This window comes from Nostoc sp. DSM 114159, from assembly GCF_053470285.1.
The window spans coordinates 2,078,672-2,309,357 of sequence record NZ_JBPFEH010000001.1 but is presented as its reverse complement, the minus strand read 5'-3'; the positions used below and the strand labels follow the sequence as shown (position 1 = coordinate 2,309,357).

The following is a 230,686-nucleotide window of genomic DNA, read 5'->3' as shown; positions in this document are numbered from 1 at the left end:
GAAATTACCCAGATCGCTCTTTGGTAATCATTGATACCTAATACTATTTGTTCAACAGTTTCAATATCTAGGTTATTAGTTGGCTCATCAAGAATCAGTAGATCGATTTCTGAGATACTGATTATAGCGATCGCTAATCTTGCTAATTCACCTCCACTCAGTACAGAGGCGCTTTTATGAACATTATCGTATTTAAACAAAAAGTGTCCTAGCTGTTGGCGTAAAAGCTGATAGCTGAGATTGGGATTAGCTACTTGCATATTTTCCAGAATTGTGTATTTACGATTTACTAATTCGTAGGTTTGATCGAGATATACAGCTTTCATCGCTGGTGCAAGCAAAACCTCACCAGATTCTAAAACCGCCGTTTGGTTTTCCATTCCCAAAGTTGCTTTGACCAAACTCGATTTACCAGAACCGTTTGCGCCGATAATGGCTATGCGATCGCCAGAAGAAACATGCAACTGAATATTGTGTAAAAGTACCCTTTCTGATATCTTAAGATTTGCACCTTGAATATCAATTAAGTTTTTGCGCTTTTGGCTTTTTTCTTCTAGTTGGATACTTGTTACTTTTGTGGTTTTTACCTTGGTATCTACAACTTTTTGATTAGCTTTAGCCACTGCGGCTTCATGTTTCTTTTTCGCAGTTCCGGCTGATATTTCAGCTTTTCTTTTCATCGCTCCGGCTGCTGTTGTGTCGATACTACCATCGAGAAACTTAGCACGACCATTGCGCTGAGATTGGGCTGCACGCTGTTGTTCTTGCATAGCAGCACTTTGAGCGCGTTTGAGTTCCTTTCTGGCGACTTCGTGCGATCGCAATGCTGCCTCTAACTCTATTGCTTTCTGTTCTCGATAGTGCGAGAAATTACCGCCATATATTTTCAAGCCAACAGGTGTAAGTTCCCAGGTAACTTCTGTTACTTGGTCTAAGAAAAAAGGCTTATGAGAGACAATTACATACGCACCTGTGAAATTCAAAAGAAACTGTCTTAGGCTTTCTAATGCTTGCAAATCCATGTGATTAGTTGGCTCATCGAGCAATAACAAGTTTGGCTCTTGAGCTAAACCGATTGCCAAAAACAGTTTAGTAAGTTCTCCACCACTCAAGTTAGCAATTGGTAAAGATAAGTCAACTTTGGTGTTAAATTGTGTTTGCAAAATATCCTCAATCTTCCACCATTCATCAGAGATAGAAATCAAAAAATTAAGTACTGTCTCTGCTGTAATTTCTTGCCTGATAGTGCTGATTTGTGGCAAATAATAGACAATACCATTACAGCAAACTGAACCTGTATATCGGTTAATTTGACCTGCAAGTATCTTGAAAAGGGTTGATTTTCCTACCCCGTTGCGACCGACTAAAGCAATGCGATCGCCTGCTTCGATACTCACCTGAATTTTTGGAAACAAAGTTCTGTCCAAGCTGAGTTCGTAGGCTAAATTCTCAGCTAATAATATTGATTTTTTCGGCATTCTTATCAAACCTCAATTCGCAAAATTCCACCCGCGTTTTTCCAAAAGCTGCGGGTAGATTAGACACAAAAAACCAGCCGCAGACAATCGTCAAGCGATTCTATGTAGATAGGAGTGATGACAATATTTGTAGTGCATGACTATGTGAAGTAACCGTGTCAAACTAGTTGCGTTTATTCTTCGTTGACATTTGTTGCTTTAGTGCAACAGGTGTTTGGTATTACTTCATTTGTGCTATCTCATTGGAGTTGTGATGAGGTTTGATATTGACTACAGTGTAGCACTAAGGTATTTCGGAAAGCGAGGATGCGATCGCTAACTACAACACTGCTAAAATAAATTAATCACTACTTGATGCCGTATTCATTCTTATGACCATAGCTCAAGAATTAGATTCTCAAGAAGGCATCTGCCAAGATGTTATATTTCCCCCTGGCGATTTATATAGTGATGAACCTCCCTTGGAAAGCGAACTGCATTTACGGCAAATAATCCTACTTTTAACATGTCTGGAATGGTTGTGGCGAGATAGGAATAATTTCTATGCGGCGGGAAATCTGACTATCTATTACAGTCCACATCAACGCAAATCAGAATACTTCCGAGGCCCAGACTTTTTTGTAGTGTTGGGATGCGAACGTAAAACCCGCAAAAGTTGGGTAGTCTGGGAAGAAGATGGCAAATATCCGAATGTAATTCTAGAAATTTTGTCTGACTCAACAGCGAATACAGATAAAGGTTTAAAAAAAGAAATTTATCAAGATACTTTCCGCACGTTAGATTATTTTTGGTTCGACCCTTATACACAAGAATTTGCGGGATTTCATTTAGTAGATGGAAAATATCAACCTCTACAAGCAAGCGAACAAGGATATTTGTGGAGTCAACAACTAGGGTTATATTTGGGAGTCGATCGGGGATTATTGCGGTTTTATACAAAAGATGGTCAACTAGTACCAACACCTGAAGAAACGGCAGAACAAGCAGAACAAAAGGCAGAACAAGCCGAACAAAAGGCAGAACGTTTAACAGCAAAACTGCGTGAGTTAAATATCGATCCAGATACAATTTAGACCACGGCTAATTCATTTAGGATAGTGTTGTGCTAAAAACTCCTCAGCTTCAGTCCTATCTTTAATTACTCCATCTAAGGTAGCAGCAAGTACATTATCTAATATTTGCCGATACTGGGGCCCTGGTGTGTAACCCAGTTTCTTTAAATCATTGCCATTCAGTAGTGGCTGCACATTAGCCCAAACAGTTAAATATTCCCAAATCTGATGTCTAAGCGATCGCGGACTTTGCACAGCGATTAAAATCAGCATTGGTAAATCGTACTGTCGCAACAACTGTACTACTTGACTAGGACTTTGACACTTAGGCAAAGATTCTATTACTTCAGTTTGAGCAGAAGCCAAGTTTTGCAAGCGTTTAACGCCATCTTCTTGCAGTTGTAGATTCTTTGCCACTTTTGCTCGATATTGTGGTGCTAGATGGGCAATTAACGCTTCTAAACGCATTTCCCAATGAATGAGGGTTGGTTGCGGGTCAAATCGCCGCAAACAGCTTTCTAGCAAACGTAATTGTCGCAAGAGTTCTGCGTCTAGCTTCAGGGTAGGATGGATGCATTGCAATGCCTCTAAGTTATCGAGTAACTGTAAAGCTGATTTCCAGTAGGTGACTTCTAGGATGTGTTTTAGTTCTGTTTTCAGTCGAGTTTGCAGGGCTGGAGTTCTGCTATTCTCTTGAGCAGTGCGATCGTAAACACCACTGTTGATGGCATAGCGGATAAACTCTTCAGTTTGCGATTCTATCTGAAATCCAAAGCGCACGGCAAAGCGCACGCCACGAAAAATGCGGGTGGGGTCTTCGATAAAGCTGTTGGCGTGTAAAACCCGAATTTGTTTAGCTTGTAAATCTAGTAATCCCCCAAAAAAATCGAGTAACTCACCAGTACGAGGGGAAGTCAGGCGCAAGGCGAGGGCGTTGATGGTAAAATCTCGGCGATACAAATCTTGACGAATAGAACTCGCCTCAACTTCTGGATTTGCGGCTGGATAAGGATAGAATTCTGTTCTCGCAGTGGCAATATCTACCCAGAGAGAATCTAATTCTGGGTCTTTGTGCCATAACAAAGCCGCAGTTTGAAAAGCCCCGTGGATTTCTAAGCGAGCCATAGGGTAAAGTTGTTGGAGTGCTTTGGCTAATTCCACACCAGCACCGACATCTGCTGATTTATGAAAGCCATCAACCACAAGATCGATATCTTTAATCATCAAAGTGCCCGCTACTGCTTCTGTTAATAGCAAATCCCGCACCGCACCGCCCACTAGATAAAGATGCCAACCCCGTTTTTCTGCCTCTTGCGATGCTGTAGTGAGTAATTGCCATAGTTGGGGAGCAAGGCGATTTTGCAATTCAGTGCTGAGAGGAATTTTAAATTTTGTTAGCGCAGCATTAGCGACTCTGTAAGCGTCATTTTGAATTTTGAATTTTTGCTCTCCCTCTTGGTCTTCATCCCTTTCTTGATGTAATTCGCGTAAGACATCAGTACGGGTGACAATGCCCATTAACTGCTCATTTTCCAATACTGGTAAGCGTCCGATATCATAAGTCACCATCACCGACTCTATTTGTGGTAATGTCGTATCTGGTGTAATCGTTTTGAGATTCTTGGTCATGTAGCCCTTAACTGGTGCATGACTAAATCCGTGGTGTAAGGCGATATCAATATCCCGCCGCGAAATAATACCTACTAGTTGCCCTTGAGTATCGACTACGAATAAACCAGAGTGTCCATAGCGTAATAAAATGCGCTGGGCTTCGGCAATTGTCGTTTCAGGCAGAATCGTGCGGACAGGAGAAGACATCAAATCCCTCGCAGTTAGGGGATGGGGAATTTGTGCTTTTATCCCGTCAAGAAGTTGTTTTAATATTGCCTGCGAATCAACTTCTCTTAGATTTAAAGATGCGGCTTGCGAATGACCGCCACCCCCTAGAGGTTGGAATAATAGGTTAAGATTTGTTTTGGGAATTTGCGATCGCCCAATTACCGTTAAGCGTGAATCCTCTTCACCTAAAGGATACTCATTAGCCAATAGTAGGGCATCAATTTCAGTTAATTCTACAAGTTCCGAAGCTAGGCTCGATAGCCCTGGCACAAAAGCCTCAGTTTTCAAAGTTACCCAAGCAACCGTATATCCATGTAGACTGAGAGATTCTAAACTTTCCAGAGATTTAGTTAATAGCTGCTGCAATTGCAAAGATAATCCGGGATCGCGGTAGGTGGAAATTACTGATAAACTAGCCCCTTGTTGCATCAACCAAGCCAAAGCTAGGGCATCTCGTGCTGTGGACTGATCGTATGTTAAAGAGCCAGTGTCAACGTGGATACCCAAAGCCATCACAGTTGCTTCGGCAGCAGTCAAGGAAATTTCCTGTTGTTGCAACTGCTCGACGATTAAAGTTGTGGTGGCTCCTACCGAGTCAATATGCGATCGCGTCGCCGGAATATCTGATTCTTGTCCTAAGTGATGGTCATAAACTATAATCTCTCTTACAGTAGGTAAATCTAACCACTGGGCAGCTTTACCCAAGCGATCGCGGTGTTGTGTATCCACCACAGTCAGAGAACGAATTTTTTCTGGATTCACCGAACGGCGTTCAATCAGTGGATATTCATCCCGATGCAATGCTAAAAAATCCCGTACAGGAGGATGAGAGCCGCCAGTTAGCACAATCTTGCTTCCCGATAGTAGGCGTGTCAACCCTACTGCTGCTCCTAATGCGTCAAAATCTGCTGTAGTGTGGCAAAGAATTAAATCCATAGTTATACAGTCATTGGGCACTTGTACTGACCGAACGCGAACAGCGTTTCGTAGAGAAGCCGTTGGCGTGGTCACTGAGCGTAGTCGAAGTGCAGCCTCTCTAAGAGTTGTATTGGACATTGGGCATTGGTAACAGACAAATGACTAATGACCAATGACTAATGACTAAAATGTTGCAATTTCTGCTAGCTTAAAAATAATAAGAAAGTGTCAGTGTCGCCCTTTAGGATATTCTATCCTTAGTATTTCGCTGTATTGGGAGAAGCAAAAATGACCATAATATTCCAATTTGCCTTGATAGGTCTAGTACTGTTGTCTTTTGTCCTCGTTGTAGGCGTTCCGGTTGCTTATGCCACTCCCCAAAACTGGAATGAATCTAAAAAACTGCTCTGGGTTGGTTCTGGGGTTTGGATTGGTTTGGTGTTTTTAGTTGGTTTGTTAAACTTTTTTGTCGTTTAGGCGACGGCTTCGCTCTGGCGCAGGCACATAATATAAGAACTAGAGGGGCAGAAAAGCCAAGGTCAAAGGTTAAGGGAAACAAAGGATTTTTTCTTTTTCCTACTAACTTCATTTTGACTGCGCTTTCCTGCTCCTCTACATTTAAATAAGAAATGTATATTGGCCAGAAGTATAGTTGATAAAGAGGCAGTCATGGCAGTTTTCGAGGGAACTTTTACCCAAACGGAGCCTTTGCGGTTTGCAGTGGTGATTGGTCGATTCAATGACCTCGTTACCGGAAAGCTGCTAGAGGGATGTCAAGATTGTTTAAAACGCCACGGTGTAGACCCTAATCCCCAAGGTAATCAGGTGGACTATGTTTGGGTTCCGGGAAGTTTTGAGGTACCTTTAGTAGCTCGCCAATTGGCACTTTCCCATCGTTATGATGCTGTAATTTGTCTTGGCGCAGTCATTCGAGGACAAACACCCCATTTTGATTACGTATCCTCAGAGGTTTCTAAAGGCATTGCCGCCGCTAGCTTTCAAACTGGGGTGCCAGTCATTTTTGGCATTTTGACAGTAGATACTATGCAGCAAGCCCTAGAACGGGCAGGCATAAAAGGTAATCATGGCTGGGATTACGCCCTGAATGCTTTAGAAATGGCTAGCCTGATGCGACAACTGCGTTCTAACCTAGCAGAACCATATTCTCGTAATAGCCAGTCTTTGCCACCCTCTTTTCCAAGTGCCAGCGTCGGCAATTTAACTATCGAGTCAGAAGAACTCGGCTAGTCCGTCATTAGTTTGTCCTTTGTTATTCATTAATGACCATTGTACAGACGCGATTAATCGCGTCTCTACTGACCAATAACTAAATTAAGGGGTTGACAATTACAGATAAATCTGAGATATTGGTATTTGGATGACGATCGCGGGTATAGCTCAGTGGTAGAGCGTCACCTTGCCAAGGTGAATGTCGCGCGTTCGAATCGCGTTACCCGCTTCCAACTAAAACCTCTTGAATTTAACAATTCCAAGAGGTTTAGTGCTTTTAGGGTGCGTTGAAGTGTTCGGAGATTAGCTCTGCACTCTTGTAAACTGCTCCAAATGTGGACAGATCGGTTAAAATTAGCCACAATCTATATATTTGGACAAAGAGTTAGACACTAAATATGTTTTAGCAATTTCCGCTCTGGAAACGCCTGTGAACTCCAAGGCATAGAGATTGGAGATAATCCCGATCTAACCTTGATAACTGGTTGTAATATATAGTGACCCAAAGGGAAATTAGCGGGTTTGTTGATGCGTGTTGTTTACGAACCTAGACCTAGCCTTCCCAAAGGATTGGCTTTAGGAGCGATCGCCACCTATGCTAAAAATTGTATCAGGTGTGTCAGCATAATAAATCCCCAAAAACGCAACCACATTACCTTGAAAGCGACAGATGAAGAGAAGGAAATTTTTAAACAAGATCGCCAGCTACGGGGAAAGATTAAAAATAGATAACTCCGTACTGTGGCCATTAGTAGGATACTTAAAGTTAACTGCATCTACTGTTGGTAATCAGGGCAATGTTTGCATCACCTTTTTATGTATATAAAGACAGAAGCCTCTAAGGTGTTTACCAAGGCATTATATTTTTGTAGTTCGTGTAAAACACGCTCAAGTTATTAGAACGCTTGTGCAATCTCAAAAACCCGAAAAAATCGATTTCAATACCGAATACCCCTGTCCCTGTCGTCGCCGGGGTCAGTTAATTCCGATTACGCTGACAGAAGCATTTGGTTGCGATCGCTGTCAGCAAATCTTTGTTGTAGAAGATAATGGTCATGTCCTAGAACAGCTTTCCACCACTTATCCCTACAAACGGGCTTGGCGTTGGATGGGAAATAGTTGGCATGTTGTCCATCCCCGCTTGGGAGAAAGCTATTTGCCTATAGCGCTGGGGATTATTTTCGTGCTAGTGATTATATGGCTGCCATTAGCACTGCGATTGGCAAATGGTTCCAGCATTATTGCTTGGGCAATGGTGGCGGTGCTATTGGCTATCTTACCAGCACTAATGGTCTGGCTTACCTACAGACGTTAACTCAATGACTGTTGAATTGGATGACCACCCCGAACCGATTACTAGTGCCCAACGAGCCTATCAAGCTTCCCTAAAGCTGGCGCTCACAAAGGGAGCAGACCGGAGTCGTGCAGTATTGGCAATGGCTAAGGCGATTGAGCGCTCATTTGATGACATTCTAGAAGCCAATACCTTGGATTTAGAAGCCAGTCGGGAAATGGCAGTGCCTGAGCTGATATTGGACTGGCTGAAGCTGACTCCCACAAGACTAGAGATGACAGTAGACATTTTACAACGGTTGGGGGAATTATCAGATCCGCTGCGACGCGTCAGAACCGCTGATTATCAACTAGAAGATTCCCAAAGTTACACCCAGTTAATGCCCTTGGGAGTGATTGGATTTATTTATGAGGCCTTTCCCGATTTAGGAGCGATCGCAGCAGGTTTTTGTATCAAAACTGGTAATTGTATAATTCTCAAAGGCAGCACCGAAGCTAGCCATTCTAACGCGGTGATCGCTGAGGTACTGCAAAATGCGATCGCAGAAGTTGGTCTAGCTCAGGGCTGTCTAGAAATGATTACAGCAGAACATGGGGCTTCAGTTCGCGATCTAGTTACCCAAGACCAGTATGTGAATTTAGTTATTCCTTACGGACGTTCTAGCTTAGTGCAGCAAGTAGTCCGACAGTCAACTTGCCCAGTTTTAAAGTCGGCGATGGGTAACTGTTACCTTTATTGGTCGCCCAATAGCAGCTTAGAAATGGTACGCTGGATGATTCTTAATAGTCATCAAAGTGAACCCGATCGAGTTAACGCCATTGAAAAAGTACTAATTCATCGTCAAGCCTTGCCATCATCTTTAGCTGTCTTGTGGAACAGCTTGATGGAAAAAGGCTTTGAAATTAAAGGAGATGCAGAACTAGTCCAAGCCTTTCCTCAGTTGCAGCTGGTAAAAGAAGGCGAATGGGGAAACCCTTATTTAACGAGGACAGTAGCTTTTAAACTGGTGGATAGCTTAGAGAGTGCGATCGCTTGGATTAATGAATACAGCAGTGGTCATGCCGACTCTATCGTGACTGAATCCTACCAGGAAAGTCGGCAGTTTGCCTTGGGAGTTAACAGCGCCTCTACCTACATCAACACTTCCCCGCGTTTTTCTCGCAACCCTTCGCGGGGAGATTCAGTATTTCTCGGTATGTCTAATCAAAAAGGTCATCGCCGAGGATTTATCAGCCTGGAAACTTTGACCACCGTTAAGCACATTGTTCAGGGGAATGGCAGATTTTAAATAATTCGTAATTTATATAATATAATCCTGAATTTTGAAGTAAAACTATCTCAATCACCGTGAAAAATTAAATTCCCCACACCTCAACGGTGCTGTCTCCACTCCAAACAAATAGTCTCTGTCCATCTGAGCTAATTGTAAGGCGAGTAATTGACGATGAATGACTTGTGAGACTACAAAGTTCATGTCCTGTAAGAATATTCCACACTTTAATAATTCCATTTTCTCGACTACCACTAAGTAAAAAACGTCGATCGCGGCTGACAGTAATTACAGGCATATACCCTGAAAGACTTAAGGTGCAAATTACTTGTTGGGTTTGCCAATCCCATATTTCATAGTTTTGGTCAAAGCCTTGTTCTTCAGTCACTAATATTTGCGAATTTGAGTAGATGGGAATACGGCGATGAATATTTTCGGGGATAAAAATAGAAGGTGTTATCTTTTGTTCATTAACATCCCAAAATGTTAGTTCATAGCCATCACGAGTACTTACAAAAGTTTGACCATCTGGGCTAAAAGAAACTCTCCAAAATTCCTCAGACTGGATATTTGTACTGAAAATCTTCTGCTCTATTTTTAAATCCCACACTTCAGCCAAATCAAGACAATGCCAAAGTCCTAAAACGCGATTATTGGGTGCGATCGCGATTTGATCGAATTCCTTCGTAGTTTCTGGCTGGAATGTGCATATTACTTGTTGCGTTTGCATATTCCACACTTGAATTGTGTTGTTATAATTACCAGTAACTAAAGTTTGTAACTCTTGGCTTATATCTACAGAAGCTATCCTGCGAACTTCATCTGTATACCTTTCAATAGTAAAAAGATACTCAAAAAATAAATATGGGTTGTATAGCTGTAATGCCAGTTTAGTTTTTGGCTCTGTAGTTTCTTGAAGTAACCAATAAGCTGCTTCTTGAACATCAACTTCTGAGTTTTGTAAAGCTTGAATAATCAAATCTAAGCCAGCTTTTCCATACTCAAAAGAATCTAGAAGGGCATCAATTTTTTGTTCAACCTTTCCATACGCCAGCAATTGCTGAACTCTTTTAATCCCTCCCAAAACTATATTGTCAACTATCATAAATTCTTTACTATTTTGGTGGTGGGTCTAAGAGGATGTTTGAAAAGTGTTTGACTGTGATTTTAATCACCCCCCTTAATCCCCCCGATGTATTGGGGGGAAACCAGAAAATCCAGTCCCCTCCCCTTTACAAGCGATGCCCTGAGCTTGTCGAAGGGGGGAGGGTTAGGGTGGGGTAAAAAAATATTTGATACATCAATCACGACTTTTCAAACAACCTCTAAATTACCCATAAAATTCTCCTAGTCCTAATTACCAGGCAGTATCGCACTAATCAACCTTGTGATGACGGACTCAAGCCTCGCTGTCCCCAAGCTTTTGATACAAATGCTACCACGATCGGCTCAGAACAAGAGCAATGCCTACAAAAAGGGTTAGACCAATCGCGATCGCGCTGGAATGTGATTGCTCAACAGACCATGCTAGCCGAGTACAATTTCAATTTGCTGTACTTTAACCACTGCCACGCATCATCAAGGTCTACCGGGAATTGCTCATCTGACTGGTAAAGGGAAAGTGCGAGTGATTGAAGCAACCTACCGATTCTGTTTTTTCTCATCTAGTGCCTTCTGAATAGCTTCTCTACAAAATTCAGGAGGATCGTCTTGTTGCTGCACTTCGTCTTTCATTGCTTTAGTCATGCGTATATTCATTTTCTCGGTCAGTGGTTCTTCACCTCTCCTCTTTCCTGGTTGCAAATTTTCAGGTGTTCCCTTGGGATTAGGCATTGTATAGAAATATAAATATAAGTTGAATCGATAGGAAGCCATCGATTAAAGTCTTTAATCGGCAGGTATCACAGCCTGACAAACTTGTTACCTACCGATACCACTTTTGAGAAATGGTAACTCTATGTTCACACGTTCAGAACTCGAAATCAAAACCATCAAAGAACTTCGTGACTTGTGCTTACGCTACGGCATCAAACCAACTGGGAATAAAGGGTACAAGACCTCATGGATTACATCCTTAATGGTATTTCCTCAAATGGCGTTATCTCAATTCGATGCAGGTAAAGGGTTGAAACCTCCTACTTTTGCTTTTATGCAAGCATTGAGTAGCGCTATAGATGAGATGAATTCACCCACTGATGAGCAAGCGGCACTGATTAAAGTCTCTCTGGAAGGTAGGAGAATGCAGTCACCCGCTAGATGGAAACAGGAGAAGCTTATCAACCTCTACAAGGCAAAACAGAAACTAGAAGAGGTTATGTCTTTACTGGGTGACTAAGCGGGAAATATTTAGACGATTAGGAAAAACATCATGGCTCAATCTTTAGTTACAGAAGCAGTTCAAGCTTCCTTAAGCAACAATCCCCATACTAAGTTCTTTGACGGTGCTTACCGAGGATACGTCCGCTGCAACCTGACTCCAAAACGCTGGCAAAGTGACTATCGCGTTGTATCAAGCATCGTTGACTTGAATGCCTCAGTCAAAACCCTAGCTTCTTTTGTAGTCCAGAACGGAAAACCAGGGGCACTTCTAAGTTAAGCAAATCTCACAAGTCATCAAACAAACCCTCCAAATATAATCTGGAGGGTTTCAATATAATATTAAATATAATTTCGACTATTAAAATATCTAAATTCGGATCTTGTTATCCCACATTTTGCGGGTGTTCCAATAAAGTAATCTTATCTGAGTTACCAAAACTGCAAAAGGCTTCAAAAAGCTAGAGAATATGGGAAACTCAAAAGGAGTATAGACTATATTAAGTGGGAAGCGATCGTCTATCAAAGCTTATACTGAATCGATTTTACTATAGAATTATTTTGGCATTTATTTGCAATACTTAACTAACTTCTAATTAACAAAAGTAAACATAGATTAAAAATAATAACTAACATCGTAATTTATTAAGTTCATCAGACTAAGTTGAGAGTATGCTGAATAGTTGAAGTCTAGTTGAAAGTTTAAGTAACTAAGTGCAAATAAACTTAAATATTTGTTTAGTTTTTTATCCTTTGCTGTTTGTTTGAGTGTTAAATACTAAAAAATAAAGTTTATTTGTACCGACTTACTAACTAGGTTATCAAGCAAGGTGCTGAAAATCCGACCACCAAGTACCAACAGCGAAAACAAAAGTAAACTTCACAAAAATTACGTAAGATGATCAGAAGAATTTTGCTGGCTGTATCGGGATTGGGACACGCAGAGGAAATGCTCAAAACCCTGAAAGAAATCCCTTCAATTCAATCTGCGAAAGTTACAATTTTGCATGTTGTTCAAGCACAAAATGCTGCTACTACCATGACAGCTAAATGGGAAAATGGTGGTAAAATTCTGGCAAATGCCATTCAAACCTTGAACTTAGATCCTAGCCAAGTTTCTTCAATTTTGCGTGAAGGCGACCCTAAAGATGTGGTTTGCCAGGTCGCTGATGAAATCGATGCTGACTTGATTATTATGGGTTCACGCGGACTGAAGCGGCTGCAATCGATTTTATCGAACTCAGTCAGTCAGTATGTTTTCCAGCTATCTTCTCGCCCCATGTTGCTGGTAAAAGATGACATTTATGTTAAAAGAATTAAGCGAATTATGGTGGCAATAGACAATTCTGATTCAGCAAAAAATTGCTTGAAATTGGCATTGTTTTTACTGCGAGATATTCCAGGTGGCGAATTAATTTTGGCAAATATTAGTACAGATTTCGGCGGTAAAAAATCGGAAATAACTAAGGTTAACCCAGACAAAAATCCAGTTTTAGCAGCAGCTGTTGCCGAAGCTGAAAAACAAGGCATCCAATCTCGTTCTTATATCAGCAGTGGCAAACCTGGTGAAGAAATTTGTCGATTGGCAGAAGAGTTGAATATAGACTTATTATTGCTCGGTTCTCCAGATCGTCGTCCATCGATCGCTAAGAGTTTTGTTGATATAGATCGGCTCATCGGATCTTCTTTGTCTGACTATGTTCGAGTCAATGCCACTTGTCCAGTATTGTTAGCGCGGACAATCGCTTAAAGTAAACAGTGCTGAGTATAATAATTGTTGTAATAAAATAGTAAAGAAGTAAGATTTTTCTTGTCTTTACTATTGAGCACTCAGCACAGGCTACGCTAACAGCACTAAATGGATAGTTGATAAATAAAAACCCCTACACTATTGGCGCAGGGGTTATTTATTTTATACACAAACTCTTAACTATCTTTTCCACCTTCGCGGCTAGCAGTTTGGATGTAAAGAATTAGTAAAAACACAGCGGGGACTAGTACGAACAAAATGCTCGCTATGAACCCCAGGTCATTAACTTGCATGGCAAGAAAGCCTCTCTTAAATTTCCAGTCAACAACATTAGGATAGCATTATCGATGACAGAGTTATACCAATTCAAAATTCAAAAATTGTACTGACTTGTGCCGAGCATCTCGACTCCGCTCGATGGAACCGTAGCCGAGGTAGCTTGTCGAAGTATTCAAAATGTCCGCGTAGCGTCTTGTAGAGAAGAAACTCAATTTTGGTAAGTATTTTGACTACTGACTGGATACATGACAAATTTGAGAACTTAAGGCTTCGTGACTACGCTGACTGAGCCATTCACTAAAGTTTGACAGGCAAGGCGATAATTTTCTGGCTTTTTCTTGAATTTCCGGTTTTCTACATCTGTGCGGGGGGAAAGATTTTCTAGTCCTTCGACTATCTCCACAACACAAGTACCACACTGTCCATAACCACCGCAATTGGTCATTTTGCCAATCAATGTATATATGTCAATGCCATTTTGTATCGCCTTGAGCCGGAGATTAGCACCATCTGCTGCCACTACTTCTTTATTTTCTTTAACGAATTTGATATTACCCATAACTGATTCCTCCTTGACTGTAAGCTTGGCTTTCAAGGCTTCATATTGACATAGCTTGATTAATATCTTATTTATTATAATAATTCATTGCAAAATATTAATAAATATTAATTTTCTCAAACACGACACTGCAAAAAAATAGGACAGGTAGTCTACCTGTCCTATAAATTGAACAATAGATTAACTTATCTAAATCCCACAGCTGCTTGCCAAACAAAAGCAAGCAACAAGAAGAATACCGGGATAACTGGGAGAACGTCTACCAAAGGATCGAAAATTTGGTAAGCTTCTGGCAGTTTTGCTAATAAAAGTGCTGCTTCCATGTTTGTTTAAATCCACCTATCCAACACAGCTTTCATAATTGAGAAGTATCTTAACATGGTTTGGTCATTGGTCATTGGTCATTTGTCATTTGTCATTTGTCATTAATCCTCTGCATCTTTGCTTTCTTCGGTAAGCCAGTGACCAAATTCTGCAACAAAGCGATCGCTCAATATTGCTTCTCTAATATGCTGCGTAAAGCGAATTAGTTCGGTAATGTTGTGAATGCTCAACAAGGTATAAGCTAAAATTTCCTGCGATCGCACCAAATGAGATATGTAAGCACGGCTAAAATTTTGACAAGTATAACAGGGGCAAGTTTCATCTAATGGCGTAAAATCTTCACGAAACTTCGCATTTTTTAAATTCCAGCGTCCGCCTTGAACTATCGCTGTACCATGTCTTGCCCAGCGGGTGGGAATGACGCAATCAAACAAGTCTATACCAGATGCGATCGCGATCGCCATTTCCCGATAAGTACCTACGCCCATCAAGTAACGCGGCTTTTCGCGGGGTAGAAGCGGTGCTGTCACTTTGACAATCTCAGCCATCAATTCTGGCGGTTCTCCTACACTCACGCCACCAATGGCATATCCGGGCAAATCTAACTTAGCCAAAGCTTCCGCCGCATGGCAACGCAAATCCAAATACACCCCCCCTTGCACAATTCCAAACAACGCCTGATCGCTGCGTTGATGAGCCGTTATGCAGCGTTCTAACCAGCGATAAGTGCGCTCAGTTGCAGTTTCAACCTCTTGGCGAGTCGCTGGGTAGGGCGGACACTCATCAAAGGCCATAATCACATCAGCCCCCAAAGTATTTTGAATCTGAATGGATAGCTCTGGTGTTAGGTTAATAATTTGTCCATCATGAGGCGAGCGAAAAGTTACGCCTTCTTCAGTAATTTTTCGCATCTCGCTTAAGCTAAACACCTGAAATCCACCCGAATCTGTGAGCATTGGACCATTCCAACCCATAAATTTATGCAACCCACCGCCCCCAGCCACGATCGCTTCTCCTGGTTGTAGGTGAAGATGATAAGTATTAGATAAGATCATTTGTGCCCCAGTATCTCGTAGCTGAGATGGAGTAATAGTTTTGACATTTGCCAGCGTTCCTACTGGCATAAATCTGGGCGTTTCTACAAGACCGTGAGGGGTGAAAAACACTCCTGCTCTAGCTTTTGTCTGACTACAGCAAGCAAGACATTGAAAAGAAAAATTCGCACTCATGCCATTTGGAATTTTAGATTTTAAATTTTGGATTGTGAAACACTAATCGATAAAGAGTTTCAAAAATCCATAACTAAGTAAGTGGACACAATTATTTAGAAGAGGCATTTCGACTGCGCTCAATGCTCGACCTTTGAGAAGACGAGGGTTGAGTTTCGACTACGCGGTAATCGAGCGACTTGCACTGAGCGGCGTCGAAGTGAGTCGAGATTCAACTTCCGCGAAGTCGAAACCCGCTAATCTCAAGTTAGGTTTAATTTAGTCCTTCTACTTAGTACAACGCAGCAGAAATAAACCTACCATTTCATTACAGCCAGAAAGCCCAAAATTCAAGCATGAGTGACTTTTGGCTTTTGCCTTGCGGTACTAGCGCCATAAAACCAAATGGTATTAGGGCAAAATTAATCATATTTGGCTAAATGATGGACAAACATCAATATTGGTAGTTGAGTTTTAGCGAACACTTAAGCATTCATTACTAACCTAGTTACCAAATTTACGAGTGTATACTCTAAACAATTGTTATTTAGAAAGAATCAGAACAGTCATCGTCAATTTCTGCATCCCACTTGGCTGAGAGTACTTGTTCCATCATCGCTTCTATAGCGCTGACATTGAAGCTTCGCTCTCGTCGCTCTTGTAAAGGTGTCGATCGGGGAATTAACCGCAGACACAATCCTTCTTGCATCAAATCGAAGTAGGTTTCTTGTTGCGACGACTGTTTTAGTTCTAAATAATCAAAACTACAAACATTCAGATATAGCGCGCGGTTAGCCACTAAGGTAGACCTTTGCGGATTGGCAAAAACTTCCATCACATCCCCTTCACCCTCGCTCAGTACCTTATCTTCTTGGGTGTAGATGTAGTGGACTCGACCTAAATCTGCCAGCAATCGCCGGATGTCGAGCTTATTCACAATGATGCCCGTGTTAATAATGCACGGAGCTGGTATCCTGGTGTCGGGTAGATGGTGACTCATAGGAAAATTGCGATTGAGCTAAGGAGGGCAACAACATAGCTAAACTGTCATAATTGAATAGCTTGTTTACTCCCTACATTTAAAAAAATATCAATTTTATGGGGCAATCGTCTAATAATTTGGAGTAAGTTTTTAGTTAACGAATACAAAATACAAATTTTGCTCTTTGATGGAATTTTAACTTCCTAAGTTATCGCTTTTGTATAAAAAAATACTCAAAACTATTTGTTTACCACTTAGACCAGCATAACAAAATTTTCAACGAGAATGTTTAATAGAAGTAAATCTTATTTAAAGTTTTAAAGTCTACTGATGTCGGTTTTACCGAAATTATGACTATTATCCAGCAATTTACCAAAAATTAATGTAATTCAGATGACGAAACAGCAACAGTGGTGGAAAAAGCTGCTGTTAAAGCTGGCAGCTAGTATTATATTTTACACAAGTATTCCGTTACCGTATTTGAACGGATTGGACTTTCAAAGAGTAGCACGTCTTGCTTCGCTTGTTGGAGTTATAATTGGGGGAATTTTAGGGTTGCTAGATACGGGGATGGATTATATTGGTATGCCCGTGTTAACTCGTAGTGCCTTGGTAGTAAGTGTTTGGATTGCCATAACTGGAGGATTGCACTTAGATGGGGCAATGGATACTGCCGATGGTTTAGCAGTAGGCGACCGAGATCGGCGACTGGAGGTAATGGCAGATAGTGCTACAGGAGCCTTTGGAGCAATGGCTGCGATCGCCTTGGTACTACTGAAAATAACAGCTTTGACGGATATGCCAGAAAACCGTTGGTTATTGCTGATGGCTGCTTGCGGCTGGGGACGTTGGGGACAACAACTAGCGATCGCCCGATATCCTTATTTGAAAGCAACTGGTAAAGGCGCGCTTCACAAACAAGCCATTCGTTCTTACAAAGATTTGTTACCGGGATTGTTGTTGTTGTTTAGTTTGAGTGGTTTACTTTGGCTAATAGATAACCAGCAGCTATTTCTCGCACTGACAATCATAGTTGTTGGAAGTGCGATCGCCACTTTAACTGGTGCATGGTTCAACCATAAACTAGGCGGACACACTGGAGATACCTACGGCGCAGTCGTTGAGTGGACTGAAGCCTTATTTCTCTGTGTATTGACTACTGTAGGAAGTTAGGAGTGAGGAGTGAAAAGTGAGGAGTTAAAACTCCAAACTCCTAACTCCTAACTCCTAACTCCTAACTCCTAACTCAGCACGGGCTAAACGCCCCGCTACCGCTAACAGCACTCAGCACTCATTTAATCGGTTGCAACTTTGTGACTTTGAGTTTAAAAGCCCCAACCCCAGTTTCCCCAAAAGACCGGACACGAATAACATAATTCCCTGTCTCTACGATGCGAGTAAAGAGTAAGGAATTGCTACTACCATCAGGGCCATCATCATTTTCTGCTAAAGTCGAACCATCAGGTGCCAGCAGTGTGATGATACTGTCAAAGTTTTCCGATGACAGGTCAACTGCTAAATTGTCGCCCTTCTGCAACTTCACAGTGTAATCACGGGCAAACCCACCTTGACCTGTGGGGATATCTTTGTCTGAAAGGCGATCGTCAATTTCAGTACTGTTAGATAAAGGAATTGGACTATACAACTTATTTTGAGCAACTGCACTTGTACTTATGCCTATTGCCAGCAATGTGGCAGGAATGATGATGAGTTGTTTTAAACCTGCCGCAAAAACTTTATTCATACATTTCAAGCAATTTTTCTACAAAAATAGGTTAATTAGGTCAATTTATGCACTTATCTGCCAAAGTTAGATTATTAACTCTTGATTTATCCGTCTTTGACAGCAGTAGCTACAGCTACTAATCCTAAGACCACAATTTTATACTGACGAAGTGTTTGCACAGCAGACCTGGCAGTAGCACCAGTAGTATAAATGTCGTCCACCAACAGCACTGGAACATTTGGGGGACGATGGCGAAATTCTTGTCCAATAGCAAAAGCGTTGTCCAAGTTTTTCTCTCGTTTAGATACCGATAAACCAAACTGCGCTTCAGTTTCTCGCACTCTTGCTAAACCGTTTAGTTTCAATTTTAATCCAGTTATTTCGCAGAAGCTTTGTGCTATTAGTGCGGCTTGATTGTATTTACGTTGCTTTTGTTTGCTAGCGTGGAGTGGGATGGGAACTACTACAGGTTGGCTATCTCGCTTCGGTGAATTTAACAACCATGCTTCTCCTAACCATTGACCCAAAGGACGAGCTATTTGGGGTTGATTTTCGTATTTCATCGCTGCGATCGCTCGTTTCACCGGGCCACCATATTCCCCCCAGCCAAACACTGGTATAGGCTCTTGCCATAGAGAAATCGGGTCTTTACGTTGACATTTTTGCAGTTGTCTGGTGCAGTTTTGACAGAATTCTTGGGAAGTTGCGCGTTGACATAGAGGGCAATGGGATTGGAGAAAAAGATTGAGTAAGCCTTTAAAATTTTGAATCCAAGGGTGCATTTAGAATTGTCCTTTGTTATTTGTCATTTGTCCTTTGTCCTTTGTTTTTAGCTAATGACTAATGACTATTGACCAATGACTTAACATAGACGCGATCGCACCTTGTTGTTTCCACTCCTGTTGCTGGAGTGTAGCCATTGCTTTCATACAGCTTGACTGCTTCCACCAAAACACTGGCGGTTTCAATCCAAATTTGTTGAAAACCACGCTTTGCGATCGCTGCTTCTAGCTGTTGTAACAAATATTTCCCTAATCCTAAACCCCTGATGCTGGGTAAAAGATACATTTTGCGGATTTCTACAGCTTTTTCACCTCGGTGTATGGGGTAGTATGCTCCAGTACCTACTAACTGACTTTGGTGTTCAATTACCCAAAACTCTCCCCCAGTAGCTAAATAACATTCCTCGACTCGCAGCACATCTTGGTCAGCACCCTTGGGTTCCCAACCCAGACCGTATTCTGATAATACATAACTGATGACTTCGGCGGCTCTTGTGCGATCGCTTTTCACCCAATCACGAATTAAAAAATCTTGATAATAGTTTTTCATTACCATTTGCTGGTCAAGTTTACCCAGAAAAATTTTCCGCATCTATATCCCAATTTACTCAGCAAATAGCAATTCTTGCAGAGTTCATTTCAAGCTGTAATCTCAAGGCGTGAATTATCTTCAGTGCTGAGAAAAGTCATCTTTAACAAAGAAATCGGCTCTACATCTACCTACATTATCAATGCCCAAATCCGCTGAATTTCTGTTTGGAACAATTTACGACCGCGTTTAGCATCTCTTTGAGCAGCACGTAATCCCTGCTGACGGAGACAATAACCCGGTCTCACCACATCTCTCAAAACCTTGTGCAGGGGAGCAGGGGAGAGTTCTTGTACAAGTTCTTTCCCCTCTACCTCTCTGCACCTCAAGCTTGTGAGAAATGCGAGAATACCCCTATAAGCCTGAATTTGCTTTTTGTCAGTAACTATGAGATATTTTGTTTGAAATTGAAAATACTGTATTTTTATCGATTTAAGTAGGTCGGCGTGAATATTTATCGTTGAGATGAGGCAGGAGGCAGGTGGTCACTGAGCCTAGTCGTACCACTTCGTGGAAGCAAGCTAGCAAGAGCGTCTCCGACAGGAGAAGTGAGGCAGGAGGGAAGAGGGTTTGAGTCTATTTAATTTTTATTAACATAGTTTTGTTTTTCCACAGCGTTTTACTTACTGATGATTTGTGCTAATTAGCATGGTATATAAGCTTTTTTCTATGAATTTAAGTTTTTTTAGAAAGCATCCACTGTTGTTTGTCATCATAATTTTCTTTGGAATTTTTTTCAGTACTACAGTAGTTGCTGCAAACTTCAAATTATATTTCGTTGCTCAAAACTATAAACCAGTAAAATTAGTAAATCTCCAAGCTATTAGGGTAGATGAACAACAACTGCCTGTAGATAAATTACTAAAATTGATCCAGCACCGATTGTTAATCGCACATGATGTAGCCCGATGGAAATGGAATCACAAACGTCCTATTGAGGATCTAAAGCGCGAACAAGAGTTACTATTAAAGGTTCGGCAGCAAGCAACAATCCATAATTTAGAACCCGATACAGTTGCAGCATTTTTTCAAGCACAAATAAAAGCCGGAAAACTCATCCAAACCACTGATTTTCAAAACTGGCAAAAGCAAGGTATTAAATCTTTTCCTAACGTGCCAGACTTAAACCAGACATTGCGACCATCGTTAGATAAATTAAACATAGAACTTCTCTTTGCTTTAACAGAACTGAATTCTGTTCTAGGTTGTCCACAAATTCGGGAATTAATTCAATCACGTTCCCAGGTGATTATTCAGGGAGATGGTATCGATCGGCAAGTGCAGAACCTAGCAATTTCACCCGTGCTGCAATTTAAAAGCACTTCTTGCAAAGTAGTTTCCTCTCCTAAATTCTAAATTAGATAATGATTCTGAAAGTTAGATTTATTTAAAAGCTTAAAAGCTATTTAGAATATTGAAGCAAACATCAATTGGCATTCATTTCTGGTGGTAAAGGCTGACTTTTCACAGTATTTGGAAAATTTTGATATTAAACGATCGCTTGCAACAGAATTTCAAAAATAAGAGGGGTAAAGGGAAAAAGGTTAATAATAGTCTCCCACCATAGAAGCAATAGCTTTTTACCCTTTCCCTTGCCCCTTACCGTTCCTGATAAATAACTGATGATACACTTCCTGCTCCTGCCTTCTTGTATTAAGGCAATGTTGCTTCAGAAATGCTCAAAGTTTTGTTGTCGTCGGCTTTCGATGACTCATTTCCTGGAACGGATGCAGTTATCTCCCCAATGGCGCTGTCGTTTGTTGCGGTACCAGGACGCAAGGCACTTAAAGCAGTCTTAATCACAACAGCTGTAGGTACTGCCACAATTACACCCAACAGTCCGCCAATTCTTGCCCCTGTTAAGACCGAAATTAAAATCCAAACTGGATTTAAACCAGTAAAATTGCCTAAAATTCGGGGGGCAATTAAATTTTCGAGAATTTGCTGTACGATTACCGCTGCGATCAACACTCTCACACCCATTGAAAAATCTTGCAACGCTACCAATAGTGTAGTTAGGGCAATGCCTACAGAACCGCCAAAGGGAACGAGAGCCATCAGGCCAATAGTTAGTCCGAATAGCAATCCAAAGGGCACTTTTAGCCACAAAAAGGTAGGAATAAGGGCTGAAGCCATACAGGTAGATAAAATCAACTGGGTGATGAAGAAATTTTGGAAGCTGAGGCGGACTGTTTTGGAGAAAGGCTCGCGAAATTTATTAGGTAGCCATTCAACTAAACTTTCCCAGAGTTCACCCCCATGCTGTAAAAGATAAAAAGTCAAAACTATCGTCAAGAGAATATCTAGCAGACTAGTAACTGTCAGTACAGCCAGATTTAAAACTTGTCCAGCGATCGCTTGTAATTGTCCTTTGACGCGATCGTTGATTTGCACCACCAGAGCATCGAGGTTAATCGGTAAGCCAAAAGTCTCAGCTTTTCCGTTTAAGATCATCAACTGAGAGCGTCCAGAGTCGATTAAATCTGGCAAACGCGCCACCAGTTGTTGTGCTTGGGTAAGAGCCAAGGGAAAAAGTGTCACACCCAACGCCAATAAAATCGATAAAGCCAAGAGAAATACTAAAATAGCAACTTGCTCTCGCCTAGCACCATGATGCTCCATCCAACTCACGGGGTAGTTGAGCAGAAATGCTAGCACTGAGGCTCCGACTAAAATGACTATGAGAGAATGGAAATAATTGAAAAATACCGAAATTGCCCAACCATTGAGAACTAGCAGCGGAGCGAATAGCGCGATCGCCCCGATTCGCGCTATTGGAGTAAATGTTTGCCACCAGTCGAGTAGCTTACGTGTCTGCATTTTGAGCTGATTGCGGAATAGAACTAAATGAAATTTTTCTTTACAGCTTATTATCTCTAACTATATGAGTCTTATTCATCCTTCTAGTTTAGGAGTTAGACTAACCCCAATGAAGAATTTTGAACCAAAAGAGAATGGGGAGCCAGGGAGCAGGGGAGCCAGGGAGCAGGGGAGCAGAGGGGCAGAGGGACAAGGGGGACAAGTCTCTCCCAAGTCTCTCCCCTCTTCCTTGTCTACCTTGTCTCTTCTTGATGCCCCATCCCCGATGCCTAAAACACAGTTGCTTTTACATTTAGTTCCGATCGTCGGCTTTTTTCCATCTTTGTGGACGCTCTATCGAGGCCAGGGTAATCGGGAACAACTTGCTATTAGTCGTCTGTCTATTACTTTGGCACTTACTTGGCTGTTGAGTTATCTATTATTAGCCACCGGGGCAGCAACTTCAGATTTTTTTCCGCTACGTCTATTTATCCTCAATAGCTTTCTTACGTCAGGTTACTTTTTAGTAAGTATTTGGTTGATTTTGCGCCTAATGCAGGGCAAATCTAGTCGTTTACCAGGGTTTAGTAGTTTAGCTGAACGAGTGCTTGGCAAGTATTTATCTTAATTTTTTAAAGCGATAAATTGTCGGTGTTTTTACTGAATTTTAGAAAATTTCTGGCAGATTTATTTATATATCTAGTCAAATCCAGTTTATTATTGCCATACTTCAGTAAAACATCTCCAGGTTGTCCCAAAAAAAGAATAAATGCTGCTATAAGTGTTGTGGTTGACACTACATTAAAAAAGTTAGCACCGATAATTAAGAGTTAGCTATTATGGGTTGATTTGTTTGGGTGTTTTTAGTCTGCAAAATTACTGAATTTGATTAGTGAGTAAGTGTGAGGAAGTCTGTGACCATTCAAAGAAGTTCGGCGGAAGAAAACCAGTCGGGAAAAGCCTCAAAGTCCAATAAAAAAATTCCCCAAAGCTCGACATCAGGACGGTGGCTGTGGTTTTGGGTAGGTATGGGTGGTATTGCGATGGTATCTGCAACTGCGGGGGCGCTTTTGGCGGTGTCTTTGACGAGTACGCCTTTGCAACAAGCCCAGCTAACTCCAAAGGATGAGGCGGCCTTTGATAGCGAGCGCATTTCTGGAGGTGTGCTGCGATTTTCAGAATTAACTCGTCCAGTGAATCTTTTAGTGATGGGAATGAGCGTACTTCCGCCAGATATCCAAAACCCTCCTGAAGATACCAAAAATCTCAAATACCTGCCCCAAGTCAACTCTTTTGATGGTCTTTCCGATGTGATGCTCTTGGTCAAATTCGATCCAGAGACGAAAAAAATAAATATGCTCTCCATTCCCAGAGATACCCGCACGCAAATAGAGGGATATGGAGTGAAAAAAATTAATGCTGCCAATGTTGACGGTGGACCAGCTTTGACTGCTAGAACCGTCAGTAATCTCTTAGGTGGGGTGGGAATCGATCGCTATATCCGAATTAACGTTTTGGGAGTTGCCAAGCTGATTGATGCTTTGGGTGGCGTGACTGTCTACGTCCCTAAAGATATGAAATATCAAGATGATTCTCAGCATTTGTACATCAATTTGAAGGCGGGTAAGCAGCATCTCAACGGCGATCAGGCACTACAATTGCTGCGTTTTCGCCATGACGAACTCGGTGATATTGGTCGGATTCAGCGCCAGCAAATGGTCATCCGCGCTTTGATGGAGCAAACACTCAACCCAGCGACTGTTGCTCAATTACCTAAAGTTCTTGATGTCGTGAAAGACCACATTGATACTAACTTGACGGTTGAAGAGTTAGTGGCACTAATGGGTTTTGGGGTGCGGACAAATCGCTCTAATATGCAAATGTTAATGCTGCCAGGTCGCTTTAGCGAAAAGAATGAGTTTGATGCTAGCTATTGGTTGCCCAACAAAGATGGGATTGCGAAACTGATGGCTCAACACTTTGGTGTGGAGTCAGAACAGGAACAGCTGGCAAGTACAACTAACCCCCGCTCTTTGCGTGTAGCAATTCAAGATAGTACAGGTGGCGATCGCTCTAACCTGCAACCGTTAATAAGAGCCTTGGAAAAATCTGGATATCGCAATATCTATGTGGCCAAGGCATGGGGTGAACCTCTAGATGTAACTCATATTGTCGCCCAACAAGGAGATGGTGACAGTGCCGAATCAATTCGCAGCACTTTGGGATTTGGAGAAGTGCGGGTGGAAAGCACTGGCAACCTTGCATCGGATATCAGTATCCAAGTAGGTAAAGATTGGTTGGAACAAAAATCTATTTTGGAGAAGTCGTTGACACCCTAAAGGGTACATCTGCTGATACTGAATTTACTACCTGGCTCAGTTCTTGGAGTTTAGCTGCTGCTACACCATTGGTTAATAATTCTTCTGCTTTAGCTAAACCTTCTGGCATATCTGAACAAATACCACTGCGCCATAAATAAAATCCGCCATTCCACAAGGCTGTTTGCATCAATTCACCTGGTTTACCTGCCAAAACCTCTTGAATATCCGCCACCAGTTCTTCAGTAGTTCCAAGGGGTACGTTCTTGGTAGTAAAGCCGTAATCGCGCGGTACGAGGTGTAATCGTTCTACCTCTTGGGGTGCTACGGATGAAGATAAACTGATGATTGCAGTGCGATCGCGCGGTAAGTCGCAACTACCTTCCAATCCTTTGACTAATGTAAATTTTGTCACTCCCCGCAGTCCAAAAGCTATCTGAAACATCCCTTCTGTAGGTGGATGGACAAACCCAGCAATTACATGAGCATCCCCAGCATAAGGACACCAAATTAGCTCCATTGTCGCCAACGGCGGACGTTTGCCAAGTTGGTCGCGGTACTCCCAAATACTTGTAGTTAAGGAAAAATGCTGAGGTAGATAAATAAAGCCGATTCCCGTTTGCTCAAACACTTGTTGAGTTTGGGCTAGGGGTAAAGTAGTCCAATCGACTCCTAAACCCTGCCAAATATCTATCAGGGGTAAGCCGTACTTCGTTGGTAGGCGATCGCCACCATGCATTACCACTGGTTGTCCCACTGCGGCGAGTAGTAAAGCTATGACGGGACTAATCGGTGCTGTGCGTGTCCTACCATCATAAGGAATGCCAAGAGCGATCGCAGGTCGCCCAGAGGCTATGGGTTGCAGTTTTGGCCCCAGTTCCTCATAAGCATCCAACATTCCGGCTAACTCTTCTCCCGTAGGACGCTTGATTCGGTGAGCAATCAAAAAGGCTCCAATTTGGGCTGGTGTCGCTTCACCCAGCAGCATCATTTGAGTAGCGGTGGCTGCTTCAATACGAGTTAAATTCTTAGATGTGTGGTTTCCGCTGCCTACTTTTTGCAGAAATTCCCGAAATACATTGCTCATTTTTCCTTTGTCCTCTGTCCATCGTCATTTGTCCATTGTCCTTTGTCTTTTGGGATAACCGAAAATGACTAATGGCCGAATATTGGATTTTGGATTTAATAAATGTGAGTTGACTAACTAAAGATAGTAGGATGTTGAGCAGGTAAGTCTTGGGGGTAGATATCAATAAATTGTTGTTAAGGCAAATAATACCATTTTGGATTTTAGATTTTGGATTGTGAAACATCCATTGGATAAGTGTTTCAGTTTCCCATCTGTCGCAATCATTTTTCAAATTGGTATAAGTATAAGCAGTAAAACCCGCAATTAACTTGACGATAAAATTGAAAACATTACGATGTCTAAAGTCCGTAAAATACATTGATAATCAGGACTTATAGGCAGTTTTAGCATTAATTTCATTATCAAGCAAAGGTTTCAGGCTATTTGCAAACCTTTTCGCATACTATCTACTGAAGAACCAAAATTTTTCTACCTCTTTAGATAGATTGTATTACATGTTTTATTACTGTAGTTGTAAAAGAACAGGCGCTTGAGGGCAAGTAATTTTAGCACATCATTTGTGTAAGCGCGGTCGCCGCCGCAACAATCCAGGTTTTTTCTACACTTTAAGAAAAGAAATTTTTTGTCCTAAGTCCAAGTAAAGTTGACGCGTCAAGACTAAAACAGTTAACAAAAATCACTTTTGATTCAGGAGAGAAATCTAAATGATTATTAACGACTTGACCTACTTAGAGCAAGCTGAATCCGCAAACACTTTAATAGGCGGAGGCTATGGCAAAGACTATGGCAAATACTGAGGCAAAGACTGGGGCAAAGACCACGGTAAAGACCACGGCAAATACTACGGCAAAGACTAGAAATTGAGTGAGTGTTGTGGAACCCAAATGGTTGTATAACCTTCCCAGCGTGCCGGATTACGTTTTCTAGCATTTCGGAATCGCCGCAACCTCATACTTGCAAACCTGGGTTCTTCCACTTTAGCTTTTGATAGTTCACAAATCTCCTGGCTCTTGAAAGCGAAACTTGGCTGCTTTCAGCTAGGAGATTTTTGGCAACTGCGTCACCTTCCATCTGCTAGAGAGTCAATATGAAAGACATCGAAATTGAGATCATTGATAATTTTGAAACGTTTCAAACGATCAGAAACCATTGGGACTCCGTATACAAAACCGATCCGGAAGCTCAATTCTTTTTGTCTTGGACTTGGCTATCTGGTGTGGTGAAAAGATTGTGCAGCCATTCCCGTGCCGCGTGGTTTATATTAGCGGCAAAATCAACTACCCCAACTTCAGAGTATGTGGCATTTTTTCCGCTAGAAATTGGGATCGCAGAACATCCCGAAGGCTGGCTCCAGAGTCGTCTGTCGATGATGGGAGTTGCAGATGCAGAGCATCTTGGGTTTATTTGCTTGCCAGAGTACGAAGTAGCAGTCACTTCTGCCCTTGCCCAATTCCTTCAGCAACAACAGGAAACTTGGTCTATTTTTGAAGTCGCAAATATTCAAACAAGCAAATGTCGAATGAACCGATTTTTGGATCAGTTCTCCACAGAAGCCTTTGAATTGGCACAACAGGAACGGTTGAGCGATTTAGTAGATCAAATCGACAATAGTATTGTTCCGTACATCGCTTTACCAGACGACTGGGAACAGTACCTGCAAACCGTCGTTAGCTCCAACACTCGACAGAAAATTAGACGCCTCTTGAGAAAAGTTGAAAGCTCCAACGAGCTCCACCTGACTCAGGTCAACGCAGAGAATTTAGATATTCATCTAGAGATCCTCTTAGGATTTTGGCAAACCAATTGGGAAGGCAGAAAAGGCGCAGACTACTGCAAAAAAGCTACAGAGAGTATTGGGTTGGTTTTGCGTCATTGCTTTGAACACCAAAGCTTATACTTACCAGTTCTCTGGCGAGGAAACCAACCGCTAGGTGCGATCGCCAACCTAATGGATTTCGATCGCAAAACGGCTCTCTTCTTCATTGCAGGTCGCGACGACACCGTAAAAGAGTTTTCTTCTGGTCTGGTTCTTCATGCCTATGGGATTCAACATGCGATCGACAATAAATTTAAAGTCTATGATTTCCTGATAGGCAACGAGGCATACAAGTTTTCGTTTGGCGCTAAAGCCCGTCAGATCAAAACTATGGCGATCCAGCCCAAGCGATCGCACCAAAATCAAGCGCTAAATTTAAGAACAATTCCTCAAGCGCTCCACCGTTTTATCCATTACCAACAAACCAGCCGACTCGATCTAGCAGAGCAAGGTTATCGTCAAATTCTCAACGTGCAACCTCAACACCCAGACGCACTTTATCGGTTAGGAGTCTTGATGCACCGCAAAGAAAAGTACTCGATCGCTGAAGAGTTGTTCAGAAATGTCCTTGAGTTGCAACCTCAATATGTGAAAGCCTGGTTTAGTTTAGGCAACTTGCATCAAGCTCAAAATCAATTACCAGAAGCAGAAGCAGCATATCAGCAAGCTTTAGCACTCCCCTCTGAATCCTCAATACTTTCATCAGCAATCCATCATAATCTTGGCTATACGTTGCAACAACAGAATCAATGGGAAGCCGCGATCGCACATTACCAAAAATCCCAAGAACTCCAGCCCAACTCCATCGAAGCAGAAGTAATTTTGGCAAATGCCCACTACGCTCAGGGAACATTACCCCCAGAAAAACAGCTGCATTACGCCACCCTCAACTACGAACTGGGTAGCAAACGAAAACAGGTAGGTGATTTCAAGGTTGCGATCGAATACTATCGCCAATCCATCATAATGCAGCCCACTCTAGCAGAAGCTCACTATCACCTCGGCATCACATTCCAAAAACTAGGAAACTTGGACGAAGCGATCGCACATTACCAAAGCGCCCAAGCCCTGCAACCCGACTATCTTGAAGCCGAAGTGAGTTTAGCAAATGCTTTTTATGCTCAAGGAAAGCTGCCCTTAGAAAAACAAGCGCATTCTGCTACCCTCAATTATAAATTAGGCAACCACTGCAAACAGGCAGATGATTTTGAAACTGCAACGGAATACTATCGGCAATCTCTCGTCCTCAATCCAAACCAACCAGAAGTTCACTATCATCTAGGATTTGTCCTACAAGAACAAGGAGACTTGGACAAGGCGATCGCACATTACCAAACCGCCCAAGCCCTGCAACCTAACTACCTTGAAGCTGAAGTAGGAATCGCAACCGTCCTCTATGCACAAGACAAGCTATCCGCAGCAGATCGAGATCGCTATGCTGGACTCAATTACGATTTGGGCAAGGTTCACCACCAATCAGGAGATATTAAGGCTGCAATCAAATACTATCAGCGAGCGATCGGACTAAAGCCAGATTTGACAGAGGTTCGCGATCGTCTACGCCAAGCATTGCAAGAAGAGGACGGTATTAAAATTAAGGTCAGTGTTGCAAAACAATAAAAGCCAAGTGCGCGATTGAAAATCGCTGTAAGATGTATAGCGCTTGATTGACTTAATTCTAACGTCAGTTCGACAAGTCTTATTTGACCTCTCCCCCAACCCCTCTCCGACACGGAGAGGGAAGCAAAAAGCTGAATTTTTCGTTGCTCCTCCCTCTGGGAAACCCAAAGGTAGGCTGGGAAGGAGAGGTTCATCGAACTCACGTTAAAATTCTCAATAATCACAAAGATGCGATGAATCGCTGTCTCTTTCCAAAACAAAGAATGCTGATGACCAAATTAGCTTTTTACTACACTACATATACAGTGAAATTAACTAGGTTGTCTTGGCCAAATCGCAGTGAATCACCATTAAGCAGACGATACTGCATACCGGGAGTCAAAGGATTGTTGTTTAAATAAATACCATTTGTACTCATATCAACAATCATGTAAGAATTTTGCGACCAGTCCCAATCGACTCGCGCATGACGACGAGAAACTATTCCCTCACTAGGAATGCCGGTCAAGTCAATTTCTGGCGGCGCTATGCCTGGACTCTGACTGCGGCGACCAATATAACCTCCTTCCCCAATGAGGTGAAATTCTCTGCCGGTGCTATGAATCAGCTTTAAGGCTGGCGCTCTTTGAGGCGGGGGGGTATAAACAGGTGGCGTTGGTTGATAGGAAACTCGTGGCTGATAGACTGTTGAATAATCAATGGGGGCTTGTTGGGGAGCTTGGTAAGGTTGGTCTGTAGGCGGCCGCTGATACTGAACAGGTGGTTGACTAGGTTGTTGTTGAATAGGTGGAGGTTGACTAGGTGATTGTGGTGTAGCAGAAACTACATTACCCACCGGGGTAGAACACCAGGGACAAACCTTAGCATTGTTAGGCAGGGCGCGGTTAAAATATTCGCAACTAGGATTAGGGCACCGATTTGCAGGCATAAGACTTTATATCATCAGGCATAGGTTGTAAAGCTACAAGACCTACTTTACTAAGTAAACACTGACCCTGACGAGTAGTTAGCATCTGGGCAAATGTAGAACCACCAGGTAGGCGGTTGCTGTCTTTAGGGTACACTACAAAAATAGGGTATCCCAAGGGGTAGCTTTGGAAAGTTGTGACATCAACATAATAATCATCATGTTGACACAAATCATCTGAGGGATTAATTGAGCGCCGATCGCGCTTTTGAAACAGAGGTTGAATAGCGGACTTTTTAGCATCTGCGATCGCTAGAGGATAGCCAGTACACTGACTCGAAGTTTTACTGATAATCCCAAAACTGATAATACCAGTAGTTCGCCCATCTAAAGTTTCACTGCGTATCAGGTTTTGGGTTTTTGTTGTATCAAGTTTAGTAACTTTCGCTGCAAATAAAGCTTCGTCTTGAGGAGCATTTTGCAGAACTATTTGTTGAAATTTACTGATTGCTTCCGGTTCGGTTGGGGCAAAAGGTTTCACAGGCAGATTTGGCAGTTTAGGATTAATCTGCTGCCAATTAGTAATTTTACCTGTGTAAATTTGACGCAATTGCTCAAGATTAATTTGCCCCCCAAGAGCATTGGCAAGATTTGAGTCTCTTTTATTAAATGCGACAAAAACAAGTAAACCATCATAGGCTACTGCTTTTTTCGCAAGTTTATCTGTAATGTTATCTACCAAACTAGTAATGGCAAAATCTTTTTTGTTTGTTTGAACTTCTTCGATACTTTTAATCGGATTATTTATATTTGATGACAAAACAGATTTATAGTCAAATGTTGCGGTTGCATCTGGCTTTGGTCTGGTCAATAAATCTGCTAAACGGCTGTTGTCCACTAATTGCGTTAAAACAAAACTCCATGTACTATCTTTTTCTCCTGTATAAGTAAATTGTCCAGAAGGAACGTTGGGGACTTCGGAAAAATTACGTACAAGTTTAGACCATTGGATATATTGATTAGGATTATCTGTTTTCCTACCCCATAGCCAATACCAAATTCCGCCACCAAGTAGTAATAAAAATAGGATTATTAGTAAAAGTAAGGGCATTGGCAAAGGCTTTTTTATTTCTTGAGAACCTGGCGCTCGCGCTGAATTTAAACTTTTAGCACGATCTTCTTGAGGAAGTTCTAGCAGTGCTTTACGAGCCGCTTCTGCACTCTCAAAAGGAGTTTCCAACCCAATTAAGCGATAAATAAATTGCCTTAAATAGCTATCAGTATCCGGCCATTGTTGATTATCTCTAGGGTCGAGAGGCTGGTTAGATGAAAAATTAGTTGTCCGACCTACCCATAAATAAAAGGCTAATAATCCTAATGATTCTAAATCTTGATCGGGTCTGGCGGCAGCAGGTTGAGGAATAATTGGGGGAATAAATAAGTTTTCCCAGATTGCTAAATCACAAAAGTATATAGAAAATTTTTGATTATTTTCTACTTTAATTAAAATACTATCTAAATTGATATTGCCGTGAGTGATACCTAGTTGTGTTTGATTGGAGGGAAAACGCAGCTTTTGAGTGTGGAGAAACTGGAGAGTTTGTAAACCTTGATTTAGTACTTCCCGCACCTCAAGAGATGTCATTGCTCCCTTTTCTATGAGATATTTACCTAAAGTTTGGGATGATTCGATTCCTTGAGTAATAAGATAGCAGCGTTCTCCTTTTTCATCTGCGATCGCTTCTTTCGTTTCCACCAGACGAAAGTTTTGAATTCGACTATCGGCTAAACTTACCCCACCTACCCGTTTAAAAGTCTCTTTCCGCTTTTGAGTCTCACTTTCATTAAAAGAACGATTCGGGAGCAGGTATTCTTTGATGATTACAGGTTGTTTGTCCTTAAGTTGAACACCTGAATATAAGCGCCCTAAACCGCGCACACCGACAAAACTAGTTATTTGATAAGTTCCCTGATTTCCTTTAATCTCACCCTCCTGTGGTAAAGTTGCTGGAAAACCACATTCCAAGCAAAACTTAGCGCCCTTGATTTGCTGCGCCGTTTGGAAGGGGCGATCGCAACTTAAGGGAGAATTGTACGAGCAGGGGTATTCTTGATAAAAAGATTCAAATGAAGCCATATCCAAAAAGTTTCGTGAATTGCGCCGATTACTTCCGTCGCGCTCAAGCATGAACTAATCCTAGCTTGAGGGCAGTTACAATCGCTTGAGTCCGGCTAGTAACCTTTAATTTTTCAAAAATACTGGTGAGATGCGCCTTAACAGTAGCAACTGTTACATACAAATGTTTAGCGATTTTTTCATTAGAAGCACCTTGAGTTAACCAGTACAAAACTTCTTGCTCTCTTTCGGTTAAATGCACCTCATGACATGCTTTTACACAAGAATCTGAATAAGCCTGAAAAAACCGGAAAAATCGACTAGCAACTTCTGAAGGTAGATAAATTTCTGACCTAGTTACAGTGTCAATAGCTTCACATAATTGGGTTGCTACACGATTTTTAAACACATAACCTGCGGCTCCTCCCTGCATCGCTCTAAAAATCCAATCGTCTTCTTGATGAGCCGACAATACTAAAACTTTGCCACTGTAAGCAGCTTCTTTTAGACGTGCCAGAACTGTAATTCCATCACATCCTTTCAATTGCATATCCAGCAAAATTAAATCTGGACACTTCTGAGTTGTAAACTTTAAAACCTGCTCAACAGAATCTGCATCACCAATAACTTCTACAGGTAACGCAGAATTAATACTATAAAAATTTAGGAGAGTACGTAAACCTTGACGAAAGCGTTCTTCATCATCTACGAGTAAAACCGAAAGTTTATTATTATCATTAATCATATTTTTCTGATGAATTATAAATTAATTCACATTCCTTGGTCGAGGTAAAATCATCGAAATTTGTGCCCCACTTTCTGATAAAACTTGTGCCCAGATACTTCCTTGATGATCCAAAATGATTTTTTTAGCAATAGTTAAACCCAGTCCTGTACCTCCTTGGCGTCGGGAATAAAATGGGGTAAATATTTTTTGTAAGTCTTCTTGAGACAATCCTGGTCCTCGATCGGAGATTTTAATTAAAACTTCATCTTGAAAAATTTGCCAGGTACAGGTAATAGTTCCTGAATGAGGGCTGAAATGAACGGCATTACTGAGGATATTATCAAAAACTTGTTTCATTTGTAATTTGTCTATCTTCAGTATTGTCGATGTATCGGGAATCAATATTTTAAGCTTTTTCTGACTAATTAGAGGTTCTAAATTTGTGAGACTTTCAAGCACTAAACTTCTTAAATCTTGAAATGTTACCCTTAACTTTGAACTTTGGCCGCAATCAATTAGTTCGTTTAAATTAGTATCTAAATCTTGTATACTTTCGCCGATGATTGTTGCTTGCTCTTGCCAAGGGCTATCCTTTAAACCTAAGCATAAATTATGTGCATACAATCCTATGAGTCCTAAAGAGTTACGTAATTGATGACCGACTCGATGCAAGATATCTTCTAGAAGTTTAATTTCAGTTTTTTGTCTGCCATAATCCAAGGAAATATCTACATATTTACTCAGTAGCATAGCAGAGCGTTTTACATATAGTTGTAAACTCGACGAGAGAGGTTCATGAGTAATGATTTGAATATACTCAGTTTTCTGATTTCTATAGGATATGGGGCAAATGTAAGAAATAGATGAAAAGTCCTTCAGATGAAATTCTTGTAAAGTCAAAACAGGCGGAAAATCTGTCAGCCATGCTTCCGAGCGCAAATAAGCTAAAGTTTTTGAAGAAAAAGGAACTTGGTCTTGACCATAATTTATTACCTCTTGATTAGCTCTCAATAATGAATCATGATAGACAATCCGAGCGAAAAAAATTGGATACTGACTAGTTAACTGCTCAGACTCAAGCTGACAAAAGCTTTGGATGTCTGAGTAACTCAAATAATTAGAGCCATTGTCTAGTTTTTGTACAGAAAAGCCTAGTGTCATAGCTTCACTCGCTTTTTGCAACTAAATGTTTTTACTCTTCTGCTGACCAGTATAAAATTATGCAGTTTCAGGAATGTTTATTTTTTTGTTAAGTTCTCTTTTGAGATAATTCATACAAATAATTATTAAGGTTTGTATTCACATGTGTATTATCAAGCTAACTTTGCTGTGTAAACAAGTTTGTAGTAAGGACTTTAGTCCTGATGTTAAGCACTGAAATGCTTACTACGTACCCAATACTTGTCGGGTTTTGGGGGAAAGGGGAAAAGGGAAAGAAAAAACCCTTAAACCTTACCCTTTAACCCTTTCCCAAAACCAAACTTTCAATTCAAAATGCAAAACCCGAGTAGTATTGACTACGTACCCAAGCTTTCGTTAGCTTAATGGACTACTTGGGATGTCTTTTCAGCCATTAGTGTCAAGTTAGGATGAAATCATTGGGTCAACTAGTATAGCTAGGGACACAACGACCGGCTCAGTGCATCGCTCTTTACTGGATGAAAAGTCTTTTTGTGTTTAGGTTTTATCCTCCTCAAATTAAAATTGAACAAAAATAATAAATGGCTGCCCAAATTCAATAAACGACTGCCCGAATTCAATAAACGACGCCCCGAATTCAATAAACGACTGCCCGAATTCAATAAACGACTGCCCGAATTCAATAAACGACTGCCCGAATTCAATAAACGACGCCCCGAATTCAACAAACGACTGCCCGAATTCAATAAACGACGCCCCGAATTCAATAAACGACTGCCCGAATTCGACGAACATACCTTTGACATTTGGGCTTCTGCCTTAACTTGACACCAATGCTTTTCAATCCACCTCACAAGAAAAAAATGTAGTGCCTCCACTGAAGAACTGCTCCAGATTAATCTACAAACTGAAGTTGCTGCTTTACGGATTCTTGACCCAATACCTGATTTAAAAAATATCGACAAAAGTCTAATTAACTTTAGAAGCCCGATACATATACTGTAGATGCATCTGGATTAGCTACCAGCAGCACACCTTCATGCTTATCTTCGTTCTTCAAACTTTAGCCGAAATTCTCGCTGGAGGAACCTCACTTACCAGTACAGAGCAAATTGACTTTAGCCATCCTGGTAATCGTAGGGAAGAGGGAGCAGGCCCGACTCTCAATTTATATATTTTTGATATACGTGAGAGTAAGCAGGTACAACATTCTGGCAGGCAAGTAGAACGCAAGCTAACACGCGCTCTACAACCTGCCACTGTAAATTGGGCACCAGCTTGGTTTGATGTTTCGCTGCTATTAACAGCCTGGGATAGAACAGCTTTAGGTGAGCATCATTTTATTAGTGAGGCATTGACTGTGCTGTTGCGCCATCGCACCTTGGAAGAAGAGTTTTTGGTTCCTGAATTACGGGGCTATGGTAATTTGAACATGACAGTTGCCTTAGAGCCGCCAATTGAGATTGGCTCTTTATGGAGCGCTCTCAATGTGCCATTGCGTTCAGCCTTATATTTGACAGTTACAATACCCTTCGAGCCACAACCGGCTCCAGTGCCTTTGGTTTGGGAGCGAATTTTCAATTTGCGAAATCAATTGTCTCGCGATAGTGACAGTTTAGTATTAACCAGGCGAGTTGCGATCGCGGGTATTGTCAAAAGTGCGGTGACAAATCTGCCGTTGGTAGCGACAGAAGTGGCTGTGAGGGGAACTGACAAGTCCATATCAACTACTAAAGAAGGGCTGTTCTTCTTTGAAGACCTTCATTTAGGTAATTATGTTTTGACTCTGAATCATCCAGGCTATTTACCTCAAAACGTCAATGCATTGGTAGATAACCAAAGTAATACTTTCAAAGAAATATTTCTAACTCCTGAATAATTAGATTTTTACTGACTTGGAGAAACTTTCATGGCTAGACTTGATTACTTTGCTCCTGGTGTTTACATCGAAGAAATTGACCGGGGTAGCCGACCAATTGAAGGTGTTAGCACAGCAGTTGCCGGATTTGTAGGCTTTACAGAAGACGTTCGCGGTGGGGCTGAGTTATACAAGCCCATGCTAGTAACCACTTGGACGCAATTTTTAAACTACTTTGCTCGTCCTAATTCTGACGGCTTCACCGACTTCAACGCCTATTTACCCTTTTCAGTCTACGGCTACTTTATGAATGGTGGCGGTCGTTGCTGGGTAACAAGCATTGGGACTCAGTTACCAGGCGCACCCAGACCTGCAACTCCAGAACCGGCTACCCTCAGAATCAACGCTAGAGGTAATCGTCCAGCCCTGCGCTTTACATTGCGCCCTGAGCAAGCATCAGGTGGATTAGTAAATATTGTAATTGTTGATGGTTCGCCCCGCCCTCTACCCGAAGGTACTGAAGGAGAAGCGCCTCCCAATACAGGCGAATATTTCACCATCGAAATTCGTCGGGGAGATGAACTTTTAGAGCAATACGAAAACTTGAGCATGAACCGCGACCCTAATGCTCAAGTAGCAACTTATGCACTGACAGCATTGAGAAATTCGATGTATGTCACTGTAGAAGACATCACTCAAAGCGGACAACCTTTAGCTCGTCGTCCGGTGAATGGTCAATACGAATTAGCACCGCCCATTGTCGCTGCCACACCCGATAGATTTTCACAAAATTTAGAAGGGGTTCGAGACGATCGCACCGGGGTACGCGGTATCTTTGAAGTTGATGAAATCACAATGCTGGCTTGTCCTGATGTGATGCGGGCTTATCAAGAGCAAGTACTGAATTTAGATCAAGTCCACGGTATCATCGAGTTGATGATTAGTATGTGCGAGGGTTCTGCCAGTGGCGATATTCCCAACCCACCCAACCGCATGGTTGTACTTGATTCGCCACCGGAAGCCGTCAAACCGCAACAAGTAGTGGAATGGTTGAATAGATTTAACCGTCGTTCCATGTTTGCGGCCCTTTATTATCCTTGGATTAAAGTACCTAATCCACGCGATCGCGGTAATCCAATTTTAGTACCTCCTTGCGGTCATGTGATGGGTGTTTGGGCCCGCACCGACGAAACCAGAGGAGTTTACAAAGCCCCAGCAAATGAAGTTCCCAGAGGCGTAATTGGTTTGGGCTATGACACCAACTTCCGCGAACAAGAACTATTAAACCCCTTGGGGATAAATTGTATTCGCAGCTTCCCCAATCGAGGTATCCGCATTTGGGGCGCACGCACTTTAGTTGAGCCAGATAAAACAGAGTGGCGTTACATCAGCGTGCGTAGATTAATTAGCTATATCGAGAAATCCCTAGAATTAGGGACTCAGTGGGTAGTTTTTGAACCGAACGACCAAGATTTATGGGCGCGTGTCACCCGCACCGTCAGTAACTTCTTAGAACGTATCTGGCGTGAAGGTGCTTTATTTGGTGCATCTCCAGCCCAAGCATTCTATGTCAAGTGCGACGAAGAATTGAACCCACCAGAAACCAGAATTTTAGGACGTTTATATATTGAAGTCGGTGTTTGTCCCGTCAGACCGGCGGAATTTGTTGTTTTCCGCATCAGCCAATGGAATGGCATTGAAGATAGCGAATAGAGCAATTCAATTTTGGATTTTGGATTGCGGATTTTGGATTAAATTTCAATCTAAAATCCAAAATCTAAAATCTAAAATTCTTGTTCCCCATTCCCAAATTAACCACACACAAAGGAGTCTAAAAGTATGGCAGGCGAATTTCTAACCTCTTGTAAGTTTTACTTCGAGGCTGATGGAATTACTGATAAATTCATCAAAGAAATTAGCGGACTAGGCGTTGAAAATACACCAGCGCAAGAAGTTCACGGTTCATCTAAAGGCGCTAAACTCATGCGTCAAGCTACACCAACTGTTGTTAAATTTACCAACATTACAGTAAAAGTCATCGCCACTGATGATATAGACCTTTATAAATGGTATCAAGACTGTAACGAAGACATGGGAGACCCTCGGAAGTGGGCACAGAATCGTAAAACTGGTTCAGTAGTTGCTTATGACCAACAAGGCTCAGAAAAAGCACGTTGGAACATTGTCAATTGTTATCCGTGTAAATACACCGGGCCTACCTTAACAGCCTCTGGTGGTGATATGGCAAATGAAACAGTTGAATTGGTTCACGAAGGAATTAAACGAATCAAATAATTAGCATTTGCAGTAATTAACAGTGGTACAATCCGCAAGCCGAATTCCAGAAGTTTTGACAGCCCATCGGTTCTATTTAGAACTGACGCTAGAAGGTCAAAACGATGCCAATTGTTTCTTTTTGGAGTGTCAAGGCTTCAAAAGAACACAAGAGGTTATTGAAATTACTGAAGTCACTTCTCAAACCTGGGGTACAAAAGGGCAATCAAAAGGTCAGGTGGTGAGAACTAAGCTTCCTAGCAATTCCAAGAGTGGTAATCTCATTCTGCGTAGAGGTACTACCAACTCTATGGATTTTTGGAAGTGGTTTGAAAAAGTCGAAAAAGGTAATTGGTCACAGCAACGTAGACTTGTTGCTTTGTCTATTTATAATCAGGCAAATGAAGAAGTAGCTAGATTTGAATTAGCCGGTGCTTGGCCTGCAAGTTACAAAATTGCCGATGTCAACGCCCGCAGCCATGACATCGAAATTGAGGAGGTAGAGGTTGCTTTTGAGGAATTTAAACGCGTGAAATAATTAGGAGAATTATGTTTCCCACAGAGTTTGAATTTACACTGCCAAAGGGGTATCTAGACTCTGAAGGCAACCTCCACCGCAAAGGTGTAATGCGGTTATCAACGGCGATAGACGAGATTGCACCCTTGCGTGACCCCCGCGTTAAAGCGAATCCCGTTTATGCCACAATTATTATCTTGTCGCGAGTGATTACTTGTTTGGGTGCTTTATCAGAAGTTACTCCTGCAATCGTGGAAAACTTTTTTTCCCAAGATTTAAATTATCTCCAAGATTTTTACCGTCGAATCAATGGCTTGGAAGGCGAAACTTCCATACCGGAAGATACAGTAAATTCTCCCGAAGCACTTCTTCATAATTGAATGAGGCATTGGGCATTGGGAGCAGAGAGCAAAGACTCATTAATGGAGTTTAGCCTCGTTCCCAGCCTCCAGGCTGGGAATGTATTCTCAGAGGTTCTACCTCTTGTCAACAAAGAGGAGGCGGAGCCTCCCAGAATGGGTTCCCAGCCTGGAGGCTGGGAACCAGTTAATGCCCAATACTTCGGCTCCGCTCAGTACAAGTGCCCAATGCCTAATGCCCAAATAAAATTAACCTATGCGCCGTAAAAAAGATACTCTCTGCACAGAATTTGCTTTCACTCTTCCTAGAGGATTGAGTGATGGCGAACAACGAGTACATCGTCATGGGGTGATGCGTTTAGCCACCGCCAAAGATGAAATTTTGGTGCAACAAGAGCGCAAAGTTCAAGAAAATCCGGCTTACGGTGTTTTGGTGATGCTGGCACGGGTTATTACTCGCTTGGGCAGTTTCAACTCTGTTAGTCCTGATTTACTCGAAGGACTTCTCCTACATGACATTGCCTATCTCCGAGAATTTTACAATCGAATCAATCAACAAGGCAATGTACACATTCCAACACAATGTCCCCACTGCAATACTCAATTTTCAGTGGAGCTAGAACTAGCGGGGGAGTCGTAAGCTACCCCTCTGATACTTTATATGAGGAGGTAGCTTTTATTGCTTATCATTTCCACTGGTCACAAGATGATATTTTAAATTTAGAACACACTACCCGTCAGCGTTGGGTAGCAGAAATCAATAAAATTAACCAAAAATTAATATGAAAGTTAAAGTTAGCTACTCACCAAATTTAAGTGAAGTCAATGAAGTTGACCTGACCACAGAAACTCCAACAAGAGGAGAATGGGTAATAGGTCGTTCTCCTGATTCTGATTTAGTCCTAGACAGCCCTGATATCAGTCGGGTACATGCTAAGTTTTTTGTTAAAAGTGGAAATTACTACTTTTCTGACCTTGGCAGTAGAAATGGTTCAATAGTTAATGGGAAACAGGCTGAAAAAGATCGACCATATTCTTTGAGTGATGGAGATATTATTCGGATTGCAGATTATGTTTTGATTTTGGAAGCAGTTGCTCCTGCTTATGAGCAACCAGAGACAGTCTTTAGAATTATAGATCCTTCACTATTTTCTCGATCGCGATCGCCTGAAAATGTCAACGCTGCCAATGTTGTTAATCCAGCCCCAACCCCAGAGGTAGTTAGCGAAGTTCCACCGCCAATTAGTTCCGAAGTAGAAGCACCGCCTGCCTCAGAAATCAGCGAAATCTCAGAAGTTGTTTCGACTCAACCTGATGATGTCATTCCTGTTGTTGAGACACCAGCAGCAGTTAGCGAAGTTCCACACGATGTTCGTGATGATATTGTGGATTTGCGGACATTAGTTACACCAGAAGTCAGTGCCGATAATGAGAAAGTCGAAGTTCCAGAAGTCAGCGAAGCCTCAGAAGTTTCTTTGACTGAACCTGATAACGCCATAGCTGCACCTGAAAACATCATTGAAACTCCTGAAGAGGAAAGTGTTCTTCCAGAAGCTAACCATGATGAGGCTGGAGATTTTGAAGCAGCACTGGCGACAGAATCTACTTTCGTACAACAGCGTGATACAAGTGCTACTCCAGACACTATCTACGACGAGGATGCAGAGTTAGAGGCAGCACTAGCAGCAGAAGTTACCTTCGTACAGCCACGTGATATTTTGAACGAAGTTCCTGTACAAAGCGCCACTCCTGAAGCTACCTACGATGAAAATGCAGAGTTGGAGGCAGCACTAGCAGCAGAAGTTACCTCCGTCCAGCCGCGCGATATTTTCCACCATGTATCTGAGGAGGAAAGTGACATTCCCGAAACTACTCACGATGAAGTAGTGAATTTGGATACGCCAGTAGTAGAAGAAACCAGTGAAGTTGTTGAAAATGAAGAGATTCAGCCACAAGCAGCAGAGGACCAGAGCCAAGTTACACGGGATATCATTGATGAAACTACTCACGATGAAGTAGTGAATTTAGATACGCCAGTAGTAGAAGAAACCAGTGAAGTTGTTGAAAACGAAGAAATTCAGCCACAAGCAGCAGAGGAGCAGAGCCAAGTTACACGGGATATCATTGATGAAGCAATAGATTGGGATAGGTCAGTTACAGCAGCAGACAGCGCAGATGTTGAGGAAGTAGAACCTATTTCTGCGGTGGATGAAACAATAAGCGAAGTTCCTGAAGCATCAACTACACCTGATGATGCCGTTGCGGAAGTTTTAAGCAATCAATACATTGATTTGAATAATGCAAGTGCTGAAGAAGTTAGTCTATATGTTGATGGTGTTGCTGCACAAATAAGCGAAATTTCTGACTTCGCTGATATTCCATCTTTGGAAACAACAGAAAGTGGAACTACTGAGAACATCAATCAAACTATTGAAGCAATTCCTGAAGTAGAAGAAGCTCATTTTGATGAAACTCCAGAAGAAACAAATGTTAGTGAGTCTCCTCAAGCAATCATTGAAAGAAACATAGTGCTGATTGCTCATGAAAGCAAAAAATCAGAACTTGCTGAATTGGTTTTGGAACATCAAGAATTTTTCTCGCAGAGTTTTACAATTACCTGGCCATCTGTTAGTGAAGTTTTACATCAGCAGGCAGGGATAACGATTAGTCAACAAACTCCCGCACCAACTTCTGGAGGATATCAAACAATTGCTTCATTGGTTGGAGCCGGAGAAATTGTAGCAGTTATTTTCCTGCGAGATTTGCTGCAACCTCAGCCTGGTCAAGCAAATGAAGAAGCACTGTTAAGATTATGCACTATTAATCAAGTTTTATTGGCTACTAATTTGTCAACAGCAGAGGCAATTGTGCATTATCTGAAACACATCTAGCAATGATAAATGAGTTATGAACAAAAAGATCCCCGACTTTGTAAAAGTTGTCGGGGATTTGAGTCTATTGGCGTTTACAAGTAAAATATGATGACTATATTTTTTGAAAAGTTGCAAATTGCGTAGAATAATTTCGATATTAAAAATTAATCCAAAAATATACGTATATTTTAAAGTAAAATCTATTTAAGAAAATGGTTGTAACTTTTAAAAGTTTATTTAGACAGCCAGTTATTCTTTCAAGTGCGATCGCAACACTTCTGTTAGTAGGAATTCAAAAACTGGGGGTTTTTGAGCCTCTAGAAATGAAAGTCTACGACCAAATGATGCAATTACGTGCCGACCCAGGCCCAGACACTCGTTTGTTGATTGTTGCTTTAAGTGAAAAAGATATCCAAAAATGGAATTGGCCCTTGTCTAGCGAACTTCTAGACCGACTATTAGGCAAACTTGAAGAATATCAACCGCGAGTCATTGGTCTAGATATTTTTCGTGACTTACCAGTACCGCCTGGTCATGACAAGCTACTGCAACGCCTCCAACAGAGCGATATCATCATTCCTATTTGCAAACATTCTGGTTCTAACAATCCGGGAATAGCACCCCCAAAAGGCGTTGAAGCAGAGCGAGTAGGATTTAATGATGTCGTCGAAGATACTGATGCCACAATTCGCCGCAACCTCTTATTAGTAAGTGCAGAGGAGTCTGATTCTTGTCAAAGTACCTATTCCTTTAGCTTACAACTAGCGCTCAAATATTTAGAAGTTGGAGGCATCCAACTAGAATTTACCCCCAAAAAAGAACTACAACTACGTAATACTGTATTTAAACCCCTGCAAAGTAACGCTGGCGGCTATGAAAAAGCAGATACCAATGGCTACCAAATCCTGCTTAATTACCGTTCTGGTCATCAGGTTGCCCAGCAGGTAACTATTACAGAAGTACTTGCAAATCAAATTAAACCAGATTTAGTTAAAGACCGCATCGTTTTGATTGGTTCAACAGCTAATAGTTTAAATGATATTTTTAATACGCCCTTTGCTAGCGGGAAATCAGATAATTCTGGCAAAATGGCCGGAATTGAAATTCATGCCCACAGCGTTAGTCAAATTCTCAGTGCTGTTCTGAACAAACAACCTCTATTTTGGTTTTTGCCTGAGTGGGGTAAAGTCCTTTGGATATGGGGATGGACTGTAGTTGGTGGGTTGCTGGTATGGCGAATTCAACATCCGCTAGGCTTAGGATTGGCAGCAGTAACAGCCCTGGCAGTATTATTTGGAGCCAATTTTGTCATTTTTACCCAAGCTGCATGGTTCCCAGTCATACCTCCGGCGTTGGGGTTACTATTTACCGCCGCCAGTGTCCTTGCCTATAGTGCTTATCAAACCCAGCAAGAGCAAAAAGAAATTACCCAACGGGTTCAAGAACACCAACAATTAATTCTAGAATTGCAAAATCTTTTACGGCAGCGCAGCAACGCCTCAAATGAAGCACCAACTGTAATTGTTGATTCTATCGGGCAAGAAATTGCACTAGGCACGCTACTAAACAATCGTTATAAAATTACTCAACCCTTGGGTTCTGGAGGATTTAGCAATACTTATTTAGCTGACGATATCCAGCGTCCTGGTAATCCGCAGTGTGTGGTTAAACAGTTGCGACCTCCCCGCCAAGATGCAGAATATTTAAATGTTGTCAGACGTTTATTCGACGCGGAAGCAGAAATTTTAGAAACTTTGGGTAAGCACCCACAAATTCCCCAACTGTTAGCTTTTTTTGAAGAAAATCGGCAATTCTCTTTAGTGCAAGAATTTGTTCGAGGGCACGCTATGGATAAAGAGTTAACTGCTGGAAAGCGACTAAAACAAGCTGAAGTTGTGGAGATACTCAAAGAAGTTTTAAATGTACTAGTTTTTGTTCACAGCTATGGCGTAATCCATCGAGATATCAAACCTAGTAATTTAATTAGGCGAGAATCAGATGGACACATTGTTTTAATTGACTTTGGCGCTGTTAAGCAGATTCAACCTCAGCAACAAGAAGCTCAAACAATTTCAATTGGGACTCCTAATTATGCACCTTCGGAACAAATGAGCGGGTTGCCAAAACTCAACAGTGATATTTATGCCTTGGGAATTATGGGAATACAAGGCTTAACTGGCGTAGAACCCAGAGAGTTTCGTAGAGACACAAATACTGGTGAAATAATTATCCAAAGCCAAGCTGATGCTAATCAACAGATTTGGCAACATTGGCGCGAATTCACTGATGCTACAGACGAGTTTGTGATGATTTTAAATAAAATGGTACATTTCGACTTCACTCAACGATATCAATCAGCCGCAGAGGTGCTTAAAAATCTCGAAAGTCTTTAGTACTCTGTAGGCTCTGCTAACCAAAAAGTTATACATGGACTTCATTACCATCTTCAAGATTATTAATCGATTTAGAGGTATCTATTACATTACTAATAAAGGTATTTTAGGCAACTAAAGTTGTCCCATAAAGTCCTTTATTAGTAGCAGCATCGGTATTATTTTTGAAAGCAAAGGTTCCTGTCATATCAGAAATAAACTCTACATAAAAACCTAAATAGCAGGCAATACAGTTCAGTCAATTTAAGGGTTTTTTGTATTATTTTAGGTATCTAGAGATACTATAGTATGAATCCTCCTCTTATTAAGGTAAGTCTCTAGCTCTGTTTCGATAAAACTTATTCGAGTAATAACGATATTTTTTTGTGTTTTAGATTACAAATTAATTTAATATTCATCTAGCCTTTGGTTAGAGGTGTAGTGGAGTATTAGTTATTATGATTATTGGCTCCTAAGAAGAAATTGAACTTGTAATAGTATTGAAAATTGTTACAAAAAAGCCCGGTCACGAAAGTAACCGGGCTTTTAGTTATCTCAATCTCTCAAAGGAGGTAGAGTAGTCTGAGTACGACCCATTAATTAGCAGATTGTTCCAAATTCACCTTGAAAACTTTGTTCTTTTCTTGCTCAGTTTTAGGCAGTGTTAGATTCAAGATGCCATCTTTATAATCTGCCGTAACATTAGTGTTTTGAATCCGAGCCGATAGAGGAATTACGCGTTGAAATTTACCGTAATGAAACTCACTTCTGGTAACACCTTTTTCCTCTGTTTTCGTTTCAGACTTCCGCTCACCGCTAACGTAAACAGCATTTTCTGTGACTTGCACATCCAGGTCTTTAGCTTCTATTCCTGGCAGTTCTATCTTCAGATGAATCGCATCTTCAGTTTCTTGAATTTCAGCAGCCGGAACTTTGCTTAAGCCTTTGTCAAACAATGCAGATGGTAGTCTGGTATCTTCAAATAAACTATTGATTTGGTGTTGTAGAGTGTCAATTTCTCTCCAAGGATTCCAACGAACTAGTGTCATAACTCTTCCTCGCATTAGTTAGTATTTTTTAATAAGTTTTGCACTGAATCTTGTGCTTACATATTCATATTATGCAGAGTGAAAGCTGCTGTAAATTCGGTTTTTAACACCAATTAATTGATGATTGCCGTACTAAACTAGATAGAAAAAAATTGACGGTTTACTCTAATTTGTCTATTCGGTAAACCCGAATAGACAAATTAGATTCAATCATACTAAATCAAGAAATCTGCTGTTGAAGGGATAGCCTAGAAATACGATGCCTCAGTTGGGCTATATCTACAACTGAGTAATAGCGTTGCATAAATTTTTAGATAACCTCAGTTAAATATATATCTGTTCAAGTTTGTCCTGAACTTAGCTCTCGATTTATTAACCAACACAGCATCAATGATGAAACTCTTTCCTTGGCTTAATTTTGCACACATTGTTGATTCTAGTGTCCTGCCTAGAATCGCTAGGACTCAAATAGCTACTCATGGCAAAAGTGGCACATCAATCAACACAGCTGTCAAATCTAATACTTTACGCAACGATTCCACAGATATCAATTGCCTCAAAACCTTTGATACTGCTGTTCTTGCTTATCAGATGATGGGTCTTAGCAAATTTGAATGAATCGTCGGATGCAATCACCCAAATGGGTGAGGAGCAAATCAACCGTTCAGGTGAACTGAGTGCAGGAAGTTAAGACAAATAAAAAATAAGACTCTATTACTCAAGAACACTCATTGCACTTTACTATAACTAAGGATAATCTGATGAAACTCTCTATCTTGATTGATTCTGTACTCATTGTTACTTCTATTGCTTTATTGCCTAGAATCGGTGGCGTTCAAATAGCTACTAACAATAGTGGCGAACCTATAGCTATCAATTCTAACAATTCATCTAACGTCAACTACCTCAAACCCTTTGATGCTGTATTTCTAGCTTATCAAGGTAATCTGAAAGCACAGGGTAGTCTTACCCGTAGCGCTTTGGTATCTCAATCCCAAACAGGAAACCTGACTGCATTAAATGTGGTTAAGACTGCTGTTAACGCTAAAAAGTTACCAGTACAAAAAGCTTTGAATGATAAAGGTTATCTAAACGCTGTCGAGTTGCAGTTGACATCAGACGACAGCACTAACGATTTATCTTACTAAGTACAGACTTGCAGAGGTTCGTAATGGATTTATAAAATGCTGTACTATCATCTGGTTGCTTTGACAAAAAAATGCGTAACCGAGCAGGAAAAGCTGCTGTCTCCCCCTAATTACCATTATCATTCGCAAAAATTACTTTCACCCCTCCAACACCTTGGAGGGGTTTTTAGTTGGTGCTACGGTTGCTACTTGCTCTAGCGTCGTCCTATGCACAGTAGCACTAGAATGCTTTCTGCTCCCACAACGGCGTGACTCATCACACTTTTAGAAATAAGGGACGAGTCATAAATTATTTACTGTTCTATCAAATTAACGTTGTTAAGTTACTCAGCAGGTGTAGTTTTCACCTCCAGGCTGTGTTAATTATTGTGATGCGAAACAGGAGTATAGATACGTTGCGAAAGCTTTCTCCCGAATCTCCTTTATTTATTGTATTAATCATTATTAGTTTTATAATAGTAACTTTGTCAACTTGGTTATCATCTAAACCATTCGTTTTAAAACCATTTGGAGTTAATGATATTGTCCAGCTACTCACATTACAATTATTTATTTCTTTGTTGTTAGAGCGTTCTTTAGAAGTTTTTATAACTACTTGGCGTGGCCCATTCGTCGAACAACTAGATATTAGTATTCAGCAAGAAAAGGCTCTCATCTCTGAGAAAATAAAACTTATGGAAGGACAACAGCAACAATTTCCTTCTTTGGAATCAAATCAAATCAGTGGACTTCCACCAGAAGGAATGAGTTTAGAACAGCAAATTATCCAAAATTTTACACAAAATCAACAAAATTCATTAAAGCTTTTCCAGCCACAAATGGATGATATAAATGAAAAAGAGCGCCAAAGAACAGCCTATAAATCTGATACACGAATAATTGCTCTATGGACATCTCTTTTATTCGGTCTTTTAATGAGCGCAATAGGTATTCGCTCAATCGAACCACTTGTAGTTATTGATTTAGATAATCCCATACAAGTAATTATTTTCCGTTGTTTAGATGCATTGCTGACAGGAGGTTTAATTGCAGGAGGTAGTGAGGGAATTCATAAGCTCATAAAAGTTTTTATCGACTTTATGGAAGCTACATCTAAACAAATCAAAAATCAGGGATCGTCTTGATGAAACTCTCAGAGCGACACCGAGCAGCGCCTTAAAGTAGAGATTGCATACAAAAAAGCCCAGTATTTTTAACTGGGCTTTTAGCTATCTCAATCAATTATTGGAGGTGAGAAGTTTCGCACTTATGCAGCAGGTTGTTCTAAATTAACCTTGACGACTTTGTTCTTTTCTTGCTCGGTTTTAGGCAGTGTCAAATTCAAGATACCGTCTTTATAATCTGCGGTAACATTGGTATTTTGAACCCTAGCAGATAGAGGAATTACACGTTGGAATTTGCCATAGTAAAATTCACTCTTGGTAATACCCTTGTCTTGGGTTTGAGTTTGGGATTTGCGCTCACCGCTAATGTGAACTGCGTCTTGGGTGACTTGAATATCTAAATCTTTAGCTTCCAGTCCTGGCAGTTCTAGCTTGAGATGAATCGCATCATCGGTTTCGTGTAACTCAGCAGCCGGAACTCTGATAAAGCCTTTTTCAAGCCGTGCAGATGGGACTTTGGTATCTCCCAATAAGCCGTTGATGTGACGTTCTAAAGCGTTCAATTCTTGCCAGGGGTTGTAACGAACTAGTACCATAACTCTTTCTCGGAAAAATTCAGCTATTGTTTAATCGTTTTTGCACTTACCTTTGTGCTTATGTATTCATAATAAATATGGTTCCAACTTGTGTAAATTCGGTTATCATCACCTAATTAAATGATGATTACCGCACTTAATTAGACTTAAAATGAAATTACGGTTTACTCTAATTTCTCTGTTCGGTAAACCAGAATAATAACTATTAAGACCAATAATAATCAACTACCTAACCTGCTGTTGAAGGAGATATGCAGTCAGGCGATCGCTTATATTTCTAAAACAACAACATCCAAGCTCTATTGCGTCGTGGTATTCCTAAGACTTTAGGCTAGAATCCCCTAGCATCAAGGCAGGGGTGTTGACAAAGGATTTATGATTTTTGGCCGATCTCACCTGATAATTCAGGTTTTATAATTATAGTTAAAGGGCTTAGAGTATTAAGCATAAATGAGGTTAAAAGCTGTGAAGAAAATAGTTGTTGCTACTTTATTCAGCTTAATCGCTGGCTCAACGTCTTTACTTTTTCCCCAAGCCGCTAAAGCTGATAGGGTTGTTTACTGTCATCCTGTTATTGATAATAGGGTACTCACATCGGCGGCTAACCACCCCAATGCTTATACAAATGGTTTTCGAGAAGGACAACAAAGCGCTCGGAACAGAGAAGCTTATAAACCTCGGAGTGCAGGAGGCGAATTCGCTCGTGGTTTTCAGGATGGTTATTTGAATCTACCTTATGCTGGGCAAGAGAATGTTGTACCTAGAACAATTGTGCAACATACTACTCAGATTTGTGATGATGATGCTTACACCGTAGCGCCTTCTCCTGTTTACATCTACAACCCTTATCCCATCTATGTGTCGCCCTATCCTAGTTATGGCATCAACTTCGGATTTGGAAGAGGGTTCCACTTCGGATTTGGAGGAGGGTTCCACGGATGGGGTCACCATCGAAGATGGTAGGAGGTAGGGAATTTCGTCAAAGAAAGTTTCTGGGCTAGAGGATACTTTGTATTCACCCTCGGAAGTGAAGAAGGAAAAATTCGAGAGTATATCTGAAATCAGAAAAAAGAAGATATTCTGATGATTAGATGAAAGTATTAAATAATAACCGCCTTGGGCTATTGGCTATGTAATGCAAGCAATTCTCTTTCTCTATGTTGATTGGCAAGAAAGGCGTAAGGCTTAATGCCTTACCGCATAAAAGTTGAATTATCTAGATGAGATTAGTCAATGAGTTGTGGGGTGGGAATTTGCGTATCGATATCTGCTTGGGAAAAATTAGGGAGCAACCAGGTACTCTCACCCGCCTTGAATACTTTCGCAGGTTCAACATTCAATTCAATTGCACCAGTGGCTGGATTGGTTCTAGCAAGAGACTGTGTACCATCGACAAACTTAACAGCGATGGGTTGAGTCAGTTGTTGTGGTTGAGCGTTTGGGCCTAAAACCACTTGAGAACCTGCGGGTAAGTAAATACCATCGCAATCCCAATCATCATCGGTGATTGTTCCTGCGCCCAGAAAGTAAAGTTGGGTTGGAATTTTTTTTGGTTTATTGGCATAGACAGCCAAAGTCTTTCCAGTTTCATTGCGGCACTGCGCCCGCTTTCTAGCTGTTTCTATGACATTTTTCTGAAACTGCAATTGTGCTAGTCGCTGCTGGAATTGCTCAGGTGTATAGCCAGCTTGCTCAGGTGTATTCTTTACAGTTAGAAGTTGATTGAGTGCCTGAGTTACCTCAGCATAGTCAGCCCCCTTAGTGAAATCCTTACCTGCCCAAGAGGGTTGAGCAATTAGCAGATTCACCATCAATACGAGCGCAACAAAAACAATTTTGAGAAACTGCATAAATTTCTCCTTTTTTTTGAAATTAATGTTCAGTACCACTGAAACTTTACCAGATTTCAAATCCTTGAAGATTTCGATCGCGATCGCACCACATACCCATAAGATTAATTAATAGCCCTACAAGCTCTCCTCAATATCCACTAAAAGGTGGTAACAGTTAACTATGAACTGATGGCTGATGTCAAACTCTTAACTGGGTGACGGCGATATTACCAGAAAAACAGACATCTACATCGCTGCCAGGAGTGCGATCGCGTTTGCTATATTCTCCTACATAATAAAAATTATCGCCTTCAATTCGATAGTTCACAGGCAAAGGTTTGGTACAGGCTTGGCAAAATACCATCTCAGGATGTGGTTCTCCTGGTTGCAGATGCGGCAGATTCACATTCCAGAAGCTTCCTGGTTCTAGGGGACGCTTGAGTAAATCCGCTAAAACTTCAGCTGTGAATTTGGCAGCTAGATCCCAATCAAAATTCAGCTTGGCTTTACGATAGTGGGAAATGGCAACTCCGGGAATACCGTGCATCGCGGCTTCCCGCACGGCAGCCACTGTGCCAGAAATATAGGCATCGACTCCCAAATTGCCCCCAGCGTTGATGCCTGAAAGTACAAATTTGACATCTGCGGCAATTTGTGTTAAAGCAATTCTCACGCAATCAGCGGGAGTACCTGCGATCGCATACTCAGTCTCAGAACGTCGCTGGAGGTTGATAGCACGAGTAGTAGTAACTTGATGTCCACAGCCAGACTGATGATCGGCAGGAGCAGCGATAATAGAATTTCTGCCGTTTACAGCTTTGAGCAGCGCTTGGATACCAGGGGCATCAATGCCATCGTCGTTAGTTAAAAGTATAGTCATGTATATATGATATTGATTTAGCTAAAATATCAGAAAAATGCAGATATAAACCATCACATAGACATCTCTAGAAACTAAATATGCATTGTCCAGAACCCTTGTAGAGACTTAGCAGTATAACGTCTTGACATTCTTTTTTACTCAGATATCTAATGAGTACGTTAAGAAAAGCTACTCGCAGATATGAAAAAATATGGCGTTGTTGAACCAAAATATGAATCATGCGATATGATTTCTAGATGGTTTGCAAATTCCGCCCTCAGTATTTGGGTTAATTCCCAAAATGGGCGGTATTTCTTGTAACTAGTAAGGGGGTTTAGCGTCAGGTTAATGCTTGCAACCGCCCTCAGGACAAGTTTGTGTAATCAAAAATCCCGTACAATATACATATTTGCTGGGAATATCAGAAATTTTACACTGAAGAAAATCGGGAACGAGGTGATTTTTGCAGTGTTTCTGTAGTATTTTTGGTGCAAGTCTGTCTTAGGGATTACACGATGAAACAGCTCCTCAAACAAGTTTTTAGCAGTCAAAAACACCTCATCCGGCTAATTCTACCTTTGGTGACGATTATTTTCGCAGCCTCGCTGTTTGCCACACCTGCTTCAGCCACAGGTGTGTATCAAATACCCAGTCTGACAGCAGGGAATGACACCTGGGTTTTAGATCGAGGTGAAGTCATCAGCCGTCTGAATGAAGGCAAGATTAGCAGTGCTTTTAAGGATTTGGCAAAGCAAACAGATAAGGAAGTCAGAATTGTTACTGTTCGCCGACTCGACTATGGCGAAACACCAGAAAGCTTTACTAAAGAACTGTTTGAAAAATGGTTTCCGACAAAAGCAGCCCAAGCTAATCAAACTTTGTTGGTTCTTGATACAGTTACCAATGGTACTGCCATTATTACTGGGGATCGAGTCAAGCCTTTGCTTACTGACTCTATTGCCGAGAGTATAGCTACTGAAACAGTAAGTGTGCCGTTACGCAATGGTGACAAATATAATCAGGCATTTCTTGATGCAAGCGATCGCCTTGTCGCCGTTCTCTCTGGCAAAACCGATCCAGGACCACCCCAAATAACTGACAATGTGCAGGTTGGAGGCACTTACAAGAAAGCAGAAGAAACCAACCAAGGCAACGCTACTGCTTGGGTTGTAGGATTGTTAATTGCCGCCACCGTTATCCCAATGGCAACTTACTATATCTATCAGATAAATCAGCCTTCATCTAATGGGTAATGGTAGAGTGGGGAGTTAGGAGTGGAGTTAGGAGTTAGGAGTTAGGAGTTATGAATTTCTAACTCTTAACTTTTAACTCCTCACTCCTAACTTTAATCTTGAACATACTCTTGCCCTGTAACTAAAGCTACCTCAGCCCGGACAAATTCTCGACCTAAATAAGCTGCATGATCTAATTGAGTTACAGGAGAAGGCTGAGTTTCTTCAAAAATCTTCACGCAAAGTTCTTTTGCCGTTCTGGCGCTAAAAACTGTTGTATGAGTTCGTTCTACCTTTTCTCGCGCTGGAATTACCTTTCCCGTTTCAGGATCGACAGCTAAACCGCGATCGTCAATCACATTTGTAAAATGCTTGGCATAAATTAACCCCGCGTCTCGATCCAAGTAAATAATGAAATATCCACCGGGATCGAGGTCAATATGACGCTGGGAAAGTTTATCATCAATTGCGGCTAAATCTTCAACTATTAAATCCATAAGCATTATAAAAAGAAATTTTCTTTTTTCAGGGTTTTTACACTCTATATCAAGTGTAATTCCTATCCTCCTTAGTCTTCTTCATATCTTTCAGATATTTTTGATCCCTTTTACTTAAAATAAAATTAGAGAATTAGACTCAACTATTCCGAATAGTGCCATCTGGCATGATGGTGTTACGAAAAGTAGTGCGATGCAGATTAGATCCTTCCAAATTAGCTCCAGTCAAGTTAGCTTCCCAGAAGTCGCATCCCCCTAAATCAGTTCCGCTCAAGTTAGCCCCTATCAAATTAGCCCTATAGAAACGAGTTTTGTGGAATCTCGCTTGTCTAAGGTCGGCATTAGTCAGGTTAGCAACATCGAGACGAGCACGTCGCAAGTCAGCTCCTCTAAGATCGGCTTCGGTCAGATCAGTACCATCCAGGCAGGCTTCAAACAATTTGGCATTAACCAAACTAACTGCCTTCAAAATAGCACGAGCAAGATAGAACTCCTCCATATTATTCCCAGTCAAGTCAGTGCCACTCAGGTCAATCCCGTCCAAGCCAGGATCGGAAAATTTAACTAGAGCGAAGTTACGTTCTCCAGCAGCATATCTTTTAATCAACTCATCACGATTCATAAATATTTTCTTGAACTTATTTACAACATCAACGCTGTGTTGATTATCGAGTAGTTGCTTTTCCTCAACCATTTTTCTCACTAAATGGCAACTCTGCATTAATTGCTTCAATCTGCTGCTGTTCGAGTTGATTCACTTCCTTAATATAGGGACGAATAATTTGTCCTAAACGATTATTGTAAAAGCGATGCAAACTGTGATTTGGCATAGCGGGGAAACCGCGCCGTTTTTTGTGACGCCCGCCCGCACCAGGGTCAAAAATTTGGATATTGTTAGCGATCGCCCACTCAATCGGTGCATAATAACAAGCATCAAAATGTAAGCAATCTATTTCTTGAAAACTCCCCCAATAGCGTCCGTAGAGTCTATCATCTTTAAACAAACAAAAGGACATTCCTAAAGGATGAGAATTATCTTCCTCGCTATATGCGCCAACAAACAAGACTCGATGGCGATAATCGGTGTTTAGCTGCTCAAAAAACCGCCGTGTGAGATACTTGCTACCCCACCAGCCAAACTTATCACAGGTGTCAGCATAGAATTGGTGCATCAAGGGAAACAAAGACTGAGGAATTTGATCCCCGCTTAGAGGTTGCAATCTTAAACCTGCTTTTTCTACAGCTTTGCGTTCCCGCTTGATATTACGGCGCTGATTCGCATTGAAAACTTTCAAGTAATCATCAAAAGTTTTAAAGCCAGCATTTTCCCAGATATAGCTGTGGTGCAGCCAAGTTGTAAAGCCATGCCGTTCCAGCATCGGACGCCATTGGGGATCGACATAGAGAAAATGACATCCAGAAATCCGATTTTTGGAGCAAAAAGTGTCAATTTCATGCACCATCAGCGCTGTGATTTCATCCTCATCTTCTCCTGGGGCGATTAAGAACCGATAACCTTCTGCTGGGGTAAATGGTGTCATTCCCAGCAATTTTGGGTAATATTGGACTCCGATGCGGGAGGCTAACTCTGCCCATTGATGATCGAAAACAAATTCACCAGAACTATGTCCTTTAAGATAAAGTGGCGCAGCAGCAATCAGCGTTTTATCTCGCCACAATGTCAAATGATTTGGCAACCAACCAGTTTTAGCCGTAACACTCTGGGAAGTTTCGAGATTATTCAGCCATTCCCATTCTAAAAATGGCGTTTTGAGTGGCATTGCCAAAGCATTCCAAGCATTTTGGGGTACTTCAGCGATTTTATTCGTCCAAATGACACAATAGCGAGGCTTAAGTTGTTCCACCATCTTAGAGGAGTAGGGAGTAGGGAGCAGGGGAGCAGGGGAGCAGAGGAGTAGGGGAGCAGGGGAGCAGGAAAGCAGGGGAGCAGGGAGTGAGGGAGTGAGGGAGTGAGGGAGTGAGGGAGTTAGGGGACAAGGAGATAAACAAAACTCCTAACTCTTAACTCCTAACTCTTGTACAGACGCGATTAATCGCGTCTCTACTCTTAACTCAGCACTCAGCACTCCTAACGCCCTATCCCCAATAAATAACTTAACTTAGCGTAATCTAATCTGCTGGTCGTTGCAGGCGATAGTGCAAAAACACTTCTTGCTCAACTGTATGAACTTCTATAAGTTGTAACTTGGGAGCCAAATCAGGTAAAAATCCTTTCCCTTCAACGGGTGTGGGTGCAGTATTACCACCTAAAATCAGTGGACAGACAGTTAGCCATAATTCATCAATTAAGTCTAATTTCACCAAAGAAGCGACTAATTCACCTCCACCCAAGATCGCCAAGCGTGTTATATGTAGAGTGGTTAGATACTTCAAAGCTGCGAGAATGTCAATTTCTTGCGTTGGTGTTTCAAAAACCAAAATCTTCTCAAATTCTGAAGGGTACTCCTGTACTCCGATTCCCAGAGTTGAGTGAAGTGTCTGTAAGCGTTCTTTCCACGAAAATTCCCCTGCTGTTGTGGTGAGTAGCCAGCGTCTAACTGGTTGCTTAAAAAAGTGAATTTCCGGATTAAGGTTTGCAGAGTTTGTAATCACTATATGAACTGGTTGCTGAGGCTTCCCTGCTTGCGCCCGGAGTTGCACTAGAGTTGGATCGGTTAAAGTAAGTGTTGTTCCATAAGCATCCAGAGTCCTAGCACCGAACAAAACGGCATCAGAGGCAGCAATTTGTTTTTCTAAGTGCGCTTTATCAACCTTTGAGCCAAACCTAGCAGGCGATCGCTTAAAATCTGCTATCTTGCCATCTGCACTCATTGCTAAAACAACTGTAGTATGAGGACGATGTTGCAACATTAAATTGATTTGATAGTTTTAATATTTACTTTATTCGTATGTAGATTCTCTTTAAACCATACCTGCAACCTACTGTTTTATATTTCACCATTGTATTGATATGCAACATAAATCGCTTCTACATCTAGCATATACGAGTTTTGGTATACCACGTTTCTTTTTGAATTATAGCAATTTGTTATTTTTAAACATTGAAAATAAAATTCTGATAATTTAAGAAAATGTCTCATCTAGCTAGTTTAATTGCATATCTTTGGTGTTGTAGATTGCAGGTGCAAAGTGAGACACTTGATGACTAATTCCCGCCAATCTTCCTTCCGTCGAATTTTAGTAACAAGAATATTGCTGCTGTTTGTTCCAGTTTTACTAGTAGGCGAAATTGTTGCCTTGAATAAGGCACGTACTAGTATATTGAGAACTGCACGGCAAAACTTAACAGAAAGCGCTATCAGTAAAGGAGAGAGAATTGGTGATGCGATCGCAATCTTAAAAGCTAATTTGCAGAGTGTAAGCAAAACAACGGTTATTCCATCGGATTCGCCTATACAAGAGCAAGAAATTCTCACGCAGTTAAGGCAACAACTTCCAGCTAGTATTGAGTGCATCCAATTAACAAATCTCCAAAGCCACAAGATAATTGCCAGTAGCTGTGGGGATCGAGAAATTGGCGAATTGAGATTACCTTTCCCTAGTGAGGGAATTGATGTCAAAGCAATCTTACCGCCAAAAGCAGGAATGACTGGAAAAAGAAACACACAAAATCAGCAGTTGCAACTAGTTTTATCTGCACCAGTCTTTGATAGCCGAAGAAATTCAGTTTACAGCTTAAGTATTCAGTCTGCATTATCCCAACAAACCAAAAATCCGCCGGGATCGCTCACAGGCGCTATGGTAGTGATTGCTGAAGATGGCACAATTTTGGCACACCCATTGACAGATTGGGTGGGAACTAATATCACTCAGCATCCTCATGCTTCCCAAATCAAAAGCATAATTAAAAATGCAATTACGGGACAAAACGATTCGATAAATTTCTCTTTTACTGAAGGAAAAGAATTAGTCGCTGGTTATACAGCAATTCCAAATCCACTCACCCAGCAGCAGCAGCAAAAATGGATAGTTTTAGCTGTTACTAGCGTTGATAATGCACTTTTTGGTTTAGAGGAAATCAAATTAATTCTGATCGTTTTGACAGTCGGTTTGATTGGTGCAAGTTTGTTAGCATCTCTATATTTAGCTCCTTACTTGGCACGTCCTGTAGAAGAATTACGAGACTACGCTCTCAATATTCACTCTCATCATGCCGCACAACCAGTTCCGCACAATTTTCAAATTCGGGAATTCAATCAACTAGCCCAAGCATTAGACCAAATGGTAAAACGGCTGAAAGCTGGCTCGGAAGAATTAGAAATAGCTTGGAAAGAAGCAAAAAGCGCTAACCAAATTAAAAGCCAGTTTTTAGCTACGACTTCTCATGAATTGAGAAACCCATTAAATATTATTATTAACTGTATTCGCCTGGTTGAAGAAGGTTTATGTGATGACCGGGAAGAAGAAATGGAGTTTCTCAAACGTGCCGATGAAACAACGATTCACTTGTTAGGTATTATTAATGATTTACTCGACATTTCTAAAATCGAAGCAGGTAAGCTTTCAGTTGTTTCCACACCAATTGACCTCCGACAACTATTGTTAGAGGTAATTAATTTACAATCAGTTAATGTCCAACAAAAGGGCTTGCAATTGAAATGTGAGTTAACTTCCAAAGTGATACCAATTAAGGCAGACGCGGGAAAACTGAAGCAAGTGCTGATTAATGTTATCGGCAACGCCACCAAGTTCACCGACACCGGCAGCATCACCATTGCTACAGAAATCCAATCTATTAATGGTAAATCTCAGGTGGTAGTAGCTGTCAAAGATACAGGTATAGGCATCGATCCGACTCAACAGCATAAACTATTTCGCCCCTTTGTAATGGTGAATGGCACTACCACACGCCAGTTTGAAGGTACTGGACTGGGATTAGCGATTTCACGAAACTTAATCGAACTCATGGGAGGCACTATTACTCTTGAGAGTGCGGGACTTCATCAAGGTACGACACTGAAAATTACCTTACCTTTGATTGATATCTCGCTGTTAGCTGTTCCAAATCAAGAAGCAAATGTCGGGGATTTGGGGTTCTCCTCTGGGAATGAGCCAATAAAAGCAAGCCGCTATCCCAGCCTACAGGAGTCTGGGGGAAGTTCCTCTTTGGGGATCAACAAATCTGTAAAAGTAGAGCTAGACAAAGAGAAGCTCCCGAAGTCCCAGTTGCTTTTTGGAAATGAGACTTGCGAGATTCGTCTTTCACCCCTGCAAACTATCTTGGTAAGTCTTCCAAAAGGAGGAGTTTGTGCAAATGGGACTTTCAAGAAGTAATTTAGTCAAAAGTCTATATTCATCAACACTCCTAAGACTTTTGCTCCTTGACGATGCGATCGCTCAAAAAAACAGGTTTACCGCCTTGATTAAGAGATAATGTTAGAGCAGCAAGAATTTCTACTAACTCAGTGCCTACCCAGCCAGACGAAATCTCTGAGGGAGTATTGTTAAGAATTGAGACAACAAAGGAGGAGCAAACCCGCTCCAATGGTTCTCCTGGCTCTAATTCCAGCACTATCTGCCTTTGATTCACAGGAATAAATTGATTCCCCTGCTGTTCAAACTCACCATGTAGCAGGGTTAGGGGTGATGATATTGACATTTCATCAAAAATCAAGCTGCCAAGGCTACCCACAATCCCCAGCCGTCTCTGTTTATCAGAATTCAGCCAACACAAATGAATATAAGCTTGAAAGCCATCTGGGTATGTAAGTGTCAGCCATACTAAATCAGCCAAACCTTGAGGCACAGACTCTGTATATGGACTCACCTCTACTCCCCTGCTCCCCTGCTCCCCTGCCCCCCTGCTCCTCTGCCCCACTGCTCCCCTGCTCCCCTGCTCCCCTGCTCCCTGTAGCCACACAGTACCCGTTGCTTGTACTTGCACAGGAATTTGATCCAGCCAAGCGTTAAAGATTGCAATATCGTGAATGGCTAAGTCCCACAGCGCATCAACATCTTGCCGGACAGGCCCTAAATGGGTGCGGGTAGCGTAGCCATAGCGTAAATCACCTAATTTCCCCGCTTGTACTACAGTTTTTCCTTGCTCAACTGCTGGGTGAAATAAATAGGTATGGTCAACCATGAGTATTAAATTATGCTGCTCTGCCAACTGGCAAAGTTCCCGACATTCTGCGGGATCAAGAGTTAGGGGTTTTTCTGCCAAAACATGATATCCCTGTTGGAGAGCATCTTTAATTAAAGCATAGTGGGTGGTAGCTGGAGTAGCGATCGCCACTGCTGTCAACCCTGGCACTGTCTTTAAATTCTGCCACTGGGTTGTTAATAGTACATTTCCGCCTAAGTTAAACTGCTGCTTTACTGCTGCTAATCGTTCTGGATGAGGGTCTACTACAGCAACTACATTTACTTGAGGATGTGCTAAAAAATTCCGCAACAGATGCACTCCCCAACGCCCAACTCCGATAACAGCAATTTTAATTTGGTTTGTCATTTGTCACTTGTACTGAGCGAAGCCGAAGTATTTGTCATTTGTCACTTGTACTGAGCGAAGCCGTTGGCGCAGCCTCTCGTAGAGAAGTATTTGTCATTTGTCATTAGTTATTTGTATACAAAGGACGAGGGACAAATGACCACTGACAATCAACTGATTATCGACTAATCACCCTTCTTTTAAGCTCAGGGTATTTGCGGATTGGGAATTGCTAAAAAAGCTACTTTAGCTGCGGCTTGTTCGGCGGTTTTGATCGATCGCCCCTTACCTTCTCCGAGTTTGTTTCCGTGCAGCCACACTTCAGCCAGGAAACGTTCTTGATTGCGGTGCGGTTGAGTAACTTCTACAACCCGATACTCTGGTAAAACTTTAAATTGCGCCTGAGTCCATTCTTGGAGAGCAGCTTTGTAATTTAGTCTGGCAGGATCGAGGCGAATTTCTGTGGCTAGTTGGTGAAAGTGGGGATCTAGCCAAGAGCGAATCAATTCCAGATTTTGAGTACTTAAGTAAAGCGCACCCAAAACTGCTTCAAAAGCATCTGCCAGTCGTGACTCTAGACCAACTTTATCAGCGGTAGCACTACCAGCGACTAGTAAGTATAACTCCAAACCATAAACTCTGGCTAATTGGGCGAGAATGCGATCGCTCACCAACACCGAACGAATTGCCGCAAAATCCCCTACTGAACAATCGGGATAATTTTCCCATAATACAACAGCCGACACCAACCGCACCACTGCATCGCCAACAAACTCCAGTTGTTCATAATTTGCCGAATCAGAGACAGTGGGATGAGTTAGCGCTAAATCCAGCAGTTCCCACTTTATAGGTGCTTCTAGCGACAAACCAAATTTTTGGACTAAACTTTCAAGTTGCCGTTGACGGCGTGGATAAGCGAGGGGCATTACGCAATCGGGGGAAGGGGGCAGGGGGAAGGGGAAAGGGGGCAGGGGGCAGGGAAGGTAACTAGCTATCTATCTTATATCTCTAAAGTTCTTGGACTATCACTTTAACAACTTTTCGCTACTTCTCTCTATCTAGCTTCTCTTGAATAGCTTGACGGCAAAACTCAGGAGGATCGTCTTTAGCTTTTACTTCTTCCTTCATTTCCTTGGTGACACGCAAATGTAGATATTCAGTTAGTGGTCGCTCTCTGTCTGTGGTGAATGGCTTTAAGTTATCTGGATTACCTTTATTTTTAGACATTGTATAGAAATACAAATAATTTTCTTCTCCACGTGTATATCAGTGGAGAATGTTAAATCGATGGGCATTTTAGCCTGAGAAACTTGTTGCCCACCGATTTCCACTTTTACAAGAGGTAACTCTATTTTATGTTTACGCGCACAGAATTAGAAGTTAAAAGCTTGAGAGCGTTACGCGATTTATGTCTGATACAGTATGGCATCCAAGCAATAGGAAACCCTGCGGATAAGGCATCCTACATTAACGCACTCCTGACTTTTCCTGTTATAGCCTGCAAGCAAGTGTCAGAAAATAAAGGATTGAAGTCTCCTATGCTTTCTCAAGTACAAGCGTTAGAAGCAACGCTAGAGGCTATGGGAACACCTACACCTGAGCAGTCAGCATTGCTCAAGGTAACGATGGAGGGGAGGAAACTAGAGTATCCAGCACGATACAGTCAAGAGAAGCTGTTTGGACTCTATCGCGTTAAATGGCATTTGGATACAGCATTAGAGATATTGGGAATGCTTTAAATGCTTTAGATGATGAATTAGCGATGTCTACGACGAGCTTCTCTACGAGACGCTACGCGTAGCAAGATCCCAAAGGGTACGCTTACGCCCAAAACCCGTACAAAAAATAATAGAGTACAAACCGTGAAAGGTTCATACTCCATTAAAGGGGAGAGAGCAGGACATAAGCCGGGTTCTGTTCTCTTGCGAGGGCAGTTATCTATCTGGGACGTTTGTTACCAAACGCCTCAAGCGGCTCTCGTTGAGCGGAACTGGTAAAAGACCAACCGTAGTTCCTATCGCCTTGCTCCCAACCGGGGTTTACCGAGCCAGCACCTCTCGATACTGCTGGTGCGCTCTTACCGCACCTTTGCACCCTTACCAGATCAATTAAAAATGTAAAATTAAAAATTAAAAATTACTCATTTTACATTTTTAATTTTTAATTTTTAATTGTCCTGGCGGTATCTTTCTGTGGCACTATCCTCACGATCGCTCGCACTGGACGTTATCCAGCAAGTTTGGTCTTTCGGGAGTCCGGACTTTCCTCAAATCAGTAACTATGACCGATCTGCAACCGCCTGCGCCTACTCTCTCCTTAAATCCAGTGTACCCGGTTAACACAAGGGGTTGACAGGCATTACTTTTTTTTATTCCAAGGTAGAGCGTAAGTCCAAGGTAGTTTCCTGACTGTGAAAGGACAATTAATAATGCTAATGGGAGGAAAATCACGACCTGGGGCTAGACCTAAACGCACTTCAGATATCCTCAGCACTAATTGCAGAGAAAAATCCAACTCTTTTTTTCTGTTAAAAAAGTCGTTGTACAACTTTTTTTGCCCTTTTTGTAGCCCATTGATATCAATTAGTGGTTTTTTTGCTAAATAGGTTCCAGCTACTTGATCGCGCTGGAAAACATCTTCTGCTGTCACTGTTTCAGAAAGTGTTTTCCTGGGGGCAATCAGGCTAGGACTTTGGGGTACTGCTAAGTCGCGGGTTAAGTCTGGTGATTTCCGAATTACGCGGCGCGATTGCTTACTATGTTCAACAACTAAAGAACTGTTATCCCAGTCAACATATAGGGCAACATTATCCGATTTATTTTCGATACTAATTCCTAAATCTTTCAAATCGTCAATTGGGTATGAGGATTTGAGTTTAAAGGAAATTCCAATTTTATCGTCGAGATTTTGTTCTTTGAGTTGTTCGTCAACGATTCCTTTTTTAAACTCAAATTTAACTTGGTCATCGATGGATTCAATCATGCGGTTGAAAACATAAGAGACACCGATAATATAAATCGTCAAAACTACTAAATTCTGGTCGCTACTCCTCATAACTCAAAAATTTTAACTCCCGGTGCTAATGAATATATATTTGACTCATCGCTAATTTACAATTTTTAATTGCGCTTGATTACTACAGAATTTTGTAGCCAGCCTCTTCGCCAAAAAAAGAATAGCAAACTAACTGCGATCGCTAACATCAATGCCCAGCAAAGTGGATAACCCCAATACCAATTCAACTCAGGCATATTATATGGTGATTTTTCAGTATTGAAATTCATACCATATATTCCGGCCACAAAAGTCAGGGGAATAAAAATTGTTGAAACTATCGTTAGCACCTTCATGATTTCATTCATTTTATTACTTACTGCCGAAAGGTACACATCCATTAATCCAGATGATAGTTCTCGGTAAGTTTCCACCATATCCATCACTTGCACTGTATGGTCATAACAATCTCGCAGGTAGATTCGCACTTCTTCACAAATCAAATCGGGAGCATCTCGAATTAAGGAATTAATTGCATCCCGCTGGGGCCAGATAGCACGACGTAGTTGCAGTAATTCTCGTCTAATTTGATAAATATTTTGCAGTGTTTGGGGAGTAGGTTTAACTATTACTTCCTCCTCTAACTCTTCGATTCGCTCGCCATAAAGCTCCAGCACTGGGAAAAAGCCATCAATAATTGCATCTAATAGAGCATAAGCTAAATAATCTGCTCCCTGTTTACGGATGATACCTTTATTTTTTTCAATTCGCGATCGCACCGCTTCAAAGCAATCATGTTCTGGTTCCTCTTGCACTGTCAGTAAATAATTTTTTCCTAATATCAAACTCACTTGCTCGCTATAAAAACCACATATTCTTTCCTTTGGTACTACCATCCGAGCAATGAAAAGTAATTGCTCTTCATAATCCTCTGTTTTGGGACGCTCCGGTACATTGACTACATCTTCTAAAACTAGAGGATGTAACTTAAAAACCTTACCCAATCGTTGTAATATATCTTGACTACCTAAACCTTGTACGTCTACCCAAGAAACCGATTCCGCTTCCAGATAAGAGACACACTCCTCTGGAGTTTCTATTTGTTCGCGGATGAAATTGGTTTGGTTATAGTCAATCAAAAAAATTATTGGCGGTGGAGCATCTGCATCAATAAAAATAGTTCCAGGTATAGTCCCTGGTTGGTGATGGAACTCGTCTTCATACAGCTTGGTGAGTATTTTAGGAAGGCGACGTAGTTTTCGTGCCATGCAATATTACCTAATAGTCATTTGTCATTAGTCATTTGTCATTAGTAAATAACAAAGGACATAAGAATAACTTACACGTTATTTCACAAAAATTAATATAAAGATGGTAATTTCTAAATTGTGTAATTATTTAGGTTGCTAATTTGATCGTCACTCAGATTGAATCTGACGAATTACGAACTTGTACTGAGCGTAGCCGAAGTATTACGAATTACGAATTGGTATAACATATTGCCTTTGAATCAGCAATGCTACAAAAAAACAGTTTGCCTTGGCAAGACAAACTGTTTAAAAAATATTTATCTGGGTCAGCAGAAATTAGAACATACCCATGCCGCCCATGCCACCCATACCGCCCATGCCGCCCATACCGCCCATATCAGGGGCAGGAGCAGCAGATTTCTTCTCTGGCTTTTCAACAACGATCGCTTCGGTGGTTAAGACCAAACCAGCAATGGAACCAGCGTTTTGCAAAGCTGAACGTACAACTTTGGCAGGGTCGATAATACCAGCAGCAATCAAGTCTTCAAATTCGCCAGTAGCGGCGTTATAGCCAATGTTGATGTCGCTCTCGCGGACTCTAGAGACGATCACAGAACCTTCAGCACCAGCGTTATCTGCTATTTGGCGCAAGGGGGCTTCTAGCGCTCGTTCGACAATATCAGCCCCAATTCTTTCTTCGTCATTTTCTAGGGTGTTTTTAATCGCTGCTACCGCCTTAGCTAAGTGAATTAAGGTTGTTCCACCACCAGGAACAATACCTTCTTCTACAGCAGCTTTAGTCGCGTTGAGCGCGTCTTCAATCCGCAGTTTGCGGTCTTTGAGTTCGGTTTCGGTTGCCGCACCCACTTTAATCACTGCCACGCCGCCAGCAAGCTTGGCGATGCGTTCTTGAAGTTTTTCTTTATCGTACTCAGAATCAGTTTCTTCCAACTGTCTGCGAATTTGACCAATCCGCTTTTGTACTTCTGGCTTGGTGACACTACCAGCAACAATTGTGGTGTTTTCTTTGTCAATGGTGATTTTGCGGGCAGTTCCCAGCGCTTCTAGAGAAGCGGTATCCAAGCTTAAGCCGATTTCTTCCGAAATCAACTGTCCATCAGTGAGAATCGCAATATCTTCTAACAAAGCTTTGCGGCGATCGCCAAACCCAGGTGCTTTAATCCCTGCCACGGCTAGTACACCCCGCGCTTTGTTCACCACCAAAGTTGCTAAAGCATCACCTTCGACATCTTCAGCGATAATTAGCAACGGCTGACCAGAACGGGCAACTTTTTCCAACACAGGCACTAAATCTTGGATACTGCTGATTTTTTTGTCAGTAATCAAAATCCGGGCGTTTTCAAATTCGACGATTTGCCGTTCATTGTTGGTGACGAAGTAGGGAGAAATATAACCTCTATCAATCTGCATCCCCTCAACTACTTCTAATTCAGTTGTCAGGGATTTAGATTCTTCAACGGTAATTACACCATCTTTGGTGACTTTTTCCATTGCTTGGGCTAACATTTGACCAACTTCTTCATCGTTACCAGCAGAGACAGTGGCAACTTGAGCGATCGCACTTCCTTCTACTGGCTTGGCTATTTTGGCAATTTCTTCTACTAATGCCTCAATAGTTTTGTCGATCCCGCGTCTCAAGCTCACAGGGTTACTACCTGCGGCGACGTTCTTCAAACCTTCTTTAATTAAGGCTTGTGCTAAAACTGTGGCGGTGGTTGTCCCATCTCCAGCGACATCTTTAGTTTTTGAGGCCACTTCCTGGATGAGTCTTGCACCAGTATTTTCCAAAGGATCTTCTAATTCAATTTCCTTGGCAACAGTGATACCATCGTTGACAATTTGAGGTGCGCCAAATTTTTTCTCTAAAAGGACATTGCGACCTTTGGGCCCCAAGGTGATTTTTACGGCATCGGCAAGGGCGTTAACACCCCTTTCTAGAGATCGCCGCGATTCCTCGTCAAATGCAATAATTTTCGCCATGTTTCATTTCTCCAGCGCTTCCATTAGACAATTTAGCACTCACAGCGCCAGAGTGCTAATCTCTCAGGCTGCTCAAGTTACAAATGGAAATAAAAAAATTGATTAATATACAGGTGATGCTCATATTAGATACTGGCAGTAATGCTTGAATTGGGAGATGAATCTAGACAACTCCCTTAAGTCCCTTGGTATTGCCGACCCTAGCGGCACCGGCTGGTTGGCAGTAGTATTTACGTTCCTCTTGGCTTGGCTTGTAACTTGGCGTTTAATTCCGACAGTACGCAAATTCGCCTTGCGGGTAGGTTGGGCTGACCAACCTAACGCACGGCGACTCAACCGAGAACCTTTACCCAATGCAGGGGGGCTGGCTATCTACGCGGGCGTGATTGCCGCGCTGGTACTAGCTAGCCTTTTACGACCGATCGAACTCCAAAACGTATTGGCTCAGGTGCTCACTATTCTGTTGGGGGGTTCGATATTAGTCCTTGTGGGCTTTATTGACGATCAGTTTGGCTTACCGCCCTCTGTGCGATTGTGGGCGCAAATTGTCACGGCACTTTTGCTGGTAGCTAATGGCATCAGTGTCAAAGTCCTGTTTGGCACTCCCATCGATTCACTTCTGTCCATGTTGCTAACAGTATTATGGGTAGTAGGGATTACCAACGCCATCAATTTGATGGATGGTATGGATGGCTTGGCAGGAGGAATTAGCTTTATTACCGCCATGAGTTTATTGGGCGTTGGTGCCCAATTTAACAATCGTGCGGCGGCAATCTTAGTCCTCGCAGCTTTGGGAGGTGCTGCACTAGGATTTTTGCGCCATAATTTCCATCCATCACGAATTATTATGGGTGATGCCGGAGCATACTTTTTCGGTTATGTCCTGGCAGCAACTAGTATTTTAGGCAAACTGCAACAAAACACAGTTTATGCCCTAATTCCTACGGTTTTATTTCTGTTGTTACCGGTGCTAGACACCACTCAAGTATTTGTGCGGCGGCTACTAGCAGGAAATAACCCTCTGAGTACTCCTGGTAAAGACCATCTGCACCACCGCTTACTTGCTTGGGGACTCTCCCAGCGCCATGCTGCGTTTACCCTTTGGTCAATTACCTTAGTTTTCAACTTGCTGGCGATGAGAATACAAGGTATGAGTTTGGCTGTGATGCTGGCTACCGCCAGTAGCATTATCCTGCTTTTGGGCTTTACAGTCTGGCAAAGGATACGCCAACAGCCTTAGTTACTTGTAGGGTGGGCATTGCAGTGCTAGCCCTACTATGTTTATTCAGTCGATCAAAAATTCAAGCTTGAGTTAAATTGTCTTGCAACCAAGCAACTAAATCTCCTTCTATGGAAAAATCCAACAGTGCTTCGGCTAGATTTTCAAGCTGTTCGATAGATAACTGGCTGATACGCTCTTGCAATTGCGGACTCAAATTACCAATGCGTCGTCGTAACTGGCGCATTACTACCTCTAGAGTCTGTTCTTGCCTGACTTCATTACGGACTTCTTCAATGATATCATCACGCACTTCCTCATAAATTCTGGTAGTTTTGATATCAAAATCACCGAGTCCAAACATTTTTACCAACTCCTGACGACTGATACGCGGTAGTTTGTAAACTACAATTGTTTCTATTAAATCTAGCACTTTTTTTTGAAGTGCTTTATCGCTCAATTCCGAACGTGTCTTTGTAATCAAACTTTTGACTAATATGGGAGTTTGTTTTTTATTTACAACTACTAATTTGATGATCCCAATTCCCAAGGAATATTCAGTTACTTCTCCAAGCTCGTTTAAATATAGCCTCGTTACAAGTTGGCTTTCGAGTAAAACTCGATAAGGTTGGACTTGGGTTGGTTCAAGACTGCGGCGAGGGAATATAACTACTGCTCGCCAATCTGAAGTAGGTGCGTAAAGTCGTAAATACAGAAATATTTCTGAAAATAAACGAGCATAAAATTCATTATCTTTTTGAAATTGAACCTCTACAAAATAAATCGGCTGATGATTAGTGTCAGCAACAGGAAGAAAGACTCCATCAATGCGAAATGCTGTTTGCTTTAATTCTACTGAAGCGAAATTATATGCATTTGCTTCTGATGGTTGCAGATTAATTAATTCAAAAAAAGCACTGGGGAAAGTTTGAAATAAACGATAAAAAATAGAGTCTGTTTTCATAATTAGTCTGTCAAATATTATTTAATAAATTCGTAGTTGGCGCTTTAGCGCCAACTACGAAAAATCGCTACCCCTCAATTATTTAGCTCAACTATTTAGGCCATTACCATGCCGCCATCGACGTTAAAGACTTGTCCGGTGATGTAGGCGGCGGCGGGATCGGCGGCGAGAAAGCGCACCATTCCTGCGACTTCTTCGGGTTGACCGAAGCGGCCGAGTGGAATGTATTTCAGAATATCTTCGGGGTTGTTGAGATCGCTGGTCATGTCGGTGGCGATGAATCCAGGGGCGACGGCGTTAACGGCGATCCCGCGAGTAGCTAGTTCTTTAGCAACGCTTTTGGTGAAGCCGATGACACCTGCTTTGGCGGCGCTGTAGTTGGACTGACCTGGGTTGCCCATTTGCCCAGCAACAGAGGTAATGTTGATAATCCGCCCCGATCGCTGCTTGAGCATGATTTTACTGACGGCGCGTGTACATAAGAAAACACCAGTTAAATTTAGGTCTATCACAGCTTGCCAATCTTCTGGCTTCAAACGCAAAAGCAGTGTGTCGCGGGTAATCCCGGCGTTGTTGACTAAGATATCCACACGCTTAAACTTTTCCATGACGGTGTTAACGAGTGCGTCTACTTGCTCAATTTTAGAAACGTCTGCTTGGATCGCGATCGCCTGACCTCCTGCTGCTGTAATTTCTGTTACAACTGCTTCAGCCGCAGCACTAGAATTGGCATAATTGACAACTGCGATCGCTCCTTGTGAGGCTAATTCAATTGCGATCGCTCGGCCAATTCCTCTTGATGCACCTGTGACAATTGCGACTTTATCTTGTAATAGCGTCATTTAATGTTCCTCAATCTTAGAAATACCGCGCTAATTATCTTATGGCGATTTCGGGAACATCTGAATATTGTCTGGATAATATCTAACTCTTGCGGGGTGACAATCTTGCTGTCATGCTGCAAGTTAGATAGCTAGTAGATAAAGTTATACCTCGTATTTAACTAGATATAGCTATGCTGAATCAAAGGCGCAAAAACCAGATCCCCGCCTTCATAAAAGCGATCGAGAAGCTGCGGTTTGCAATTCTCACAAATCAAATAAGATTCCTATATAACTCGAATAACAATAATTAACGTTTTACTCTGATTAAATATCTATAGTTACTTCTCTGTAAATAAATGAATAACTATAACTAATATATTTGCCTGACTAGATAGACTAGAAAGTGTTGCAATACTGCTCGGTTAAGGGGAAAAGGAGTAGAAGGCTCGATATATAAGGTTTTTTCCCTTTTAACATGAGTTCCTTTCCCTCTTAACCGATAAGTATTGGAAAGTGTTGCATCTACAGCCTTTGTAGACATCATTCTTGTGAAAGCCTCTATAATGATTTGGTCGATCGTGATAGGTTGAAATACATATTTAATACAGATGCACAACCTAACATAATATACGTATTTTATTATAATTATTTAAGATTTTTGGCTGGCGAATCATTCTAATATTAACTAATCTAATCTTTTACTAACAAAAACCCATGAACCTATACCGATTTTATTTTATAAGAACTACTATTGAAACAAACAATTGAAAATCGGTGTGTGTCACATGGCAACCAAAAAGCAATTTAACAGTTTTGAAGATATGCTGTCTGCTTCTGATGTACCTGTATTAGTAGATTTTTATGCTGACTGGTGTGGTCCTTGTCAAATGATGGTGCCAATTTTAGAGCAAGTTAATGCCCAACTTAAGGATCGCTTAAGGATTGTCAAAATCGACACAGAAAAATACACAGATTTGGCTACTGAGTATAAAATTGCTTCTCTTCCAACCTTAGTACTGTTTAAGCAGGGTCAGCCTGTGGATCGGATAGAGGGAGTAATGCAAGCACCGCAGTTGGTGCAATATCTACAAACAAAGATTTAATAACACTTATAATTTTGATTTTGGTTCTTAGAGGCGCGAAATATCGCGTCTCTTTCAATAGATAGATAATCATGTGCGCCCATATTAATCAAATCACTGTTTGGTTGAACTTCTAAAAGCTATAAGACTCCTATTTGATTGCGTGAAAAAACTCTGTATAACTAAGGCTGATTCCCTACTCCCTGCCTCTGGCGCTTACGCTGTACTTGAGGATCGCGCAAATAGGTTTAAAAATAAAATCGGATTGCGATAAAACCTTAAGTAAATGTTAAGCATATTTACTTATATGTCTAGAGAAAGTAGTTTAGAAATTGAGAAGACTATATTGTATAGATATAACAAAATCTGTTGACAAGTCAAACCATATATGAATAGAAGGCAGCAAAGACCTGACAAAGCCTATATTTGGGTGAATATTGATTTTGATAAGGTTAAAAATAGAATAGATGCGGTGACTTGCCAGATTGAGCGAGTTATACAAAAGCATCACCTTTCAAATCAAACTCCTAAATCAGGTAAAAGAAATAATTAGCTTATCTGTGGGGCGATATCTACGATAAGCTACACCTACACAGTTTATTTTTAATGTAGCCCGTACTTCGCCCATTCGATAAGCTACTTCGACTGCGCTCAGTGCAACTCAGTCACCAACGTAGACATCAGATTAGTTTTGCACAACAAATTTTGGGCAATGGGACTATATTTTTGTCAAAAACCAAACAATATTATTCAATAAATATCCACCGAATTTATACGTATTTATTAGTCATTATTTTATCCTCGACACTCCTTTTAAAAATGTGACTAATGGATAGCCAAAGCATCGGGGTGAGGTTCTTTATTGTTGATTTATGCTGCAAGAGGTCTGCTGTGAATTTTGTTATCTAAACCTCGTCTACCTTGAAAACCGTAGTTTTGTAGGTTGGGTGCAGCGATAGCGTAACCCAACATAAAATTTGGTGGTAATGTTGGGTTGCGTTTCACTCCACCCAACCTACAAAAATATATTTTTTAAAAAACTCTAGGTTTCAACATAGATGAGGTTTAATCTTAAAATCCCCCAATTTATTAGGGGATTTTGACTGCCTAATCTCAATAGACCTCTTGGCAGTTGTGCTTTTTGCAAGAAGGGGAAAAGGTTAAAGGGGAAGGGGACAATACAAAGCCTTTTCCCCTTCTCCCTTCTCCTTTTCCCGACAAATGCCAAGAAGTCTAATCTCTTAAAATGTAAAAGTAGTCCGAAGTACGCCTACAGTCGTAGTCTCATTGTTGCTGTTACCTTCTGGGTTAAAGAGAACAAATGCACCAGGGGTAATGCTGATATTATCGCTAACTTGAAGGCGGTAATAGGCTTCTAAATGGTAAGGAGTCGCCCGATTCTCGCCTGTGGGGGTAAGTTGAGCAGAACCACCAGCATCACTACGGAAAAGCGGCTGACCAAAAAGAATCCCAGCAGTGTTCCCTGACTTGAATAAATCATTGAAGTGAATTCCCGCCATCCAACTAGTAAATGTGGTGGAAGCATTCACGTTATTGGAAGCAGCGTCAACAAATAGTGCTGCACCGTAGCCAGATAAGGCTATCTTGGGAGACAGTCGCCATGTTAGCGTACCGCCAACAGAGTTGAGTGTGACCGGTGTTTCAGTTCCAAGCCCTGCTCCTACTAAAGCACCGATATCACTACTAACTAATCCTGTACCCAAAATATTGATTTCGTGATAACTGTGGGCATAGTTTAAACCAATATCCAGAGCGGTACTTGGCTTGAAAGTCAACTGTGTGGCAATCACATTACTACCACTAAATAAACCTGCTCCCAAAGGTGTAGTAGAAACTCCTGGTACTGCCTCAGCGGCAGATTTTTGGGTTAAATTGGCATTTGGATTGCCGTATAAAGCTCTGAAATCTAAATTTGGCGAAATGTTAAAAATAAATCCCGCCGCCGATGCTAAACCAGTACCCGAAGTCCCACCAGAAACCCGTACCACAGGATTCAAGTTGCCAAAACGAGAAATTGACTCTTGTCCTTCACCATAAAAAGGCGTAATTGTTGGGAAAGCATCTGATGTCTCCGCCGCAGTTCCCGCAAACAAGGTTAATTTACTAGCCACGGGAAAGATATACAGCAATTTGTAAATCTGAACGCTGTTTGCGCCAACACCCGACAAAGTATTGACATTTAACCCCGGAAATTGCGGCTCAAAACTGGTACGGGCGCTACTTGCACTTAAGAGTGGCGAAGCTAATCCTAAACCTTGTTGCAGGCTACCCTGTCCATCGGCTCCACCCAAAAAGTTATAGGCTTGCAATCCAGTAATCAATGAATCTTTACCAGTAAAGCTAGTGGTGAGATTTAACCGCACTCTATTGACTAGGATGATGTTCGGGTCACTCTGATTAGGAGCGCCGCCGCTAGCACCAATACCAGCAATAATTGCCTCTCCACTGAGTTTGGTCGTAGTAGAAAACTGATTTGCTTCTAGTTCTGCTGTGCGAGCTTCTACAGCATCTACTCGACCTCGCAATGTTGCCAATTCCGCCGCAAATTGTTCTTGTAGTTTCTGCAACGTGGTTAAATCTTCTTTTTTGACCAAATCACCAGTTGCAGTCGCAATCAGTTCGTTGATTCGCTCTAAACAAGCATTTAAGCCAGCAGCAAATTCATAGCGAGTCATCGCCCGATTACCGCGATAGGTTTGATTGGGATAACCTGCGATACAACCATAGCGCTCGACTAAAGATTGGAGTGCCTGAAAAGCCCAATCAGTCGGCTGTACATCAGACAATTGGGATACAGATGTTACTTGTGCAAGTTTGTCTGATGCTTGAGATGAACTTGCAGATTGTGGTGTGATTGGCTGCCAAAAGTTACCAGTAGAATTTACTTCTAAATTTTGATTTTTTAGCTGTTGATTGACTGAGGATAAGTTTTTTTGACTCTCATTAGCTATCAACAATTTACTGGAGATATTATTTGCTAAATTGCTTTGATGAGAATCATTTTTTTGAAAGCTGCCATCATTTTGATTAACAGCTAAGTTTTTATCTGCAATTTCTAGACTAGGAAGGGCTTGCACAGGTGATAACCCGGCAATTAAACATAAAAATCCCATCCCACTAGCAGAAGCTAGTAGATATTTTGCCATCATAACTCCCAACACCAATAAAATCGTGAAAAAACAATTGTGATTTCCAAATGGATTGATAAGTAAATTTAAAGTATATTTAGCAAGAGAATCTTGTTAACTTTAAATTTTGCATTTCAGGATTTTTTCTGAATTTGCTTACCAGGAAATCAGCTTATATTGCAAGTATTAAATTATAGTAAATACTATTTTTGGAAATAATTAACAATAAATTATATTAAGAGTTTCTATAGTTACTATAGTAAATACCCAATGGTTTGTGAACAGTACGTTTCCTAGAATGCTTTATTCATAAGCCTTTCAGATTTTCTCTGTTCAAAAATAAAATCGAATTGCTATTTTGATAAAACAATAATTACATAAGTCTCATTTTGTGATAACGAATATAAATATTGAGCCGAGGATTTCGGTTCAATACCTACCAGAGAAGAATTACTAAAAAAATTAAGAGACCGCGATCGCTGCTCAATTTAGGTGTAGGCTAAAATCGGCGCAAAAAAATAGCACATTATAGCACACAATTTCTCCAATTGAGATATTTTAAGTATTCAATCCCACCAATAACAAACAATGACCGCATCAGAATACCGATGAACATCTTCACCTGATAGCGCCCCTTCTAGTCTAGTTCTCAGTCGGCGCTTCAGGCGCAAACCGTAGTCTTCATTCGTGCTATCACTTATCTCTACTGAGTCAGCCCGCCATTTTTTGCCCAAGTCTAAAAGCTCTGACACTTTTGTGTCTTGGTTCTCTGTCAGAATGTATAGTGTATCGGCAGGATAGGCAATAAAATGGATAATGCTGCTTTCAGGCATGGGACGATAATTTGCCATTGCAAGTAGGGTATCGACCATACCACCAAAGCTTAAACCGTTTTCATCTGGTGCAAAGATTGGTTTTGTAAACAGAAAGCTTGACCATAAATTTCTGTGGTTGGAAAGGTCAGTAATCACTTCTTCACCATCAAACTCATTGAACCGACGCTGCCAAACCAAGCCAGCGAAGAGTTCTTGGGGAGAATAGGATTCCGCAATCGATTGGATTTTGCCTAAATCAAGCATCACATTTACGGTAAGTAATATTTTTAACAAAACATTTGTAACTACCCTTGCAGTTTATTTACCCAGTGCCTGCTATTCTTATAGTTACTTCGGTCTGTCATAGCAGATAGATTATCCTCGATAATGTTTTATTTGTGAGCGCTCATATACCATCGTGGTAATGTGGGTGCTTTTACTTTATCAAGAAAGGCAGAAGGCAGAAGAAGAGGGGAAAAGGGAAAAGGTTAAAGGGAAAAGGATAGATATTCCCCTTTCCTCCTTCCTCCTGCCTTGTTCACGTGATGTCTGGTGTTTGGTAGACTAAGCTGATAATGAAGCTTTAACTTGGCCAAAACGGCGATCGCGATTTTGATAGCTCAACAAAGCTTGATGAAATGCTTCTCGATTAAAATCTGGCCAAAGAATATCGGTGAAATACATCTCTGTATACGCCATTTGCCACAAGAGAAAATTACTCAATCGCATCTCACCACTGGTACGAATCAGCAAATCGGGTTCTGGAGTATCTGCTGTGTAGAGATGTTGTTCTACAAGACTTTCATTCACTTCTTGGGCGCTGAGTCCGCCCTGTTCCACGAGTTGAGCTACTTGACGACAAACTCTGGTAATTTCGTTGCGGCTACCATAGTTGACTGCAACAGTAAAGTGGATTGCTTGATTGTTCAATGTCTCTGCCATTGAACGTTCCATTTCCGTTTGTAGAGACTTGGGTAAAGCCGATAAATCTCCAATAAACGAGATGCGTACACCTTCTTGATGCATCTGAGCCAACTCGCGGTGTAGTAATCGCTCAAACAAATGCATTAGAAAATCCACTTCTTCAACAGGACGCTGCCAATTTTCTGTTGAGAAAGCGTATGCTGTCAACGCTTTGATTCCCCAATCTTTGCAGCAACGCAATAGTTCTTTGAGCGTTTTTGCTCCTTGGCGATGTCCAGCAATGCGCGGTAATCCTCGACTGGTTGCCCATCGGCCGTTACCATCCATGATGACGGCGATATGTTGGGGGATTTTTTGGGGGTTTAAATCGATGGGTAGTTCTGATTTGTCATTTGTCATTTGTCATTTGTCCTTTGTTATTTGTCATTTGTCATTTGTTTTTACTAATGAGCGCTGTGTGCAATCTTTCTTTCAAACCTAACCCCCAGCCCCTTCCCTGCAAGGGAAGGGGAGCAAGAGTCAAAGCCTATCGACCTTTCGGGGAGAGGAATGGAAGTGGGGTTCTAAGAATAAGTTGGACATCGCGTTAATGAGTAATTTCAAATAAATTTTGTAAGTACTCTGGTGTGAGGGTGTTGTTCCAACTCCACAAGCGATGCATTGTGTAAGTGAAGGTAAATAGGAGAGTTGTTTTGTTGGTTAATGACCAAGCATCCCAGTTGAGAGTACCCATCATGCGGCGAAGAGTACGCATGAGGTTGTTACGCTGATAGTTTGGCGATCGCGTTTTGATTAGCGTCCGTCCAATTCGCATCAAACCAGTATCAGGGAAAGCCCAGACTCCAAACCCCCAGAATTTGGTCATGTGGTTGATTTCATCCTGCGCTAGTTCCTCTAAAACATCCTGGAGTGCGCCTGTGGTGTGAGCCATCAACCAAATATAAAGACAGGTAGCACCGTATTCTGTGGCAATGCGGTGTAAGCCGTGGCGATATAAGTCTTCTTTGGCGTCATCTGTAGGGAGATAGCCTCTAACTGTCCGAAGTTTTGGGGTAATTTTCTCGCCTGTTAATTGGGTGTAGATTTTGATTAATGCTGGTGTGTGCTGACGTTCTTCCTTTTCCCACAAACCAAGTTTCAGCAGTTCCCCATCTTCACCGACTGTTCCACCAACAAACCGAGCCATCTGAGGATGCAATTTTTCCAAATACTGGCGACTGGTTTGGGTATAACCGCGAATGGGCGCTTCTGTGTCCATCGCACCGATCAATATAGATAGAAATACCTCTGCGTCTAAGCCGATAATTTGATTGCGGTTAATCGTCTGCCAATCGATGGGTTTCCAGGGACGCGGTTGGGGATTGACAAACTGTAGCGGTAAATCTTGTAGGCGATCGTGTAGTTTTTCGACTGCAAGATATTTGTCTATGAGGGAACGAATGCGGCGCTGTGTTTGCAAATAATGAGGACTAGGATAGCTTTTATCTGCTAAGTCTTCTGCAATTGGGCTAAGGGTATTAAGCATATTTTTATACTTAAATTTTTATCTCTATGCCCAATAGCCTAAGCGATCGCACTTCCTTTTGTCAGTCGGCTGAAGTCGGCAGTTTTATCTGATGCAGCTGCAAAAGTCGGGGAAAAAGTTGGCTATAGAAAATTTTGGTTTAAAACCTCACTCTTCTAGAGCGTTATAAACTTAAAAGAGAGAATTGCAGAGAATGTGGCGAAATTGTTAGAACAAGGGTAAATAAAAGTTGAGTAATAGGATGAATCATGAACGCTTATAAAACATATATCACCATTACAGATCAAAAGCAGTTAGTATTATCCGATCTACCATTTAAAGCAGGACAGAGAGTTGAGGTGATTATTTTGGCAGAGGATAATCAAAAAGTTACTTTAGCACAAGAAGTAAAAAAGTTATTCAAAGAAATACAAGCGATGCACGCAGATAATCCCCTGACTGATGAAGAAATAGCAGCAGAAATTGAAGTTTATAGAAGGGGAGAATGAAAGTTATTATTGATAAAAAATTTTTCTTAGCAATTTTATATTAGATATTTTATAATGGTGCTTTTTAAATAGTAAATGCTGTGTTTTGGAAGCTAAAGTATGACTGCTGAAGAACTGTTGCAACGTTATGCTGCTGGTGAAAGACGCTTTATTGAAGTCGATCTCAGTGGTATTGATTTGAGTGGAGCTAATTTGTCAGAAATTGGTTTGTGCAGATGTAATCTCCGAAATATTAATCTTTCTGGAGCAAATTTGCTTGGTGGGAGCCTCATGGGTTCCGATTTGAGTGGAGCTAATCTGAGCAATGCTAATTTAGAAAGTGTTGCTATGCAAGGAACGAATTTGGAAAATGCTACTTTGCTCGGTGCTAGAACTATCGAAACTGAATTTGCTGGAGCTTTCTTCTGTAATACCACGACTGAAGAAGGGGATGTTGTTCAAGAATATGAATACTTCGACTAATGCCATTACCGCAGCAATTAATTCTTAATTAATTAGCTCAAAAATACACTCAAATTATTTTTACTAAAGTTACCTGTCTTCTGGTCATATTCTAACAATGCAATCCCTGACAACCCCTAACAATAAGTAGATTTCAATTCATGAGGATACTAAGGTAATGTCGATTTTGACTGAGGCGCTTGAAAGAATAAGTAGTGGTTTTCGTTTTACTGAACAGGGCATGAGTCTTGAAGAAGTTGAAAGAAGACTTAGTTTTTTCCCATTCCGGCTGTCTGATGAAGCTTACGAGTTTTATCAATGGGCTGGTGCACCTACTGGGGATCGAATGCCTGACGGTTGGGATGGTTCTTATAACGACAACTCAACTTATTATTGCTTCTTGGAGCAGCTGTTAGAAGGCGCAGATGATTTAATTCATTTTCTATCCTTAGAGGAAGCTGAGAAATATTATTCTCCAAGAGATGCAGATATATATGACCCAAAGTGCTTGCCATTCGTTTCCTATGAGAATGGCAAGCTAGTTATTGTTGGTTCAGAAACTCAGATTGAGACTTCTCCAGTGCTGCAACGAGAAGACAAAGATCAGTTATGGTTTCCAAGTTTGACGAATATGATGTTAGCGATCGCAGAGGCTTTAGAGACAGTAGGGACAATTCTGCCAGAGTTGTCCAGGAACTATGATGATGAAGATTATGGTACTGATGATTATGATGATAAAATTCGTAAAAACTGTAAATTAGTAGGAGAAATCGCTCAAAAGTATGGTTCACCAAGGGGAATAATTCTTACTAATTAAGCATTTTATACTAACCAATAATAGCTGCTTAACCTTCTGGCAGTTCTCCAAATTGCTGACGGTAACGCTCAAGTTGTTTCTGCGCTAACTCAAGCTGTTCTTCTGAAGTTTGATAGCGCTTTCCTTGTTGATCGTACCAATACAAAACCTGACGCTGGATATTACCAGATATGTATTGCCCTCTACCAATTCCCAAACCAATTTCTGGCATCCAAAAGGGTTCGCCAATTTGCAATTGATAGCTACCATCTACTAAGCGATAAACTTCAAAAGGTTGGTGGCGATCGCGTTGCCAATACTCTGGATTATAAATAATGTAATACAGTACCCCTAACTTGGCATAAGTGTCTAATTTTTTGTCATATTCTCCACCCGGAGTTAAGGAGACAATTTCTAAAGCCAGGATAGGCACAATGTTGTTTTCTTCCCAAACAACATAGCTTTTACGAGATTTACCTTCCTTGCGGCGTTCTACACCTAAGCTCAAAAATCCGTCTGGTACAATCGGCACAAGTGGACTAACCCCTGTGGTGTGGTAAACGCCCATATCCACGCTGAAAAACCAGTCATTACGATTTGCCCAAATATATTGCAGCAAGAAGAGAAGCAGGTTAGGAATAAAATTCTGGTCTTCGTTATCCACAGGAGTATCGTCTGAACAAGGAAGTTCAGCACTGCTAGGCAATTGGTGGGGGTCTGACTTCACCATAAGTAATGATGGTGCTGATGTTACCTAATGAGTTTTATTTTATCAAGAAAGGCAGAGGGCAAAATGCGATCGCTAAGGATTAAATTTATCTCAAAGAGTTTAGGTGTTGGTTGATGAAATATCGCCATTAATGTAATGCTGATATATTTCCTCGCATATTCTTGAAACTGCTGCTCCTTTTCGGGTAATTGAATTTGCGAGATAATCTCTTGCCATATACTTGACATTAAGCAAACAGTTCATTTCTTCATTTATAATATCCCAAGCATTTTCCTTCTCCACAAAGTAAGCTGCTTCATACCAATCTGCTCCATGCAAAATTAGGTTAGTCAAATTGTCGTAACGCAGTGAATAGTCATTACATTCTGAGTCGTATATGCGTATGATGCTATTTCTCTGTGCATTAGGCACAACTGTATACAAAACACCGCCGTTACACCAAAGTTGGAAAATAGGGAAACTATGTTCAAACCAGTATGCTTCTTCACGCTCGTGATAGCGAATTTCACCCATTTGCTCGTGGTAAGCACTTACAGCTGCATTCAAAGACATGAATTCATAATTTTCAAATAGGAAATTATATCCTGATGAACCATTACGCCATTGATACAGTTCGTAAACCTCTTCAGCTAATTTAAAGGGCAGAAATCTAGTACTTTGTTCAATATCTTCACGCGAAAGTCCTGGAGCTAGACAATAAATTTGCTCAGGTCTATTTTTGGTAAACCATGTATGAATTCGTTTTAGTCCTTCAGTTAGTTCTGACATTTTACGCTCAAACTTTCCCAAACTAAAGAATCTAGTTTATATGCAGAACAATTTGTATGTTTTTCAACACCAATTGTGCAACTTCTTTCCCATTTTGGCACGGTGACACTTAGAAGATTTTCGCTAGAGGCTTCCAGCCAATGTCGGAAAAGTCGGGAAAAAAGTCGGGTTTACAGAATCTTATCCAAAAACTCCAGCAATATAACTGTAAAGTAATTTATAGTTGTCCTTAAAATCTGAACTAGCCTTGTCGTTACCCAATGGACGCTGAAGCAGCATTAGCATGGTTAGACGCCATAATTCCCCCTCAGACTGGGGAACGGTTGAGCGATTTGCAAAAAGTGATTCTTGTGCAAGTTTGGTTGGGTAGAAAATACTTGGATATCGCTCATGCTTACGGTTGTACGGAAGGACACGCTAAGGATGCTGGTTCTCAGTTATGGAAGTTGCTTTCTAAAGTATTGCGCCAAAAGATAACCAAAAGTAATTGTCGCGCTACTTTGGAACGGGTTCTGAGAAAAACTACTGCGATATCAAGTCTGATTGATTACTCCAGAACGCCACACCCCACCCCAAAATTAGAGGATACCAATTTTATTGGCCGAACAGAAGCGATCGCTCACCTAAATACTTTGGTAAATCAAGGTTCAAAAGTCATTGTCATTCAAGGTGAAGGCGGTTTAGGCAAAACTACTCTAGCGCAGCAATATCTCCATCAAGAGTTTGATTTGGTTTTGGAACTGCTGATGGCGAAGGAAACGCAGAATATCACCCCTGCTGAACGAGTTGTAGAGGAATGGCTTAAACAAGATTTTGACGAAGAACCTGGGGTAGAATTTGGGGTAACTTTGGCGCGACTCAAGCGCCAACTCCACAATCGGCGGATTGGGGTGTTAATTGATAATCTCGAACCTGCATTAGATCGACAAGGTGGGTTAATTGCTTCTCACCGCAATTATGTAGAACTATTGCGGATTTTAGCTGATGCCAAAGTGCAATCTGTTACCTTGATTACTAGCCGCGATCGCCTTTGTGAACCGGGGTTAAATGTGAATCACTATCGACTTCCTGGTTTAGATGAAAGCGCATGGCAACAGTTTTTTAGTAGCCGTGGATTAGCCATCGACTCACCAATCTTGCAAATCATGCATCGCACTTATGGCGGTAATGCGAAAGCAATGGGGATTCTCTGTGGTTCGATTCAGGAGGATTTTGATGGTGATATGGCTCTTTATTGGCAAGAAAATCATGCCGATCCTTTAGCCGCAACCGATTTAAAAAATTTAGCCGTTAGTCAAATCAATCGTCTGCAAGCCCTCGATCCCGAAGCGTATCGCTTACTTTGCCGTTTGGGATGCTATCGTTACCAAGATATACCCAGCATTTCATCACAAGGATTGTTTTGTTTACTGTGGGATGTTCCAGCCGATCAACATCGCCAAATTATTGCCTCCTTGCGAAATCGATCTTTGGTAGAGTGTGAAAAAGGTGAATATTGGCTGCATCCGGTGATTCGGAAAGAAGCGATCGCGCGTTTACGCCTCACCGATGAATGGGAAATTGCCAACCACAAAGCCGCAGAATTTTGGACAGCTAGTATTAAACAAATTGAAACTTTTAAAGATGCTTTACAAGCTCTAGAAGCATATTATCATTATATAGAAATTCATGAATTTGAGTTAGCAGGTAAAGTCATTTTAAAAAGCCGAAATAATCAATGGCAGCAGTTTTTACCTCTTGGGAGTACATTGTATCGGATGGGTTTAATTCAACCGATACTTGCGGCAATTGAGCGAGTTGTTAACAATCTGGAAGATGACCAAAATCTCAGCGAACTTTATAATATATTGGGCGATCTATATTGGATAACAGGTAAAATTAGTCAAGCGATCGCTTGTCAAGAAAAGACTATTACACTCGCAACCCAAGCACTCAAATCACTTGTACCTCAGCCAGAAAATAAACATACAGTTTACTATCTGAGGATGCTAGAGGTAGATTCTTTATTAAGTATTGGTCTTTACAAAATAGATTTGTGGGAACTAGAGGCAGCCGCCAAGTTATTTCAACAAGTAATTTATTTAGCTCAAAATACCGAGCATCATCGCTGGGCAGAGAAAGCTTCAGTCTGTTTAGCTTTGGTGTATTCTTATTTAGGTTTGTGCGATTTATCATATCAATTAGCAGATGTAGCGTATCAAAATATTACGAACGAAAAACTGATCGAACAGACTGGCAGATTTGTTTATTTTATGCAAATTTTTGGTCAAACCTACGTCAATTTAGGCGAATTTTCTCAGGCAAATCAAATATTCCATCAAGCTTTGACTTTTGCTGAAGAAAGTCATTATATGCAAGTAAAAGCAAAAACACTCAATGGTTTAGCAGAAATCCATCGGCAACAAACAGATTTTGCATTAGCTATTGCTAATCATACAGAAGCAATTGAACTTTTGGATAAAATAGGTGCTAAATGCGATTTAGCTGAAGCTTATTTTCAACTGGGTTTAACTAATCAAAGGATGTCAAAACCTGATGAAAGTCAAATAAATTTCGATCGAGCGATTCAGCTATTTACTGAAATCAAAGCACCAAAACAAGTTGAAAAAGTTTTAAAGTGTGCTAATTAAATCGGTGTCACCAGTCGCAATACTACTTGGGTTTTGGATTTTGAACTCAGAATTTGGTTTGGGGAAAAGGTTAAAGGGGAAAGGTTAAAGTTTTTTCTTTGCCTTTTCCCCAAAACCTGACAAGTATTTTCACCAGTCGGAGATTGGAAACGATGTAAAAATCTTTAATTGAGTAGACGCTTTGCAAACAAATCAAAGTAAATAATTAAAATTTAACTTAGGGACTTGGTGCAGTCCATTGAGAAGCGGTTCGATCGTACTTACCTCGTATGGTTGCAGCGCGAGGACGAGCTGCTGCTAAAGCCGCTAGTTCATCGTCTTCGGAGGTATAGTCTCCAAAATCTACACCTAATAAACCACCATTACCTAAAATCCCGATACTCTTCAAATGATCCTCAATATTATCTAAATCAAGAATGTCAGAGTCATCATTACTTAAAGTTCCCATCCACATAATCCAAATATCTTTTTCTATTTGATCGACTCCGGGCTTAGTAGGATCGTAAGCCAAAATAGAATTACCAAAGGCACTCATCGCAGTTGCTTTTTGTCTCAACTCGCTAAAGACACTTGCCATTCCATTAATGCGATCGTTCATAATATTAGTTGCTGTTAGTATATCTGCTGGCGAATATGACGATGCACCACCAGCAATTTGTACCCTAATTTCTGCAATTAATCGCTCAAGAATAACGGTATTTTTATGTAAGTTTGCTAATACTTTATTGGTTTGCAATGCACCACGATACATTGATGCAACGTGTTGCCAAATATTACTTCGCAGCATATCAGGTGAAAGACCGCTAGGTTGTAAATCACTGCCTCGCGTTGTGATGGCATCTGATACAGCAAGAGCTACTGCTGAAGATGCAGCACCTTGTAAAAATGAAGAACCGGCTGCTGTACCTGCATCAGCGAGAGTGAGAGCAAACCATCCGGCAGCAGTAGAAGGAGCAATATAGGCGGCGGCAAGACCTGCTAAAACACCCGTTCCTATTCCTAAAAATATTCCTCTCCAAAGAGTTTGATTTTGTGCTTCTGCTCTTCCTTGACCAATTACTCTTGAGTAATTGCTGTAAGCCATATCGTAATTTATAGAGAAAATTTTTAATTTTGTACTGATTAAGTCAGTATTTGCTACAGATAAATCCACATAAATACTACCTAAATTATGACAAGCGTCAATTAATCTTGCATTAGCTTCCGTCAGTGGCAATTTTGACGAAAGTTCTGTTACTACTGGGTTTTTTGGCGCTCTCTGCAACACATCTCTCTGCAATACTCCACCTTTGTGTTGTACTACATGAGGCAACTGATTATTCCCTGCCGGTTTCCTTTGCCCAAAGTAAACATCGAAAGGCTTCGTTTGCACTTCTTCTTGAGTCTGTTCTTCTGGTGTCATCTGCGGTTGCATCGCAGTATTAGGCATTGACATGACTCGATTAGCCACCCTATCGGCTTCCTGCTCATACTGGTCTCCTGGTTCTCCAACCGTCAGTTTTGCTTGTGGACGACGCAACGCCATGCTACTAATGTCGTGAAGTGGCCTTTTTTTGATAGCTTGTGATTCCCAGGATTGTTCGCCAGCAGATTGTGCAGCTTGCATGTCTGTTGATACTTCAGAGGATGCTTGGATTGGAGCTTTCTTTGCGATGTCAAAGCCGCGCACTGGATTCGCCAGCGTTGGAGTTGTTGCTGAGAGCAGCGACGGATTTGAAGTGGATATACCTAGTTTCTTAGACCCAAATATGCGATCGCTCATCTCACATCCTCAAGCATATTTTTGAATCAAATTATACAATTTGTTTCGTGGCGATCGCTATCGACTTAAGTAGAAATTATTCTGTGCCAGCAGTGACTCTGTGTAAGCGAGATTTATAATTCTAGAAAGCTGGAATGAAAAGCTGGAGCGATCACTTTTGCAGGTGAATGAATTGGGTTAAGTTAGATTTATCTTGTCAAAATAGAAATTATTATGTCTTCTGCTCAAGATTTAGGAATAATTTTAGAAGACACACCAGAAGATGTTATATTTCCCCCTGGTGATTTATACAGTGATGAACCACCTTTGGAAACAGAACTTCACTTACGGCAAATACTGCTGTTAATTCAGTGTTTGGAATGGTTGTGGCAGGAGCGTCAAGATTTTTACGCTTGCGGTAACATGACGATTTATTACAGTCCGCGTCAGCGTAAGTCCGAGCAATTTAGAGGCCCCGACTTCTTTGTAGTTTTAAATACCCAACGTAAAATACGCAAAAGCTGGGTAGTTTGGGAAGAAGATGGCAAATACCCAAATGTGATTGTAGAGATTCTTTCTGACAAAACAGCTGCTACTGATAGAGGGTTGAAAAAGGAAATCTATCAAGATATTTGGCGGACTCCTGATTATTTTTGGTTTGACCCGGTAAGTTTAGAATTTAAAGGATTTCATTTATTAGATGGCCGTTATCAAGAACTGCAAGCAAATGAAACTGGTTGGTTATGGAGTCAGCAATTGCAGTTATATTTGGGAGTTTATCAATCGAAGTTGCGCTTTTTCACTGCCGATGGACAACTAATGCCCACGCCAGAAGAAGTAGCACACCAAGAACAGCAACAGCGTCAACAAGCCGAGCAGCAACGCGAACAAGCCGAACAGCAACTTGCCCAAATGGAGTCCATGCTTGCTCGCTATCGAGAAAGATTTGGTGAATTACCAGAGTAATTTTGTTTACTATGATGGATGGAGAAGAATTGAGAAGAAGATATGCTGCTGGGGAAAGAGATTTTAGCGGTCTCAATCTGAGGGGTGTTAATATCAGCGGCTCTGAACCAATGGAAGATGTTTTTATTAATATTGACTTGAGTGGAATCAATTTGAGTGGAGCTAACTTGACTGATACTATCTTGGCTGGTGCCGATCTTACTGATGCCAATTTGAGTAACGCCAATCTGACTAGTGCCCACTTGGGCCAGTGCAAATTGATTCGTGCTAATTTGAGTGGAGCCAATTTGACTAAAGCTTGTTTGGATGTTGTTGAGTTCATGGATACTGACATGAGTGGTGCTGAATTGCGATCCGCTTCTATCACCCAAACTTGGCTGGGTAACACAAATATGAGTGGCGCCAAGCATGTGAGTAATGTTGACTGGACTGGTACTCGCGTCAGAGGTCTTGTTTTGGAGGATGGAAGTGTCCTCAACGACGATCGCGACTGGTGAGACGATTGTTAGTTGAGAATTCGCCAACAGGGACGCATTCAATCCTAAATTTTGAAAATCAGTAACATCCATTTCAAGATTGTAAAATCACATCCAGCCGCCAACTTCCGCATCAGTCAAGGGTTTCTCTAACTTACTGTATTCTGTTTGAGCCGCTCGCAATACGTGTTTCATCTGCACTGGTTCCCCAGCATCGGCAGCGAGGAAAGCGGCATTTAAAGCTATGTTACGGATATTACCTCCAGCAACATTGAGCCGTGCTAGTTGCAGAGCATCTAAATCTGCGGTTGGGGTTTCGGCTGGAAACACACGCCGCCAAATTTCGGCTCGTTGCATAGTATCGGGGAAGGGAAACTGCACCACAAAGCGAATCCGTCGCAGAAAGGCTGTATCAATTGCACTCTTCAAGTTCGTAGTCAATACTGCTAAACCTGGGTAACTTTCCATCCGTTGCAATAGATAGCTAACTTCTATATTGGCATAGCGATCGCGGGCATCTTTAACTTCACTCCGTTTACCAAATAAAGCGTCGGCTTCATCAAATAACAAAATCACTCCACCTTGTTCTGCGGCATCAAATACTCGGCGCAAATTCTTCTCTGTCTCGCCAATATATTTGCTGACTACCGATGATAGGTCAATCCGATAGAGGTCGAGGCGTAATTTATGGGCCAGTACTTCTGCTCCCAAGGTTTTACCAGTGCCGCTACTACCTGCAAATAGAGCGCTGATTCCCAATCCCCTAGCACTCTTGCCCCCAAAACCCCAATTATTATATACAGTACTACGTTGGCGCACATGAGCCGCAATTTCCTGGAGAACTTGTTTCTGTGCCTCTGGCAATACTAAGTCATCCCAATCACCAGATGGCTCAATCCGTTGGGCGAGTTCATCTAAGCGCGGACGTGCTTGCACGCGGCAGGCATCCCATAAAATGCTAGTGATATCGCTTTCTGGTGTTTGTGCTAATTGTCCTGCGGCTTCTGCACAAGCAGCGCGAATGGTTGCAGCACTAAGGTTAAACTGATCCACTAAGGTTTTGACTTGCCCATTCATTTGCGATGCACTCGCTCCTAATGCATCTTGCCAAACTGCACCTTGTTCTTTGCTAGTTGGTTGATGTACGTCAAAATTAACTACTAGGCGTTGTGATAAGCCGATCCGTTCCCGACTCGTAACTATTAAAAAGCCCTTTGTGCGTTCGATGAAACGAGCGATCGCATTCAGCCGCGCTGTATCATTAGTATCCAGTTCGTTGCAGTCTATCAGTAAGGCACTCTTACTTAAAATCGTCTCGCGAGTCCAGAGGCGAATGAGATTATCCAACTCGCCAGGTGCTAAAGGAATGACTTGTGCAGGCATTACCCACAAGCTTAAACCCTGAAGGTGACAAACTGTGGCGGCAATGGCACGTTTACTGGCAGTTTCACCACTAGATAACTGGATAATTGGTAAGCTATCAACCTTATAAGCTGACGACCAAACTGCTGCAACTCGCTCTGCTAAATCTTGGTGCGAGGGTACTAAATCGCTAACCTCTGGTAATGGCTCAATGATACTAGCTAGCCGTTCGTCAAGATATTGAATACCCGTGAGATAATGTAAAATCCGCTCGTCAATTCTCAAGGGACTAAGAGTTAGGGCATGACCATCACCAATTTGAATTAACCGCCAATAACGTAAGGGAGCATTTGGAGCGATCGCATCCCAATGGACGTTAGGTAAAGCTGCCAAAGCTAAACCCAAAGTTGGGTAAGCTCGTTGTGAATCGTCGTGAACGATGGCACACAATTTGGCAAAATCTCCATTTAATTCCATACCTGCACACAACAGCAACAAATTACGTTCAAAGGATGAGAGGCGAAACATTTTGCAGACTCTCTCCAATGCCGATGGTGCAGGCATAGCAGCAACAGCTTCCTGTAACGCCTGCTGTAAATGCTCTTGGTGGTTCTCTTGTGGTTGATTTTGCTCTTTTGCCGTATGATTTTCCAAAATATCACGCACTACAGCCAGAGCTGCTGATAGGTAGCGGTAGTTTGCCTCATCCCAATTGTGATTAATTGTTGTAGCATTCATAAAATTGTCACCTGTGGCGAATCATATTCCCCTAACTGATTTTTGTGAAGTGGACTTTCGGCGCCATCTACTTGCGCTCGGACAATATAAGTTCCTGGTTTGACATTTTTGATCGGAATTGCGATCGCATCAGTGTCTTGGGTAGGTGGTGCAGCCAAAAAAGAGTAAGCTACCGGATTCTCACCTGATACCTGATTAAGTAGCAAAACTACCCGCTGTTCTTTACCTACTTTCGGCTGGAATTTAACGATAATTTCTGCTGCGCGTAAATTCTCACCGCTATTTTCTACTTGAGTGACGAATGCTGTAATTGTTGGATGTAAGACAAAAGCCGCCACGTTTGATTCAACTAGATAATTCGTTTGCTCTGCATAGCCCATTGTTAGATGTACAACTTGGACACCCTGAACGCTGGCGTATAAATCTGGGGGGACTAATAAGCTGATTTGCGTTTCTTTGACTTCTTGAGGTACTAGTAATGTTTCCGTATTACTAAAACGAACTCGTGTGATTTCACCGCGTAACCGTTTACCACGAATTACTAATTTTGTACCTGCAACAATCATTTGTTCAGTTTTAGTCTGAGCTATAACTTGCTCTATATTCGGTTGAGACAAGGGCATCATATAGAAACCTGCTTCTTTGTCAGATTTACTACTTTCAATCAATATCATTGATGCTAAATAGGTAGCTGAAGGTCGATAGTGTGTTTGTAAAGCAGACCATAACTTAGAAGTTTCTTCCATGTTAAAAAACTCTGGAGTCAGTTTGATCTGCCCAATTTGTTCTGCTAAATCGGATACAGACACACTTGCTACGGCTTGGGAAAAAGCACTTGAGGTATTGGTTGTAGATGCATTTATCAAAGTATTTTCAATAATATCAGATGCGATCGCTGGTGTTTTGTGTAATAAATGCATTGCATAGCCGAGTAAAAGCTCCGCCTGAAAATCCTTAGCTCCGTAAGCTGTTAATAAGTAGTGAAGGTCAAGAGCTAGTGGTGGAGTCTGAGAGCGTGGGTTTCCATTAATCCGTGAGTGCCTGCTCCGAAATTCTTGAGATACCCAATCGACATTGCGGTTCTGCGTCACTTGATAGAGAAAAAGGTTTATTTGGGCGCGTTCGTCAGCTTCAACTGAAATTCGATCGGGCGGTAAGGCAGTTACAATCACATCACCAACACTAGCAGCGATCGGATCGCTGACTAAACCATTTTCCAGCAAGACTTTTAGTACTGCTGTCACTGCGGCTATCGAGAGCACATTACTCATCCTGATTCCTCATGGCAATAGCACATATTAATCATGTACGCCAGAGTACATTAATAGAATATATTTTGCAAAACTTTAAGTCCTGTTGTCGCCAAGACTATCAGCACGAATGCTTAAACTTAAACCTTTATGGGATAGTAAGCTGTTACGTAAAAAGAAAAGCACATTAACTGGTGTTCGCGCAGCGTCTCCTTCAGGAGAGGTTGTTCTTTGTCAATTGTCCAAAGTCCAGTTGGTAAACACAAATGACAAATACAACTCTTGGAGAGGCTGCACTTCGACTACGCTCAGTGACCACGCCAACGGCTTCGCGGTAGTTGAATCTCGACTTCGCTCGATTACCGCGCAGTCGAAACTCAGTACAAGTGACTAATGACTAATGACGGTCTACACGGAGTTTGTGTAATATGTAGGCGCGTTAGCTTAGTTTTACTTTTTTCACTTCATCGATAATCTGTGATGTGGAAAAAGTATTTGCTAAAAAGCTAGGTTTTGTCGGATAAAGAAAACCGAGTTCTTAATTTTAGAGTGAGTCGAGCTTAATTAAGATTTTAAATGATTAAAACTAAAGTACCGATGACTACTAACCCAGTTCCTAAAACGATTTTCCAGCTTAATGTTTCTCCCAAAAAAATGACTGAAAATAATAAAACTAATACCAAGCTTGATTTATCAATTGGTGCAACAAGGGAAGCTTTTCCTGCTTGTAAGGCTTGGAAGTAAAAAATCCATGATAACCCTGTAGATACTCCAGATAATAATAAGAAAATCATGGTTTTTTGGGGTAAAGCTAAGATATTAACTACGTTCCCCTGAAAAAATACAATCCCCCAAGCAACTACTAAAATGACAACAGTTCGGATTGCTGTTGCTAAATTAGCATTCACATTTTCTATCCCAATTTTGGCAAAGATAGTTGTCAATGCTGCAAAGCTAGCTGACAATAATGCATATATCCACCATGTTGTGGTGTTGCTTTCCATCTTAGCCTCCTGATTAGCCGAGCAAAATTAGCAGTGTAATTTAATCAGAGTCTTAAATTCAATTACTTGTCTCGTAAAGTTTGACTTGCTAGACAACACAGCGTAAATAAACCACCCATTCAAAATCAATAAAACGCTTATGCTGTATTAATTTTGAATTTTGAATGCGTGAATTTTGAATTCCGCCTTGCGGCACTAGGTTCCTAGTTTGCGCTCTACCGTTTAACTCTTTTAGTCACTCAGTACTACTGAAGTGACGATTCTCGGCAACTTGCGCTAACTTAATATCAGGAACAAATTTAAACTGCTATTAGGTCTAAAGTTTAAACATTTTATCAAATTTATCATATTACTTTAAGTTACTAATATGTTAAGCTGAGTATAATTAGACAAGTACTAGTAGTATATATTACTAATATTCATCTAAGTTATGAAGCAATCATATTTGTAATACTAGTATTATCTCTGAATAAAGTTAACACTTAAAGTAACTAGGATGGGTTGCCCCAGATGAAATCCCCACCTTCTTCAAATTCTTGGAATGGTCGCTTCGTCGGTGATAACCAGCGATACCGTTTAGACAGACGGTTAGGCGGGGGTGGCATGGGAGAAGTTTTCCTAGCAACGGACACCCGTGTTGGTCAGCAGGTAGCGTTGAAGTTGCTCAAAGATACGCTAGTGGCATCACTGGAAATGAGAAAGCGTTTTGAGCGGGAGGTGGCAGTTTGTGCTGCTTTGCAAAGCGACCATATTGTTAAGATTAGTGATTGTGGTGTAACCCCGGAAGGTTTTCCATTTTATGTAATGGAATATTTGCGGGGGCAAACGCTCAGGCAATTACTGCTGCGCGAAAAGCGGCTGTCTGTTGAGCGGACGGTGAAGATTATGGCGCAAGTTTGTAAAGGTTTACAGCTTGCCCATCAAGGAGTGACTCTCCAACGGGATGGCGGCAAAACTACTGAACATATTCAGGTAGTTCATCGCGACCTGAAGCCAGATAATATATTTTTGATGCCCACAGATTTAGGAGAATGGGTGAAGGTTTTAGATTTTGGTGTTGCCAAAATTCGTAGTGAATCTTCAGAAAATTCCAATATTACAAATATAACTAGTACATTTATTGGGACATTTCGTTACGCACCTCCCGAACAAATCCAAAGCGATCGCAACCTGGATGCTAGAGGTGATATTTACAGCTTAGGGATTATCCTTTATGAAATGCTGAGTGCAGCCGACCCATTTGGAATCAGCATTAAGGGTAGTCATGTGAGTGAGGCTTCTTGGGTATTAGCTCATGCTTACGAGCCACCAAAACCACTGCGCGAGCAACCAGGGTGCGAGCATTTACCCGTACAATTAGAAGCCGTGGTAATGAAATGCCTCCACAAGAACCCAGCCAACCGATTTGCAACCGTAGAAGAACTGAATCAGGCTTTGCAAGCTGCTGCCAAATTTGCTACCGAATCTAGCGTACCCGGAGAAATTACTGGGCGATCGCAAACTTCTTCAAATCTTGGCTCAAATCACGAAACGGTTCCCAGACAATCAAACGACGATACGATTCTGCGTCCTCCATCTGGTTTCAATCAAGGTTCAAATCACGAAACGGTTCCCAGACAATCAAACGACGACACGATTCTGCGTCCTCCATCTGGTTTCAATCAAGGCTCAAATCACGAAACTGTTCCCAGACAATCAAACGACGATACCGTTATTCGCCCTCCATCTGGTTTCAATCAAGGTTCAAATCACGAAACCGTTCCCAGACCATTTGACCCGATTAAGCAAAACCAATCTGAGCAAATCGTTCCTCCCATTCAGGCGGGACAGAACCAAGGCTCAAATCACGAAACTGTTCCCAGACCATTTAACCCAGTTGAGCAAAATCAACAGAGTCCTGTGAATAATCCGAACGCCAGCAAACCTGATGTGACGTTATATCAACCACGACCAGGAGCCGATCGAGGTGGTCAACAAGTACCAGCAGATAAGACGTTGTTTCAACCACGACCAGGAGCCGATCGAGGTGGTCAACAAGTATCAGCAGATAAGACGTTGTTTCAACCACGACCAGGATCTAATCAAAATAGACCGCCAGTTCCACCAGATAAGACGTTGTTTCAGCCGCGACCAGGATCTAATCAAAGTAGACCGCCAGTGCAATCAGATGTGACGTTGTATCAGCCACGACGTGCGTCTAATCAAAGCAGAACACAAGCACGAACGGATGATACTATTTACCAACCAAGGCTAAGTGAACAGCTAACTACGAGAATTACTCCCAATTTCTTGCGAATCGTAGGGGTGGTGTTGGCTATTGGGCTGACTTTAGCAGTAGTAACCTATATATATACGCAATTGCAATCTGGTAAACCGCAAAACAACCAGCAAAATTTACCTAACAGCGATCGGCCCATTTAGAACTAATCAGCGGGGCACAACATATGCCCCTAACTGCACGCTTTGTGGATTTCTAACTCGGAATTGGATTTGGGTAAAGGTTAAAGGGTAAAGGTTAAAGGTTTTTTCTTTCCCCTTTCCCCCGCCCCTTATCCCAACAAATGACAAATGACCAATGACTAATGACAAATACTTCGACTCCCAACTCTTGGAGAGGCTGCGCCAACGACTACGCTCAGGGCAAGTCGCTCAGTACAAGTGACTAATGACAAATGACGGTCTACACGGAGTTTGTGCAATATGTAGGCGCGTTAGCTTATAATTCATCCCAAACTACAGGAAAGGAATAATCTGAAAACGCCGAGAAATCACAATTGTCGTTGCGGGTTTCTTCATCGAGAACTTTGACAACTTTGTTATAAATATCTCGTGCTTGTTGCGGTGAATCACCGATGCTGGTTAATCCCACCTTGCCAAACTGCGAAAGACAGCCCATAAGATGAAAGACTGTACCTGTCTCTGTACCGCTGTCAAAGTGCAGTCTGTGGTGAGCAATGATATCCATTAAATCATTGGGTAATAATCCCTGATAGCGCTCTTTTTGCAGATTATCAGTGGCAACATAGTATTTTGGACGACCTTGTTGACTATAAAATAAACCCGTGGAAAGGTCATAGCGACCGTTCGTTAATAATTTCAAGGTCATGAATGGATGCGTTGTACCGCCTTTACGCAGGTTAATTTCGATCGCCTGAATATCCCAGTCTCCATTACCCTTGTCAACGGCGATAAAATCTACACCAAACCGCTCCAAAGTGCCTTTATCTGCTAGCTTTCTGCCAACTTGAAGTCCCAATTGCTGTAATTGCAATCGATATCTTTCATCAGCAGGAAAACTGCAACCAAGATAAATCTGACCGTCTGGGCCTCCGAGAATTTGGTCGTGAGTTGAAAGGATTTCCACTTCGCCTTGGGGCGTGATCCGTCCTTGAACGCTGGGCGATCGCTTAATTTCCCCTTCCACGAATGCTTCAGCGATTGCCCCTAACTCAGGCATTTTTCCCAAAAAACTATCCCAAGTCTCTTGTTTTGCTTGAAAGCGCATCGTTGATAAGCGATCGCTAATTGCTGCTATCCTTTCGGCATGAGTACCAGTGTTTGGTGCTAAATTCTCAATCGGTCTAAGATCCAACAATGCATTCCCCTCTCCAGAAATGCCCTCGTTAAGTTTTACTACTACCCGTTTTAATGTTGGTTGGCGTTCCCACAAATCAACGGTAGCTTCTGCTAAATCTTTGTGGTTCCAAACTTTTTCGCTGCCATCTGGATGCGGTACTCCGCTTTCCTTGAAGATTTCCCGACTGCCACTTTTTGTTCCCCAAATCTGTAAATCTGGTGCAGCCGCATACAGTGGTACACCCAATTTTAAAGACAATTCGCCTTCCCAGTGCGAAGAGTTGTAGCAGATCATAAATGATTTGTCTAGCCTCAAAGATTTCTGAATTCGCTCTAGCAAGCGTGGGCGTTCTAAAATCTTTTGGCTCAGAGGCTTAAAAGAGGAATCGTAAGTAGAAAGTAACAGCAAGCGATTGCGAGCATGAGAAAAGGGAATTCCTGGCAACAATTGCAGATAATAATCAATGATACTCGGATGCAGCGGTACTGATGTTACATAAATCAGTCGAGTTCGGGGATTCCGCAACCGAATTAAGGAAAATAGTAATCTTTCTTCATAATGCTCGCAGCCTTCGATCTTTTGGAGTTCTCCCTGGTCAAGACTCAAGGAGGGAATAATTAAAATATCCGCTTCACTATTGTCAAATATTTCGCTGGTTTTCCAGCGATCGCGCAGGGTTAATTGTAAGTGGCGAAACTTTTCAACCTGTTCTAACTCGGAAATATTTAATGTTGCCATAACCCATGCCCTCTAATAATCTCAATGTAGCGCACCACGCACCCTTTTGGACGATGTATAGTTGCCGTGTCAAGATTCAGGTAGTTTTGTAAAAAATTTCCGGAAGTCCGCAAAGAGCGATCGAGCTATAGCAACTCGGAAATCGCTGACTTCTTTAATTTCTTTTCCCTCTTAAGGTTGAGCTAGTTGCAGCTTAGTTTACCTCTAGGGGGCGATAAAGTAGAGCAACATAATAGTTAATTTGAAAGCAGGTGAAAAAGAGAAATTCTTCATCGCATCGCAGTTGTGTACTTATTTCATGGTCAAGCGTGAGGATAAATAATGTAAGTCGCGTACAGTTGCTAGGAATAAGTAAGTTTGGCAAACATCCAGGATAGAAATGCCTAAAATTGCGAATGGCTAGTGAGAGCCAAAGCAAAAAATAAACCTTGGATTGAATTTTCGATCCAAGGTTTAGTTATGAAATAGGGAATAGGAGAAAGATGGAGTATAACTAGTGCCCAATTCCCATTTTTCAACACTCATTCAATACTCAATGACTAAGGTAAAACAGATGGCTAAATCAAAAGAACCAAAAGAGAAAAAAGAGCAAAAATTACAACCGCCACAGCAACAAGAAACACCAGGTGTTGAATCAGAAATGACACCCAAACCCAAAGCAGATGATGCTCAGTATCGGGGTAGTAGGAAGTTACAAGATAAGGTAGCATTGATTACGGGTGCAGATAGTGGGATTGGTCGTGCTGTTGCGATCGCATTTGCAAAAGAAGGTGCAGATGTAGCTATTCTTTACCTTAATGAACACGATGATGCCAAAGAAACAAAACATTTGGTAGAAAAACAAGGGCGTCGTGCAGTAACAATTGCAGGTGATATTGGCAATGAAACTTTTTGTCAGCAAGCCATACAACAAACAGTTGGTGAGTTTGGCAAACTCGATATTCTCGTCAACAACGCTGCTGAACAACATCCGAAAGAAAGTATTGAAGAAATCACCGAAGAGCAACTAGAGCGAACTTTCCGCACTAATATCTTCTCAATGTTTTTCATGACTAAAGCTGCACTCAAGCATTTACAAACGGGCAGTGCTATCATCAATACCACATCGGTAACAGCTTATAAAGGTAGCCCACAACTACTAGATTACTCCTCTACAAAAGGTGCGATCGTTGCTTTTACTCGCTCCTTATCAAAAAATTTGGTATCCAAAGGAATTCGCGTTAATGCTGTCGCCCCAGGGCCAATCTGGACACCTTTAATTCCTTCAACTTTCCCCGAAGAGAAAGTTGAAACTTTTGGTAAACAAGTACCAATGGAACGAGCCGGACAACCTGAAGAAGTTGCTCCTAGCTACGTATATTTAGCTTCTGATGATGCTTCTTATGTCTCTGGACAAGTGTTACATGTCAATGGTGGAGATGTTGTCAATGGGTAAGTAAAAAGTTCAGTCATTAGTCATTAGTCATTAGTCATTGGTCACTGGTTATTCACTTTGAATAAAGAACTAATGACTAATTAGAAAAAATAATTACTTCTAAATTATACCCTGATGGTCTTCCATTGGAGGGATGAGTAAAAGTGGGAATATTGATAGTCTATCTAGCAGCAAACATTTAATAAATAATAACTACGTCTATGGCATCTCCTACACCATTGAATGGCAGAGAACTAGTAGATTGTGCTAGAGCAAATGCCCAGCAAGGAATTGAAACTGCTGCTTATCAATGTGGCTATGGTCAAGACCTCAACAAATTTGCCAGAGAACTTAGACAAGCTTGTGAAGACATGAATTTACAAGTGAAGGAACTTAGCGGATTGATTACTGACCAGGACATGATACTGCAATTGGGTACTGGCGAAATTGTTGCTCCAGATACGGAATCAGAATTGTAAAAGTTAAGTTAGTCATTTGTCCTTTGTCTTTTGTCATTTGTCCTTTGTCTTTTGTCATTTGTCCTTTGTCCGTTGTCATTTGTCTGTTACCAACAACTAATGACCAATGACCAATGACCAATGACTTTTTTCATAACTTTAAAATTATCCGCGCCAAATTGAAGTAAATCAAAACACCTACGACATCAACTGCTGTGGTGATGAACGGCGCTGACATTAATGCCGGATCTAAACGCAGATAGCGAAATAGAAATGGCAGTGCTGAACCGGAGATCGAAGCCAAAATAGAAATAGCTACCAAACTAGTGCCGACAGCGATCGCTACTTCTAATCGTCCTTGCAGAAAATAAGCCCAGACAGTAGCGATCGCACCTAACATTCCTCCCAATAAAGCGCCTGCGATCGCTTCTCGGCTGATTACTTGCAATGCACCACGCGATCGGATTTCATCGGTGTTCATCCCGCGAATCACCACTGTGGAAGATTGAGCGCCTACATTACCCCCAGTACCAGTCAACAAGGGAATAAAGGCCGTCAGTGTCACCACTTTTGCTAAAATATCTTCTTGCGACTTAATAATTGTGCCTGTAACGGTATTGGTTACAAGTAAGACCAATAACCAGACAACCCGTTTCCGAGCGATTTCCAGCAAATTCATTTGAAAATAATTGTCGCCCCCCGACTGCACGCCACCACCCAAAGCATAGATATCCTCGGTGGTTTCTTGTTGCAGAATATCAATTACATCATCCACCGTAACAATACCTACTAGAAGCTGTTCTCGATCTACTACAGGCACAGCCAAAAAATCATATCTTTGAATTAATCTTGCAACTTCTTCTTGATCTGTATCAGTGTAGACAAACACCACATCACGGGTCATAATTTCGCCAATCATTTGCTCAGGCTGAGACGTTACTAATTCCCGCAACGATACAATCCCCGTCAAGCGCCTTGCCGCATCCATGACATAAAGATAATAAATCATTTCACTGGCATTAGCTAAGTTGCGAATTCGCTCTAGAGCTTGAGATACTGTCAAATTTTCTTTCAGCGAGATCAACTCTAGCGTCATAATTCGCCCAGCTGTATCAGCTTCATAACCCAATAGTTGGGCTGTAGCTTGACGTTCAGCTGGACTCAGTTGTTCTAGCAAGCGATTGACGACTTTTGCCGGTAATTCATCAAATAACCTAGCTCTGTCATCCGGCGACATTTGATCGACAATATCGCAGACTTCCTGGCTTTTAAGTTCTTCAATTAACCGTTCTTGAACACTGTAGTCAAGATATTCATAAACTTCGATCGCCTCATCCTTAGAAAGCAAGCGAAAAGCCAAAGCGTGCATCGCTTCTGGTAAACCCTCAATCGCCTCGGCGATATCCGCAGGCTGCACGGGTACGAGAATTGATTTTGCTCCTTGCAAGTCTCCTGCTTCTAGGAGCATTTGCAGCTGAGTCCGCACTAAATCCCGCAATTCCCTGCGTGAAAGATTCTGGATGGTAGAGTTTAAATTGTTTGTCTCAGTCAAAGTCCACTTTCCTCTGCCAGTTTGAACAAGGTTGCTGCCCTTAGTCTAGGGGAAAGTGGGAATGTGCAACGTCAAACTTATAATTTTTCTGACTTAGAGTAAATTGAAAACTTTTGTAAATGAACGAAACAGAGGGTTTCGGATGCTGACAATTCTTTGCTCGCAGCGCCTCGTAAAGCCTGCGGCATAGCTTCTCTTCTCTACGAGAGGCTGCGCCAACGAGAGGCTTCTCTTTCAGAGACGCTAACGCGAACGCCAACGCGAACGCTTAGGGCGTAGCCTCTTGTAGAGAAGAGAAACTGTCCCATAGCGATTTACAGGATAATCCACTCACAACAAGAGACTTCTTGGCATTTGTCAGGAAAAGGTTCTGCAAAAGTCCCCTTCCCCTTGAACCTTTACCCTTTCCCCCCCTCTGATAAAAGTTTTTGTTCCACTGATTTTAGGTTATTACTATATTTCTGCTGGTTCTGGTAACAAAAAGATAAAGTAATAGTCAAAATGAAGTATAGATAAATATTAATTTTTCAAATCTTTAAATATTAAAATTTTTCTTTATACAAATTTTATATAGTTAATAAATTTGTAGATAAGCACATTAGATTATCCGATATTTTGGCATTTTTTATTTAAACATCAGCAAAACTTTTATATTCCTTTAAAAAAGGATATATCAATATGAATATTTAAACAAAGTTCCATACAGAAGATAGACATAACACCGCCATCTATTGTCAAATGTGTAAGCACTAAAAGAATACTTAAGTAATCTATGTAAAGTTATTGCATTTGACTAATTACGCATGTATTTGCTTTCTTAAGCACTGCTTGCCTTGCTGATATGCATCTGCACATCAATAAAATTTAGAAGGTATCAAAAATTTACTAAATTTTTGAAAGAAAACAAAGACTAATATATTCTTCAATTAATTATTCATGATTAGTAATTACTAAATATATATTTATAAGTTAATCAATTATTAGCTTATCAGTATATTTATATCAAGCTTCATGATGCATTTTTTGCTGGAATATTCAATGTAAAATTAATCTTGAAACATTAATTATGGCATCAAATCAAAACTTATCAACATCTGTAAGTCCAGTAATTACTACTAAATCATCTCTAGAAAGTATTGACCAAGGACAAACCAGCATTTCTGCTCGCTCTAGCCTACTCTCTCAAGGAGATGGACTCAAGGCAGAGTATTACGACAACATGGACTTCACCAACCTGAAGGTAACTCGTACAGATCCGACGGTGAACTTTAACTGGCGTACTGGTTCTCCCGATTCGTCGATTGATGCAGATACTTTCTCAGCGCGGTGGACAGGTCAGGTAGAAGCCAAGTACAGCGAAACTTACAAGTTCTACACTACTGCTGATGATGGTGTGCGACTGTGGGTGAATGGTCAACAAATCATCAATCAGTTTGTCGATCAAGCTGCCACCGAATCTAGTGGCTCGATCGCATTGGTTGCAGGTCAGAAGTACGATATTAAACTTGAGTACTATGAAAAGCAAGGCAATGCCGTTTCTCAACTGCGTTGGTCAAGCGCCTCTCAGGCGAAGGAAATCATTCCTCAGTCGCAACTGTATAGTAATGTCAGCACACCTAGTAGTGGCAATGGACTCAAAGGAGAGTACTACGACAACATCGACTTCACCAATCTGAAGATAACTACTACAAATCCGACGGTGAACTTTAACTGGGGCGCTGATTCTCCCGCTCCGTCGATTGATGCAGATACTTTCTCAGTGCGGTGGACAGGTCAGGTAGAAGCCAAATACAGCGAAACTTACAAGTTCTACACTACTGCTGATGATGGTGTGCGACTGTGGGTGAATGGTCAACAAATCATCAGTCAGTTTGTCGATCAAGCTGCCACTGAATCTAGTGGCTCGATCGCATTGGTTGCAGGTCAGAAGTACGATATTAAACTTGAGTACTACGAAAATAAAGGCAATGCCGTTTCTCAACTGCGTTGGTCAAGCGCCTCTCAGGCGAAGGAAATCATTCCTCAGTCTCAACTTTATTCACCATTTCTTCCGACCACTATCACCTTAGGTTCGTCTTCGATGACTGTGAACGAAGACAGTGGTAGTGTTACCGTCAAACTAATTAGAACTGGAGATACAAGTGGTACATCTTCAATTAAGTATGCGACTATAGCTAATACTGCTACAAAAGGAGTTGACTATGGCAGTGAAGGCGTTGAAACTGCTGGAACACTGATTTTTGCGCCGGGACAAAGTAGCGCACAGGTATCGATTCCGATCAATGATGATTCCTTGATAGAAGGAGATGAAACCTTTAATTTTGTCATCGATCAGGCAGAGGGGGCAACACTAGGAGTCCAAAGAACTCTCGCAATTACAATTCAAGACAACGATCGCTCCGGCCTCGATTTTAGTCAGACAGTAGTTAATGAAGGTGACGGTAATGCTAAGGTGATAGTTACACGAGGCAACGCTTCGGCGGCTGCTAGCGTCAACTACACGACCGAAGATGGGACTGCTAAAGCTGGATCTGATTACAAAACTGTATCTGGAAACTTGAGTTTTGCAGTTGGACAAACCAGTAACACCATTGTTATCCCCATTGTTGATGACAACATTGGGGAATCAAATGAAACATTTACCTTGAAGTTAAGTAACCCAGTTGGAGTGCAGTTAACTAATCAACAGACAAGTATCACTATTATTGATAATGACTCTGGTAATTTTGCTTTAGATAAGGTAGCTTCTGGTTTGAATCAACCTACAGCTTTTGAATGGGCACCTGATGGTAACAGTATGTTCATTGCCCAGAAAAATGGGGTAGTGCGAGTCATGAAAAACGGTAGCTTATTATCAACACCGTTTACTGATATTAGCGGACAAGTAAATGATACGCGCGATCGCGGTCTTTTAGGCATTGCCGTACATCCAGATTTTGGTAAAAGTCCAAACGGCAACAACTATGTTTACCTGTTGTATACCTACGATCCACCAGAAACTAATACAAGCAATCCTAATAATAATCCCAATAGCACATTGGACGATCCCGATCAAAATGGGAATCGTACTGCACGCCTAAGTCGCTTTACAGCTGACCCCAATACTAATTACACTACTGCAATTGCTGGCAGCGAAGTTGTACTACTCGGCACAAATGGCACTTGGGCAAATATCAGCCACCCAGATGGAAATAGCACAAATGTTTCACTTGGCTATGCACCATCAGGAATTCTCAACAAAGATACTGGTAAGCCGTTTACTAGCTTGCAGGATTATCTCAATAATCTCGATAAAGTCCAAAATATCCAGAATTTTATAGCCAATGATAGTGAATCTCACTCAGTTGGTTCTGTGCGTTTTGGTACTGATGGTTCTCTATTTGTGAGCTTAGGAGATGGTACTTCCTACAATGGAGTAGACCCGCGAGCAATTCGCGTCCAGGATAAAAATAATCTATCCGGCAAGATTCTGCGGATTGACCCGATTACGGGTAAAGGCTTATCCAGCAATCCTTTCTACAACGGTGACGCCAATAGCAATATTTCCAAAGTTTATGACTACGGTCTGCGTAACCCCTTCCGTTTCACAATTGATAAAAAGACCAATACCCCCTATATTGGCGATGTTGGCTTCGGTACTTACGAAGAGGTGAATGTCGGAAAACCAGGAGCTAACTTTGGCTGGCCCTTCTATGAAGGTGGCCTTGATGCAAATGGTAATGTCGTCAGTCTGAAACAACCAGTCTACGCTAATTTAGATGCAGCAAAAGCCTTCTATAATAGTGGCTCATCTGTTACAGAACCACTGTACACTTACAAGCATTCTGGTTCTAATTCGATCCTAGTGGGTGACTTTTACACAGGTAATACTTTCCCTGCAATCTATCAAGGTGCCTTATTCATTGGTGATTTCAGTCAAGGAACTATCGATGCTTTGATATTAGATAGTCAAGGTAAAGTTACCTCAGTTAAGCGGTTTGCTTCCCAAACAGACAGGCCTAATCTAGGACTGCCTACACAAATCACCACTGGCCCTGATGGTAATCTGTATTACGCAAACTTGACCGGAGGCGAGATCGATCGTTTCCGACCTGTGTAGAGATATAGCAGTGACATAAAAATTATCAGTTATCAGCGAACAGTTATCTGACCGTTCGCTGATTTTGCTTAAGATAACTTTGTCAGAAATCCCAGCAATTTTTTGGTATTTGATGTTAGGAGCGTTCGACGATAAGCATCAGCTGCTTTTTTAATTGCTTCGGCTTGAGTGGGATAAGGATGAATTACACTGCTTAACTTGCTCAAACCAATCTTATTCACCATTGCCGTAGTCACTTCTGATATCATCTCACCCGCGTGACTGGCGACAATAGTTGCACCGATAATTTCATCAGACCCCTTTTTATGGTGAATTTTGAGAAATCCTAACTCTTCACCATCGGCGATCGCTCGATCTACACTACTAAAAGGAATCTCAATTGTTGTCACCTCAATACTCAATTTCTGCGCTTCGTGTTCGGATAACCCTACGTGGGCAATTTCTGGGTCAGTATAAGTTACCCAAGGCATCACCAAATTACTGAGTTTCGAGCGTCCCAAGCCAAAGGGAGAAAACAGGGTATTTTTAATTACAATCCGCGCTGCGGCATCAGCAGCATGGGTAAACTTCCAGTTCATGCAGATATCGCCAGCTGCATAAATTTTGGGATTGGTCGTTTGCAGGTAATCATTTACCTTCACGCCAAGGTGCTTGTCATATTCTACACCCACAGCTTCTAAATTTAGATTTTCGACATTTGGCGATCGCCCCGCACCGACTAAAATTTCATCGACTGTCACCGAATCTCGATGACCGTTAGAAGAAAAGTAAAGTCGTTTGCCTTCGGTGACAGTTACCACTTCTTCCAGCTTGGAATCGTGTACTAGGCGAATTCCTTCGTTAATCAAAACCTTTTGGAGAATTTCAGCAGCTTGTGCGTCTTCTTTATTTAGGAGATGAGAACCGCTATGGAAAAGCACCACCTCACAACCCAAACGCCGGAAAGCTTGCGCCAATTCGCAACCAATGGGCCCGCCACCAATCACCGCCAAACGTTCCGGTCGTTGAATTAGAGAAAAAACCGTTTCATTGGTTAGATAACCCGCCTGTTCAATTCCCGGAATCGACAGTTGGGCAGCTCTTGCGCCAGTTGCAATCACAGCTTTTTTAAACTTAAGGGTTTTATCGCCAACTTCCACCGTATTTTTACTTGCAAATCGACCGCTACCCAAAAAGACATCGACACCCAACTTTTGAAACCGTTCCGCCGAGTCGTTAGGGCTGATATCAGCTCTTATCTTCCGCATCCTGGCCATAACTTTGGGAAAATCAACATCAATATTATGTTGGGGAATATTAACTCCCAAGTCTTTAGCATCCCAGATTTCGCCAACAACGCGGGCAGAGCGAATAATAGTTTTAGATGGTACGCAACCAACATTTAAGCAATCTCCACCCATGAGATGCTTTTCAATTAACGCCACCTTTAAACCCAAATCCAGACCCGCAGCCCCCGCCGCCACGACTAATCCCGCCGTTCCAGCACCAATAACTACCAAGTCGTAAACGTCGGCAGGCTGAGGATTAACCCAATTTGGCGGATGGGCGTAAGACACCAGCTTTTGGTTATACTCGTCAATTGGGCGAACTGTGACTCTTTCTAAATCTGAATTGGTCATTGGCGAAACCTCTTTTAAAATTAAGAATCCCGATTAATTTTTTTATGCTTGTTTATAGCGGTTCTCGATTGGGTGAGCTACAAGAACCCCACTCCGCAAAAGCTATGCTTTGTCTTCCCTCCCCTTAGCACTATGGTGTATACACAAGTCTGAAGTAGTTAGTTACGAATCTGGTTTTTACCCCACCCTAACCCTCCCCTTGGAAAGCTACGGTGTACACACAAGTTTGCCCAGAGCGAGCTTCCAGCCAAAAAAGGTGGATTCAAATTGCTCAAGTCCGCGGCTCAAAGTAGTAATACCGGGAGGTTTTTGGGATTTGTAACCAGACCAACCACCAAGCCGAGCGATAATCCAAGTCGCCCAAGCAAGAGTTGAAGGAGGATAGGGATTTTGTTGCAGTCGAGTTTTACCTTCTAAAGTAGGAGCAATAGTAGATAAATATTGCTGTTGCTCATGAGAAAAAGCAATATTTGCCGGTAAATCAGGATGATCCCGTCCACCAATCAGTTGTAAAATTCGCACAGCAACAGACAAGGCTAATATAGTTAATCGTTGAATGGCGGTAACCGACTCTAATTGGGTGGCTTCGAGATTTAATCCGGCAGTTTTGAGTGTGGCAAACAGTTGTTCAATTCGCCATCGCCATGTGTACCATCGAATCACCTGTAGTGCTTGTTCTAAACAAACGACTTGGTGGGTAGTGAGTAATCGCCAATGAATCGGTGCTTGACCTGATGGTGGGTTGACTTCAACTGCTTCCACTGCGTAAAGTGTCACACTAGGGGGATAATCTTGCCCATTCAACTTATCTGGACGTTGAATTTTCACTACCGCACGGCGAACAATTAATAATGCCTCCCTTGCTGTTCTACTTTGGCGTGCATCTGACGGCACATTGACTGTATAAGTACCCTCACTGGGCTGTTCATTTAAGTATGTATAAAGTGATTGGGTTTTTCCCACAAGGCGACGGTCAATGCGCGCTCTCACCAACACATGATTGTCTTGATTTGGGACTGTAGCAAATTCCTCATACATATCGCTTTCGCGGTCGGCGATGTGAGTCACTATTTTGGCATTGCCAATAGTTAAACATCTTTGCGTTTCTTCGGCAGAACGTAGCCACTTGTATGATTCTTTCTTTTCTATTGGTAATCGGCTGTAATTGCGCTCATGCTTATCCTGATGGTTAATATCTCTCGTCCACAGTTGTACTGTACTTATCCCCAAGGGAAATCCATTTGCTGCATCTAATACTAGTGTTGGATGAATATAAAATCCTACATCCGTGTTGTTTCCGACTACACCGACACCCTTTGCTTTCAACCTGCCTACATGAGACTGCAAGTTAATTTCGCTTGTATCACTGATAGCTAATATATGCTTTCCTTCTACATGAGTTACGCATTCGTCTGATAGGCTTCGCACTAATTCCCCTACTGTCACATTCTCATTCTCCAAAAACCGATAGTATCCTACTTGTTCGGCTCTATTTTTACTTATTTGGCGAATGCTCACTGATTGATTTTTTCCCAAAGCTTCGTACAATGCTGCCCCCTTTTAGAGAGTCGCGGGTCTCCAAATGCTTTTCCCTCAACTGCTTGCGCGTGTCTTTTGATTGGATTTTCCATCACCTTTTTCTCCCCACAACTCCTTCCCTTATTACTTTACTTGGACTTGTGTGTACACCGTAGCAATATATCGGGGGGATTAAGGGGGGTAATAATGTGATTTTAATCGCAACATACTACTTTTCAAGCATCCTTTCTGAAGCTCGACGTTGACCTTCTGAGGCTCGATGTTGACCTTCTGAAGCTCGACGTTGACCTTCTGAGGCTCGATGTTGACCTTCTGAGGCTCAACGTTGACCTTCTGAGGCTCAATGTTCACCTTCTGAGGCTCAATGTTCACCTTCTGAGGCTCGACGTTGACCTTCTGAGGCTCGACGTTGACCTTCTGAGGCTCGACGTTGACCTTTTGAGGCTCAACGTTGACTTTCTGAGGCTCAACTTTTAAATTTACACCTCAAATCCAATGCCCCTAAGATATAGCATTTACATGAAAAACAGCTTAAAGCCTCTTAAATTTTTCTCGGCGATACCAGCGACAAATTCGCTCAGGTGAAACGCCGAACAAATAAGCAATAATTACTATTTGATTAAGTAGCGTAGTTTTTAATACTCCCTTTTGCAACCATCTACGGGCTGAAGTGACAACTGGTGTGGGAATAATTACAATGCGTCCGATGCGTTTTAGACGACGCATGAGTTCAAAGTCTTCCATGATAGGCAATTCGGGAAAACTGCCTATTTTTTGAAATACTTCCTTTGTTAAAAAAATTGCTTGGTCGCCATAGGGCATTTGATAAAAATGCGATCGCACATTTACTCCCCACTCCACCCATCGTAAACTTAAAAGTGACGCATCAATCCGCAATTTAAAAGCACCAGCCACAATTCCAGGCTGTTGTAGTGCCGTGCGAATCATCTCATCAAACCCAGTTGGTAAACGGGTATCTGCATGGAGAAATAACAGAATCTCACCGCTAGCTGCTACAGCACCCGCGTTCATTTGCACAGCACGACCGGGAGATGATGAGATAACTTTGACATTTAAAGACTGAGCGATCGCTACAGTATCATCACTAGAGCCACCATCGATTACAATGACTTCTATATTTAGATTGGCTTGAGTAGTAGCAATGGCTTTTTTAATATTTCCTGCTTCATTAATAGCCGGAATAATAATAGAAATTTTAGCAGCGCCAATACTTTGACTCATGATTGCTGAGTTTGTTTTTCCGATTGGTCAGGAAATGAACACTCTACTGTTACCTTCAGATTGCTTTCAGCCGTGCCTTTAGTTATGTAAGGTATACCTGCTTCACCGCCAACTTTGATGCCAAATTCTAAAGTTACTTTATCAATATTAGCAACAGGGATTTTCTTAAAAGCATTAAGTGAATAAACAGTGTAAGCCCGAATTGTACCTTCAATCGCTTGAAAATTTTGCACTATCTGTTTTTGTGCAGCATCAGCATCCCATCCCTTATCAATTAGCGCTTCTTCTCCCTCTGGAGAAACTTCGATGTTAACTGGCGGTGCATCTATATTATCTGTAGCTTCAATGTAAATAATCGTGCCATCTTCTAAATAAATAGGTGTGAGTTGAGTCATGGAATAAATCTTGCTTAAAAGAATTAGGCGTAGGGTAGCACAGCTGACTTTTCACGGCATCTGGAAAACCTCTCTCTAAATCTCTCTCCTAAAAGGAGAGAGACTTTGAATTTCCCCCTTCCCGCATCGGGAAGGGGGTTAGGGGGTTAGGTTTTTCGTGGACTTTTTCACATAACGTGAAAAGTCAGGGTAGCACAGCTGTGCTACCTTACACATTTTTACGGAAAATGCGGTAAATTTCTTGTAGAAGCTGGAAATAATGCAACTAAACTATCATAAAGCTTGCTGATATGAGTCGAGACGCTTTGGTGGTGGGAATTAATACGTATGACCGCTTAAAGAGTCTTAATGCTCCTGCTGCCGATGGTGAAGCGATCGCTCAAATCTTACAACAATATGGGGAGTTTCGGGTAACGCGGCTACCAGCAGTCAAAGACAAGGAAAATGAGACGATTCGCATTGGTAAGCAAACTAAAGTTAGTTTAACTCAGTTAGAAAGAGCGATCGTCCAATTATTTAAGCCAGATGGAAAGCCGCCAGATACAGCGCTGCTGTATTTTTCTGGTCATGGTTTGCGGAAAAATCTAGGGATTCAGGAAGGCTTTTTAGCGACAAGTGAAGTCAACCCCGATGCGGGTAATTGGGGATTATCTTTGCAATGGCTGCGGCGACTGCTGCAAGAAAGTGAAGTAAGACAACAAATTGTGATTTTGGATTGCTGCTATAGCGGAGAAGTGCTAAATTTTGCAGAGGCAGATCCAGGCGATCGCGGTAAAGGAAGAGACAGGTGTTTTATTGCGGCTTCTCGTGATTTTGAAGTTGCTTTTGAAGAGATTAACAGCCAACACAGCGTTCTCACCGCCGCACTGCTTCAAGGTTTGGAACCAAAACAAGACCGTTGGGTGAGCAACTACACTTTAGTAGATTCGCTCAATCAACAATATCATCCCTTTCCCCAGCGTCCCATTTTTGCTAACTCTGGTGAAGCAATTAATCTCACCCGTAAATGGAATTCCTCTGTTGTTAACTCCACAGAACAAATATCAGCTATTTGTCCTTACAAAGGGTTATCTTATTTTGATTGCACAGAAGCAGATGCCAAATTATTTTATGGCAGAACAGCATTAACTGATGAATTATTAGAAAAAGTGCGATCGGGTAATTTCCTCGCTGTGTTGGGAGCATCAGGAAGTGGTAAGTCTAGTGTTGTCAGAGCCGGTTTACTTTATCAATTAAAGTTAGGACGTAGGTTATCAGGTAGCGATACTTGGCAGTTGAAAATATTTCGACCAGGGATTAACCCCTTACAAAATTTAGCACTGGCATTTGTAGAATCAGAATTATCAGATATTGAACGCGCATCACAATTAGCAAAAGCTGAAGAATTAATTGCCAAAGGCGCAGTTGGTTTAGGACAGTTGATTACTGCTAGCCAAACTCATCGCGTAGTGCTAGTGGTAGACCAATTTGAGGAAGCTTTTACTCAATGCCAAGACATTACAAAACGACAGCAGTTTTTTGAATGTGTGCTAGGTGCTTTGCAACGGGATGACAATAAACTCTGCCTAATAATCACAATGCGGGCTGATTTTTTTGGCAAATGTCTAGAACAAGAGTATGGTGGACTAGCTAAAAAAATTCAAGAGCGTTTAGTAACAGTAACACCGATGAATCGGGAGGAATTAGAAACAGCAATTATCAAACCGGCCCAACAGGTGAACTTAGCAGTAGAACCGGAATTAGTTTCTCAAATGATTGCAGATGTAGAAAATTCACCGGGAAGTTTACCGTTGTTGCAGTACACGCTAACAGAATTATGGCAGCAAAGAACTGAAGAACGGTTAACCCTGACTACATATAGCAAACTCGGTGGAGTCAGGGGAACCCTGCAAAAACGCGCTACAGAAGTTTATGAGTCATTATCACCAGAGGAACAGCAAGCAACCAAGCGAATTTTTTTAGAATTGACGCAGTTGGGAGAAGGAACAGAAGATACACGTAGACAGGTTGTACAACGAGATTTAGTTACTTCACAGCATCCAGAATTTGTGATTAATAGAATAATTCAACGGTTAGCTGATGAGAAGCTAGTTGTCACCAGTACCTTATCTAATCAAATTGCTGTGGTAGATGTGGCACATGAAGCGCTGATTCGCCATTGGTTGCTATTACGCAAATGGATTGAAGAAAGTCGGGACATACTGCGACAAAAGCGGAAAATTGAAGCAGCAGCTATTGAATGGCGAGATAGGGGAAAGGCGAAAGATTATCTACTTCAGGGGAAGCGGTTAAGAGAGGTAGTAGATTTTCAGAAGCAACAAACTGAGAACTTAAGATTATCTGACTTAGCTATTGAGTTTATTCAAGCAAGTGTCAGACAAAGACAGAATAATCGCTTTAGATCCGTTGGGTTTTTTTTAATTATTCCGCTGGTTGCGTCAGTAGTTCTGGGTATTGTAATTGAGAAACAGATTAGGATAAACCAACTTTGGCAGCAAGTAGATGCTATTAAAGGAAAAGAGTATAGTCGAGTAAGAATTCAAGCACTTGAAAAACTAGTCCAAGCTGGTGAGAGTCTAGCTAACACAGATTTCAGAGATGCCAACCTCCGCAGTGCCGACCTCAGCGGTGCCGACCTCAACGGTGCCAACCTCAGCAGTGCCAACCTCAGCAGTGCCAACCTCCGCAGTGCCGACCTCAGCGGTGCCGACCTCAACGGTGCCGACCTCAGCAGTGCCGACCTCAGCGGTACCAACCTCAGCGGTGTCAACCTTAGCAGCACCAACCTCCGCAGTGCCGACCTCAGCGGTGCCTACCTTAGCGGTGCCCACCTCAACGGTGCCGACCTCAGCGGTGCCTACCTCAGCGGTGCCCACCTCAACGGTGCCAACCTCAGCGGTGCCAACCTCAACGGTGCCAACCTCAACGGTGCCGACCTCCGCAGTGCCGACCTCCGCAGTGCCGACCTCCGCAGTGCCGACCTCCGCAGTGCCAACCTCTTCGGTGCCAACCTCTTCGGTGCCAACCTCCGCAGTGCCAACCTCCGCAGTGCCGACCTCCGCAGTGCCAACCTCAGCGGTGCCGACCTCCGCAGTGCCCACCTCAACGGTGCCGACCTCCGCAGTGCCGGCCTCAGCAGTGCCTACCTCAGCGGTGCCGACCTCAGCTTTGCCAGATACCTTACTCTTGAGCAAGTTAGATCTGCTTATACTTGGAACGAGGCAGAATATGACGAGGATTTTCGTGCCAAGCTCGGTTTACCACCAGAACCAGCTAAGTGAATACTTTGGGCTGCATTTTACTTCTACCCAATCTTGCAATACAACTTGATGCAAACTTTTTCTACATCATTATTCGATTAAAAGTAGTTGTTTTGCGATATTCTTTGCGCCTATGGGCAAAACAAAAAGATTTATTTGTCAGAGCGAGCAAAGCGATCAGAGATTGCTTTGCTGGCAATGAGTTTTTATAATTAAGCGATCGCACAGCTAATCTGAGAAAATGGTATCAAAGAGCGATGCCTGCGGCGGGCTACGCCAACGCTGTTTTCAGAGATTGCTTTACTGGCAATGAATTTTTATAATTAAGCAATCGCACCAAACAAAGACAAACCCTACATCTAGTTTGAAAAAATGGTGTTAAAGAGCGATCGCTCTTTATCGGAGATTGCTTTGCTAGCAATGAGTTTTTATAATTAGGCGATCGCACCAAACAAAGACGAACCCTGCATCTAGTTTGAAAAAATGGTGTTCAAGAGCGATGCCTGGGTTGTGCTACGCCTACGCTGGACTCTGAAATTCATTACTAAGATGTCTTGATACAATTAGTTTGTGGTAAAAAGCTTCATTAAATTTTGATGTCATCCCCAATATAGTTACTATGACAGCGATCGCCATCAACTTAAACCCCATCATCCAACTTACCGACAATCAATTTTATCAGTTGTGTCGTGAAAACCCTGAAATCAAATTTGAACGCAATGCAAGGGGAGAACTTCTAATCATGCCACCCACAGGCGGAGAGACTGGAAATCGTAATATTGAAATTGCGGCAGATTTTGTGATTTGGAATCGTCAAACTCAACTAGGAATTTGCTTCGATTCTTCCACTTGCTTTAAATTGCCTAATGGTGCAAACCGTTCTCCTGATGTCGCTTGGATTAGAAAAGAACGATGGGATACACTTACACCTGAAGAGCAAGAAAAGTTTCCACCTATTGCACCAGACTTCGTTTTAGAGTTAATGTCAGCCAGCGATTCTTTGAAAGAAACCCAAGAGAAAATGCAGGAATATATCGATAACGGGGTTAAATTAGGTTGGTTAATTAATTCAAAATTACGTCAGGTAGAAATCTACCGTCTTGGTCAACCAGTGGAAATATTAGAACATCCAAAAGAATTATTAGGTGAAGATATTTTACCAGGATTTACTTTAAATTTAGCAATAATCTGGAGATAAATATTAATTTATGACAGCATCAAAAAGCGATGCCTGCGGTATTTGCTAGCCAACGCAACACTCAAAGATTGCTTTGCTGGCAATGAGTTTTTATAATTAGGCGATCGCAAACATAACCGCCCTTAGTAAAATTATATTAACTAGTCTCAATAGTTACTTTGTCTGAATTATCAGGGAGAAAATGCCAGCAAAAGATATATACCATGATGCAGTTAAAAATGCCTTAATTAAGGATGGTTGGATAATTACAGCCGATCCTTATCCAATAAAATATGAAGAAGTTAAATTGTTTGCCGATTTGGCTGGTGAAAAAACTATTGCAGCTAGTAGAGAAGGAAAACAAATTGTTATTGAAATTAAAAGTTTTCTCAGCCGTTCTCCTATGCGTGATTTTGAAACCGCATTAGGTCAGTATCTCATTTATAAAGCTCTACTTTCTATTGAATATTCCGAGCAAGAATTATATTTGGCGATAGGAGAAGTAATTTATGAAGATTTCTTCCAAAAAGTTGCAATTCAACTAATTTTGGCAAAGTATCAAGTTTATTTATTAGTTATTAATATGAAGAAAGAGGAGATTGTGAAATGGATAAGTTAACTCAATACCAAAATCTAATCAAGCAAATATTAACAGAGTATCAAAGAATATCTTCACAAGTAACTATTGTTGATGTGGATGAAGTATTAATGTTTGATGATGAAAGAAGTCAATATTTGTGGTTCAATATTGGTTGGAAACAAGGGAAAAGAGTTAAAGGAATTTCTGTCTATATTCGCATTAAAAATGAAAAAATTTACATCGAAGAAGATTTGACTGAAGAAGGAATGGCAACTGAGTTAATGAATTTAGGTGTTCCTGCAAGCGATATTGTCTTGGCTTTTCAGCCTCCCGAAGTGAGGAAATATACTGAGTTTGCAACAGTTTAAAGATTATTTTCTCCTACTAGCGCGGCTGAAAGCGGTTTATTAAAGCATCTAGTTTGAAAAAATGCCATCAAAGAGCGATGCCTGCGGTATTTGCTAGCCAACGCAACACTCAGAGATTGCTTTGTTGGCAACGAGTTTTTATAATTAGGCGATCGCACCAAACAAAAACCAACCCTGAAGTCACTCCCATCAACTCTGTAGTTACTCCCGTCAACTCTGTAGTGACTTTCGTCAACCCTGTAGTCACTCCCGTCAACTCTGTAGTGACTTTCGTCAGCCCTGTAGTCACTCCCGTCAACCCTGTAGTGGCTTTCGTCAACTCTGTAGTCACTCCCGTCAACTCTGTAGTGACTTTCGTCAACTCTGTAGTCACTCCCGTCAACCCTGTAGTGACTTTCGTCAACTCTGTAGTCACTCCCGTCAACTCTGCATCTAATCTAACGTGAGTTCGATGAACCTCTCCCCAACCCCTCTCCGAGGCGGAGAGGGGCAGAAATATTTTTAGTTGACAATGAAAAAATTAGGGTTTCAAAGCCTCTCGAAGAGTGGGGGAGAGGAATGGAAGTGGGGTTTTTAGAGCCGTCGAACTCACGTTAATCTGAAAAAATGCCATCAAACAGCGATGCCTGCGGTATTTGCTAGCCAACGCTTGACTCGGAAATTTGACAGTCGCTACTAGCGCGGCTGAAAGCACCCAAGAATTAGTAATAACTTGCGAGACCAAATTGAAAATAATGATAATTGCCTAAGTATTGCCAGTGTTTGGGAAATGGTAATCAAACACAGTATTGGCATCAGCTTTAATTTAAATTTTTCTGAGTTTGTCGAACAATTTTGTCGAACAACAAATAATTATGAAATAGCTTATTCTCACTCATGACTTTTAAGTTTTGCGTTGGTTTACCCAGCGTGCCGCCTCAATAGCAGATGTGAACCGCATAGACACTCCAAAAACTCGCACTTCTCCCGTATGCGGATTTGTTACTTTAAGGAACTGCTTAGGCCGGACATTAATTCCTTCTTCAACGGTACGTAACAATTTGTATTCTTCCCAAGAGTCAATTTCGACTGCGTTCATTTTTTCAAATAACTTTGTCCAGGCGAGATCGTCGAGTTTACGCTTGCGTTGTAGGATTATTTTACCGTGATGTGCATTCAGGCTATACCCATCTGTAAAGGCTACGGCAGGTGTATTTTCACCGTAGAGATGGTTGTTGCTATCAATATTAATTGTGGTGCAATGGTTGGAAATAATCGCGATATTTTTAAAGAAGAAAGTCCAGCCGCAATTTTTAACAAAATCTTCTAAAATGAATAGTTGGTTTTCAAATTGCTGGTAGTTGAAACTCTGAATACAAAAGTCAAAATAACTGCATCCTGCAATTAAAATTTCCGGTTTGCGACAAGAAGAGAATATATCTTTAATCAACTGGCTATTGCGTTTACCAAAATGTTCCTCCAAAACATCTCCCCATTGTATTTCTAACTGTTCTTGGAGTAATTTGGCATATTCTTTTGCCAGATGATTGTCAAACAAAGAATGTAAATTTGTTTGTAAATCAACGGGTAATCGCGTGAGCAAATATGATTGCAACTTACTGTAGATTTTACTCCAGTGGGAACTATCTATAGCATCACCCAGAATTGTCTGAGATTCAACTTTGAGCAAATTCCAGATGTACTCGAACCCAGCGTTAGGGCTATCAACGATAATTATTTCAGGTTCAGTGAGTTCGAGTGCAGTATATATTGCTCGAACTGCATCCGTAGCCTGTTGTTGGTTGATGGGTTCGGTAGATAGTCCAATGTGTTGCCATTTTTCTCGACATCGGGATATGAATGCACGTTGTTCTGGTGTCAGGTAGTCGGCGGACATAGCAGGTATGCGAAATAGTGGCTATCTTGTATTAAAGCAGATTATTTGATTTGGTTAATGAATCGAAAAGTCCTGTATGTATAATTACAATCCCTTAGATTGCCTACCTTCATCGGCGGAATTACCAGATTCTGATGATACCCCTGTGGATAACGAACTACAAATATTAATTCCTAATTTATTGTTAGCCATCTTAGCCTCGATTTGGCAAACTCGTGATGACTGGTTTTTCGGTATCAACATGGGAATTTACTATACACCATTACAACCTGCTATAGTCCCCGATGGGTTTTTGAGTTTAGGTGTTGAACGTTTTGTTGGAGAAAACGGACGTTCTAGTTACGTTTTCTGGGAAGAAGAAGGAATTACGCCCATTTTAGCTTTAGAGGTGGTTTCTCAAACCTACAATGGCGAATATGAACAAAAGAAAATAGATTATGCTCAATTAGGCATTTTATATTACGTCATTTATGCACCAACGCGGCTACGTCGTAAGCGTCAACGTTTAGAAGTTTATCGCTTAATTGAAGGTAAGTACACTTTACAACTCGGCGATCAAATTTGGATGCCAGAAATTGGTTTAGGGATTGGACGAGAACAGGGTACTTATCAAGGAAGAACACGAGAATGGCTATTTTGGTATGACCAAGATGGTAACAGATACCAAACTCCAGAAGAAATAAACGCACAACAGCAACAACAGCTAGAACAAACTCAGCAGCAGTTTCAAGAACTTTTAGCCAAATTACAACAACAAGGAATTGACCCAAATTTACTATAGACCTCTTGCAAAAATATATTTTTGCACTCTCAGGGTAAAGGGTAAAGGAAAAGTATTTTGAGTTTCTTTACCCTTTTCCCCTTCACCTTTACCCCGACAAATGCCAAGAATTCTTATGAAATACCCCTGGCTTAAACTTTCGCACAGCCAGGGGTAGTTAATTATCTGAAGTGTATTTGCAAACAATTAACTGCGATTATCTATCTGAGCGCGTTGCAAACTTCCAGAGAAGTCAACATAAACACTTTTCCATTCTGTGAAAACATCCATTGCAGTAGTTCCAGCTTCGCGGTGTCCGTTACCGGTTTGTTTCACACCACCAAAGGGTAAGTGTACCTCTGCACCAATAGTCGGGCCGTTAATATAGGTGATACCTGCTTCGATGTCGCGCATAGCAGTAAAAGCCCGATTGATATCGCGGGTGTAAACTGAAGAAGAAAGACCATAATTGCTATCGTTGAGAATTGCGATCGCATCCTCAAAGGAGCTAACCTCAATTAATGCCACCACTGGCCCAAATATCTCTTCACGAGCAACTCGCATATCAGGAGTTACATCATCCAAAATAGTTGGTTGAAAGAAGTAACCGTTTTTTAATGAGCCTTCACTAGCGATTTCCCCACCAATTAAAACCTTTGCTCCTTCCTCACGAGCGATATCCAAATACTTCCTCACCTGTTTGAGTTGCTTTTCATTGACTATCGGGCCAATATCTGTATCAGAGTCAGTGCCAGCACCCAAGCGTAACTTACTGGTACGCTCATAAAGCATAGCGGTAAATTTTTCCTTGATATCACGATGCAAAATCAGCCGACTAGTAGCCGTACACCGTTGCCCAGTTGTGCCAAACGCTCCCCACACTGCCCCATCGAGAGCAAGTTCTAAATCGGCATCTTCCATCACCACTTGAGCATTTTTACCACCCATTTCCAAACAGACACGTTTGTGAGTGCGTCCGCAAGTCGCGCCGACAAAAGCACCCGTTTCTGAAGAACCAGTAAAAGATACTAAATCAACATTGGGATGCTCAACTAAAGCTTTCCCCGCCTCTTCTCCCACACCATGCACCAAGTTAATTACTCCTGGTGGTAAACCTGCTTGTTGAAAAATTTCAATCAATTTAGTTGCACAAGCAGAAGTATCTTCAGCAGGTTTGAGAATAACTGTATTGCCACATACCAAGGCTGGCATAGCTTTCCAGCAAGGAATTGCCACCGGGAAATTCCAGGGAGTAATTAAGGCACAGACTCCGATGGGCATCCGTACAGTCATGGCAAATTTATTGGACATTTCCGAAGGTGTGGTTTGCCCAAATAGTCGCCGTCCTTCGCCAGCACTGTAAAAGGCGCAGTCAATACCTTCTTGGACATCTCCCCTAGCTTCCGTCAAGGGTTTACCCATTTCCCGACTGATTAATTGGGCAAGTTCTTCTTTATGCTGGAGTAATATTTCCCCAACGCGAAAGATGTATTCTGCCCTCGCTGGGGCCGGAACTTTGCGCCAACTGCGGTAGGCTTTACGGGCGGCGGCTACCGCTGTATCTACATCCTGAACTTGAGAACGGGGAAATGTGGCTACGACTTCGGTTTTGTCAGCAGGGTTGCGACTTTCTAGGGTTGCTTCTCCTACAGCACTCAACCATTGACCGTCTATATAATTACGGCAAGATAGCGGAGTTGTCATTTGGAAAATCTCCGATGATCCACTGAAACTTGTGTATTAAGTTTGCTTGCTTTCTAGGTTATCCTCAAGTTTAGGAAATTGGCGCGATCGGCAAATATCGATATAAAAATTAAGGCACGAACGCCAACACCCCCACAGGAGAACCAGAACCACCACGTAACCTAAGAACTGCGATCGCTAGAGTAGTACCTTTCGGTGGCAGTTGATCCAAATTTGTTAGATTCTCCAACACAATGCGCGGTTGTTCTAAAACTAGGCGGTTAATCGCAAAACTGTTATCCTGTCCGGGGTCTACACCATGAGTATCAATTCCTACCCCAACTATTTGCCGTTCATCAAGCAAAAATTGAGTGGCATCGCTGCCAAATCCCGGAAAGTGGGGAATCCCTTGAGCATCATGATTGAGGAATGCACTTTTATCCGACCACTTTTTTTGCCAACCAGTATTCAATATAACTACACAACCAGGAGAAATTTCACCGTATTCTTTTTCCCAAGCTAAAACATCAGCAATAGTCAAAGCATAATCAGGATTAACTGCTGTGGCTTGGCAAACGTTTATAACCACCGCAGGTACAATTAAAGACTGGGCTGGATATTGGTCAATTCCTACAGCAGAACTATGAAAACTATTAGGGGCGTTGATATGGGTAGCACTATGTTCCCCCAAGGAGAAACGCCGCAAGTAATAACCATCATTATTGAGTTCAGCCACAGTTTCAAATTCTACTGTGGGATCTCCAGACCATTGGGGAATATCTATGTCAATTACATGACTTAGGTGGATAACGCGTGTATAGGTGATACTATTTTGACTTTGGGGTTGTATCATCCCAGCCTTCTATTTTATTTGTACTCAGAGATTTTTCTGTTCGGTGCGTAGTGGCGTGGCAAGGCTAAAATAGTGCATAAAATTTAGCTCTTGTGGGGTGGGCATCTTGCCCGCCCGGACGGGTAAGGACACCCGTCCCACAAGAAAATTTATTGCAACATTTAAGGCTTGCCACGCCAGTAGGTGCAGTTCATTATGTACATTAGACCTCTTGCAAAAATATGTTTTTGCACTCTTAGGGAAAAGGTTTTGGTTAAAGGGAAAGGATTTTGAGTTTCTTTACCCTTTTACGCTTGCCCTTTACCCCGACAAATGCCAAGAAGTCTATTGTCTGGATTGGCTATGCCTACGCAAAGATAGTACTACCATTACAACGTTTTTCAAACCTAATTTCCTATATTAGAATAAATAATCCCCTCAATTCCTGTAAATTTTAGGTTATTGAGGGGGTTAAAATGTTGCAGCAAAAAGTGAGTTGATCTTAGTTAACAACTATTAGGTTAAGCTTTGATTAAGTTTAGATTAAGATTACACATATCGAGAAATTAAATATGCGTTATCCAGAACCCTTCTAGAGACGTAACAGTGCTACATCTCTACATTTTTTCACTTTTATCTCTATTGCGTGATATCTAGGTTGAGGGTTCTTGCTTTAGTGGAATCATTACAACAAACTCGGCTCCTTCTCCTGGTGCTGAAATACAATGGATCTTTCCACCGTGTTTTTGGACTACAATTTGGTAGCTAATTGATAATCCCATACCTGTACCTTTACCCACAGGTTTTGTCGTGAAGAAGGGGTCAAATAGGCGTTTGCGTACTTCCTCACTCATCCCAGGGCCATTGTCAGCAATGCTAATGATTACATAGTCTTTTTGGATGAGGCTGCGAATGTAAATTTGTGGGAAAGTCATTTGTTCAGTGTTGTTTGCTAATGATATAGGCGCAACTCTTGGAGACGCTACGCAAACGCCTTTTTGCGGGGTATGACTATTGATATAGGCGCTTCGCCTTCCCACAGAGTATGACTCTTCTAAAGCATCGATCGCATTTGTCAACACATTCATAAACACCTGATTCATCTGTCCGGCGTGACAGACTACTGGTGGTAGATTGCCGTAGTCTCGAATTACTTGGATTTCGGGATGTCCTGGTTTGGCTTTGAGGCGATTTTGCAATAGCAGTAAAGTGCTATCCATTCCTTCATGAATATCCACTGCTTTTGTACCGTCTTCATCAAGGCGAGAAAAATTGCGTAAAGATAGGACAATCTGCCGAATGCGTTCAGATCCCATCTTCATCGACTCCAGAATTTTGGGTAAATCTTGCTTGAGAAATTCCAAATCAATGGTATTAATTTGTCGATCGATCTCTGGTGTTGGTAGGCAGTAGCTTTGTTGATAAAGTTCTACTAATTGCAGCAAATCCTTAGTATATTCACTGGCGTGGCTAATATTGCCGTAGATGAAATTGACAGGATTATTGATTTCGTGGGCAATACCTGCAACCAATTGTCCTAAACTGGACATTTTTTCAGTTTGAATTAGTTGCGTTTGAGTTTGTTGAAGTTCTAGCAGTGCTGCTTCTAGTTGCTGGGCTTTGTCTTGGGCAGTTTGGGCGGTAATGCGACTTTGGTTGTAAAGTTTAGCTTGGTCAATGGCGATCGCTAGTTGAACTGTAACTGCTTGTAGTAATTCTACTTCGTTGTTCTGCCAAGGACGAAAGCCACTACAATAACCACAGCTAAATACACCAATTTCACCAGATTGGGTGTGTACAGGCAGCGCCATAAAAGCAGTAAAACCAAAATCCTGCAAAAATTGCTCTGCTATGGAATCGCCCACAGTCTCAGTATCATCAATGCGGATGATTTCTCCGTTCAAGGTTTTAGCTGCGATTAGTTTGATTTCGGCATGAGTTGCTTCTTGTTGGTTAAGTAGACACGGTAAAAAGGAACTTTTCGCCTCATAAACTCTTTCCCAGTATGGTACATCAGCGTCTTGCCGATACCAAAAGAAGACGCAGCGATCGATCTGGAATAAGTTGCGAATCTCCTGTACTGCGGTTTCCACAATGTAATTGAGATCCAAAGAAGCTCGAATTTGGCTAGAAAGACGATTGAGGAGTGCTTCTCGCTGGGCGCTTTCTCTGAGTGCAATTTCTGCTTCTTTACGGTCAGTGGTGTCATAGCAAATACCAACGAAGTACAAAATATTGCCATTAGCGTCTTTAATAGCAGATGAGTTGCTTGTATGCCATCGCCAATTACCATTTTTGTGTTGGACTCGATATTCGATTGGTTTTTGTTTTTCGCTTGTTGTCAAAATTCTTTGAAAATAATCGACACAAATATGCACATCGTCAGGATGTATAAAAGGAATAAAAGATTTGCCTTCAACCTCTGCAATTTCATGCCCAAAGATTTCAGTCCAATTAGGAGAAACGTAGGAAAATATCCCTTCAAGTGTCAGCGCAAAAATAACGTTGTTGGCATTTTCTACAATGCTGCGGAACTTGGCATCACTTTCTATTAAAGCTGCTTGGATGTTGTCGCTGGTGTCGCGAACAAGAACTATAATTTGCTGGTCTGGTAATGGTAATAACCTAGCTGCAAAATTCTTGTTTTCTCCTGGTTGCGGTAAGGTATATTCAAAACTGACTTCATATTGAGTTTCAAGTACTTGATTTATTGCTTGATGGAAGCGATCGCTGACAGCAGTCGGTAAGCATTCGTGCAAACTCTTGCCCTGACAATCTTCTGGTGAAATATACAGACTCTCCATCAACCCTTGCTTGTAATCCAGAATACTTCCAGCAGCATCAATGCGAAAGTAGGAATCAGGAAGTACTTGCAAAATCGCGGCAAATTCTGAGGTTTTTTGGCGTAACTCTGCTTCAATTGCTTGGCGTTTGCTAATTTCGGCTTGCAGTTGCTCTAATGCTTTTGCTAATTCTGTTGCCCGCTCTTCTTCAGTAATTTTACGTAGGTAACGAGAGGAATTTGTCGATAGCGAGCAGCTTTCTGTTAGGGAAGGTTGACCGATCCCGATCGGCACTTCTGTTAGATCGATACAATAACCGATGTAACCGACAAAGCTACCATCTGCCGCAAATCGTGGCGCGGCTGTATCTAAAATCCAGCGATATTCACCATCAGCTCGACGCAGGCGATATTGCCTCTGGAAGGAATCATACGTCACAAATGCTCTCAGGTATATATCTTCACATCGCTGTCTATCTTCTGGATGGACGCTGCCAGTCCAAATATTGCCTATTTCCTCTGCTCGCGCAGATGCAGACGCGGCTTTTGTGAGATGTGTTCCAGTAAATTTCAGCCAATTAGAATTGAAGTAACAGTAAAGTGCATTACATCGAGACATCCAAATCATCAGAGGAGCAATATCCGCCTGCTGGCAGAATCCTTTTTCATCCTGTTGTATCTCTTCCTCTTCAACTATGATTTGCTTAACGTAGCTCTGCACCTTTTTAGAAAACACTTTTGCCTGCCTGCTCTGCCTAAATTATTAAGGTAATGTGCTGAAAATACAATTTCTTAATACATGGATATAATCTTGTTTATGCCAACCTGCTAACGATCTTAATACTTTATTTATTTTTCTATATGCAGTAATTCCTCTTTTAGTGTAAATAAATTGAAAAAATGCTGAAGTTATCATTAAGATTAACTTCAGCATTTTGTGTGAAATTTAAACTATATATATCAGAGAGCTTGTTTTACTTTGTTTCTTTTTTGAAGTACTGAGAAATTCATCTTAGCTATGTAATTGCATTGCTGAAAAACCTGATTTAGCTTCACTAAAACTATATGATTCTCTGCAAGGCATTTACGCTTCTAAATCAAGTTTGATTTTAGAGATACCAAGCAGTTCTGGGGATTATAAAACTTTATGAACCTCAGTCAAACTGCGGTGACTAATGCTGCTAAAACACGCATTTTTTATGGCCAGCTTATCCCATCATCAACTCTTAGATTTTCGTCAACACAATCCCGACTTCGGCATTATCGATCTTAAGGCTTTCTATGGTGGTTTTCGATATGTCCGTGAAATTTCAAAAATGCTTCCTGAAATGCCCGATCCTATTTTATTAACCCAGATTTTGCCAAAATTACTTCTTTAGGACGTATTCATTCCGTTTCTACGGGCGTTGAATTCTTGTAAATTGGCTAAGGTATTGTATCTAATAACAGCATTTTGGCTGAAAGGATCGCCCACACAAAAGTTATAAAAACTTTTTTAACTAATTGACACAGACAAAAAGCTATGGGATAGTTCTACTAAACTACGGTAAATCGACCAAGATTTAGTAGTAAGAAATCATAAATCTGATTAAAGACTTTCAAAAACTGAAGGGTTAATTGTCCGAAGTGTAAAAAAGTCTGATAATTCGCTTTTTCCAGAAGCGGGGGTGAGGTTGCACAAATTTGAGACTGTGCGACTAATTTGTTCTGTCTAGTAACCTATCTGATTCACTCAGATAAGTTTTTTGGCGTCTACCAAGGTGAAAATACAAATGACAAATATCTTTGCAAAGACAATAGCGATCGCAACAAGTGCTGCTTCTATATCAGTGGCTTCCCTAATACTAACAGTACCTGCTCATGCTCAGACAGCACCATTCACCCAATTTTCGTTTAAAACTAATGTCACAGCTACTCCGACTAACGACCCTACATCTAGTTTACTCAACGATCCCACAAGAGATATCCGGTTGGATTCAGTAGAATTTAGTGGAAGAACGATTAGTAGCTTTGAAGTTGTCACCAAAGCAAAGATTCTCCGAAATGATACATACATTCTTCCAGATGGAAATGTATTCGGTGTACTGAATTCAGGAAGAGGCCCTAATACTCCTGATGACACCCTGCTTTTTGAAGGCCCCTCAAAACCAAATCCAACTGCTCAAGACATTGTTGACAGTTTGGGAAACTTAAATCTAAATAGCATTCTGGTGACGCGAGAAAATGCAGATACAGACAGCATTGAAGTCTCCTTCGCCAATCCCGTGAATACCTTCCTCTTTTGGGAGCGTGGTGGAACAGCAGGTGGTTCAGTTGCAGGCGATAGCGATTTATTGGTGGAAGCTTTGGGTGAAAATAATGAAGTTATAGCGACTTACAAAATTTTGAGGCAAAACTACAGCAAAGCCGACTATAACATCAGTACTCAGGTCTTCCCCATCCTTAACAATGGGCCTTTCAATATTGGCTCTATAGGCATTAGTTTAAATGGAATCACTACTCAAACACTGCGATTAACTAGCTCTAACAATAATGGGCTTATTCCTGGTATTCCTAACGACAATGGGCCAGATTTCAAAGTTATAGCCGCAACGGTTAAAGTTGTTCCCGAATCCTCTACTATTATGGGCGCACTGTTAATGGGTGGTTTAGGGATCATCTTCAAGCGTAAGAGAACAGTTATGAGCTGATATAACAAGCAGTTTTTAAACTGTTAGCCAAAATAACATAACTCCAAAGACCTCTATCACTTAGTACAACTAAGGAGAGGTCTTATTATTTGGTAAAAATCTATACCTGTTAGTCTCCCAATGAGTAGACCTCTTGGCACTTGTGCTTTTTGCACTCTTGGGGAAAAGGTTTTGGTGAAAGGGGAAGGGGACTTTTGCAGAACCTTTTCCCCCTTCCCCTTTTTCCGACAAATGCCAAGAAGTCTAGTGTTTGCTAGACATTAGTTTTGGATTTGAGCAAGAGTCAGAATAACCACTTGATTGAATCCCCAGATTATTTTATTTTTGCCAAATTGGGATGCTCCCAAGTCCTGGCGACTAGAAATCGCGGCTACACGAAACTTTACCCACCTCCATTGGTTTAAAAATTTTTGCTTAGGCGGATTTGGCTTGTGTAGTAGTGAATTATATTCTAATACCCTTGGGTTAGCACCAAAAACCTTGTATAGGACTCCTATTTGATTGCGTGAAAAAAACTCAGTACACATTTATTCCTTCTTCCCTATTCCCTGTTCCCTCTTCCCTATTCCCTCCCTACGCAAATAATTTCTTTGAATCAAAGCGGATTCCTATATATAAAGGACTTACGTAAAAATTGTCTAAAACTCTTATTCCTTAAATCATGTGTATAACAGGGTTGAATACCCACATATTTACTAAGCGGTCTTCAATAATTTAGTGGTATAAAAGCCAACTTCACTCATTCGTGAACCTTGATTTTGAAGAATGTATTCTTTTTTATTTTTCCTAACAAAATCCAATGTTTCAAAATTGTCTTGACTATGCAAAATGCTTCATCCCAAAATCACAAATTAAATGAGAGAAATGCTAAATGTGATATCAACTGGTTGTAACAATGCCTGGTAATCGCATTTTATATGTTATAAAGCTCACAGAAATTAATGTTAGGCGGAAACTACTTTATGGAACCAGATAAACTGGGCCGTTTTAAGGAGTACGGCGAATTCATTCTCCGAAAGATAGATTCTGTGCCCCAGTACCCTTCTAAACAAGAAGATTGGGTTCCAGCTAGTCTTGATGACTGTCTTCTGCGTTTGCGATCGGCTGCCCAGAAAACTGTAGGCCTGGCAACTTCGCCTGTCAAAATTGGTGTGATGGGAGAATTTAGTAGTGGAAAAACCTTACTTTTAGGCAGTCTAATTGGATATGCAGATGCTTTACCAGTCAGTGAAAACCCCACTACAGGTAATGTTACCGCCATACATATTATTCCGCAAGACGATTTTACAACGACGCAATTAAGCAACTTTACGGTAGAGTATCTTTCCCATGAGGGAGTACACGAGTGTCTCCGCTTCATGCTAGGGGAAGCCAATAAACGAACCACAGCAGCAGGGCTTCCTCCGATACCAGTATCGAAACTCAACTCTGGCACAGATATTATTGGCTGGTGTGAAGAAGCATGGAATAGCAGTAACAATTTAGAGTTGCGTTATTTACTCCGGGAGTTGGTATTATTCCTGCGGGCTTATCAAGCTTATGGGGAAGTTATGTGTGGTGGGCACTACCAAATTGATGCGGTGACTGCCCGCGAAGGGCTACAGCTAGTCGAGCAGCCAATGGCAATCCAAACTCTGAAATTCGAGGATCTACCCCCAGCGCATATCCGATTACCGAGTCCACCCCAGAGACTACCAACAAAGTTATTGCAAAACAGTTTCCCACTGATCCGCCGCGTCGATATTGATGTGAAAATCTCACGGGAAATTTGGGATTTTGCAGACGCAGCTAAATTTATTCTCATCGACTTTCCGGGATTGGGGGCTGCTAATTCTGGGGCTAGGGATACCTTTTTGTCATTGCGGGAATTGGCAGAAGTACAGACAATTTTGGTATTGCTAAATGGTAAATCTCCCGGAAGCGATCGCGCCAATAAAATCTTCACCATGATGCAGCAACAGCGACCGGGACAAGACCTGAAAGATTTAATTCTCGTTGGTGTGGGTCGTTTCGATCAACTCCCTCTAGATAGCGAGGGTGGCGAAAGAGAACTTGACCATCTGATTGAAGATAGCCATTTAGAAGAGGAAACGGTTCTCCAAAAACTCAAAGTTCTGCAAACTACCATTGACGGTGCAGCAGCGTTTACAACCCAAAAAGACCGCATCGTTTTACTGTCGCCACTGTTGGGATTAGCTGAATTGGCAAAACGTTCTAGTAAAGTCAAAGCTGGTTCGCCAGACTTTTTAGCTAACTTAGACTATCCTGATTACCTAGACAGGTCTAAACGGCTACAAGAGAAATGGGAACTATTAAGTAAAAATTTGATAGAATCTAACACTCGTAGCTATTTGGGCAGACAATTGGGTTACTTTAGTCAAGATGGCGGACTTAGTAAGCTGCGGGAATTAATTCAAACTCACGTAGCTACTCATGGTCTGAAGCAACTGTATGAAGATACCAAAAGAGCTGCTGATGTGGTAAGTCAGCAACAAGATCGCTTGAAAGACATCATAGATGAAATTCACGAGCAAGGTATCCCCACAGGCGATAGTCCCGCTTTTATCGAATTGCGTTTTTTGATCGAAAGCTTAGATAAAATCTACAGAAATTTTCAAAAAGATATCGGGAAAGAACCACTCAAAGATCGGCGCGGTGTTGTTGTCAGCGATGTAGTGAAAGACGAACTCACCTTTAGAATCCTCAATTGGAACCAGTGGACTTTACTCTTCAACAAAGCCAATAATGGAGCGATCGCTCTGGCAGAATCTAAAGGTGCAGCTGGGAAATTATTCGATCGGGGAAACCGCGTAAATACTTCCCTTCCGACTAAGAGCGATGATTTTTATCCAGTATTTGAGAAAACCGTTAAAGAAGTAGAAGATTTTGCCCGCGATCGCATCCAGCAAGCCGTGGTAGATTTGTTGAACCAATTATCAAATTATATAGCCCCAGAACGCGAACAATTACAGGCATTTTTCCACCCAGAAATGGAACAAGAAATTGAAGAAAAATTTGGTTTTGAAGATGCCGATCTCTTTTACAAATTATTACTAGGATGCGATCCTAACGAATGGAAAGAAGCAATCGTCTCGGAAATCAGTAGTAAAGATAAAACTGTTGCGCCCGAAATTATCTTTCCCTTAGCACGTCAAGACGATAAACACAATGTTGGTCAAATCTTTGATTGGGCACCAGAGAAAAGCCAAGGTTTACCCAGATCGAGCAATCACCAACTTTTAGTACTGCGACTGCGAGATGAAATTACAGCTAGCGCCAGCCTCCATCTTGTGCAGTATGTTAGCGAAGTTAATCAGCAAATTAATGCCGAACTAGAAGGTATTTTGGATCAAATTATTCCTAGTTTGCAAAACCTTTCCAAAAAAGAAAATTTGCTAAGATATTTGGCGGCTGGAGAATTACCATCTGAAATCCAAATTCCGACTTGGTTGCAGATTATTTCCGAACTTGCTGCTGTTTCTTATTTAGATGATTTGAGATGACGCGATCGCGTCAAGATATGAGGATGTATTTATGAGGCGTGATGCGATTTTTTATACAATTTTCAAGCGTGTCCCAGGATTGTTTTTCGAGTTAGTAGAACAGCCACCGCCTGAAGCTGCTAGCTATCGCTTTGAATCAGTTGAAGTTAAAGAACCAACATTTCGGATTGATGGGGTATTTTTACCTCCACCGGATGCAACATCTCAGATAATCTTTTTTGCTGAGGTACAATTCCAAAAGGATGAGTTACTGTACCATCGCTTTTTCTCAGAATCCATGCTGTATATGTATCGTAACGCGTCACTTTACGATGACTGGTACGGGGTAATTATTTTACAGTCTCGCAGCTTGGAACCAGAAAAAACCACTATTCACAGATCGTTACTGAACAGTTCTCAAGTACAACGGATTTATTTAGATGAGTTAGGTAATCCTGATGAGTACAAAGTAGGTATTAGTTTGATGCAGTTGACTATTGCCTCAGAGACTCAAATGGTTCAGGATGCGAAACGTTTAATTGAGCGGGTGCAACAAGAGCAGATAACTGTCTTGGCTAAGAAGGAGATAATAGATGTAATCACAACGATTGCAGTTTATAAATTCGCAAACTTAAGTCGTGAAGAGGTAGAGGCAATGTTAGGAGTTAAGTTAGAAGAAACTAGGGTTTATCAAGAAGCGAAACAAGAGGGACTAGAACTAGGATTAGAACTAGGACGAGAACAAGGAATACAACTAGGACGAGAGCAAGGAATACAACAAGGATTACAGCAAGCAAGACTTGAACTTGTACCTCAGTTCTTAGCTCGTGGTATGTCGATAGAAGAGGTTGCCCAATTACTTAATTTAACCATTGAACAAGTAAGACTTGCATCTGAGTAATCACAACGATCGCAGTTTATAAATTCGCAAACTTAAGTCGTGAAGAGGTAGAGGCAATGTTAGGAGTTAAGTTAGAAGAAACTAGAGTTTATCAAGAAGCTAAACAAGAGGGGATAGAACTAGGAGTACAACGAGGACGAGAACAAGTAAAACTTGAACTTGTACCTCAGTTCTTAGCTCGTGGTATGTCAATGGAAGAGGTTGCCCAATTACTTAATTTAACTATCGAACAAGTAAGACTTGCAAGTGAGCAAGAATCTTCAACATAAACTTAGTAAATGATGGAATTTTCATAGCGATGCCTACGCTTTTATATGAAAAGGTGTAGGCATCGCCCTAGATAAAAAAGCGATCGTTCAACAGAATTATTTGATACTATAATGAACCCTTTTAAACTGAATAACTATACCGATCGCGAACCAAGCGAGAAACAACAAAAAAGATTTCCGGGATGGTTTGCTTTAGATTTTGGTACATCGAATTCGACAGTCACACTTTTCGATCCTATTGAAGTACCGATCGCAGAAATTTTACCTAAAGAGCAAGAAATGCGGTTGCGCGATCGCTTATCACAATGGCTGAGTTCTCCCGCCTCAGTAGCTTTACCGGATGTTAGCACTGATGATTGGGCAAAGTTTATCATAGAAATTAGCAAAAATTTAGAGATAGAACCCAGCCGATTGAGCGAAGTATTTGAAAGTGATAATAAAGAGCGATTTTTGGAAGCAATTCGCCAAATTGAACTTTCTTTAGGAAACAGCGAGAGATTCCGCCGTGCTGTCAGCAAAAAACTTTACCAAATCTATCATGAGGTGTTCCGCGTCCCTACCTTAGAGTCGCAAAATCTGATCCCAGTTGTGCTGGATATCGATCGCCGCGATACGGAAATTCCCAGCGAGGCGGAAATTTCACACTTAGAGGATTTAAAACTGCGGATGGGTAGGGAAGCTAGAGATAACAGAAAAAAAGCGATCGCTCAAGGTACAAGCGGTTCTTTAAAGGAAATCATTAGCAGGTTTCACCATTCACCCAAACGCTATTTTGGCCAGGAGCGATCGTTTTCAGTTATTTTGGATGGCGAAGAAGAAACAATTACCGCCAACCAGTTAATCCAATCTGCTTGGGCGCATTTAATCGAGTTAACTGAAGAATACCGCCAACACGCACGACGCAGATTTTCGGAAGGAGATTTTTTAACAGCAGTTGTCACCTACCCAACAGTCGCCCCACCAGTTGTTCGCAAGGAAGTTAGGGAATTGGTTGAGCAGTTGGGAATCGATGATGTGCAAACTGCTTATGATGAAGCCGTTTCTGTAGCAATATTCTTTTTATGGCGAGAATTTGGCGGTAATCTCAACATTGGGATCGAGTCATTCAAAACCCGTTGTCGCCAAGTAGGAAATAAATGGTCACAAAATGTCCTCGTCTTGGATATTGGCGGGGGAACCACAGACTTAGCTTTAATTGAACTGACTCTAGAAGATAAAACCCCAGCCTTTGCCGATTATGAAGACCGGGGTTTAGGAGGACGTTACTATAAACTTACTCCCAAACTATTAGGTTCATCCGGTCATTTACAGTTAGGTGGTGAGTTAATTACACTGCGAATTTTCAGATTATTAAAAGTTGCGATCGCAGATTATTTATTGACAGCAGTTACAACAGGCGATCTTGAAAACGAAAAGCTAGAAGATTTAATTAACTCCGAGTTAAACGAGCGCTTTTTAGAACAAGGCAAATTCAAAACTGGCAGTCTTTTAAAATGTCTAGATAAAGAAAATCCAGAAGGCGATATTGCTTACAAAGATGCCCTAGATACAGCCGAGAAAGTATTGTCGACTCGTTGGCAACAAGCACCTCAACGTCTGCAATCTTTTTATATTCTCTGGGATTATGCAGAAGCCGCCAAACTTAAACTTGGGCAAAAGCCACCAACAGAGAATTCTCTATTAACCTTTACACTTTCTGAGCAGCAAATTTCCGAATTGCTTACCCAAAGCGCCATTAAATTGCAAGTTAAAGATCCCAATAACATCTGCGTCACCTTAGATAACCAGCAATTTGAACGAGCCGCCGCTTCGGGAATTAAAGAAGCGATCGGAATTGCCAAAGGATTAATGGAAAGTCGTTTGCGTCCCGACGATCTCACCAAAGATTCTTGGAATTCCCAAAAAGTTGATTGGTTAATTTTGTCTGGTAAAACTTGCAATTTAGACGTAGTGCAGCGTCAAATCTACCAAGAATTTAGTAAATCTCCATATTTTGTTTGGAATCCAGAACGGATTACTTTTGTGTTGGAATTTACCAAGCTAGCCACCTCCGCCGGTGCTTGTTATGCCGAAAAGTTACGAAGATTGAGATTCGACCCTGAAGAGTCTAAAAGCTTGTTGCGTAAGGGAGCCAACCAGCTAGAAATTGATGTCAAAAATCTATTTTATTATTTACCCTGCAACTTCAAACGCAAAACCCAAAGCAACGATTTACTAACTATATTCAAAGCTGGACAAGAACTCTATCAACTTGCACCTTGGGAAACTGTTGCTAAAGTTCGTACTCATTGGCAAGGCATACAATTAACTAATATTATCTACCGTCAAGATTACGAAGAGGGAGATTTACGACTATGGGGAAGCTTTGACGGCAAAAACCTGATGAATCAACTGGAAATGCCAGAAGTAGAATTTCTGAAAAAAATCAAAGTCCAGTTTGAGATTGACCAAACCCTCGAATTTAACGTATTGCTTTGTCAAGGAAATCCCCATTATTTGATTGACATTTCTGGTATTGATTTAGAATCGGTAGTTTCAGAAACTTCAGCGCTATTTGCTGATGGTAAATTGAATTGGAATATTGCTGTAGAACGCTTCAATAAAGACTTAAATGATGGTGATATTGCCGTCAATGTGATTGAGTCTGCAACTGTCGATCAACCAGATGCCTATCATCTTGTATTTGAAGTTGGAAATGATGGTAGTAAAACGTTTCACAAATTTCATTATTTGCGCGATGGGGTGACGCAACCAGGAATTGGGTTAATTAGTAATCCCTTACCTCCATTCCCACAAACTGGCCAGCACACCTTCTATGTTTATCAAACAGATGCCGAAACCAATAGCAAAAAATGGATCAGAATTGGCGCACTCAGTAAACCAGATGTAACTACAGATTACCCTTGCCAATATCGTGTAACTCTCGACGATCGAGGTATTCTAAGGATGCACGCTGGTGAAGTCCCTTACTGGACATCATCAAATCAAGAATGCTTGAAAGAAGAAGGATGTGTTTATCGTGCTGAATTAGAATTGCAACCTAATGAAGTTGATAAAGAACGCGATCCCTTTTGCGGCATACATTAACTCTTGCATTAAACCTTTGCGTTCCTCTGCGTTAACCTTTGCGTTCCTCTGCGTTGAAAAAAATTAATATTTTTAAATGCAAAGGGGCGCAGAGGTTTGCCAAGTTTTATTCGCTACGAAAATATTTGGAGGTGAGATTCATGCAGCACTTGCGTCAATTATTAGAGATAGAAAACTCGGAGTTAGCCCGATTACTGCGGTTTAGTTTGTATGGACTAGAGGCTAGTTTAAATCAGGCTCGCGCAGAATTACCACTAGATCCAGGATCTAAAATATGTGATGATGTGCTGCAAGAACTTCATAACCTCTTACAACCTGAACCACCACAGCAAAATACTGGTTGGGAAGATGTGCCAGATGAGTTGAAACTAAGTCACCTCCGAGAAGCTTTTAATTCTGACTCAGAACTTAGTTATTATTTGGGTAATTCCCAACTGCAAAGCCAAACAGACTCAGATTTGTGGAATGAGATTCAACGCAAACTGCTGCGAATACCAGAAGATTTGGCTGCAACTTGGCGACAGCGCACCTTAGATTTGGCTCAAGAAGTTGGTGCGATCGCAGATAATTCTAATCTTTTTCAACTTCCTTTTATCCGCGACGAAATTATCTACCCCGGTCTTAGTGGAACTGTTCAAACTCAAGGATTGAGTTTGTATCAACAACCACTTTCAAATCATCTAGTTACTCAAGGTAATGCATCTGATTTACCAGCAGCATTCCTATTTTTATATATGAATTTTATCGAAATAGACCCAGATTTACATCACGCTTTAAAGAGTGTTTTTAGCTTCGATGTCGTTTCCTTACACTCTAAACCCGAACAGCGCGATCGATATATTGATGCTTTAAGCGATCGCTTCCAACGCACCCAAAAAGCTGAGAAAAACACCGATCCCCTGTCAATTCTCCGTGCTTGGATTGACATGGACGAAGCGATACATTCTCTAGTATTTGTACCACCGGCTGAACGCTATTCTTGGTGGGGAAAGCTACAACATGAATCACGGCGCATCCTGAAGAAAGTCGCTGATGAAGCTATTAATGCAGGTAATGAAGTGCGAATTCGCCAATTATCGGGACTTTATGCAGATATCTGTGCTTTATCCAAGGATGACTTACAACTAGACTGTGGTGGTATTCCTGGCGAAGTCTTAACTTCTCTTCGAGTGTATGCGCGAATTAATCAAGAAGAATCTCCAGGGCGTGTAATATTTCGCTCATCACGGTAGTTGCTGGTGAGTTTTCTAATTCTTGAGATTACGAGGCAAGGCAGACAATTTTACTAATCCCCGTCTTGCCTCATAATCTAATGAAGCTAAAAACGTTTAAATTTAGAGAATGCCCCAGAAGTGTAAAATCCCTTGACCAGAAAACACTTCAAGTGCAACAGCAGATAAAAAACCAATCATTGCAAAACGACCGTTCCAGTTTTCGCTCTGAGGAGTGAAGCCCCAGTGCAAAGCATTAGGAGCTTCCGAAACCGAAGGCGTAGTCTTCTTAACGTCTGCCATAAATAATACTCCGAGCTTTTATGTTGTAACAGTTATAACTGCCTGTAAAGTAATGTAACAGGTTTTTACAAAATTGCAACATAAACTCGATATAAAATTCAGCAATATATATTACGGGTGCGTAGTTTTGTGTTATGGGTTTGCGATCGCTTAACTTATTTTTCACCAATTTTCTGATAAGGATGTTAAAAATGCCTATAGTCTTATTTTTGTAAACTTTTAGATAGATAAAAATGGCAATACCTGATTATCAAAAGATAATGCTTCCATTACTTAAATATGCGCTTGATGGTCAAGAACACTCTATAAGAGAAGCCATTGGAGCTTTAGCCGACCAGTTCAATTTAAGTGAAGACGAACGAAAAGAATTATTACCTAGTGGTCAACAACCATTATTTGATAATCGTGTAGGATGGGCAAGAACATACTTAAAGAAAGCAGGTTTATTAGCAACGCCAAAGAGAGGATATTTTGAGATTACAGAACAAGGTATAAATGTAACTAGACAATCTCTACAAGAGATAGATGTTCAATTTCTTAGTCAATTCTCTGAATTTATTAACTTTAAAAGTTCAAAAAAACAAGACAATAAGATTAATCCAGATTTTGACGAAATCTCAGAAAAAACTCCCCAAGAGTCTATAGAATTAGGATATCAAAAAATTCGCAATGAATTAGAAATAGATTTAATTAATCGGATTAAAACTATTTCGTCAGATTTTTTTGAAATAATTGTAATTGATTTACTTATTAAAATGGGTTATGGAGGTTCAAGGCGTGATGCTGGTAAAGCAATTGGTAAAAGTCGTGATGGTGGAATCGACGGTATAATTAAGGAAGATAAATTAGGATTAGATGTTGTTTATATCCAAGCTAAAAGATGGGACGCTAATGTTATAAGCAGACCAGAAATCCAGAAATTTGTTGGTGCATTATATGGGCAAAGAGCAAAAAAAGGAGTGTTTATTACTACTTCTAAGTTTACTCAAGATGCAAAAAATTATGTAGCTGACATAGATATAAAGGTTGTCTTAATAGATGGTCAAGAATTAGCACAATTGATGATTGATAATAATGTAGGTGTATCAATAGTATCGGTTTATGAAATCAAAAAGATAGATTCAGACTATTTTACAGATAGTTGAATCTTCTTTTTGTATAAATGTTTGAATAATTAAATTAATATATTTTAAGCCACAAAAAACTACTTTTATGCTAAAAAGCCCTCTACGATATCCTGGTGGTAAGTCGAAAGCCATAAATCAAATAGTTGAATATTTACCAGAAAGCTTTTCTGAATTTCGAGAACCTTTTGTAGGTGGTGGTTCCGTATTCATTTATTTAAGACAAAAGTTTCCCGATCTCAAAATTTGGATTAATGATTTAAACCCTGAACTATTCTTATTCTGGAAATTTGCCCAATCTGATATCGCTCAGTTAGTTAAAGAAATTCGCCATATTAAAGTCAAGTATACAGATGGCAAATTATTGTTTTCAGAATTGACTAGTGTAGATGTGAATAAATTATCTGATTTAGAAAGAGCCATTCGTTTTTTCGTTCTCAATAGAATTACTTTTTCTGGAACCTTAGAATCAGGCGGTTTTTCCCAAGAAGCTTTCCATAAAAGATTTACTGATTCTTCAATAGAACGATTAGAAAAGTTAGAAGGTATTTTATCAGAAAATGTCCAAATTACTAATTTGGATTACAGCCACCTATTAAAGCCAGAAGGAGAAGATGTATTTTTATTTTTAGATCCACCATATTTTAGCGCTAAAAAATCAAAGCTATATGGTAAAGATGGGGACTTGCACACCTCTTTTGAAGATCGGAGATTTGCTGAATTTTTGCAACAATGTCATCATCGCTGGCTAATTACCTATGACGACTCATCGCAAATTAGAGAAAATTTTCGATGGGCTAATATCTCAGCATGGGAATTGCAGTATGGCATGAATAACTATAAGCAGAGTGGTGCAGCGAAAGGAAAAGAGTTATTCATTACTAACTACAAAGTTAAACTTGATTTGGAAAAAAAATCACAAGTTCAGAATCTTGCTAATCCAGGTTTGCAATTAAGCCTTGAGATTTAAACCTAACTTTGATAGCTTCCAATTTTCCGGTAGGATAACCCCATAGCTCTCAATATAGCTACAACATACAAATCTTAGCTATGATAACTCCCCCAATCCCTGCTCAAGAATCCTCTGCTAGCTGGTATGTGCTGCTGCAACAATTAATAGATGGACAATCTTTATCGCGTACTCAATCTGCTGAATTGATGCAAGGTTGGCTCAGTGAAGCGGTTCCTCCAGAGTTATCAGGAGCAATTTTAACAGCGCTGAACTTTAGAGGCATTTCTGCCGACGAGTTGACTGGTATGGCTGAAGTATTACAATCTCAATGTTCACCACTCAGCACTCAGCACTCACCACTCGCTACTGTAATAGATACCTGTGGCACTGGTGGAGATGGGTCATCAACCTTTAATATTTCTACAGCAGTTGCATTTGTCGCTGCTGCATCTGGCGTATCAGTCGCTAAACACGGCAATCGTTCAGCATCAAGTCTTACGGGAAGTGCAGATGTATTGGAAGCCTTGGGTGTAAACTTAAGTGCCTCTAGTGAAAAAGTACAAGCCGCACTACAAGAAGTCGGGATCACCTTCTTGTTCGCTCCTGGTTGGCATCCAGCACTAAAGGCGGTTGCGTCATTAAGGCGGACTTTGAAAGTGCGAACAATTTTTAATTTGCTCGGGCCGTTAGTAAATCCCTTGCGTCCAACTGGGCAAGTGGTGGGCTTATTTACTCCCAAACTTTTGGCAACTGTTGCCGAAGCTTTACAGAATTTGGGCAAAGAAAAGGCGATTGTGCTGCACGGGCGAGAAAAACTTGATGAGGCGGGGTTAGGAGATGAAACTGACTTGGCGGTTTTATCCAACGGCGAAGTACAGTTAACTACTATTAATCCCCTAGATTTGGATTTAACGCCTGCTCCCATAGGTATGCTTCGGGGTGGCGATGTCCAAGAGAATGCGGGGATTCTTAAGGCGGTACTCCAAGGTAAGGGAACTCAGGCGCAACAAGATGCAGTAGCTTTAAATGCATCGTTGGCGCTGCAAGTAGCGGGTACGATCGCATTCCTCGATCACGCCGAGGGTATTAAAATCGCTAAGGATATCCTACAAAGTGGGGCTGCTTGGACGAAGTTGGAGGAGTTAGTGAAGTTTCTGGGGAATTGATTTGCGATCGCAATTGCGGGCGAAACTCTACCACATTGCGTTTAATGGTGACATCGTAGTTGCCAAAAAAGTCATGTCCTAGAAGTCCAGTTTCTAGTTCCGCACCTGCGATCGCAACTGGTATTTTATTTACCATTACCCCACCAACTGCCATCGAATTAACATAGCCCACGGGAAATTCTACAGCTCTGGAACTCGCGGTGTTTGCCTTAGCTTTTCCCACTGTGACGATTCCCAAAGCATTAGCCATCTCTTGGGTGATGACAGTGCCACTTGCTCCCGTATCCACAATCATCTCAAATTGTTGCTGGCCGTTAAAGGTAACTTCCACAATTGGCGTACCACCAATTCGTCTTTTTATCGGCGCTGTAAATACTGCTTCATCGGGAATAACCACTGCTGATGAAGGCAAAGCTGGCTCTGGTGATAACGGTTTTGTTTCTCGTGGAGGTAAAGTGAGCTTTGGTATAGTTTCTCTTTGGGGAACAACAACGACTATTTTCTGAGGTTCTCTAACTGCAACAGGACGAGGATTAGCTTGCTGTTGGGCATATTTAACCTGGCGGCGATATTCTGTAATTTTGGTTTGAGCGATCGCAAATTCTGGGCTTTGTCGTCGGATTTTTTGCATCAGCGCGATCGCATCCTGATACTGACTCGCCACCAATTTCCAATCATCTGGAGATTGAGCCGATTGGCTGATACTCCAAGCGCCAACAGCTTTGTCTCGTCCCATCTCAAAAAGACTTGGTTCACTTTCAAACGGATCTAGCGGCTGCGCTTCTGGGGTAGCTGCTGGTCTTACTGGTTTAACGCTAGGCTGGACTGGTGCTAGATCCCCAATTGGCATAGGTTGCTCATCGCCACCAGTAGCGGTGTTCAGTTTGTCTTCACTACAGGCAACGCACAAAACCGCTAGAGTGCTTGATACAAAAATTAGGGTTGCACGGGATAAAAAAGACTGAAGCATAATTAATTTTAACTGCCCAAGCTTTGCCAAATCCACTCCCGCTACTTTAATTCCCTTTTAATTTTAATTAACTATCTTAAAAACTCCCAATTGCTCAACTCATGGGATAATTAACAATCGCAGTATTAAGGAATAGAAAATAGGGAGCAGGGAACAAGGAGAAGAGTTTTCCCCTCTGCCCCCCGCACCCCGCCCCTCTGCCTCTTTTCAATGCCCAATCCCCAATCCTATCACCTATGCCCCTGACTGACTCAATACCAGCTTTACTTGTCCTAGCAGATGGAACCACTTATCGCGGTTGGTCTTTCGGTGCGACAGGAACCGCGATCGGAGAAGTGGTGTTCAACACTGGCATGACAGGCTATCAAGAAGTCTTGACCGATCCTAGTTACCGGGGTCAAATTGTGATTTTTACCTATCCTGAATTGGGGAATACTGGCGTCAATCTGGAAGATGAAGAATCAGATGGGCCCCAAGTGCGGGGTGCGATCGCGCGGAATATTTGTCACCGTCCGAGTAACTGGCGATCGACACAAACTTTACCTGACTACCTCAAACAAAACCAAATACCAGGGATATACGGCATTGATACCCGCGCTCTCACCCGCAAAATTCGGATGTTCGGAGCGATGAACGGTGGTATTTCTACTACTATTCTTGATGAAGCGGAATTGCTAGAGCAGGTACTAGCAGCCCCCAACATGGCAGGATTAAATCTGGTTCGTGAAGTCACCACCTCAACGGCTTATGAATGGTCCGATCCCACAATTCCAACTTGGGAATTTAACTCTGAAACTGCGGAAAATCTTGGGGAAGCCTTTACCGTTGTTGCCCTTGACTTTGGCGTTAAGCGCAATATTTTACGTCGCTTAGTAAGTTATGGTTGTCGGGTAATTGTTGTACCCGCTGATACACCACCAGAAGAAATTCTCAAATACAATCCAGATGGTGTGTTTCTTTCTAATGGGCCTGGCGACCCTGCTGCTGTCACTGAAGGAATTGCAACTGCTAAAGCACTCCTGTTAAGTGAAAAACCTATCTTTGGTATTTGTATGGGACATCAAATTTTAGGTCATGCACTAGGAGCAGAAACCTATAAACTCAAATTTGGTCATCGTGGTTTGAATCAGCCTGCCGGTTTACAACAACGAGTAGAAATTACTAGTCAAAACCATAGTTTTGCTATTGACCCAGATTCTTTACCTACGGCAGTTGTAGAAATCAGCCACCTAAACTTAAACGATCGCACCATTGCCGGGGTACGGCACAAATCTCTACCTGTGTTCTCCGTACAGTATCATCCAGAAGCTAGTCCTGGCCCCCACGATGCTGATTACTTGTTTGAGCAATTTGTTCAAGCCATGCGAACAGCACGTCAAGCCGTGGCAGAGGTGAGGTAAAAATAGGGAATGGGGAATGGGAAATGGAGAACTTGTACTGAGCGCAGTCGAAGTATGGGGCATAGGAAATAGGGAGCAGGGAGAAGAGTTTTCCCCCTCTGCCCCCCGCACCCCGCCCCTCTGCCTCTTTTCAATGCCCAATCCCCTATTCCAGCAGATTGTAGACAACTTGCTCAAAAACCATCTATACTTGAGCGTTCACTTTAACTCATGAGGAGGGAATTATTGCTGAGCCACTGAATCTAACCGTTAGCCTGAGAGGCACTCGTGAAGTCCGGGATAACTGTCAGCTATTCCGCCTCACAGGTTTGTTAGATGCTTTTTCCGAGCCGACATTTCGCAAGACACTTGGCAGCAAGATAGACGAGGGTCCTAAGCACATTATTTTGGATCTCTCGCAAATTGACTTTGTTGATAGCTCTGGCTTGGGTGCTCTGGTGCAGCTAGCCAAGCAGGCTCAAACTGCTGATGGCACTTTGCAAATTGTCACGAATGCCCGCGTAACTCAAACGGTCAAGCTTGTTCGCCTAGAGAAGTTTCTCTCCCTGCAAAAATCAGTTGAAGACGCTCTAGAAAACGTCAAGTAGTCTTGATTGCTCGATCTGAGAGTTAAATTTAGCTATCTAGATTCAAAATCGGATAGCTTAATTTTTAAAACTTCTGGCAGAAAACCTCTCTCCTTGTGGGAGAGGCATAAAGCCAGTTGAGCTATTATGTTTAAAGTTGAGTAATAACTAAAGATATAAAGACCCAATTTATTAGGTGTGTATTGGGTATGTAATCGTTGGCTAGAATATTGGATAAATAATCAAGTCTGAGATATTTGTTGTAAGAAATACAAAGCCAGCAGATTTGTTTATAGATAGACTTGACTTGATGCTGTATAGTTAAAAGTTGTCGTTTACTCAGTAAGTATGGCAGATGCTACCAAGTAGAAGGGTGAATTTGATGTTAAAATTTTACCCTATCTGAGGCGCGGACCACAACAAGTAGGCGAAATTTGGTTTATAGATGTTGACATCAGGGTGATTTTAAATGCCAACTCTCAATCAAAAAGATGAAATTAAGAAGTAATTTTGATAGTATTGATGATGCTAAGTATACTATCACGGCATACTTCAGAAAAATCAGTCTTTGCGAAGAATGCCTGCCAAATGTAGCCCGTCAAGGAATGATTTATTTGTGAAGTCACAGGAGGAAGAGCTATTAGATGGACAAGATGAAACTCCCAAACAGAGCTTGTCTTGGACTGAAGCACTCTTGGCAACCACAGGGCCATTCCAACAGATTTCCCTCTCACAAGTGCAACAAATTTCTCCTAGTGCTTTAGCATATTTGGGGGATGCAATTTATGAGTTGTATGTTAGAATGTTCTATCTGCTGCCATTGCAGCGGTCAGGAATTTACCATCGTCTGGTAGTGGAGCAGGTAAGAGCAGAAACACAAGCGCTACATTTGCGATCGCTGATTCCTCATCTCAGGGATACCGAATTAGAAATTGTCCGACGGGGTAGAAACGCCGCAACAGGACGCCCTAAGCGACTTAATCCCGAAATTTATCAACAGGCAACTAGTCTAGAAACTTTAATAGGCTACTTATATATCACCGATTACCAACGTCTAACCGAACTGTTGCAAATACTTCATCTAGAAAAAGAGTAAAAACTCAATTTCGCAGTAGCCACAGCACTAGATTAGATTCAAAAAATTGAGGTAATCGGAACAATCAACCATACGCTATATCCATAATTCAAATGCAGGATAAACCCAAAAAAATCTTGACTTCTAGCGAACCAAATCGGGGACAACCCGTAAAAATTAAAGGTAAACGTGTTGTTACTAATCCGGTTCGCAATCCCAGGAAAATAGATAACAACCCAATCTCTGGTGCGAATCCGACTCGCAATCCCAAGAAAATAGATAGCAATCCAATCTCTGGTGCGAATCCCACTCGCAAGCCCAGGAAAATAGATAGCAACCCAATCTCTGGTGCGAATCCAACTCACAATGCCAGAAAAGTAGATGGCAACACCATCTCTGTTGTTAATCCGAATCGCAATCCCAGGAAAATAGATACCAACCCCAGTTATAGCAACTCCCGACAAAGAAATAGCAACTTTTCCCAGCCGTCTGTATCTACACCGACAGAAGAAGATAACGATCTCATCTACGGTCGTCATCCAGTATTGAGTGCATTGCAAAATCAGCGCAATCTCAACCGTCTGTGGATTACTACCCGTCTGCGGTACGATCCCAGCTTTCACCATTTTCTCTTGCAAGCAAAGGAAAATGGCACAGTTATTGATGAGGTTGAACCCAAACGTTTAGACTATCTTACCAACGGGGCTAATCACCAAGGTGTGGCAGCACAAGTTGCTCCCTACGCTTACATCGAATTGCCCGATCTAATTGAGCAGTGCAAATCTGTAACCGATGCTGTAATTGTCGTAGCTGACGGAATTACCGATCCCCACAACTTAGGAGCAATAATTCGTACTGCCGAAGCAATAGGCGCTCAAGGATTAGTAATTCCCCAAAGAAGGGCATCTGGGATCACTTCCACGGTCATGAAAGTGGCAGCAGGCGCTTTAGAAAATTTTGCTGTAGCTAGAGTTGTCAACCTCAGCCGTTCCTTAGAAGAGTTAAAAGAAGCTGGCTTTTGGATTTACGGTACTGCTGCAAGTGGCAGCGAACCTTTACATACAGTCAATTTCACTGGCCCAATCGTTTTGGTAATCGGCTCAGAAGGCGAAGGTCTGGGTATGTTGACTCAGCGCTCGTGTGATTTTTTAGTATCGATTCCTCTACAAGGTAAGACTCCTAGCCTGAATGCTTCTGTCGCAGCAGGTATGGCGCTTTATGAAATTTATCGCCAGCGATCGCTAAATACGCTGCACTTAGATAAATTGCAAAAAATCTCTTTGAAAAAATAACAGTAACAGAGTATAAAGAAATGTAAACAGATAATAAAGCAGCATATCGTTTAATACCCCGTAGACGTTTATAAATCGGCTAAAACCATGAAAACCATTTGGCATAACCTCAAGGAAGTGTTAATTAACACGTTCGACTACATCGGCTTGGCTTGGTGGGTAGAGATTGTAACGCAGAATCCCCGTTGCACGTATTACTTCGGGCCATTTCTAAATTCTTCTGATGCAACATTAGCAAGCAAAGGATACATAGAAGATTTGGAGCTTGAAGGAGCTACGGGAATTGTTGTGAATGTCAAACGCTGCAAACCTAGTAACTTAACAATTGCTGACGACTTGGGGGAAAGATTTGACCGCAAAGTACAGCCTGCCTTTGGCGGTCAAATTTAACTTAGGCCAGAGAATGAAAAGGATGCTCTGATACGGGGACGTAAAGATATGAATACACAGAAAATCCTTTTAATAGGACTTCTTGCGTCTTTTTCACTCATTGCGTCACCACATCTTCCTTCTTCATTTCTTCGTCAATAGTCAAAATTTTTTGACTATTTTTGACTATTAACAACTCCTAATTCGTAATTACGTTACGGGTGAAGATTTAGACCCCACCTGTAACGGCAAAACCTTTCATGGTCAATTCCTGTGATTCTCAGTTTAATTACGAATTACGAATTACGAATTACGAATTACCTGCGGATGTTCTTCGAGCCAATGGTCAATATCATTCAGCACCAACTGGGGGACTTCCCACGGAAAAAGATGAGCGGTGTTGGGATAGCACTGCCACTGAGAATTGTTGAGGTGTTGAGCAGTTTCTAAGCTGGAATCAGATGTGATGTGGCGGTCTTTTTCACCAGCAAGTACTAGACTAGGACATTGTATTTGTTCTAAATCTAGAAGCCGATTGTATCCTGATTGAATTGCACTATAGAGGGCGCGAGTAGCAGCTGGAGAAGTTTGCAAATAAGCTGGTACTGCTTCCTTGGCAATGTAATTGTAACTGGTAGATGTATGTTGTTGGATTAGATAACGGAAAAGCGATCGCTTACCAAAAGTTTCAATATTCCATTGCCAACTCGGTTTTATATAGTTTAATAGGGCAGCAATGCCAGTATATAAATTATCCTGCCAAGTAATAGGAGGATGACTCCCACGGGGTTTTGCGGCTGTCGCCACCAAAATCAGCCCAGTAACGCGCTCTGGCAAACGTAATGCCATCTCCATTGCCAAAATGCCCCCAAGTGACCATCCCAATACCAGGCACTTTTCAATCTGCAAACGGTCTAGCAGCGCTTCTAAATCAGTCAAATGGTCATTCATGTCAAAATTGCCGTTGTAGCGACTTTTGCCGTATCCGCGTAAATCAGGGGCAAAAGTTTTGTAGCGTTTTGATAAATGATTAGTAAAAACAGAAAGACTACGACCAGTACCAGGATGACCATGTAAGCCCAGAATGGGGAATCCTTGACCTTGGGTGTAAACATTGAGACGTGCAGCAGTTGTGGTGTGGCGATCGCTCATTACTCGCCCTTCTCCTGTCTACAGAACAAATCTTCTAAAATGCGTTGACTTTCAGTTTTCAAGCCTTTAATCTCAGTCACAACTTATTTCCGTTCAAAATCGCTTCAAAGTTACGTACCTATTCAGTTTAGGTTGTGAACCTACAAGCTAGACAATGTTTTAGTCTTGTATTTGAAGGGTGATTAGTCTTTCTCTTACAAGCCCTGTCTCTTCAGAGCAGGGTTTGTGACAGTAGTTCTATCTTATTCTTCTAATTGTGTCATAGGCTTGAAATCCTTCTGCCCAGCCAGCAACTACCCAGAATGACAAATTATGTTTACCTGTAGCGATCGCACAAGCTGAAGTTCTACTGGCTCAACTTTGAGATGGGTTGCGACCAGTGTAAGAAGTATTTCGAGATTCAGGGCTTGTAACCGCAAATCCATCTTCTGATTCATATCGTCTACTATCTCCTCATGCTACGGTCGGACAAACAGGAGAGTGTGATGGCTGCGTTTCGACCTACGCGATGACACTTTATTCAAGTATTTGGCGGGGCAAGTGTCCTAACTCTCTTTGGCTGCAATCGAGGGGAGCAAGAAATGGTGACACTATATACCTTTGGCGACTCAATTTTAGATTGCGGACGATATAACGAGTTTGGGGTTCATCCAGGGCAACTCCTCGTCCAGAATGACGATCGCCTGTTTCCCGAATTTCAAGGTCAGGATCTAACATCACGCGGGCCTGCTCAACTGCAACATCATGCGCGTGATGGTGCAACGGTTGATGGGTTGTCTTCTCAGGCTCACCAATTGCGGGTGCAAGGAAAGGCGATTGCACTAATCACTATCGGTGGTAACGATCTCCTGGGGGGATTAATTCAAGATACTGGTGCAGGAATTGCAACTTTTGCTAATACTTTGGACACATTTGTACAGCAGTTGCCAATTCGCCCCGTTGTGCTTGGTAATGTGTACGATCCTACCTTTGGAGATGACAGACGCAACTTTGTAGGGGTTGAGTCGGCGATCGCCCGCAAGAACCTCCAGCGCATGAACACTGCAATTCAAGAAATCGCTAATCGCTATGGGCAATTTGTCGATCTCCACGCCCATTTCCTAAAGGGCGATCCATCCTGGTTCACAGCGACGATCGAGCCAAGCCTGTTGGGTGCATCCGAAGTGCGACGGGCTTTTCTCCCCTATGTTGTCGGTAAATAAAGATATTTTTTCTTGTGGCAATATAGAGTTGAGCGTTACCAACCCAATCCTTAATCACAAACTACTAGTGCCGACTGCATCGATCGCAGCTTCCAGGGCGATCGCCACATGAGTCCAATGAGTCCCACCCTGGCAATAAACCACATACGGCTCACGCATTGGCCCATCTGCTGATAATTCCAAAGTACTCCCTTCAATAAATGTCCCCCCAGCCATGACCACCTGGCTCTCATACCCCGGCATATCATCTGGAACGGGGTCTAAGTAGGAACCGATGGGAGAATGCTGTTGTATAGCTTTACAGAAAGCAATTAGCTTTTCGGCAGAACCGAGTTTAATTGCTTGAATTACATCTCCACGGGGAGCCAAGGGAGCCGGATTGACTGGATAACCGAGTTTATCAAACACATAACCAGTAAGATAAGTCCCTTTTATTGCCTCTCCGACTATTTGCGGCGCTAGAAATAAACCTTGGAACAGCAAGCGATTTTGGTCAAAAGTAGCACCGCCATAACTACCGATACCGGGAGCCGTGAGGCGACAGGCGGATGCTTCCACTAAATCAGCGCGACCTGCGACATAACCGCCAGCACTGACAATAGTGCCACCAGGATTTTTAATCAATGACCCCGCCATTAAATCAGCACCTACATCTGTGGGTTCCTTGGTTTCAATGAATTCGCCATAGCAGTTATCCACAAAGCAAACGGTATTCGGGTTTTGCTGTTTGACTAAGTGAACGATTTTTTCAATATCGGCAATTGATAAACTAGGACGCCAAGAATAGCCACAAGAGCGCTGAATTAAGACTAAACGAGTGTTTTCAGCCACACTAGTAGTTAAAGCTTGCCAATCTATAGTTCCTTCTGGGGTTAGCTCCAATTGGCGGTAATTTATGCCAAACTCGATCAGGGAACCTTGACCTTGACCCCGTAAACCAATGACTTCTTCAAGCGTATCGTAGGGAGAACCGACCACTGCTAACATTTCATCTCCAGGACGGAGAACACCAAACAAAGCACAGGCGATCGCATGAGTTCCCGAAACGAACTGAACCCGCACAGCCGCCGCTTCAGCACCCATAACTTCGGCAAAAACTTTATCTAAAGTTTCTCGTCCTAAATCATCATGACCATAACCACTTACACCAGCAAAGTGGTGTGCGCCTACACGGTGATTACGAAAAGCATCCAGCACTCGTTTTAGATTATGCTTGACCTGAGCGTCAATTCCAGAAAAAATTTCTAATAGTGCATGTTCTGCTTGCCGCAGCTGTTCTAAGCTGTTCATCAGTTCCTCTTTCAAAAAAAATTAATTTATAGATATGCGGATTTTAAGATCGCGCAGACTAGGCTGGAAAATTCAAATTCAGGTTACTGCATGACAATTGCTACTTCAACCAAACCTCAAGTTAACTGGGTCAATACCCTGTTTTTCATTGGACTGCACATCGGCGCTTTATTTGCCTTTGTTCCTGGTAACTTTAGCTGGACAGCAGTTGGTGTGGGTTTCTTGCTGTACTGGATAACAGGTGGTTTAGGAGTTACTCTCGGATTTCACCGCCTTGTTACTCATCGCAGTTTTCAAACTCCCAAGTGGCTAGAGTATCTTCTGGTTTTCTTTGGGACACTCTCGTGTCAAGGAGGCCCAATTGAATGGGTCGGGACACATCGCATTCATCATTTAAACTCTGATACTGATGCCGATCCCCATGATTCTAATAAAGGCTTCTGGTGGAGCCACATGGATTGGCTGATTCACTATTGTCCCGCTCACGCTGATGTTCCTCGTTTCACCAAAGACATTGCCGAAGACCCAGTTTATCAGTTTTTAGAAAAATATTTCATCTCGATCCAGGTTGCTCTAGGTGTATTGCTTTTGCTTCTAGGTGGCTGGTCGTTTGTTGTCTGGGGAATTTTTGTGCGCATTGTCTGGGTTTACCACTGCACTTGGTTGGTGAACAGCGCTACTCATAAATTTGGCTATCAAAGCTATGATTCTGGTGATAAATCGACTAATTGCTGGTGGGTAGCCGTACTAGTTTTCGGTGAAGGCTGGCATAATAACCATCATGCTTTTCAATACTCAGCTCGTCATGGGCTGAAATGGTGGGAAGTCGATTTAACTTGGATGACAGTTCAATTGCTGCAAGCAGTTGGTCTGGCGACTAATGTGAAGTTGGCCCCAACAAAAGTTAGTTAGGAGAGACGCGATTAATCGCGTCTGTACAGGAGTTAGGAGAGACGCGATTAATCGCGTCTGTACAGGAGTTAGGAGTTACGTGATGCCATCAATTTTTCTCAAACCATAATTTTGGAAACTACAAATCTTTATGGGACAAGGAGCGTTTATAATTCACATCTGGTGTGAGTTATAAATCTAAACTCCTAACTCATCACTTCTAACTCCTCACTTTTTACTCCTAACCTTTTAAAAAGCTATTTACTGGTGCGCTTGTGTCGGTTAGGTTGCTATAATCCGAAGCGCTAATGTGAAGAATTTTTGCGGCAAGTTACTTTTTAGTGACTTGGTGGAGGAGTTTGTTGTTTTTTAGGTGTCCATGACTACATCAATAATTAATAGCCAGAAACTAAGTGACGAGCCTAGTAATTCCGACTTTCGGCTCAAAGATATTGTCAAAACCCTGCCACGGGAATGTTTTCAGCAGAACCGTCGCAAAGCTTGGACACAAGTAATACTCAGTGTCTTGGCGGTCGCCTTGGGCTATTACAGCCTGGCGATCGCTCCTTGGTTTCTCTTGCCCCTTGCTTGGATTTTTACGGGCACTGCTTTAACAGGTTTTTTTGTAATTGGCCATGATTGCGGTCACAGGTCTTTTGCCAAACGTCGTTGGGTGAATGATTTGGTAGGGCATTTCTTCATGATGCCGTTAATTTACCCCTTTCATAGTTGGCGCATTAAGCATAATTACCACCATACTCATACCAATAAGCTGGATGAGGACAATGCTTGGCATCCAATCAGACCAGAAGTGTTTGAAGATTGGGATAAAACCCGACAGTCTGCTTTTGAACTGTTCATGCGTAAACGCTTCTGGTGGGTAGGTTCCATTGGACATTGGGCTGTAGTGCATTTTGATTGGCGGAACTTCAAAACGAAAGACCAATCGAGTATCAAGCTGTCTGTGGCTGTAGTAGTTGTGTTTGCTGCGATCGCTTTCCCGCTTTTGGTCGCCACAACTGGTATCTGGGGCTTTGTCAAGTTTTGGCTAGTGCCCTGGATGATTTACCATTTTTGGATGAGTACTTTTACTATTGTTCACCACACTGCCGCAGATGTTCCTTTTACGACAGCGAACAAGTGGAACGAAGCTCTAGCACAGCTATTTGGCACTATTCATTGTGATTATCCGCGTTGGGTAGAAATCCTGTGCCACGATATCAATGTTCATGTCCCTCATCATATTTCCACTGCGATTCCTTCTTATAATTTGCGGTTAGCTTACAGCAGCATCAAAGAAAATTGGCAGCCTTATCTACATGATGAGTGTCAGTTTTCTTGGTCTTTAATGAAACAGATTACAGACCAGTGTCAACTATACACAACTGATGTTGGCTATAAAACTTTCAACGAATATTATACAGAGCAATAAATAGCGCTGTGATTTAGACTTACGCTCTTGAACTCAACGAGAGCGTCTATCATGCTGTGTTTAAATAGAATTTGGCAACTTTTTACTAACTATAAAGTTGTTAGCTAAATTGCCAAAATTTATCTTTTTTGATGTTAGCGATCGCTAGTTTTGTGGGCATCCTAAAGGTGAGATTATCTTGTCTCAAATCAAGTTCCGATTTATATCCAACAAAAGAATCCAGTGCTATCAAATCTCGTCACGTTCAATAATCCTACTGGCTACGAAACGTCTGAGGATTCCACCAAATTACCTTTCACTCTTCAAGATTTAAAAGCTGCAATCCCTGCTGAATGCTTTCAGCCCAATGTAACAAAATCACTTTTTTACTTTTTTCGTGACATCCTAATTATCGGTCTGCTTTATGCCGTAGCTAATTACCTGGATTCTTGGCTTTTCTTTCCGATTTTCTGGCTAATGCAAGGAACGATGTTTTGGGCTTTGTTTGTAGTCGGGCATGACTGCGGACACCAATCTTTTTCTAAGCATAAATGGCTCAATGATTTGATTGGACATCTTTCTCACACACCAATACTTGTTCCTTATCATGGTTGGCGGATCAGCCACCGAACCCATCACAAAAATACTGGCAATCTCGATAATGATGAAAGCTGGTATCCTGTGACGGAATCAGAATACAAAGAGATGCCTTTAGCCCAAAAGATAGTCCGATATTATATTTTTCTCTTGGCTTATCCTGTGTATCTGTTTAAGCGTTCTCCTAATAAAGAAGGCTCTCACTTTTTGCCCAGCAGTCCGCTTTTCAAAGCATCAGAAAAATGGGATGTCATCACTAGTACTGTACTTTTGATTGGCATGGTAGGTTTGCTCGGTTTCCTCACATACCAATGGGGTTGGATGTGGTTGCTGAAATATTATGCTGTGCCCTACCTTGTATTCATAATTTGGCTAGATTTGGTGACATTTTTGCACCACACTGAGCCAGAGCTTCCCTGGTATCGGGGAGAAGATTGGACTTTCCTCAAAGGCGCAATTTCTAGTATTGACCGTGATTATGGTTTGGTTAATCATATCCATCACGATATTGGTACTCATGTTGCTCACCATATATTCCTTAACATCCCTCACTACAATTTGCTGAAAGCAACTGAGGCAATAAAACCAGTCATGGGTGAGTATTTCCACAAATCGGAAGAACCTATTTGGAAGTCATTATGGCGTTCATGTGTCAGCTGCCATTTTGTACCTGATAGTGGTAGTAAGGTTTACTACACATCCAACAAGAAGTTAGCTAAAGACTAGAGCTAATTTCAAAATCCCTCTCCCAAGCTTGGGGGAGGGGCGTTGCATAATTGCGGGATGATTTTACTAGTTTTGTGGGATGGGCCGAAAAGCCCGTCCCTTGTATTTCCGGGCGGGCTTTTCGGCCCACCCCACAAGAATCATCCCTTGATTCAGCAACGTCGGGAGAGGGATTTAGGGTGAAAGCTCATTGATTTATGCAAGAAGTTTAATAAACATAAGCCGCCTTGTTTTTGATGTTGTTCACCATGATGGTTACAGCCACCCTAATGATTAACGTGAGTTCGACAAGCCCTTTTGTGACCTCTCCCCCAACCCCTCTCCGTGTCGGAGAGGGGAGCCAAAACCCGTGGGAGAGGGAGGTTGGGAGGAAGAGGTTCATCGAACTCACGTTAATGATTATGGTGATGATGACCATGACCGTGGGAGCAGTTTTGCAAATCTTGCTTCATCAACTTGTCGCTGATTTCTTGCAAGGATTCATCCACAGCTTGTAAGCCAATCCAAGTATCAATCTTTTGGACATCAAATCCTACCTCACGGCGTTCGCCTACTTCTAACAAAGGACGGCGAATTAAAAGTGGCTCTTTCAGCATCAACGTCAAGGCGGTTTGGGCATCGATTTTTTCAGGAACCACCTCACCAGATTTTACCTTAGGGGCGGAAAGATTAAACCATTCGGCTACGGGGCGATCGCCAAAAAAAGAACGCAACCGCTCAACTGTCCAAAGTTCTGTTAGCAAATTCTGTGGTATCACTTCATGACCGGCAGCTGTGAGCAAAACTTTTTGCTTAATACCACCTTTACAGCCTGGTTTGCTATAGAAAATTACTCTTGCCATTTAACTACCTCTTAGTAGAATACGATTCGTTTGTGTCTCGTTCCCAGTCTCCGACTGAGAATGCTGTCCTAGAGGCGGAGCCTCTGTTGCTGGCGGCAGCAGTCCAATTGAAGTGCATTTCCAGCCTTTGGGCTGGAAACGAGATATGAAAAGGCTTTCAGCTTAATTTGACACCAATGATGGCTGTGTGTGCCTACTGCGTGATGCTAAAAGTTTTTAGCACTATACTTAATCGGATCAAACTCAAATCTCTCATTGGGATCGGTTTCACCGTAGATATTAAAAGTCACAGTTGGTTCATCACCCACTGCTTCTACACAGTGAATTGCATCGGGAGTAAAGCTAATAATATCTCCTGGAAATAGAGTTAGCTCTCCCGTCGGTTCAATTTTGTCCTGAAATTCTGGGCTATGAGTGCGTTGCCAAAAAGTATTTTTTTCCTGACCTTTTAACACCGCCACGATTCCCCATGTCCCATGATTATGAATGTTCGATCGGGTTCCCGGTGCAAATGTTACTGTTTGCACAGTTAAGGGAAAACCTAATTCGTCGTATAGGAGTAAAACAGAGGTTCCTGTTTTGGGTGAAGGCTCTAAAGTTTGACTTCGTACCCAGTAGGAATTTACTATCAAACGCCTTACGAGCATCCGAATTTCTGGTAGAAAACTGACTCGATCGTCTCCATTATTGAGAACATCTTCCACCTCAGTTAAAAACCGATAAAGGCGGTAATTTTCTCTCAATAAATCCCAGGCTCTTACAGATTTACAAGCTTGATGCTGACCATCTCCCGTTAGTAACCAATCCTTACCTTTCATAACTTTTAAATTGATAACGGAGAAGATTGGATGATAATGATTGGAGAGACGTTAGGAATATTGTTTGCAGGAATTTTAGTCGGTATGGTAATTGCAGGAATAATAGAGTTACTATTACTAGCTGCTCCCAAAATAGAGTAAGAGGAATATGATGTAGATAACCAGTTGTTCATGATTGTTCACCAAAGGGCATTGGGCATTGGGAATGGGGCATTGGGCATTGGGAATGGGGCAGAGGGGAAAGAGGTAATACCATTTCACGAAATGCTTGATACAAATGATTTGTCTCTAACTCTTTCCTCCTGTCCCCTGCCCCTTGTACCCCTGCTTCTTCATCTCTTTCACACATCGTTTTGTAGAGAAGCACATGGACTAATTAATCATCTTCTTCTGCTGGACGTGTCAAAATATCCAGAAGAATTCCGGCACCAAAATCATGCTTTTCATCTATCTCTTTGACTTTGGTGCTGATTTCTTTTGCTTCTTCAATTTCTCCTAACTTTGCTAGTACTAATCCAGAAGCAGCATAAGCATTTAAGTACAATCGAATTTGTGGTTCTTCTTTGCGACTGACTAATATCGGCTGAAGTTGCCCCCAGTCATCAGGAAATTTTTCTATTTCTTTAATTTTATCTAATAATTTGATTGTTGTTTGTAGTGCCAGAGAATAATTATTTTTATAATAGAAAAATCTATATGCTGCTACCAATACATCTGTATTTTCACCAGTTTTTGCTAAAGCTTGTTGAATATATTTTTCTGATTGTGATGTATTCTCCCAGTTTTGTGCAGCTAAAACTAATAAGTTTTTAATGTCTTCTGGAACCTGGAACCATGAGAATTGGTTTGTATTGGCTTGCATAAGAAAGTCCTGGAAAGTTAGGAGTTAGGAGTTATGAGTTAGAAGTTGTGAATTACGAGTTAGAAGTTATAAATTCTTAACTCTTGACTTCTGGCTCTTCACTCCTAACTTTTGTTAAAACAAAGTGAGAATGTACACCAAGGTGAATAAAACAATCCAAATAATGTCTACGAAGTGCCAGTAAATTTCTGTCATTTCGATGAAAGTATGATTGGTTGCAGAATATTCACCGGGAAGACGCGATCGCCACAATGCACGTAATATCAATAACAGTCCTGCAAAAACGTGCAAACCGTGGAACCCAGTCATGATATAAAAGCAGTTGGCGAAGACGTTGGTAGTCAGTCCGTATCCTAATGTTGAATACTCATAAACCTGACCACCTAAGAAAATTGCCCCCATGATTGCAGTAATTGCGTACCACAGTTGCATTCCCTTGACGTTATTCTTTTTAATCGCCGTATCACCGAAGTGAATCACGAAACTACTAGATACCAGAATAATGGTGTTAATTGTCGGCACAAGTAGTTCTACTTCGCTTCCTTCTGGAGGCCAAACGGCTGTACTGCTCCGAAAAAACAAATAAGTGGCAAAAAATCCCCCAAACATTAGGGATTCAGAGGCGAGGAACGTCAAAAGTCCCCAAACTCTTAAATCTGGATGTTCTTCGTGTCCTGCACTGTGTTCTTCGCTTGTGGTTGTAGCTATAGTCATAGATTTTTTGACAATACCGATCTACTCTGTCTGTTGCGTCAGTCCTATAAAGAATGAAGTCTGAAGTGGCAAAATTTCCATTCTTTATCCAAAATTCTTGTTTAACGTGAGTTCGACAGACCTCTCCCGGACAGCCTCCCTCTCCCACGGAGAAAGGGAGGAGCAACGAGGAGAATTAGGGTTTTGGCTCCCCTCTCCGACACGGAGAGGGGCTGGGGGAGAGGTCAAAATAGCACTCGTCGAACTCACGCTTGTTTAGCCAAACTCTTGACTTGTTCAGGAATTTTGAAAATTCCGAGTTTCGTGTTCTGAATTCGGGCGGCCGTTTGTTGAATTCGGGCGGCCGTTTGTTGAATTCGGGCGGCCGTTTATTGAATTCGGGCGGCCGTTTGTTGAATTCGGGCGGCCGTTTATTGAATTCGGGCGTCCGTTTGTTGAATTCGGGCGATCGTTTATTGAATTCGGGCGTCCGTTTTCTGAATTCGGGCGTTCGTTTAGGGACTTCCAGAAAATAAATTATCCAATTTACTCAGATCGTATTTTTCTTTCTCCCCCTGCCCCCTGCTCCCGTTCGGCTACGCTCACGGCAAGCCTGCCCCCCTGCCTACACCAAGATCGGATATTTTATTTAGTTGGAAGTCCCTTATTGAATTCGGGCGTTCGTGTTCCAAGCTTGGAGTTTCGAGTTTTTAAATCTAATGACTAGAAGTTTTAGTGGCTTTGAGTGCGATCGCATCACTCACTCTACGAACTAAGCACTAGCTTCTGGCGTTGCTGATGACTGTAATTCAGTTCTATGCTCTTGACCGTAGTCATAAGGGCCATGAGTGACAACCGGCAACACTTCCCAGTTTTCAATTGCAGGTGGTGAGCTTGTTGTCCATTCTAAGGTCAAACCTTGCCAAGGATTATCACCAGCCAAAGGCCCTTTCAGCCAACTGTAGATTATGTTGATGGTGAAAGGAATTACCGATATCGCCAAAACAAATGAACCAAAGGTACAAATTTGATTGAGGTCGATAAATTGGGGGTCATACATTGCCACTCTTCGCGGCATTCCCTTTAAGCCCAACTCGTGCATGGGTAAAAAGGTCAGATTAGTACCGATGAAAGTCAGGGCAAAGTGAATGCGTGCCAAGTTTTCATTCAGCATTCGTCCGGTCATTTTGGGGAACCAGTGATAAATGCCGGCGTAGATGCCAAACACGGAACCGCCAAACAGAACGTAATGGAAATGTCCGACTACATAATATGTGTCGTGGACGTGAACATCAAAGGGGGCTGTTCCCATCGTCACACCACTTAAGCCGCCCATGACAAACATGGACAACAAGCCAATGGCGAAAAGCATCGCACCTGTGAAGCGGATTTTACCACCCCAAAGGGTAGCAACCCAGGCAAAAATCTTCACGCCAGTGGGAACTGCAACGATAAGAGTGGAGATGGTAAAGAACATCCGCATCCAACCGGGTGTGCCACTGGTAAACATGTGGTGTACCCAGACGAACAAACCGACAACGCAGATGGCTACACTAGAGTAAGCGATCGCTTTATAACCAAAGATTGGTTTGCGGGAGTGAACTGGAATTACCTCGGACATAATGCCGAAGATGGGCAGAATCATTAAATATACTGCCGGGTGAGAATAAAACCAGAACAAGTGTTGATAAATTACAACGTTACCACCTGCATCTGGTTTAAAGAAGGATGTGCCAAAGTTGAGGTCAAACAACAGCAGCACTAAACCGGCTGCTAATACAGGTGTGGAGAGAAGCGCCAGCAGAGAGGTTGCCAAGATTGCCCAGCAAAATAGGGGTACTTGATCCCATTTCATGCTAGGAACCTTCATCATCAAAATGGTGATTACAAAGTTCAGCGAACCCAAAATTGAAGAAGTTCCCACCAAAACGATCGCAAGTATCCACATACTTTGAGCAATTGGTGCTGTCACTAAGCTCAAAGGTGGGTAAGCTGTCCAACCAGATTGGGAACCGCCGAAAATGAAACTACCTAAAATGAGCGCACCTGCTGGGGGATTTAACCAAAAGGCGATCGCGTTCAGCTTTGGAAACGCCATATCCCTAGCACCAACCATCAAGGGCACCAAATAGTTACCAAATCCCCCAATGGCGCTTGGGACAATCCACAGGAAGATCATGATCGTCCCGTGATTGGTCATGAAAGCGTTATACAGATTAGGGTCGAGTACGTCTGCATCTGGTGTTGCTAATTCGACACGGAGAGCAACAGCCATCAATCCGCCGATGAGATAGAACACAAACGCCGTCACTAGGTATTGAATGCCAATAACCTTGTGGTCAACATTAAATGTAAAATAGTCTTGCCATTTCCACGCCTTCGGATGCGAAGTGTGGCTAGTCACCATTTTCGGTTTATTTTCTTCTGGTGGAGTATTCCGTGGAAATTCTACCTGCGTCATATTTTTGTCCTTTGTCGTTTGTCATTTGTCCTTTGTCCTTTGTCTTTTTGTCCTTTGTCATTTGTCAGTTATGTGTCGCCTATAGTAAAAGCACCCCTCCCCGCAAGCCTACGGTGTAGACACAAGTCTGAAACAGTTTGCTCATCAAGGTTTTACCCCACCCTAACCCTCCCCCCTTCGACAAGCTCAGGGCATCGCTTGCAAAGGGGAAGGAACTGGATTTCCGGTTTCTCCCCTTTCTAAGGGGGGATTAAGGGGGGTAATTCGACTATCGAGCGGGGTGGAGTTGCTCTTAATAATAGTTAATTGAGCAGACATAATATTACCAATGACCAATGACCAATGACTAATGACTCATGACTACTGACTCTAGAGTTGCTGCACTAATTCCCATATCATGGGTGTGGGGCGCGAGAAACTCTGATGTTGATAAGTCGGCTGGATTGACTGCAACGATTTGATTTAGGTTTTGTTGTTGAGCAATTTGGTTTTCTGTCCGCCAGCTATCATATTCTTCTGGCGTGTGGACAATTACCTGTGTCCGCATTGAACCGTGATAACCACCGCACAACTCAGCACAAACTACGGGATATGTACCTGGTTGGGTGGCGACAAATCGCAGTTCGGTAGGGATACCGGGAAGTGCATCTTGTTTCAAGCGGAAGTTTGGCACCCAGAATGAGTGAATTACATCTTGTGCTGAAAGGTTGAGTTGCACATCAGCACCAACGGGTATGTGTAATTCCCCAGAGGTAATGCCACTATCAGGGTAGCTAAATAACCAGGCATACTGTATGCCTTTGACATCAACAACTAAATCGGCTGGTTTGTTTAAGGTTTTAGGAGACGCGCCAATACCAATTGTTGGGGCTATTGCTGGGGCAGTTGTTGCTTCAGAAGCATCGCTGAGTGTAGCAGCGATTGCAGTTCCCGACTTATGAGCAACATGAGCAGCTGAATGAGGATGACCAGCAGGCTCAAAACCGCCCATTCGGTTGAAAACATCTACGCTGTAGATGCCCAAACCGAGGACAATCACTGTGGGAATTGCTGTCCAAAAGATTTCTAAGGGAACGTTGCCTTCGATTGGCAAACCATCGGTATCATCACCGCGACGGCGACGAAACTTGACCAAAAAAACTATAATTGTTCCTTCTACCACCAAGAAGAGTGCGATCGCAATGGTAAACATGACGTTGAAAAAACCGTCTACCAAAGGCGCTTGTAACGATGCCTGCACCGGCATGAGTGTGTGGTTGTGACCGATCCAAATACTGATTGCTGTAACTACTATCCCAGCAACCAGAGTCCATAGTGAAACAGGAACTTGTTGCATACATGCTACCTGTGTAAACAGTCTTTTGAGGTGTTATTTTCTGAGTTTAGGTTTTAGGGGAAAGGTTATAGGTTACAGGTTATAGGTTACAGGTTATAGGAATTCATCTATTCCCTGTAACCTGCACCCTATTCCCTTGTTCTTTCCCCATTCTCTATTTCCTTTTCACTTATTAACTTTCTAACGTGCAGCCATAAAAAATGGGGGAAACTTCCAGATTTTTTCCATATCTTTCCCCCAAAAAATGACAAATTATAGTTGAACTCATACCACAAAGTTAGCCCCCTGCTTTCACAAAAGCTAGTTGTTCTAAGAGGGCACTGTTAGACCTAATATTGATTAGGCTATATTAGCAGCAAGTTTAAATTTGTTAATAGCTAACATTTTGCGATTTACGGATTTGTTTACTATGAACTTTTTATCAGTTCCAGTAAATATTTAGTATTCCCCTCAAGTTACCTTGCCTAGCGCATTTGCGCTTTATTCAAACAGTGCCTCCTGTGACGAACAACAATTTTGACTAACTCCAAAAACCTTAATTATTTAAAGCAACGTGGGTGTAGCAGTTCTTTGGACAAATCCGCGAACAAGCTTCACAACCAATACAGTTGTCTGGAGAAGTAACTGCCATTACTTTCCGTTCAATTTCATCATCATCTTCATCTTCCACAAATTCACCTTCTTCATTGAGTGCCTTCAAACCAAGCACATTGTATCCGCATACCTTAATGCATCTGCCACAGCCGATACATTTGTCCTTGTCGATTTCCTGAGCAAATTTTGGTGTCCATGCCTTACCGCCAAATGTCAAACCTGTTAGTTGTGCCATGAATAAATCCTCAGCAATTTGCCTGTCTATCTGTTTGTGCATTAATCATCATATTATCCTAATCTTTTATTGTTTTATATTCAAAATTTACTTTTACCACATTAACTTTCGATGACTTTGAACACAACGAAGAATTGTTTTTTATGTCAATTTATAGATCGAACTTATTGCTAATGATTCTTATCGGTAAAAGGGTAAAGGGGAAAGGGGAAAGGGGAAAGGTTTTGAATACATCCTTTACCCAATATCTCTAAACCCATTCCCTAGACCACAAGGAAAGTGAAAAATGCTTATCCGAACCGTATTGTATACCTGCCGATTTAACTATTATTTACAGCAAATGCAACTATATCTCTAAGAATAATGATATTTTTTTTCAAATATTTATAGATTTGAGGAAAGAAATTTAGATAAACAGTATACATATATACCAAAATAAATGTTCATCATTGACATTTTGATATCTGCAATATGTATTTTAGAAAGCAACAATTTTCCAGTGATTTTGATTTAAATATTTAAATAAATGATGACAAAAGGAATATTTTCATTTCATCTGAATACACAAAATTAATTTATAAAGGAACTGTAAAGTTTATGGCAGAATACGAAGGTGCCTTAAATATTAAAATTATTAACAAATCAGAGGAAGCTCAAGTATAGGAGGCTCGAAGATTGACGAAAAACATTTTGTGTAAGATTTTATCGTCAAAATTAAAATGTTCATCAAGTACTAAATTAAATAATGTAAATATTTTTTCTAGGCTCAATCCGAACAAATTAATTGTTTTGCTCATGAAATGTATAGTTAATCAGAAGTTTTATTAGGCTATTTTTTAAACTTTAAATAGCTTGCAATTAGATGCGAATTTAACAAGTAGATGTGGAAATGGAATGTGGTGAGAAAAAATTATTCTCACTAGAAATATTGTGTGGTAGCGAGTCATGAATAAACAGGACTCATCCAGGGGAGACCTGAGCCAGACATCTCAACGATTAGAGTGGGAAAAGAGCCAAATGCCTTATACAATTCCTAACAACAGTTGCGTTGGATGTGACAACTGCCGCCCCCAATGTCCTACGGGTGCAATCAGAATAGAAGACAATGAATACTGGGTCGATCCTGGTCTTTGTAATAATTGTGAGGGCTATTATTCACAACCGCAATGTGTAATAGCTTGTCCAACTAATTCTCCGATTCCTTGGCAGGCGAAAAAGGGAAGATGCAAAGTTGAACCGAGAGATGCTAGCAGCTTAGACTTATTTTCTAATGGCAAGAATAATCCATTTGCTTCAGCGATCGCAATTTGGGAAGCTTGTAATGTATTAGCGCAGCGCACATCCTTACCCTGGGAAACCGATGAAGAAGGGTACATCAGTTATAGCCGACAAGTTAATCAAGGGCGAGGTGCGATCGCTTTTCATATCCAAGATCCCTTGAAAGTGAACGACAAGGCTAAAGATATAGCAGCAATTGAGGGGCTTGACATCAGAGCCGCTTGCATACATCTAATTTTTGCAGCTTATGCTACAGCTTTAGAGCAACCTTGGGAGCAAGAATTTGCGATCGATGAGCGACAAATTGAAAAATATTTGGGGATGGAGAAACGCAAAGATTTAAGCAAAGCTGCCAAGCTAGCTTTAATGAAAAATATCGTTCAGCAAGCTTGCTCCCTGATTATCTCCATTGACTGGCCCCAACAAGGCCGAATTAACGGATTCTCCCTTGTCGGTAGCCGTTTATGGCACTTAGTAGATATTCAGCACCACTTCCAAGAAGACAATCTCGGATGCAAATATCTGATTGGGCTAACTTTTAAAGTCAAAGCAGGCTTATGGGCGCAATATTTCTTAAACAAACAAGCATGTAAAGAGCGAACTGCATTCTATCAATACGGCAGTCTCCCCAAAACACTGCTAACCACAGTCATGAGTATTTGGCAGCAACATGAAGGCGCAGTTCGACTAATGCTGTGGTTGCTGTTTAAAACCAAAATGGGTAAAGAACAACGCATCACCATTCCTACCCTGCTGCGTATTGCTTACGGTGAAGAAAAAGTCGCCCTTGCATCCAGACAACGGGAAGAACGTAAACGTCTGCTGCGAACCTTTGAAAGCGATTTAGAAATTCTCAATCACTATGGAATGAAACCGCTTTTCGATCCTGTTACTTATCCACCAGAAATTCAACCCTTGTGGGCGAAATTAATCGATCTTCCCGAAGATCCAGATGAAGCATTAGAATTTTGGACTAATGACGGTGGTGCTGAAACTCGCCTCACAGACACAGGCCCCCGTGGTAAATGGAATCTACTAATGAATGCGCGGATTTTGGCTTTTGAACTCCCGCCAGAATGGGAACAGCAAATCTCAGAATCGGAAAAAAAGAAAACAAGAACCGCTAAAGCCAAAAAGAAACCCAAAGCTACAAACGATTTGCTAGGCGAACAGATTTTGCAAGCGCGAAAAAACTTGAATCTCTCCCAAAGAGAATTGGCAAAACTCACAGGTAAAAGCCAAAGCTGGATTCGAGATATCGAGAATGGTCGTTTAAAAGCCAAATTAGAAGACCAAATACTGTTACGAAAAGTCTTAAATATGGCTTCATCTTAATTTAGAATTGAAACGCAAAGAAGCGCAGAGGAACACAGAGATTTTATTAAGAATTTGTGCAGCGTTATAGTAAATACAGCAATACTTTGCGTACCTCTGCGCTTCTCTTAGCGTCCCTCTGCGTTTAAAAACTCTCTCTCTACTTCTGTGTACTATAACTCATCACCTTACTAGAAGTAATCCAAAAACTACCAACAGCATATTTAGTAACTACTAACTCTCGTGTCGCATTGCATGAACTTTTCAGTTGTTGAGTCTTCGTTTCATCTTTCACAAGTTTAGCCTGGTAAGTATAGAGAGAACCACAAGGTTGTTCAAAACTAATTTCAGCTAAAATAGTATTATTATCTAAACTTTGCTCTAGAATTTTGCCTGCAACTTTGTAATTAAACCAATCCCATCCTTTATAGAGAATTAGTTCTCTTTCCAAAACTTGAAGTGCAGCAGGCAGAATTCCCCAGCCTCGATAGACTTGATGTAAGCATTGAATATCACCACTACGAGTCAAAATCGATCTAAATGAATCTCGATCGAGACGACCATAGTATCTTCCTTCTGGCAAGTCTATAACTGTTGGTGCAAACCGATGTCCACCAAAGTGCGATGATTTCCAAATTCGCACATTCTCTAAGCACAAATCAGCTTTACTCGCTATTATTTGGAAATAAAAAGGAGCGCCATATCTCGCACAACACTTATCATGGCTGCCGTGGGTACAAACTAAAATATCTCTAGTTATACTAGTTTCTACTTCCAAATTAGAATCGATACCCCATATCCATTTTTGGACAACTCCTGCTACTTGCTCAATATTTGCTAGCTGAAACTCCTGCTTATGGTATCCATTACTTAGCCCCTCTTGTTTTTGATAAATCAAAAGCGTAGTGTGATTTACCTTGTGTGATAAATCATTAGCAATTAGGAGAAATCTAATCGGCAATTTTGCACGCTTCACTTCTTCTACCAAAATCCTCAAATTCTCAGGCACCCACTTGGAGTTCAAGGCTTCTGATGTCCAAGGTAAAGGACACTCAACTAAAATATAAGTTTGATAATTGGTGGCACTACCAATAACATCTTCTCCTACTTGCCGCGAATCATCAGAACAAAAAAAAGTATTCATCTCACTGTACTCATTAGCATATTTTATGGACAAAAGGTATTACAAAATACAATTGTGTTCTTAGCTACAATATCCTTAGTTCAAGGAGATAAAAAAGAACAATATTCATTTCCCAGTTAAAACTAGGTAGCCACTTTATAACATCATTATCGATTGAGGTCTTCCCGATTAATAAATTCTCCACAATAAAGATAAATAGTGTCAAGAGATATTTTTCCGTATGAGTGGCGTTAATTTTGTATCTAGTTTTATTGTTATTTGGTATTTAATAAATTTTCATTAGCAAAAACTCAGTTTTTCTGAATTTGCTCTCTTTCGCAAAATCAAATATATTAAACCTGGTACATTAACGCAAAGCGACTGGGAGAGTTATCGACGATTAACTTGCTTACAATATCTATGTAGCCGATACTACAATCAAAAATGTTCCTAGCGGCAATCTAGTTGTTTAAAGTTTTGCTGAAATTATCTACATAGCTAATTACATATCCTGTTTTTACATATAAAGAAAGATATAACTCTGTACCGATATCTAAAAAATATATTCCTAAAGGAAGATGCGGAAACATTTAATAAACAGCGATCGCTTTGATAAGCCAATACTGTTTTAAGATTTCTTCCACATTATCTGCTTTCAATTTATCTCTCGAATTATCCATATTGCAAATAATTCTCAATAGGACAAGAAAATAAAAAAGTCAAATTAGGGGTAAATGCTTTACTTCCCCATACTCCATTTGCGATCGGTTAATAATTAAAAGTAGTGACTAATTATTAACAGTGTCACTGACATTAACATTAACAAATTTGGTATTTAGCGTTTTACCTAATCTAACTTCCCGAAGATAGTGTCAGGGTTTGATGATAGGTATCTGCTTTGACTGTAACTGAAGTCAATAAGAAATGCAAGTTTTTAATAATCTTTATGATTTCTTTATAGTTTGTTGCCTCTAGGACATTGCTTAAATCAAGGTGAACAGGTATTTCATAGTAAGGATAGCCCACTACAACAAGCATTGAGAGTTTCAATATAATAGATAAAGTTTTGCAATTGTGACAAATTGTTGCTAGTAAAGGCGCACTTACTAGTTCAAATATCTCTAGCTATGGCGATCGCATATTTCTACTTTCACGCAGAATTGAATCATTTTTTACCACGGCATCACAAACAGGTGAGAATATCTCATGTGTTTGAGGAAAAAGCCTCTATTAAGGACATGATTGAGTCGTTGGGTGTCCCTCATCCAGAGGTAGATTCGATAAATGTTAATGGTGAATATGTAAATTTTTCTTACATAGTTTCTGATGGAGACACTATCAATGTTTATCCAATTTCAGCTAGGAATGTTATTATACCAAGCGTTTCTCTTCTGCCAAAACCACTCAGTATTGTCCGTTTTGTTGTAGATATTCATTTAGGGAAGCTGGCGACATCTTTACGACTTTTAGGTTTTGATACTTTATACCGCAATGACTACGAGGACGATAAATTAGCCCAAATATCGTACACTCAAGCGCGGATTCTCTTGACTCGTGATAAAGGTCTATTGATGCGTAGTTTGGTAACGTATGGGTATTACGTTAGAAACACTAACCCCGAACAACAAATCCTAGAAGTACTGCAACGCTTCGACTTGTTTGAATTAATCTCACCATTTAAACGGTGTTTGCGTTGCAATGGATTATTAGAACCTGTAGATAAGCAATCCATTATTGAACAAGTGCCAGAAAAGGTGCGATCGCAGATTGATGAATTCCAGCGTTGCCAAGACTGCGATCGCATTTTTTGGAAAGGTTCGCATTATGAACGATTACAACAGTTTATTGATGGAGTACTCAACTCACAAAAACGTGAGTAACTATTTACCCAGCTGAAATATTCCCACTGATTATTTGACTACCCCCGATTCTGGGATCTTCATCTTCGCGATTCAAATCATCAGGAGTGGGATTTTGCTTACTCTCTCCACTCACTTCTTCTGGTTCAATGGGATCTGCCTCTTGAGTATCAATATCAAGAGAGTCAGGAGGTTCTTTGGCATGAGAGAAATCGATAAGTGGATCGGGTTGCTCAGTAGTCATAAGTTGCTAAATAATAGTGTAGTTTTTTCTAGTGTTAAATGTATCTTGAGTGCAAACATCTTTCTGAAGAAAGAAACTACTAGTACGCCAAGGTAACGCAAGCGGGGTAAAGGGGAAGGGAGAAAGGGGAAAGAAAGGTTTTTTATCCCTTACCCTTTTCCCTTTAACCTTTACCCAACCTCTACCTAAAAATTTTGGGTTGACAGACTACTACGTTGTGTGATGGTGTAATAAAAGGTGAGTGAATGACATTAATTTTAGCTCTCGATTTTGGCGGAACAAAGCTGGCAGCAGCAACAATCAATATCGGTTCGAGAAAGTGGTTGCGTTATGAACGTCGTCTCTCGCCAGCGAATGCAGATGCTAGCACTGACTTGGAAATGATGCGATCGCTCATTTACTCTTTGCTGCAAGACACAAAACCTGCTGCGATCGGTGTCAGCTTTGGCGGCCCAGTTGATGCTTCCACAGGGACGGTGCGACTTTCTCATCATGTGATTGGATGGGAAAATATTCCTCTCAAAGCCTTGTTGGAGGAGGAGTTTGGCGTTGCTGTTGGTGTAGATAATGATGCCAACGTTGCTGCTTTGGGCGAACACCGCTTTGGTGCAGGACAGGGATACGATAGCCTGTTTTACATCACTGTCAGCACTGGTGTGGGTGGCGGTTGGATACTTAACGGCCAGCCTTGGCGGGGTGCTGGTGGGATGGCTGGCGAAATTGGACATATCGTTGTCGATCCGGCTGGCCCAGTTTGTTTGTGTGGGAAGCGGGGATGTGTCGAACGTTTGGCTTCGGGGCCTTATATGGCGCAAAATGCTAAGGAAATTTTGGAAAAGGAACCGCAGAGGCGCAAAGTACTTAGAGATGGAGAGATTTTGAGGAGTTTGGTGGGGGGTAATTTAACGTTGCTGACGGGACAGTTGGTAAGTGAGGCGGCGGCGGCTGGTGATGGTTTGGCGAAGGAAGTTTTACACAAGGCTGCTTGGGCGCTGGGTGTGGGTATTGGCAATGTAGCAAATTTGATGAATCCGCAGCGCTTTGTGTTAGGAGGTGGGGTGACGAAAGCGGGGGAGGATTTCTGGCGGGTGGTGCGTCAGGTGGCGCGGGAGACGGCTTTGCCAGAAGTTGATTTTGAAATTGTGTCGGCGGTTCTAGGGGATGATGCACCTTTATGGGGGGCGGTGGCTTTAGCAGAAATAGGGATGGCTTGAAAGGTAAAAAGGCGATCGCTTTGCTGTAGTTTTTTTGGGTTACTTATTAGATTCTTTAACTAAAAGCTATTAGGTGAGGAGAACTCTTATCAGTAATACACATAGGAAGCAATATAAAGCAATCGATTACCTTTTTGGTTTGCGCCTGTAATATCCCCTTACCCAATGACCGTTTCTCAAATGAGGCTTGACAAGTACAAAACCAGGAAACTGATTTGTAATCTCAGGATTTCTGTGAACGAATTTTCCAAGTAAATCTTGAGCCAAAGCTGAGGTCGCAATTACCTTTTGAAGTTTGTATGTATCCTCAATAGCATTTAAATCTGCTAATTTTTCACAGGAAAATTCATAAAATAGACCGAAGCTACCGGCTAACCCTCCAAACACAACCATAGCCCAGTATAATTGAGCGAGTTGTCCCAGAGTTATATAACCGACCATACACAAAATGGCTAGTGTCCAACTCCAGTCAACTATTTCTTTAATCCGCTGAAAATGCTGGCGCAATGATAACATTTAAGGATACTGAAAAAATTAACTATTAGGTGTAGACTTCTTTTGAGGTACTGAGCATTTCAAGAAAATAGGTTTAGGTCTATCTGGGTTACTTTTCAAATTTAAGTCTTGCTTATAAGGCTCACAAGAATTTTTATATATGCGAACTTTAACGTAGTCTGTAGTTGGTATTTGAACTCGGAAAGCGCCTAAATTATCAGTCGTATCTGTATCAGACCCACCTTCAGATTCCATTATTACTTTTGCGCCAACTATAGGAACTTGAGTCGCTTCATCAAAAACGCTAACTTTTACACTACTTGAGTTTAGTACTGTAGAAGGTTTATTTTCAGGGCTTTCTTTATCTGAGGTATTCAGCCCTGGAACGTGAGTTGCAGCCCCATAGCCTATAGTCAACAAGAGAAATCCAGTCAGGGCGTACCAAATAGGTTTCGGTATATTACTCAGATCCATATACTTGGCAGATGCGGATGTGTATTGATTAGCAAAGTGAAATTATAAACATACTTATACTACAGCACGGTAAGAATAGTTTATGGAGTCTTCACGAAACAAGCGCGCCTGTGAAAAACTGATTAAGAATGTAGTGAAATTGAAAAATCACTAATCGTTTCACTATGAATTTTGAATATCTTGACGAAACTCTCTAATTGCTTCCAAGGGAGACGATAACAAAACACAACGATTAAGTAGGGATAAATCTAATTCTGCTAAAAACTCACTTTTAACAACTTTCTCATATTCTTGCTCTCGTAAGTAGTAAACTTCAATTGTGCCATCTTCCCAAAACCAAACTTCCGGGACTTGCATTAATTTGTACTTCTGTAACTTTATGGGACTACCACTAGTAATCACTACTTCAATGCACAAGTCTGGTACAGGTTTGTTCGTTCCAAAGCAATAAGATAAATCTGCTTGATATTCAACTATCTTGGGAATAATCTGACTAAAACTACCACTGGGAAAAAATTCAATGCCTTTGACTTCAAAATAAATAATCAGCAGTGCAGCAATTAAACACTTAATCGCCTCATGAGGCTTACCAATAGTCACTATTTCTAAGACTCCATCACAATAAAATAAGCGCACTCCTGGGACATTTTCAAAGCTAGCTTGAATTGCTTTAAACTGTTCCCAACTTAACCCCTGTCGAAAGAAGCGTTGTTCTTCTGGTAAGTTAACAGCATTTTCTAACGTTTGAGTCATAATATTTTTACTGTCTCAGTTAGTAGTCACAAAATTTATCTTATTTCCATTTTAAGTCAAAACCAAATTATCCCGATGAATCACGGTTTCTGCACCGGCATAGCCTAAAATTGCGGAAATTTCCCGCGAATGACGCCCAGAAATCTTTTGCAATTCATCGCTGTTATAATTCACAAGTCCTCTAGCAATTTCGTTACCATTCGTGTCACATAATTGCACAGCATCTTGTGTGCGAAACTCTCCTTCTACCGCCTTAATTCCAGCTGCTAATAACGATCTTCCTGCTAGAGAAATTGCCGCGATCGCACCTTCATCTAAATACAATTTCCCCGCAGGTACAAGTCCGTAAGCTATCCAACGTTTACGCGCCGAAGTTGGTTCGGGTTGCGGTTCAAAATGTGTCCCAATCAGTTCGCCTTGGATAATTTTTTCGATATTCCGAGGAAATCGCCCTTGGGTAATTACGGTACGGACTCCCGCTGCGATCGCAATTCTCGCAGCCGAAATCTTTGTCACCATACCGCCAGTACCCCACTGAGAACCTTGGGAACCTGTTTGTATTTGTAATTGAGTTAATTCTTTAATACTACTCACTAAAGCGATCGGCCGCGCATCTGGCACAGAACGCGGATCGGCTGAGTATAGCCGATCGACATCGGTGAGCAAAAATAGCCAATCTGCTTCTACTAAGCTGGCAACTAATGCCGAAAGGGTGTCATTATCACCAAATTTTAGTTCGTCTATGACTACGGTATCATTTTCATTAACTACAGGGATAACTCCCAGTCCTAATAGTTCCTGAAAAGTATTGTAGGCGTTGAGATAGCGGCTGCGCTGTACCAAGTCACTGCGAGTCAGTAATACTTGAGCGATCGCCTGTTGTAGAGTAGTAAATAAATCATCATATATCCGTATTAACCTACCTTGTCCAACTGCTGCTACAGCCTGCTTGAGTGCGATCGCTTTCGGACGTTCAGTTAAACCCAACCGCGCACAACCCACGCCGACAGCGCCAGAAGAAACTAAAATCACCCGATGTCCTTGGCGTCTTAAATGGCAGAGTGTTTCCGCCAAAGTAGCGATGGTAGAAAGTGCTAATTGTCCCGTTTCTGGTTGAGTTAGGCTGGAAGTACCGATTTTGACAACAATTGTTTTAGCCATTAGTCATTAGTCATTAATCATTGGTTATTAGTCATTGGTCATTAGTCATTGGTCATTAGTAACTGACGAATGACAACGGACAAATGACAAAGGACAAATGACTAAAGAAATTGTAAAGCGCCAATCCCTCTATAGTGAAGGTTGACGCTTTACGGAAGTATATTTACTTAGTATGAGTTAGGGTCTTTTTTGGCTGACCCCATGTTATTAATACTTATGATCCCCGATTTTTTACTTCCAGGAAGATTCCTTAAGCATTTCTTTAGATTTACTTTCCTGACGATTTCTCAACTTTTGTGAATTTTAGTTTTCTTGGGGGTAATAGAGGCTCCCAGAATTTCAGATATCCAAACTTCAAAGTTGCGGACGGGATGAGAGCGCAGAGCTACATCAGCATGAACAATCGGTTCCACTAGAATGGTAAACATTCCCAGGCGATTACCTGCTAAAACATCGGTGAACAAGCGATCGCCTACCATCCCCACTTGATGCACTGGTAGATCCATTCCCCTCAGTGCGGCTCTAATTTTGCGTCGGGAAGGCTTGGCTGCACCTAAGTAGTAAGGTAAATTGAGCGATCGCGCAATTCCACCAATTCGCGCTTCACTCAGGTTGTTACTCACCAAGCACAGTGCAGTACAGGTACGGATTTGCTCTACCCACTCTCGTAGTTCTGGGGAAGCTATGCCGACTGTAAAAGGTACTAAAGTTTCATCTACATCCAATACCAGCCCTTTAAGCCCGTATTTTTGGATAATATCTGGTGTTAGGTTCAACACTGAACCCTCTAAAATCAAATCAGGCTGTAAAAGATTGTTCCAGACCATAGTCAACAGTCAAATGTAGAGAGCTAAGACAAATGAGCATAACCCAATATAGTTTAGTTAGTCGAACTCCATCCTGGAATGTCTCCTTGAACATTTTGAGATAAAATCCCTAAAATCTTATCTATTTCTTTGATGTAATAATTACTCAAATCAATAAATATATCGTTTTCTTCTAACTTCAAAAACTTCCAAATATCCCCTGTTGTTACCGCACCATAAATTTTTCTAATTTCATTTCCTTCTTGTTGATTAAACAATTGGGCTGCCAACATTGCGGCTGCACATTGACCTAATCCACCTTTAATATTTTCATTTTTGGCTTCAATAATAACCACCACTGGCACATTAATTGTTAGCTGCTCTTTAGAACGACTGATGATAAAGTCACAGTATCCATTCAGACCTTTTTCTGCATCGACATTAAAATCTGTTCCCGAAAATAAGCTAATTGGATAACTCGCTCTGCGTCTTATCTCCAACAATATCGGAGTGATAATCATTTCTGAACGAGCTTTTTCAGTATTAATTGCTAAAGCCAGTTCTGTAGTTTCTTCTAAAGAATTTTTGAGTTTCTCACTTGCGTGTAAAGGTTGTATGTCAGCACATAAATCAGTTTCTTCATCAATGCGGATGCTGAATGACTTTTTAAATTTACTTAATGTAAAATCGTTATAAGCCATTTTCAGCACCTCATACCAATTTTAGATTTAGATAATGGAATTGAAAATCACGACCAAAATGCTTGTTTCATAATTTTAAACAATACTAATTGTCCCAATTTGGTGTTAATGTTTCATAGTTTCCACATTTAATGGGACATGGTAAAAGGTTTAGGTAGATTTTGATTACAATCAAAATTCTCAATTAAAAATTCAAAATGCAATATTTTCATTTTGAATTTTTAATCTTATTCCACCTCATTAAAAAGATGTTCTTCTAACAGAGGTTGCACTTTCCGAAACTCCTCTGGAGAAAGTAATTCCGGCTCACCTGTTTTTGTTATCCGTGCAAAAAACAACAGGGGATCTAGGGGTGTATAAATTGCATACTCCTGATCTTCCTCATAAAAGCTAGCAAGTAGCTGTAATTGCTCAGGCTCTAAATCTGCCTCTTCGTCATCGATTTCTAAGGTGAAGAGTTCTGATTCTTCAACTGGTGGTAAATCACCTGCAACTGTCAAAGCATAAGCTGTGTTCTTCAGTACCAAGTTCTGCTCAGATAGTACAGCTTGGGCATTAGCAAAAATTTGCTCAATGATCGTGTCATCTTCTACCAGAACCGCTTCTTCTTCCTCACCATCACCTTCCCAAGAAAAAATTTCTACAGGTGAGTCTACAGGAAGAAGCAAAACGTATTCTTGTCCATCTACTTCTAGGGAATGCTCTATATAACAGTCGAGCGATCGCCCTTTGTCATCGGTTAAAGTGATGGAACCCGCATGAGCGTTATCATTTTCTTCAGGAAATGGAGAGGAAAACATAGCCGAAATGTAGAAATTTAATAAATACCAGCAAGTTTGAAAATCGTTTAACTATAGTTAATGACATATCATGTCAAACAAATAGCTTTATACGTAGATACAACTGCTGGCTAATCGTTTTCAGAATATCATGTTAAAAGGTATCAATATTCAATAACCGCGACTGAGCTAGGAGAGTTGGCACGTTTAACATCCAGCCATTGTTGCAAAATTAAAGCGGCTGCCTTGCGGTCAATTAAACCTTTATGGCGTGATGGAGAGCGGTTTTCAGCTATCAGCAGTTGCTCTGCTTGAAATGAAGTTAATCGCTCATCCATATATTCCACAGGCAAGTTTAGTGCTTTAGCAAGTCTTTTAGTAAATTTCTGAACTTGACGAGCCTGAAATCCTAGTGAGCCATCCATTGAATAAGGTAAGCCCATAACTAGAATTTGCACCTCACGTTCATTAACGATTTGTCGGATTTGCTCGACATCCTGCTCAAAAGATGTGCGTTCAATTGTAGCGATACCCGTGGCAATTAAACCCGTGCGATCGCATCCAGCCACACCAATCCGCTTGCGACCAAAATCTAGTCCCAATGCGGAAATAAACGGTTTTGGTTGCTCTTGGGATATCACACTACTTCTCCTGCTGTCCATCTGCTGATTCAGCAATCGGTGATGTTTCTATGCTAGGATTTTTTACCGAAAAGTTAATCGGTTCTGGCTTGCTTGGCAGAGGTTTATCTGACGATGGTAACTTTCCTGGTTGTATCCATGACATCCCACCTGGTATAGGTTTACGAGTAGGTTGTAAACCTTGCAGCATATCAGTCCACTGCATTCCTTCTAAGGAGACGAATTTTGACTCTCGTAGCTTGTGCCACACAGAGCGAGACATCACTAATGTATGTTCTATGCGTTTTGCCCCAATTCGCTCTAAATATTCTTCTCGCTCTGCCTGATAGTCTGAGGATGCTAGTTGTAATCCTTGCTGGGGAAAATCTTGGGCAATACGAGCCAGTTGAGATAGTAATTCTGGATAAAGCCAGGTGTAAGCAGGATGAACTGTCAGCGTTGCAGCATGGGGAACTTCACCTTTGCGATCGAGTTGCACCTGAAAATAGCCGATCGCAGCTTTGCGTTGCGGTTCAAATACGTAACCACTGACTACTTCTGTTTTGGTCAGCCATTGCTTTACTGCATCAGTTAAAGCGCCAAACAAACTGGTTTTAAAGTCGCGGGTATTGCGGTCAAAAACCTGACGTACCAAAGGTGGCATCGATGCCGTATCTAGTTGATATAGCAACTGGGCATCAGCATTACTTATAGGTAAGAGGTTGGGCAAGTCTGGCTCTGCTTGTGCCAATTCAGCCAGTAATTCTGACCCAATTTCCCAGTATGTCATTTCTGCTAGACGCTGGAATCCATTTTGTCGATATAATGCCAGCGCCTCTATGTCATTGATATTAACTTCCAGTAACCAAGTCCGAGCTTCCAGAATCGATTCAAAGCAATGACGCAAAAGTGGCGAACCAATTCCTTGTTTATCAACACCACGCTCTAGCAACACTCGATCGATCCGCCAAGTGCTACGTGTGCGGTTAAAGGGTGACACTTGAATCATTCCTAAAAGTGTCCGCCCTTGCTCTGCAACAAAAGCACAAAGGCGATACTGTAGCGGGTTAGGAAACCAACTTAAAAATTTGAGTAATCCATACCAACGACGCAGCCTTTGCATCTGGCTGATGGCAAAACCTGCTCCCTTCGGAGTAAGGGCTGCTAATGACTCTTGAGTTATGCGCTCAATTCCGTCCAGATCCCGATATTGGACTGGTCGGATAATAACGCTGAGGTTTCTGGGAAGTAATGAAGTCATTTTTATTCGAGCCGCCATTTAGCCTTAACTAACTGCTCTTCAAAGGAAGGAACTGCTGCAATAATCTTAACTAGTTTCTGCTCTCTACTATTGTGCCAAAAGGGTGATTTTAGTAACTTAATACTTAAAAAGCAGAAAAAGCAGACCTTGTGAGAACACCATTGGCATTGACCCAACAACATCTGCCCTTATTTTATTTGAATTTTGATTAAAATTTGTATATATTTTATAACCCTTGCCGAGAAACTAGCTTTTCAAAGTTGGCTTGGGTTTGATGGAGTAATTGGTGGCGACTATCTACCAGTGTTTGCTTCAGCGTTGGAACAAGATTACGAGCTTGCAGAGTCATGTGAAGTTGCAAGTTAGCAACATATTCACTGAAATCTTGATTCATTTCATCTGCGCCCGCATCCGTTAATAAATTTGATTCCATTGCCACTGTGTTCTCCTGTGTTAATCCTGTGCTGTCTCTCTTCATGACCAAAAACTATCACGTTGTTTGGACTAACTTCTTAATTTGCAATGAAGTTTAACGCTTCTTAGGGATAATATGTCCCTTAAAATCTTAAACCAACGCCACCTTGTACGGAAATAGCTGTACCACTGCTATCTCGATAGGCATCAAAAGCAATAATAGCATTGCCAAAAAGGACAGTATTGCTATTTGGGATCATATAATCAATACCCGGTTGTAAGGCAAAACTAATTTTGTCACCTACAGGAGAAGAATCACCGCCACCAGCTAAAACTAATCCCGCACCCAGGTAGGCATCAGCTTGCCAGTTGAGGGGTAAATCGTAAGAAACCGTTGGTACAACAGCCGTATTACTACCAATTAACACTTGAGCGCGGAGTGATACTGGTGCTTCCAAAAGCTTGTAGCGCCCCGCGATTACTCCCCCCAATTGGATACCATCGGTCAAACCAACAGTGGGGCCGATACCAATATAACTGCCATAAGCCACTTGAGCTTGTGCTGGTTTCGTACTCGCCAGACTCAAGATCAAACCAGCCCCTAAAACTGAAACCAAAGATGGAATATATTTCATAACCAACTCCTCACACCAATTTGTCATTAGTCATTTGTCATTGAGCATTGGGCGTTAGGAGTGCTGTTAGCGATAGCGGGGCGTTTAGCCCTTGCTGAGTGCTGAGTGCTGAGTTAGGAGTTAAGAGTTAAGAGTTAGGAGTTTTGTTTATCTCCTTGTCCCCTAACTCCCTCACTACCTCACTCCCTCACTCCCTCACTCCCTGCCCCTCTGCTCCTCTGCTCCTCTGCCCCTCTGCTCCCCTGCTCCTTCCATTCTACGGGCAACGGGGATGAATCCCTCCTTGAGTACAAATGTATGCTAATTGCTTGGCATCTAAATTTTTGGCTTGAGAAAAATCAACCCCTTGGACTACGGCAGATACTGAGCCTAAATCTGGGGTTTGGACAAATTGATCTGCTGGATCTTGTTTGCTAGGAGCGAGAATTGCTCCTTTAAAATCTGCTCCAGCAACGTTTGCCCCTCGTAAATCTGCAAGACTCAGGTCAGCATTTTGCAAGTTAACGTTTTCCATTTGGGCAGAACGTAAAACAACACCAGTTAAACGAGTAGCACTGAGGTTAGCATTGCTGAGATTAGCACGATCCAAATAAGCTCCTGATAAATCTGCCCCTTGCCAATCAGTGTTAGTTAAGTTGGCAAAAGATAATTGCGTTCCAATGGCAGTGGCGCGACCTAAACGCGCTGCATACAGATTGGCTTCGTTCAATTTGGCATCGCCTAAATCAGCTCCAGTCAAGCTAGCTTTTTCCAAAACTGCATTTCGCAGATCGGCTCCTACTAGTTGGGTGCTGTTGAGTTTAGCATCATATAGACGCGCGTTGGATAAATTGGCTCTGTTAAGAGTGGCACGACTCAAATCGATGCGGTTCATCAAGACGCGACTGAGGTTAGCATCAGTAAGATTAGCTTGCTGCAACTGAGCTTGGCTTAAATCAGCCATTACATCGTCGTAGGTATCCCAGCGTCCATCTTCACCTACACTCCGAAAGCGGGTACCCTTAAAGCTGGCTTGGTTAAGATTTGCAGATTTAAACTTAACTCCTGATAAATCAAGATTGTCCAGTACCAAGTTGAAGAAAGAACCTCCGTAAGTACCACTTTGACCTAATTGGGTTCTACTAAGGTCAACACCGTCGATTTTTTTACCGCTATAAACAGAGAGAATCTTGTTGATTGTTCGTTGGTTTCTTTGTAACCGACCTTGGCGTAATTCCCGCTCTTTGGTTGCAGTGCTACCTACAGATTCCAGTTCGCTCACCAAAAACTGATTCTTATTTTTGAGTTCTGGGATGGCTTGGGGCCCGACAGTTGTTAAAGCTTGTTGAATTGTATCCAGAAGGCTGGGGTCAGTTTCGCTAACTAATAAATCCGCCAGAAATTTAATGGATTGTGGGTCATTAAGACCACCCATAGCCAGAATTGCACTTTGGCGTTGCTCATTAGTTGCCCCAGAGTTGGGAGTCAATTGTTTGACAAGTTCGAGGAATTGTTGGCTGTTGATTTGCTTGGTTGCTCGCTGGGATTGTTGAATTTGGATATAAACTTGAGTACCGATTAAAGTTGCCAGCACAGCAGTCATACTCGTTAGCCCTACCCCAAACAAAGTCAGATTGGGATTTTGCTGTATTCGCCGCCACAAATTATGCGATTGGCTGGTTCGATCTGCCGCTAATTCTTCTCCCTCTTGCCATTCTGCTGCTTCTTCATTACTGTCAGCAGACTGAGCTTGTTTGTTGCTAGCTAAAACTGCATCAATTGTATAAGTACCTGCGAGTCGATCGTGGAGTGCGCGACGCCCCCGACGGGACGGTAAGCCAATCCCTTCACCCACAATCATTAATAAAGACAAAAATGTGAATAATCCTAAATTGGGAAAAGCAAAGCTGTAGCGCCACAGCAGATAGGCAATGGAAATGGGTACAGTCCAACGCCCAACTCCTTCTCTGATCGCAACTGCCCCCAATCCGGGCGGCTTCCCTTGCTCGTTGACAACCCGCACTTTTAACCAACGTTTAGGAATTGTGCTACCAGTCTTAGCTAATAAATACAATTGCCACCACGAGAGAGTTACAGGCGCTAACAAGGCGATTGTCCACAAAATATTAGTCGGCCATGCTACGTTACGGATGCCATAGCTCACAGGTAGAGCTAGGGGTCTGGCGATCGCTCTTTCTGTGACTACCAGCACGGGGTTAAGCGGTACTCGGTTCAGATCGCTTCTAGAATTGGCATAGACACCAAGGCCGAAGGGAATCAACCCACTAGTCACCACTAGTGTAATTTCAGCCGCCCAAGCAGCAAAACGCCTACTTCCTAGTAGCAGCGAATTGGCTCTTTCCGATTTTTTTGACTGACCAGATTGATTACTAGTTCTTCTGACAATTGGTGACGTCATCGTATAATTTCCTTTGATATTATTTCTACGCCGCGATCGGCACAATTAAAATAGACTAAGCTCGTCAGCAAAAAGAAAAGCATATTGAAATAGGATTTAGGAGTTATGCAGCAGAATTCAGGAGTCTGAATAAGCTGCGCTAACAGAAATCAAATAGGCTTTATACCTAGTTTTGACACTTAGCTTGTGTACTTCAACTTCCTGGAAATCCTCTGTAAGTCAGAAGCCGTTTTTATTTCGGCTCCTGACTTTCATAACTTTGGGCAGAGTGCAAAGTAAATGCATATCAACTTATTGCTTACGTTGAAAGCTACCAGACACAAAAAATTTGTATCCAACATACACTAACACTGCCAAAAGTGCCAGACTGATTATAGATGCAACTAGTTTAAAAACTGCTTGCAGCATCGCCAAGCCTACTAGCACCGTCACACCTGAAACTACCAGCTTTTTTGCCCCAGATAAGCTGTTGAACCAAATCTGAAATCGCTCTAGTTGCAAGTTGAAGCTGGCAAAAATAGACTGAGGCGTTTGTTTTTGTTCTTGTGAAACCACCCCAGGCGGGGAATTAATCTCTGCCTCTAGCTGATTGAGACGACGCTGTAAGTCTTCTTCTGGTTGAGGATTCATCAATCTTTCCTAACTCATTAGCATACTTATTCAACAATAGACTAACCAAATTCTATTTTTGGTGGTTGTCTTTGTGATTTTAGCTAATGTCTGTGGATGCAAGACCTTTCAGGCATCAATTGTAGAGACGTTGCAATGCAACCTCTCTACATACACCTATCAAATCTTCACAAATAATCCTTAACTGACTAGTATTACTTTATACGGCAGCTTTTGGAACCAAGAGGAATTGCTGTCGTCTATATAAATCGGACTGTATAACAATATTGCTCTAAAAAAAATCTGGAGCATTCATTAAAATGAAGACTCTGAGGCTACTTGCAATTATTCCCACAGCTTTGGCGATGAGTTTGGCTTTCACTGAGGCTAATTTGGCACAGACACCAACAATTCAAATTGGTCGGAATTTCCAACCAGATCCACTGGTTTTGAAGGGAAAGTCTGGGGGAACTGTCAAAAGTAATTGTGGCAATATTACCACTGAACCTAGTCAAGTTATCCAAGTTACAGAGTCACTACCTTATTTACGATTAACAGTAGAGAGTCAAGGAAAGCCAACACTCCTGATCGACGGGCCTGGAGGGCGCTTTTGTGTATTAGCAGATAGTTACTCTGGAGGTAAGTCAGAACTTTCTGGTTATTGGCAGGCAGGAAAATACTCGCTGTATGTGGGCGAACTATCCCAGCAACAGTATACTTACAACCTCTCAATCTCACAAAAAAATAAATAGTCATTAGTCATTTATACTTTGCTAATGACTAACGATCCTTGACTATTCTTCCAGTGATTTAGCGGGAACTTCGACAGCAGTGACATCAATTGTGCCTTCTGGTGTGAAGCGCTGAAAATGACTATTTTGCACTAACAGTAATTCCTTACAATTAGGACATTGCAACTGAGTGTTATTTAAACCTGTAAATTCATATCCACAAACGGGACATCGATCGGCAACCAAGTTGCGTTGCAGCCACCAACGAAAGCCAAAAAAAGCCACAATAGGTGCTAACAACAGTAACCCGAAAATAATTAGCAGTGAATTAACTAACCAACCCAAGCCCACTGATGCCAGCAGCCAAAAAACTGCCAGCAGGGTGAGCCAAGGGCGGAGATTTAAAAGATTCAATTGAAATGACTTAAAGCTCATTTTTAATAAATTTCGTCCTGCTCTCCTTCTAGGATAGCGATTTTAGTCATTAGTTATGAGTTATCGATCGTTTGTCATTTGGACTCAAATGGACTTTATTACTGAGGATAGCAGCATTTTGTGTAAGTGCTGTTGAAAGGCATTGATGCCAAACAGAGCGATCGCCTGTTCTCTTAGCCACTCTCCATCACATCGCTGGTCATTCCCTTGAAGCATTTCTATACAAGCTGCTGCTACAGCATCAGGATTGCGGTGTGGAACTCGCCATCCCAGTTTACCATCTTGCAAGGGGTCAGCGGAGCCATCATCGTCACCAGATAACACCGGCACTCCACAAGCCATTGCTTCTAGATAAACTATGCCAAAGCCTTCTTGCGACGGCATAATATAGGCGTCAGCAAGCCGATAATGTTCCATTAATTCTTCTGTGGCAACGAAACCAGCAAACACGACGCGATCGCTCACACCTAAATATGCAGCAAGTTTAGCTAATCGCGGTTGGTCATCGCCGCGACCAATTACCAAATATTTCACTTCTGGGAAAACTTCAGCGATTTGTGGTAATGCCCGAATGGTGACATCTACACCCTTGTAAATATCTCCTGACCATAACCGCGCTACTGTCATTAACACTTTCGCATCAGTTAAGCCATACTTCTGGATTAATTCTGGTTGTTTGGAGCCAGGAGTAAATTTATCCGCATCAATTGCACAAGGCAGCATCTGTACCATGTTTGGGTTTAGACTATTGGCAACACAAGCGCGATCGCGGCTGTAGCGACTAATTGTCCAAATTCTCTCTGCTGATACCAGGGCACGACGTTCCTGATTTTTCAACGGTTCCCAGACTTCTTTGCCGTAAGTTAGCACGGTGTAAGGAATCCCCAAGGGCTGGCAAAGTGTTTGGATTAATACTGCTAAGTTAATGTGACCGCAGAAAACCTGCTGCGGACGGCTCTGCAACAGACATTTCAGTAAAGCTGCTGCCATTTGCAATCTCCCCAAATAGGGAGACTGATTTTTAAAGTAATGAAATTTTAAGTTCTCGTCTTCAAACGGATTTAAGCTATCAGTACTATCTCGCAGCAAAAAAACTTCTGCTTTGTAGTCTTGACCCAATCCCAAATAGGCGCGAAAAATATCTTTTATATACGATTGAATACCACCTTCGTGAGCAAAAATTTCTAAAAACACAAAGACATGGTTAGTTTGTTTATTAACTTTATTACCTAAATTCAGGTTTTTTGTCACTGTAGTGATTTGCATCTTAGATTATTTACACTTGCGGTAAGGGCGCGATGGCACCGCTTTGTAACCGCTCTAAATCTGTTTTTACCATTTTTTCTAAAAGTTCCTCAAAGCTTACTTGGGGTTCCCAGCCGAGGTTTATTTTAGCTTTACTGGGGTTAGCTACTAGTTGAAAATGCTCATCTTGTCGCAAAAAGTTAGTATTTAAAACTACATACTGCTTCCAATCCAAGCCCACAGACTCAAAGGCTGTGGCAACTAAATCTCTCACACTGTGTAGTTTGCCAGTGCCAATCACATATTCTTCTGGCCGATCAATTTGCAACATTAGCCACATTGCCTTTACATAATCACCTGCAAAGCCCCAATCACGTTTGGCATCCAGATTACCCATTTCTAATGTGTCAGTTAAACCCAATTTAATTGATGCAGCTGCCAAAGAAACTTTGCGTGTGACAAACTGAGGTGCGCGTAGAGGAGACTCGTGATTATATAAAATTCCGCTACAGGCAAATAGTCCATAGCGCTGTCTATGATGCACCATCGTCCAGTGAGCGTGCATTTTAGCCGCAGCATAAGGATTTTTGGGACGAAAAGCGGTTTCCTCATCTTGAGGCGAGAGGAATACATCGCCAAACATTTCTGAACTGCTGGCTTGATAAAATCTCGTAGACAAACCAACTTTTCGTACTGCTTCCAAGAGCCTAGTAGCTGTACCAGTTATTAAATCCAAAGTTCCCAATGGGTCGTTCCAAGAGTCGGGTACAAAACTGGGAGCCGCCAAATTGTAAATTTCTTGGGGACGCAGTTGTTCAACTGCGGTCAACAGTGCTGCACTATCCCTCAAGTCAACTGTAAAAATTTCTACTTGATTTGCCAGTATTCCCAGTTTTGTCAAATTAGTTTGTCGATGTGGGGGTACTAATCCGACAACTCGATAACCACGGTTGAGGAGCAAATGGCTGAGATAGTAGCCATCTTGACCAGTAATTCCTGTAATTAGGGCTGTCTTAGTCATAATATTTTGTTCCCCTATTGTGTCTATCTCTTTAATCACGAAATGGCACTTGTTGGAGAACAAACATTAAGACTCTCAACACTGCTGACAAATCTTAACAAAGCAGCTAGTGTAGCTCGAATGCTATTTTTACTATATTCACTAGTTCTTTTTATACAAAAGCTTTACTGAAAACTTTACAAAAAAATCATAATAACGATCGGTAATTTCACGTAAAAAATATATTTCTCCAATTTAAATAACATTGAAAAAGAAGTATACTTTTATCAATCAAATAACAATGTATTTTAACAAAAACCGCTTCTGTTTGAAAGTTTGTAGCTCAAATTGAGGCAAAGTCTTCATTAGCTTGATGAGGGCTATATGGAAGTTTTATTTGTTTGCCTCCTATTACAAGAGAGTATTGTAGAGAAGAAAAACCCTCGTTTTTTGTCGAGACTCCTTCCCTACGCCCCACTTTGCTCACAAGCCAAAATTGACATCAGAACTATTCTTTACCTTTAGCCTTGACTTCACTGTTACTTTTGTGCTTCTACAGAGTACTTGACAATGAGTAGGCAATTTCTACCATCCGCACCACGTTCGTATACAACCTTGTCAGCCAACCGCCGGAGGAGAAACCATCCATACCCACCTACTTGCAGAGTACCTGGGGCTGGCTCTGCGATCGCATCAGGATTGAAAGGTTTTCCATAATCCCAAATTCTAATTTCTAGTCGGTCAATCCACAGATAAACGTTAATCTCAATGGTTGTTTCTGGCGGTAAAGCATGATGAGCATGACGAACAGCATTGGTAAAGCCTTCTGCTAATGCTAAATTGAGGCGATCGAGTTGGGTTTTTGACCAGCCAAGTTGAGACAAGTGTTGCAGACAAAATTGCTCAAACCATTCTTGTACTTGGTTTAAGAGCCTGAGTTCGCTCTTAACCGTCAGATGGTCTTGCTGCACTATACTAAGCATTAACTGTGAGTTGAATATAAGTAAACCCAAGTTGCTAGTTATTAAATTCTGCGCTGTTCGCAAAATTTCTCTGACATAAAAAAATCTAAATTGATATATTCTATGTACCAAAATACAAAACATGAATGATTTTGGCATTGACGAGGGTTGTAACTAGCAACTTACGTTAAGTAAGTAAGAAATGTTTGTATTTGTTGACTTTTGATGATTTGAGATTTGGGAATAGCTTTTCTATCCAAAACTGCAAATCCCAGAAGCAATCTGAACGATTGAAGAAGAATACAGAATAAAGAATTCAGAATGAGCTAAAACTTAGCTATCCGCTAACAGAAGGAAATCAGTGAGGGATACACTGCGGGATTTGGCTACAAATCCAACACTATCTTGTTGAGCACTAAAAAAAGCATATTTTAGTGGGGAACTTAAACCCATTTATGCAGACACTATCTATAAGACGCTATGCATAACTTGCTTTCCTGTAAGATACACGGATTCACTTTGGGTGGCGTTATCCGCTTTTTCGTTCACGTTTTAATTCTGTTAGCTCTCTTCGGGGCGTTTAGCCCATTCTGGCTTCTGAATTCTGAATTCTTTACTGTTAAAATTGACGCCTGTTGATTGTTTTCAAAAGCACATCTGCATCTGCTCTTGAAACTCACAGGCGTCAAAGAACTTTGTGGTGACTAATTTAGAATAGTCCCAAGGTCAAAGATTTATCCAATGGCAAAGCAGCACCAATACCCAGCCACAAGGTGACAAGGGTACCAAAGAGGAATACTGTGGTTGCGACTGGACGACGGAAGGGGTTTTGGAACTTATTCACGTTCTCAATAAAGGGAACGAGGATTAGACCTACTGGTACAGAACCCATTGCTAACACTCCTAAAAGTTTGTTAGGAAGCGATCGCAAAATTTGGAAGACTGGATACAAGTACCACTCTGGCAAAATTTCCAATGGTGTGGCGAAAGGATTTGCTGGTTCACCTGTCATTGCGGGATCTAGCACGGCTAGAGCCACAATCGCAGCGAAGGAACCCATGATCACAATTGGAAAGACGTAAAGTAAGTCATTTGGCCAAGCGGGTTCACCATAGTAGTTGTGACCCATGCCTTTAGCGAGTTTGGCTCTTAACTGAGGATCGCTCAGGTCAGGTTTTTTTTGTGTTGACATTTTGAAATGTGCTCTCCTGCTTAAGTTAAATTAAAGCATTTGTGAAAGCTATCAGCTACTAGGCAACCAAAAGGCAGGAAACAGCGTTTCTATATCTACAGTCATCCGCCTGAAGTTTTCTATAGCTTTACGCTCCAGATACAAGTATTGGTTTTTTGGAACTTATGTGCAATTAATTTCTTGTGTTTCATAAGTTTAAAACAAACAACTCGATCTGAAAACTGACAAATGTTGCCTTTCGCTAATAGCTGAGATTACAAAGGCCCGGAAATGCCTTGCTTGCGGATCATTAAGAAGTGAAACAGCATGAATACTGCAATCAACCAAGGCAGTACAAATGTGTGTGCGCTGTAGTAACGAGTTAGTGTTGCTTGACCAACACTGGAACCACCGCGCAATAGGTCGGAAATCAGAACTCCAACCACAGGAATTGCTTCTGGTACGCCGCTAACGATTTTCACAGCCCAGTAGCCAACTTGATCCCAAGGTAGAGAATAGCCGGTAACTCCGAAGGAAACGGTAATCACAGCAAGGATCACACCACTTACCCAGGTCAATTCGCGGGGCTTTTTGAAACCACCAGTGAGATAAACCCGGAAGACGTGCAAAATCATCATCAACACCATCATGCTGGCAGACCAGCGATGGATGGAGCGAATTAGCCAACCGAAGTTTACGTCAGTCATGATGTACTGGACTGAGGAAAAAGCTTCAGTAACTGTTGGTCTGTAGTAGAACGTCATGGCAAATCCAGTAGCAAACTGGATGAGAAAACAAACCAAGGTAATTCCACCCAGGCAGTAAAAGATGTTGACGTGGGGAGGGACGTACTTGCTAGTAACGTCTTCGGCGAGTGCCTGAATTTCCAGGCGTTCCTCAAACCAGTCGTAAACGTTAGCCATACAATCTCAAGTTCCTAAAAGTCGGTTGCGGTTGATAAATCCCGAAGTTCTGAATCGGCAGAAGCCTTCGCTCAGACTTCTCTCCCAATTAACAATTTTGGGATTTTAGTAAAGAGGAGTTTTTTTTCTTTGCTTTTTAGCTTTCAGTGTGCTAAGAGACTTCAGAAACTTTACACTCTGTAAAGATGGAATATATTGCGATCTCTTTACGCCCCTACACACAAAATGGTGGACACAAAGTAGATTTTATCCTTTGGTGAGTGGATACGATGCATCAGTTGACTGAACAACTTGATGAGAAAAATGCACCACTTCTATAAAAAAAGTAACATAATCGAGAGATAGATTTCATCAACAACAGAGGAAGTGGGCATTATCTAGGCAATTTGGGTTGAGGTGGAATTGATAATGGGGTTCATGAATAAACAAGTCTTTCGGGTTGGATTTTCATTGTTAATGGCGGTTTGCTTGGCGTTGGGTACGCTCACTCAGCCATCGCTGGCTTTGACTGGAGAACAAAAGCTGGTTTCGGAAGTTTGGCGAATTGTTAATCGTACTTATCTAGATGAGACATTTAATCATCAAAACTGGGCGGCTGTGCGGCAAAAGGTTCTGGAAAAACCACTGCCAGATTCAAATGCCAGTTATGAGGCAATTGGGAAGATGCTCAAGAGCCTCGACGATCCTTTTACCCGCTTTTTAGATCCAGAACAGTACCGCAGCTTGCAGGTCAATACTTCTGGGGAGCTGACTGGGGTAGGATTGCAAATTGCCTTGAATTCTGAGAATGGGAAGTTAGAAGTAGTGGCTCCCATCGCCGGTTCACCGGCAGATAAAGCGGGGATTCGACCACGCGATCGCATTCTCAAAATTGAAGGTGTTTCCACAGAAAATCTCACCCTTGATGAAGCTGCTACCAGAATGCGCGGGCCCAGTGGCAGCCTTGTGACTCTCGTAATCGAACGGGACGGAGAAGCAGAAACGGAAATTAGACTGACACGCGATCGCATTGCCCTTAACCCTGTGGTTTCAGATTTGCGTGTTTCTGCTGAGGGTACACCCATTGGCTACCTACGTCTTACACAATTTAATGCCAACGCTTCAACAGAGTTGGCACACGCTATTTCTAGTCTAGAAAAAAAAGGCGCTGCTGCCTACATTCTAGATTTACGAAATAATCCTGGGGGATTATTGCAATCAGGAATTGAAATTGCCCGTCTCTGGTTAGATTCTGGCACTATTGTTTACACTGTTAACCGACAAGGTATTCAAGGTAGTTTTGAAGCCTTTGGGCCAGCCCTGACGAAAGATCCTCTGGTGATTTTGGTAAATCAAGGAACTGCCAGTGCCAGTGAGATTCTTGCTGGCGCACTCCAAGATAACGGTCGTGCCCAGTTGGTAGGCGAAACTACCTTTGGCAAGGGATTAATTCAATCCTTGTTTGAATTATCAGATGGTTCGGGTTTAGCAGTCACAATTGCTAAGTATGAAACTCCTGAACACCGGGATATTAACAAACTAGGTATTAAGCCAGATAAAGTTATTTCCCAACCAGCCATTAACCGCGAAGAAATTGGTACTGAAGCGGATCTGCAATATCAAGCCGCTGTGGAACTTTTGAAGAAAAACTCTGTGGTAGCTGCTGGAAAAGCGTAAAAAGTTTGGAGTTAGGAATTTGCCTTCCTGGGGTCGCAATCCAATACTTTTCGGGTAAAGCATTTTTAACTCGGAATCGGGTTTGGGGAAAAGGGTACTGGGTTTGGGTTAAAGGTTTTTTCTTTCCCTTTTCCCTCGCCCCTTATCCCCTTCTTGGGGCCCCACCTTCCCCTTTTCCCCAAAACCTGAGAAGTATTGGGTCGCAATCTTGTCAGTCCTTTTTCGTTTATGCCAACAACGGTAGCTGAATCACAAATTCAGTTCCTTCGCCAAGTTTAGAATTCACTTGGATCGCTTTGCCATGTTTTTCTAGAATAATTTGACTAAAAATTATACTGGAATTTCAATGATAAATTCTGTTCCCTGACCCAGAACTGAGTTAAAATGCAGTTTTCCGTTGTGGGTCTCTTCGACGATTTGTCGAGCGATCGCAAGTCCTAATCCTGTGCCTTTACCGACAGCTTTTGTCGTAAATAAATGGTCAAACATTTTTTGTTTTACTTCTTCCTCTATACCCTTACCATTATCAGCAATTGTAATTTTAACTAAATTATTTTCTACTGTAGTGGTAATTGTAATGCTGTTTGGATTTGCTTTAATTTCGTCAAAGCTTCGACCAATATTCGATTCCTCCAAGGCATCAATAGCATTTGCTAGTAGATTCATAAATACTTGATTTAGTTGTCCAGGGAAACACTCAATTTGAGGTAAAGTGGCGTATTCAGTTATCACTTCAATTGCTGGACGTTGATCGTTAGCCTTGAGACGATGTTTCAAAATTAAAATCGTGCTATCGATGCCTTGGTGAATATTAAATGGTACTTTATAATCTTTATCGGCACGCGAGAAAGTTCGTAAACTGGTGCTGATATTTTTCAGGCGATCGCACGCCATCGACATGGCATCAATCATCTTAGGCAAGTCTTCTAAGCTATAATCCAAGTCGATTTCTTCGGCATGGTCTTTGATTTCATCACTTGCATTGAGTAAGGTTGATTGATAAAGTTTTAAGTGTTCAATTACATCAGTAAGGGTAGGTTTAGCTTGTTTGAGACTGGCAGCAATAAAACCGAGAGGATTATTCATTTCGTGAGCGACACCAGCAACTAAATTCCCTAGTGCAGACATTTTCTCACTTTGCACCATTTGTAATTGGGCGTTTTGCAAATCGGTTAGCGCTTGTTCTAAGTCAAGTGATTTTTGCTGCAAGGCAAGTTCAGCAAGTTTGCGTTCGGCTTCAAGCCGCGCCCTTTCGCTAATATCTCGCATCACAACTACTGCACCGAGTTTGTTACCTGAAGCATCGAAGATCGCTTGTCCGCTAGCTAACAAAATTCTCCTAGAACCATGCTTCGGCGCAATTACCATTTCCGCATTTTCGACGATTTCTCCTTGCAAGGCGCGAAATAAAGGAATTTCCGTGGTTGATAGAGGTGTTTGACCATCAGGTTGATAGAGATCGAAGTGTTCTGCCCATTGTTCTGCTGGTAATGATTCTACTGGTACACCATGAAATTCACGAGTTGCTTTGTTAAATAGAGTCAATTTGCCACTTGCATCGCAAACAACAATTCCATCGGTAATATTGTGAATGATGGCATTCAAAAACTCTCGTTCTTTGGCTAGAGATAGTTCAGCCTCTTTGCCATTGCTAATATCAATTACTACCCCATCCCAAATGATTGCCCCATCGGCTTGTCGCTCTGGCCGAGAAGCAGATTGAATCCATTTTACGGTTCCTGAAGGCAAGATAATCCGCCATTCTTCCTCAAATGGTGTAAGATTTTCAGCTGAGTAGGCGAGCGCTTGGGCAAGAGCCGGGCGATCGTCAGGATGATTCATAGCGTAAAGGCTATGCGTCCCTGCCATTACCAACTCTGGCTCTAACTCATATAAGTCGAGACAGCCAGAACTAACGTAGGGTGTTGAAGTTGAACCATCCACCTCCAGACGAAATTGGTACACCATGCCAGGAATATTATTTGCCAAATTTTGGAAGCGGATTTCACTAGCCTGCAATTTTGCTAGAGATTGTGCCAACTGTTGCGCATAGTTCTGAGAGTTTTGGTAAATTCGGGCATTTTCCAGAGAAATTGCGGCTTGGGCACAAAGTAAGTTCAGCAGTTCGACGCGATCGCTTGTAAAAGCTCCGGTTGCCAAATTATTTTCCAGATACAATATGCCCAACAACTTACCCTGATTCAAAATCGGGCTGCACAAGATACTCTTGGGTTGCTGTTGCTGAATATACGGATCGTTAATTAATTGCGGATGCACCGTGGCATCAGTAATGACTGCTGGTTGTAAGTTGCGTTTGACGTTATTAATTAAGCCAACTGGTACATCAACTGAGTCTTCAATAGGCTGTGGGTTGAATAACATCGGGTAAAAATCAACTTTGGCAGCTTGGTTCTGTAGACTGCTCAGGGAAAGTTGTGCTAAAGCCTGAACTAGCAACCGCTCTGATTGCAAAAGTATGAATACACATTTATCAGCTCCAGCATTTTCAATGACGATATGCAGCAAAGCTGAAAGTAGTTTTTCGAGTTCGATTTCCCGAGAAAGAGTTTGGGAAGCTTTGAGAATGGTAGCTAAATCTAAAGCAACAGAGACGCTGCTACTATTGGAAGTGGCGGAACTGGTGGAGGTGAGACTCTCCAAGGTGAAAATAGTTTCGTTAGTTGAGAGGGAAAAACGGGTTTGCTCTAAGATGGGGGCGAGGAGTTGGGGATAGCGTCGTTCCAAGTCAGCGACTTTTGCTTTAGCGCCCCAACGAGCATAGCCATAGTAGGCTTGGGTCATATATGACTGAGCAATCCGCTCTTTGTGCCAATTGAGGTAGAATTTAGCTGCCAGTTCATTGGCGAGTGCTTCTTCTTGGGTATAACCGTGTTCTTTAGCTAGAGTTATGGCGCGATCGTACAAATCTATTGCCTCTGATTTCTGCCCTAAGACTCGGTATCGGTCGGCTTCAACTAAATAAAATTTGTGCAGGTAATTTTCTGGAGCATGGTCAGCCCACTTTTTCATTTTTTCCTGATTTTTAGCCACCCGTTGCAAAATGTTTTGCTGTTGTGCCTCACAAACCTGAGAATAGATTGCCAGATGGGCTAGAGAATCATAGGTGTAGCAAAGCGGAACTATGAATAAGCCTGTAGCACCACCCGTATAGTTTTCAGCGGCGATCGCCGCTGACACCGCCAACTCAAACTTGCCAAACATGTAACACAGACCAAGTTGGTTGGCATAGAAATAATACAGCGCAGTTTGATCGCCCGAACGCTCGAGATCTGGCACAATTTCCTCTCGATTAAAGGCATTTCCAGTCAGCTGCCAAGGTTCAGCAGAATCGCCAAGCATATTCAAAATTGGTTGCTGAAAAACGGTCAGATGGCTGGTAAGACCTTCTTGGTTGAGCTGCCCAAGCTGATCTCGGAAGGCAGCGCTCTCTCGATTGAGATCGCTTAATTCTCTGCCTATAAACCAACAATATGAGATGTAAATGAATCCGCAAATAGCAGCCGATTCTAAATCTCCCGTTTCCAATCCAACTTCATAGCCTTCCCGGAGAAACGGTAAGGAGTTCTTGAGCGGCTCTTTCCAATGCCACACGCAACAGTAAATTCCGACATAGACTCTGGATTTCAGTTCTTTGGCATTGAAATGTTCCAGCAACAAGTGTGCTAGTTGTGCAAACTCATACCCAAAGTCAATCTCTCCTGTCATCCCACAAAGTATCATTCCATAGTAGCCATAGCCAATTGCCGAAAATGAGCTATTGCCATATTGAACGGATAAATTGACCTGTTCGACGACAATAAACGGTAACAGCGCTGGAGTGACAACAAAAGCAGCAGAAGTAACAGCGGCAAGAATCCGTACAACTGCTAACTTATTAGGGTCTGACATTTGGGGCAAATTGATTAAATCCAGCGGTTGCCTTCCAGCCAAAATGGATTTAGTCGTCTCGAGTGCTTTAGCAATATCTAATTGACTGGGTTGCTTGGGAAAACTCGTTCCTAGACGCTCTACAATCTTCAGAGCAATCTCCACTGCCTCTATAAATTGATGTTGGGCTTGAGCAGCTTGAATTTGAACTTCATAGACCTTGACCGTATCCAACAGATTTCTAGAGTGTTCTATTATGACTGCGGCCAATTGTGTCATCTGTTCAAAGTTGCCGCTCAGGTAAGCGGCTTCAGTGGCAGCTTCATAGAGGGCTAAGGTTAACTCATACTGCGTTTGCCACATATCTTCAGCTAACAAAGCGATGCCTGTAGTGCAATACTCAGATGCAGCTGTATAGGCAGTTGTGGCTCTGGCTTTTTGTCCAGCTTTCAGATTAAGTTGGGCGAGTTCTATTTGCTTAGATAGCTCGACAATTAGGGATTTGCCGATATTAAGTTGGTTAACAATTTCAAATAATTTTTCGTCTTGTTTGCTAACAGGTGTATGAGTCAGTAATAGTTGCCCAATTGTGAGGTGAGCTATCTGTTTTTGTTCGTCTGGAATCAGGAAATAAGCAGCTTGCTGGACGCGATCGTGCAAGAATTTGTAAACCGTCATTTGTCCTTTGTCACTTGTCATTTGCAAATGACCGATCGCCAATGAGGAATTCTGATAAAATTTGTAAATTTCATTGGTAGGAATGATAAATCCTTCTTGCAATGCTTTCCACAAGTCTGAAGCGGTTTCTGCTTGCGACTTTTCATAAACGATCGCTAAGGTCGCCAAATCGAACTGATTGCCGATACAGGCTGCCAGTTTCAGAACATCTTGAGTGATGTCGGGCAATTTTTGAAGTTGTTGTGCCATAAATTCCACCACATCATCAGTCAGAGCAAGCGATCGCACTTGTGCTACATCACACTGCCAAAAACCTGCCTCCCAATTAAAGCTAATCAGCCCATCCTCATGTAGCGCTTTCAAAAACTGAGTTGTGAAAAAGGGATTGCCTTTGGCTTTTTGATAAACCAACTCTGTCAATGGCAGTGCCTGTTTTGTTGCACAACTAAGCGAGTCGGCGATCAAATGGTTCACATCTGCTTGACTCAAGGGAGCTAGGTTCAAGGTTTTGATGCTAGAAGAAGTTTTTTCAATTTCATCTAGCGTCAACATCAGTGGATGAGCCGCAAACACCTCGTTATTGCGGTATGCGCCAATAATGAATAGATGGCTGCAATCGCTTTGAGCCATCAACAACTTTAGCAAATTCAGCGATGCCGAATCTGCCCACTGCAAGTCATCCAGAAATATTACCAACGGATGCTCTCTGGTCGCGAACACCTGAATGAACTTTTGGAACAGCAGATTGAAACGGTGTTGTGCCGCACCGCCTGATAGTTCAGCGATCTCCGGCTGTTTGCCGATCAGCTGCTCCAGTTCAGGAATCACCTCGATCAGGATTTGCCCGTTCTCTCCAACTGCCGCTAAAATCTTGCTCTGCCATTGCTCCAGTTGAGTATCGCTTTCTTTAAGCAACTGTCCCATCAAATCGCGAAAGGCTTGTACAAAAGCAGACAGAGGAATGTTGCGGTTGAACTGGTCGTATTTGCCCTTGATGAAGTAGCCGTTCCAGCGCACAATCGGTTTATGCACTTCATTGACGACTGCGGTTTTGCCAATACCAGAAAAACCTGCCACTAGCATCAGTTGAGAGCCACCATTGGCCACATCACCAAATGCTTCTAATAAGGTCTTTACCTCCGATTCCCGCCCGTAGAGTTTTTCGGGTATGAGAAAGCGATCGCTAATATCTCGCTGTCCCAAATCAAACCAGGTGTGTTTGCCTGTTTCTCGCCACTGTTCTAAGCAGGTAACAAGGTCATGTTTAAGTCCTAGCGCGCTTTGATAGCGGTCTTCAGCGTTCTTCGCCATCAGTTTGCGGACAATTTCGCCCAGCATCAAGGGCAATTTGGGGTTGAAATCGCACAGGCTAGGTGGAAGTTTCGCAATGTGGTAATGCACCAACTCCATCGGTTCATAGGACTCAAAGGGCAATTTTCCACTCAGCAATTCAAAGAAAGTCACACCTAAAGAATAGAAGTCACTGCGGTAGTCAATGCCTCTGTTCATCCGTCCGGTTTGCTCTGGCGACAGATAGGCTAGCGTTCCCTCTAGTCCATTGAGGCTCTGAAGTTCCTGGGTTTCTCGTGGTAAGAGCGAGGCAATACTAAAGTCAATCAGCTTGATTTGGTTCGTGTCAGGGTGAATCAAGATGTTGGCTGGCTTGATGTCTTTGTGAATGACGCGCTGTTGATGTAACTGGTGTAAAGTGTCTAGTAGTTGCAAAGCAATGGGTAAGAATTGCTCTAATGTCAGTGTTTTTCCTTGAGTATATTGCCGCAGCGAAACACCACCAAAGTCTTCCATGACTAGGGCATAGCCATTATGATGGGCTTCTAGGCTGTAGGGTTTGATAATGCCAGGAATATCTAGATTTTTAGCGATCGCATATTGGTTGCGAAACTGGACTAATTCGCTAAAAGTTGGGTATTTTCGTTTTAAGAGTTTGATGACAACTGGTAAGCGTTGGCGAAGCCCACCGTTGGCGTAGCCTCTCGTAGAGAAGGTATCGCATTCTCGAATTGCCCGATACACTTGAGTACGAGAACCTGAATAAAGCTGCTCGATGATTTGGTAGCCAGCAATCCTTAAAGTTCCATCAACTTTTGCGCTCATAAATTTTTACGAAAATCTCTTTATACTAGTGTTATAATTCCCGCTACCATAAATTGGGTAACAACCATTAGAAAAGTTACATTGGTATGGGGTACTGGAGCCAAGAGTAGGAATGCAAACACCTTTATGTAGATGTGGGGAACGCATTTTAATGATTTCCCAAACTAATATCAGAACTCCGTCAAAGAGTTTTTGACCTGACAAAGAAAGGCATGAGGCAACATTAAAAAAGTATTAAGAAACTTCCAAATAAAAATATCTCAAAACTGACGCCAAAATTCTTTCTATTTCTTCTCTTTTTGTGTTCTCTGCGCTTGGAGTGGTAGCCTGCGGCTTCGCCTTTGGCGTTCTCGTAGAGTAGCCGCTTTTCTACGAACGCGAACGGCGTGTCGCAGACAGACGCTTTGCATAGCTTGCTTCTTTGTAGGAGTATACGTCTACGTTTATTTGGATAATTTATTTTTTGGAAATCCCTAATTTAGTTGGTGAGTGGAAATATCTAACGCGCGCGATCGCATTTTTCAGTAACTATGTGCTACTCCCATAAATCATATTGACTGCGCTATTTTAGTTTGGTTTAAGCTCAAAGATTTAGCTTATAAAACTGGTCAAACAATTTATCAAATTATTTATCTTTGCAATTAAAAGGCAAGACGTTATCATTATCGCCTAGTTGTTTGGTGCGCAGCACAACATAGCCGCGCCATTGCTTGTGACACTTGCGTAAGTCCTGTTAAAAATCAAATAGTTTTCCTAATTTTTACTATTTGAATTTAGATTTAATTTGGTGGTAATTCTAAACTCATTTCACCCAACAATCCCTTACGAAAATCTGTTAAAAGTTGCCTTGCTGTTCGCTCTACATCACCTTTGTAACGATGCTCTGCCAAGGCGTGTAAATAGGTATCTCCGGTGTCTGATGTGGAATCGAGTTGGTAACGAGATTGTAATGGTTTTTTTGGTAATAAATCTCCTGCTACAGCTTCTAAATAGTTGAGTAAATCCACTAAGGCTGCTGCTACTAGCTGGTTATCGTAAGATGCTTCACCGATATCATCACAAATAGCTAATTTCAAGGCTGCGTCTTGGTCTTCTAATCTTAAAGGGATGACACCAGGAGCATCTAGCAATTCTAATTGTTCGGAAATTCGCACCCAGCGTAGTTGACGAGTTACCCCAGGACGAGCTGCACTTTCCACAACTCGCTTTCCCAATAAGCGGTTAATTAAAGCTGATTTACCGACATTGGGAAAACCAATCACCACAGCCCGCACTGGACGGGGTAACATCCCGCGATCGCTTCTTCTTTGATTGAGTTCTACCCCAGCAGCTTGCGCTGCCCGCGCTACTTCTGCTATACCTTTACCATGTTGAGCGTTGGTAAAATAAGGGACTTCTCCTTGACGTTTAAACCAATCGATCCACAGCGATCGCATTTGTGGTGTAATCATATCTACTCGGTTAAGTATCAATACCCGTTTTTTACCTTCTACCCACTCACCTATTTGGGGATGGTGAGTTGCTAAGGGAATCCGAGCATCTCGTACCTCAAACACCACATCTACACGCTTTAGCTGTTCTTTGAGCTTCTTTTCAGCTTTCGCAATGTGACCTGGATACCATTGAATCAGGTTTAATTTATAGTTTTGAGTTATAGCCATTTGTTATTTGTCCTTTGTTATTTGTTCTTTGTCATTTGTCCTACCCTGCGGGAAGCCGCTGGCGCGTCTATGTCCTTTGCAAATGACCAATGACAAATGACTAATGACTCCTTTTAGCAGCTTGATGTAAAATCAGACGATTGCCATCAGGGTCATAGGCATATATTTCTCTGCCGTGGGAAGCAATGGAAATGTCTCCTGGTGGAGGATAGCCCAAAGCAGTTAGGTGAGCGATCGCATCTTCTAAGTTACTCACCTCTAAACACAAACTTATCTTACTTTTGGCGCTCGCTTCAAATTCCGATTCGTTTGTGTTCTTTGGTTTAAAAATACCTAAACGCATACTAACTAAATTAAACTCAGCATAAACATTGGGAATCAAAATAACTGGCTTTTGCTCCAGCAATTTGGTATAGAAATTCACTAACTTCTCAAAATTAACCGATGCTATAGTGACAAATGCGTTAGTGTACTGAAAAACCATATTGGTTTTAAGTTAGTTGATTTTTTTGCTGAAGAAGTGCGATCGCCAATCAAAAAAGATTTTCACTTTTCTAAAGTTCTTACACTCAGCACTTGCGGCGGTGTCGAATCTGGTTTGAGCTTTCAAGGAAGCGTCGATGGTTTCAGCGAATTTGAGTAGAAATAAAATCAAGATAATCAGTTATCTATGCAAAAATCTGCTGTAAATTTAAAACAAAACCAGGGATAACATCTTCACCCGATAAACTTGTAGGAGATTGTAAAACTTCCGGTACAAGATTTGGGCGATAAATTCTTACTTGTTTCTCTTTAGGATTAATTAACCAACCCAGTTGTAAGCCATTTGCTAAATATTCTGTCATTTTGGCTTTAGTATCTTCTACATCATCAGTTTCAGAGACTAATTCCACTGCAAAATCAGGACACAAAGGGAGAAATTTCTTTCTTTGTTCTGGGGTAAGAGCATCCCATCTTTCTATCCTTATCCAAGAAGCATCAGGTGAACGAGTTGCCCCATTTGGTAATTTAAACCCAGTAGAAGAATCAAAAGCTTTTCCGAGTTTATTCTGTCTGTTCCAAACTCCTAAATCAAGATACAGTTCAAAATTACGGTTTCCCGTTTCTCCCCCAGTAGGTGACATGATAATTAATTCCCCTTCCGCAGTTAACTCTAGTCGTAATTCTTTATTCACAGCGACAATCTGTGCAAATTCCTCATCAGTAAATTGCAGATTAGCAGGTAATTGTAAGGTTAAAGCAGTCATAATTAATTGCGCTCCACAAAAATCCTAGTTGCATCATACCCATTTGCTGCTAATAGGAAAGATTTAGCATCTACTTCTACTTTAGGAATTCGCCCAACAAATGCGACGGTGTTTGATTTTTTAAAAAGTTCGGGGTAGAGATAGGGGTGAGAGACTGAATCAGTTAAGAAAAATTGTAACAAAGCACAACCCAACAAAGCCCCGGAAATGTTGGGTTAGCCTTCCCTTCGGGACGCTACGCGTAGCTTGCTTCCACGAAGTGGTATGGGCAGCAAGCTACGTTCCTTAATCCAACCTACACAGTTTAAAGTTTTTGGCTAATTTTTTTATTCCAGACTATCCATTCCCATTCTGTCTCATATGGTAAATTAGGTTTATCCCATGAGAGAAAATGACCTCTCGATTTTCTGGTTAGTCTGTAAAGGTAACGAGCGCGGAGGGATTTGAACCCCCGACCCACAGAACCGGAATCTGTTGCTCTATCCACTGAGCCACGCGCCCTCATTCTTCAATATTATAGCACGTCTGCGATCGAATTCGCAGCTTTAAAGATAATTAGCTGGGTCTACGGGTGTACCATTGCGACGAACTTCAAAGTGGAGGTGGGGGCCAGTTGAGAAACCTGTGGAACCGACAGCTGCGATCGCTTGTCCGCGTTCAACTGCTTGTCCCTCAGAAACATATAACTCGCTAGTATGCCCGTAGAGTGTAGTTATGCCATTGCCGTGGTCGATAATTACCGCTCTGCCATAACCACCATACCAGCCAGCAAAAATTACTCTTCCTGAATCGGCTGCTCGAATTTTACTGCCATAGCTAGCGGCAAAATCTAAGCCGGCATGAAAGCGACGATAGCCAAGAATTGGGTGTATCCGCCAGCCGAAAGGACTGCTAGTAGAAGCATCGCTAGGATATGCCATTATACCAGTTCCTCGAATGATGATACCTGTTCGGCTGTTGGTTTTTCCTTGGGCTTCTGCTACCTTTTGTTGAATCAAAACTTCCAGATTTTTGGATTCTCTTTCTAGCTGATTTTGCGCAGCTTCTAAGGCGAGGCGATCGCTATTTAGGCGTTGAATCAATTCTGATTGTGATTGCGCCTGGGTTTGATAATCGGCTTTTTGTGCCAAGAGTTGCTCGCGAATTAAGCCAATTTCGTTTTTTTGCTGTTCTACTTCCGTTTTTTGTTTATCAATCGAGTTTGCTTGGGTGTTGAGTTTTAGCAAAATTTTCTGGTCTGCTTGAAACACTAACTTCAACTGATGACGACGGCTGAAAAAGTCGCTGATATTTTCACTTTCGAGCAAAACTGCCCATCCCGCAAAAGCAGGCGATCGCTGGAGATAACGCAATCGTGCTACTGTTGCGATTTGCCGCTCCTGATATGAACGTTCTGCCACATCTAAATCAGCTTCTAACTGCTGGAGGCGTTGGCTAGCAAGTTGTAATCGTGATTCGCTCTCTTGAAGATAGCTATCTGTAGTTTGCAGATTTTGGTTTAAACCAGTGAGGTGTTTTTGGGCCTCTTGTTGGAGATTAGTTAAGCGATCGCGCTCTCCAACTACACCCTGACGCTGCTGGTTCATTTGTTGCTGCTGTTGTCGCAGAGTATCAATAGACTCTGTAGACGTTGCATCGGCTGGAATTAATGCCAAACAAATCCACAAAATACAGCAAAATGCAATAGATAAACAGCAATAAATCTGCTTTTTTTCTAGAAATCGCCCTCTCATAGTGCGAACCTAACTAAAACGATGCTTTCAAACACTATGAGGATTATTCCCAAAATCTGATTCACTCACTCCAACGCATTATTAAATTGGCCTGCCAAGTTGTAACACAAGGATTCTAAGTATGTCAGCATTGAGCAGGTTTATTAGCGGGTGAGATGTATGAACGCACGTATAGCAATTCTCTTAATTACCTTGGTTTTTCCAGGTTTGGCAGTGGTGGGAGTATCGTTGTATTGGTTTAATCTCGATTATGCAGCACTGATTAAAGCCGAAAAGTATGTGGAAAACCTGGTAGAGGTCGGAAAAGTAAATGATAGACAGTTAGAGTATGCCTATCATCGCACCTACATTCATCGCATCAACGTATTTGCCGATGGTACTTGGGGATTGCTAGGAGGTGTAATTACAGCGCTAGGTATACATGGATTAGTCACTATTAAAAAATAGATCGGGGAGACAAGGGAAATAATCAATGCTCCATGCCCCATGCCCAATGCCCATTAATTACGATTAGCTTTCCAATTTGCCAAATCAGCTAAAGAGCGATCGCGGTAACGTCCATAACGCTCTGGTTTACTTTTGATTTTCATTCCTAAATCGGGAAAAATCCCAAAGTTAGGCGGCATTGGTTGGAAATGTTTGGGCGAAGCGGAACTAATAAATTCTAATAATGCACCGATCATGGTTGTTGGTGGTAAAACCAAAGCTTCTTTACCCAAGGCTAACCGCGCGGCATTAATTCCCGCCAAGCAACCACCCGCAGCCGCCGCAGTGTAACCTTCAGTACCAATCAATTGCCCAGCGGCTAACAATGTCGGACGCTCTTTAAATTGCAAGGTAGGATGCATTAACTGGGGAGCATTAATAAAAGTGTTGCGGTGCATCACTCCCAACCTGACAAACTCTGCTTTTTCTAAACTGGGAATTAATTGAAAGATTCGCTTTTGTTCGCCCCAACGCAGATTTGTTTGAAATCCTACCATGTTCCATAGTTGACCGGCTTTATCTTCTTGTCGTAACTGCACCACAGCATAAGGGCGTTCTCCTGTGCGAGTATCTGACAATCCCACTGGCTTTAAGGGGCCGTAGCGCATGGTATCTTCCCCGCGCTGGGCTAGTTCTTCTATGGGCAAACAGGCTTCAAAAAATTTCGCCGTTTCTCGTTCAAAACCCTTGAGTTCTGTTTGTTCAGCTTTACAGAGTTCTTCTCGAAAGTGCAAGTACTGCTCTTTATTCATTGGGCAGTTAAGATAAGCGGCTTCACCTTTGTCATAACGTGATGCCATAAAAGCAATGTCACGATTAATCGATTCTCCGACGATAATCGGACTGGCTGCATCAAAAAAGCTGAGGTATTCCATCCCGGTAAAGCGGCGCAAATCTTCTGCTAAATCGGGACTAGTTAAAGGCCCGGTTGCCAAAACCACAATTCCTTCAGGAATTGCAGACACTTCACCCCGACGGAATTCAATTAAAGGATGACTCGCTAAAGTTTCAGTTAAATCTTGGCCAAATTGTCCCCTGTCTACAGCTAGCGCCCCACCAGCAGGTACGGCGTGTTCATCAGCTTTTGAGATCACAATCGAACCGAGTTGGCGTAACTCTTCATGCAATAATCCCGCCGCGCGATCGCTTGCCATTGCCCCAAAGGAATTACTACACACTAATTCTGCTAAATGTTCTGTATGATGAGCCGGACTAAATCGCTTTGGACGCATTTCATGCAGAATTACTGGCACTCCAGCTTGCGCTATTTGCCAAGCTGCTTCTGTCCCAGCTAGTCCACCTCCAATTACTTCTATCGGTTGTGTTTCCATAGTTAAATTTTAATTCCTATATTATAAGTATCCTTCAGCATTACAGAAGTAAAATTAAATCAAAAATGATGTTAAACCACAACAAGTGCAAATAAAGTATTGGGCCAATTGTAACGTTGAGACTACACTTTCAAGGTTTTTTACAATCGTTTTTGCCATAATATGAAAAGCCACCGCCAGCGTTGGGCTAAACATTTTTCAACTGGCACACTGCTAAAAAGTGCGACCGCGTCCTCAGACCTTGCCTAATTGGATTAATCAAAAAAATAGCAAAATTAGTCATAAAACTAGGATATTTTGGATAAAACCTTGATTTATCCTTTTTTTAGATGATAGATTAAGTACATATTCAATGATTAGTTAAAATGGCGTAATTAAGACGTGGTTTATGACTAAAAACAAAATCAAAGATAACGTCGTTTTCAATCTAGCTCCAGTTATGTTTATTGAAGAAGTAATAGATGATGAGGAATTGAAAAGTGTATACGGTGGCGCAACGCCTCCTGTTTCGCGACTAACTCCTGAAATTCTTGCTGCTCTTGCAAAGCGCGGTATTATATTGCCTCAAGATCCTAACAACCCAGATTTATTAACAGAAGAGGCGTTGTCTGCTTTAAAAGAAATTTTGCCTAATGAGACGTAGTAGATACAATTTCCCTTACCCTTTAACCTTTCTCCAATAGATATCTTTCAAAATTTACTTTTGCAAGATGTCGGGGAAAGGTTAAAGGTTAAAGGTTAAAGGGTAAGTGGAAATTAATTCTATCCCTTTCCCCTTGACCCCTTCCCCTTTCCCCTACAATGCCAAGAAGTTCAATATCTTAGCATTTGTTACTTTTGCGAGATGTCTAATCAACCCAACAGATGAACAAACACAAGCTTGTCTGAAAGAAAAGCGATCGCTATCCCCAAAAAAAATTAACATTAACCTTAGAAGTGTTAATTTTTCATCACATAAACTCATGGGTTACTACATCGCTCCCCGCTTTTTGGACAAACTTGCTGTCCACATTACCAAAAACTTCCTGAAGCTTCCTGGCGTGCGAGTTCCCGTGATACTGGGTATTCATGGACGCAAAGGAGAAGGCAAAACATTTCAATGTCAATTAGTCTTCGAGAAAATGGGTATCGAAGTTACTAACATATCTGGTGGCGAATTGGAAAGTCCAGATGCGGGAGATCCAGCGCGGTTGATTCGGTTGCGCTATCGGGAAACAGCAGAACTGATCAAAGTACGCGGCAAAATGTGCGTACTGATGATTAACGATTTAGATGCCGGTGCAGGACGTTTTGATGAAGGGACTCAATATACTGTAAACACGCAGTTGGTGAATGCCACACTGATGAATATTGCTGATAATCCCACAGATGTGCAGTTGCCGGGAAGCTATGATTCCACACCTTTACATCGTGTGCCAATTATTGTCACAGGTAATGATTTTTCTACCCTCTATGCACCGTTAATTCGGGATGGACGGATGGAGAAATTCTACTGGGAACCAAATAGAGACGATAAAGTGGGAATTGTCAAGGGGATTTTTGAACAGGATGGACTGTCACAGAAGGAAGTTGAACAGCTAGTTGATACTTTTGTCAATCAGTCCATTGACTTTTTTAGCGCTTTGCGATCGCGCATTTATGACGAACAAATCCGCAACTACATCCATAAAGTAGGTTTTGAGCAGATATCCTTGAGTGTGGTTAACAGCGCTAAAGGGCCGCCAGAATTTCAAAAGCCAGATTTCAGGCTGTCTCACTTAATCGAGTCTGGTAACTTCCTGGTTGGCGAACAAAAACGGGTGGAAAATTCCCATTTGGTTGATGATTACAATCGTCTCAATCGAGGTAGAAATTCTCAATCAGCACCACCTGCTGTTGTAACACCAATTAAACCAATTAGTCAGCCGTCAAATGGCCCAACCCAAGAAGTAAAAACTAATGGATTTCAGAAACAGGAAGCATCAAATTCACATTTGACCCTAGACACACAAGCTCAAATTAGACAATTATTATCTCAAGGTTACAAAATTAGTATTGAACACGTAGATGAGCGCCGCTTCCGCACAGGTTCTTGGCAAACTTGTGTTCATAGCCACATTGATGCTGAGACTGATGCAATCTCAAATTTGGAGGCAACTCTGGCAGAATATAGCGGTGAGTATGTGCGCTTAGTAGGTATCGATCCTAAAGCCAAGCGGCGGGTGGTGGAGACAATTATTCAGCGTCCCAATGGAAACAATTAGGGGCAGATACAGCAAAATCTGGGTGTTTAACGACCAAACTCACCGGACGCAGACAACCTTGGCAACTCAACCGACCAACTTGTGGCGTTCCGGTGCAGCAACTTGTTAGGCGACGCTTTGATAGCGCACCTAGCGAGAACATCGTCGGGCATTTCTACACAGCCGCACGCTGCGCGTACAAAAAGCATCCAGCAATCATTTCTAGTAGGGACTCGAGGCAGGTTCTCCCGCGCCGTTAGTCCAAATGTCGTCTGGCAGCGATCGGTCACGGTGACAAACCCGATCGTGGTCAGGATACGTGATTGTGTCTACTTCCGCTCGAGTGCCGACTATCAGGCATTGCGTTGCCTTGGAGCTACGATTCTCAAGAAAGTGGCCTATCGGCACTCCTGCTTGAAAAGTTGCGGCGTCGCCAGGACGTAGTACAGTCTTTGCGTCTCCTTCGATGAGCACGATCTCGCCTTCGAGGACATAGACCATTTCATCCTCAGCACTATGCCAATGTTTGATTGACGAACGAGAGCCAGGCTGCAAGACTTCGATGAACGCGCCGAACTGGGTAAGTCCTCCTGCTTCGCTGATCCAGAGCATACGATTTGGTTTATGCGCGGTGTGAGAGGGACTTTCCTCCACGATGAGACTATCAGGAGTGATAACAGTCATATCGGTACCTCTGGGAATTCTGGAGCAATAGACTTCTTAGCATTTGTCGGGAAAAGGGGAAAGGGGAAAAAGGTTCTGCAAAAGTCCCTTTCCCCTTTACCCTTTACCCTTTTCCCCCTCTTGCAAAAAGCACAAATGCCAAGAGGTCTAATAGGTATTCCATTGTGTCTAGGGCACGAATCGACGCAAAACTTCGTTCGTGTCCCTAAATGAAGCGTTACTTTCAATTCGGTTAAGGCAAGAGACGCGATGAATCGCTGTTTCTACAAAGTCAATTTTAAATCATTTGCGAACAACAATAAAACCTTAAATCCATAAGAAGTTGGGGATTTAAGGTTGTAAATTCGATTCGCCAGGGTTGTTGTCAATTCTTAAACAACTGGAAACAATATGTTTCCTTAATTTGAAAGCTAAATTTTTCCCTTTTACCAACAAGTATTGGCTGAAGCTGAGGTCATCGTTCTTAAATCGCTTGTAAATGCGGCTGTGTATTGATAAGGTGATGAACCAGAGCAATTCATGGAATTTGTATTAGTGCCACGAGGAGTCCACCATGACTGAGCTTTCACAGTTAAATTTGTGCCATTCCATGATAGAGAATTGACAAGTAAAGAATTAGTTTGTCCATTGTCTGGCTTTTTAGAAGATAAAAATGTGGCATAATCAACCTGGCCATTAGCTGGATTAATCCGGGCTATCACTGCGGCTTTTGGCCCGCCTCCATTACCATAGCTAGACAACCACCGACCACTGGCAAAACGGCTAAAATTGTTACCTGTCTGACTGCCTGTAGAAGAGTAAATGCCATATAAAACATCACTTCCATTCCAATACAATCCGTAACCTGTACCATCATCGCCTGTGGTTTCGTAATCATCACGACACCATGCTTTTATCCCATTATTAAAGCGGATAGTTATAGGGTTTTTGTTATTTGAGAATTGCTGATAACCAATGTAAATTCTTGCTGTTCCATTAGCTACTTTGGGGCCATTTTTAGCTGCGATTGTCGCTTCACTATCATTGCAACTGAATGTCACAGGTTCACCGACCGATGTATTTATGGTTTCAGCTAAAACTGGAGCAGTTTTTTGTGTGAGAACTAAGTCACCTACTAAAATTACAGACAAAGAAATGCCCGCAAAATACTTGTGTAATTTGCCAGAATAAATCATGTTATGAATCTGCCGAGACAAGGAACGGAAAACACCGTATCACTATAAACTCTAATCAGTATTTAGACAAGTAAAATGGTTGAAAACACTATGCAGCAAGAGTCTCAGTATTCTAAAATATTAAATATAACTACAAAATGCCCGATCTAATATGCATGATGATGCATGATAGTAGCTGTATATAATTATTGTTTATCAAAGACCGTTAGTAAATATAAAAAATTGCAATAGGTTATGCTTTACCATAAACAATTGCAATAATTGAGAAAATAATTTTAATCAGCCAAGTGCCTTTGTTCTTTCCGTAGATCCCTTGTAAGAACATTGCTTTTCCTGCTGTTTCATGGTTTTATCTGGGCTGTATTAGGTAGTTTTAGTATTTTTATCTGATGCTTCTCCACCAGCAGCTTTCAAGCGGCTCAATCTGCTTTTGCGAATCCGTTCGCTCTCACGAACCCCACCCGCCATTTCATATTCGCTGCTATCTTTGCCATATTTAAAAGCAACTCCTCTGACCATCTTATCTGTAAGATTACTTAGGGTTTTCTCCATCGCATCAATTTTAGTTTTAGAAGAATCAATTACAGTTAAGGCAGTGTTATAAGCATCAAGCATGGTTCTTAGCTGTTCAATTGCTTGATTCAAGTTTTGCAAATCGCAATCATCACCAAAACTCATATTTGAATCAATTGCTTTTAGTCCAGCGGATCTCAACTCAGCTTTTTCGAGAACACGGGATGTACGTTTTTTACGAGACATCAATATATTCCTTAGAGAGGTTTCTAAAGCTACTTTGGCTTACTAAAGCTGTTTTTTGGTTCAGTAAAATTAGTGATAATTATATTTGTTAAAAAAATTCCAATCAATTTGAGTAATTTCTCTATATTTCCAGTTTTTACCTGTTTTTCTTGGCAATTGCTTTAATATTGATGAGGAAGATTGCAATGTTAATGAGGAAGATTGCAATGTTGATGAGGAAGATTGCAATGTTGATGAGGAAGATTGCAATATTTATGAAGAAAGTTGCAATGTTGATGAGGAACATTGCAATATTGATGAGGAATATTGCAATATTGATGATTAATATTGCAATATTGATGCGAATACAACCGATAGAATCTAGAAGTACAAAGTGCAAAACTCAGATACAAGTTTGCAGCCAGTACAAGGGACTTCCAAATAAAAAAATAGACCTCTTGCAAAAATCCTTGAATCACCCCTCCCCAACCCTCCCCGTATGTGTTGGGGAGGGGGCAAGATTTTAATACCAATTTGAAAAAATAATGTGACAAATAGACCATTTGTAGAGACGCGATTTATCGCGTCTTTACCCAAGGATGTGTTGCAATCATTAATTGAATTGGTATAAGTTTCCCCCCTTTATAAGGGCTACGGTGTATACACAAGTAAAATTACCCCCCTTAATCCCCCCGATATATTGGGGGGAAACTAGAAAATTCAGTTCCCTCCCCAATATATCGGAGAGGGTTAGGGTGGGGTAAAACCAGGTGAGTAAACTATTTCAGACTTGTGTATATACCGTAGCTTTATAAGGGGGAGGGAAGAGTAACGAGTAAGGAGGGTTTTTGCTCCCTTCTCCTGGTAGGAGAGGGGCTGGGGGAGAGGTCAAAATAGCACTCGTCAAACTTACGTTAATTTAATTCTTGGATGTCCCCAAGCAAAGTGCCGCTAGTAGAAATAGTTAATCAACAAGTTTGGGCTAGAGATATAGAAGATTTAGGAATAACGCGGTGTGCAACTTTATCTCAAACCTAACCCCCAGCCCCTTCCCTAAGAGGGAAGGGGAGTAAGATTCAAAGCCTCTATGCGCTTGCCTAACGGCAGGCTAACGCCAACGGGGAGAGGAATGGAAGTGGGGTTCTAAAAATAAGTCGCATATCGGCGTGGAATAGCAAAAAAACGCCGTCAACGACAAATATAATATAGCGATCGCATTCTGATATCAAAAACAATTTCAGTATTTTCTAAATTTTCCTGAAATTTAATTTTTTAAGTAAGCTTTTGCACTTTGCGGATTAAGCTTGCAATATGGGCAAAACCCAAAAAAAAGGGATAAGCCCAAAAGCTTATCCCTCAAAAAATCAACTAATCAATGTATCAAGTTCCACTTGTCCAAGAATTGATGTACTCAATTTGATCGGGTGTGAGGCTATCAATGGTGATACCAATAGCCTGCAACTTTAACCGAGCAATTTCTTGATCGACTTCAACCGGAATTGAGTGCAAACCAGGTTGCAACTTACCTTTATTCTTCACCAGGTATTCACAAGCCAAAGCTTGGTTTGCAAAACTCATATCCATTACCGCGCTGGGGTGTCCTTCAGCCGCAGCTAGGTTAATCAAGCGTCCTTGTCCGAGAACGACAACTGATTTACCATTTTTCAATTTATACTCTTCGGTGAAAGGACGAACTTCTTTGATTTCTTTAGCTTGTGCAGCCAAGTATTTTAAATCAAGTTCCAAGTCAAAGTGACCGGAGTTACAAACGATCGCACCGTCTTTCATGACATCGAAGTGTTCGCCACGAACAACGTGCTTGTTACCTGTGACAGTGATAAATATATCACCTTGAGGTGCAGCTTCAGCCATTGGCAGGACGCGGAAGCCATCCATTACGGCTTCAATTGCCTTGATGGGGTCGATTTCGGTGACGATGACGTTAGCACCCATCCCACGGGCGCGGAGGGCTGTACCTTTACCACACCAGCCATAACCGACAACAACAACATTCTTCCCAGCCAACAAAATATTTGTAGCGCGGATAATGCCATCTAGGGTTGATTGCCCAGTACCATAGCGATTATCAAAGAAGTGCTTGGTGTCCGCGTCGTTGACGTTGACTGCGGGGAAGGTGAGAACGCCTTCTTTAAACATAGCGCGTAACCGAACGATCCCAGTTGTGGTTTCTTCGGTGCTACCAATCAAATCAGCAATTTGGTGTTGGCGTTCTTGTACCAAAGTTGCAACTACATCGCTACCGTCATCAACAATAATGTTGGGGCGATGATCTAAAGCTATTTGGACGTGGCGGTTATAAGTTGCGTTATCTTCGCCTTTTTGAGCAAAGACGGGAATTTCATGATCGACGACGAGGCTAGCTGCTACGTCATCTTGAGTTGATAGGGGATTGCTAGCAATTAAAAGCGCATCTGCACCACCGGCTTTCAGAGCGATCGCCAAATGTGCTGTTTCGGTTGTAATGTGGGCACAAGCTACAAGGCGTAAACCAGCGAAGGGCTTTTCGGTTGCAAAGCGATCGCGGATTTGCTTCAAAACTGGCATTTCGCGTCCAGCCCATTCAATGCGCTGTCTTCCCAAGGCAGCTAGGCCGAGGTCTTTAACCTCGTGCTTTAATCGGGGAGAAGTTGCGGTCATCAAAAGTTACCTCAAAAAATTAAAAAAGCTACGTAAGTTTTACGCACTCTACTAGGTTATTCTACTACTGGCGATTTTTGCTTGGATGAAAGCAAATTACTAGTCAAGAATCCTCAAAACTAGCTTGACGTTTGATCGCCGGAATGTCAACTTCCTCTTCAGCTTCTTCCTTTTTGTTTTATCTTTGGTAAGAGTAAGACTCTTTTAGTCCTGACATACTGATTTTTGTCATCTGTCTAAAGATAGAAGGCAAAGAAAAAACATCAAATTTTCATCAACTCAAGGGAAAACTTCAACTTTAGATAGGTACATCTACCCAAAGGAATTAAGCAGGATAGTTAAAGTAGTAATTGATAGATTTTACTCAAGGAGGTGTTTGAGTGCGCTTTAAATTTTTGGCGTTGGCTTTGCCCGCCGTAGGCATCGCCAGTTCAATGGCCATAGGCGTTGTATCTGTGCCAAAAGCCACAGCCCAGATACCTTTGTTACCGCAACTGCAAGCTCCCAGCAGTATTAGTAATGATTCAGATAACAGAGTTGTTTCCGGCTGGATTTATTTAGATGGTCGTCGGTTATTTCAAATAGCGGCAACAAGAACCAATTTTCCTGAGCGTTCAGAAGATATTCAAAAGAAGTTGGAGAAAATTGGTCAAAATTACTTTCAATCACCAGCAAACACACCAGTTAAGGTAGATGTTCGCAAAGTAAACGAATTACCAGTAATTTATGTCAACGGTCAATATCTGATGACCGTTACTTCTGAAGATGCGGGACTGCGACAGGTAGATGTATCGACATCGGCAAATCAAGTCGCCGAATCATTACAAGAAGACTTGCAACAAGCCAAGCAAGAAAGGCAAATTCAATCTTTAATCGACCAGGGTAAAATTGCTGGTGGTATCGGACTAGCAATGATTGTCATGAGTTGGGGGGTATATAGCTGGCAGCGGCGTTCCCAAAAGAATTTAGAAAACTCCATTGCCTCCCAACCCCAAAGGGAACTCTTCAACTACTCAAAACCAGCAGATCAAGCAATTACAACACAACTAAATCAACGACAACAGCAACATCTCCAAGAAGCCAAAAGACGATTATTTCAGCTCAGTCAAGCCGGAATTTGGGCAGGTGGAAGCTTCTTTATTTTGGGTCTATTTCCCTATACACGAGGTTTTCAAGTAGCAATTCTCACAGCCGCCCAATTTCCTGTGCGATTAGGTGTTGTATGCTTGGCAACCTATGTAGCAATTCGTTTGACCTACGCCCTGATTGACCGCTTCGCCTCCACACTGATTAGTAGTAGTGCTTTCCTCACGCCAGAAAGTTCTGCGCGGTTGCAACTGCGTGTTTCCACATTTTCTGGTGTAACTAAAAGTATCACTACTGTTATCTGGGTAGGAGTAGGTTTCTTGATCGCGCTGGTATCCTTGGGGATAGATATCGTTCCCTTACTAGCAGGTGCGAGTTTAGTTGGTGTTGCATTGTCTTTGGCATCGCAAAACTTAATTAAAGATGCGATTAACGGTTTTTTGATCATTTTAGAAGACCAGTATGCTTTAGGCGATGTGATTAATGTGGGAAGCGTGGGAGGCTTAGTAGAAAATCTGAATCTGCGGATGACCCAAGTGCGGGATTCTGAAGGGCGCTTGATTACAATTCCCAATGGTGAAATTAAAGTTGTTGCCAATCTTTCTAGTCGTTGGTCGCGAGCCGATTTAACAATTCCCATCGCCTACCAAGCGGATACAGAAGAGGCTTTGAACTTGATTGCAACTATTGCTGATAACATGAATCAAGAAATGCAATGGCAGAGTCAAATATTGGAACCGCCGCAAGTTTTGGGAATAGATCAATTTGGCGATCGCGGTTTGATTATTCGTGTCTGGATTAAAACACTGCCCCTCAAACAATGGGATGTAGCACGAGAGTTTCGCCGCCGCCTCAAAGTTGCCCTAGACGAAGCGGGAATTTCCATCTCTGTACCTCAACAAGCAATTTGGGTCAATGACGAGCAATCGTTAAATTTTTCGAGTAATGGCAAAGATAATTAGAAATTAGATTCATTACCGCATTTTTCAGTTGATGAGACCAAATTCTAACTCTCTTGCGATCGAGCTAGATTAAACCTGTCTTGAAAATAAGGCAGGGGGCAGGGGGCAGGGAGCAGAGAGCAGGGCTACGGTGTACACACAAGTCGAATTACCCCCCTTAATCCCCCCTTATTAAGGGGGGAAATAAGAAATCTTGTTCCCTCCCCTTTACAAGCGATGCCCTGAGCTTGTCGAAGGGGGGAGGGTTAGGGTGGGGTGAAACTGACGCTAAAATCTTAGTTAATCGCTCTGCCTCTAATGATACATTGAGTCATCAGCATAAATGTATGCATTCCTATACTGACTATAGGAAAAAGAAAATATCTAACATTAAGCCTTAATAAATCCTTATATTAATAAAAAGCTACTACGTTCCTAACCAGTCTGAAACAATTCCATTATTGCTTGATTTATGTTTGTCAATACCTTCATCAGGCGGCCAGTGCTGACGACGGTCTGCACGTTCATTATCTTGCTGCTGGGAAGCATCTGTATACCGATTCTTCCCATTTCTCAGCTACCAGACCTTGCCCCAGTGCAAATCAACGTTAGCTCCAACAATATTGGTGCAGATGCTCAAACAACAGAAAATACTGTCACCAACATTATTGAGCGACAAATTAATGGTGTTAAAGATGTATCTTATATATCTTCTAATACGGGTAATGATGGTTCTAGTAATATAACCGTCTCGTTTCCAACTAATGTCAATAGCGATATTGCTCAAGTAAACGTTCAAAATAAAGAAGCACTGGCTTCACCTCAATTGCCAGATACTGTTCAACGAACAGGTGTAACTGTTGAAACAGCATCGAGCAGTTTGCTGCTGGTCTATGGGTTTTACTCAGAAAATAATGAGTATGACAACATTTTTATCAGTAACTATGTCGATTTGTATATTTTCGATCAGATTAAACGGCTTCCTGGTGTGGGAAGTGCCAGGGTATTTGGAGAACGCAAATATGCTATGCGTCTCTGGCTCGATCCCAACAAGCTTGCCCAACATCAATTAACTCCGCAAGATGTCACAGCTGCCCTGCAACAACAAAATATTCAAGTGGGTGCAGGGGCGATTGGTAAGGAACCAGCACCAGATAATCAAAGCTTTGAATTTGCTTTACGGGCAACCAGTCGATTTAAAGATGCGGCTGAATTTGAAGATATGGTGCTGAAGGTGACTCCAGCTGGCACTAATAGCACTAGTAATAGCACTAGTAATAGCACTAGTAATAGCACCAATAGCATTTTAGTTAAAGTCAGAGATGTTGGTCGAGTCGAACTAGGAGCAGAGAACTATCTGGCTGATGCCAAATTCACTATTCCAGGAAATGCTCCCAAGGCAGCCGTGGGTTTGGGGATATATCAACTTCCCGGTAGTAATGCTCTGAACGTTGCTCATGCTGTTGAAGAACAGATCAAAATATTAGAGAAAAGTTTTCCACCAGGACTCAAAGCTGAGTTGGCATTTGATACCACTCCGTTTGTAGAAATTTCTTTAGAAGAAGTTCTACACACTCTGGTTGAAGCAATTGTCCTAGTGGTCTTGGTAATTTTTGTCTTTTTACAAGACTGGCGTACCACGATCATTCCAACTGTGGCGATCCCCGTTTCCTTGATTGGGACGTGTGCGGCTCTGTTGGTTTTAGGATTTCAAATTAATACACTCACCTTATTTGGTTTTGTTCTCGCGATCGGGATCGTCGTGGATGATGCCATTATTGTGGTGGAGGCAGTTGCAGTCAAACTAGAACAGGGTATGAGACCCTTTCAGGCGGCTGTCGAAGCCATGAAGGAGTTAACTGGGGCAATCATTGCCACTTCACTTGTACTCATGGCGGTATTTATTCCAGTTGCTTTCATTCCAGGCACTACTGGGATTGTTTACAAACAATTTGCCTTAACCGTTGCTTGCTCCATTGGCATTTCCACCTTCAATGCCTTAACCTTCTCTCCGAGTATGGCAGCCATCCTCATGCGCCCTGCTCAGACTCCACGCGGCCCTTTGGGGTGGTTTTTTACCCAATTTAATCGGGGATTTGCTTGGTTCACGCGGCGATATGTCAGGTTAGTTAGCTACCTTACCCATATCAAACCGATTGTAATTGGCGTTTTTCTCACTGGTTTATTAGCAACAGTTTTGATGTACAGAGCAGTACCTACCGGATTTATTCCAGAGGAAGATCAAGGTTACTTCTTTGTCATTGTCCAAGGGCCTGACGGGGTTTCTTTGAAATATACCGAATCTGTGATGAACAAGGTAGTCAAAGAAGTGACATCGGCTCCCGAAGTTAAAGCTAGTTTTATGATCAGTGGCTTTGGTTTCGATGGTAATGCTTCTAATTTAGGTATTGCCTTTGCTAACCTGAAACCCTGGAAAGAGAGAGCTGAACAATCTCAATCTGTTTATGGCATACTTCAAAGACTGAACGCCAAGCTATCTGCAATTACAGAAGCCAGAGCGATCGCAGTCAATGCTCCTCCAGTGAGAGGATTAAGTACTACGGGTGGTTTTGAGTTTATCGTTCAAGACAAAACCGGCAGTGCGCCGATTGAAAACCTAATTGATGCTGCTCAAAAATTGATTGGGGCAGCACGTAAAAGCCCTGTTCTCCAAGGAGTCTTCACTCAGTTCACCGCAGATACTCCCCAATTTGACATTCAGGTAAACCGCAACCAAGCCAAAGCTCTCAATGTTGAAATTAACGACATCTTTGGGGCATTGCAAACTTATCTGGGGTCGCAATATGTGAATAACTTTGTCCAGGGACAGCGACAGTATCGGGTATATGTCCAAGCAGATGGAGTATTCCGTTCTAATCCAGAGGATATTGGCAAGCTGTATGTTCGCTCTGCTGGTGGGGCAATGATTCCGTTGAGCAGTTTGGTGAAAATTACTCCCTTTGTGGGGCCGAAAACCATCGCCCATTACAACTTGTACAGGTCAATCAAAGTACAGGGCGCTCCGGCTCCCGGTGCTAGTTCTGGACAAGCGATTAAAGCAATGGAGCAACTAGCAGCAGAAAACTTACCTCAAGGGTTTGGTTATGAGTGGACAGGCACTTATCTCCAAGAAAAGACATCTGGGGGAGCTACGGGCTTGATTTTTGCCTTAGCGATCGTTATTGTCTTTCTGGTGCTGGCAGCTCAATATGAAAGCTACGTTGACCCGATTATCATTTTGCTGACAGTTCCTTTGGCAGTTTTGGGAGCAATGACAGCGATTTGGCTGCGTTCCAATATTTTCATGGTAGGTAGCCTCTTCCCAAAAGTGGTCGATGATATCTATTGCCAGGTAGGTTTGGTAACTTTGATTGGTCTAGCTGCGAAAAACGCAATTCTAGTTGTGGAATTTGCCAATCAACTGCACGAGCAGGGTATGAGCTACACAAGGGCGGCGGTGAAAGCGGGACAAGAACGTTTGCGACCGATCTTAATGACATCCTTTGCCGCACTGTTAGGATTTTTGCCTCTAGTGATTTCTCAAGGGGCTGGAGCCAGCAGCCGTTGGTCTTTAGGAACAGCGCTGTTTGGCGGGCTGATGCTTTCGACATTCTTGAGTTTGTTCTTAGTGCCAATTCTCTATATTTTGGTTAAGAGCTTGGCTCAGGCTATATTACCTCGGAAGCGAGGAGGTTCAAATCCTCCAGATTCACCAAATGGAGCTTCCGGAACTAGACATGAAGTTCTACCTGCTGGCTCAAGTCAGCCAGAGACGCAACTTAGGTCTCAGGAGGATGGGATAAGCTCTTAAGTCTGCTAAGAGGCGGGGGGCAGGGGAGTAATGAGTAATGAGTAATGAGTAATGAGTCGGAGCAGGGGAGCAGGGGAGCAAGAGAGTGAGGGAGTGAGGGAGTGAGGGAGTGAGGGAGTGAGGGGACAAGGGGACAAGGGGACAAGGGGGAATTATTGAACAACTCTCTCCCAAGTCTCCCCCCTCTTCCTTGTCTACCTTGTCTCTTCTCCATGCCCAATGCCCAATACCCAATGCCCAATGCCCAATGCCCAATGCCCAATGCCCAATGCCCAATGCCCAATGCCCAATGCCCCCTTGCTTCTTCTCAACTATGCAGTTTAAAAGCGTATCAGCTTATCCACAACATCCTCTAACTCTGATACCATTTTCTGTAATTTCCTGCTTGCTAAAAAATTAGCCGAATAGAATTAAGTACTTAGATAAGGAAGAGTGAAATGGGACTTAGCGAGGGACTTTTGAACCCGACCAAAAAGGCTATGGTCGTAGATGATTGTTGCAACATGATTGAAAGACAGCTTGCATCCAAGTCAGGCATGAGCGGCATCGCTTTGAAAACTGCCTTTGCTGCTTTGAAAGGGATTAAGCCAGGGTATATTCCCTATGTCGTTGAGCAAATATTACCGCAATGCTTTACAGCTCTCGATCCCATCTGGAGTAGAGGCGTAGAGAAAGGCGATCCAGTTGAATATCTGAGTACGAATCGCTCTGATACAGCAGACGCGCTACTGAGTGTTACCGATGCGAGAGTCAAGAACTCAACCCGCCAAATTGTGCGAGGAACCTATGAAAAACTTCGCGGTTCAGCCAAAAAGCACGTAGAAGAAGCAGTGCCAGATTTAGCTAATATAATCAATAATTACACTAAGGTCTGAGCCAAAGGTTAGAGACGCGATTAATCGCGTCTTCTAGAAAAGTGGGAAGCGCAGATGCAAAGTAGCTTTTCACCAGATAAGCTAATCGGCATTTAAGCTGCAATATAACTGACATTACCTTTGTTTTTGATTTTCCGATGCCACTTAATGACTAACTCGCCTTGATTCAACAACTTATCTAGTAGTGATTTTAACTCATCTACTGATTTAAATAACCGATGAGCAATATATTCCTTACATGAGTGCCAGACTAACTCGATAATGTTGTAATCAGGGCTGTAAGATGGCAAGAACTCTAAAACAAAATTCGGAAACTGTTTAGATATTTTAGCTAGAACATCTTTGCGTTTATGAAAACTAGCATTATCTAAAATCAAAATAATTTTTGGCCCATACTTAGCAAAATTTTCAGAACAGTTACCTTGATTTACCCACTCCTGTTTGATTAATTCATTTAATTGTTCTAATTGCTCGTAAAAAATATCTGCATTACCTTTTTTGACGAAGAAGCATACCCGTTTTCGGTCTAATTCTCGGATTGCTCCCATCACATTGACACCTCCACAACGTCGTTGCCCTGGAACATTCTTGCGCTTTCCTTTTTTACCCCAATTCTTGCGTCGAATCACACGTAGACTAAAACCACTCTCGTCCCAAAACCATACCTGTAAACGCTCTGGCTGCTCTCGTGCGATTGATAGATATTGAGCAAGTTTCTCCTTGAACTTGGCTCTTTCGATTGGGTTTTGTTTATCTTCCAGGTCATATTTAGACCAGATATAACTATACTTTTTTCTCTTTAATATCCTCCTAACTTGAGAACTACTTAAATCAATTCCTGTTTTTTCGGTTAAATATGTAGCTAGTCGCTCTGCCGTCCATTTCCCAAATTCATACCCTAACGTCGATGGTTCTGTATCAACAGTTTTTAATAACAGTTCAACATATTCAGGGGTGGCTTTTCGATAATGTTCGTATTCTCTTTTATTATGTAAAGTTTCTAAATCATCGGGATCTCCATGCATACACCAATATGCTACTGTTCTGTGCGAACAACCTAAAAATTTAGCAATCTCGTGTTGTGGTTTTCCATCATTCTGTAGCAGTATAATTAAAATTCTTTCTCTAACGTGTGGTAAGTCACTTTCTTTTAGAGCTTCCTGTAGCTTGGTGATTTGTTCTGGCGTTAAAAAGTTTTTGGCTGCTGGTGGCATACTTGCTTTTGAACGGCTTCATCTTCTTATTATGCAACTTACGTGCCGATTAGCTTATCGCCTCAAAACTTCACCAACTCCAAATCAAGTCGCGCCCGTAGGATGGCTCTAAGGCTTTTTGACTAGTATAATATTGCACAGCTTTGTTAATGAATCGAGTGCGATCGCCTACCCTTTTAGTACCCTTTTAGTATTTAAGCATTTGCACCCAGAATAGAAGAGTCATACTGCTGGAGTAAATCTTCTGGATCGTTGTAAATTGCGATCGCTTGCGATAGTTCTTCATCGCTAAAGCCACCGCAACGCAAAGCAATTACACCTACTCCTGCTTTGGCGGCAGACTCAATATCATAGGGCGAATCTCCTAGCATCACGACTTTTTCTGGGGTTATTTGCCCTTTGTTCAAGGCAGCTTCTACAATGTCAGGAGCAGGTTTAGATGCTTCAGCATCATCAGATGTAGTTACTTCCGTTAGCAAATCATCTACTTGGGCAATTTTCAGCATGATCTCAAGTTCTTCAGAACTGGCTGAACTAGCGACAACCAGATGCAATCCCGATTTTTGCATCTTTAATATTAAGTTTCTGCTACCAGGAGCAGCAGTAATTTGCGGTATATATTTGTCAAATAATAGTTTTTTGCGTAGTTGAGCGATTCGCTTTGCCAGTTCCTTCTTCACCATTTAATTCTGGCACTACTTTAGGAATTAATTGATCTCCACCCATACCCATGAGTGGTCTAACTGTTTCAAATGGCACTTCCAAATCATAACCTGCAAATGCCTCTACCCAGGAATTTGCATGAGCATCATTGCTGATAACCAGCGTGCCATCAATATCTAAAATTACCCCTTCTAATGCCATGAAAAACCTCGGCTGACTTTTGTTTCATAGCTGATGATGGCATGGCAAATCAGTTTACTTCATCATCCCATAAGAGGAGAAAGGGGTAAGAGTTGAGATGGCGATCGCTTATAATTACAGCAGATTGCAAGTAAGTGAAGTACAAGCAGGACTGATTCATCAAACATAAAGAGCTTCCTTCTAACTCCTGCCCCCTGCCCCCTGCCCCCTGCCCCCTGCCCCCTACCCCCTACCTCCTGCCTCCTAAACGAATCCTTGAGGTCAAGATGGTACAAACACCCGCCACTCCAGAAACCGAAACCCTATTGATTGAGTTGCCTAAGTCCATTGGGCTGTATGTTACTCAAGAACAGTTTGCTGCTTTAGCCGCAGCCAACCGAGACTTGAGACTGGAAAGAACCGCACAAGGAGAATTAATAGTGAACCCACCAACAGGCTGGGAAACTGGAGAGCGAAATTGCAGTATTTCTGGCGAATTGTATTTGTGGTGGCGTAATGCAGGCGAACCCGGTAAGGTCTTTGACTCTTCTACAGGCTTCATTTTAACCAATGGTGCAACTCGCTCCCCCGATGCCTCCTGGGTGAGTGGAAAACGATGGCAGGCGCTGACTTCGGCACAAAAAGGAACGTTTGCTAATATCTGCCCCGATTTTGTAGTTGAGTTATAGCAATCGTCAGGTTGGTTAGGACACTAAACTCAGAACATGCTCCATCGCCGCTCGCAAGGTAGGGAAGTACTCGAGTTGCTTGCGGATACGACTTTTTAGCCAAGACCAGCACCGCTCAATTTTATTTAAATCAGGAGAGTAAGGTGGCAAGTACCAGACTTCACAACCAGCAGCCTGCACCAATTGGTCAATGCGTCCACCTTTGTGAAAGGTAGCGTTGTCAATCACCAACTTCTGCCCTGGTTTTATAGCAATCGCCATTACGGTTAGGACGCTAGATGTAACGTGAGTTCGACGGTTGGAAAACGCCGAAAAGCTTGCTAGATATGAAACATGAGAAACTGAGCAGGGATTGCGAACGCTAAGATTAATTGAACGTGAGTTCGACAAGACCTTTTTTGACCTCTCCCCCAACCCCTCTTGGACACGGAGAGGGGAGCCAAAACCGTAATTTCTCGTTGCTCCTCCCTTGACCCGTGGGAGAGGGAGGTTGTCCGGGAGAGGTTCATCGAACTCATGTCGAATCACTACCAGTCCTCGAATTACCCCACCCTAACCCTCCCCGTATGTATTGGGGAGGGAACAAGATTCCTGTTTCGCCCCAATACATCGCGGGGATTAAGAGGGGTAATTTGACTTATGTATACACGGTAGGCAAGCGAGGAGGACAGTAAAAAAGTAGCTTTGGCTCTTTGCTTTAAAATCAATGACAAGTGTCTATTCTACAAAAAATGTCTACAATTTTAACTTCTCACCGCGAATCGAATAATCTAACAACTCCATCGGGTGAATAACTGATATCTTCTTACCTTGCAACTGTAAATGCTTGGTAATTTGCAAAGTACATCCCGGATTAGCAGAAGCAATTAACTCAGCACCAGTATTCAATAAATTCTCTACTTTTTGCCGACCCAATTCTTCAGAAACTTCTGGTTGCAGCATATTATAAACTCCGGCACTGCCACAACATAAAGCTGCATCTATTGGTTCTCTCAACTTCACCCCTGGAATTTGTCGCAACACCTGACGCGGTTGGACGCTAATCTTTTGTCCGTGCAATAAATGACAAGCATCTTGATAAACTAAATTCAATGGTTTATCAGTCAACGGTGAAAGTTTCGCTGTTAACCCAACAGTTGCCAAAAATTCTTGAGCATCTCTAACTTTAGCGGCAAAATCCTTTGCCTTTTCCCGATATTCTGGGTCATCTTCTAAAATATGACCGTACTCTTTTAAAGTATGACCGCAACCAGCAGCATTGATAATTACGAAATCTACATCTGTTTTGGCAAAACTATCAATCATCTGTCTTGCTAAAGCTTTCGCTTGTTCTGTTTGTCCTTGGTGTTCGGGAAGCGCCGCACAACAACCTTGAGATTTGGGAATCACAACTTCACAACCATTCGCTGTTAAAACGCGCACTGTCGCTTCATTCACAGGTGAGAAAAACAGCCGTTGAACGCAACCCAAAATTACCCCGACTCGATACCGCTTTTCACCTTTAGCAGGAATCACAGTAGGCAAATTATCTTGAAAAGATTTGAGAGTAATTTCTGGCAGAATTGATTCCATTGCTGCTAAACGGGGCGATATTTTATTCAGGAAACCCGTAGCCCGAAATAACTTAGCAAATCCTAATTTTTGATAAGCTAACAACGGAACTAATAAAACCCGTAAAAGATTGGGATAGGGAAACAGAGAAAATATCAATTGGCGAAAAAATCGATCTGGTAAACTGCGGGGATAATTTCGTTCAACTTGATGACGAGTTGCAGCAATTAACTTGTCATACTGCACACCAGAAGGACAAGTACTCACACAAGCAAGACACCCCAAACAAGAATCAAAATGTTCTACTGTTGCGGTATTGAGAGCAATTTCACCCTCATTAATTGCATCCATTAAATAGACGCGTCCTCTAGGAGAATCCATCTCCTTTCCCAGCACCCGATAACTAGGACAAGTCGAAAGACAAAATCCACAATGTACACAACTATCAATTAACTTCGGATCGGGTGGATGACTCTCATCAAAGCCCTTCAAATTCTTTAAACTAGCCGTATTATTAACAGAATTTTTTGAAACTTGCATATATTCTCTTTTTCCCCTCTCTATCTCAGCGTTCTCTGTGTCTTAGCGGTTCTTTTCTTAAATTCCACCCACAAACCGACCAGGACTTAAAATATGCTTACTATCAAACTGTTCCTTAATACGGCGCATTAACGGTAAAGCATTACCCGTATAACCCCAAACATCTATTTGTTCTTTAACCGCAACTGGTGCTGACAGAATTGTTAAAAAACCACTACTCGCTTGAGTGGGATTGCTTCTAGCAAAGCCTAAGCGATCGCGGATTTTCAAAACTTGATTTTTACTCTCTAATTGTAACAAACCTAAACCACTACTAATATGAATTAAACCCAACTCCACTTGAGTCAAAATCCCCACAGCAGCAGTAGGTAATACTCCTATTTTGCAGCTAATTACCGATTCTGTAGCAGTAGTATGTATTCGTTCTTGCAATCTCTGCCATAGATTAGCTTCATCACTATCGGTAAAAATTGCCCCATTTAACCCTAACTTTTGTCCAACTTCCAAAACTCGGTTTGATTGTTCCTTAACACTCTCACTAATACTTTGAAACCGAGCAATTAATCCCAGTCCTTCACCCAATCCTAAACTAGACACCAATTTAGTTGATAGCAAATCAGCCTGAACTGGTGTTAACGCCGAACCTCGAAGGATATCAGCCGCTTGAGATACAGCCTCAGCTTTCCCAGTTAGTACCACCGTCCCCGATGCCTCGGCTAGCGGATACAGGCGAAAAGTTAATTGACTAATAAAGCCTAATGTGCCATAAGACCCGGTAAGCAACTTCATCAAGTCATATCCGGCAACATTTTTAACTACTCTTCCCCCAGCTTTGGCGATTTCTCCATCAGCACGGACAAAGGTAATACCTAGTAACTGGTCGCGTACACTGCCATAACGTTGCCGCAGAGAACCTGTATCACCTGTGGCAACAATACCGCCAATGGTTGCTGACTCTGGTGCTGTGGGGTCAAGAGCAAGAAATTGCCGCGATTTTGCCAAAAGTGCTTGCAAATCGGAGAACTTCATCCCAGCTTCGACTGTGACAGTCAAATCACCAACAGCGTGTTCAATCAGTTGGTTGATGCGTTCTGTACTAACTACAACATCAATGCTTTTTGCTAAACCACCCCAGCTAAGTTTACTGCCACTACCACAGGGAAGTACGCGCCAGTTATTGGCGTGAGCCGCGGTCATGACTGCGGCTAGCTGTTCTTGGCTGCGGGGATAGACAATACAACTGGGTGAATTTCCAGAAGCTATAGCTTGTTGGATACGTTTTTGCTGACTGAATTCGATATTTTCCCAAAGGCAAATAGCATTTTCTTCACCGACGATAGATGCAAGTTCAGAAGCGCAGACGCCTTGCGGCTTGTCGTTAGACATCGCTTTCATTGAGTTTATTTTTTTACGCCCTACTTCTAATTTACTGGCTAACCTGACCAAAAAAGTGCATTGTCATTAATACACGTGGCTTTAATATGAAAAGCAATTCTTACAGCTGGTTGCGCCCCTACGACAGGTGGAATTCAAATATATGAAACTGCTGTAAGAGGTTGTTTGAAAAGTCGCAAAGTATACTATAAACCCCGCTTCCATTCCTCTCCCCGTTGGCGTCAGCCTGCCGTTAGCCAAGCGCATAGAGGCTTTGAAACCCCCATTATCTTGTGAGTGTTGGGGGACTAGGGGGGTTAGGTTTCTAAGACTTAGATGTTACCAAAAATACTTTTAAAACATCCTGTAAGGTATTAGCCTTATCCAACCTATAATTTTGTGAAATTGTTGATAAAGTTTGAAATTTAAGTGGAGAAAGTAGTAGATGAGTAAATTTCACTCATCTACTATAGGTAGAGTTAGGAGACAATTTGCATATATACAAGATATTTTATAGAAAAAATAATAAATTATAGCGGTGTTAGTTTAATAGACTATAGAAGTTGGCAGATAAGTATGAGCGTAATCTATAAATAATTTGAATATTGCAATAAAAGTGTCATTTCTGAAAGTAAAGTTATATGGCTCTGATTAACTTGAAAAAAAGTAACAGATGGGTAAATTTTACCCCTCTGCTACAAGCAAACGGAGGTATAAACTTAATTATTTAATTGGCATGAACCAATTCTTGAGGCGCTGCGGCATCATATTCTACAGCTTTCACAAATTCCTTAAGAACGTCTTTGAGTCTTTGGTCAATTTCCTCATCTAACAAGACGCTGTTATCGGGTTGGCGTTGAATTTGTTTGTCTACTGCATAAACTGTAGCGAGGATATGCCGCGCTCCTAATTCAGATAACACAGGTTTTAGAGCATATTCAATTGCCAATAAATGAGCGATGGTTCCACCCAAAGCAATTGGTAACACGGGTTTACCTGTTAATGATTTTTGTGGCAGCAAATCTAGAAATGTTTTTAGCACTCCTGTGTAAGCAGCTTTGTAGATTGGGGTGGCAATAATCACACCATCTGCCTTTGCTAATAAAGCTTTTGGCTGTTCTAAAGCAGGGCTGTCGTATCGTCCAAAAACTAAATCTTCAGCAGGTAAATCTCGAACTGAAATAATATCTACATGCAAGCCTTCTTGTTGTAAAAGCTGGGCAGTATATTCGACAACACCATAGGTTCTAGATGGATGTGTTGGACTACCTGCGATCGCTAAAATATTTGTCATTCAATTAAACTCCTATGCATTAATCGGAATGGGGAATGGGAAATAACCAATGCCCAATACCCTAAACTTTACTAGGATATGGATGTGGCTTTCTCCTGATGTTGCTGCTTAGGGAAATCTTCATTTGCCACAATCTCGCCGAATGGACTTAAGACGTGTTGCTTCTCCACTGCGGGTAAATTATCTAATGGCAAATGGGGAAATAGAAGTTCTGCAACTCGATAAGCTTCTTCTAGGTGGGGATAGCCAGAGAGGATAAAGGACTCAATACCTAAATCAGCATATTCTAATATCCTGGCAGCTACGGTTTGAGGATCGCCGACTAAGGCTGTTCCCGCACCACCCCGCACTAAACCGACTCCCGCCCACAGGTTCGGGCTAATCTCTAATGCCTCACGATTACCGTGGTGTAATTGAGTCATTCGCTGTTGTCCAACTGAATCCATCCGGGCATAAGCTTTTTGGGCTTTGGCGATCGCCTCATCATCCACATACTTAATCAATTGATTCGCTGCATCCCAAGCTTCACTCTCAGTTTCGCGCACAATCACATGTAGGCGAATTCCAAACCGCAAAGTCCGGCCTTGTATTTCTGCAAGTCTGCGAACTGCTGCAATCTTCTCGGCTACTTGCGCTGGTGGTTCGCCCCAAGTTAGATAGACATCTACGTGCTTGGCAGCAATTTTTTGAGCAACAGGAGAGGAACCGCCAAACCATAAGGGCGGATATGGCTTTTGAACAGGTGGAAACAGCAGTTTCCCATCCTGAATGTTAAGATAGTCGCCTTGGAGATTGGCTTGTTCGCCACTAGCGATCGCTCGCCATACTGTCAAAAATTCATCTGTTAATTCATAGCGGCGATCGTGATCCAAATGCAAGCCATCTCCCGCTAACTCCACGGGATCGCCACCGGTCACGACATTAATCAGCAAGCGTCCCCCAGAGAGGCGATCGAAAGTCGCCGCCATCCGCGCCGCTACTCCAGGTGATACCAAGCCGGGACGAATCGCTACTAAAAAACGCATCTGTCGCGTCAGTGATACCAAGGTTGACGCTACAATCCAAGCATCTTCGCAAGAGCGGCCTGTAGGCAGCAATGCCCCTGTATAACCAAGGTCATCCACCGCTTGGGCAATCTGCCGCAGATAAGGAAAGCTTACTGCTCTTCCACCTGTAGCAGTTGCAAGGTAACGTCCGTCGCCGTGGGTTGGGATGAACCATAGTAGCTGCATGAGTCTTGTCCTTTTAAACTACGGTAGTTCTATCGAATTACCGTGCTTTGTTTATAGTTTTTAGAGTATCACATATTCCATTTAAGTAAGCAAGAAGTTTTCATAAAACTCCGGTATTCCTATCAAAACAATGTATATTAAGCAATGTCCAAAAAACTAGCGTTGGGTATTGGCATTAGGCAGAGAGGCAGAGGGGCAGAAGTTCTAAAATGCTTGAATTTTGAATTTTGAATACTTCGAAAGGAATTTGCTCAAGCACTAAATATAGTTACTGTAGTCAAAACAAATCTTAAAACTAATGCTCGTAGTCATGTAATTCTATTTTCTAGTGACCTAAAGTTTTCATATGAGAAGATAATCGACTACTACAAACTCCGTTTCCACTCTCGTGTTTAATTTTCGTGATGCCAAGCAGTTCTGGGGATTGGAAGATTTTATGAACCTGGGACAAACTGCTGTGACTAATGCTGCTAAAACACGCATTCTTCATGGTTAATTTATCCCACCATCTTCTCGCTGATTTTCGTCACCACAATCCCGGTTCCGGCATTATTGACCTTAAGGCTCACTACCGTGGTTTTCGATATGTTAATGAAATCTTAAAAATGCTTCCGGAAATGCCTGAGCCTATTTTATTAAATCAGATTTTTGCCAAGCTTACTTCTTTGGGACGTATTCATGCCGTTTCTACGGGCTTTAAAGCCTCGTAAATTGGCAATGGTATTGAAATTGAACTGAATTTATAGCAGTGATATGGCGCGAATTTTATACTATGCACAGCGTTCACCTTACGCTCGGAAAGTGAGAATTGTCCTGGCAGAGAAACAGCTACCTTACGAACCTAAAGAAATAGACATTAACAATAAATCAAGAGAATTTCTGAGTTTATCTCCCATTGGGAAAGTTCCAGTATTGGTAGATGAAAATGGTCTCGTTTTTTGGGATTCAACGCTGATTGTGGAGTATCTAGACGAAACTTATCCTGAGCCGAGTTTCTATCCAGGTTCGCGCGTTGAGCGTTTGTGCTGTCGTCAGGGGGAAGAGTTAGCAGACAATTTGATAGATAATGTTGTGGGATTGTGGTACGAAACCCGTAAAGGAAATCAAGCCGATTTTGCCACCCAAGCTAAATATCAGTCCAGCATTAATCGCCTTTTAGGTGTTTTTGAGCAAAAGTTGACTAACTCAGCCTACCTATTCAATGAAACTATGAGTGCTGTTGATGTTGCAGCTATATCAGGGTTGGGTTACTACAGCCTCAGATTTGGCCATAATTGGCAGCAAGAGTATCCTAAATTGAGCCAATGGTTTGAGCTATTGCATCAACGTAAGTCGATTGACTCTACCATGCCAAAAGCATAAAGCAATTTCGCTGACTTTAATCACTTGAGTTTTTACAAGACATTGTAGCTATTATATTCACCTATTCAATAGAAAGGGTAACTAATGATGACCGAACGAGAATTTCCGAACTGGGAAACGCTCTATCAAGAACAAGCCGTTGAAACCATGCCTTGGTTCAACCCTAGCTTAGATCCAGATGTCGAAGAAGCGCTCCTTACCCTTGAGGTGAGCAATGGTTCAGTGCTGGATTTGGGAACAGGGCCCGGAACTCAGGCGCTTGCCCTAGCCGAACGAGGATTTCAGACGATGGGAACAGATTTGTCAGAGGGGGCCATTCGTCAGGCGGCAGCAAAGGCAAACCAAAAGGGATTAGAAATTTCGTTTAAACAAGATGATATTCTCAACAGTCGTTTGCAACAATCTTTCGATTTGATTCTCGACAGAGGATGCTTCCATGTTCTGCCACCCCAAAGCTATGGTACTTACGTCCAAACAGTCGCAAGCTTATTAAAGCCTAAGTGCTACCTGTTACTGAAATGCTTCTCTCAAGAGGAAACAAGAGAACAAGGGCCTTACCGCTTTAGCCCAGAGGAGATTGGGCAGATATTCAAAGAACGATTTCATCTGCGTTTGGCTAAACAAACGGTCTATCATGGGATAATCGATCCCCTTCCCAAAGCACTCTTTTGCATCTTAGAAAAGTATTGATTTTTTTGCACAAATTTATCAGCTTCACTGAGAACGAGCAGCGATCGCCTTACTCGACTATTTAAAATTTTAGGCAGACACAAAACTCTACCCTTGCATCCCAAACCGCTGGATCGTCTCGGTCAACGCCACCGCTTCACTTAAAGCGCGTGTACACAATCTCACCAGACATTGCAATCACAATTCGCTGTTTCTTCGCCCACTCAAACCAAGCAATCGCAGTAGATTTGGCCTGTTGTGCTTCCGCTTTCTTCCCCTCCTTACAAGCAGCCACAAACACAGCTTCCGGTGATTTTATCCCAATCCTCGTTCGCAACGCCTCCTTCAAAATCAGCGATCGCACTCTGGTACTGCAATGAAGGGCAATTGCGTTGCTCATCCCACTTCACCCAATACTGGTCGGGTTTTGGGGAAAATGGGAAAGAAAAAACTTTCAACCTAGACCCAGTAACCTTTTTCCCAAACCCAATTCCGAGTTAAAAATGCACAAAGCGAGCAGCATTGCCATAGCAATTCATGAGTGTCCATCTGTAATCTCTACAAAAATTTTTCAACAATGATTTCGTCTATATATCTGCTGTTAATTTTGGCTTGTCTTTTCGCTGTACCAATAATTCCAAAACCAAGCTTTTGGTAAGTAGCTAATGCCGCCATATTATCTGCACGAATATAAGTAAGCAGTTTTTCGTACCCACGCTGACGCGCAAGCTCAAACGTAGCATTAAATAAACTTGTACCTACTTTTTGGCGTCGATATGACAGATCAACATAAGTTCCTAGCACTCCCACACGATCAAAGGCATGGGTGTAGTTAGCAAATGGTTCCATACTTTGAAATCCTACAACCTTTTGCTCGTGATAACACAGAGCTACATGGAATACTCCACGTATTGGAAAGTGTAAAATATAATCACGTTCAGCCTCGACAGTCAAGGGTGTATCAAACGCTGTGTATACTCCAGCCTCAATAATTGGATTCAAAATGCTGACAATAGCTTCAGCATCGTTAAGTTCAACTTCTCTAACCAATAAATCCACGTTCAATTACCTTTTAGCATTAACTCTTAAAGTTAATCAATACTCCGTCTGCAATTGCAATTCCCCCCTGGGGAAATTTAGCTAGCAGTTTCTTGATCGTTATCACAAGTGCCGGATCATAATCTCTGCATTTCCGCAAGAAGTCAAAGCCCGGATTCTGCCCCGAATTCGCCGCAACCTTGAGTTTCTGCATACGCCCCGGTCGCAGATTTGACCTCGCTACAATCGCCTCATGCGAACATTTTTCAGAATTTAGTACAGATACGGCGAAATAAATACCTTCATGAACTGTTTTGACTTCTACACCCGAAACTGAATTTTCAGTTATCAACTCAGCAGAGGGGCGACTCGGTTCTATTTTCTGAGCTGCGCTCGTTTCCTTGGAAGAAAATAAGTAACTGCCGCGAAGAGAGAAGAAGTTTGTATGCTGAACAGCTTACAAGTACTATATAAGAACAATATCTCAAAATCCCTAATATTCTTCAAAGATTATAATCGAGCATCTATGAAAAGCACGCTCACTGTTAAACTCTGGTTTGGGATATCACGTAATACAGCATTATTATTTATTTGCTGGATGCTGATCGCAGCTTGTAGTAAAAGTAGCAACGTTAGATTAACTCCAGCAAATAATTCCGCAGTAGTAACAAGTGCAGCTAATACTGTTCCTATTGGGATCGCTTTTGCTCAAACCAGTAATGTAGCACTACTAGGTCAAGAGGGAACTGATGGAGTTAAAATTGCCCAGAAGTATTTTAATAACAAAGATGGGATTAATGGTAAACCAATCGAGTTAATATTTCAAGATACTGGTGGCGATGAGGTTGGAGCAATTAATGCCTTTGGCAGTTTAATTAATCAAAATAAGGTTGTTGGTATTATTGGCCCTACTCTGTCACAACAGGCATTTAGTGCTGACCCGATAGCAGAACGCAATCAGGTTCCAGTGATTGGTGCATCAAATACTGCTAAAGGCATTCCTGAGATTGGTGATTATATCGCTCGTGTTTCTTCATCTGTTGCAGTCGTCGCTCCTTACGCAGTCAAAGCAGCGCTTAAACAAAATCCTCAAATCAAAAGGGTGGCTGTGTTCTATGCACAAAATGATGCCTTTAATAAATCGGAAACCGAAATTTTTCAAAAAACAGTGAAAGATTTAGGATTAAATTTAGTCACAGTCCAAAAGTTTCAAACTACAGATACCGACTTTCAAGCGCAAGCCAGTAGTGCTATTAATTTAAAACCAGATTTAATAATTATATCTGGATTAGCTGTGGATGGAGGTAATTTAGTCAAACAAGTACGGGAACTTGGTTATCGAGGCTTAATTATTGGCGGAAATGGATTTAATACTTCTCATATATTTTCAGTTTGCAGGATGCTTTGTGATGGTGTAATTATTGCTCAAGCTTATAGTCCTGAATACAAAAATGAAATTAACACTGCTTTTCGTAAAGCTTATGTTGAGCAATATCATCGAGAGCCACCCCAAGTTAGCGCACAAGCTTTTGCTGCTTTACAAGTATATGTAGAAGCATTGCAATCTTTAGACAAAAAAAGTAGAATTAAGAATTTAACTTTACCTGAGTTGCGTCAAGAGTTGAACAAGGAATTACTGAGATTAACTTATCAAACTCCTTTAGGTGAAATTGCTTTTACACCAGAAGGTGATGTAGTTCAAAAACAGTTTTATGTCGCCCAATTAAAGATGGAAGCAAACGGTATTAATGGTAAATTTGCTTTTTTAAATATAAAGTAATTGACTGTGATTGCTCAAGCGCAGAAATTCACTATAGCCGTAATCGCTCCTGATTGTTTACGATGAAGTTTTACTGTCAATTTTTAAGCTTTGTTTGAGCCTTGCTACTTCCTCTTGCAACGCCTTAATAATTTCTACCAACTGTTCCTTTGACAATTGGTTTAGTTCTTCTTCTGGAATGGCTTTTACTGTCTTTTGGCTCATGACAGTGATGCTCTCGCACTCTTGTCTCCTTTGTCAACTAGGTTCCACCTGAATCCTTACCAAGAATATTCAACACACTATTCGCTACACAGAACTATCGAGCGATATCGCTTCCAAAATTTCTGGCTCGACTGAACCTAAAATCAATGCTTTCAACCTGGTTTCTTTACAAAACTTTACAACGTGTCCCATTTTGCACGTATCTCGGCGGCCACCCTCAAGGACAAACTTATCAAATTGCGGAACGTTTACATCAGGGCGCTCGCTTATTTGAAGAATCGTGACTGCAAATTAGATGTGTTTGCTTTGTGTTCTAGTGGAGTCAACGCAAATCTACATATTGACCTAAATCTTTATCCCTGAGAACTTGTCCCATTTTCTGATACTCCCGACGCAGCGCTCGAATTAAATGTACCATCTCAATTACTCCCCCATCATCTGCTGCTAAAAAAGCTGCTGTCAGCGCAATATAGCGAATATTAGCCCCTGTAATCTCAAAATTTTGTGCCAATAATTCTAAATCAAGATTGGGGCTACAGGGAGCATTTTTTGGGAAAATTTTCTGCCAAATTAGGTGACGATTTTTTGTATCTGGTAAGAGAAACTCAATAATAAATCGGAGTCGCCGCTCAAAAGCTTCGTCTATATTGCTACGGAGATTTGTAGTTAAAATTGCAATACCTTCATACTCTTCCATTTTTTGCAACAGATAACCTACTTCGATATTTGCGTAGCGATCGCGGGCATCTTGCACCTCAGAACGTTTGCCAAACAAGGCATCAGCTTCATCAAAAAAAAGGATGGCATTAGAATTGGTTGCAGCAGTAAAAATGCGATTGATATTTTTCTCCGTCTCGCCGATGTATTTACTAACTATTTGAGATAAATCAATTTTGTAAAGGTCTAATTGCAGTTGATGGGCAATCACCTCTGCTGCCATAGTTTTACCTGTACCGGAAGATCCAGAAAACAGAACATTTAGACCTTTTCCTAAAGATAATTTATCTGCAAAACCCCATTTTTGATGTACTAAATTGCGGTATTCTGCTTCTTTGCAAATATCTTGTAGTTGTGTTATTTGGTTGGAGTGCAATACAATATCATCCCAGGTATATTTCGGTTCGATTTTACGGGCGAGAGTTGCTAAATCGTGACCCGATTGAGCGCGAGCTGCACTACATAAGTTTAAAAATGACGGTAATGGTTTTTCTTTAATTGAGTCAATTTGTTGCCAACGGGCAGTATTATAGGCAGTGGCGACAGCATCGGCAATTTGGTCTGGGGTCAGAAGAAAGCGATCGCACAACACATCTAACTCTCTATCTTCAAGAGTTATATGGGCTGCTTTTAGGTGAATTTGCCAACATTCTCGGCGTTGACTAGATTCGGGAATTGTAAAAGGAACTGTAATTAATCCGATTGCACCCGTCGCTGTGGGTATCCAATTTTGCACTCCTGAGAGAATAGTAATACCTATATTTTTTTCTAATTGTCTGAGAAAGGATTGATAAAGAATTTGATGCTCTTGAAGGTAGAGAATATCGAAGTTATCGATATACAGCAAACGATTAAAAAACCAGGCTTCTCGCCATAAAAGTTGCAGTTTTTCCTCAAAGTTGGCTTTATCTTCTACCATCTTTGCTATATCGGCAACTAACAAGGGAACTTCCAAAGCTTTAGCAAGAATTTGGGCGGTGCGGTGTTTACCTGTGCGTAGGCGCAGCCCGCCGCAGGCATCATTTCCTTGAAAATAGAGTAGTTGGGGTTGTTGTTTCTGCCAGTCTTCTCTCAACAAAGCTTCTAGTGCTGTCTGTACATCTGCCTTGAGATATAAAGTATCGAAATATATGCTTGGTTCTAGTAGTTGACAACAAGAAATGAGTCGGGAATCTAACCCCGGTTGATGTAATAGCAACCTCACCACTTGGGAATCGAGTATTAGACGATGAGAAAGAAGTGTAGATTGCTGCTGATGAGGTTCTGGACAGAGATGGAGCAGACGATGGTAAATTAGGGGTGAGTTAGTAGTAAAATGCTTACGTCGTGATAGCTTTTCAGGAACGCTAGAACAGAGCAAGTTTAAGACCATATCTACTGTAGGTCTTTTGTTGCTCATATCATCTTGGAGATAAGCATAAACCTTTTCATAGTGACGATCTAATTCTGGTGCAAGAGCGATCGCTAGTATATCCAAGTCAAAAGCAGATAAGCTAAAAGTTTTTTGCAACCATGCTAAGAGCGAATCAGACCGAATTGTAATTGATGCTTGCTCTGATAATATTTCGGTTTTTTGTAACCATGAAACCTCTAATTCTCCTCCGGGTTTTTGGTTTGATTGCACAGTAGAAATAGCTGTTTGAATCAGCCAATCTAATCGCAGTAGTAGAGGTTGCAACCCATTTAAATCGGGAGTAATTTCTGTTTCTGGAAACATGGGTCTAGTAAATGTTTTTTCTCCTGCTGCTATCGAATTCACGGCTGATAATTGGAATGACATAGAGAAGTGGAACAGACTTAACTAGTGATGGCTAGGGTATGCGTAACTGTTAGACTGCATTGCGATATGTTGGGTTAGTGTCATATCTGTTAGCACACCCTACAAAAGGGGCGATCGCACTACTAGTTAGTTCTCTTTTGGAGTATATTTGCCATTCTTTGCTCGTTCCTGTTCTTTGACGATCGCTTCCTTCGCCTTTTTTACAAGTTCTTGTTGTATAGCTACTTCTTCGTCCGTCAGTCCTAAAGGATTTTCTACAAAATTATCAACTTCATAATAGAATGATGAGTCATCTGGGTTGTCTGTATTTTCCTGTTGGTTGTTTTCCTTTTTATGATAATCATGCCAACGTGTTATTTTGGCATAACCGATAATATCTTGAATAGCGATGTCTCCTGTGGCGATTTCAGGGAATGGATTATCTTGTTTGGTAAATGTCGCATATCCGTCTTTAACAATAACTGCATAAACATATGCTGTCATCTTGAATGATTCATGTTGGACACGATTATTTTCTTTTGTATGTGTTCTATTTTTATTTGCTAAAGGGAACTTGACACAAGCATGCAAGCTAGTTGCTACACTCACAGTCGATAAAAGTTCATTATCCTTAATACCCTTTCGGAAAGCTGGGCCTTTATCACTTAACCATTGGTTTAAAGGATTCCACTGTTGATCTAATGCATATCGTTTTTGGAAGAATGGGGCAGTGATGGGACGCGTAATTCCTCCCCAACCTCCTTGATTTCTACTCTGAAGAACTTTGGACGAATCGCCATCCGTAGTGTGGAATCCCACTCCTAAAGTTTGTGATTTTAACCAAGGTCTACTACTAAAAAGAACATCTCCTTGAGAGTCCAGCATGTTCTGATCTATTTGGTGTATAGCCATAGAAGAAGCAGGTTTTTGATTTTTCACTTCTAACTGCATGATATTTTCAATAGGTTGCTTCTGCCAGCTTGTATCTAAGCCTTTCTCGATCATGCGGTTTAATAGTTCCTTCTTCGTCTGGTCAGGAATCTCCTCTTGTGCTGGTACAAGTTTTGGTTCATCTTGGCTATCATCTACTTTCCATACATCAGACCAAATTTTTTGAGCAGTTTCGGAATCTGCTTTACAAACTTCTGCAAAAAGATAATTTGCTACATATTCAAATGTACCTTCCTTAGCACCTCCAGATTCTTCGTTAAATAGTTCTGGTTTTGGTTTTGTAAGTTCTGCTATCTTACTTTTCTTTTTGGATTTTGCAACTTCCTCTGGATCTAGTTCTACGGGTTTTGGTGCTGGCCTACGCCAATATAGCTTCTTTCCCTGGTCTGATAGTTCGTCGTCGAATTCGTAAGTGTATTCTTCATTGTCTTGTGGTTCAGCTTCGTTATCTTCCAGCTCGAATAAAACTCCAAGAAACCTATCTTTCTTAACTTGTTTCATTCTTTGAACTAAGTTTCCAGCGCATTGGTTGATCGATTCGTCACCTTGCTGTTTCACATGGGTCAATTCATGAGCAATCAACTCCTGTCCCCCTTGACTCTCTGGCTGATATTCCCCTTGCCGAAAGAATACATCTTGACCTGTGGTAAACGCCTTCGCCTGAATCGATTGATTCAACTGGTCTGCCTGAGCATCTGTATGCACGCGCACGCCACTAAAATCTGCCCCCATCGCCTGTCCCATCGACTGTTGCAGACTGTCATCTAAAGTTTGTCCACTTCCCCTTGCACTATTAATGGCTGATTCCAAATCTGTTGATGCTTCACCCCCAGAAATAGCTTCTTGACGCTGCACCATTTCTGGTAACTGTTTCCGTTGCAATTTTTCTTGTACCAGTGTTGAATCTGCCTTTGGTAGTGCATTCGTTTGTGGTGTGTTAATCTGCTGCACCACATCCTTGGCTACTCGATCCGCTTCTTGTTCATACTTATCCCCCGCTTCCCCTATTGTCAGCTTCGCCTGTATTGGTACTCCAACTTGACCAGAATTACCCCAAAGCTGGGCAGAAATCCCTTGGAATTCAGGTATCCACGGCGTTTGCTTTCCCGCCAAAATCTCTCGTGTTGACCTTGTACCGATCGCACTCTCTAACTCCTGTCTCTCATCCCCACTCACGCTATTTGGATCTTGTTGCACTCTCTGTACAACTGAAGACAACGATCCAGATCCATAACTGTGACTAGGGGCAATCTCTTTACTTATTGGCGTTGACGGCAGCGAGGGTGAAGCTTTTTGAGATATTTGTTTTCGGTACATAGTTTATCTCCGGTATTCGGTTAGGGATTGCTATAAAAAATAATGATTAGACATACTTAAGTATTTATGCGACTCATAAAATATGTGTATTTATTATATATAGTATTAGTAGAATAAATTATTACATTAGTATTATCAAACACGGAGCAAAGCTCAACCCAGTATTGAGCGCCACAGCAAGATTCTGCAACGTTAAGTTCCTTATTCTAAATTTAATCAATCGATTTTAGCAGACTTTTCCTAAATTGCAATTTTTGCAAATATTACTAATAGTTACAAGAATATTGACAATAACTCATGTATATTTTATTCATAAAGCTAGTAACTGGTTGTATTATTTTCAACTATAAGTTATTTTCTTTCATCAGCTTTCAAAATGAACAGTGTCATAAAACGAACATTGTTTAGATTATGTTAGATGGTCTAGACACTACCTTAGAATTGCTACTGAAGCGAGAACTTCCACCTGATGTTCCTTCAGGAGACACAGAGGTATTTATCAGTTTTGTTACGCCTTACCAAGGAGCAATTAAACAAAAACCAGCGATTAATTTATTTCTTTATGATGTGCAGGAAAATCTAGAGTTACGCAGCAGTGCTTGGTCAGTGGAACGCCAAACTAATGGCAGAGCAATTAGAAAACGTCCCCCAGCTAGGGTAGATTGTTCATATCTAATTACTGCTTGGCCACAAAATGAAGAGGATATCCAGACAGAACATCAGCTTTTAGGAGCAGTGATGAAGGTATTGCTGCGACATCGAAAACTCCCCGAAACCTTGATTGCAGATAACTTAGAAGCACAAGAACTTCCTTTAAGACTAATTAGTTTACGTCCCAGTAACTTACAAAGTTTTGGTGAATTTTGGCAAGCAATGGGGGGGAAAGAAGGAACTAGACCCAAGGTTGTCTTGCATTGTACTGTCACCATCTCCGTTCCTGTGGATGAAGCAGGTGAAGAAGCGGGACTGGTGGGAGTTCATCAACCAAACTCTTAGTTTCAGGAGTAGCGATGCTCGAACTATCTATAGTTAACCAACAAATAGCGATCGCAGGTAAAGTTTTGCAAGGAGAAACCCAAAAGAATATTTCTGGTGCAATAGTTGCAATTATTGAGATGCCAGAAAAATTCCGAGCTATTTTATCTCTAAAAGCACTGCAATACGGTTCAAAATGGGAAAAAATGCCTGAGCGACCTGACCGCAAAATTACCAGCAATGATGGTTATTTTTACTTTACTAATTTACCCCTTGGGGAATATCTTTTAGAAGCATCGTTACCTACCAGCCTAACTCGATACAACGAAGTCAGAACAAAAGTTCAAGTATCTTCCCCTATCAATGGCAAAATTTCCACAACGATGGCGGATATTGTGCTTTTACCTACGGGAATTAAAGGAAAAATTACTGATGCAAACGATCCAAAAAAGTTGATCGCAAATGCCAAAGTCCAGATTCAAGATAGTGGAGATACTACCATTAGCGACCAACAAGGCAATTATCGCTTAATCGGATTAGAATCACCAAAACTAGGTCAGCGTAACATCACCCTAATTGTCTCTGCAACAGGTTATCAACAAGTTTCCCAGTCACTGAATATTCAACGCGGTCAAGTAATTGCAGAGCAGAATTTTGCTCTAAAAACCAAATAAATACTCATTTTTTTTAGGATAAGTAAATAGGCATAATAATCAACTATATGAGGAAAAATAAACATCCTCTAAAACCCTTATACCTATTGCCTATTGCCTATTGCCTACTCCCTACTCCCTACTCCCTATTGCCTCTTGCCTATTCCCTATTTGCCTTCTTACTTATATCAAGGAGCTAATTAAATGCCAACCTATCTTTCCCCAGGTGTTTACGTCGAAGAAATAGCTTCCGGTTCTGCTCCAATTGTCGGAGTTGGAACCAGTATTGCTGCTTTTATTGGCACGATTAAAGCCAATGCTTGGTCATCAACTAATATTAACAACACCTCAATTAAGTCTGTAGGTAGCCCTACAAATCCAGTTGAAATTGGTGAAGGTCAAGGTGGAAACCAAAAAAATTATTCCTTATTATCAGGAGATTATCCACTAGTAACCACAGTAGGGACTTATGCCTTCTTCGTTGGTGGCAGTCCTGTTAATTTAGATGATACAAACCCTATTATCAATAACGATGCCGAAAAATCTGCAACTGTAAAATTTAAAGATGCGATTACTTCAGGGGAGAAAATTACCGGATATTACCAAGTTCAACTACCTGTAATAGTAATTCCCAACGATCCTAACATCGCTCAAGAAGGGGAAATTAAATTAATCACAAACTTTAGTGAATTTAAGAAATTCTTTGGTGATTTTTTACCACCTACTGGCGATACCCAAGGGCAAAACACCTTAGCTCATGCAGTTTATGGTTTTTTCAGAAATGGTGGAACTCGTTGTTATGTCACCTGGATATCTGAAGAAAATAAACTTGCTGGTGTTTTAGATGCGTTTGAAGCTATTGATGAAATCACTATTATTGCTGCACCAGGAAATTTAGCCTTTAGAGATGATATTAAAGATCATGCGGAAAAACTAGGCGATCGCATTGCGATTCTCGATAGTTTAGATACCATTGACTTGAGCAGCACAGGAGTTGTAAATACCCTTAAACCCTTCAACTCTGCCTATGCAGCCTTGTATTTCCCGTGGATTCAAGTTTTCGATCCTGCAAGTAATAGCAATATTTATATTCCCCCAAGCGGTCATATTGCAGGAGTTTATGCAAGGGTTGATGGACAAAGGGGAGTACACAAAGCCCCTGCCAATGAAACTATTTTGGGAGCCTTAGATTTAAAATATAATCTCAGCAAAGCCAAACAAGATGGGCTTAATCCCGATGGAATTAACGTTATTCGCAAATTAAACGGGAATATCCGCGTTTGGGGTGCGCGTACCTTGGGCGGAGATGCAAATACAGAGTTCAAATACGTCAATATTCGTCGGCACTTTAGTTACCTGCGAGATTCCATTGATAAAGGGACTCAATGGACAGTTTTTGAACCCAATACACCCGAACTCTGGGCAAAAATCCGCCGCAATATCAGTGCTTTTTTATTGATAGAGTGGCGCAAAGGTGCATTGTTTGGCATAACACCCCAAGAAGCTTTTTATGTGAAATGTGATGCCGAAACCAACCCCCCAGAAGTGCGTGATTTGGGTCAAGTTGTCACAGAGATTGGCCTAGCAGTGGTGAAGCCGGCAGAATTCGTGATTTTCCGTCTGAGCCAGTGGACTGAGACGGGAACGTAGGGGATGGGGGAAAGGGAATAGGCAATAGGCAAATAGGCAAATAGGGAATAGGTAGGAGGTAATCTCAAGGAAACAAG

The 230,686-nt window shown here is 41.7% G+C and carries 195 protein-coding genes, 2 tRNA genes, 1 other RNA gene and 7 pseudogenes (1 of these 205 only partly in view); 91 read left to right on the top strand and 114 right to left on the bottom strand.

Annotation, left to right across the window (positions count from 1 at the left end; all coding sequences use genetic code 11):
* Positions 1-1,478: the 5' portion of a ribosomal protection-like ABC-F family protein gene (abc-f, locus tag ACR5KR_RS09430; RefSeq protein WP_448266308.1), read on the bottom strand. It extends 136 nt beyond the left edge of the window; only the first 1,478 of its 1,614 coding nucleotides appear in the window; the start codon lies at positions 1,476-1,478; its stop codon lies beyond the left edge, outside the window.
* A gap of 371 nt (positions 1,479-1,849) precedes the next feature.
* Here abc-f and ACR5KR_RS09425 point away from each other — a divergent pair, with 371 nt between their 5' ends.
* Positions 1,850-2,551 carry a Uma2 family endonuclease gene (locus ACR5KR_RS09425; protein WP_445626798.1) on the top strand — a complete coding sequence of 234 codons (702 nt, stop codon included), beginning with the start codon at positions 1,850-1,852 and terminating at the stop codon, positions 2,549-2,551.
* A 12-nt stretch (positions 2,552-2,563) separates the two neighbouring features.
* Here ACR5KR_RS09425 and ACR5KR_RS09420 read toward each other — a convergent pair whose 3' ends face one another.
* Complete coding sequence (locus ACR5KR_RS09420) at positions 2,564-5,305, bottom strand: CBS domain-containing protein (RefSeq protein ID WP_448266306.1); 2,742 nt, start codon at positions 5,303-5,305, stop codon at positions 2,564-2,566.
* A 270-nt stretch (positions 5,306-5,575) separates the two neighbouring features.
* Between ACR5KR_RS09420 and psbZ the strand changes: the two genes are divergently transcribed.
* The 6 genes from psbZ to ACR5KR_RS09390 all read left to right on the top strand — a co-directional run bounded on the left by psbZ (position 5,576) and on the right by ACR5KR_RS09390 (position 9,099).
* Entirely contained in the window at positions 5,576-5,764 is a 189-nt protein-coding gene (psbZ, locus tag ACR5KR_RS09415) for a photosystem II reaction center protein PsbZ (RefSeq protein ID WP_335005725.1), read from the top strand.
* Between the two features lie 192 nt (positions 5,765-5,956).
* Positions 5,957-6,535, top strand: coding sequence for a 6,7-dimethyl-8-ribityllumazine synthase (gene ribH / locus ACR5KR_RS09410; RefSeq protein ID WP_445626799.1), 579 nt, complete (start codon positions 5,957-5,959; stop codon positions 6,533-6,535).
* Positions 6,536-6,674: 139 nt separating this feature from the next.
* A tRNA-Gly gene (locus ACR5KR_RS09405) sits at positions 6,675-6,746 on the top strand.
* Positions 6,747-7,045: 299 nt separating this feature from the next.
* The gene (locus tag ACR5KR_RS09400; RefSeq protein WP_448266305.1) at positions 7,046-7,249 is read left to right on the top strand and encodes a hypothetical protein; all 204 of its coding nucleotides are present in this window, start codon (positions 7,046-7,048) and stop codon (positions 7,247-7,249) included.
* A 175-nt stretch (positions 7,250-7,424) separates the two neighbouring features.
* A complete protein-coding gene (locus ACR5KR_RS09395; protein WP_094348002.1) occupies positions 7,425-7,832 on the top strand; it encodes a hypothetical protein in 408 nt (135 codons plus the stop codon).
* A 4-nt stretch (positions 7,833-7,836) separates the two neighbouring features.
* Positions 7,837-9,099 (top strand): glutamate-5-semialdehyde dehydrogenase, encoded by a 1,263-nt coding sequence (locus ACR5KR_RS09390; protein WP_448266304.1) that lies wholly within the window; start codon positions 7,837-7,839, stop codon positions 9,097-9,099.
* A gap of 67 nt (positions 9,100-9,166) precedes the next feature.
* Here ACR5KR_RS09390 and ACR5KR_RS09385 read toward each other — a convergent pair whose 3' ends face one another.
* A complete protein-coding gene (locus tag ACR5KR_RS09385; protein WP_448266302.1) occupies positions 9,167-10,186 on the bottom strand; it encodes a WD40 repeat domain-containing protein in 1,020 nt (339 codons plus the stop codon).
* Between the two features lie 245 nt (positions 10,187-10,431).
* On the opposite strand from ACR5KR_RS09385, the pseudogene ACR5KR_RS09380 reads away from it, so the two are divergent.
* Positions 10,432-10,629: pseudogene (locus ACR5KR_RS09380) on the top strand (alkaline phosphatase D family protein); the annotation flags it as partial.
* A gap of 93 nt (positions 10,630-10,722) precedes the next feature.
* On the opposite strand, the gene ACR5KR_RS09375 reads toward ACR5KR_RS09380, so the two are convergent.
* On the bottom strand, positions 10,723-10,914 hold the full coding sequence (locus ACR5KR_RS09375) for a hypothetical protein (protein WP_445632143.1): 192 nt from the start codon (positions 10,912-10,914) through the stop codon (positions 10,723-10,725).
* 124 nt (positions 10,915-11,038) lie between these two features.
* Here ACR5KR_RS09375 and ACR5KR_RS09370 point away from each other — a divergent pair, with 124 nt between their 5' ends.
* From ACR5KR_RS09370 to ACR5KR_RS09360, 3 genes and pseudogenes are all read left to right on the top strand, one after another.
* The gene (locus tag ACR5KR_RS09370; protein ID WP_445626803.1) at positions 11,039-11,416 is read left to right on the top strand and encodes a hypothetical protein; all 378 of its coding nucleotides are present in this window, start codon (positions 11,039-11,041) and stop codon (positions 11,414-11,416) included.
* A gap of 60 nt (positions 11,417-11,476) precedes the next feature.
* Positions 11,477-11,677, top strand: a pseudogene (locus ACR5KR_RS09365) (alkaline phosphatase); the annotation flags it as partial.
* Between the two features lie 618 nt (positions 11,678-12,295).
* On the top strand, positions 12,296-13,147 hold the full coding sequence (locus ACR5KR_RS09360) for a universal stress protein (RefSeq protein WP_448266301.1): 852 nt from the start codon (positions 12,296-12,298) through the stop codon (positions 13,145-13,147).
* Positions 13,148-13,323: 176 nt separating this feature from the next.
* Here ACR5KR_RS09360 and psbM read toward each other — a convergent pair whose 3' ends face one another.
* The 5 genes from psbM to ACR5KR_RS09335 form a co-directional block, all read right to left on the bottom strand.
* On the bottom strand, positions 13,324-13,440 hold the full coding sequence (psbM, locus tag ACR5KR_RS09355) for a photosystem II reaction center protein PsbM (RefSeq protein ID WP_084227279.1): 117 nt from the start codon (positions 13,438-13,440) through the stop codon (positions 13,324-13,326).
* A 248-nt stretch (positions 13,441-13,688) separates the two neighbouring features.
* Positions 13,689-13,985, bottom strand: a complete 297-nt coding sequence (locus ACR5KR_RS09350; protein WP_322676274.1) for a 2Fe-2S iron-sulfur cluster-binding protein — start codon at positions 13,983-13,985, stop codon at positions 13,689-13,691.
* A 185-nt stretch (positions 13,986-14,170) separates the two neighbouring features.
* Positions 14,171-14,308, bottom strand: coding sequence for a photosystem II reaction center protein K (locus ACR5KR_RS09345; RefSeq protein WP_006195022.1), 138 nt, complete (start codon positions 14,306-14,308; stop codon positions 14,171-14,173).
* A gap of 102 nt (positions 14,309-14,410) precedes the next feature.
* Entirely contained in the window at positions 14,411-15,538 is a 1,128-nt protein-coding gene (tgt, locus tag ACR5KR_RS09340) for a tRNA guanosine(34) transglycosylase Tgt (protein WP_448266300.1), read from the bottom strand.
* Between the two features lie 526 nt (positions 15,539-16,064).
* Positions 16,065-16,517, bottom strand: coding sequence for a hypothetical protein (locus tag ACR5KR_RS09335; RefSeq protein WP_322662022.1), 453 nt, complete (start codon positions 16,515-16,517; stop codon positions 16,065-16,067).
* Positions 16,518-16,892: 375 nt separating this feature from the next.
* Between ACR5KR_RS09335 and cobS the strand changes: the two genes are divergently transcribed.
* On the top strand, positions 16,893-17,672 hold the full coding sequence (cobS, locus tag ACR5KR_RS09330; RefSeq protein WP_448266299.1) for an adenosylcobinamide-GDP ribazoletransferase: 780 nt from the start codon (positions 16,893-16,895) through the stop codon (positions 17,670-17,672).
* 118 nt (positions 17,673-17,790) lie between these two features.
* Here the strand turns inward: cobS and ACR5KR_RS09325 are convergent, their stop codons facing one another.
* The 3 genes from ACR5KR_RS09325 to ACR5KR_RS09315 all read right to left on the bottom strand — a co-directional run bounded on the left by ACR5KR_RS09325 (position 17,791) and on the right by ACR5KR_RS09315 (position 19,557).
* Positions 17,791-18,243, bottom strand: coding sequence for a PPC domain-containing protein (locus ACR5KR_RS09325; protein ID WP_322705848.1), 453 nt, complete (start codon positions 18,241-18,243; stop codon positions 17,791-17,793).
* 86 nt (positions 18,244-18,329) lie between these two features.
* Positions 18,330-19,007: a ComF family protein gene (locus ACR5KR_RS09320; protein ID WP_448266297.1), complete on the bottom strand. Its 678-nt coding sequence runs from the start codon at positions 19,005-19,007 to the stop codon at positions 18,330-18,332.
* A 58-nt stretch (positions 19,008-19,065) separates the two neighbouring features.
* Positions 19,066-19,557 (bottom strand): GNAT family N-acetyltransferase, encoded by a 492-nt coding sequence (locus ACR5KR_RS09315; RefSeq protein WP_445632144.1) that lies wholly within the window; start codon positions 19,555-19,557, stop codon positions 19,066-19,068.
* Positions 19,558-20,265: 708 nt separating this feature from the next.
* On the opposite strand from ACR5KR_RS09315, the gene aroQ reads away from it, so the two are divergent.
* Entirely contained in the window at positions 20,266-20,952 is a 687-nt protein-coding gene (aroQ, locus tag ACR5KR_RS09310) for a gamma subclass chorismate mutase AroQ (protein WP_448266296.1), read from the top strand.
* Between the two features lie 297 nt (positions 20,953-21,249).
* Here aroQ and ACR5KR_RS09305 read toward each other — a convergent pair whose 3' ends face one another.
* The gene (locus ACR5KR_RS09305; RefSeq protein WP_445626809.1) at positions 21,250-22,416 is read right to left on the bottom strand and encodes an AI-2E family transporter; all 1,167 of its coding nucleotides are present in this window, start codon (positions 22,414-22,416) and stop codon (positions 21,250-21,252) included.
* 265 nt (positions 22,417-22,681) lie between these two features.
* Here ACR5KR_RS09305 and ACR5KR_RS09300 point away from each other — a divergent pair, with 265 nt between their 5' ends.
* Together ACR5KR_RS09300 and ACR5KR_RS09295 are read left to right on the top strand one after the other, a co-directional pair.
* Positions 22,682-23,023: a hypothetical protein gene (locus ACR5KR_RS09300; RefSeq protein ID WP_322693865.1), complete on the top strand. Its 342-nt coding sequence runs from the start codon at positions 22,682-22,684 to the stop codon at positions 23,021-23,023.
* 286 nt (positions 23,024-23,309) lie between these two features.
* Positions 23,310-24,734 carry an LCP family protein gene (locus tag ACR5KR_RS09295; protein WP_445626810.1) on the top strand — a complete coding sequence of 475 codons (1,425 nt, stop codon included), beginning with the start codon at positions 23,310-23,312 and terminating at the stop codon, positions 24,732-24,734.
* On the opposite strand, the gene ACR5KR_RS09290 is transcribed toward ACR5KR_RS09295, so the two are convergent.
* Positions 24,706-25,800, bottom strand: coding sequence for an anthranilate phosphoribosyltransferase family protein (locus ACR5KR_RS09290; RefSeq protein ID WP_448266295.1), 1,095 nt, complete (start codon positions 25,798-25,800; stop codon positions 24,706-24,708). The two genes, ACR5KR_RS09295 and ACR5KR_RS09290, sit on opposite strands and share 29 nt — an antisense overlap.
* A 1,090-nt stretch (positions 25,801-26,890) precedes the next feature.
* Here ACR5KR_RS09290 and ACR5KR_RS09285 point away from each other — a divergent pair.
* Complete coding sequence (locus ACR5KR_RS09285; RefSeq protein ID WP_448266294.1) at positions 26,891-29,239, top strand: GNAT family N-acetyltransferase; 2,349 nt, start codon at positions 26,891-26,893, stop codon at positions 29,237-29,239.
* A gap of 289 nt (positions 29,240-29,528) precedes the next feature.
* Here the strand turns inward: ACR5KR_RS09285 and ACR5KR_RS09280 are convergent, their stop codons facing one another.
* The 5 genes from ACR5KR_RS09280 to ACR5KR_RS09260 all read right to left on the bottom strand — a co-directional run bounded on the left by ACR5KR_RS09280 (position 29,529) and on the right by ACR5KR_RS09260 (position 34,924).
* On the bottom strand, positions 29,529-30,167 hold the full coding sequence (locus tag ACR5KR_RS09280; RefSeq protein ID WP_448266293.1) for an FHA domain-containing protein: 639 nt from the start codon (positions 30,165-30,167) through the stop codon (positions 29,529-29,531).
* The gene (locus tag ACR5KR_RS09275; RefSeq protein WP_448266291.1) at positions 30,145-32,334 is read right to left on the bottom strand and encodes a substrate-binding domain-containing protein; all 2,190 of its coding nucleotides are present in this window, start codon (positions 32,332-32,334) and stop codon (positions 30,145-30,147) included. Before ACR5KR_RS09275 ends, ACR5KR_RS09280 begins: the two co-directional genes overlap by 23 nt.
* Positions 32,327-33,007: a response regulator transcription factor gene (locus tag ACR5KR_RS09270; RefSeq protein WP_445626814.1), complete on the bottom strand. Its 681-nt coding sequence runs from the start codon at positions 33,005-33,007 to the stop codon at positions 32,327-32,329. The genes ACR5KR_RS09275 and ACR5KR_RS09270 overlap by 8 nt, the downstream gene beginning before the upstream one ends.
* 21 nt (positions 33,008-33,028) lie before the next feature.
* Positions 33,029-34,150, bottom strand: a complete 1,122-nt coding sequence (locus tag ACR5KR_RS09265; RefSeq protein WP_448266290.1) for a sensor histidine kinase — start codon at positions 34,148-34,150, stop codon at positions 33,029-33,031.
* A gap of 537 nt (positions 34,151-34,687) precedes the next feature.
* The gene (locus tag ACR5KR_RS09260) at positions 34,688-34,924 is read right to left on the bottom strand and encodes a hypothetical protein (RefSeq protein WP_448266289.1); all 237 of its coding nucleotides are present in this window, start codon (positions 34,922-34,924) and stop codon (positions 34,688-34,690) included.
* 244 nt (positions 34,925-35,168) lie between these two features.
* Between ACR5KR_RS09260 and ACR5KR_RS09255 the strand changes: the two genes are divergently transcribed.
* From ACR5KR_RS09255 to ACR5KR_RS09215, 9 genes are all read left to right on the top strand, one after another.
* Positions 35,169-36,008 (top strand): Pvc16 family protein, encoded by an 840-nt coding sequence (locus ACR5KR_RS09255; RefSeq protein ID WP_322693800.1) that lies wholly within the window; start codon positions 35,169-35,171, stop codon positions 36,006-36,008.
* 30 nt (positions 36,009-36,038) lie between these two features.
* Positions 36,039-37,700, top strand: a complete 1,662-nt coding sequence (locus ACR5KR_RS09250; RefSeq protein WP_445626817.1) for a phage tail sheath family protein — start codon at positions 36,039-36,041, stop codon at positions 37,698-37,700.
* A 126-nt stretch (positions 37,701-37,826) separates the two neighbouring features.
* Entirely contained in the window at positions 37,827-38,282 is a 456-nt protein-coding gene (locus tag ACR5KR_RS09245) for a phage tail protein (RefSeq protein WP_094331970.1), read from the top strand.
* Between the two features lie 22 nt (positions 38,283-38,304).
* Positions 38,305-38,799, top strand: coding sequence for a phage tail protein (locus tag ACR5KR_RS09240; protein ID WP_448266288.1), 495 nt, complete (start codon positions 38,305-38,307; stop codon positions 38,797-38,799).
* Positions 38,800-38,810: 11 nt separating this feature from the next.
* Positions 38,811-39,158: a hypothetical protein gene (locus tag ACR5KR_RS09235; RefSeq protein WP_322688381.1), complete on the top strand. Its 348-nt coding sequence runs from the start codon at positions 38,811-38,813 to the stop codon at positions 39,156-39,158.
* Positions 39,159-39,393: 235 nt separating this feature from the next.
* Complete coding sequence (locus tag ACR5KR_RS09230; RefSeq protein WP_094347971.1) at positions 39,394-39,777, top strand: hypothetical protein; 384 nt, start codon at positions 39,394-39,396, stop codon at positions 39,775-39,777.
* Entirely contained in the window at positions 39,720-39,923 is a 204-nt protein-coding gene (locus tag ACR5KR_RS09225; RefSeq protein WP_313931140.1) for a DUF6760 family protein, read from the top strand. The genes ACR5KR_RS09230 and ACR5KR_RS09225 overlap by 58 nt, the downstream gene beginning before the upstream one ends.
* Complete coding sequence (locus ACR5KR_RS09220; RefSeq protein ID WP_448266287.1) at positions 39,920-42,028, top strand: FHA domain-containing protein; 2,109 nt, start codon at positions 39,920-39,922, stop codon at positions 42,026-42,028. Before ACR5KR_RS09225 ends, ACR5KR_RS09220 begins: the two co-directional genes overlap by 4 nt.
* Before the next feature lie 194 nt (positions 42,029-42,222).
* Positions 42,223-44,403, top strand: a complete 2,181-nt coding sequence (locus ACR5KR_RS09215) for a CHASE2 domain-containing protein (RefSeq protein ID WP_448266286.1) — start codon at positions 42,223-42,225, stop codon at positions 44,401-44,403.
* A gap of 575 nt (positions 44,404-44,978) precedes the next feature.
* Here the strand turns inward: ACR5KR_RS09215 and ACR5KR_RS09210 are convergent.
* The gene (locus tag ACR5KR_RS09210; RefSeq protein WP_445626821.1) at positions 44,979-45,431 is read right to left on the bottom strand and encodes an Hsp20/alpha crystallin family protein; all 453 of its coding nucleotides are present in this window, start codon (positions 45,429-45,431) and stop codon (positions 44,979-44,981) included.
* A 390-nt stretch (positions 45,432-45,821) separates the two neighbouring features.
* Between ACR5KR_RS09210 and ACR5KR_RS09205 the strand changes: the two genes are divergently transcribed.
* The 3 genes from ACR5KR_RS09205 to ACR5KR_RS09195 all read left to right on the top strand — a co-directional run bounded on the left by ACR5KR_RS09205 (position 45,822) and on the right by ACR5KR_RS09195 (position 47,703).
* Positions 45,822-46,049 (top strand): hypothetical protein, encoded by a 228-nt coding sequence (locus ACR5KR_RS09205; RefSeq protein WP_448266285.1) that lies wholly within the window; start codon positions 45,822-45,824, stop codon positions 46,047-46,049.
* 143 nt (positions 46,050-46,192) lie between these two features.
* Complete coding sequence (locus ACR5KR_RS09200; protein WP_448266283.1) at positions 46,193-46,579, top strand: hypothetical protein; 387 nt, start codon at positions 46,193-46,195, stop codon at positions 46,577-46,579.
* A 395-nt stretch (positions 46,580-46,974) separates the two neighbouring features.
* On the top strand, positions 46,975-47,703 hold the full coding sequence (locus ACR5KR_RS09195) for a hypothetical protein (protein WP_448266281.1): 729 nt from the start codon (positions 46,975-46,977) through the stop codon (positions 47,701-47,703).
* A 122-nt stretch (positions 47,704-47,825) separates the two neighbouring features.
* Here ACR5KR_RS09195 and ACR5KR_RS09190 read toward each other — a convergent pair whose 3' ends face one another.
* The gene (locus ACR5KR_RS09190) at positions 47,826-48,278 is read right to left on the bottom strand and encodes an Hsp20/alpha crystallin family protein (protein ID WP_448266280.1); all 453 of its coding nucleotides are present in this window, start codon (positions 48,276-48,278) and stop codon (positions 47,826-47,828) included.
* Between the two features lie 465 nt (positions 48,279-48,743).
* Between ACR5KR_RS09190 and ACR5KR_RS09185 the strand changes: the two genes are divergently transcribed.
* Positions 48,744-49,241 carry a hypothetical protein gene (locus ACR5KR_RS09185; protein ID WP_448266279.1) on the top strand — a complete coding sequence of 166 codons (498 nt, stop codon included), beginning with the start codon at positions 48,744-48,746 and terminating at the stop codon, positions 49,239-49,241.
* A 263-nt stretch (positions 49,242-49,504) separates the two neighbouring features.
* Here ACR5KR_RS09185 and ACR5KR_RS09180 read toward each other — a convergent pair whose 3' ends face one another.
* Together ACR5KR_RS09180 and surE are read right to left on the bottom strand one after the other, a co-directional pair.
* Positions 49,505-50,128, bottom strand: a complete 624-nt coding sequence (locus tag ACR5KR_RS09180) for a hypothetical protein (protein WP_448266278.1) — start codon at positions 50,126-50,128, stop codon at positions 49,505-49,507.
* Positions 50,129-50,309: 181 nt separating this feature from the next.
* Positions 50,310-50,990 (bottom strand): 5'/3'-nucleotidase SurE, encoded by a 681-nt coding sequence (gene surE / locus ACR5KR_RS09175; RefSeq protein WP_445626828.1) that lies wholly within the window; start codon positions 50,988-50,990, stop codon positions 50,310-50,312.
* A 497-nt stretch (positions 50,991-51,487) separates the two neighbouring features.
* Here surE and psb32 point away from each other — a divergent pair, with 497 nt between their 5' ends.
* A complete protein-coding gene (psb32, locus tag ACR5KR_RS09170; protein WP_448266277.1) occupies positions 51,488-52,225 on the top strand; it encodes a photosystem II repair protein Psb32 in 738 nt (245 codons plus the stop codon).
* Positions 52,226-52,317: 92 nt separating this feature from the next.
* Here the strand turns inward: psb32 and ACR5KR_RS09165 are convergent, their stop codons facing one another.
* The 4 genes from ACR5KR_RS09165 to ACR5KR_RS09150 all read right to left on the bottom strand — a co-directional run bounded on the left by ACR5KR_RS09165 (position 52,318) and on the right by ACR5KR_RS09150 (position 55,572).
* Positions 52,318-52,701 (bottom strand): DUF4346 domain-containing protein, encoded by a 384-nt coding sequence (locus ACR5KR_RS09165; RefSeq protein WP_322731866.1) that lies wholly within the window; start codon positions 52,699-52,701, stop codon positions 52,318-52,320.
* A gap of 139 nt (positions 52,702-52,840) precedes the next feature.
* The gene (locus ACR5KR_RS09160) at positions 52,841-53,395 is read right to left on the bottom strand and encodes a pentapeptide repeat-containing protein (protein ID WP_445626830.1); all 555 of its coding nucleotides are present in this window, start codon (positions 53,393-53,395) and stop codon (positions 52,841-52,843) included.
* Positions 53,388-54,569: a GNAT family N-acetyltransferase gene (locus ACR5KR_RS09155; protein ID WP_448266276.1), complete on the bottom strand. Its 1,182-nt coding sequence runs from the start codon at positions 54,567-54,569 to the stop codon at positions 53,388-53,390. Before ACR5KR_RS09155 ends, ACR5KR_RS09160 begins: the two co-directional genes overlap by 8 nt.
* A 262-nt stretch (positions 54,570-54,831) precedes the next feature.
* Positions 54,832-55,572 carry a RibD family protein gene (locus ACR5KR_RS09150; protein WP_448266275.1) on the bottom strand — a complete coding sequence of 247 codons (741 nt, stop codon included), beginning with the start codon at positions 55,570-55,572 and terminating at the stop codon, positions 54,832-54,834.
* A 291-nt stretch (positions 55,573-55,863) separates the two neighbouring features.
* Between ACR5KR_RS09150 and ACR5KR_RS09145 the strand changes: the two genes are divergently transcribed.
* Entirely contained in the window at positions 55,864-57,996 is a 2,133-nt protein-coding gene (locus tag ACR5KR_RS09145) for an ATP-binding protein (protein ID WP_448266273.1), read from the top strand.
* 31 nt (positions 57,997-58,027) lie between these two features.
* Here ACR5KR_RS09145 and ACR5KR_RS09140 read toward each other — a convergent pair whose 3' ends face one another.
* From ACR5KR_RS09140 to ACR5KR_RS09130, 3 genes are all read right to left on the bottom strand, one after another.
* Positions 58,028-59,173: a Gfo/Idh/MocA family protein gene (locus tag ACR5KR_RS09140; protein ID WP_448266272.1), complete on the bottom strand. Its 1,146-nt coding sequence runs from the start codon at positions 59,171-59,173 to the stop codon at positions 58,028-58,030.
* A 185-nt stretch (positions 59,174-59,358) separates the two neighbouring features.
* Entirely contained in the window at positions 59,359-60,078 is a 720-nt protein-coding gene (gene rnc / locus ACR5KR_RS09135) for a ribonuclease III (RefSeq protein WP_445626835.1), read from the bottom strand.
* 118 nt (positions 60,079-60,196) lie between these two features.
* Positions 60,197-60,379 (bottom strand): hypothetical protein, encoded by a 183-nt coding sequence (locus tag ACR5KR_RS09130; RefSeq protein ID WP_099104126.1) that lies wholly within the window; start codon positions 60,377-60,379, stop codon positions 60,197-60,199.
* A 128-nt stretch (positions 60,380-60,507) separates the two neighbouring features.
* On the opposite strand from ACR5KR_RS09130, the gene ACR5KR_RS09125 reads away from it, so the two are divergent.
* Entirely contained in the window at positions 60,508-60,891 is a 384-nt protein-coding gene (locus tag ACR5KR_RS09125) for a hypothetical protein (protein WP_445626836.1), read from the top strand.
* Between the two features lie 149 nt (positions 60,892-61,040).
* Here the strand turns inward: ACR5KR_RS09125 and rnpB are convergent.
* The 4 genes from rnpB to groL form a co-directional block, all read right to left on the bottom strand.
* Positions 61,041-61,464: RNase P RNA component class A (gene rnpB, locus ACR5KR_RS09120), an RNA gene on the bottom strand.
* Positions 61,465-61,510: 46 nt separating this feature from the next.
* Complete coding sequence (locus ACR5KR_RS09115; protein ID WP_445626837.1) at positions 61,511-62,206, bottom strand: hypothetical protein; 696 nt, start codon at positions 62,204-62,206, stop codon at positions 61,511-61,513.
* A gap of 65 nt (positions 62,207-62,271) precedes the next feature.
* Entirely contained in the window at positions 62,272-63,414 is a 1,143-nt protein-coding gene (gene corA / locus ACR5KR_RS09110) for a magnesium/cobalt transporter CorA (RefSeq protein WP_445626838.1), read from the bottom strand.
* 318 nt (positions 63,415-63,732) lie between these two features.
* Positions 63,733-65,397, bottom strand: coding sequence for a chaperonin GroEL (gene groL, locus ACR5KR_RS09105; protein WP_445626839.1), 1,665 nt, complete (start codon positions 65,395-65,397; stop codon positions 63,733-63,735).
* A gap of 157 nt (positions 65,398-65,554) precedes the next feature.
* Between groL and ACR5KR_RS09100 the strand changes: the two genes are divergently transcribed.
* Positions 65,555-66,637, top strand: coding sequence for an MraY family glycosyltransferase (locus tag ACR5KR_RS09100; protein ID WP_445626840.1), 1,083 nt, complete (start codon positions 65,555-65,557; stop codon positions 66,635-66,637).
* Positions 66,638-66,698: 61 nt separating this feature from the next.
* Here ACR5KR_RS09100 and ACR5KR_RS09095 read toward each other — a convergent pair whose 3' ends face one another.
* Positions 66,699-67,580 (bottom strand): Rpn family recombination-promoting nuclease/putative transposase, encoded by an 882-nt coding sequence (locus ACR5KR_RS09095; protein WP_448266270.1) that lies wholly within the window; start codon positions 67,578-67,580, stop codon positions 66,699-66,701.
* Positions 67,581-67,675: 95 nt separating this feature from the next.
* On the bottom strand, positions 67,676-68,422 hold the full coding sequence (gene fabG, locus ACR5KR_RS09090; protein WP_448266269.1) for a 3-oxoacyl-[acyl-carrier-protein] reductase: 747 nt from the start codon (positions 68,420-68,422) through the stop codon (positions 67,676-67,678).
* Between the two features lie 767 nt (positions 68,423-69,189).
* Between fabG and trxA the strand changes: the two genes are divergently transcribed.
* The gene (gene trxA / locus ACR5KR_RS09085; protein WP_445626843.1) at positions 69,190-69,507 is read left to right on the top strand and encodes a thioredoxin; all 318 of its coding nucleotides are present in this window, start codon (positions 69,190-69,192) and stop codon (positions 69,505-69,507) included.
* 849 nt (positions 69,508-70,356) lie between these two features.
* Here the strand turns inward: trxA and ACR5KR_RS09080 are convergent.
* The 5 genes from ACR5KR_RS09080 to ACR5KR_RS09060 form a co-directional block, all read right to left on the bottom strand.
* Positions 70,357-70,491 carry a hypothetical protein gene (locus ACR5KR_RS09080; protein WP_448266268.1) on the bottom strand — a complete coding sequence of 45 codons (135 nt, stop codon included), beginning with the start codon at positions 70,489-70,491 and terminating at the stop codon, positions 70,357-70,359.
* Positions 70,492-70,727: 236 nt separating this feature from the next.
* Positions 70,728-72,653, bottom strand: coding sequence for an iron uptake porin (locus ACR5KR_RS09075; protein WP_448270141.1), 1,926 nt, complete (start codon positions 72,651-72,653; stop codon positions 70,728-70,730).
* A 548-nt stretch (positions 72,654-73,201) separates the two neighbouring features.
* A complete protein-coding gene (locus tag ACR5KR_RS09070; RefSeq protein WP_445626845.1) occupies positions 73,202-73,744 on the bottom strand; it encodes a hypothetical protein in 543 nt (180 codons plus the stop codon).
* A gap of 270 nt (positions 73,745-74,014) precedes the next feature.
* Positions 74,015-74,773, bottom strand: coding sequence for an isoprenyl transferase (locus tag ACR5KR_RS09065; protein ID WP_448266267.1), 759 nt, complete (start codon positions 74,771-74,773; stop codon positions 74,015-74,017).
* A 187-nt stretch (positions 74,774-74,960) separates the two neighbouring features.
* Positions 74,961-75,899 carry a ferritin-like domain-containing protein gene (locus tag ACR5KR_RS09060; RefSeq protein ID WP_448266266.1) on the bottom strand — a complete coding sequence of 313 codons (939 nt, stop codon included), beginning with the start codon at positions 75,897-75,899 and terminating at the stop codon, positions 74,961-74,963.
* Positions 75,900-76,147: 248 nt separating this feature from the next.
* Here ACR5KR_RS09060 and ACR5KR_RS09055 point away from each other — a divergent pair, with 248 nt between their 5' ends.
* The 3 genes from ACR5KR_RS09055 (at position 76,148) to ACR5KR_RS09045 (ending at position 77,645) form a co-directional block, all read left to right on the top strand.
* Positions 76,148-76,387 carry a hypothetical protein gene (locus tag ACR5KR_RS09055; RefSeq protein WP_448266265.1) on the top strand — a complete coding sequence of 80 codons (240 nt, stop codon included), beginning with the start codon at positions 76,148-76,150 and terminating at the stop codon, positions 76,385-76,387.
* Between the two features lie 99 nt (positions 76,388-76,486).
* Positions 76,487-76,849 carry a pentapeptide repeat-containing protein gene (locus tag ACR5KR_RS09050; RefSeq protein WP_448266263.1) on the top strand — a complete coding sequence of 121 codons (363 nt, stop codon included), beginning with the start codon at positions 76,487-76,489 and terminating at the stop codon, positions 76,847-76,849.
* Positions 76,850-77,006: 157 nt separating this feature from the next.
* Positions 77,007-77,645 carry a hypothetical protein gene (locus ACR5KR_RS09045; protein WP_448266262.1) on the top strand — a complete coding sequence of 213 codons (639 nt, stop codon included), beginning with the start codon at positions 77,007-77,009 and terminating at the stop codon, positions 77,643-77,645.
* A gap of 28 nt (positions 77,646-77,673) precedes the next feature.
* Here ACR5KR_RS09045 and ACR5KR_RS09040 read toward each other — a convergent pair whose 3' ends face one another.
* A complete protein-coding gene (locus ACR5KR_RS09040; RefSeq protein ID WP_448266261.1) occupies positions 77,674-78,354 on the bottom strand; it encodes a Uma2 family endonuclease in 681 nt (226 codons plus the stop codon).
* A 99-nt stretch (positions 78,355-78,453) separates the two neighbouring features.
* A complete protein-coding gene (locus tag ACR5KR_RS09035; RefSeq protein ID WP_448266260.1) occupies positions 78,454-79,122 on the bottom strand; it encodes an SMI1/KNR4 family protein in 669 nt (222 codons plus the stop codon).
* Positions 79,123-79,382: 260 nt separating this feature from the next.
* On the opposite strand from ACR5KR_RS09035, the gene ACR5KR_RS09030 reads away from it, so the two are divergent.
* Positions 79,383-81,752 carry a tetratricopeptide repeat protein gene (locus ACR5KR_RS09030; RefSeq protein ID WP_448266259.1) on the top strand — a complete coding sequence of 790 codons (2,370 nt, stop codon included), beginning with the start codon at positions 79,383-79,385 and terminating at the stop codon, positions 81,750-81,752.
* 217 nt (positions 81,753-81,969) lie between these two features.
* Here ACR5KR_RS09030 and ACR5KR_RS09025 read toward each other — a convergent pair whose 3' ends face one another.
* The gene (locus ACR5KR_RS09025) at positions 81,970-83,358 is read right to left on the bottom strand and encodes a hypothetical protein (protein ID WP_448266258.1); all 1,389 of its coding nucleotides are present in this window, start codon (positions 83,356-83,358) and stop codon (positions 81,970-81,972) included.
* Between ACR5KR_RS09025 and ACR5KR_RS09020 the strand changes: the two genes are divergently transcribed.
* The 3 genes from ACR5KR_RS09020 to ACR5KR_RS09010 all read left to right on the top strand — a co-directional run bounded on the left by ACR5KR_RS09020 (position 83,357) and on the right by ACR5KR_RS09010 (position 84,956).
* Complete coding sequence (locus ACR5KR_RS09020) at positions 83,357-83,539, top strand: hypothetical protein (protein WP_445626851.1); 183 nt, start codon at positions 83,357-83,359, stop codon at positions 83,537-83,539. The genes ACR5KR_RS09025 and ACR5KR_RS09020 overlap by 2 nt on opposite strands.
* A 188-nt stretch (positions 83,540-83,727) precedes the next feature.
* Complete coding sequence (locus ACR5KR_RS09015) at positions 83,728-84,459, top strand: Uma2 family endonuclease (protein WP_448266257.1); 732 nt, start codon at positions 83,728-83,730, stop codon at positions 84,457-84,459.
* 11 nt (positions 84,460-84,470) lie between these two features.
* Entirely contained in the window at positions 84,471-84,956 is a 486-nt protein-coding gene (locus ACR5KR_RS09010; RefSeq protein ID WP_448266256.1) for a pentapeptide repeat-containing protein, read from the top strand.
* Positions 84,957-85,043: 87 nt separating this feature from the next.
* Here ACR5KR_RS09010 and ACR5KR_RS09005 read toward each other — a convergent pair whose 3' ends face one another.
* From ACR5KR_RS09005 to ACR5KR_RS08995, 3 genes are all read right to left on the bottom strand, one after another.
* The gene (locus tag ACR5KR_RS09005; protein WP_448266255.1) at positions 85,044-87,035 is read right to left on the bottom strand and encodes an ATP-binding protein; all 1,992 of its coding nucleotides are present in this window, start codon (positions 87,033-87,035) and stop codon (positions 85,044-85,046) included.
* Complete coding sequence (locus tag ACR5KR_RS09000) at positions 87,032-88,306, bottom strand: DUF4255 domain-containing protein (RefSeq protein WP_448266254.1); 1,275 nt, start codon at positions 88,304-88,306, stop codon at positions 87,032-87,034. Before ACR5KR_RS09000 ends, ACR5KR_RS09005 begins: the two co-directional genes overlap by 4 nt.
* Before the next feature lie 551 nt (positions 88,307-88,857).
* Positions 88,858-89,289 (bottom strand): EamA family transporter, encoded by a 432-nt coding sequence (locus tag ACR5KR_RS08995; RefSeq protein WP_448266252.1) that lies wholly within the window; start codon positions 89,287-89,289, stop codon positions 88,858-88,860.
* 510 nt (positions 89,290-89,799) lie between these two features.
* Between ACR5KR_RS08995 and ACR5KR_RS08990 the strand changes: the two genes are divergently transcribed.
* A complete protein-coding gene (locus ACR5KR_RS08990; protein WP_448266251.1) occupies positions 89,800-91,710 on the top strand; it encodes a protein kinase domain-containing protein in 1,911 nt (636 codons plus the stop codon).
* A gap of 295 nt (positions 91,711-92,005) precedes the next feature.
* Here the strand turns inward: ACR5KR_RS08990 and ACR5KR_RS08985 are convergent, their stop codons facing one another.
* Positions 92,006-93,604 carry a peptide ligase PGM1-related protein gene (locus ACR5KR_RS08985; RefSeq protein ID WP_448266250.1) on the bottom strand — a complete coding sequence of 533 codons (1,599 nt, stop codon included), beginning with the start codon at positions 93,602-93,604 and terminating at the stop codon, positions 92,006-92,008.
* Between the two features lie 553 nt (positions 93,605-94,157).
* On the opposite strand from ACR5KR_RS08985, the gene ACR5KR_RS08980 reads away from it, so the two are divergent.
* A complete protein-coding gene (locus tag ACR5KR_RS08980; protein WP_445626858.1) occupies positions 94,158-95,039 on the top strand; it encodes an SDR family oxidoreductase in 882 nt (293 codons plus the stop codon).
* A 200-nt stretch (positions 95,040-95,239) separates the two neighbouring features.
* The gene (locus tag ACR5KR_RS08975; protein WP_094352695.1) at positions 95,240-95,497 is read left to right on the top strand and encodes a hypothetical protein; all 258 of its coding nucleotides are present in this window, start codon (positions 95,240-95,242) and stop codon (positions 95,495-95,497) included.
* A 130-nt stretch (positions 95,498-95,627) separates the two neighbouring features.
* Here ACR5KR_RS08975 and mgtE read toward each other — a convergent pair whose 3' ends face one another.
* On the bottom strand, positions 95,628-97,028 hold the full coding sequence (gene mgtE / locus ACR5KR_RS08970; RefSeq protein WP_448266249.1) for a magnesium transporter: 1,401 nt from the start codon (positions 97,026-97,028) through the stop codon (positions 95,628-95,630).
* Between the two features lie 1,066 nt (positions 97,029-98,094).
* Between mgtE and ACR5KR_RS08965 the strand changes: the two genes are divergently transcribed.
* Positions 98,095-101,127: a PA14 domain-containing protein gene (locus ACR5KR_RS08965; protein WP_448266247.1), complete on the top strand. Its 3,033-nt coding sequence runs from the start codon at positions 98,095-98,097 to the stop codon at positions 101,125-101,127.
* Between the two features lie 68 nt (positions 101,128-101,195).
* On the opposite strand, the gene ACR5KR_RS08960 is transcribed toward ACR5KR_RS08965, so the two are convergent.
* The 4 genes from ACR5KR_RS08960 to ACR5KR_RS08945 all read right to left on the bottom strand — a co-directional run bounded on the left by ACR5KR_RS08960 (position 101,196) and on the right by ACR5KR_RS08945 (position 105,922).
* A complete protein-coding gene (locus tag ACR5KR_RS08960) occupies positions 101,196-102,746 on the bottom strand; it encodes a mercuric reductase (protein WP_448266246.1) in 1,551 nt (516 codons plus the stop codon).
* Between the two features lie 207 nt (positions 102,747-102,953).
* Complete coding sequence (locus ACR5KR_RS08955) at positions 102,954-104,282, bottom strand: IS4 family transposase (RefSeq protein WP_448270096.1); 1,329 nt, start codon at positions 104,280-104,282, stop codon at positions 102,954-102,956.
* A 534-nt stretch (positions 104,283-104,816) separates the two neighbouring features.
* The gene (locus ACR5KR_RS08950; RefSeq protein WP_448266245.1) at positions 104,817-105,527 is read right to left on the bottom strand and encodes a TIGR04283 family arsenosugar biosynthesis glycosyltransferase; all 711 of its coding nucleotides are present in this window, start codon (positions 105,525-105,527) and stop codon (positions 104,817-104,819) included.
* Positions 105,524-105,922, bottom strand: coding sequence for a CU044_2847 family protein (locus ACR5KR_RS08945; RefSeq protein WP_448266244.1), 399 nt, complete (start codon positions 105,920-105,922; stop codon positions 105,524-105,526). The genes ACR5KR_RS08950 and ACR5KR_RS08945 overlap by 4 nt, the downstream gene beginning before the upstream one ends.
* Positions 105,923-106,212: 290 nt before the next feature.
* On the opposite strand from ACR5KR_RS08945, the gene ACR5KR_RS08940 reads away from it, so the two are divergent.
* From ACR5KR_RS08940 to ACR5KR_RS08920, 5 genes are all read left to right on the top strand, one after another.
* The gene (locus tag ACR5KR_RS08940; RefSeq protein ID WP_448266243.1) at positions 106,213-109,203 is read left to right on the top strand and encodes an nSTAND1 domain-containing NTPase; all 2,991 of its coding nucleotides are present in this window, start codon (positions 106,213-106,215) and stop codon (positions 109,201-109,203) included.
* Between the two features lie 598 nt (positions 109,204-109,801).
* Positions 109,802-110,380, top strand: coding sequence for a Uma2 family endonuclease (locus ACR5KR_RS08935; protein ID WP_448266242.1), 579 nt, complete (start codon positions 109,802-109,804; stop codon positions 110,378-110,380).
* Positions 110,381-110,561: 181 nt separating this feature from the next.
* The gene (locus ACR5KR_RS08930; protein ID WP_448266241.1) at positions 110,562-110,978 is read left to right on the top strand and encodes a XisH family protein; all 417 of its coding nucleotides are present in this window, start codon (positions 110,562-110,564) and stop codon (positions 110,976-110,978) included.
* On the top strand, positions 110,966-111,307 hold the full coding sequence (locus ACR5KR_RS08925; RefSeq protein WP_448266240.1) for a XisI protein: 342 nt from the start codon (positions 110,966-110,968) through the stop codon (positions 111,305-111,307). Before ACR5KR_RS08930 ends, ACR5KR_RS08925 begins: the two co-directional genes overlap by 13 nt.
* A gap of 77 nt (positions 111,308-111,384) precedes the next feature.
* Positions 111,385-111,753, top strand: coding sequence for a hypothetical protein (locus ACR5KR_RS08920; RefSeq protein WP_448266239.1), 369 nt, complete (start codon positions 111,385-111,387; stop codon positions 111,751-111,753).
* A 437-nt stretch (positions 111,754-112,190) separates the two neighbouring features.
* On the opposite strand, the gene ACR5KR_RS08915 is transcribed toward ACR5KR_RS08920, so the two are convergent.
* Positions 112,191-113,183, bottom strand: coding sequence for a DUF6745 domain-containing protein (locus tag ACR5KR_RS08915; protein ID WP_448266238.1), 993 nt, complete (start codon positions 113,181-113,183; stop codon positions 112,191-112,193).
* 76 nt (positions 113,184-113,259) lie between these two features.
* Between ACR5KR_RS08915 and ACR5KR_RS08910 the strand changes: the two genes are divergently transcribed.
* Positions 113,260-113,964, top strand: coding sequence for a Uma2 family endonuclease (locus ACR5KR_RS08910; protein WP_448266237.1), 705 nt, complete (start codon positions 113,260-113,262; stop codon positions 113,962-113,964).
* A gap of 186 nt (positions 113,965-114,150) precedes the next feature.
* On the opposite strand, the gene ACR5KR_RS08905 is transcribed toward ACR5KR_RS08910, so the two are convergent.
* From ACR5KR_RS08905 to ACR5KR_RS08895, 3 genes are all read right to left on the bottom strand, one after another.
* A complete protein-coding gene (locus tag ACR5KR_RS08905) occupies positions 114,151-115,647 on the bottom strand; it encodes an aldehyde dehydrogenase family protein (protein WP_448266236.1) in 1,497 nt (498 codons plus the stop codon).
* Positions 115,648-115,756: 109 nt separating this feature from the next.
* Positions 115,757-116,479, bottom strand: a complete 723-nt coding sequence (locus ACR5KR_RS08900; RefSeq protein WP_448266235.1) for a cyclase family protein — start codon at positions 116,477-116,479, stop codon at positions 115,757-115,759.
* Positions 116,480-117,111: 632 nt separating this feature from the next.
* Complete coding sequence (locus ACR5KR_RS08895; protein WP_448266234.1) at positions 117,112-119,976, bottom strand: PAS domain S-box protein; 2,865 nt, start codon at positions 119,974-119,976, stop codon at positions 117,112-117,114.
* A 360-nt stretch (positions 119,977-120,336) separates the two neighbouring features.
* Between ACR5KR_RS08895 and ACR5KR_RS08890 the strand changes: the two are divergent.
* From ACR5KR_RS08890 to ACR5KR_RS08860, 7 genes and pseudogenes are all read left to right on the top strand, one after another.
* Positions 120,337-120,660, top strand: a pseudogene (locus tag ACR5KR_RS08890) (IS4 family transposase); the annotation flags it as partial.
* Between the two features lie 352 nt (positions 120,661-121,012).
* Positions 121,013-121,930 carry an exosortase-dependent surface protein XDP2 gene (locus ACR5KR_RS08885; protein WP_448266233.1) on the top strand — a complete coding sequence of 306 codons (918 nt, stop codon included), beginning with the start codon at positions 121,013-121,015 and terminating at the stop codon, positions 121,928-121,930.
* A 962-nt stretch (positions 121,931-122,892) separates the two neighbouring features.
* Positions 122,893-125,433, top strand: coding sequence for a proteasome protein (locus tag ACR5KR_RS08880; protein WP_448266232.1), 2,541 nt, complete (start codon positions 122,893-122,895; stop codon positions 125,431-125,433).
* A 31-nt stretch (positions 125,434-125,464) separates the two neighbouring features.
* A complete protein-coding gene (locus tag ACR5KR_RS08875) occupies positions 125,465-126,313 on the top strand; it encodes an Rpn family recombination-promoting nuclease/putative transposase (protein ID WP_445626878.1) in 849 nt (282 codons plus the stop codon).
* A gap of 56 nt (positions 126,314-126,369) precedes the next feature.
* Positions 126,370-126,582: an aspartate aminotransferase gene (locus ACR5KR_RS08870; RefSeq protein ID WP_448266231.1), complete on the top strand. Its 213-nt coding sequence runs from the start codon at positions 126,370-126,372 to the stop codon at positions 126,580-126,582.
* 111 nt (positions 126,583-126,693) lie between these two features.
* A complete protein-coding gene (locus ACR5KR_RS08865; RefSeq protein WP_448266230.1) occupies positions 126,694-129,669 on the top strand; it encodes a molecular chaperone in 2,976 nt (991 codons plus the stop codon).
* 140 nt (positions 129,670-129,809) lie between these two features.
* On the top strand, positions 129,810-130,901 hold the full coding sequence (locus tag ACR5KR_RS08860) for a hypothetical protein (RefSeq protein ID WP_448266229.1): 1,092 nt from the start codon (positions 129,810-129,812) through the stop codon (positions 130,899-130,901).
* Positions 130,902-131,003: 102 nt separating this feature from the next.
* Here the strand turns inward: ACR5KR_RS08860 and ACR5KR_RS08855 are convergent, their stop codons facing one another.
* A complete protein-coding gene (locus ACR5KR_RS08855; protein WP_448266228.1) occupies positions 131,004-131,183 on the bottom strand; it encodes a high light inducible protein in 180 nt (59 codons plus the stop codon).
* A 233-nt stretch (positions 131,184-131,416) separates the two neighbouring features.
* Here ACR5KR_RS08855 and ACR5KR_RS08850 point away from each other — a divergent pair, with 233 nt between their 5' ends.
* The 3 genes from ACR5KR_RS08850 to trpD all read left to right on the top strand — a co-directional run bounded on the left by ACR5KR_RS08850 (position 131,417) and on the right by trpD (position 134,425).
* Positions 131,417-132,328, top strand: a complete 912-nt coding sequence (locus tag ACR5KR_RS08850) for a winged helix-turn-helix domain-containing protein (RefSeq protein ID WP_448266227.1) — start codon at positions 131,417-131,419, stop codon at positions 132,326-132,328.
* A 67-nt stretch (positions 132,329-132,395) separates the two neighbouring features.
* On the top strand, positions 132,396-133,277 hold the full coding sequence (locus ACR5KR_RS08845) for a DNA adenine methylase (protein WP_448266225.1): 882 nt from the start codon (positions 132,396-132,398) through the stop codon (positions 133,275-133,277).
* An 80-nt stretch (positions 133,278-133,357) separates the two neighbouring features.
* A complete protein-coding gene (gene trpD / locus ACR5KR_RS08840) occupies positions 133,358-134,425 on the top strand; it encodes an anthranilate phosphoribosyltransferase (protein ID WP_448266224.1) in 1,068 nt (355 codons plus the stop codon).
* Here the strand turns inward: trpD and ACR5KR_RS08835 are convergent.
* The gene (locus ACR5KR_RS08835) at positions 134,355-135,395 is read right to left on the bottom strand and encodes a retroviral-like aspartic protease family protein (protein WP_448266223.1); all 1,041 of its coding nucleotides are present in this window, start codon (positions 135,393-135,395) and stop codon (positions 134,355-134,357) included. The genes trpD and ACR5KR_RS08835 overlap by 71 nt on opposite strands.
* A gap of 236 nt (positions 135,396-135,631) precedes the next feature.
* Between ACR5KR_RS08835 and carA the strand changes: the two genes are divergently transcribed.
* The 5 genes from carA to ACR5KR_RS08810 all read left to right on the top strand — a co-directional run bounded on the left by carA (position 135,632) and on the right by ACR5KR_RS08810 (position 140,118).
* Positions 135,632-136,795, top strand: coding sequence for a glutamine-hydrolyzing carbamoyl-phosphate synthase small subunit (gene carA, locus ACR5KR_RS08830; protein WP_445626889.1), 1,164 nt, complete (start codon positions 135,632-135,634; stop codon positions 136,793-136,795).
* A 221-nt stretch (positions 136,796-137,016) separates the two neighbouring features.
* Entirely contained in the window at positions 137,017-137,382 is a 366-nt protein-coding gene (locus tag ACR5KR_RS08825; RefSeq protein ID WP_084227153.1) for an STAS domain-containing protein, read from the top strand.
* A 595-nt stretch (positions 137,383-137,977) separates the two neighbouring features.
* A complete protein-coding gene (locus tag ACR5KR_RS08820; RefSeq protein ID WP_194044898.1) occupies positions 137,978-138,457 on the top strand; it encodes a Mini-ribonuclease 3 in 480 nt (159 codons plus the stop codon).
* A gap of 92 nt (positions 138,458-138,549) precedes the next feature.
* A complete protein-coding gene (rlmB, locus tag ACR5KR_RS08815; RefSeq protein ID WP_448266222.1) occupies positions 138,550-139,728 on the top strand; it encodes a 23S rRNA (guanosine(2251)-2'-O)-methyltransferase RlmB in 1,179 nt (392 codons plus the stop codon).
* 87 nt (positions 139,729-139,815) lie between these two features.
* On the top strand, positions 139,816-140,118 hold the full coding sequence (locus ACR5KR_RS08810) for a DUF1816 domain-containing protein (RefSeq protein ID WP_448266221.1): 303 nt from the start codon (positions 139,816-139,818) through the stop codon (positions 140,116-140,118).
* A gap of 282 nt (positions 140,119-140,400) precedes the next feature.
* Here the strand turns inward: ACR5KR_RS08810 and ACR5KR_RS08805 are convergent, their stop codons facing one another.
* Positions 140,401-141,249: an alpha/beta fold hydrolase gene (locus ACR5KR_RS08805; RefSeq protein ID WP_448266219.1), complete on the bottom strand. Its 849-nt coding sequence runs from the start codon at positions 141,247-141,249 to the stop codon at positions 140,401-140,403.
* 293 nt (positions 141,250-141,542) lie between these two features.
* On the bottom strand, positions 141,543-141,686 hold the full coding sequence (locus ACR5KR_RS08800) for a hypothetical protein (protein WP_445626893.1): 144 nt from the start codon (positions 141,684-141,686) through the stop codon (positions 141,543-141,545).
* Between the two features lie 144 nt (positions 141,687-141,830).
* Here ACR5KR_RS08800 and ACR5KR_RS08795 point away from each other — a divergent pair, with 144 nt between their 5' ends.
* Complete coding sequence (locus ACR5KR_RS08795) at positions 141,831-142,451, top strand: SGNH/GDSL hydrolase family protein (protein ID WP_445626894.1); 621 nt, start codon at positions 141,831-141,833, stop codon at positions 142,449-142,451.
* A gap of 54 nt (positions 142,452-142,505) precedes the next feature.
* On the opposite strand, the gene ACR5KR_RS08790 is transcribed toward ACR5KR_RS08795, so the two are convergent.
* On the bottom strand, positions 142,506-143,741 hold the full coding sequence (locus tag ACR5KR_RS08790) for a methionine gamma-lyase family protein (protein ID WP_448266217.1): 1,236 nt from the start codon (positions 143,739-143,741) through the stop codon (positions 142,506-142,508).
* A gap of 90 nt (positions 143,742-143,831) precedes the next feature.
* On the opposite strand from ACR5KR_RS08790, the gene ACR5KR_RS08785 reads away from it, so the two are divergent.
* The 3 genes from ACR5KR_RS08785 (at position 143,832) to ACR5KR_RS08775 (ending at position 147,366) form a co-directional block, all read left to right on the top strand.
* Positions 143,832-144,653 carry an acyl-CoA desaturase gene (locus ACR5KR_RS08785; protein WP_448266215.1) on the top strand — a complete coding sequence of 274 codons (822 nt, stop codon included), beginning with the start codon at positions 143,832-143,834 and terminating at the stop codon, positions 144,651-144,653.
* Between the two features lie 358 nt (positions 144,654-145,011).
* Entirely contained in the window at positions 145,012-146,064 is a 1,053-nt protein-coding gene (locus ACR5KR_RS08780) for a fatty acid desaturase (protein ID WP_448266213.1), read from the top strand.
* A 222-nt stretch (positions 146,065-146,286) separates the two neighbouring features.
* Complete coding sequence (locus tag ACR5KR_RS08775; RefSeq protein WP_445626898.1) at positions 146,287-147,366, top strand: fatty acid desaturase; 1,080 nt, start codon at positions 146,287-146,289, stop codon at positions 147,364-147,366.
* 392 nt (positions 147,367-147,758) lie between these two features.
* Here the strand turns inward: ACR5KR_RS08775 and ACR5KR_RS08770 are convergent, their stop codons facing one another.
* From ACR5KR_RS08770 to fdxB, 7 genes are all read right to left on the bottom strand, one after another.
* Complete coding sequence (locus ACR5KR_RS08770; protein WP_448266210.1) at positions 147,759-148,208, bottom strand: ArsC/Spx/MgsR family protein; 450 nt, start codon at positions 148,206-148,208, stop codon at positions 147,759-147,761.
* A 206-nt stretch (positions 148,209-148,414) separates the two neighbouring features.
* On the bottom strand, positions 148,415-149,026 hold the full coding sequence (locus tag ACR5KR_RS08765; RefSeq protein ID WP_448266208.1) for a cupin: 612 nt from the start codon (positions 149,024-149,026) through the stop codon (positions 148,415-148,417).
* 376 nt (positions 149,027-149,402) lie between these two features.
* Positions 149,403-149,888, bottom strand: a complete 486-nt coding sequence (locus ACR5KR_RS08760) for a hypothetical protein (protein ID WP_448266207.1) — start codon at positions 149,886-149,888, stop codon at positions 149,403-149,405.
* A gap of 114 nt (positions 149,889-150,002) precedes the next feature.
* Positions 150,003-150,602 (bottom strand): cytochrome c oxidase subunit 3, encoded by a 600-nt coding sequence (locus ACR5KR_RS08755; protein ID WP_445626902.1) that lies wholly within the window; start codon positions 150,600-150,602, stop codon positions 150,003-150,005.
* A gap of 751 nt (positions 150,603-151,353) precedes the next feature.
* Positions 151,354-153,042, bottom strand: coding sequence for a cytochrome c oxidase subunit I (gene ctaD, locus ACR5KR_RS08750; RefSeq protein WP_448266206.1), 1,689 nt, complete (start codon positions 153,040-153,042; stop codon positions 151,354-151,356).
* Positions 153,043-153,388: 346 nt separating this feature from the next.
* Positions 153,389-154,378 carry a cytochrome c oxidase subunit II gene (locus ACR5KR_RS08745; protein ID WP_448266204.1) on the bottom strand — a complete coding sequence of 330 codons (990 nt, stop codon included), beginning with the start codon at positions 154,376-154,378 and terminating at the stop codon, positions 153,389-153,391.
* A gap of 535 nt (positions 154,379-154,913) precedes the next feature.
* Positions 154,914-155,207 carry a ferredoxin III, nif-specific gene (fdxB, locus tag ACR5KR_RS08740; protein WP_445626905.1) on the bottom strand — a complete coding sequence of 98 codons (294 nt, stop codon included), beginning with the start codon at positions 155,205-155,207 and terminating at the stop codon, positions 154,914-154,916.
* Positions 155,208-156,224: 1,017 nt separating this feature from the next.
* Here fdxB and ACR5KR_RS08735 point away from each other — a divergent pair.
* Positions 156,225-157,820 (top strand): helix-turn-helix domain-containing protein, encoded by a 1,596-nt coding sequence (locus ACR5KR_RS08735; protein ID WP_448270139.1) that lies wholly within the window; start codon positions 156,225-156,227, stop codon positions 157,818-157,820.
* 139 nt (positions 157,821-157,959) lie between these two features.
* On the opposite strand, the gene ACR5KR_RS08730 is transcribed toward ACR5KR_RS08735, so the two are convergent.
* Positions 157,960-158,943, bottom strand: a complete 984-nt coding sequence (locus ACR5KR_RS08730; protein ID WP_448266203.1) for a sucrase ferredoxin — start codon at positions 158,941-158,943, stop codon at positions 157,960-157,962.
* A gap of 1,106 nt (positions 158,944-160,049) precedes the next feature.
* Here ACR5KR_RS08730 and ACR5KR_RS08725 point away from each other — a divergent pair.
* Positions 160,050-160,802, top strand: coding sequence for a Mut7-C RNAse domain-containing protein (locus tag ACR5KR_RS08725; RefSeq protein WP_448270137.1), 753 nt, complete (start codon positions 160,050-160,052; stop codon positions 160,800-160,802).
* Positions 160,803-160,806: 4 nt separating this feature from the next.
* Here the strand turns inward: ACR5KR_RS08725 and ACR5KR_RS08720 are convergent, their stop codons facing one another.
* The gene (locus tag ACR5KR_RS08720) at positions 160,807-161,025 is read right to left on the bottom strand and encodes a hypothetical protein (protein WP_448266202.1); all 219 of its coding nucleotides are present in this window, start codon (positions 161,023-161,025) and stop codon (positions 160,807-160,809) included.
* Positions 161,026-161,270: 245 nt separating this feature from the next.
* On the opposite strand from ACR5KR_RS08720, the gene ACR5KR_RS08715 reads away from it, so the two are divergent.
* Positions 161,271-162,239: an ROK family protein gene (locus ACR5KR_RS08715; protein WP_448266201.1), complete on the top strand. Its 969-nt coding sequence runs from the start codon at positions 161,271-161,273 to the stop codon at positions 162,237-162,239.
* A 126-nt stretch (positions 162,240-162,365) separates the two neighbouring features.
* Here the strand turns inward: ACR5KR_RS08715 and ACR5KR_RS08710 are convergent, their stop codons facing one another.
* The 13 genes from ACR5KR_RS08710 to ACR5KR_RS08650 form a co-directional block, all read right to left on the bottom strand.
* The gene (locus ACR5KR_RS08710; protein WP_448266200.1) at positions 162,366-162,755 is read right to left on the bottom strand and encodes a hypothetical protein; all 390 of its coding nucleotides are present in this window, start codon (positions 162,753-162,755) and stop codon (positions 162,366-162,368) included.
* A gap of 18 nt (positions 162,756-162,773) precedes the next feature.
* The gene (locus ACR5KR_RS08705; RefSeq protein ID WP_448266199.1) at positions 162,774-163,208 is read right to left on the bottom strand and encodes a hypothetical protein; all 435 of its coding nucleotides are present in this window, start codon (positions 163,206-163,208) and stop codon (positions 162,774-162,776) included.
* 162 nt (positions 163,209-163,370) lie between these two features.
* The gene (locus ACR5KR_RS08700; protein ID WP_448266198.1) at positions 163,371-163,961 is read right to left on the bottom strand and encodes a Uma2 family endonuclease; all 591 of its coding nucleotides are present in this window, start codon (positions 163,959-163,961) and stop codon (positions 163,371-163,373) included.
* A gap of 51 nt (positions 163,962-164,012) precedes the next feature.
* On the bottom strand, positions 164,013-165,122 hold the full coding sequence (gene proB / locus ACR5KR_RS08695) for a glutamate 5-kinase (protein ID WP_448266197.1): 1,110 nt from the start codon (positions 165,120-165,122) through the stop codon (positions 164,013-164,015).
* Between the two features lie 287 nt (positions 165,123-165,409).
* On the bottom strand, positions 165,410-165,949 hold the full coding sequence (locus ACR5KR_RS08690) for a YqeG family HAD IIIA-type phosphatase (protein WP_448266196.1): 540 nt from the start codon (positions 165,947-165,949) through the stop codon (positions 165,410-165,412).
* A gap of 53 nt (positions 165,950-166,002) precedes the next feature.
* Positions 166,003-166,629 (bottom strand): hypothetical protein, encoded by a 627-nt coding sequence (locus ACR5KR_RS08685; protein WP_448266195.1) that lies wholly within the window; start codon positions 166,627-166,629, stop codon positions 166,003-166,005.
* A 227-nt stretch (positions 166,630-166,856) separates the two neighbouring features.
* Complete coding sequence (locus ACR5KR_RS08680) at positions 166,857-167,429, bottom strand: DUF3727 domain-containing protein (RefSeq protein WP_448266194.1); 573 nt, start codon at positions 167,427-167,429, stop codon at positions 166,857-166,859.
* 143 nt (positions 167,430-167,572) lie between these two features.
* Positions 167,573-168,070 (bottom strand): Holliday junction resolvase RuvX, encoded by a 498-nt coding sequence (gene ruvX, locus ACR5KR_RS08675; RefSeq protein WP_448266193.1) that lies wholly within the window; start codon positions 168,068-168,070, stop codon positions 167,573-167,575.
* A complete protein-coding gene (locus tag ACR5KR_RS08670; RefSeq protein WP_448266192.1) occupies positions 168,051-169,307 on the bottom strand; it encodes an N-acetyltransferase family protein in 1,257 nt (418 codons plus the stop codon). Before ACR5KR_RS08670 ends, ruvX begins: the two co-directional genes overlap by 20 nt.
* Positions 169,308-169,515: 208 nt before the next feature.
* Entirely contained in the window at positions 169,516-169,722 is a 207-nt protein-coding gene (locus tag ACR5KR_RS08665; RefSeq protein ID WP_322690484.1) for a hypothetical protein, read from the bottom strand.
* Between the two features lie 124 nt (positions 169,723-169,846).
* On the bottom strand, positions 169,847-170,338 hold the full coding sequence (locus ACR5KR_RS08660; RefSeq protein ID WP_448270134.1) for a hypothetical protein: 492 nt from the start codon (positions 170,336-170,338) through the stop codon (positions 169,847-169,849).
* A gap of 256 nt (positions 170,339-170,594) precedes the next feature.
* Positions 170,595-172,736 (bottom strand): pentapeptide repeat-containing protein, encoded by a 2,142-nt coding sequence (locus tag ACR5KR_RS08655; protein ID WP_448266191.1) that lies wholly within the window; start codon positions 172,734-172,736, stop codon positions 170,595-170,597.
* A 291-nt stretch (positions 172,737-173,027) separates the two neighbouring features.
* A complete protein-coding gene (locus ACR5KR_RS08650) occupies positions 173,028-173,366 on the bottom strand; it encodes a hypothetical protein (protein WP_445626917.1) in 339 nt (112 codons plus the stop codon).
* Positions 173,367-173,665: 299 nt separating this feature from the next.
* On the opposite strand from ACR5KR_RS08650, the gene ACR5KR_RS08645 reads away from it, so the two are divergent.
* Positions 173,666-174,097, top strand: coding sequence for a hypothetical protein (locus ACR5KR_RS08645; protein ID WP_322694729.1), 432 nt, complete (start codon positions 173,666-173,668; stop codon positions 174,095-174,097).
* A 42-nt stretch (positions 174,098-174,139) separates the two neighbouring features.
* Here the strand turns inward: ACR5KR_RS08645 and ACR5KR_RS08640 are convergent, their stop codons facing one another.
* From ACR5KR_RS08640 to petB, 6 genes are all read right to left on the bottom strand, one after another.
* Entirely contained in the window at positions 174,140-174,511 is a 372-nt protein-coding gene (locus tag ACR5KR_RS08640) for a hypothetical protein (RefSeq protein ID WP_445626918.1), read from the bottom strand.
* An 84-nt stretch (positions 174,512-174,595) separates the two neighbouring features.
* A complete protein-coding gene (locus ACR5KR_RS08635) occupies positions 174,596-175,777 on the bottom strand; it encodes a glycosyltransferase (RefSeq protein ID WP_448266189.1) in 1,182 nt (393 codons plus the stop codon).
* A gap of 10 nt (positions 175,778-175,787) precedes the next feature.
* Entirely contained in the window at positions 175,788-176,777 is a 990-nt protein-coding gene (locus tag ACR5KR_RS08630) for a GDP-mannose 4,6-dehydratase (RefSeq protein ID WP_448266188.1), read from the bottom strand.
* A gap of 518 nt (positions 176,778-177,295) precedes the next feature.
* On the bottom strand, positions 177,296-177,739 hold the full coding sequence (locus ACR5KR_RS08625; RefSeq protein ID WP_334720184.1) for an ATP-binding protein: 444 nt from the start codon (positions 177,737-177,739) through the stop codon (positions 177,296-177,298).
* Between the two features lie 688 nt (positions 177,740-178,427).
* On the bottom strand, positions 178,428-178,910 hold the full coding sequence (gene petD / locus ACR5KR_RS08620; RefSeq protein WP_069068452.1) for a cytochrome b6-f complex subunit IV: 483 nt from the start codon (positions 178,908-178,910) through the stop codon (positions 178,428-178,430).
* A gap of 254 nt (positions 178,911-179,164) precedes the next feature.
* A complete protein-coding gene (petB, locus tag ACR5KR_RS08615; protein ID WP_322675438.1) occupies positions 179,165-179,812 on the bottom strand; it encodes a cytochrome b6 in 648 nt (215 codons plus the stop codon).
* A 408-nt stretch (positions 179,813-180,220) separates the two neighbouring features.
* On the opposite strand from petB, the gene ctpA reads away from it, so the two are divergent.
* Positions 180,221-181,468 carry a carboxyl-terminal processing protease CtpA gene (gene ctpA, locus ACR5KR_RS08610; protein WP_445626921.1) on the top strand — a complete coding sequence of 416 codons (1,248 nt, stop codon included), beginning with the start codon at positions 180,221-180,223 and terminating at the stop codon, positions 181,466-181,468.
* A gap of 330 nt (positions 181,469-181,798) precedes the next feature.
* Here the strand turns inward: ctpA and ACR5KR_RS08605 are convergent, their stop codons facing one another.
* The 6 genes from ACR5KR_RS08605 to ACR5KR_RS08580 form a co-directional block, all read right to left on the bottom strand.
* The gene (locus ACR5KR_RS08605) at positions 181,799-188,149 is read right to left on the bottom strand and encodes an ATP-binding sensor histidine kinase (RefSeq protein WP_448266185.1); all 6,351 of its coding nucleotides are present in this window, start codon (positions 188,147-188,149) and stop codon (positions 181,799-181,801) included.
* A gap of 779 nt (positions 188,150-188,928) precedes the next feature.
* Positions 188,929-189,810, bottom strand: coding sequence for a ribosome biogenesis GTPase YlqF (gene ylqF / locus ACR5KR_RS08600; protein ID WP_445626923.1), 882 nt, complete (start codon positions 189,808-189,810; stop codon positions 188,929-188,931).
* 100 nt (positions 189,811-189,910) lie between these two features.
* The gene (locus ACR5KR_RS08595) at positions 189,911-190,294 is read right to left on the bottom strand and encodes a VOC family protein (RefSeq protein WP_445626924.1); all 384 of its coding nucleotides are present in this window, start codon (positions 190,292-190,294) and stop codon (positions 189,911-189,913) included.
* Between the two features lie 184 nt (positions 190,295-190,478).
* Complete coding sequence (locus ACR5KR_RS08590; RefSeq protein ID WP_448266183.1) at positions 190,479-191,057, bottom strand: Uma2 family endonuclease; 579 nt, start codon at positions 191,055-191,057, stop codon at positions 190,479-190,481.
* 428 nt (positions 191,058-191,485) lie between these two features.
* Positions 191,486-191,558 (bottom strand) — tRNA-Arg (locus ACR5KR_RS08585).
* A 44-nt stretch (positions 191,559-191,602) separates the two neighbouring features.
* On the bottom strand, positions 191,603-192,790 hold the full coding sequence (locus ACR5KR_RS08580) for a murein hydrolase activator EnvC family protein (RefSeq protein ID WP_448266182.1): 1,188 nt from the start codon (positions 192,788-192,790) through the stop codon (positions 191,603-191,605).
* A gap of 159 nt (positions 192,791-192,949) precedes the next feature.
* On the opposite strand from ACR5KR_RS08580, the gene ACR5KR_RS08575 reads away from it, so the two are divergent.
* Positions 192,950-193,237: a hypothetical protein gene (locus tag ACR5KR_RS08575; RefSeq protein ID WP_322694718.1), complete on the top strand. Its 288-nt coding sequence runs from the start codon at positions 192,950-192,952 to the stop codon at positions 193,235-193,237.
* Between the two features lie 53 nt (positions 193,238-193,290).
* Here the strand turns inward: ACR5KR_RS08575 and trmFO are convergent, their stop codons facing one another.
* Complete coding sequence (gene trmFO / locus ACR5KR_RS08570) at positions 193,291-194,607, bottom strand: FADH(2)-oxidizing methylenetetrahydrofolate--tRNA-(uracil(54)-C(5))-methyltransferase TrmFO (RefSeq protein WP_448266181.1); 1,317 nt, start codon at positions 194,605-194,607, stop codon at positions 193,291-193,293.
* A gap of 388 nt (positions 194,608-194,995) precedes the next feature.
* On the opposite strand from trmFO, the gene ACR5KR_RS08565 reads away from it, so the two are divergent.
* The 3 genes from ACR5KR_RS08565 (at position 194,996) to ACR5KR_RS08555 (ending at position 196,959) form a co-directional block, all read left to right on the top strand.
* A complete protein-coding gene (locus ACR5KR_RS08565) occupies positions 194,996-195,250 on the top strand; it encodes a hypothetical protein (protein WP_445626929.1) in 255 nt (84 codons plus the stop codon).
* Positions 195,251-195,569: 319 nt separating this feature from the next.
* Complete coding sequence (locus ACR5KR_RS08560; RefSeq protein WP_448266180.1) at positions 195,570-196,850, top strand: ribulose bisphosphate carboxylase small subunit; 1,281 nt, start codon at positions 195,570-195,572, stop codon at positions 196,848-196,850.
* Positions 196,837-196,959 carry a hypothetical protein gene (locus ACR5KR_RS08555; protein ID WP_448266179.1) on the top strand — a complete coding sequence of 41 codons (123 nt, stop codon included), beginning with the start codon at positions 196,837-196,839 and terminating at the stop codon, positions 196,957-196,959. The genes ACR5KR_RS08560 and ACR5KR_RS08555 overlap by 14 nt, the downstream gene beginning before the upstream one ends.
* A gap of 92 nt (positions 196,960-197,051) precedes the next feature.
* Here ACR5KR_RS08555 and ACR5KR_RS08550 read toward each other — a convergent pair whose 3' ends face one another.
* The 3 genes from ACR5KR_RS08550 to ACR5KR_RS08540 all read right to left on the bottom strand — a co-directional run bounded on the left by ACR5KR_RS08550 (position 197,052) and on the right by ACR5KR_RS08540 (position 199,447).
* Positions 197,052-197,513 carry a cupin domain-containing protein gene (locus ACR5KR_RS08550; protein ID WP_448266178.1) on the bottom strand — a complete coding sequence of 154 codons (462 nt, stop codon included), beginning with the start codon at positions 197,511-197,513 and terminating at the stop codon, positions 197,052-197,054.
* A 425-nt stretch (positions 197,514-197,938) separates the two neighbouring features.
* Positions 197,939-198,688 carry a hypothetical protein gene (locus ACR5KR_RS08545; RefSeq protein WP_448266177.1) on the bottom strand — a complete coding sequence of 250 codons (750 nt, stop codon included), beginning with the start codon at positions 198,686-198,688 and terminating at the stop codon, positions 197,939-197,941.
* A 363-nt stretch (positions 198,689-199,051) separates the two neighbouring features.
* Positions 199,052-199,447, bottom strand: coding sequence for a hypothetical protein (locus ACR5KR_RS08540; RefSeq protein WP_448266175.1), 396 nt, complete (start codon positions 199,445-199,447; stop codon positions 199,052-199,054).
* Positions 199,448-199,596: 149 nt separating this feature from the next.
* Between ACR5KR_RS08540 and ACR5KR_RS08535 the strand changes: the two genes are divergently transcribed.
* Positions 199,597-199,953 carry a hypothetical protein gene (locus ACR5KR_RS08535; RefSeq protein WP_448266174.1) on the top strand — a complete coding sequence of 119 codons (357 nt, stop codon included), beginning with the start codon at positions 199,597-199,599 and terminating at the stop codon, positions 199,951-199,953.
* Positions 199,954-200,806: 853 nt separating this feature from the next.
* Here the strand turns inward: ACR5KR_RS08535 and ahcY are convergent.
* Positions 200,807-202,084, bottom strand: coding sequence for an adenosylhomocysteinase (gene ahcY / locus ACR5KR_RS08530; RefSeq protein WP_448266173.1), 1,278 nt, complete (start codon positions 202,082-202,084; stop codon positions 200,807-200,809).
* Between the two features lie 434 nt (positions 202,085-202,518).
* On the opposite strand from ahcY, the gene ACR5KR_RS08525 reads away from it, so the two are divergent.
* From ACR5KR_RS08525 to ACR5KR_RS08515, 3 genes are all read left to right on the top strand, one after another.
* Positions 202,519-204,132, top strand: coding sequence for a mechanosensitive ion channel family protein (locus tag ACR5KR_RS08525; RefSeq protein ID WP_445632149.1), 1,614 nt, complete (start codon positions 202,519-202,521; stop codon positions 204,130-204,132).
* A 451-nt stretch (positions 204,133-204,583) separates the two neighbouring features.
* On the top strand, positions 204,584-207,922 hold the full coding sequence (locus ACR5KR_RS08520; protein WP_448266171.1) for an efflux RND transporter permease subunit: 3,339 nt from the start codon (positions 204,584-204,586) through the stop codon (positions 207,920-207,922).
* A 437-nt stretch (positions 207,923-208,359) separates the two neighbouring features.
* A complete protein-coding gene (locus ACR5KR_RS08515) occupies positions 208,360-208,797 on the top strand; it encodes a DUF6918 family protein (RefSeq protein WP_448266170.1) in 438 nt (145 codons plus the stop codon).
* A gap of 92 nt (positions 208,798-208,889) precedes the next feature.
* On the opposite strand, the gene ACR5KR_RS08510 is transcribed toward ACR5KR_RS08515, so the two are convergent.
* The 3 genes from ACR5KR_RS08510 to ACR5KR_RS08500 form a co-directional block, all read right to left on the bottom strand.
* Complete coding sequence (locus ACR5KR_RS08510; protein WP_448266169.1) at positions 208,890-210,011, bottom strand: IS630 family transposase; 1,122 nt, start codon at positions 210,009-210,011, stop codon at positions 208,890-208,892.
* Between the two features lie 194 nt (positions 210,012-210,205).
* Positions 210,206-210,694, bottom strand: a complete 489-nt coding sequence (locus ACR5KR_RS08505) for an HAD family hydrolase (RefSeq protein ID WP_448266168.1) — start codon at positions 210,692-210,694, stop codon at positions 210,206-210,208.
* Complete coding sequence (locus tag ACR5KR_RS08500; protein WP_448266167.1) at positions 210,636-210,875, bottom strand: HAD family hydrolase; 240 nt, start codon at positions 210,873-210,875, stop codon at positions 210,636-210,638. The genes ACR5KR_RS08505 and ACR5KR_RS08500 overlap by 59 nt, the downstream gene beginning before the upstream one ends.
* Before the next feature lie 266 nt (positions 210,876-211,141).
* Between ACR5KR_RS08500 and ACR5KR_RS08495 the strand changes: the two are divergent.
* Positions 211,142-211,540 (top strand): annotated as a pseudogene (locus tag ACR5KR_RS08495) (Uma2 family endonuclease); the annotation flags it as partial.
* A gap of 18 nt (positions 211,541-211,558) precedes the next feature.
* On the opposite strand, the pseudogene ACR5KR_RS08490 reads toward ACR5KR_RS08495, so the two are convergent.
* The 5 genes and pseudogenes from ACR5KR_RS08490 to ssuD form a co-directional block, all read right to left on the bottom strand.
* Positions 211,559-211,792: pseudogene (locus tag ACR5KR_RS08490) on the bottom strand (transposase); the annotation flags it as partial.
* 486 nt (positions 211,793-212,278) lie between these two features.
* Complete coding sequence (locus ACR5KR_RS08485; protein ID WP_448266166.1) at positions 212,279-213,634, bottom strand: (Fe-S)-binding protein; 1,356 nt, start codon at positions 213,632-213,634, stop codon at positions 212,279-212,281.
* A 57-nt stretch (positions 213,635-213,691) separates the two neighbouring features.
* The gene (locus ACR5KR_RS08480; RefSeq protein WP_448266165.1) at positions 213,692-215,029 is read right to left on the bottom strand and encodes an FAD-binding oxidoreductase; all 1,338 of its coding nucleotides are present in this window, start codon (positions 215,027-215,029) and stop codon (positions 213,692-213,694) included.
* Between the two features lie 706 nt (positions 215,030-215,735).
* The gene (gene ssuE / locus ACR5KR_RS08475; protein WP_448266164.1) at positions 215,736-216,302 is read right to left on the bottom strand and encodes an NADPH-dependent FMN reductase; all 567 of its coding nucleotides are present in this window, start codon (positions 216,300-216,302) and stop codon (positions 215,736-215,738) included.
* Between the two features lie 71 nt (positions 216,303-216,373).
* The gene (gene ssuD / locus ACR5KR_RS08470; protein WP_448266163.1) at positions 216,374-217,534 is read right to left on the bottom strand and encodes an FMNH2-dependent alkanesulfonate monooxygenase; all 1,161 of its coding nucleotides are present in this window, start codon (positions 217,532-217,534) and stop codon (positions 216,374-216,376) included.
* Positions 217,535-217,765: 231 nt separating this feature from the next.
* On the opposite strand from ssuD, the pseudogene ACR5KR_RS08465 reads away from it, so the two are divergent.
* The 3 genes and pseudogenes from ACR5KR_RS08465 to ACR5KR_RS08455 form a co-directional block, all read left to right on the top strand.
* Positions 217,766-218,244 (top strand): annotated as a pseudogene (locus ACR5KR_RS08465) (IS4 family transposase); the annotation flags it as partial.
* Positions 218,245-218,287: 43 nt separating this feature from the next.
* A complete protein-coding gene (locus ACR5KR_RS08460) occupies positions 218,288-218,896 on the top strand; it encodes a glutathione S-transferase family protein (protein WP_445626945.1) in 609 nt (202 codons plus the stop codon).
* 84 nt (positions 218,897-218,980) lie between these two features.
* Positions 218,981-219,586: a class I SAM-dependent methyltransferase gene (locus ACR5KR_RS08455; RefSeq protein WP_448266162.1), complete on the top strand. Its 606-nt coding sequence runs from the start codon at positions 218,981-218,983 to the stop codon at positions 219,584-219,586.
* A 136-nt stretch (positions 219,587-219,722) separates the two neighbouring features.
* On the opposite strand, the gene ACR5KR_RS08450 is transcribed toward ACR5KR_RS08455, so the two are convergent.
* Together ACR5KR_RS08450 and ACR5KR_RS08445 are read right to left on the bottom strand one after the other, a co-directional pair.
* A complete protein-coding gene (locus ACR5KR_RS08450) occupies positions 219,723-219,965 on the bottom strand; it encodes a hypothetical protein (RefSeq protein ID WP_445626947.1) in 243 nt (80 codons plus the stop codon).
* Between the two features lie 158 nt (positions 219,966-220,123).
* A complete protein-coding gene (locus ACR5KR_RS08445) occupies positions 220,124-220,624 on the bottom strand; it encodes an N-acetyltransferase family protein (RefSeq protein ID WP_448266161.1) in 501 nt (166 codons plus the stop codon).
* A gap of 505 nt (positions 220,625-221,129) precedes the next feature.
* Here ACR5KR_RS08445 and ACR5KR_RS08440 point away from each other — a divergent pair.
* On the top strand, positions 221,130-222,383 hold the full coding sequence (locus ACR5KR_RS08440) for an ABC transporter substrate-binding protein (protein WP_448266160.1): 1,254 nt from the start codon (positions 221,130-221,132) through the stop codon (positions 222,381-222,383).
* A 60-nt stretch (positions 222,384-222,443) separates the two neighbouring features.
* On the opposite strand, the pseudogene ACR5KR_RS08435 reads toward ACR5KR_RS08440, so the two are convergent.
* The 3 genes and pseudogenes from ACR5KR_RS08435 to ACR5KR_RS08425 form a co-directional block, all read right to left on the bottom strand.
* Positions 222,444-222,587, bottom strand: a pseudogene (locus ACR5KR_RS08435) (DUF1192 family protein); the annotation flags it as partial.
* Positions 222,588-222,909: 322 nt separating this feature from the next.
* Complete coding sequence (locus ACR5KR_RS08430; protein ID WP_445632150.1) at positions 222,910-225,021, bottom strand: ATP-binding protein; 2,112 nt, start codon at positions 225,019-225,021, stop codon at positions 222,910-222,912.
* A gap of 189 nt (positions 225,022-225,210) precedes the next feature.
* On the bottom strand, positions 225,211-227,331 hold the full coding sequence (locus tag ACR5KR_RS08425; RefSeq protein ID WP_448266159.1) for an eCIS core domain-containing protein: 2,121 nt from the start codon (positions 227,329-227,331) through the stop codon (positions 225,211-225,213).
* Positions 227,332-227,742: 411 nt separating this feature from the next.
* On the opposite strand from ACR5KR_RS08425, the gene ACR5KR_RS08420 reads away from it, so the two are divergent.
* The 3 genes from ACR5KR_RS08420 (at position 227,743) to ACR5KR_RS08410 (ending at position 230,609) form a co-directional block, all read left to right on the top strand.
* The gene (locus ACR5KR_RS08420) at positions 227,743-228,327 is read left to right on the top strand and encodes a DUF4255 domain-containing protein (RefSeq protein ID WP_445626951.1); all 585 of its coding nucleotides are present in this window, start codon (positions 227,743-227,745) and stop codon (positions 228,325-228,327) included.
* 14 nt (positions 228,328-228,341) lie between these two features.
* The gene (locus ACR5KR_RS08415) at positions 228,342-228,980 is read left to right on the top strand and encodes a carboxypeptidase regulatory-like domain-containing protein (protein WP_448266158.1); all 639 of its coding nucleotides are present in this window, start codon (positions 228,342-228,344) and stop codon (positions 228,978-228,980) included.
* Between the two features lie 183 nt (positions 228,981-229,163).
* On the top strand, positions 229,164-230,609 hold the full coding sequence (locus ACR5KR_RS08410) for a phage tail sheath family protein (protein ID WP_448266156.1): 1,446 nt from the start codon (positions 229,164-229,166) through the stop codon (positions 230,607-230,609).
* Positions 230,610-230,686: the final 77 nt, after the last annotated feature.

Coding starts and splice junctions, on each gene's coding strand:
- ACR5KR_RS08930 (WP_448266241.1), top strand. CDS start 110,562: ATGCCAGCAAAAGATATATACCATGATGCAGTTAAAAATGCCTTAATT.
- ACR5KR_RS08525 (WP_445632149.1), top strand. CDS start 202,519: ATGGCCATAGGCGTTGTATCTGTGCCAAAAGCCACAGCCCAGATACCT.
- ACR5KR_RS08920 (WP_448266239.1), top strand. CDS start 111,385: ATGCCTGCGGTATTTGCTAGCCAACGCAACACTCAGAGATTGCTTTGT.
- ACR5KR_RS09140 (WP_448266272.1), bottom strand. CDS start 59,173: ATGACAAACCAAATTAAAATTGCTGTTATCGGAGTTGGGCGTTGGGGA.
- ACR5KR_RS08730 (WP_448266203.1), bottom strand. CDS start 158,943: ATGAATACTTTTTTTTGTTCTGATGATTCGCGGCAAGTAGGAGAAGAT.
- ACR5KR_RS09350 (WP_322676274.1), bottom strand. CDS start 13,985: ATGGGTAATATCAAATTCGTTAAAGAAAATAAAGAAGTAGTGGCAGCA.
- ACR5KR_RS08650 (WP_445626917.1), bottom strand. CDS start 173,366: ATGAATCCTCAACCAGAAGAAGACTTACAGCGTCGTCTCAATCAGCTA.
- ACR5KR_RS08760 (WP_448266207.1), bottom strand. CDS start 149,888: ATGCAAGCCAATACAAACCAATTCTCATGGTTCCAGGTTCCAGAAGAC.
- ACR5KR_RS08665 (WP_322690484.1), bottom strand. CDS start 169,722: ATGGAATCAAATTTATTAACGGATGCGGGCGCAGATGAAATGAATCAA.
- ACR5KR_RS08880 (WP_448266232.1), top strand. CDS start 122,893: ATGGAACCAGATAAACTGGGCCGTTTTAAGGAGTACGGCGAATTCATT.
- ACR5KR_RS08735 (WP_448270139.1), top strand. CDS start 156,225: ATGCCTTATACAATTCCTAACAACAGTTGCGTTGGATGTGACAACTGC.
- ACR5KR_RS08865 (WP_448266230.1), top strand. CDS start 126,694: ATGAACCCTTTTAAACTGAATAACTATACCGATCGCGAACCAAGCGAG.
- ACR5KR_RS08795 (WP_445626894.1), top strand. CDS start 141,831: ATGGTGACACTATATACCTTTGGCGACTCAATTTTAGATTGCGGACGA.
- ACR5KR_RS08745 (WP_448266204.1), bottom strand. CDS start 154,378: ATGCAACAAGTTCCTGTTTCACTATGGACTCTGGTTGCTGGGATAGTA.
- ACR5KR_RS08575 (WP_322694718.1), top strand. CDS start 192,950: ATGAACGCACGTATAGCAATTCTCTTAATTACCTTGGTTTTTCCAGGT.
- trpD (WP_448266224.1), top strand. CDS start 133,358: ATGATAACTCCCCCAATCCCTGCTCAAGAATCCTCTGCTAGCTGGTAT.
- ACR5KR_RS08500 (WP_448266167.1), bottom strand. CDS start 210,875: ATGGCATTAGAAGGGGTAATTTTAGATATTGATGGCACGCTGGTTATC.
- ACR5KR_RS09255 (WP_322693800.1), top strand. CDS start 35,169: ATGCTTATCTTCGTTCTTCAAACTTTAGCCGAAATTCTCGCTGGAGGA.
- ACR5KR_RS08680 (WP_448266194.1), bottom strand. CDS start 167,429: ATGTTTTCCTCTCCATTTCCTGAAGAAAATGATAACGCTCATGCGGGT.
- ACR5KR_RS08455 (WP_448266162.1), top strand. CDS start 218,981: ATGATGACCGAACGAGAATTTCCGAACTGGGAAACGCTCTATCAAGAA.
- ACR5KR_RS09250 (WP_445626817.1), top strand. CDS start 36,039: ATGGCTAGACTTGATTACTTTGCTCCTGGTGTTTACATCGAAGAAATT.
- carA (WP_445626889.1), top strand. CDS start 135,632: ATGCCCCTGACTGACTCAATACCAGCTTTACTTGTCCTAGCAGATGGA.
- ACR5KR_RS08905 (WP_448266236.1), bottom strand. CDS start 115,647: ATGACAACTCCGCTATCTTGCCGTAATTATATAGACGGTCAATGGTTG.
- ACR5KR_RS08655 (WP_448266191.1), bottom strand. CDS start 172,736: ATGACGTCACCAATTGTCAGAAGAACTAGTAATCAATCTGGTCAGTCA.
- ACR5KR_RS09050 (WP_448266263.1), top strand. CDS start 76,487: ATGACTGCTGAAGAACTGTTGCAACGTTATGCTGCTGGTGAAAGACGC.
- ACR5KR_RS09060 (WP_448266266.1), bottom strand. CDS start 75,899: ATGCTTAATACCCTTAGCCCAATTGCAGAAGACTTAGCAGATAAAAGC.
- ACR5KR_RS09290 (WP_448266295.1), bottom strand. CDS start 25,800: ATGAGCAATGTATTTCGGGAATTTCTGCAAAAAGTAGGCAGCGGAAAC.
- ACR5KR_RS08715 (WP_448266201.1), top strand. CDS start 161,271: ATGACATTAATTTTAGCTCTCGATTTTGGCGGAACAAAGCTGGCAGCA.
- ACR5KR_RS09425 (WP_445626798.1), top strand. CDS start 1,850: ATGACCATAGCTCAAGAATTAGATTCTCAAGAAGGCATCTGCCAAGAT.
- ACR5KR_RS09010 (WP_448266256.1), top strand. CDS start 84,471: ATGATGGATGGAGAAGAATTGAGAAGAAGATATGCTGCTGGGGAAAGA.
- ACR5KR_RS08660 (WP_448270134.1), bottom strand. CDS start 170,338: ATGAAATATATTCCATCTTTGGTTTCAGTTTTAGGGGCTGGTTTGATC.
- ACR5KR_RS09095 (WP_448266270.1), bottom strand. CDS start 67,580: ATGAAAACAGACTCTATTTTTTATCGTTTATTTCAAACTTTCCCCAGT.
- ACR5KR_RS08940 (WP_448266243.1), top strand. CDS start 106,213: ATGAGTCGAGACGCTTTGGTGGTGGGAATTAATACGTATGACCGCTTA.
- ACR5KR_RS08975 (WP_094352695.1), top strand. CDS start 95,240: ATGGCATCTCCTACACCATTGAATGGCAGAGAACTAGTAGATTGTGCT.
- ACR5KR_RS09420 (WP_448266306.1), bottom strand. CDS start 5,305: ATGGATTTAATTCTTTGCCACACTACAGCAGATTTTGACGCATTAGGA.
- ACR5KR_RS09165 (WP_322731866.1), bottom strand. CDS start 52,701: ATGGATTTAATAGTTGAAGATTTAGCCGCAATTGATGATAAACTTTCC.
- ACR5KR_RS09220 (WP_448266287.1), top strand. CDS start 39,920: ATGAAAGTTAAAGTTAGCTACTCACCAAATTTAAGTGAAGTCAATGAA.
- ACR5KR_RS08540 (WP_448266175.1), bottom strand. CDS start 199,447: ATGTCTCGTAAAAAACGTACATCCCGTGTTCTCGAAAAAGCTGAGTTG.
- aroQ (WP_448266296.1), top strand. CDS start 20,266: ATGAATTTAAGTTTTTTTAGAAAGCATCCACTGTTGTTTGTCATCATA.
- ACR5KR_RS08810 (WP_448266221.1), top strand. CDS start 139,816: ATGAAAACCATTTGGCATAACCTCAAGGAAGTGTTAATTAACACGTTC.
- ACR5KR_RS08690 (WP_448266196.1), bottom strand. CDS start 165,949: ATGGTCTGGAACAATCTTTTACAGCCTGATTTGATTTTAGAGGGTTCA.
- ACR5KR_RS08965 (WP_448266247.1), top strand. CDS start 98,095: ATGGCATCAAATCAAAACTTATCAACATCTGTAAGTCCAGTAATTACT.
- ACR5KR_RS09025 (WP_448266258.1), bottom strand. CDS start 83,358: ATGCAAGCTGCACAATCTGCTGGCGAACAATCCTGGGAATCACAAGCT.
- ACR5KR_RS09375 (WP_445632143.1), bottom strand. CDS start 10,914: ATGCCTAATCCCAAGGGAACACCTGAAAATTTGCAACCAGGAAAGAGG.
- ACR5KR_RS08985 (WP_448266250.1), bottom strand. CDS start 93,604: ATGGCAACATTAAATATTTCCGAGTTAGAACAGGTTGAAAAGTTTCGC.
- ACR5KR_RS09265 (WP_448266290.1), bottom strand. CDS start 34,150: ATGACACTAGGCTTTTCTGTACAAAAACTAGACAATGGCTCTAATTAT.
- ACR5KR_RS08625 (WP_334720184.1), bottom strand. CDS start 177,739: ATGCTTAGTATAGTGCAGCAAGACCATCTGACGGTTAAGAGCGAACTC.
- ACR5KR_RS08950 (WP_448266245.1), bottom strand. CDS start 105,527: ATGAGTCAAAGTATTGGCGCTGCTAAAATTTCTATTATTATTCCGGCT.
- ACR5KR_RS08870 (WP_448266231.1), top strand. CDS start 126,370: ATGTTAGGAGTTAAGTTAGAAGAAACTAGAGTTTATCAAGAAGCTAAA.
- ACR5KR_RS08550 (WP_448266178.1), bottom strand. CDS start 197,513: ATGACTGTTATCACTCCTGATAGTCTCATCGTGGAGGAAAGTCCCTCT.
- ACR5KR_RS09115 (WP_445626837.1), bottom strand. CDS start 62,206: ATGAGGAGTAGCGACCAGAATTTAGTAGTTTTGACGATTTATATTATC.
- ACR5KR_RS08670 (WP_448266192.1), bottom strand. CDS start 169,307: ATGGCGGCTCGAATAAAAATGACTTCATTACTTCCCAGAAACCTCAGC.
- ACR5KR_RS09030 (WP_448266259.1), top strand. CDS start 79,383: ATGGACGCTGAAGCAGCATTAGCATGGTTAGACGCCATAATTCCCCCT.
- ACR5KR_RS08960 (WP_448266246.1), bottom strand. CDS start 102,746: ATGACCAATTCAGATTTAGAAAGAGTCACAGTTCGCCCAATTGACGAG.
- ACR5KR_RS09280 (WP_448266293.1), bottom strand. CDS start 30,167: ATGCCTGCAAATCGGTGCCCTAATCCTAGTTGCGAATATTTTAACCGC.
- ACR5KR_RS08685 (WP_448266195.1), bottom strand. CDS start 166,629: ATGGCTTATAACGATTTTACATTAAGTAAATTTAAAAAGTCATTCAGC.
- trxA (WP_445626843.1), top strand. CDS start 69,190: ATGGCAACCAAAAAGCAATTTAACAGTTTTGAAGATATGCTGTCTGCT.
- ACR5KR_RS09150 (WP_448266275.1), bottom strand. CDS start 55,572: ATGTTGCAACATCGTCCTCATACTACAGTTGTTTTAGCAATGAGTGCA.
- ACR5KR_RS09370 (WP_445626803.1), top strand. CDS start 11,039: ATGTTCACACGTTCAGAACTCGAAATCAAAACCATCAAAGAACTTCGT.
- ACR5KR_RS08460 (WP_445626945.1), top strand. CDS start 218,288: ATGGCGCGAATTTTATACTATGCACAGCGTTCACCTTACGCTCGGAAA.
- ACR5KR_RS09035 (WP_448266260.1), bottom strand. CDS start 79,122: ATGTCAGAACTAACTGAAGGACTAAAACGAATTCATACATGGTTTACC.
- ribH (WP_445626799.1), top strand. CDS start 5,957: ATGGCAGTTTTCGAGGGAACTTTTACCCAAACGGAGCCTTTGCGGTTT.
- ACR5KR_RS09155 (WP_448266276.1), bottom strand. CDS start 54,569: ATGGTGGAACAACTTAAGCCTCGCTATTGTGTCATTTGGACGAATAAA.
- ACR5KR_RS09215 (WP_448266286.1), top strand. CDS start 42,223: ATGGTTGTAACTTTTAAAAGTTTATTTAGACAGCCAGTTATTCTTTCA.
- ACR5KR_RS08780 (WP_448266213.1), top strand. CDS start 145,012: ATGACTACATCAATAATTAATAGCCAGAAACTAAGTGACGAGCCTAGT.
- ACR5KR_RS09270 (WP_445626814.1), bottom strand. CDS start 33,007: ATGATTAATGATAATAATAAACTTTCGGTTTTACTCGTAGATGATGAA.
- ACR5KR_RS09225 (WP_313931140.1), top strand. CDS start 39,720: ATGTCCCCACTGCAATACTCAATTTTCAGTGGAGCTAGAACTAGCGGG.
- ACR5KR_RS08900 (WP_448266235.1), bottom strand. CDS start 116,479: ATGATACAACCCCAAAGTCAAAATAGTATCACCTATACACGCGTTATC.
- ACR5KR_RS08910 (WP_448266237.1), top strand. CDS start 113,260: ATGTATAATTACAATCCCTTAGATTGCCTACCTTCATCGGCGGAATTA.
- ACR5KR_RS09015 (WP_448266257.1), top strand. CDS start 83,728: ATGTCTTCTGCTCAAGATTTAGGAATAATTTTAGAAGACACACCAGAA.
- ACR5KR_RS09360 (WP_448266301.1), top strand. CDS start 12,296: ATGATCAGAAGAATTTTGCTGGCTGTATCGGGATTGGGACACGCAGAG.
- ACR5KR_RS09345 (WP_006195022.1), bottom strand. CDS start 14,308: ATGGAAGCAGCACTTTTATTAGCAAAACTGCCAGAAGCTTACCAAATT.
- ACR5KR_RS08505 (WP_448266168.1), bottom strand. CDS start 210,694: ATGGTGAAGAAGGAACTGGCAAAGCGAATCGCTCAACTACGCAAAAAA.
- ACR5KR_RS08510 (WP_448266169.1), bottom strand. CDS start 210,011: ATGCCACCAGCAGCCAAAAACTTTTTAACGCCAGAACAAATCACCAAG.
- ACR5KR_RS08855 (WP_448266228.1), bottom strand. CDS start 131,183: ATGGCAGACGTTAAGAAGACTACGCCTTCGGTTTCGGAAGCTCCTAAT.
- ACR5KR_RS09385 (WP_448266302.1), bottom strand. CDS start 10,186: ATGATAGTTGACAATATAGTTTTGGGAGGGATTAAAAGAGTTCAGCAA.
- tgt (WP_448266300.1), bottom strand. CDS start 15,538: ATGAGTGCGAATTTTTCTTTTCAATGTCTTGCTTGCTGTAGTCAGACA.
- ACR5KR_RS09020 (WP_445626851.1), top strand. CDS start 83,357: ATGTCTGTTGATACTTCAGAGGATGCTTGGATTGGAGCTTTCTTTGCG.
- ACR5KR_RS08945 (WP_448266244.1), bottom strand. CDS start 105,922: ATGACTCAACTCACACCTATTTATTTAGAAGATGGCACGATTATTTAC.
- psb32 (WP_448266277.1), top strand. CDS start 51,488: ATGAAACAGCTCCTCAAACAAGTTTTTAGCAGTCAAAAACACCTCATC.
- ACR5KR_RS09075 (WP_448270141.1), bottom strand. CDS start 72,653: ATGGCAAAATATCTACTAGCTTCTGCTAGTGGGATGGGATTTTTATGT.
- ACR5KR_RS08755 (WP_445626902.1), bottom strand. CDS start 150,602: ATGACTATAGCTACAACCACAAGCGAAGAACACAGTGCAGGACACGAA.
- ACR5KR_RS08805 (WP_448266219.1), bottom strand. CDS start 141,249: ATGAGCGATCGCCACACCACAACTGCTGCACGTCTCAATGTTTACACC.
- ACR5KR_RS09400 (WP_448266305.1), top strand. CDS start 7,046: ATGCGTGTTGTTTACGAACCTAGACCTAGCCTTCCCAAAGGATTGGCT.
- ACR5KR_RS09300 (WP_322693865.1), top strand. CDS start 22,682: ATGCCTAAAACACAGTTGCTTTTACATTTAGTTCCGATCGTCGGCTTT.
- ruvX (WP_448266193.1), bottom strand. CDS start 168,070: ATGGACAGCAGGAGAAGTAGTGTGATATCCCAAGAGCAACCAAAACCG.
- ACR5KR_RS09390 (WP_448266304.1), top strand. CDS start 7,837: ATGACTGTTGAATTGGATGACCACCCCGAACCGATTACTAGTGCCCAA.
- trmFO (WP_448266181.1), bottom strand. CDS start 194,607: ATGGAAACACAACCGATAGAAGTAATTGGAGGTGGACTAGCTGGGACA.
- ACR5KR_RS09260 (WP_448266289.1), bottom strand. CDS start 34,924: ATGTTCGTCGAATTCGGGCAGTCGTTTATTGAATTCGGGGCGTCGTTT.
- ACR5KR_RS09145 (WP_448266273.1), top strand. CDS start 55,864: ATGACTAATTCCCGCCAATCTTCCTTCCGTCGAATTTTAGTAACAAGA.
- ACR5KR_RS08725 (WP_448270137.1), top strand. CDS start 160,050: ATGGCGATCGCATATTTCTACTTTCACGCAGAATTGAATCATTTTTTA.
- ctpA (WP_445626921.1), top strand. CDS start 180,221: ATGGGGTTCATGAATAAACAAGTCTTTCGGGTTGGATTTTCATTGTTA.
- ACR5KR_RS08440 (WP_448266160.1), top strand. CDS start 221,130: ATGAAAAGCACGCTCACTGTTAAACTCTGGTTTGGGATATCACGTAAT.
- surE (WP_445626828.1), bottom strand. CDS start 50,990: ATGACTATACTTTTAACTAACGACGATGGCATTGATGCCCCTGGTATC.
- ACR5KR_RS08630 (WP_448266188.1), bottom strand. CDS start 176,777: ATGACTAAGACAGCCCTAATTACAGGAATTACTGGTCAAGATGGCTAC.
- ACR5KR_RS08925 (WP_448266240.1), top strand. CDS start 110,966: ATGGATAAGTTAACTCAATACCAAAATCTAATCAAGCAAATATTAACA.
- corA (WP_445626838.1), bottom strand. CDS start 63,414: ATGGCACGAAAACTACGTCGCCTTCCTAAAATACTCACCAAGCTGTAT.
- ACR5KR_RS08415 (WP_448266158.1), top strand. CDS start 228,342: ATGCTCGAACTATCTATAGTTAACCAACAAATAGCGATCGCAGGTAAA.
- petD (WP_069068452.1), bottom strand. CDS start 178,910: ATGTCAACACAAAAAAAACCTGACCTGAGCGATCCTCAGTTAAGAGCC.
- ACR5KR_RS08635 (WP_448266189.1), bottom strand. CDS start 175,777: ATGCAAATCACTACAGTGACAAAAAACCTGAATTTAGGTAATAAAGTT.
- proB (WP_448266197.1), bottom strand. CDS start 165,122: ATGGCTAAAACAATTGTTGTCAAAATCGGTACTTCCAGCCTAACTCAA.
- ACR5KR_RS08875 (WP_445626878.1), top strand. CDS start 125,465: ATGAGGCGTGATGCGATTTTTTATACAATTTTCAAGCGTGTCCCAGGA.
- ACR5KR_RS08515 (WP_448266170.1), top strand. CDS start 208,360: ATGGGACTTAGCGAGGGACTTTTGAACCCGACCAAAAAGGCTATGGTC.
- ACR5KR_RS08995 (WP_448266252.1), bottom strand. CDS start 89,289: ATGGAAAGCAACACCACAACATGGTGGATATATGCATTATTGTCAGCT.
- ACR5KR_RS09005 (WP_448266255.1), bottom strand. CDS start 87,035: ATGAATGCTACAACAATTAATCACAATTGGGATGAGGCAAACTACCGC.
- ssuD (WP_448266163.1), bottom strand. CDS start 217,534: ATGCAGCTACTATGGTTCATCCCAACCCACGGCGACGGACGTTACCTT.
- ACR5KR_RS09190 (WP_448266280.1), bottom strand. CDS start 48,278: ATGGTACTAGTTCGTTACAACCCCTGGCAAGAATTGAACGCTTTAGAA.
- ACR5KR_RS08640 (WP_445626918.1), bottom strand. CDS start 174,511: ATGAGCTTTAAGTCATTTCAATTGAATCTTTTAAATCTCCGCCCTTGG.
- ACR5KR_RS08720 (WP_448266202.1), bottom strand. CDS start 161,025: ATGACTACTGAGCAACCCGATCCACTTATCGATTTCTCTCATGCCAAA.
- ACR5KR_RS08520 (WP_448266171.1), top strand. CDS start 204,584: ATGTTTGTCAATACCTTCATCAGGCGGCCAGTGCTGACGACGGTCTGC.
- ACR5KR_RS09045 (WP_448266262.1), top strand. CDS start 77,007: ATGTCGATTTTGACTGAGGCGCTTGAAAGAATAAGTAGTGGTTTTCGT.
- ahcY (WP_448266173.1), bottom strand. CDS start 202,084: ATGACCGCAACTTCTCCCCGATTAAAGCACGAGGTTAAAGACCTCGGC.
- groL (WP_445626839.1), bottom strand. CDS start 65,397: ATGGCGAAAATTATTGCATTTGACGAGGAATCGCGGCGATCTCTAGAA.
- fdxB (WP_445626905.1), bottom strand. CDS start 155,207: ATGGCACAACTAACAGGTTTGACATTTGGCGGTAAGGCATGGACACCA.
- ACR5KR_RS09100 (WP_445626840.1), top strand. CDS start 65,555: ATGAATCTAGACAACTCCCTTAAGTCCCTTGGTATTGCCGACCCTAGC.
- ACR5KR_RS08645 (WP_322694729.1), top strand. CDS start 173,666: ATGAAGACTCTGAGGCTACTTGCAATTATTCCCACAGCTTTGGCGATG.
- ACR5KR_RS09305 (WP_445626809.1), bottom strand. CDS start 22,416: ATGCAGACACGTAAGCTACTCGACTGGTGGCAAACATTTACTCCAATA.
- ACR5KR_RS08605 (WP_448266185.1), bottom strand. CDS start 188,149: ATGAGCGCAAAAGTTGATGGAACTTTAAGGATTGCTGGCTACCAAATC.
- ACR5KR_RS09245 (WP_094331970.1), top strand. CDS start 37,827: ATGGCAGGCGAATTTCTAACCTCTTGTAAGTTTTACTTCGAGGCTGAT.
- rlmB (WP_448266222.1), top strand. CDS start 138,550: ATGCAGGATAAACCCAAAAAAATCTTGACTTCTAGCGAACCAAATCGG.
- ACR5KR_RS08545 (WP_448266177.1), bottom strand. CDS start 198,688: ATGATTTATTCTGGCAAATTACACAAGTATTTTGCGGGCATTTCTTTG.
- petB (WP_322675438.1), bottom strand. CDS start 179,812: ATGGCTAACGTTTACGACTGGTTTGAGGAACGCCTGGAAATTCAGGCA.
- ACR5KR_RS08980 (WP_445626858.1), top strand. CDS start 94,158: ATGGCTAAATCAAAAGAACCAAAAGAGAAAAAAGAGCAAAAATTACAA.
- ACR5KR_RS09335 (WP_322662022.1), bottom strand. CDS start 16,517: ATGAGTCACCATCTACCCGACACCAGGATACCAGCTCCGTGCATTATT.
- ssuE (WP_448266164.1), bottom strand. CDS start 216,302: ATGACAAATATTTTAGCGATCGCAGGTAGTCCAACACATCCATCTAGA.
- ACR5KR_RS08410 (WP_448266156.1), top strand. CDS start 229,164: ATGCCAACCTATCTTTCCCCAGGTGTTTACGTCGAAGAAATAGCTTCC.
- ACR5KR_RS09125 (WP_445626836.1), top strand. CDS start 60,508: ATGTTTACGCGCACAGAATTAGAAGTTAAAAGCTTGAGAGCGTTACGC.
- ACR5KR_RS08935 (WP_448266242.1), top strand. CDS start 109,802: ATGACAGCGATCGCCATCAACTTAAACCCCATCATCCAACTTACCGAC.
- ACR5KR_RS08425 (WP_448266159.1), bottom strand. CDS start 227,331: ATGTACCGAAAACAAATATCTCAAAAAGCTTCACCCTCGCTGCCGTCA.
- ACR5KR_RS08770 (WP_448266210.1), bottom strand. CDS start 148,208: ATGGCAAGAGTAATTTTCTATAGCAAACCAGGCTGTAAAGGTGGTATT.
- ylqF (WP_445626923.1), bottom strand. CDS start 189,810: ATGGCTATAACTCAAAACTATAAATTAAACCTGATTCAATGGTATCCA.
- ACR5KR_RS08850 (WP_448266227.1), top strand. CDS start 131,417: ATGGCAATACCTGATTATCAAAAGATAATGCTTCCATTACTTAAATAT.
- ACR5KR_RS08800 (WP_445626893.1), bottom strand. CDS start 141,686: ATGAATCAGAAGATGGATTTGCGGTTACAAGCCCTGAATCTCGAAATA.
- ACR5KR_RS09130 (WP_099104126.1), bottom strand. CDS start 60,379: ATGTCTAAAAATAAAGGTAATCCAGATAACTTAAAGCCATTCACCACA.
- ACR5KR_RS08860 (WP_448266229.1), top strand. CDS start 129,810: ATGCAGCACTTGCGTCAATTATTAGAGATAGAAAACTCGGAGTTAGCC.
- ACR5KR_RS08785 (WP_448266215.1), top strand. CDS start 143,832: ATGACAATTGCTACTTCAACCAAACCTCAAGTTAACTGGGTCAATACC.
- ACR5KR_RS09320 (WP_448266297.1), bottom strand. CDS start 19,007: ATGCACCCTTGGATTCAAAATTTTAAAGGCTTACTCAATCTTTTTCTC.
- ACR5KR_RS08835 (WP_448266223.1), bottom strand. CDS start 135,395: ATGCTTCAGTCTTTTTTATCCCGTGCAACCCTAATTTTTGTATCAAGC.
- ACR5KR_RS09160 (WP_445626830.1), bottom strand. CDS start 53,395: ATGGTTGAGGAAAAGCAACTACTCGATAATCAACACAGCGTTGATGTT.
- ACR5KR_RS09040 (WP_448266261.1), bottom strand. CDS start 78,354: ATGGTGAAGTCAGACCCCCACCAATTGCCTAGCAGTGCTGAACTTCCT.
- ACR5KR_RS08555 (WP_448266179.1), top strand. CDS start 196,837: ATGGAAACAATTAGGGGCAGATACAGCAAAATCTGGGTGTTTAACGAC.
- ACR5KR_RS08580 (WP_448266182.1), bottom strand. CDS start 192,790: ATGAGAGGGCGATTTCTAGAAAAAAAGCAGATTTATTGCTGTTTATCT.
- ACR5KR_RS09325 (WP_322705848.1), bottom strand. CDS start 18,243: ATGAATAAAGTTTTTGCGGCAGGTTTAAAACAACTCATCATCATTCCT.
- ACR5KR_RS09205 (WP_448266285.1), top strand. CDS start 45,822: ATGATGAAACTCTTTCCTTGGCTTAATTTTGCACACATTGTTGATTCT.
- ACR5KR_RS09230 (WP_094347971.1), top strand. CDS start 39,394: ATGCGCCGTAAAAAAGATACTCTCTGCACAGAATTTGCTTTCACTCTT.
- ACR5KR_RS09275 (WP_448266291.1), bottom strand. CDS start 32,334: ATGCTTGAGCGCGACGGAAGTAATCGGCGCAATTCACGAAACTTTTTG.
- ACR5KR_RS08450 (WP_445626947.1), bottom strand. CDS start 219,965: ATGAGCAACGCAATTGCCCTTCATTGCAGTACCAGAGTGCGATCGCTG.
- ACR5KR_RS09285 (WP_448266294.1), top strand. CDS start 26,891: ATGAAAGACATCGAAATTGAGATCATTGATAATTTTGAAACGTTTCAA.
- ACR5KR_RS09000 (WP_448266254.1), bottom strand. CDS start 88,306: ATGAGTAATGTGCTCTCGATAGCCGCAGTGACAGCAGTACTAAAAGTC.
- ACR5KR_RS09235 (WP_322688381.1), top strand. CDS start 38,811: ATGTTTCCCACAGAGTTTGAATTTACACTGCCAAAGGGGTATCTAGAC.
- ACR5KR_RS09210 (WP_445626821.1), bottom strand. CDS start 45,431: ATGACACTAGTTCGTTGGAATCCTTGGAGAGAAATTGACACTCTACAA.
- ACR5KR_RS08480 (WP_448266165.1), bottom strand. CDS start 215,029: ATGAAAGCGATGTCTAACGACAAGCCGCAAGGCGTCTGCGCTTCTGAA.
- ACR5KR_RS08485 (WP_448266166.1), bottom strand. CDS start 213,634: ATGCAAGTTTCAAAAAATTCTGTTAATAATACGGCTAGTTTAAAGAAT.
- ACR5KR_RS09180 (WP_448266278.1), bottom strand. CDS start 50,128: ATGCAGTTTCTCAAAATTGTTTTTGTTGCGCTCGTATTGATGGTGAAT.
- ACR5KR_RS08420 (WP_445626951.1), top strand. CDS start 227,743: ATGTTAGATGGTCTAGACACTACCTTAGAATTGCTACTGAAGCGAGAA.
- ACR5KR_RS08700 (WP_448266198.1), bottom strand. CDS start 163,961: ATGACTCAAACGTTAGAAAATGCTGTTAACTTACCAGAAGAACAACGC.
- ACR5KR_RS08710 (WP_448266200.1), bottom strand. CDS start 162,755: ATGTTATCATTGCGCCAGCATTTTCAGCGGATTAAAGAAATAGTTGAC.
- ACR5KR_RS08565 (WP_445626929.1), top strand. CDS start 194,996: ATGACTAAAAACAAAATCAAAGATAACGTCGTTTTCAATCTAGCTCCA.
- ACR5KR_RS08990 (WP_448266251.1), top strand. CDS start 89,800: ATGAAATCCCCACCTTCTTCAAATTCTTGGAATGGTCGCTTCGTCGGT.
- psbZ (WP_335005725.1), top strand. CDS start 5,576: ATGACCATAATATTCCAATTTGCCTTGATAGGTCTAGTACTGTTGTCT.
- cobS (WP_448266299.1), top strand. CDS start 16,893: ATGACGAAACAGCAACAGTGGTGGAAAAAGCTGCTGTTAAAGCTGGCA.
- ACR5KR_RS09055 (WP_448266265.1), top strand. CDS start 76,148: ATGAACGCTTATAAAACATATATCACCATTACAGATCAAAAGCAGTTA.
- ACR5KR_RS08885 (WP_448266233.1), top strand. CDS start 121,013: ATGACAAATATCTTTGCAAAGACAATAGCGATCGCAACAAGTGCTGCT.
- ACR5KR_RS08430 (WP_445632150.1), bottom strand. CDS start 225,021: ATGTTTCCAGAAACAGAAATTACTCCCGATTTAAATGGGTTGCAACCT.
- rnc (WP_445626835.1), bottom strand. CDS start 60,078: ATGCCCCTCGCTTATCCACGCCGTCAACGGCAACTTGAAAGTTTAGTC.
- ACR5KR_RS09200 (WP_448266283.1), top strand. CDS start 46,193: ATGAAACTCTCTATCTTGATTGATTCTGTACTCATTGTTACTTCTATT.
- ACR5KR_RS08590 (WP_448266183.1), bottom strand. CDS start 191,057: ATGACTGCTTTAACCTTACAATTACCTGCTAATCTGCAATTTACTGAT.
- psbM (WP_084227279.1), bottom strand. CDS start 13,440: ATGCAAGTTAATGACCTGGGGTTCATAGCGAGCATTTTGTTCGTACTA.
- ACR5KR_RS08705 (WP_448266199.1), bottom strand. CDS start 163,208: ATGGATCTGAGTAATATACCGAAACCTATTTGGTACGCCCTGACTGGA.
- ACR5KR_RS09315 (WP_445632144.1), bottom strand. CDS start 19,557: ATGAAAAACTATTATCAAGATTTTTTAATTCGTGATTGGGTGAAAAGC.
- ACR5KR_RS08560 (WP_448266180.1), top strand. CDS start 195,570: ATGGGTTACTACATCGCTCCCCGCTTTTTGGACAAACTTGCTGTCCAC.
- fabG (WP_448266269.1), bottom strand. CDS start 68,422: ATGACGCTATTACAAGATAAAGTCGCAATTGTCACAGGTGCATCAAGA.
- ACR5KR_RS09065 (WP_448266267.1), bottom strand. CDS start 74,773: ATGACAAATGACAAATCAGAACTACCCATCGATTTAAACCCCCAAAAA.
- ACR5KR_RS08790 (WP_448266217.1), bottom strand. CDS start 143,741: ATGAACAGCTTAGAACAGCTGCGGCAAGCAGAACATGCACTATTAGAA.
- ACR5KR_RS08845 (WP_448266225.1), top strand. CDS start 132,396: ATGCTAAAAAGCCCTCTACGATATCCTGGTGGTAAGTCGAAAGCCATA.
- ACR5KR_RS08595 (WP_445626924.1), bottom strand. CDS start 190,294: ATGGTTTTTCAGTACACTAACGCATTTGTCACTATAGCATCGGTTAAT.
- ACR5KR_RS08915 (WP_448266238.1), bottom strand. CDS start 113,183: ATGTCCGCCGACTACCTGACACCAGAACAACGTGCATTCATATCCCGA.
- ACR5KR_RS08765 (WP_448266208.1), bottom strand. CDS start 149,026: ATGAAAGGTAAGGATTGGTTACTAACGGGAGATGGTCAGCATCAAGCT.
- ctaD (WP_448266206.1), bottom strand. CDS start 153,042: ATGACGCAGGTAGAATTTCCACGGAATACTCCACCAGAAGAAAATAAA.